Origin of the sequence: Sulfolobus islandicus Y.N.15.51, assembly GCF_000022485.1 — an archaeon.
GTDB lineage: Archaea > Thermoproteota > Thermoprotei_A > Sulfolobales > Sulfolobaceae > Saccharolobus > Saccharolobus islandicus.
In genome coordinates, this window is the sequence record NC_012623.1 from 1,093,301 (window position 1) to 1,319,096 (window position 225,796).

At 35.3% G+C, this 225,796-nt stretch carries 282 protein-coding genes, 13 tRNA genes and 8 pseudogenes (1 of these 303 only partly in view); 133 read left to right on the plus strand and 170 right to left on the minus strand.

The annotated features are described in order from the left end of the window. Positions 1-224: 224 nt before the first annotated feature. A complete protein-coding gene (locus YN1551_RS17025; protein WP_012713836.1) occupies positions 225-392 on the plus strand; it encodes a hypothetical protein in 168 nt (55 codons plus the stop codon). A 1-nt stretch (position 393) separates the two neighbouring features. After that, complete coding sequence (locus tag YN1551_RS05980) at positions 394-816, plus strand: hypothetical protein (RefSeq protein WP_012716241.1); 423 nt, start codon at positions 394-396, stop codon at positions 814-816. A 241-nt stretch (positions 817-1,057) separates the two neighbouring features. On the opposite strand, the gene YN1551_RS05985 is transcribed toward YN1551_RS05980, so the two are convergent. Together YN1551_RS05985 and YN1551_RS05990 are read right to left on the minus strand one after the other, a co-directional pair. Next, a complete protein-coding gene (locus YN1551_RS05985) occupies positions 1,058-1,486 on the minus strand; it encodes a PIN domain-containing protein (protein ID WP_048052106.1) in 429 nt (142 codons plus the stop codon). Beyond that, positions 1,476-1,715 carry an AbrB/MazE/SpoVT family DNA-binding domain-containing protein gene (locus YN1551_RS05990; protein WP_012716239.1) on the minus strand — a complete coding sequence of 80 codons (240 nt, stop codon included), beginning with the start codon at positions 1,713-1,715 and terminating at the stop codon, positions 1,476-1,478. The genes YN1551_RS05985 and YN1551_RS05990 overlap by 11 nt, the downstream gene beginning before the upstream one ends. A gap of 160 nt (positions 1,716-1,875) precedes the next feature. Here YN1551_RS05990 and YN1551_RS05995 point away from each other — a divergent pair. The 9 genes and pseudogenes from YN1551_RS05995 to YN1551_RS16550 form a co-directional block, all read left to right on the plus strand. Beyond that, a pseudogene (locus YN1551_RS05995) lies at positions 1,876-2,058 on the plus strand (hypothetical protein); the annotation flags it as partial. A 388-nt stretch (positions 2,059-2,446) separates the two neighbouring features. Continuing rightward, positions 2,447-2,891 (plus strand): annotated as a pseudogene (locus YN1551_RS15810) (winged helix-turn-helix domain-containing protein); the annotation flags it as partial. 12 nt (positions 2,892-2,903) lie between these two features. Next, positions 2,904-3,089, plus strand: a pseudogene (locus YN1551_RS16545) (IS1 family transposase); the annotation flags it as partial. Between the two features lie 160 nt (positions 3,090-3,249). Continuing rightward, positions 3,250-4,086 carry a hypothetical protein gene (locus YN1551_RS06010; RefSeq protein WP_012716234.1) on the plus strand — a complete coding sequence of 279 codons (837 nt, stop codon included), beginning with the start codon at positions 3,250-3,252 and terminating at the stop codon, positions 4,084-4,086. A 2-nt stretch (positions 4,087-4,088) separates the two neighbouring features. After that, entirely contained in the window at positions 4,089-4,823 is a 735-nt protein-coding gene (locus tag YN1551_RS06015; RefSeq protein ID WP_012716233.1) for a 7-cyano-7-deazaguanine synthase, read from the plus strand. Positions 4,824-4,829: 6 nt separating this feature from the next. Further along, a complete protein-coding gene (locus YN1551_RS06020; protein WP_012716232.1) occupies positions 4,830-5,903 on the plus strand; it encodes a hypothetical protein in 1,074 nt (357 codons plus the stop codon). Between the two features lie 364 nt (positions 5,904-6,267). After that, positions 6,268-6,432 (plus strand): hypothetical protein, encoded by a 165-nt coding sequence (locus YN1551_RS17030; protein WP_012717777.1) that lies wholly within the window; start codon positions 6,268-6,270, stop codon positions 6,430-6,432. After that, positions 6,422-7,474, plus strand: a complete 1,053-nt coding sequence (locus YN1551_RS06025; RefSeq protein ID WP_012717388.1) for a hypothetical protein — start codon at positions 6,422-6,424, stop codon at positions 7,472-7,474. The genes YN1551_RS17030 and YN1551_RS06025 overlap by 11 nt, the downstream gene beginning before the upstream one ends. An 11-nt stretch (positions 7,475-7,485) precedes the next feature. Continuing rightward, positions 7,486-7,629 (plus strand): annotated as a pseudogene (locus YN1551_RS16550) (IS1/IS1595 family N-terminal zinc-binding domain-containing protein); the annotation flags it as partial. A 437-nt stretch (positions 7,630-8,066) separates the two neighbouring features. Here YN1551_RS16550 and YN1551_RS06030 read toward each other — a convergent pair. Together YN1551_RS06030 and YN1551_RS06035 are read right to left on the minus strand one after the other, a co-directional pair. After that, a tRNA-Met gene (locus YN1551_RS06030) sits at positions 8,067-8,158 on the minus strand. A gap of 43 nt (positions 8,159-8,201) precedes the next feature. After that, a complete protein-coding gene (locus YN1551_RS06035) occupies positions 8,202-9,020 on the minus strand; it encodes a hypothetical protein (RefSeq protein ID WP_012711582.1) in 819 nt (272 codons plus the stop codon). Positions 9,021-9,131: 111 nt separating this feature from the next. Here YN1551_RS06035 and speD (YN1551_RS06040) point away from each other — a divergent pair, with 111 nt between their 5' ends. The 6 genes from speD (YN1551_RS06040) (at position 9,132) to glyA (ending at position 14,752) form a co-directional block, all read left to right on the plus strand. Beyond that, positions 9,132-9,536 (plus strand): adenosylmethionine decarboxylase, encoded by a 405-nt coding sequence (gene speD / locus YN1551_RS06040; RefSeq protein ID WP_012711581.1) that lies wholly within the window; start codon positions 9,132-9,134, stop codon positions 9,534-9,536. 107 nt (positions 9,537-9,643) lie between these two features. Next, positions 9,644-10,696, plus strand: a complete 1,053-nt coding sequence (locus tag YN1551_RS06045) for a hydroxymethylglutaryl-CoA synthase (RefSeq protein WP_012713834.1) — start codon at positions 9,644-9,646, stop codon at positions 10,694-10,696. Further along, the gene (locus YN1551_RS06050; RefSeq protein WP_012716230.1) at positions 10,696-11,775 is read left to right on the plus strand and encodes a thiolase family protein; all 1,080 of its coding nucleotides are present in this window, start codon (positions 10,696-10,698) and stop codon (positions 11,773-11,775) included. Before YN1551_RS06045 ends, YN1551_RS06050 begins: the two co-directional genes overlap by 1 nt. 5 nt (positions 11,776-11,780) lie before the next feature. Next, the gene (locus tag YN1551_RS06055) at positions 11,781-12,179 is read left to right on the plus strand and encodes a Zn-ribbon domain-containing OB-fold protein (RefSeq protein ID WP_012711578.1); all 399 of its coding nucleotides are present in this window, start codon (positions 11,781-11,783) and stop codon (positions 12,177-12,179) included. Beyond that, on the plus strand, positions 12,176-13,408 hold the full coding sequence (hmgA, locus tag YN1551_RS06060; protein WP_012716229.1) for a hydroxymethylglutaryl-CoA reductase (NADPH): 1,233 nt from the start codon (positions 12,176-12,178) through the stop codon (positions 13,406-13,408). Before YN1551_RS06055 ends, hmgA begins: the two co-directional genes overlap by 4 nt. Positions 13,409-13,450: 42 nt before the next feature. Next, on the plus strand, positions 13,451-14,752 hold the full coding sequence (gene glyA, locus YN1551_RS06065) for a serine hydroxymethyltransferase (protein WP_012717389.1): 1,302 nt from the start codon (positions 13,451-13,453) through the stop codon (positions 14,750-14,752). Here glyA and YN1551_RS06070 read toward each other — a convergent pair. The 4 genes from YN1551_RS06070 to YN1551_RS06085 are packed head-to-tail and all read right to left on the minus strand — an operon-like array spanning position 14,745 to position 18,229. Beyond that, positions 14,745-15,155, minus strand: coding sequence for a universal stress protein (locus YN1551_RS06070; RefSeq protein WP_012713830.1), 411 nt, complete (start codon positions 15,153-15,155; stop codon positions 14,745-14,747). The genes glyA and YN1551_RS06070 overlap by 8 nt on opposite strands. Further along, entirely contained in the window at positions 15,152-16,174 is a 1,023-nt protein-coding gene (locus YN1551_RS06075; protein ID WP_012716227.1) for a phosphorylating glyceraldehyde-3-phosphate dehydrogenase, read from the minus strand. The genes YN1551_RS06070 and YN1551_RS06075 overlap by 4 nt, the downstream gene beginning before the upstream one ends. Further along, the gene (locus YN1551_RS06080) at positions 16,167-17,402 is read right to left on the minus strand and encodes a phosphoglycerate kinase (protein WP_185946500.1); all 1,236 of its coding nucleotides are present in this window, start codon (positions 17,400-17,402) and stop codon (positions 16,167-16,169) included. Before YN1551_RS06080 ends, YN1551_RS06075 begins: the two co-directional genes overlap by 8 nt. Positions 17,403-17,443: 41 nt before the next feature. Further along, complete coding sequence (locus tag YN1551_RS06085) at positions 17,444-18,229, minus strand: hypothetical protein (RefSeq protein ID WP_012713827.1); 786 nt, start codon at positions 18,227-18,229, stop codon at positions 17,444-17,446. Positions 18,230-18,357: 128 nt separating this feature from the next. Between YN1551_RS06085 and YN1551_RS06090 the strand changes: the two genes are divergently transcribed. Then, complete coding sequence (locus tag YN1551_RS06090; RefSeq protein WP_012713826.1) at positions 18,358-19,302, plus strand: mechanosensitive ion channel family protein; 945 nt, start codon at positions 18,358-18,360, stop codon at positions 19,300-19,302. 160 nt (positions 19,303-19,462) lie between these two features. Next, positions 19,463-19,963, plus strand: coding sequence for a DUF367 family protein (locus tag YN1551_RS06095; RefSeq protein WP_012711570.1), 501 nt, complete (start codon positions 19,463-19,465; stop codon positions 19,961-19,963). A 6-nt stretch (positions 19,964-19,969) separates the two neighbouring features. On the opposite strand, the gene YN1551_RS06100 is transcribed toward YN1551_RS06095, so the two are convergent. Beyond that, positions 19,970-20,044 (minus strand) — tRNA-Arg (locus tag YN1551_RS06100). 448 nt (positions 20,045-20,492) lie between these two features. Here YN1551_RS06100 and YN1551_RS06105 point away from each other — a divergent pair. Beyond that, entirely contained in the window at positions 20,493-23,144 is a 2,652-nt protein-coding gene (locus YN1551_RS06105; protein ID WP_012713825.1) for a DNA-directed DNA polymerase I, read from the plus strand. A gap of 80 nt (positions 23,145-23,224) precedes the next feature. On the opposite strand, the gene YN1551_RS06110 is transcribed toward YN1551_RS06105, so the two are convergent. The 3 genes from YN1551_RS06110 to YN1551_RS06120 are packed head-to-tail and all read right to left on the minus strand — an operon-like array spanning position 23,225 to position 24,480. Continuing rightward, positions 23,225-23,659 (minus strand): DUF2286 domain-containing protein, encoded by a 435-nt coding sequence (locus YN1551_RS06110; RefSeq protein ID WP_012711568.1) that lies wholly within the window; start codon positions 23,657-23,659, stop codon positions 23,225-23,227. Continuing rightward, positions 23,656-24,141, minus strand: coding sequence for a protein-lysine N-methyltransferase (locus tag YN1551_RS06115; RefSeq protein ID WP_012711567.1), 486 nt, complete (start codon positions 24,139-24,141; stop codon positions 23,656-23,658). The genes YN1551_RS06110 and YN1551_RS06115 overlap by 4 nt, the downstream gene beginning before the upstream one ends. Positions 24,142-24,168: 27 nt before the next feature. After that, the gene (locus YN1551_RS06120; RefSeq protein WP_012711566.1) at positions 24,169-24,480 is read right to left on the minus strand and encodes a hypothetical protein; all 312 of its coding nucleotides are present in this window, start codon (positions 24,478-24,480) and stop codon (positions 24,169-24,171) included. 34 nt (positions 24,481-24,514) lie between these two features. Between YN1551_RS06120 and pgsA the strand changes: the two genes are divergently transcribed. Further along, positions 24,515-25,102: an archaetidylinositol phosphate synthase gene (pgsA, locus tag YN1551_RS06125; RefSeq protein ID WP_012713824.1), complete on the plus strand. Its 588-nt coding sequence runs from the start codon at positions 24,515-24,517 to the stop codon at positions 25,100-25,102. Here the strand turns inward: pgsA and priL are convergent. Then, positions 25,081-26,004: a DNA primase regulatory subunit PriL gene (gene priL, locus YN1551_RS06130; RefSeq protein ID WP_012713823.1), complete on the minus strand. Its 924-nt coding sequence runs from the start codon at positions 26,002-26,004 to the stop codon at positions 25,081-25,083. The two genes, pgsA and priL, sit on opposite strands and share 22 nt — an antisense overlap. Before the next feature lie 25 nt (positions 26,005-26,029). Between priL and metG (YN1551_RS06135) the strand changes: the two genes are divergently transcribed. Beyond that, positions 26,030-27,787 (plus strand): methionine--tRNA ligase, encoded by a 1,758-nt coding sequence (gene metG / locus YN1551_RS06135; RefSeq protein ID WP_012952946.1) that lies wholly within the window; start codon positions 26,030-26,032, stop codon positions 27,785-27,787. Here the strand turns inward: metG (YN1551_RS06135) and YN1551_RS06140 are convergent. After that, complete coding sequence (locus YN1551_RS06140; protein ID WP_012717390.1) at positions 27,776-29,881, minus strand: V-type ATP synthase subunit I; 2,106 nt, start codon at positions 29,879-29,881, stop codon at positions 27,776-27,778. The genes metG (YN1551_RS06135) and YN1551_RS06140 overlap by 12 nt on opposite strands. Positions 29,882-29,955: 74 nt before the next feature. On the opposite strand from YN1551_RS06140, the gene YN1551_RS06145 reads away from it, so the two are divergent. The 12 genes from YN1551_RS06145 to YN1551_RS06200 all read left to right on the plus strand — a co-directional run bounded on the left by YN1551_RS06145 (position 29,956) and on the right by YN1551_RS06200 (position 40,163). Beyond that, positions 29,956-30,258, plus strand: coding sequence for a V-type ATP synthase subunit F (locus tag YN1551_RS06145; protein WP_012711561.1), 303 nt, complete (start codon positions 29,956-29,958; stop codon positions 30,256-30,258). Positions 30,259-30,263: 5 nt separating this feature from the next. After that, positions 30,264-30,848: a V-type ATP synthase subunit E gene (locus tag YN1551_RS06150; RefSeq protein ID WP_012717391.1), complete on the plus strand. Its 585-nt coding sequence runs from the start codon at positions 30,264-30,266 to the stop codon at positions 30,846-30,848. A gap of 2 nt (positions 30,849-30,850) precedes the next feature. Continuing rightward, the gene (locus tag YN1551_RS06155; RefSeq protein WP_012717392.1) at positions 30,851-32,629 is read left to right on the plus strand and encodes an ATP synthase subunit A; all 1,779 of its coding nucleotides are present in this window, start codon (positions 30,851-30,853) and stop codon (positions 32,627-32,629) included. Beyond that, the gene (locus YN1551_RS06160) at positions 32,629-34,020 is read left to right on the plus strand and encodes an ATP synthase subunit B (RefSeq protein WP_012711558.1); all 1,392 of its coding nucleotides are present in this window, start codon (positions 32,629-32,631) and stop codon (positions 34,018-34,020) included. The genes YN1551_RS06155 and YN1551_RS06160 overlap by 1 nt, the downstream gene beginning before the upstream one ends. Then, positions 34,017-34,658 (plus strand): V-type ATP synthase subunit D, encoded by a 642-nt coding sequence (locus YN1551_RS06165; RefSeq protein ID WP_012717393.1) that lies wholly within the window; start codon positions 34,017-34,019, stop codon positions 34,656-34,658. The genes YN1551_RS06160 and YN1551_RS06165 overlap by 4 nt, the downstream gene beginning before the upstream one ends. Continuing rightward, a complete protein-coding gene (locus YN1551_RS06170; protein WP_012711556.1) occupies positions 34,645-34,803 on the plus strand; it encodes an ATPase in 159 nt (52 codons plus the stop codon). The genes YN1551_RS06165 and YN1551_RS06170 overlap by 14 nt, the downstream gene beginning before the upstream one ends. Before the next feature lie 20 nt (positions 34,804-34,823). Beyond that, complete coding sequence (locus tag YN1551_RS06175) at positions 34,824-35,132, plus strand: ATP synthase subunit c family protein (RefSeq protein ID WP_012716222.1); 309 nt, start codon at positions 34,824-34,826, stop codon at positions 35,130-35,132. A gap of 44 nt (positions 35,133-35,176) precedes the next feature. Beyond that, a complete protein-coding gene (proS, locus tag YN1551_RS06180; RefSeq protein ID WP_012713818.1) occupies positions 35,177-36,622 on the plus strand; it encodes a proline--tRNA ligase in 1,446 nt (481 codons plus the stop codon). Positions 36,623-36,656: 34 nt separating this feature from the next. Then, entirely contained in the window at positions 36,657-36,944 is a 288-nt protein-coding gene (locus tag YN1551_RS06185) for a 30S ribosomal protein S26e (protein WP_009991083.1), read from the plus strand. A 34-nt stretch (positions 36,945-36,978) separates the two neighbouring features. After that, positions 36,979-37,995: a pyridoxal 5'-phosphate synthase lyase subunit PdxS gene (pdxS, locus tag YN1551_RS06190; protein WP_012717394.1), complete on the plus strand. Its 1,017-nt coding sequence runs from the start codon at positions 36,979-36,981 to the stop codon at positions 37,993-37,995. Then, positions 37,992-38,594, plus strand: a complete 603-nt coding sequence (pdxT, locus tag YN1551_RS06195) for a pyridoxal 5'-phosphate synthase glutaminase subunit PdxT (protein ID WP_012717395.1) — start codon at positions 37,992-37,994, stop codon at positions 38,592-38,594. The genes pdxS and pdxT overlap by 4 nt, the downstream gene beginning before the upstream one ends. 63 nt (positions 38,595-38,657) lie before the next feature. Then, positions 38,658-40,163 (plus strand): PINc/VapC family ATPase, encoded by a 1,506-nt coding sequence (locus tag YN1551_RS06200; protein ID WP_187146891.1) that lies wholly within the window; start codon positions 38,658-38,660, stop codon positions 40,161-40,163. Here the strand turns inward: YN1551_RS06200 and hjc are convergent. The 6 genes from hjc to YN1551_RS06230 form a co-directional block, all read right to left on the minus strand. Next, on the minus strand, positions 40,160-40,591 hold the full coding sequence (hjc, locus tag YN1551_RS06205) for a Holliday junction resolvase Hjc (RefSeq protein ID WP_012711550.1): 432 nt from the start codon (positions 40,589-40,591) through the stop codon (positions 40,160-40,162). The two genes, YN1551_RS06200 and hjc, sit on opposite strands and share 4 nt — an antisense overlap. Before the next feature lie 32 nt (positions 40,592-40,623). Then, positions 40,624-41,634: a ketol-acid reductoisomerase gene (ilvC, locus tag YN1551_RS06210; protein ID WP_012717397.1), complete on the minus strand. Its 1,011-nt coding sequence runs from the start codon at positions 41,632-41,634 to the stop codon at positions 40,624-40,626. Then, positions 41,606-41,998 carry an ACT domain-containing protein gene (locus YN1551_RS06215; RefSeq protein WP_012716219.1) on the minus strand — a complete coding sequence of 131 codons (393 nt, stop codon included), beginning with the start codon at positions 41,996-41,998 and terminating at the stop codon, positions 41,606-41,608. Before YN1551_RS06215 ends, ilvC begins: the two co-directional genes overlap by 29 nt. After that, a complete protein-coding gene (locus YN1551_RS06220) occupies positions 41,976-43,694 on the minus strand; it encodes an acetolactate synthase large subunit (RefSeq protein ID WP_012717398.1) in 1,719 nt (572 codons plus the stop codon). The genes YN1551_RS06215 and YN1551_RS06220 overlap by 23 nt, the downstream gene beginning before the upstream one ends. 208 nt (positions 43,695-43,902) lie before the next feature. Continuing rightward, positions 43,903-44,403, minus strand: coding sequence for a magnesium-dependent phosphatase-1 (locus YN1551_RS06225; protein ID WP_012711546.1), 501 nt, complete (start codon positions 44,401-44,403; stop codon positions 43,903-43,905). Beyond that, entirely contained in the window at positions 44,396-45,184 is a 789-nt protein-coding gene (locus YN1551_RS06230; protein ID WP_012713814.1) for a GTPase, read from the minus strand. Before YN1551_RS06230 ends, YN1551_RS06225 begins: the two co-directional genes overlap by 8 nt. Positions 45,185-45,218: 34 nt before the next feature. Here YN1551_RS06230 and YN1551_RS06235 point away from each other — a divergent pair, with 34 nt between their 5' ends. After that, positions 45,219-46,196, plus strand: a complete 978-nt coding sequence (locus tag YN1551_RS06235) for a hypothetical protein (protein ID WP_012717399.1) — start codon at positions 45,219-45,221, stop codon at positions 46,194-46,196. Here the strand turns inward: YN1551_RS06235 and YN1551_RS06240 are convergent. Next, positions 46,193-47,035 (minus strand): UbiA family prenyltransferase, encoded by an 843-nt coding sequence (locus YN1551_RS06240; RefSeq protein WP_015581257.1) that lies wholly within the window; start codon positions 47,033-47,035, stop codon positions 46,193-46,195. The two genes, YN1551_RS06235 and YN1551_RS06240, sit on opposite strands and share 4 nt — an antisense overlap. An 11-nt stretch (positions 47,036-47,046) precedes the next feature. Between YN1551_RS06240 and YN1551_RS06245 the strand changes: the two genes are divergently transcribed. Next, on the plus strand, positions 47,047-47,277 hold the full coding sequence (locus tag YN1551_RS06245) for a PolB1-binding protein PBP2 family protein (protein ID WP_012713813.1): 231 nt from the start codon (positions 47,047-47,049) through the stop codon (positions 47,275-47,277). Here YN1551_RS06245 and YN1551_RS06250 read toward each other — a convergent pair. Together YN1551_RS06250 and speD (YN1551_RS06255) are read right to left on the minus strand one after the other, a co-directional pair. After that, positions 47,248-48,135: an NAD(P)/FAD-dependent oxidoreductase gene (locus YN1551_RS06250; protein ID WP_012711541.1), complete on the minus strand. Its 888-nt coding sequence runs from the start codon at positions 48,133-48,135 to the stop codon at positions 47,248-47,250. The two genes, YN1551_RS06245 and YN1551_RS06250, sit on opposite strands and share 30 nt — an antisense overlap. 29 nt (positions 48,136-48,164) lie before the next feature. After that, positions 48,165-48,536 (minus strand): adenosylmethionine decarboxylase, encoded by a 372-nt coding sequence (speD, locus tag YN1551_RS06255; RefSeq protein ID WP_012952944.1) that lies wholly within the window; start codon positions 48,534-48,536, stop codon positions 48,165-48,167. A 114-nt stretch (positions 48,537-48,650) separates the two neighbouring features. On the opposite strand from speD (YN1551_RS06255), the gene YN1551_RS06260 reads away from it, so the two are divergent. Together YN1551_RS06260 and YN1551_RS06265 are read left to right on the plus strand one after the other, a co-directional pair. Beyond that, a complete protein-coding gene (locus YN1551_RS06260; protein WP_012711539.1) occupies positions 48,651-48,938 on the plus strand; it encodes a DUF211 domain-containing protein in 288 nt (95 codons plus the stop codon). Further along, complete coding sequence (locus YN1551_RS06265) at positions 48,928-49,899, plus strand: TIGR00269 family protein (RefSeq protein ID WP_012711538.1); 972 nt, start codon at positions 48,928-48,930, stop codon at positions 49,897-49,899. The genes YN1551_RS06260 and YN1551_RS06265 overlap by 11 nt, the downstream gene beginning before the upstream one ends. Here the strand turns inward: YN1551_RS06265 and YN1551_RS06270 are convergent. Continuing rightward, positions 49,875-50,399 (minus strand): cob(I)yrinic acid a,c-diamide adenosyltransferase, encoded by a 525-nt coding sequence (locus YN1551_RS06270; RefSeq protein ID WP_012713812.1) that lies wholly within the window; start codon positions 50,397-50,399, stop codon positions 49,875-49,877. The two genes, YN1551_RS06265 and YN1551_RS06270, sit on opposite strands and share 25 nt — an antisense overlap. An 82-nt stretch (positions 50,400-50,481) precedes the next feature. Between YN1551_RS06270 and leuS the strand changes: the two genes are divergently transcribed. Further along, positions 50,482-53,316, plus strand: a complete 2,835-nt coding sequence (leuS, locus tag YN1551_RS06275; protein WP_012717400.1) for a leucine--tRNA ligase — start codon at positions 50,482-50,484, stop codon at positions 53,314-53,316. Here the strand turns inward: leuS and YN1551_RS06280 are convergent. Next, a complete protein-coding gene (locus YN1551_RS06280; RefSeq protein ID WP_012717401.1) occupies positions 53,300-53,899 on the minus strand; it encodes a hypothetical protein in 600 nt (199 codons plus the stop codon). The two genes, leuS and YN1551_RS06280, sit on opposite strands and share 17 nt — an antisense overlap. 1 nt (position 53,900) lies before the next feature. Here YN1551_RS06280 and hisC point away from each other — a divergent pair, with 1 nt between their 5' ends. The 11 genes from hisC to serS are packed head-to-tail and all read left to right on the plus strand — an operon-like array spanning position 53,901 to position 62,149. Next, complete coding sequence (hisC, locus tag YN1551_RS06285; protein WP_012711534.1) at positions 53,901-55,031, plus strand: histidinol-phosphate transaminase; 1,131 nt, start codon at positions 53,901-53,903, stop codon at positions 55,029-55,031. Beyond that, entirely contained in the window at positions 55,009-55,869 is an 861-nt protein-coding gene (gene hisG, locus YN1551_RS06290) for an ATP phosphoribosyltransferase (RefSeq protein WP_012711533.1), read from the plus strand. The genes hisC and hisG overlap by 23 nt, the downstream gene beginning before the upstream one ends. Beyond that, a complete protein-coding gene (gene hisA, locus YN1551_RS06295; protein WP_012711532.1) occupies positions 55,870-56,568 on the plus strand; it encodes a 1-(5-phosphoribosyl)-5-((5-phosphoribosylamino)methylideneamino)imidazole-4-carboxamide isomerase in 699 nt (232 codons plus the stop codon). Continuing rightward, complete coding sequence (gene hisBd / locus YN1551_RS06300) at positions 56,561-57,142, plus strand: imidazoleglycerol-phosphate dehydratase (RefSeq protein ID WP_012713809.1); 582 nt, start codon at positions 56,561-56,563, stop codon at positions 57,140-57,142. The genes hisA and hisBd overlap by 8 nt, the downstream gene beginning before the upstream one ends. Beyond that, positions 57,139-57,894: an imidazole glycerol phosphate synthase subunit HisF gene (gene hisF / locus YN1551_RS06305; protein ID WP_012717402.1), complete on the plus strand. Its 756-nt coding sequence runs from the start codon at positions 57,139-57,141 to the stop codon at positions 57,892-57,894. The genes hisBd and hisF overlap by 4 nt, the downstream gene beginning before the upstream one ends. After that, positions 57,891-59,087: a histidinol dehydrogenase gene (hisD, locus tag YN1551_RS06310; RefSeq protein ID WP_012717403.1), complete on the plus strand. Its 1,197-nt coding sequence runs from the start codon at positions 57,891-57,893 to the stop codon at positions 59,085-59,087. Before hisF ends, hisD begins: the two co-directional genes overlap by 4 nt. Then, on the plus strand, positions 59,080-59,364 hold the full coding sequence (gene hisE / locus YN1551_RS06315; protein ID WP_012711528.1) for a phosphoribosyl-ATP diphosphatase: 285 nt from the start codon (positions 59,080-59,082) through the stop codon (positions 59,362-59,364). The genes hisD and hisE overlap by 8 nt, the downstream gene beginning before the upstream one ends. Beyond that, complete coding sequence (gene hisH / locus YN1551_RS06320) at positions 59,361-59,960, plus strand: imidazole glycerol phosphate synthase subunit HisH (RefSeq protein ID WP_012711527.1); 600 nt, start codon at positions 59,361-59,363, stop codon at positions 59,958-59,960. The genes hisE and hisH overlap by 4 nt, the downstream gene beginning before the upstream one ends. Before the next feature lie 2 nt (positions 59,961-59,962). Further along, entirely contained in the window at positions 59,963-60,325 is a 363-nt protein-coding gene (gene hisI / locus YN1551_RS06325; protein ID WP_012711526.1) for a phosphoribosyl-AMP cyclohydrolase, read from the plus strand. 26 nt (positions 60,326-60,351) lie between these two features. Further along, positions 60,352-60,750 carry a metal-sulfur cluster assembly factor gene (locus YN1551_RS06330; RefSeq protein WP_012711525.1) on the plus strand — a complete coding sequence of 133 codons (399 nt, stop codon included), beginning with the start codon at positions 60,352-60,354 and terminating at the stop codon, positions 60,748-60,750. A gap of 25 nt (positions 60,751-60,775) precedes the next feature. Further along, complete coding sequence (gene serS, locus YN1551_RS06335) at positions 60,776-62,149, plus strand: serine--tRNA ligase (protein WP_012713805.1); 1,374 nt, start codon at positions 60,776-60,778, stop codon at positions 62,147-62,149. On the opposite strand, the gene YN1551_RS06340 is transcribed toward serS, so the two are convergent. From YN1551_RS06340 to pyrB, 12 genes are read right to left on the minus strand one after another with little or no spacing between them, the layout of a single operon-like run. After that, positions 62,150-63,670, minus strand: coding sequence for a B12-binding domain-containing radical SAM protein (locus YN1551_RS06340; RefSeq protein ID WP_012716212.1), 1,521 nt, complete (start codon positions 63,668-63,670; stop codon positions 62,150-62,152). It lies immediately after the preceding gene. Positions 63,671-63,711: 41 nt separating this feature from the next. Further along, positions 63,712-63,951, minus strand: coding sequence for a hypothetical protein (locus tag YN1551_RS06345; RefSeq protein WP_012717404.1), 240 nt, complete (start codon positions 63,949-63,951; stop codon positions 63,712-63,714). 48 nt (positions 63,952-63,999) lie between these two features. After that, the gene (locus tag YN1551_RS06350; protein ID WP_012711521.1) at positions 64,000-64,350 is read right to left on the minus strand and encodes an RPA12/RPB9/RPC11 RNA polymerase family protein; all 351 of its coding nucleotides are present in this window, start codon (positions 64,348-64,350) and stop codon (positions 64,000-64,002) included. Further along, positions 64,350-64,835 carry an Lrp/AsnC family transcriptional regulator gene (locus tag YN1551_RS06355; protein ID WP_012711520.1) on the minus strand — a complete coding sequence of 162 codons (486 nt, stop codon included), beginning with the start codon at positions 64,833-64,835 and terminating at the stop codon, positions 64,350-64,352. Before YN1551_RS06355 ends, YN1551_RS06350 begins: the two co-directional genes overlap by 1 nt. 42 nt (positions 64,836-64,877) lie before the next feature. After that, positions 64,878-65,486 (minus strand): MarC family protein, encoded by a 609-nt coding sequence (locus YN1551_RS06360; protein ID WP_012711519.1) that lies wholly within the window; start codon positions 65,484-65,486, stop codon positions 64,878-64,880. After that, a complete protein-coding gene (locus tag YN1551_RS06365) occupies positions 65,483-65,794 on the minus strand; it encodes a hypothetical protein (RefSeq protein WP_012711518.1) in 312 nt (103 codons plus the stop codon). The genes YN1551_RS06360 and YN1551_RS06365 overlap by 4 nt, the downstream gene beginning before the upstream one ends. Continuing rightward, the gene (locus tag YN1551_RS06370) at positions 65,781-66,089 is read right to left on the minus strand and encodes a hypothetical protein (protein WP_012713803.1); all 309 of its coding nucleotides are present in this window, start codon (positions 66,087-66,089) and stop codon (positions 65,781-65,783) included. The genes YN1551_RS06365 and YN1551_RS06370 overlap by 14 nt, the downstream gene beginning before the upstream one ends. Before the next feature lies 1 nt (position 66,090). Then, positions 66,091-66,963: a dihydroorotate dehydrogenase PyrD gene (gene pyrD, locus YN1551_RS06375; protein ID WP_012717405.1), complete on the minus strand. Its 873-nt coding sequence runs from the start codon at positions 66,961-66,963 to the stop codon at positions 66,091-66,093. Further along, positions 66,960-68,129 (minus strand): dihydroorotase, encoded by a 1,170-nt coding sequence (gene pyrC, locus YN1551_RS06380; RefSeq protein WP_012717406.1) that lies wholly within the window; start codon positions 68,127-68,129, stop codon positions 66,960-66,962. Before pyrC ends, pyrD begins: the two co-directional genes overlap by 4 nt. Continuing rightward, positions 68,113-68,715 carry a hypothetical protein gene (locus tag YN1551_RS06385; protein WP_012717407.1) on the minus strand — a complete coding sequence of 201 codons (603 nt, stop codon included), beginning with the start codon at positions 68,713-68,715 and terminating at the stop codon, positions 68,113-68,115. The genes pyrC and YN1551_RS06385 overlap by 17 nt, the downstream gene beginning before the upstream one ends. Continuing rightward, complete coding sequence (pyrI, locus tag YN1551_RS06390; RefSeq protein WP_012711513.1) at positions 68,712-69,191, minus strand: aspartate carbamoyltransferase regulatory subunit; 480 nt, start codon at positions 69,189-69,191, stop codon at positions 68,712-68,714. The genes YN1551_RS06385 and pyrI overlap by 4 nt, the downstream gene beginning before the upstream one ends. Next, the gene (pyrB, locus tag YN1551_RS06395; RefSeq protein WP_012713800.1) at positions 69,184-70,095 is read right to left on the minus strand and encodes an aspartate carbamoyltransferase; all 912 of its coding nucleotides are present in this window, start codon (positions 70,093-70,095) and stop codon (positions 69,184-69,186) included. Before pyrB ends, pyrI begins: the two co-directional genes overlap by 8 nt. 63 nt (positions 70,096-70,158) lie before the next feature. On the opposite strand from pyrB, the gene pyrE reads away from it, so the two are divergent. The 3 genes from pyrE (at position 70,159) to YN1551_RS06410 (ending at position 72,035) form a co-directional block, all read left to right on the plus strand. Next, complete coding sequence (gene pyrE, locus YN1551_RS06400) at positions 70,159-70,746, plus strand: orotate phosphoribosyltransferase (protein ID WP_012711511.1); 588 nt, start codon at positions 70,159-70,161, stop codon at positions 70,744-70,746. Next, positions 70,733-71,401 carry an orotidine 5'-phosphate decarboxylase / HUMPS family protein gene (locus YN1551_RS06405; protein WP_012711510.1) on the plus strand — a complete coding sequence of 223 codons (669 nt, stop codon included), beginning with the start codon at positions 70,733-70,735 and terminating at the stop codon, positions 71,399-71,401. The genes pyrE and YN1551_RS06405 overlap by 14 nt, the downstream gene beginning before the upstream one ends. Positions 71,402-71,627: 226 nt before the next feature. Beyond that, positions 71,628-72,035, plus strand: coding sequence for a hypothetical protein (locus YN1551_RS06410; RefSeq protein ID WP_187146807.1), 408 nt, complete (start codon positions 71,628-71,630; stop codon positions 72,033-72,035). On the opposite strand, the gene YN1551_RS06415 is transcribed toward YN1551_RS06410, so the two are convergent. The 4 genes from YN1551_RS06415 to YN1551_RS06430 all read right to left on the minus strand — a co-directional run bounded on the left by YN1551_RS06415 (position 72,019) and on the right by YN1551_RS06430 (position 74,381). Next, positions 72,019-73,029 carry a phosphate uptake regulator PhoU gene (locus YN1551_RS06415; protein WP_012717408.1) on the minus strand — a complete coding sequence of 337 codons (1,011 nt, stop codon included), beginning with the start codon at positions 73,027-73,029 and terminating at the stop codon, positions 72,019-72,021. The two genes, YN1551_RS06410 and YN1551_RS06415, sit on opposite strands and share 17 nt — an antisense overlap. 17 nt (positions 73,030-73,046) lie before the next feature. Further along, positions 73,047-73,553 carry a cell division protein CdvB3 gene (gene cdvB3, locus YN1551_RS06420; protein WP_012713798.1) on the minus strand — a complete coding sequence of 169 codons (507 nt, stop codon included), beginning with the start codon at positions 73,551-73,553 and terminating at the stop codon, positions 73,047-73,049. A 39-nt stretch (positions 73,554-73,592) separates the two neighbouring features. Next, entirely contained in the window at positions 73,593-73,913 is a 321-nt protein-coding gene (locus YN1551_RS06425; RefSeq protein WP_012713797.1) for a winged helix-turn-helix domain-containing protein, read from the minus strand. A 75-nt stretch (positions 73,914-73,988) separates the two neighbouring features. Continuing rightward, the gene (locus YN1551_RS06430) at positions 73,989-74,381 is read right to left on the minus strand and encodes a hypothetical protein (RefSeq protein ID WP_012711506.1); all 393 of its coding nucleotides are present in this window, start codon (positions 74,379-74,381) and stop codon (positions 73,989-73,991) included. Between the two features lie 35 nt (positions 74,382-74,416). Between YN1551_RS06430 and YN1551_RS06435 the strand changes: the two genes are divergently transcribed. Then, complete coding sequence (locus YN1551_RS06435) at positions 74,417-75,046, plus strand: tRNA(Phe) 7-((3-amino-3-carboxypropyl)-4-demethylwyosine(37)-N(4))-methyltransferase (RefSeq protein ID WP_048051909.1); 630 nt, start codon at positions 74,417-74,419, stop codon at positions 75,044-75,046. Here YN1551_RS06435 and YN1551_RS06440 read toward each other — a convergent pair. From YN1551_RS06440 to metG (YN1551_RS06450), 3 genes are read right to left on the minus strand one after another with little or no spacing between them, the layout of a single operon-like run. After that, positions 74,984-75,610: a 7-carboxy-7-deazaguanine synthase QueE gene (locus YN1551_RS06440; RefSeq protein WP_012711504.1), complete on the minus strand. Its 627-nt coding sequence runs from the start codon at positions 75,608-75,610 to the stop codon at positions 74,984-74,986. The two genes, YN1551_RS06435 and YN1551_RS06440, sit on opposite strands and share 63 nt — an antisense overlap. Continuing rightward, a complete protein-coding gene (locus tag YN1551_RS06445; protein WP_012717409.1) occupies positions 75,591-76,589 on the minus strand; it encodes an NOG1 family protein in 999 nt (332 codons plus the stop codon). The genes YN1551_RS06440 and YN1551_RS06445 overlap by 20 nt, the downstream gene beginning before the upstream one ends. Further along, positions 76,583-76,939, minus strand: coding sequence for a methionine--tRNA ligase subunit beta (gene metG / locus YN1551_RS06450; protein ID WP_012711502.1), 357 nt, complete (start codon positions 76,937-76,939; stop codon positions 76,583-76,585). Before metG (YN1551_RS06450) ends, YN1551_RS06445 begins: the two co-directional genes overlap by 7 nt. A gap of 97 nt (positions 76,940-77,036) precedes the next feature. On the opposite strand from metG (YN1551_RS06450), the gene purC reads away from it, so the two are divergent. The 15 genes from purC (at position 77,037) to lysX (ending at position 94,193) form a co-directional block, all read left to right on the plus strand. Further along, positions 77,037-77,738: a phosphoribosylaminoimidazolesuccinocarboxamide synthase gene (purC, locus tag YN1551_RS06455; protein WP_012711501.1), complete on the plus strand. Its 702-nt coding sequence runs from the start codon at positions 77,037-77,039 to the stop codon at positions 77,736-77,738. 11 nt (positions 77,739-77,749) lie between these two features. Next, positions 77,750-78,004, plus strand: coding sequence for a phosphoribosylformylglycinamidine synthase subunit PurS (gene purS, locus YN1551_RS06460; protein ID WP_012717410.1), 255 nt, complete (start codon positions 77,750-77,752; stop codon positions 78,002-78,004). Beyond that, positions 78,001-78,675, plus strand: a complete 675-nt coding sequence (gene purQ / locus YN1551_RS06465; protein WP_012713792.1) for a phosphoribosylformylglycinamidine synthase I — start codon at positions 78,001-78,003, stop codon at positions 78,673-78,675. Before purS ends, purQ begins: the two co-directional genes overlap by 4 nt. After that, positions 78,666-80,795, plus strand: a complete 2,130-nt coding sequence (gene purL / locus YN1551_RS06470; RefSeq protein WP_012713791.1) for a phosphoribosylformylglycinamidine synthase subunit PurL — start codon at positions 78,666-78,668, stop codon at positions 80,793-80,795. Before purQ ends, purL begins: the two co-directional genes overlap by 10 nt. Next, entirely contained in the window at positions 80,788-82,143 is a 1,356-nt protein-coding gene (purF, locus tag YN1551_RS06475) for an amidophosphoribosyltransferase (RefSeq protein WP_012711497.1), read from the plus strand. Before purL ends, purF begins: the two co-directional genes overlap by 8 nt. A 5-nt stretch (positions 82,144-82,148) precedes the next feature. Further along, positions 82,149-83,354 carry an amidophosphoribosyltransferase gene (locus YN1551_RS06480; RefSeq protein WP_012713789.1) on the plus strand — a complete coding sequence of 402 codons (1,206 nt, stop codon included), beginning with the start codon at positions 82,149-82,151 and terminating at the stop codon, positions 83,352-83,354. Between the two features lie 5 nt (positions 83,355-83,359). Beyond that, the gene (purD, locus tag YN1551_RS06485) at positions 83,360-84,799 is read left to right on the plus strand and encodes a phosphoribosylamine--glycine ligase (RefSeq protein WP_012716209.1); all 1,440 of its coding nucleotides are present in this window, start codon (positions 83,360-83,362) and stop codon (positions 84,797-84,799) included. Then, a complete protein-coding gene (gene purM / locus YN1551_RS06490) occupies positions 84,793-85,764 on the plus strand; it encodes a phosphoribosylformylglycinamidine cyclo-ligase (RefSeq protein WP_187146861.1) in 972 nt (323 codons plus the stop codon). Before purD ends, purM begins: the two co-directional genes overlap by 7 nt. 57 nt (positions 85,765-85,821) lie before the next feature. Continuing rightward, positions 85,822-86,277: a hypothetical protein gene (locus YN1551_RS06495; protein WP_012713787.1), complete on the plus strand. Its 456-nt coding sequence runs from the start codon at positions 85,822-85,824 to the stop codon at positions 86,275-86,277. A 92-nt stretch (positions 86,278-86,369) separates the two neighbouring features. Further along, positions 86,370-86,507, plus strand: a complete 138-nt coding sequence (locus YN1551_RS06500; RefSeq protein WP_048052438.1) for a ribbon-helix-helix domain-containing protein — start codon at positions 86,370-86,372, stop codon at positions 86,505-86,507. An 88-nt stretch (positions 86,508-86,595) separates the two neighbouring features. Further along, on the plus strand, positions 86,596-87,771 hold the full coding sequence (locus YN1551_RS06505; protein WP_015581240.1) for an argininosuccinate synthase: 1,176 nt from the start codon (positions 86,596-86,598) through the stop codon (positions 87,769-87,771). Then, entirely contained in the window at positions 87,771-89,105 is a 1,335-nt protein-coding gene (argH, locus tag YN1551_RS06510; RefSeq protein WP_048052302.1) for an argininosuccinate lyase, read from the plus strand. Before YN1551_RS06505 ends, argH begins: the two co-directional genes overlap by 1 nt. Beyond that, complete coding sequence (gene carA / locus YN1551_RS06515) at positions 89,089-90,192, plus strand: glutamine-hydrolyzing carbamoyl-phosphate synthase small subunit (protein ID WP_012717412.1); 1,104 nt, start codon at positions 89,089-89,091, stop codon at positions 90,190-90,192. The genes argH and carA overlap by 17 nt, the downstream gene beginning before the upstream one ends. Further along, complete coding sequence (gene carB, locus YN1551_RS06520) at positions 90,189-93,344, plus strand: carbamoyl-phosphate synthase (glutamine-hydrolyzing) large subunit (RefSeq protein WP_012717413.1); 3,156 nt, start codon at positions 90,189-90,191, stop codon at positions 93,342-93,344. Before carA ends, carB begins: the two co-directional genes overlap by 4 nt. After that, positions 93,345-94,193 carry a lysine biosynthesis protein LysX gene (gene lysX, locus YN1551_RS06525; protein WP_012716204.1) on the plus strand — a complete coding sequence of 283 codons (849 nt, stop codon included), beginning with the start codon at positions 93,345-93,347 and terminating at the stop codon, positions 94,191-94,193. Here the strand turns inward: lysX and YN1551_RS06530 are convergent. After that, positions 94,174-94,806 carry a translin family protein gene (locus tag YN1551_RS06530; RefSeq protein ID WP_012713781.1) on the minus strand — a complete coding sequence of 211 codons (633 nt, stop codon included), beginning with the start codon at positions 94,804-94,806 and terminating at the stop codon, positions 94,174-94,176. The genes lysX and YN1551_RS06530 overlap by 20 nt on opposite strands. Positions 94,807-94,835: 29 nt before the next feature. Here YN1551_RS06530 and YN1551_RS06535 point away from each other — a divergent pair, with 29 nt between their 5' ends. Beyond that, complete coding sequence (locus YN1551_RS06535; RefSeq protein WP_012713780.1) at positions 94,836-95,804, plus strand: 3-hydroxyacyl-CoA dehydrogenase family protein; 969 nt, start codon at positions 94,836-94,838, stop codon at positions 95,802-95,804. Positions 95,805-95,890: 86 nt separating this feature from the next. Next, positions 95,891-96,619, plus strand: coding sequence for an IS1 family transposase (locus tag YN1551_RS06540; RefSeq protein WP_012717414.1), 729 nt, complete (start codon positions 95,891-95,893; stop codon positions 96,617-96,619). A gap of 26 nt (positions 96,620-96,645) precedes the next feature. On the opposite strand, the gene YN1551_RS06545 is transcribed toward YN1551_RS06540, so the two are convergent. Together YN1551_RS06545 and YN1551_RS06550 are read right to left on the minus strand one after the other, a co-directional pair. Beyond that, on the minus strand, positions 96,646-97,182 hold the full coding sequence (locus YN1551_RS06545) for a cupin domain-containing protein (protein ID WP_012713778.1): 537 nt from the start codon (positions 97,180-97,182) through the stop codon (positions 96,646-96,648). Positions 97,183-97,284: 102 nt separating this feature from the next. Then, positions 97,285-97,836: a VIT1/CCC1 transporter family protein gene (locus YN1551_RS06550; RefSeq protein ID WP_012711483.1), complete on the minus strand. Its 552-nt coding sequence runs from the start codon at positions 97,834-97,836 to the stop codon at positions 97,285-97,287. A gap of 49 nt (positions 97,837-97,885) precedes the next feature. Between YN1551_RS06550 and YN1551_RS06555 the strand changes: the two genes are divergently transcribed. Together YN1551_RS06555 and YN1551_RS06560 are read left to right on the plus strand one after the other, a co-directional pair. Next, entirely contained in the window at positions 97,886-98,287 is a 402-nt protein-coding gene (locus YN1551_RS06555; RefSeq protein ID WP_012711482.1) for a hypothetical protein, read from the plus strand. An 87-nt stretch (positions 98,288-98,374) separates the two neighbouring features. Next, entirely contained in the window at positions 98,375-98,863 is a 489-nt protein-coding gene (locus tag YN1551_RS06560; protein WP_012711481.1) for an adenosine-specific kinase, read from the plus strand. Here YN1551_RS06560 and YN1551_RS15820 read toward each other — a convergent pair. Next, the gene (locus YN1551_RS15820; protein WP_012716201.1) at positions 98,792-99,244 is read right to left on the minus strand and encodes a DUF309 domain-containing protein; all 453 of its coding nucleotides are present in this window, start codon (positions 99,242-99,244) and stop codon (positions 98,792-98,794) included. The genes YN1551_RS06560 and YN1551_RS15820 overlap by 72 nt on opposite strands. Before the next feature lie 61 nt (positions 99,245-99,305). Here YN1551_RS15820 and amrS point away from each other — a divergent pair, with 61 nt between their 5' ends. Next, on the plus strand, positions 99,306-100,361 hold the full coding sequence (amrS, locus tag YN1551_RS06565) for an AmmeMemoRadiSam system radical SAM enzyme (protein WP_012716200.1): 1,056 nt from the start codon (positions 99,306-99,308) through the stop codon (positions 100,359-100,361). Here the strand turns inward: amrS and YN1551_RS06570 are convergent. Then, positions 100,354-101,112, minus strand: a complete 759-nt coding sequence (locus tag YN1551_RS06570) for an enoyl-CoA hydratase/isomerase family protein (RefSeq protein ID WP_012717415.1) — start codon at positions 101,110-101,112, stop codon at positions 100,354-100,356. The two genes, amrS and YN1551_RS06570, sit on opposite strands and share 8 nt — an antisense overlap. A 72-nt stretch (positions 101,113-101,184) precedes the next feature. Between YN1551_RS06570 and YN1551_RS06575 the strand changes: the two genes are divergently transcribed. Then, positions 101,185-101,736, plus strand: a complete 552-nt coding sequence (locus YN1551_RS06575; RefSeq protein ID WP_012711477.1) for a hypothetical protein — start codon at positions 101,185-101,187, stop codon at positions 101,734-101,736. Here the strand turns inward: YN1551_RS06575 and cyoE are convergent. The 4 genes from cyoE to YN1551_RS06595 are packed head-to-tail and all read right to left on the minus strand — an operon-like array spanning position 101,728 to position 104,624. Next, positions 101,728-102,585: a heme o synthase gene (gene cyoE / locus YN1551_RS06580; RefSeq protein ID WP_012711476.1), complete on the minus strand. Its 858-nt coding sequence runs from the start codon at positions 102,583-102,585 to the stop codon at positions 101,728-101,730. The two genes, YN1551_RS06575 and cyoE, sit on opposite strands and share 9 nt — an antisense overlap. A gap of 35 nt (positions 102,586-102,620) precedes the next feature. Beyond that, the gene (locus YN1551_RS06585; protein WP_012713774.1) at positions 102,621-103,565 is read right to left on the minus strand and encodes a homoserine dehydrogenase; all 945 of its coding nucleotides are present in this window, start codon (positions 103,563-103,565) and stop codon (positions 102,621-102,623) included. Continuing rightward, positions 103,562-104,236, minus strand: a complete 675-nt coding sequence (locus YN1551_RS06590) for a B3/B4 domain-containing protein (RefSeq protein WP_012716198.1) — start codon at positions 104,234-104,236, stop codon at positions 103,562-103,564. The genes YN1551_RS06585 and YN1551_RS06590 overlap by 4 nt, the downstream gene beginning before the upstream one ends. Next, positions 104,223-104,624 (minus strand): CopG family ribbon-helix-helix protein, encoded by a 402-nt coding sequence (locus YN1551_RS06595; RefSeq protein ID WP_012711473.1) that lies wholly within the window; start codon positions 104,622-104,624, stop codon positions 104,223-104,225. The genes YN1551_RS06590 and YN1551_RS06595 overlap by 14 nt, the downstream gene beginning before the upstream one ends. Positions 104,625-104,657: 33 nt before the next feature. On the opposite strand from YN1551_RS06595, the gene tldD reads away from it, so the two are divergent. Together tldD and YN1551_RS06605 are read left to right on the plus strand one after the other, a co-directional pair. Further along, on the plus strand, positions 104,658-105,995 hold the full coding sequence (tldD, locus tag YN1551_RS06600; protein ID WP_012713772.1) for a zinc metalloprotease TldD: 1,338 nt from the start codon (positions 104,658-104,660) through the stop codon (positions 105,993-105,995). Next, a complete protein-coding gene (locus tag YN1551_RS06605; protein ID WP_012717416.1) occupies positions 105,985-107,232 on the plus strand; it encodes a TldD/PmbA family protein in 1,248 nt (415 codons plus the stop codon). Before tldD ends, YN1551_RS06605 begins: the two co-directional genes overlap by 11 nt. On the opposite strand, the gene YN1551_RS06610 is transcribed toward YN1551_RS06605, so the two are convergent. After that, positions 107,227-107,913, minus strand: coding sequence for a biotin--[acetyl-CoA-carboxylase] ligase (locus tag YN1551_RS06610; RefSeq protein ID WP_012711470.1), 687 nt, complete (start codon positions 107,911-107,913; stop codon positions 107,227-107,229). The two genes, YN1551_RS06605 and YN1551_RS06610, sit on opposite strands and share 6 nt — an antisense overlap. Continuing rightward, positions 107,891-108,967: an L-threonylcarbamoyladenylate synthase gene (locus tag YN1551_RS06615; protein WP_012711469.1), complete on the minus strand. Its 1,077-nt coding sequence runs from the start codon at positions 108,965-108,967 to the stop codon at positions 107,891-107,893. The genes YN1551_RS06610 and YN1551_RS06615 overlap by 23 nt, the downstream gene beginning before the upstream one ends. A gap of 129 nt (positions 108,968-109,096) precedes the next feature. Between YN1551_RS06615 and YN1551_RS06620 the strand changes: the two genes are divergently transcribed. After that, complete coding sequence (locus YN1551_RS06620) at positions 109,097-109,609, plus strand: NADH-quinone oxidoreductase subunit B (RefSeq protein WP_012716196.1); 513 nt, start codon at positions 109,097-109,099, stop codon at positions 109,607-109,609. On the opposite strand, the gene YN1551_RS06625 is transcribed toward YN1551_RS06620, so the two are convergent. From YN1551_RS06625 to YN1551_RS06640, 4 genes are read right to left on the minus strand one after another with little or no spacing between them, the layout of a single operon-like run. Next, positions 109,588-110,790 carry a glycerate 2-kinase gene (locus tag YN1551_RS06625; protein ID WP_012713769.1) on the minus strand — a complete coding sequence of 401 codons (1,203 nt, stop codon included), beginning with the start codon at positions 110,788-110,790 and terminating at the stop codon, positions 109,588-109,590. The genes YN1551_RS06620 and YN1551_RS06625 overlap by 22 nt on opposite strands. A gap of 2 nt (positions 110,791-110,792) precedes the next feature. Next, a complete protein-coding gene (locus YN1551_RS06630) occupies positions 110,793-111,131 on the minus strand; it encodes a hypothetical protein (protein ID WP_048051907.1) in 339 nt (112 codons plus the stop codon). Next, a complete protein-coding gene (locus YN1551_RS06635; protein WP_012713767.1) occupies positions 111,124-111,762 on the minus strand; it encodes a metal-dependent transcriptional regulator in 639 nt (212 codons plus the stop codon). The genes YN1551_RS06630 and YN1551_RS06635 overlap by 8 nt, the downstream gene beginning before the upstream one ends. A 5-nt stretch (positions 111,763-111,767) precedes the next feature. After that, complete coding sequence (locus YN1551_RS06640) at positions 111,768-112,004, minus strand: hypothetical protein (protein WP_012711464.1); 237 nt, start codon at positions 112,002-112,004, stop codon at positions 111,768-111,770. 95 nt (positions 112,005-112,099) lie between these two features. Here YN1551_RS06640 and YN1551_RS06645 point away from each other — a divergent pair, with 95 nt between their 5' ends. Both YN1551_RS06645 and YN1551_RS06650 read left to right on the plus strand, forming a co-directional pair. Continuing rightward, positions 112,100-112,519 (plus strand): hypothetical protein, encoded by a 420-nt coding sequence (locus YN1551_RS06645; RefSeq protein WP_012713766.1) that lies wholly within the window; start codon positions 112,100-112,102, stop codon positions 112,517-112,519. Then, positions 112,495-112,908 (plus strand): hypothetical protein, encoded by a 414-nt coding sequence (locus YN1551_RS06650; protein WP_012717417.1) that lies wholly within the window; start codon positions 112,495-112,497, stop codon positions 112,906-112,908. The genes YN1551_RS06645 and YN1551_RS06650 overlap by 25 nt, the downstream gene beginning before the upstream one ends. Here YN1551_RS06650 and YN1551_RS06655 read toward each other — a convergent pair. Genes YN1551_RS06655 through mobB form a run of 3 tightly spaced genes read right to left on the minus strand, consistent with a single transcriptional unit; the run spans position 112,895 to position 114,805 of the window. Continuing rightward, positions 112,895-113,593: a class I SAM-dependent methyltransferase gene (locus YN1551_RS06655; RefSeq protein ID WP_012716194.1), complete on the minus strand. Its 699-nt coding sequence runs from the start codon at positions 113,591-113,593 to the stop codon at positions 112,895-112,897. The two genes, YN1551_RS06650 and YN1551_RS06655, sit on opposite strands and share 14 nt — an antisense overlap. After that, the gene (locus YN1551_RS06660) at positions 113,590-114,312 is read right to left on the minus strand and encodes a CBS domain-containing protein (protein ID WP_012717418.1); all 723 of its coding nucleotides are present in this window, start codon (positions 114,310-114,312) and stop codon (positions 113,590-113,592) included. Before YN1551_RS06660 ends, YN1551_RS06655 begins: the two co-directional genes overlap by 4 nt. Continuing rightward, entirely contained in the window at positions 114,296-114,805 is a 510-nt protein-coding gene (gene mobB, locus YN1551_RS06665) for a molybdopterin-guanine dinucleotide biosynthesis protein B (RefSeq protein WP_012713762.1), read from the minus strand. The genes YN1551_RS06660 and mobB overlap by 17 nt, the downstream gene beginning before the upstream one ends. A gap of 33 nt (positions 114,806-114,838) precedes the next feature. Between mobB and YN1551_RS06670 the strand changes: the two genes are divergently transcribed. The 4 genes from YN1551_RS06670 to YN1551_RS06685 all read left to right on the plus strand — a co-directional run bounded on the left by YN1551_RS06670 (position 114,839) and on the right by YN1551_RS06685 (position 118,831). Further along, positions 114,839-116,008 (plus strand): molybdopterin molybdotransferase MoeA, encoded by a 1,170-nt coding sequence (locus YN1551_RS06670; RefSeq protein ID WP_012713761.1) that lies wholly within the window; start codon positions 114,839-114,841, stop codon positions 116,006-116,008. After that, positions 115,986-116,570, plus strand: a complete 585-nt coding sequence (locus YN1551_RS06675; RefSeq protein ID WP_012711457.1) for a molybdenum cofactor guanylyltransferase — start codon at positions 115,986-115,988, stop codon at positions 116,568-116,570. The genes YN1551_RS06670 and YN1551_RS06675 overlap by 23 nt, the downstream gene beginning before the upstream one ends. A 387-nt stretch (positions 116,571-116,957) precedes the next feature. Then, positions 116,958-117,626: a diphthine--ammonia ligase gene (locus YN1551_RS06680; RefSeq protein WP_012713760.1), complete on the plus strand. Its 669-nt coding sequence runs from the start codon at positions 116,958-116,960 to the stop codon at positions 117,624-117,626. Continuing rightward, positions 117,596-118,831: an amidohydrolase gene (locus tag YN1551_RS06685; protein WP_012711455.1), complete on the plus strand. Its 1,236-nt coding sequence runs from the start codon at positions 117,596-117,598 to the stop codon at positions 118,829-118,831. Before YN1551_RS06680 ends, YN1551_RS06685 begins: the two co-directional genes overlap by 31 nt. Here YN1551_RS06685 and YN1551_RS06690 read toward each other — a convergent pair. Further along, a complete protein-coding gene (locus YN1551_RS06690) occupies positions 118,799-119,683 on the minus strand; it encodes a glycosyltransferase family 2 protein (protein ID WP_012711454.1) in 885 nt (294 codons plus the stop codon). The two genes, YN1551_RS06685 and YN1551_RS06690, sit on opposite strands and share 33 nt — an antisense overlap. Before the next feature lie 19 nt (positions 119,684-119,702). Between YN1551_RS06690 and YN1551_RS06695 the strand changes: the two genes are divergently transcribed. After that, on the plus strand, positions 119,703-120,770 hold the full coding sequence (locus YN1551_RS06695) for a glycosyltransferase (protein ID WP_012716192.1): 1,068 nt from the start codon (positions 119,703-119,705) through the stop codon (positions 120,768-120,770). Here YN1551_RS06695 and YN1551_RS06700 read toward each other — a convergent pair. From YN1551_RS06700 to YN1551_RS06740, 9 genes and pseudogenes are all read right to left on the minus strand, one after another. Next, positions 120,757-122,736, minus strand: a complete 1,980-nt coding sequence (locus YN1551_RS06700; protein ID WP_012717419.1) for a class II glutamine amidotransferase — start codon at positions 122,734-122,736, stop codon at positions 120,757-120,759. The two genes, YN1551_RS06695 and YN1551_RS06700, sit on opposite strands and share 14 nt — an antisense overlap. Further along, positions 122,736-124,880 (minus strand): FMN-binding glutamate synthase family protein, encoded by a 2,145-nt coding sequence (locus YN1551_RS06705; protein ID WP_012713758.1) that lies wholly within the window; start codon positions 124,878-124,880, stop codon positions 122,736-122,738. Before YN1551_RS06705 ends, YN1551_RS06700 begins: the two co-directional genes overlap by 1 nt. A gap of 367 nt (positions 124,881-125,247) precedes the next feature. After that, positions 125,248-125,323: transfer RNA gene (locus tag YN1551_RS06710), tRNA-Gly, on the minus strand. A gap of 152 nt (positions 125,324-125,475) precedes the next feature. Next, positions 125,476-126,717, minus strand: a complete 1,242-nt coding sequence (locus tag YN1551_RS06715) for an ABC transporter permease (RefSeq protein WP_012717420.1) — start codon at positions 126,715-126,717, stop codon at positions 125,476-125,478. After that, the gene (locus YN1551_RS06720) at positions 126,714-129,125 is read right to left on the minus strand and encodes a COG1361 S-layer family protein (RefSeq protein ID WP_012717421.1); all 2,412 of its coding nucleotides are present in this window, start codon (positions 129,123-129,125) and stop codon (positions 126,714-126,716) included. The genes YN1551_RS06715 and YN1551_RS06720 overlap by 4 nt, the downstream gene beginning before the upstream one ends. A gap of 145 nt (positions 129,126-129,270) precedes the next feature. Beyond that, a complete protein-coding gene (locus YN1551_RS06725) occupies positions 129,271-129,969 on the minus strand; it encodes an ABC transporter ATP-binding protein (RefSeq protein ID WP_012717422.1) in 699 nt (232 codons plus the stop codon). Positions 129,970-130,267: 298 nt separating this feature from the next. Beyond that, a pseudogene (locus YN1551_RS06730) lies at positions 130,268-130,768 on the minus strand (ISH3 family transposase); the annotation flags it as partial. A gap of 43 nt (positions 130,769-130,811) precedes the next feature. Beyond that, the gene (locus tag YN1551_RS06735; protein ID WP_012716685.1) at positions 130,812-132,050 is read right to left on the minus strand and encodes an IS256-like element ISC1332 family transposase; all 1,239 of its coding nucleotides are present in this window, start codon (positions 132,048-132,050) and stop codon (positions 130,812-130,814) included. A 40-nt stretch (positions 132,051-132,090) separates the two neighbouring features. Beyond that, positions 132,091-132,660, minus strand: a pseudogene (locus YN1551_RS06740) (DUF4322 domain-containing protein); the annotation flags it as partial. Positions 132,661-132,811: 151 nt separating this feature from the next. Here YN1551_RS06740 and YN1551_RS06745 point away from each other — a divergent pair. The 11 genes and pseudogenes from YN1551_RS06745 to YN1551_RS06780 all read left to right on the plus strand — a co-directional run. Next, a pseudogene (locus YN1551_RS06745) lies at positions 132,812-133,072 on the plus strand (IS5/IS1182 family transposase); the annotation flags it as partial. A 364-nt stretch (positions 133,073-133,436) separates the two neighbouring features. After that, on the plus strand, positions 133,437-133,739 hold the full coding sequence (locus YN1551_RS06750; RefSeq protein ID WP_148206565.1) for a winged helix-turn-helix domain-containing protein: 303 nt from the start codon (positions 133,437-133,439) through the stop codon (positions 133,737-133,739). 84 nt (positions 133,740-133,823) lie between these two features. Beyond that, positions 133,824-134,144 (plus strand): hypothetical protein, encoded by a 321-nt coding sequence (locus tag YN1551_RS06755; protein ID WP_048052442.1) that lies wholly within the window; start codon positions 133,824-133,826, stop codon positions 134,142-134,144. Beyond that, complete coding sequence (locus tag YN1551_RS17035) at positions 134,141-134,308, plus strand: hypothetical protein (RefSeq protein ID WP_012717425.1); 168 nt, start codon at positions 134,141-134,143, stop codon at positions 134,306-134,308. Before YN1551_RS06755 ends, YN1551_RS17035 begins: the two co-directional genes overlap by 4 nt. Beyond that, on the plus strand, positions 134,305-134,589 hold the full coding sequence (locus tag YN1551_RS06760; protein WP_012717426.1) for a hypothetical protein: 285 nt from the start codon (positions 134,305-134,307) through the stop codon (positions 134,587-134,589). Before YN1551_RS17035 ends, YN1551_RS06760 begins: the two co-directional genes overlap by 4 nt. A 5-nt stretch (positions 134,590-134,594) precedes the next feature. Beyond that, positions 134,595-134,774 (plus strand): protein D-63, encoded by a 180-nt coding sequence (locus YN1551_RS06765; RefSeq protein ID WP_148206566.1) that lies wholly within the window; start codon positions 134,595-134,597, stop codon positions 134,772-134,774. Continuing rightward, complete coding sequence (locus YN1551_RS06770; RefSeq protein ID WP_048052443.1) at positions 134,774-134,953, plus strand: CopG family transcriptional regulator; 180 nt, start codon at positions 134,774-134,776, stop codon at positions 134,951-134,953. The genes YN1551_RS06765 and YN1551_RS06770 overlap by 1 nt, the downstream gene beginning before the upstream one ends. Next, positions 134,950-135,087: a hypothetical protein gene (locus tag YN1551_RS17040; RefSeq protein WP_012717429.1), complete on the plus strand. Its 138-nt coding sequence runs from the start codon at positions 134,950-134,952 to the stop codon at positions 135,085-135,087. Before YN1551_RS06770 ends, YN1551_RS17040 begins: the two co-directional genes overlap by 4 nt. Further along, on the plus strand, positions 135,077-135,352 hold the full coding sequence (zapB, locus tag YN1551_RS06775) for a cell division protein ZapB (protein WP_012717430.1): 276 nt from the start codon (positions 135,077-135,079) through the stop codon (positions 135,350-135,352). The genes YN1551_RS17040 and zapB overlap by 11 nt, the downstream gene beginning before the upstream one ends. A gap of 4 nt (positions 135,353-135,356) precedes the next feature. Then, complete coding sequence (locus YN1551_RS17045) at positions 135,357-135,527, plus strand: hypothetical protein (RefSeq protein WP_012717431.1); 171 nt, start codon at positions 135,357-135,359, stop codon at positions 135,525-135,527. 43 nt (positions 135,528-135,570) lie between these two features. Beyond that, positions 135,571-136,305, plus strand: a complete 735-nt coding sequence (locus YN1551_RS06780) for an IS1-like element ISC796 family transposase (protein WP_012717432.1) — start codon at positions 135,571-135,573, stop codon at positions 136,303-136,305. Positions 136,306-136,449: 144 nt separating this feature from the next. On the opposite strand, the gene YN1551_RS17430 is transcribed toward YN1551_RS06780, so the two are convergent. The 3 genes from YN1551_RS17430 to YN1551_RS06790 form a co-directional block, all read right to left on the minus strand. After that, positions 136,450-136,704 carry an integrase gene (locus YN1551_RS17430; protein WP_238527874.1) on the minus strand — a complete coding sequence of 85 codons (255 nt, stop codon included), beginning with the start codon at positions 136,702-136,704 and terminating at the stop codon, positions 136,450-136,452. Beyond that, positions 136,697-137,692: a site-specific integrase gene (locus YN1551_RS06785; protein ID WP_238527875.1), complete on the minus strand. Its 996-nt coding sequence runs from the start codon at positions 137,690-137,692 to the stop codon at positions 136,697-136,699. Before YN1551_RS06785 ends, YN1551_RS17430 begins: the two co-directional genes overlap by 8 nt. Positions 137,693-137,825: 133 nt before the next feature. Next, a tRNA-Phe gene (locus YN1551_RS06790) sits at positions 137,826-137,899 on the minus strand. A gap of 132 nt (positions 137,900-138,031) precedes the next feature. Between YN1551_RS06790 and YN1551_RS06795 the strand changes: the two genes are divergently transcribed. Beyond that, a complete protein-coding gene (locus tag YN1551_RS06795) occupies positions 138,032-138,583 on the plus strand; it encodes an archaemetzincin family Zn-dependent metalloprotease (protein WP_012717433.1) in 552 nt (183 codons plus the stop codon). Here YN1551_RS06795 and YN1551_RS06800 read toward each other — a convergent pair. From YN1551_RS06800 to YN1551_RS06970, 35 genes are all read right to left on the minus strand, one after another. Beyond that, entirely contained in the window at positions 138,561-138,980 is a 420-nt protein-coding gene (locus YN1551_RS06800; protein ID WP_012717434.1) for an archease, read from the minus strand. The two genes, YN1551_RS06795 and YN1551_RS06800, sit on opposite strands and share 23 nt — an antisense overlap. A gap of 284 nt (positions 138,981-139,264) precedes the next feature. Next, the gene (cedA, locus tag YN1551_RS06805; protein ID WP_014512664.1) at positions 139,265-140,068 is read right to left on the minus strand and encodes a DNA import protein CedA; all 804 of its coding nucleotides are present in this window, start codon (positions 140,066-140,068) and stop codon (positions 139,265-139,267) included. Beyond that, positions 140,065-140,307 (minus strand): DNA import protein CedA1, encoded by a 243-nt coding sequence (gene cedA1 / locus YN1551_RS06810; protein ID WP_012711446.1) that lies wholly within the window; start codon positions 140,305-140,307, stop codon positions 140,065-140,067. The genes cedA and cedA1 overlap by 4 nt, the downstream gene beginning before the upstream one ends. Beyond that, the gene (gene cmk, locus YN1551_RS06815) at positions 140,307-140,876 is read right to left on the minus strand and encodes a (d)CMP kinase (RefSeq protein WP_012716182.1); all 570 of its coding nucleotides are present in this window, start codon (positions 140,874-140,876) and stop codon (positions 140,307-140,309) included. The genes cedA1 and cmk overlap by 1 nt, the downstream gene beginning before the upstream one ends. 47 nt (positions 140,877-140,923) lie before the next feature. Continuing rightward, a complete protein-coding gene (locus YN1551_RS06820; protein ID WP_012713741.1) occupies positions 140,924-141,181 on the minus strand; it encodes a 50S ribosomal protein L34e in 258 nt (85 codons plus the stop codon). Positions 141,182-141,194: 13 nt separating this feature from the next. Next, entirely contained in the window at positions 141,195-141,644 is a 450-nt protein-coding gene (locus tag YN1551_RS06825; protein WP_012717436.1) for a hypothetical protein, read from the minus strand. Between the two features lie 4 nt (positions 141,645-141,648). After that, positions 141,649-142,236: an adenylate kinase gene (locus tag YN1551_RS06830; protein ID WP_012711442.1), complete on the minus strand. Its 588-nt coding sequence runs from the start codon at positions 142,234-142,236 to the stop codon at positions 141,649-141,651. A 2-nt stretch (positions 142,237-142,238) separates the two neighbouring features. Continuing rightward, positions 142,239-143,648 carry a preprotein translocase subunit SecY gene (secY, locus tag YN1551_RS06835; RefSeq protein ID WP_012717437.1) on the minus strand — a complete coding sequence of 470 codons (1,410 nt, stop codon included), beginning with the start codon at positions 143,646-143,648 and terminating at the stop codon, positions 142,239-142,241. A gap of 16 nt (positions 143,649-143,664) precedes the next feature. Then, positions 143,665-144,099: an uL15 family ribosomal protein gene (locus YN1551_RS06840; RefSeq protein ID WP_012711440.1), complete on the minus strand. Its 435-nt coding sequence runs from the start codon at positions 144,097-144,099 to the stop codon at positions 143,665-143,667. 1 nt (position 144,100) lies between these two features. Then, positions 144,101-144,577: a 50S ribosomal protein L30 gene (gene rpmD, locus YN1551_RS06845; RefSeq protein WP_012711439.1), complete on the minus strand. Its 477-nt coding sequence runs from the start codon at positions 144,575-144,577 to the stop codon at positions 144,101-144,103. A 6-nt stretch (positions 144,578-144,583) separates the two neighbouring features. Further along, positions 144,584-145,228: a 30S ribosomal protein S5 gene (locus YN1551_RS06850; protein WP_012717438.1), complete on the minus strand. Its 645-nt coding sequence runs from the start codon at positions 145,226-145,228 to the stop codon at positions 144,584-144,586. Between the two features lies 1 nt (position 145,229). Continuing rightward, on the minus strand, positions 145,230-145,820 hold the full coding sequence (locus YN1551_RS06855) for a 50S ribosomal protein L18 (RefSeq protein WP_012717439.1): 591 nt from the start codon (positions 145,818-145,820) through the stop codon (positions 145,230-145,232). Between the two features lie 2 nt (positions 145,821-145,822). Beyond that, positions 145,823-146,281, minus strand: a complete 459-nt coding sequence (locus YN1551_RS06860; RefSeq protein WP_012711436.1) for a 50S ribosomal protein L19e — start codon at positions 146,279-146,281, stop codon at positions 145,823-145,825. Further along, a complete protein-coding gene (locus YN1551_RS06865) occupies positions 146,278-146,694 on the minus strand; it encodes a 50S ribosomal protein L32e (protein WP_012711435.1) in 417 nt (138 codons plus the stop codon). Before YN1551_RS06865 ends, YN1551_RS06860 begins: the two co-directional genes overlap by 4 nt. After that, the gene (locus YN1551_RS06870) at positions 146,691-147,236 is read right to left on the minus strand and encodes a 50S ribosomal protein L6 (RefSeq protein WP_012711434.1); all 546 of its coding nucleotides are present in this window, start codon (positions 147,234-147,236) and stop codon (positions 146,691-146,693) included. The genes YN1551_RS06865 and YN1551_RS06870 overlap by 4 nt, the downstream gene beginning before the upstream one ends. 11 nt (positions 147,237-147,247) lie before the next feature. Continuing rightward, positions 147,248-147,649, minus strand: a complete 402-nt coding sequence (locus tag YN1551_RS06875; protein ID WP_012711433.1) for a 30S ribosomal protein S8 — start codon at positions 147,647-147,649, stop codon at positions 147,248-147,250. Between the two features lie 6 nt (positions 147,650-147,655). Further along, entirely contained in the window at positions 147,656-147,820 is a 165-nt protein-coding gene (locus tag YN1551_RS06880; RefSeq protein ID WP_012711432.1) for a 30S ribosomal protein S14, read from the minus strand. Positions 147,821-147,825: 5 nt separating this feature from the next. Next, a complete protein-coding gene (locus YN1551_RS06885; protein ID WP_012711431.1) occupies positions 147,826-148,365 on the minus strand; it encodes a 50S ribosomal protein L5 in 540 nt (179 codons plus the stop codon). 1 nt (position 148,366) lies between these two features. Beyond that, positions 148,367-149,086, minus strand: a complete 720-nt coding sequence (locus YN1551_RS06890; RefSeq protein ID WP_012711430.1) for a 30S ribosomal protein S4e — start codon at positions 149,084-149,086, stop codon at positions 148,367-148,369. Positions 149,087-149,092: 6 nt separating this feature from the next. Then, a complete protein-coding gene (rplX, locus tag YN1551_RS06895; protein ID WP_012716180.1) occupies positions 149,093-149,452 on the minus strand; it encodes a 50S ribosomal protein L24 in 360 nt (119 codons plus the stop codon). A gap of 5 nt (positions 149,453-149,457) precedes the next feature. Next, positions 149,458-149,874 carry a 50S ribosomal protein L14 gene (locus YN1551_RS06900; RefSeq protein WP_012711428.1) on the minus strand — a complete coding sequence of 139 codons (417 nt, stop codon included), beginning with the start codon at positions 149,872-149,874 and terminating at the stop codon, positions 149,458-149,460. 1 nt (position 149,875) lies between these two features. Beyond that, the gene (locus tag YN1551_RS06905; protein WP_012713737.1) at positions 149,876-150,220 is read right to left on the minus strand and encodes a 30S ribosomal protein S17; all 345 of its coding nucleotides are present in this window, start codon (positions 150,218-150,220) and stop codon (positions 149,876-149,878) included. Between the two features lie 9 nt (positions 150,221-150,229). Then, positions 150,230-150,469, minus strand: a complete 240-nt coding sequence (locus YN1551_RS06910; protein WP_012711426.1) for a ribonuclease P protein subunit — start codon at positions 150,467-150,469, stop codon at positions 150,230-150,232. A 13-nt stretch (positions 150,470-150,482) separates the two neighbouring features. Continuing rightward, the gene (gene rpmC, locus YN1551_RS06915) at positions 150,483-150,710 is read right to left on the minus strand and encodes a 50S ribosomal protein L29 (RefSeq protein WP_012713736.1); all 228 of its coding nucleotides are present in this window, start codon (positions 150,708-150,710) and stop codon (positions 150,483-150,485) included. Next, positions 150,707-151,396 carry a 30S ribosomal protein S3 gene (locus YN1551_RS06920; RefSeq protein ID WP_039698539.1) on the minus strand — a complete coding sequence of 230 codons (690 nt, stop codon included), beginning with the start codon at positions 151,394-151,396 and terminating at the stop codon, positions 150,707-150,709. Before YN1551_RS06920 ends, rpmC begins: the two co-directional genes overlap by 4 nt. Position 151,397: 1 nt before the next feature. Beyond that, complete coding sequence (locus tag YN1551_RS06925; RefSeq protein WP_012711423.1) at positions 151,398-151,871, minus strand: 50S ribosomal protein L22; 474 nt, start codon at positions 151,869-151,871, stop codon at positions 151,398-151,400. 6 nt (positions 151,872-151,877) lie between these two features. Further along, positions 151,878-152,300, minus strand: a complete 423-nt coding sequence (locus tag YN1551_RS06930; RefSeq protein WP_012711422.1) for a 30S ribosomal protein S19 — start codon at positions 152,298-152,300, stop codon at positions 151,878-151,880. A gap of 36 nt (positions 152,301-152,336) precedes the next feature. Further along, the gene (locus YN1551_RS06935) at positions 152,337-153,053 is read right to left on the minus strand and encodes a 50S ribosomal protein L2 (protein WP_012717440.1); all 717 of its coding nucleotides are present in this window, start codon (positions 153,051-153,053) and stop codon (positions 152,337-152,339) included. A gap of 11 nt (positions 153,054-153,064) precedes the next feature. Beyond that, positions 153,065-153,310: a 50S ribosomal protein L23 gene (locus YN1551_RS06940; RefSeq protein ID WP_012711420.1), complete on the minus strand. Its 246-nt coding sequence runs from the start codon at positions 153,308-153,310 to the stop codon at positions 153,065-153,067. A gap of 1 nt (position 153,311) precedes the next feature. Continuing rightward, positions 153,312-154,115, minus strand: a complete 804-nt coding sequence (gene rpl4p / locus YN1551_RS06945) for a 50S ribosomal protein L4 (protein WP_012716178.1) — start codon at positions 154,113-154,115, stop codon at positions 153,312-153,314. A gap of 6 nt (positions 154,116-154,121) precedes the next feature. Continuing rightward, positions 154,122-155,177, minus strand: a complete 1,056-nt coding sequence (locus tag YN1551_RS06950; protein WP_012713734.1) for a 50S ribosomal protein L3 — start codon at positions 155,175-155,177, stop codon at positions 154,122-154,124. A 50-nt stretch (positions 155,178-155,227) separates the two neighbouring features. Beyond that, complete coding sequence (locus YN1551_RS06955; RefSeq protein WP_012717441.1) at positions 155,228-155,977, minus strand: putative RNA uridine N3 methyltransferase; 750 nt, start codon at positions 155,975-155,977, stop codon at positions 155,228-155,230. Continuing rightward, a complete protein-coding gene (ileS, locus tag YN1551_RS06960; RefSeq protein WP_080513570.1) occupies positions 155,974-159,123 on the minus strand; it encodes an isoleucine--tRNA ligase in 3,150 nt (1,049 codons plus the stop codon). Before ileS ends, YN1551_RS06955 begins: the two co-directional genes overlap by 4 nt. A gap of 94 nt (positions 159,124-159,217) precedes the next feature. Then, entirely contained in the window at positions 159,218-160,228 is a 1,011-nt protein-coding gene (locus YN1551_RS06965) for an isocitrate/isopropylmalate family dehydrogenase (RefSeq protein ID WP_012711415.1), read from the minus strand. A 12-nt stretch (positions 160,229-160,240) separates the two neighbouring features. Then, positions 160,241-160,828, minus strand: coding sequence for a DUF447 domain-containing protein (locus YN1551_RS06970; RefSeq protein WP_012713733.1), 588 nt, complete (start codon positions 160,826-160,828; stop codon positions 160,241-160,243). Between the two features lie 9 nt (positions 160,829-160,837). Here YN1551_RS06970 and YN1551_RS06975 point away from each other — a divergent pair, with 9 nt between their 5' ends. Then, a complete protein-coding gene (locus tag YN1551_RS06975) occupies positions 160,838-162,304 on the plus strand; it encodes a M28 family peptidase (RefSeq protein ID WP_012713732.1) in 1,467 nt (488 codons plus the stop codon). On the opposite strand, the gene YN1551_RS06980 is transcribed toward YN1551_RS06975, so the two are convergent. The 16 genes from YN1551_RS06980 to YN1551_RS07050 form a co-directional block, all read right to left on the minus strand. Continuing rightward, on the minus strand, positions 162,287-163,015 hold the full coding sequence (locus tag YN1551_RS06980) for an HAD family hydrolase (protein WP_012713731.1): 729 nt from the start codon (positions 163,013-163,015) through the stop codon (positions 162,287-162,289). The two genes, YN1551_RS06975 and YN1551_RS06980, sit on opposite strands and share 18 nt — an antisense overlap. A 6-nt stretch (positions 163,016-163,021) precedes the next feature. Further along, positions 163,022-165,232 carry an elongation factor EF-2 gene (locus YN1551_RS06985; RefSeq protein ID WP_012711411.1) on the minus strand — a complete coding sequence of 737 codons (2,211 nt, stop codon included), beginning with the start codon at positions 165,230-165,232 and terminating at the stop codon, positions 163,022-163,024. Positions 165,233-165,310: 78 nt separating this feature from the next. Beyond that, the gene (gene xpf / locus YN1551_RS06990) at positions 165,311-166,012 is read right to left on the minus strand and encodes a 3'-flap repair endonuclease Xpf (protein ID WP_012713730.1); all 702 of its coding nucleotides are present in this window, start codon (positions 166,010-166,012) and stop codon (positions 165,311-165,313) included. 21 nt (positions 166,013-166,033) lie between these two features. After that, a complete protein-coding gene (locus tag YN1551_RS06995) occupies positions 166,034-166,414 on the minus strand; it encodes a prefoldin subunit beta (RefSeq protein WP_012711409.1) in 381 nt (126 codons plus the stop codon). After that, the gene (locus YN1551_RS07000; protein ID WP_012713729.1) at positions 166,371-166,646 is read right to left on the minus strand and encodes a KEOPS complex subunit Pcc1; all 276 of its coding nucleotides are present in this window, start codon (positions 166,644-166,646) and stop codon (positions 166,371-166,373) included. The genes YN1551_RS06995 and YN1551_RS07000 overlap by 44 nt, the downstream gene beginning before the upstream one ends. After that, entirely contained in the window at positions 166,643-167,155 is a 513-nt protein-coding gene (locus YN1551_RS07005) for a Brix domain-containing protein (protein ID WP_080513571.1), read from the minus strand. The genes YN1551_RS07000 and YN1551_RS07005 overlap by 4 nt, the downstream gene beginning before the upstream one ends. Continuing rightward, a complete protein-coding gene (locus YN1551_RS15825; RefSeq protein WP_012716175.1) occupies positions 167,136-167,348 on the minus strand; it encodes a 50S ribosomal protein L37ae in 213 nt (70 codons plus the stop codon). The genes YN1551_RS07005 and YN1551_RS15825 overlap by 20 nt, the downstream gene beginning before the upstream one ends. Positions 167,349-167,363: 15 nt before the next feature. After that, positions 167,364-168,191, minus strand: a complete 828-nt coding sequence (gene rrp42, locus YN1551_RS07010; RefSeq protein WP_012717444.1) for an exosome complex protein Rrp42 — start codon at positions 168,189-168,191, stop codon at positions 167,364-167,366. Positions 168,192-168,193: 2 nt separating this feature from the next. After that, entirely contained in the window at positions 168,194-168,931 is a 738-nt protein-coding gene (gene rrp41 / locus YN1551_RS07015) for an exosome complex exonuclease Rrp41 (RefSeq protein ID WP_012713727.1), read from the minus strand. Continuing rightward, the gene (gene rrp4 / locus YN1551_RS07020) at positions 168,897-169,640 is read right to left on the minus strand and encodes an exosome complex RNA-binding protein Rrp4 (RefSeq protein WP_012711403.1); all 744 of its coding nucleotides are present in this window, start codon (positions 169,638-169,640) and stop codon (positions 168,897-168,899) included. The genes rrp41 and rrp4 overlap by 35 nt, the downstream gene beginning before the upstream one ends. 2 nt (positions 169,641-169,642) lie before the next feature. Beyond that, positions 169,643-170,344: a ribosome assembly factor SBDS gene (locus tag YN1551_RS07025; protein WP_012717445.1), complete on the minus strand. Its 702-nt coding sequence runs from the start codon at positions 170,342-170,344 to the stop codon at positions 169,643-169,645. 17 nt (positions 170,345-170,361) lie between these two features. Then, positions 170,362-171,087, minus strand: a complete 726-nt coding sequence (gene psmA / locus YN1551_RS07030) for an archaeal proteasome endopeptidase complex subunit alpha (RefSeq protein ID WP_012711401.1) — start codon at positions 171,085-171,087, stop codon at positions 170,362-170,364. Positions 171,088-171,185: 98 nt separating this feature from the next. Further along, positions 171,186-171,617 carry an Rpp14/Pop5 family protein gene (locus YN1551_RS07035; RefSeq protein WP_012711400.1) on the minus strand — a complete coding sequence of 144 codons (432 nt, stop codon included), beginning with the start codon at positions 171,615-171,617 and terminating at the stop codon, positions 171,186-171,188. Next, a complete protein-coding gene (locus YN1551_RS07040; protein WP_012717446.1) occupies positions 171,592-172,152 on the minus strand; it encodes a PHP domain-containing protein in 561 nt (186 codons plus the stop codon). The genes YN1551_RS07035 and YN1551_RS07040 overlap by 26 nt, the downstream gene beginning before the upstream one ends. Further along, positions 172,118-172,567, minus strand: coding sequence for an RNA-binding protein (locus YN1551_RS07045; protein WP_012711398.1), 450 nt, complete (start codon positions 172,565-172,567; stop codon positions 172,118-172,120). The genes YN1551_RS07040 and YN1551_RS07045 overlap by 35 nt, the downstream gene beginning before the upstream one ends. A gap of 2 nt (positions 172,568-172,569) precedes the next feature. Beyond that, complete coding sequence (locus tag YN1551_RS07050; RefSeq protein ID WP_012711397.1) at positions 172,570-173,220, minus strand: 50S ribosomal protein L15e; 651 nt, start codon at positions 173,218-173,220, stop codon at positions 172,570-172,572. Between the two features lie 61 nt (positions 173,221-173,281). Between YN1551_RS07050 and YN1551_RS07055 the strand changes: the two genes are divergently transcribed. After that, on the plus strand, positions 173,282-174,487 hold the full coding sequence (locus tag YN1551_RS07055; protein WP_012713724.1) for a redox-regulated ATPase YchF: 1,206 nt from the start codon (positions 173,282-173,284) through the stop codon (positions 174,485-174,487). On the opposite strand, the gene spn is transcribed toward YN1551_RS07055, so the two are convergent. From spn to YN1551_RS07095, 8 genes are read right to left on the minus strand one after another with little or no spacing between them, the layout of a single operon-like run. Further along, complete coding sequence (spn, locus tag YN1551_RS07060) at positions 174,464-175,687, minus strand: bifunctional sugar-1-phosphate nucleotidylyltransferase/acetyltransferase (RefSeq protein WP_012717447.1); 1,224 nt, start codon at positions 175,685-175,687, stop codon at positions 174,464-174,466. The two genes, YN1551_RS07055 and spn, sit on opposite strands and share 24 nt — an antisense overlap. Further along, positions 175,659-176,285, minus strand: a complete 627-nt coding sequence (locus YN1551_RS07065) for a 30S ribosomal protein S3ae (RefSeq protein WP_012711394.1) — start codon at positions 176,283-176,285, stop codon at positions 175,659-175,661. The genes spn and YN1551_RS07065 overlap by 29 nt, the downstream gene beginning before the upstream one ends. Beyond that, positions 176,275-176,988, minus strand: coding sequence for a tRNA (cytidine-2'-O-)-methyltransferase TrmJ (gene trmJ / locus YN1551_RS07070; protein ID WP_012713722.1), 714 nt, complete (start codon positions 176,986-176,988; stop codon positions 176,275-176,277). The genes YN1551_RS07065 and trmJ overlap by 11 nt, the downstream gene beginning before the upstream one ends. Next, on the minus strand, positions 176,960-177,583 hold the full coding sequence (locus YN1551_RS07075) for a HemK2/MTQ2 family protein methyltransferase (protein ID WP_012717448.1): 624 nt from the start codon (positions 177,581-177,583) through the stop codon (positions 176,960-176,962). Before YN1551_RS07075 ends, trmJ begins: the two co-directional genes overlap by 29 nt. After that, positions 177,535-178,140 (minus strand): 16S ribosomal RNA methyltransferase A, encoded by a 606-nt coding sequence (locus YN1551_RS07080; RefSeq protein ID WP_238526247.1) that lies wholly within the window; start codon positions 178,138-178,140, stop codon positions 177,535-177,537. Before YN1551_RS07080 ends, YN1551_RS07075 begins: the two co-directional genes overlap by 49 nt. A gap of 47 nt (positions 178,141-178,187) precedes the next feature. Continuing rightward, positions 178,188-178,814 (minus strand): DUF655 domain-containing protein, encoded by a 627-nt coding sequence (locus tag YN1551_RS07085; protein ID WP_012713719.1) that lies wholly within the window; start codon positions 178,812-178,814, stop codon positions 178,188-178,190. A 41-nt stretch (positions 178,815-178,855) separates the two neighbouring features. Next, positions 178,856-179,197: a DNA-directed RNA polymerase subunit F gene (locus YN1551_RS07090; RefSeq protein ID WP_012717449.1), complete on the minus strand. Its 342-nt coding sequence runs from the start codon at positions 179,195-179,197 to the stop codon at positions 178,856-178,858. Between the two features lie 7 nt (positions 179,198-179,204). Then, positions 179,205-179,510 carry a 50S ribosomal protein L21e gene (locus YN1551_RS07095; RefSeq protein ID WP_012711388.1) on the minus strand — a complete coding sequence of 102 codons (306 nt, stop codon included), beginning with the start codon at positions 179,508-179,510 and terminating at the stop codon, positions 179,205-179,207. Positions 179,511-179,599: 89 nt separating this feature from the next. Between YN1551_RS07095 and YN1551_RS07100 the strand changes: the two genes are divergently transcribed. Then, positions 179,600-179,699, plus strand: a tRNA-Leu gene (locus YN1551_RS07100). A 54-nt stretch (positions 179,700-179,753) separates the two neighbouring features. Here the strand turns inward: YN1551_RS07100 and YN1551_RS07105 are convergent. Both YN1551_RS07105 and YN1551_RS17050 read right to left on the minus strand, forming a co-directional pair. Further along, positions 179,754-181,028: a hypothetical protein gene (locus YN1551_RS07105; protein ID WP_048052305.1), complete on the minus strand. Its 1,275-nt coding sequence runs from the start codon at positions 181,026-181,028 to the stop codon at positions 179,754-179,756. A 120-nt stretch (positions 181,029-181,148) separates the two neighbouring features. Continuing rightward, positions 181,149-181,304 carry a hypothetical protein gene (locus tag YN1551_RS17050; RefSeq protein WP_012716166.1) on the minus strand — a complete coding sequence of 52 codons (156 nt, stop codon included), beginning with the start codon at positions 181,302-181,304 and terminating at the stop codon, positions 181,149-181,151. Between the two features lie 340 nt (positions 181,305-181,644). Here YN1551_RS17050 and YN1551_RS07110 point away from each other — a divergent pair. The 3 genes from YN1551_RS07110 (at position 181,645) to YN1551_RS07120 (ending at position 183,180) form a co-directional block, all read left to right on the plus strand. Then, a tRNA-Leu gene (locus YN1551_RS07110) sits at positions 181,645-181,729 on the plus strand. A 75-nt stretch (positions 181,730-181,804) separates the two neighbouring features. Next, positions 181,805-183,058, plus strand: a complete 1,254-nt coding sequence (gene ahcY / locus YN1551_RS07115) for an adenosylhomocysteinase (RefSeq protein ID WP_015581186.1) — start codon at positions 181,805-181,807, stop codon at positions 183,056-183,058. Between the two features lie 48 nt (positions 183,059-183,106). After that, a tRNA-Ile gene (locus YN1551_RS07120) sits at positions 183,107-183,180 on the plus strand. Between the two features lie 353 nt (positions 183,181-183,533). Here YN1551_RS07120 and YN1551_RS07125 read toward each other — a convergent pair. From YN1551_RS07125 to YN1551_RS07140, 5 genes are all read right to left on the minus strand, one after another. After that, a tRNA-Ser gene (locus tag YN1551_RS07125) sits at positions 183,534-183,641 on the minus strand. 32 nt (positions 183,642-183,673) lie between these two features. Continuing rightward, on the minus strand, positions 183,674-184,579 hold the full coding sequence (locus YN1551_RS07130) for a spermidine synthase (RefSeq protein ID WP_012717450.1): 906 nt from the start codon (positions 184,577-184,579) through the stop codon (positions 183,674-183,676). Then, on the minus strand, positions 184,579-184,764 hold the full coding sequence (locus tag YN1551_RS15830; RefSeq protein WP_012717451.1) for a 50S ribosomal protein L37e: 186 nt from the start codon (positions 184,762-184,764) through the stop codon (positions 184,579-184,581). Before YN1551_RS15830 ends, YN1551_RS07130 begins: the two co-directional genes overlap by 1 nt. Positions 184,765-184,778: 14 nt before the next feature. Then, positions 184,779-185,009 carry an LSM domain-containing protein gene (locus YN1551_RS07135; RefSeq protein ID WP_012711383.1) on the minus strand — a complete coding sequence of 77 codons (231 nt, stop codon included), beginning with the start codon at positions 185,007-185,009 and terminating at the stop codon, positions 184,779-184,781. Positions 185,010-185,066: 57 nt separating this feature from the next. Continuing rightward, positions 185,067-185,155: transfer RNA gene (locus YN1551_RS07140), tRNA-Tyr, on the minus strand. A gap of 288 nt (positions 185,156-185,443) precedes the next feature. Here YN1551_RS07140 and YN1551_RS07145 point away from each other — a divergent pair. Continuing rightward, positions 185,444-186,151 (plus strand): FKBP-type peptidyl-prolyl cis-trans isomerase, encoded by a 708-nt coding sequence (locus tag YN1551_RS07145; protein ID WP_012713715.1) that lies wholly within the window; start codon positions 185,444-185,446, stop codon positions 186,149-186,151. On the opposite strand, the gene YN1551_RS07150 is transcribed toward YN1551_RS07145, so the two are convergent. After that, positions 186,148-187,203, minus strand: coding sequence for an NAD(P)-dependent glycerol-1-phosphate dehydrogenase (locus YN1551_RS07150; protein WP_012716165.1), 1,056 nt, complete (start codon positions 187,201-187,203; stop codon positions 186,148-186,150). The two genes, YN1551_RS07145 and YN1551_RS07150, sit on opposite strands and share 4 nt — an antisense overlap. Positions 187,204-187,275: 72 nt before the next feature. Between YN1551_RS07150 and YN1551_RS07155 the strand changes: the two genes are divergently transcribed. Next, positions 187,276-189,192, plus strand: a complete 1,917-nt coding sequence (locus tag YN1551_RS07155) for a beta-CASP ribonuclease aCPSF1 (protein ID WP_012716164.1) — start codon at positions 187,276-187,278, stop codon at positions 189,190-189,192. Positions 189,193-189,234: 42 nt separating this feature from the next. After that, positions 189,235-189,309: transfer RNA gene (locus YN1551_RS07160), tRNA-Val, on the plus strand. A 172-nt stretch (positions 189,310-189,481) separates the two neighbouring features. Here YN1551_RS07160 and YN1551_RS07165 read toward each other — a convergent pair. From YN1551_RS07165 to YN1551_RS07180, 4 genes are all read right to left on the minus strand, one after another. Continuing rightward, positions 189,482-189,574: transfer RNA gene (locus YN1551_RS07165), tRNA-Glu, on the minus strand. Positions 189,575-189,606: 32 nt separating this feature from the next. Continuing rightward, positions 189,607-190,095: a hypothetical protein gene (locus YN1551_RS07170; protein WP_012713712.1), complete on the minus strand. Its 489-nt coding sequence runs from the start codon at positions 190,093-190,095 to the stop codon at positions 189,607-189,609. A gap of 10 nt (positions 190,096-190,105) precedes the next feature. After that, the gene (locus YN1551_RS07175) at positions 190,106-190,720 is read right to left on the minus strand and encodes a hypothetical protein (RefSeq protein ID WP_012713711.1); all 615 of its coding nucleotides are present in this window, start codon (positions 190,718-190,720) and stop codon (positions 190,106-190,108) included. A gap of 24 nt (positions 190,721-190,744) precedes the next feature. Further along, entirely contained in the window at positions 190,745-191,746 is a 1,002-nt protein-coding gene (locus YN1551_RS07180) for an acryloyl-coenzyme A reductase (protein WP_012711377.1), read from the minus strand. A gap of 205 nt (positions 191,747-191,951) precedes the next feature. Here YN1551_RS07180 and YN1551_RS07185 point away from each other — a divergent pair, with 205 nt between their 5' ends. From YN1551_RS07185 to YN1551_RS07205, 5 genes are all read left to right on the plus strand, one after another. Continuing rightward, positions 191,952-193,145 (plus strand): amidase, encoded by a 1,194-nt coding sequence (locus YN1551_RS07185; protein ID WP_012716163.1) that lies wholly within the window; start codon positions 191,952-191,954, stop codon positions 193,143-193,145. 55 nt (positions 193,146-193,200) lie between these two features. Beyond that, complete coding sequence (psmB, locus tag YN1551_RS07190; protein WP_012717452.1) at positions 193,201-193,836, plus strand: archaeal proteasome endopeptidase complex subunit beta; 636 nt, start codon at positions 193,201-193,203, stop codon at positions 193,834-193,836. 80 nt (positions 193,837-193,916) lie between these two features. Next, positions 193,917-194,366 carry a YbhB/YbcL family Raf kinase inhibitor-like protein gene (locus tag YN1551_RS07195; RefSeq protein WP_012717453.1) on the plus strand — a complete coding sequence of 150 codons (450 nt, stop codon included), beginning with the start codon at positions 193,917-193,919 and terminating at the stop codon, positions 194,364-194,366. 21 nt (positions 194,367-194,387) lie between these two features. Next, positions 194,388-195,380, plus strand: coding sequence for a replication factor C small subunit (locus YN1551_RS07200; RefSeq protein WP_012717454.1), 993 nt, complete (start codon positions 194,388-194,390; stop codon positions 195,378-195,380). Then, complete coding sequence (locus YN1551_RS07205; RefSeq protein WP_012717455.1) at positions 195,377-196,594, plus strand: replication factor C large subunit; 1,218 nt, start codon at positions 195,377-195,379, stop codon at positions 196,592-196,594. Before YN1551_RS07200 ends, YN1551_RS07205 begins: the two co-directional genes overlap by 4 nt. Here YN1551_RS07205 and moaC read toward each other — a convergent pair. Genes moaC through YN1551_RS07225 form a run of 4 tightly spaced genes read right to left on the minus strand, consistent with a single transcriptional unit; the run spans position 196,591 to position 199,070 of the window. Beyond that, the gene (moaC, locus tag YN1551_RS07210; protein WP_012713706.1) at positions 196,591-197,040 is read right to left on the minus strand and encodes a cyclic pyranopterin monophosphate synthase MoaC; all 450 of its coding nucleotides are present in this window, start codon (positions 197,038-197,040) and stop codon (positions 196,591-196,593) included. The genes YN1551_RS07205 and moaC overlap by 4 nt on opposite strands. Next, entirely contained in the window at positions 197,024-197,260 is a 237-nt protein-coding gene (locus YN1551_RS07215) for a hypothetical protein (protein WP_012711370.1), read from the minus strand. Before YN1551_RS07215 ends, moaC begins: the two co-directional genes overlap by 17 nt. A 17-nt stretch (positions 197,261-197,277) precedes the next feature. Then, positions 197,278-198,519, minus strand: coding sequence for an ORC1-type DNA replication protein (locus YN1551_RS07220; RefSeq protein WP_012713705.1), 1,242 nt, complete (start codon positions 198,517-198,519; stop codon positions 197,278-197,280). Positions 198,520-198,554: 35 nt separating this feature from the next. Next, positions 198,555-199,070, minus strand: coding sequence for a THUMP domain-containing protein (locus tag YN1551_RS07225; protein ID WP_012717456.1), 516 nt, complete (start codon positions 199,068-199,070; stop codon positions 198,555-198,557). A 35-nt stretch (positions 199,071-199,105) separates the two neighbouring features. On the opposite strand from YN1551_RS07225, the gene YN1551_RS07230 reads away from it, so the two are divergent. Next, positions 199,106-199,645 (plus strand): DNA replication complex GINS family protein, encoded by a 540-nt coding sequence (locus YN1551_RS07230; protein ID WP_012711367.1) that lies wholly within the window; start codon positions 199,106-199,108, stop codon positions 199,643-199,645. Then, entirely contained in the window at positions 199,632-201,692 is a 2,061-nt protein-coding gene (gene mcm / locus YN1551_RS07235; protein WP_012717457.1) for a minichromosome maintenance protein MCM, read from the plus strand. Before YN1551_RS07230 ends, mcm begins: the two co-directional genes overlap by 14 nt. On the opposite strand, the gene YN1551_RS07240 is transcribed toward mcm, so the two are convergent. Genes YN1551_RS07240 through YN1551_RS07255 form a run of 4 tightly spaced genes read right to left on the minus strand, consistent with a single transcriptional unit; the run spans position 201,689 to position 203,276 of the window. After that, complete coding sequence (locus YN1551_RS07240) at positions 201,689-201,907, minus strand: hypothetical protein (protein ID WP_012713702.1); 219 nt, start codon at positions 201,905-201,907, stop codon at positions 201,689-201,691. The two genes, mcm and YN1551_RS07240, sit on opposite strands and share 4 nt — an antisense overlap. Positions 201,908-201,918: 11 nt before the next feature. Then, complete coding sequence (locus YN1551_RS07245; protein ID WP_010923067.1) at positions 201,919-202,248, minus strand: hypothetical protein; 330 nt, start codon at positions 202,246-202,248, stop codon at positions 201,919-201,921. Positions 202,249-202,257: 9 nt separating this feature from the next. Beyond that, positions 202,258-202,758 (minus strand): CDP-2,3-bis-(O-geranylgeranyl)-sn-glycerol synthase, encoded by a 501-nt coding sequence (locus YN1551_RS07250; RefSeq protein ID WP_012717458.1) that lies wholly within the window; start codon positions 202,756-202,758, stop codon positions 202,258-202,260. After that, complete coding sequence (locus YN1551_RS07255) at positions 202,749-203,276, minus strand: AAA family ATPase (protein WP_010923069.1); 528 nt, start codon at positions 203,274-203,276, stop codon at positions 202,749-202,751. The genes YN1551_RS07250 and YN1551_RS07255 overlap by 10 nt, the downstream gene beginning before the upstream one ends. Positions 203,277-203,308: 32 nt before the next feature. Here YN1551_RS07255 and YN1551_RS07260 point away from each other — a divergent pair, with 32 nt between their 5' ends. From YN1551_RS07260 to tmk, 3 genes are read left to right on the plus strand one after another with little or no spacing between them, the layout of a single operon-like run. Beyond that, positions 203,309-203,842: a hypothetical protein gene (locus YN1551_RS07260; RefSeq protein ID WP_012717459.1), complete on the plus strand. Its 534-nt coding sequence runs from the start codon at positions 203,309-203,311 to the stop codon at positions 203,840-203,842. Next, entirely contained in the window at positions 203,839-204,921 is a 1,083-nt protein-coding gene (locus YN1551_RS07265; RefSeq protein WP_012717460.1) for a Clp1/GlmU family protein, read from the plus strand. Before YN1551_RS07260 ends, YN1551_RS07265 begins: the two co-directional genes overlap by 4 nt. Further along, positions 204,909-205,478 (plus strand): dTMP kinase, encoded by a 570-nt coding sequence (tmk, locus tag YN1551_RS07270; RefSeq protein ID WP_010923072.1) that lies wholly within the window; start codon positions 204,909-204,911, stop codon positions 205,476-205,478. Before YN1551_RS07265 ends, tmk begins: the two co-directional genes overlap by 13 nt. Here the strand turns inward: tmk and YN1551_RS07275 are convergent. Continuing rightward, positions 205,456-205,812, minus strand: coding sequence for an Sjogren's syndrome/scleroderma autoantigen 1 family protein (locus YN1551_RS07275; protein WP_010923073.1), 357 nt, complete (start codon positions 205,810-205,812; stop codon positions 205,456-205,458). The two genes, tmk and YN1551_RS07275, sit on opposite strands and share 23 nt — an antisense overlap. Positions 205,813-205,862: 50 nt before the next feature. On the opposite strand from YN1551_RS07275, the gene YN1551_RS07280 reads away from it, so the two are divergent. The 4 genes from YN1551_RS07280 to YN1551_RS07295 all read left to right on the plus strand — a co-directional run bounded on the left by YN1551_RS07280 (position 205,863) and on the right by YN1551_RS07295 (position 207,805). After that, on the plus strand, positions 205,863-206,132 hold the full coding sequence (locus YN1551_RS07280) for a UPF0147 family protein (protein WP_010923074.1): 270 nt from the start codon (positions 205,863-205,865) through the stop codon (positions 206,130-206,132). Between the two features lie 33 nt (positions 206,133-206,165). Continuing rightward, positions 206,166-206,250 (plus strand) — tRNA-Leu (locus YN1551_RS07285). 380 nt (positions 206,251-206,630) lie between these two features. Further along, entirely contained in the window at positions 206,631-207,410 is a 780-nt protein-coding gene (locus YN1551_RS07290; protein WP_048052306.1) for an integrase, read from the plus strand. Between the two features lie 11 nt (positions 207,411-207,421). Next, positions 207,422-207,805 (plus strand): hypothetical protein, encoded by a 384-nt coding sequence (locus YN1551_RS07295; RefSeq protein ID WP_012717461.1) that lies wholly within the window; start codon positions 207,422-207,424, stop codon positions 207,803-207,805. Between the two features lie 19 nt (positions 207,806-207,824). On the opposite strand, the gene YN1551_RS17435 is transcribed toward YN1551_RS07295, so the two are convergent. From YN1551_RS17435 to YN1551_RS16555, 5 genes are all read right to left on the minus strand, one after another. Continuing rightward, positions 207,825-207,962: a hypothetical protein gene (locus YN1551_RS17435; RefSeq protein WP_238527876.1), complete on the minus strand. Its 138-nt coding sequence runs from the start codon at positions 207,960-207,962 to the stop codon at positions 207,825-207,827. 35 nt (positions 207,963-207,997) lie between these two features. After that, positions 207,998-208,225: a hypothetical protein gene (locus YN1551_RS07300; protein ID WP_012717463.1), complete on the minus strand. Its 228-nt coding sequence runs from the start codon at positions 208,223-208,225 to the stop codon at positions 207,998-208,000. 37 nt (positions 208,226-208,262) lie between these two features. Further along, entirely contained in the window at positions 208,263-208,733 is a 471-nt protein-coding gene (locus YN1551_RS07305) for a hypothetical protein (protein ID WP_012717464.1), read from the minus strand. A gap of 33 nt (positions 208,734-208,766) precedes the next feature. Then, positions 208,767-209,006 carry a hypothetical protein gene (locus YN1551_RS17440; protein WP_048052307.1) on the minus strand — a complete coding sequence of 80 codons (240 nt, stop codon included), beginning with the start codon at positions 209,004-209,006 and terminating at the stop codon, positions 208,767-208,769. Positions 209,007-209,263: 257 nt separating this feature from the next. Further along, a complete protein-coding gene (locus YN1551_RS16555) occupies positions 209,264-209,434 on the minus strand; it encodes an AbrB/MazE/SpoVT family DNA-binding domain-containing protein (protein WP_012717466.1) in 171 nt (56 codons plus the stop codon). Positions 209,435-209,701: 267 nt separating this feature from the next. Between YN1551_RS16555 and YN1551_RS17055 the strand changes: the two genes are divergently transcribed. The 8 genes and pseudogenes from YN1551_RS17055 to YN1551_RS15835 all read left to right on the plus strand — a co-directional run. Next, positions 209,702-209,863, plus strand: coding sequence for a hypothetical protein (locus YN1551_RS17055; protein WP_187146888.1), 162 nt, complete (start codon positions 209,702-209,704; stop codon positions 209,861-209,863). Then, positions 209,864-210,043 carry a hypothetical protein gene (locus YN1551_RS16560; RefSeq protein ID WP_012717469.1) on the plus strand — a complete coding sequence of 60 codons (180 nt, stop codon included), beginning with the start codon at positions 209,864-209,866 and terminating at the stop codon, positions 210,041-210,043. It abuts the gene before it with no gap. Next, positions 210,040-210,357 (plus strand): hypothetical protein, encoded by a 318-nt coding sequence (locus YN1551_RS17060; protein WP_012717470.1) that lies wholly within the window; start codon positions 210,040-210,042, stop codon positions 210,355-210,357. The genes YN1551_RS16560 and YN1551_RS17060 overlap by 4 nt, the downstream gene beginning before the upstream one ends. Before the next feature lie 167 nt (positions 210,358-210,524). Next, positions 210,525-210,698, plus strand: coding sequence for a ribbon-helix-helix domain-containing protein (locus YN1551_RS07325; protein WP_012717471.1), 174 nt, complete (start codon positions 210,525-210,527; stop codon positions 210,696-210,698). Positions 210,699-210,730: 32 nt separating this feature from the next. Further along, on the plus strand, positions 210,731-211,129 hold the full coding sequence (locus YN1551_RS07330) for a hypothetical protein (protein ID WP_012717472.1): 399 nt from the start codon (positions 210,731-210,733) through the stop codon (positions 211,127-211,129). Further along, positions 211,126-213,120 carry a TrmB family transcriptional regulator gene (locus tag YN1551_RS07335; protein WP_048052308.1) on the plus strand — a complete coding sequence of 665 codons (1,995 nt, stop codon included), beginning with the start codon at positions 211,126-211,128 and terminating at the stop codon, positions 213,118-213,120. The genes YN1551_RS07330 and YN1551_RS07335 overlap by 4 nt, the downstream gene beginning before the upstream one ends. Positions 213,121-213,223: 103 nt before the next feature. Further along, a complete protein-coding gene (locus YN1551_RS17445) occupies positions 213,224-213,436 on the plus strand; it encodes a hypothetical protein (protein WP_238527877.1) in 213 nt (70 codons plus the stop codon). Between the two features lie 520 nt (positions 213,437-213,956). Continuing rightward, a pseudogene (locus YN1551_RS15835) lies at positions 213,957-214,121 on the plus strand (putative integrase); the annotation flags it as partial. A gap of 28 nt (positions 214,122-214,149) precedes the next feature. Here the strand turns inward: YN1551_RS15835 and YN1551_RS07345 are convergent. Both YN1551_RS07345 and YN1551_RS07350 read right to left on the minus strand, forming a co-directional pair. After that, positions 214,150-214,224, minus strand: a tRNA-Arg gene (locus YN1551_RS07345). A gap of 191 nt (positions 214,225-214,415) precedes the next feature. After that, positions 214,416-216,293, minus strand: coding sequence for an arginine--tRNA ligase (locus tag YN1551_RS07350; protein ID WP_012717475.1), 1,878 nt, complete (start codon positions 216,291-216,293; stop codon positions 214,416-214,418). A 54-nt stretch (positions 216,294-216,347) separates the two neighbouring features. Here YN1551_RS07350 and YN1551_RS07355 point away from each other — a divergent pair, with 54 nt between their 5' ends. Both YN1551_RS07355 and YN1551_RS15840 read left to right on the plus strand, forming a co-directional pair. Beyond that, positions 216,348-216,551 carry a hypothetical protein gene (locus YN1551_RS07355; RefSeq protein WP_010923144.1) on the plus strand — a complete coding sequence of 68 codons (204 nt, stop codon included), beginning with the start codon at positions 216,348-216,350 and terminating at the stop codon, positions 216,549-216,551. Continuing rightward, on the plus strand, positions 216,538-216,930 hold the full coding sequence (locus YN1551_RS15840; RefSeq protein WP_012711359.1) for a hypothetical protein: 393 nt from the start codon (positions 216,538-216,540) through the stop codon (positions 216,928-216,930). The genes YN1551_RS07355 and YN1551_RS15840 overlap by 14 nt, the downstream gene beginning before the upstream one ends. Here YN1551_RS15840 and YN1551_RS07360 read toward each other — a convergent pair. Next, a complete protein-coding gene (locus YN1551_RS07360) occupies positions 216,916-217,221 on the minus strand; it encodes a hypothetical protein (protein ID WP_009992281.1) in 306 nt (101 codons plus the stop codon). The two genes, YN1551_RS15840 and YN1551_RS07360, sit on opposite strands and share 15 nt — an antisense overlap. A gap of 254 nt (positions 217,222-217,475) precedes the next feature. Between YN1551_RS07360 and YN1551_RS07365 the strand changes: the two genes are divergently transcribed. Next, positions 217,476-217,847, plus strand: a complete 372-nt coding sequence (locus YN1551_RS07365) for a hypothetical protein (RefSeq protein ID WP_012711358.1) — start codon at positions 217,476-217,478, stop codon at positions 217,845-217,847. Here the strand turns inward: YN1551_RS07365 and thsA are convergent. Beyond that, on the minus strand, positions 217,836-219,518 hold the full coding sequence (gene thsA / locus YN1551_RS07370; RefSeq protein WP_012717476.1) for a thermosome subunit alpha: 1,683 nt from the start codon (positions 219,516-219,518) through the stop codon (positions 217,836-217,838). The genes YN1551_RS07365 and thsA overlap by 12 nt on opposite strands. Positions 219,519-219,630: 112 nt before the next feature. Here thsA and YN1551_RS07375 point away from each other — a divergent pair, with 112 nt between their 5' ends. Continuing rightward, complete coding sequence (locus YN1551_RS07375) at positions 219,631-220,368, plus strand: hypothetical protein (protein ID WP_012713691.1); 738 nt, start codon at positions 219,631-219,633, stop codon at positions 220,366-220,368. Here the strand turns inward: YN1551_RS07375 and YN1551_RS07380 are convergent. The 5 genes from YN1551_RS07380 to YN1551_RS07400 form a co-directional block, all read right to left on the minus strand. Continuing rightward, the gene (locus YN1551_RS07380) at positions 220,307-221,134 is read right to left on the minus strand and encodes a hypothetical protein (protein ID WP_012713690.1); all 828 of its coding nucleotides are present in this window, start codon (positions 221,132-221,134) and stop codon (positions 220,307-220,309) included. The two genes, YN1551_RS07375 and YN1551_RS07380, sit on opposite strands and share 62 nt — an antisense overlap. A gap of 37 nt (positions 221,135-221,171) precedes the next feature. After that, positions 221,172-221,498: a hypothetical protein gene (locus YN1551_RS07385; RefSeq protein ID WP_009992286.1), complete on the minus strand. Its 327-nt coding sequence runs from the start codon at positions 221,496-221,498 to the stop codon at positions 221,172-221,174. Between the two features lie 189 nt (positions 221,499-221,687). Then, the gene (locus tag YN1551_RS07390) at positions 221,688-222,428 is read right to left on the minus strand and encodes a hypothetical protein (protein ID WP_012713689.1); all 741 of its coding nucleotides are present in this window, start codon (positions 222,426-222,428) and stop codon (positions 221,688-221,690) included. A gap of 84 nt (positions 222,429-222,512) precedes the next feature. Further along, a complete protein-coding gene (locus tag YN1551_RS07395) occupies positions 222,513-223,583 on the minus strand; it encodes an ATP-NAD kinase family protein (RefSeq protein ID WP_012716160.1) in 1,071 nt (356 codons plus the stop codon). Beyond that, positions 223,577-224,197, minus strand: coding sequence for a DUF4443 domain-containing protein (locus tag YN1551_RS07400; protein WP_012717477.1), 621 nt, complete (start codon positions 224,195-224,197; stop codon positions 223,577-223,579). The genes YN1551_RS07395 and YN1551_RS07400 overlap by 7 nt, the downstream gene beginning before the upstream one ends. A 31-nt stretch (positions 224,198-224,228) precedes the next feature. Here YN1551_RS07400 and argF point away from each other — a divergent pair, with 31 nt between their 5' ends. Then, positions 224,229-225,152: an ornithine carbamoyltransferase gene (gene argF, locus YN1551_RS07405; protein WP_012717478.1), complete on the plus strand. Its 924-nt coding sequence runs from the start codon at positions 224,229-224,231 to the stop codon at positions 225,150-225,152. Here the strand turns inward: argF and YN1551_RS07410 are convergent. After that, a protein-coding gene (locus tag YN1551_RS07410; protein WP_012717479.1) for an Nre family DNA repair protein crosses the window boundary here: on the minus strand, positions 225,145-225,796 show its 3' portion. It continues 575 nt past the right edge of the window; only the last 652 of its 1,227 coding nucleotides appear in the window; the start codon falls outside the window, past its right edge; it ends in the stop codon at positions 225,145-225,147. The genes argF and YN1551_RS07410 overlap by 8 nt on opposite strands.

The following is a 225,796-nucleotide window of genomic DNA, read 5'->3' on the forward strand; positions in this document are numbered from 1 at the left end:
TTTTTGTCGCATTCAAGCTTTTACATTAAATAATCGTATAGTATACTAACTTTTTCCAGCTAATATTGCTATTATCGTCTCATAACACTTATTTCCCTAAGTGAAAGCACATTTTAATCTTTTAAATACTAAAAGGACAAGCACGTCTCTAGTTCAAAAATTTGAAACAATAGAGTGCAGCAGATAAAGTTATAGTTCTACAAGTTTATATTTAATTTGAGAGCATGTCTGAGAACATTAAGCTCGTAAGAAAGTATTTGGCGATAGATGAGAATAGAAACATAGTGGCTGAGGGTAATTCGTGGGAGGAAGTCGAGGAAATAATGGAAAAGAAGGGGTATAAAAGGAGTCAGTATGATATTTTAACGGTAGTGAAGCAAGAAAAGAGTTAGTATGGGTAAAGAAATAGAGATCCCTTTTATTAACGCCGAAGGTTACTCAGTACCTTTAATAAAAGTAAGGATGGAGTGCCCTAAGTCTGGGGAAGATGTTTTGATATACGCATTACCAGATAGCGGTAGTAGATTTTCTTTAATAAATAGGAGAACGTTAAACGAGTGTTTTGATAATCTAGAAGATCATTACTTTGATATCATTATATTAACCAATCTAAATTTACATGCAAAAAGGTACAAATTAAAATTTCATTTCGTAGAGCTAAATGAAAATTTTGAAATACCAGTTGCAATAGCCGATTTCGGCGTTTATGAAGGAGTTTTTCCAAGCCTTATTTTAGGTAGGGAAGATTTCTTTTCAAGAACGATGATATGCTTTGACAGGGACATAAGATTAATTATTAAGGCTGATAGTCTTTAACTTAACTATATATAAGAATATTGAAAATTTTCTTAAATGTACAGAGAGCTTTTTACCCCATCTTCTTACGTGAAAATTTTTCGCCCCTCGATTATCCTTAAGTAATTTATTGGAACGGCTACGGTATTTGAACTAGTTTTATCCTCTTTAACTCCAGTGTAGTAATAATCCCGAGATGTTTAAGTAAATACTTCTGTTAAAATATTCGGAATTTATAAAATTTAAGTTTTTTATTATTGTATTATATTTCATCAATAAAACTAATAATATCTCCGAATTCTTTTCTAATTTCGTCCAAGACTTGAACTATTTCCTTCTCTCTTTTAAAGAGAGCCTTATCTTTTAAATAGTCTGCAGTAGCTATTACATAACAGTCTGGCAAAGCTATCCCGTATTTTTTCTTTATTTCCCCTGCTTTTATTACTATTTCGTGGTTAATCTCCGTGACTTTCAGTTTAGCTGATAGCCACTCTACAAATTCCTTTGCGTAATTGTTGGCATTACTTAACCCAGCTGTTATGTAAACCCTATAACTTACGTATAATACTTCACTCAAAGTGATTGGTGTGACATAAAGTGGTGTGTAGCTCTCAATTAGCTTCTTAACCTTTTCATGGTATGTACCAGCCTCATTAATGTACTCTATTAGAACTCCCGTATCAACTATCATTAAATATTTCCTCCTCTTTCCTCCTTTCAGCCTCACCTTCTTCCTTAAGGATCTCTTCCACCATTTTGGGATCAACCCTTACAATTTTAGGTTTTAAGGGACGTAAAACTAACTCCCCACCTTTCATTTCACCTAACAGTATATCGTTTTCTTTTATCCCGAGTTTTTCCCTAACATCTTTTGGTAAGATAATTACACCTTTCTTCCTTAACTTTATTTGATAAACCATATAATATAAGTTAAACTAATGTCTAAAGAGTTTAACCATTAACCGAGAGGAGTATAGCACTACGAATAGTTTAAAGAATTATGAGGATTGTTGCTGAAGTAGATTCTGAAGAAGATATTGATAGGAGTACGTCTAACAATTTCAATTAGATATAGTTGCTATGGTGTATTTGCAAAACAGTGTAGCTTATGACAACAAGGATTTGTACTTGAGGGCTAAGGAGTATCTGGCAAGGGCTGAGGAGGCTATGGATGGGAAGAGTGTAAGCTTTGAGACTAAAATGTGGGTTGACAGTTTAAGGAGTAAGATCGAGACATATAAGAATCGTTTCGGAGAAAGATAAAAGCTTAAACTTATACGATGTTATTAATGTTGTTGTAAAATCCTTACTCTTTTGGTAGTTATTCTTATCGAGAAAACTGTCCGAAATTATTCGCAAATGTAGTTAAGGTGCCGCCGCGGGACTTGAACCCCGGACAACCGGGTGTCTAAAACGTTAAATTGGCCGTTTCAATTTAACGCGATTTGTTAAAGGCATAACAATATACGTTATTTTATTATTGCAATGAATATCTGATTTTCACATCTACTGCGCATAACACGTTAAACCGTTAAACTCCTCAGTTAACGCATTTCAAAGTTCATCTCTATATAAGACAATACTCTCTTATCTTATACTTTGTCAGACCTTAAAGGGCAAGATTTATGTTTCATGAGTAATACTAAATTGTATGCCGAAATCTAGAATGCATGTATAAGTCTCAACAAGAAACAAGAGGAAGAGAGGAGAATTAGCGTATAAAAGACGTGAAGAACGATATGAGAATAAAGGACGTGGTCAAGAAGTATAATGTCTCCGTCTTTACCGTGTGCAAACAGTTAAGAAAAGATGACTGGAGCGCTAAGCCGAGGGAGGGACCCACGAAACTGAAGGAAGAGAAAAAGCTCGTCCAAATCTTAGAAAAGAGTCCAAGAGATTTCGGCTTGAACTACGACTTCTGGACCTTGAAGCTCATAGCCTATATACTTAAGAAGTAATATGGAATGAAATACAACCCAAGGAGTTTAAGCCCAGTCCCCAAGAAGTTGGGCTTCAAGTATAAGAAAGGAAAAAAGGACTTACGTGAGAGACAAGAGGACAGTAAAAGATGGGTGAAGGAACAAGGGGAGAAGCTTTTATAACTTGTCTGGTTGAAAGATCATACGGTTATCTCACCCGTTAATCCTAACGAATCGCTGCACTCTTCATTGAGGGATAGGCTCGTACGTTTTAAGAGGACTACTAAGACAGTAAATAGGAGCATTAGTACCATGATGTACTACATAGTCCTAGTCTTGTGGGAGAGAATGTTAATTCCAGAATTTGTAGGTTAATTACGACACTATCTCCAGACTGTTGTAACTTCGGCAAAAATATATTATATAGAGTAAGATCGGAAAAAACTTAATATAATATACATTTTCTACATATTCCTCTATATTCTAAATACAGTATCTTTATTAAACATATATGAAATAATCTATCCAGGTAAAGATGGAAATAAGTTCTAAAGTTGAATACATAATAGGGAAAAACTTAATACCCAAAATAAAGTTCATTGTTTCTAATATTGAGATAAAAATTGAAAATAGTGAGTTAGAAGATAAACAATTCAAAGATTTTCTAAAATCGTATTATAACTTTTATGATAGTTCCAAGATAGATACCATTTTTATTATTGAAGTTAATTTAAATGATGAAACTTATAGAGGACTTGGCATTGGTTCATACGATACAAAGACTAATATCTCGTCTCTCTATTTCGAGTGGGAATCATTAACTAAATATGAAGTGCAAGCTGCTAGTGGTGGCTCCATAATTTGCTGGGATTATTCTACTTATTCAAAAGCTTATCAAGGTGCGGTTAACATAAGTTCTGTCGCGGGAACATTAGAAGGTTTTCCATTAGAAGCAAATGTTACATATTTAACCCTAAACGACGAGGGTGAGATAGTATTCCAAGGATATCAGAAAGGTATAGTTAAGACTATTAACGGGGTACGAGTTGGTAAAGTTAAATTAGTTGGGTTTATTGATGAAAAATTCCGGTTGAATACTTCGCCGGGTTATGCAGTATATCTGACACAGAAAAATGACAATATAATATCTGGAGTTTATAATCAGATACAAGTAGACTCCATGGGTAGAATGTATTACGAGGCCGCCATTAGAGAATATAAAATATATGGTGGCAGAAAATTACCATTTGATGAGGTTATGATATTTAAATACAAAGATGCTAATTTCAATCAGATAAAGAATAATAAAAGAATAGATTCAATGTCACATATAGCATATTATATGCCGGCAAAAGACCCTTACGGGAAATAATCATGGTTGAGGAAGCTATTATTCAACTTACTGGAGGAATAGATTCCACAGTGTTAGCGTATTATCTTAAAGATAAATATGTGTTGCATGGAACTTTCATATATTACGGCTATCCTCCCCAGATAAGAGAATTAGAGTTAGTCAAAGAATTATCTAAAAAGCTCGATGTCCCTCTAAAGATTATTGATTTTTCCTCTTATATTAAGTCTTTCGATCTCCCTCCAATAGATTCTATACAATATATAATTAAGTATCAGTTTGTGATAGAAATCCTAGCATCTTTTTCAGCTTATCCGAATCTAAATACCATGTTTGTGGGCTGGCTTAAGGATGAGTGGAGTAATAAAATGAGTATCTTAAAAGGTATTGAATCTCTTATGGGTTTTAAGGTTATGGCACCTTTTCACACAATGGTAAAAAGTGAAGTTATTAAGTTGGGTAATGAATTAGGCGTAGATTTTACAAAAACTCATAGTTGCATTGTATCTGGAAAAATGCATTGCGGCATATGTATGCCGTGTAGATCTAGAAGAAGAGCTTTTGAAGAGGCAAAAGTTAAAGATCCCACCATCTACTACTTTAATTTGCCCCTTGCTGAGATAGATAAGTTATCAAGAGAACTAAGCCTGGAAGAGTTAGTAGAGAGGTATTTTAAGCCATTCTTGCAGTATACTGGAGAATATCCTAAAGACTTCGTGGATAACTTAGTCAACATTTTGAAAAAATATAATGGATGAATCTAAATGAAGAATTATTACTTAGCATATAAGTCAATTATCTCATTTTTCATAGGTTTCATGAGTTTTGCGTTCCTAGCTTTAATGAAAATATCAGGCTTAAATGACTTTCAAATAGGGTTAATATTAAGTACTATATCAATATCTCAGTTTATCACATACATTATTCTGGTGTCTTTCTCGATAAAGAGGAATCTCTTGGTCTCAGCGGCATTAGAACTTCTTATACTAATAATCTTAATTATCCAAAGATCCTTCCTTACTTTCACCCTCTCTGCAATTTTTATGGGTATCTCCAACTCTATAAATTCCTCAGTTATAATACTTCAAAAAGGATTTACGAGAAAGGATTATTCAATAATGATGACCTTAACTTACACCCTCAGCTTAGCAGGATTAGGAATATTCTACTTAAGTAGAATAATAGGGATAAAAATTCTCCTCATATTATTTATTCCTCTATTGTTTGCAAACCTAGTATTATCATCAATGCTTAGATATGAAGAGAATAAAGAGAGTTTATCGGAACTCTACTCTTGGTTAAAAAACGTCGGGAAGTTAGTTTTATTCTTTGGCTTCTTTGCAAGTTTAAGAAGAGTTGCAATCACAAGTTATATACCTTTAATTCTGCTTACAGTATTTTATACATATACCCCGCAGGAAATAAGTTTATACCTCATGATAATTCAAGTTCCTCTAATTATTTTCGTTTATATAGCCCATAAAATAAGTGAGAAAGTTTTCATAATATTGTGTATAGCAGAATTAATTCTTTTCTTATCACTTTCTATGTTTTACCGGGAATCGATATTTCTCTTCTTATCCCTAATACTCTTAGCCAACATATCCTCATCCTTAAGGGCACCAGTCGTTGAAGAAACAGTAGTCAAATTGTTAAATTTTAGCACAAAAATTTCTTCATTTTACCACTTGATGGATACTATCTTCTCAGCGTTAGCGTCAATCTTACTTGCATTTATCGTAAAACTGGATTTGTTTTATGGAATTTTTATAATAGCAGGGTTATCTTCACTCTTGCCGTCTTTGTTTGTATACAAGGTTATAGTAGAAAGGAAATAGTAAATAATGTAGTGTTTAATATATCTTGAATTACTTATTGAGTCAGTGTGAGCATAGTGCAGTCATTAAGCTATGTATATTTTGTATAACCAGAATTATTTATGAGCAGAAGGCTTGCAATTAGAGTTCAGCCTTCATCGTGACTAATAGTCACTTTTCGTGACTATTAATCACTTAGCCTCATCACTCCTTCTCCCTCCCCATGCCGTCTACGGGAGCGGTAGTTAAACCACTCCCTTCAAGGACATGGGGAGTTTCATCGTGTGCCTTCCTCCACCTCGCGACTGCTCATAGACTTCATAGTGGCACCCTCCAAATTAATGTTAGCATAAAAGTTTATAAATTTTTCCGCTACTTACAACATATGGAGCAGATAGTTTTCAGAGGTGTCATATCCTCAGCTGGTAGTGATAAGTATGGTGAGAAGAGGTATGCAATATACATCCCTAAGAGCGTGAAAGAGAAGGCTGGGAAAATTGCTGGAAAGGAGGTGATAGTAATTGTCATCCTACCAGATGATGAGGAGTAAATTAATTGGCTCTAAGGAAGCAATTGATAACTTCCAATTCGTGACTATAAATGGTAGGGTTGAGTTTGAAGACGTTGAAAGAATCTCAAGAATTGCTTATTATTACTCAAAGGCTGTGAAGGCTGGGATTGACTTGGCTTTAAAAGGAGTTTCATTAAATGATGCTGTTAAGGAGTTGTATAATATCATCCCTTACGCTTTTTATGCAGAGACTGCTTATAAGCAGGCTTTAGCTCTTGTTAATGGTAATAAGGTTGAGATTAAAAAGAGATGGATCGCTTGTAGGGGTAACAAAAGCGATAATGGTAATAGGGGGATTAAGTTTCACGTTTTGGAAGACCACGTGGAAATTAAAGTTAAAGACCTATGGGGTAAGTGGGTTCACGGGAAGGCGTACTTCGGCAAGGAGTACTTACCATTACTTTCTGAGCTAGAGGAGTTATCTCGAAGGAAGGAGGAGGGTTACGGTGCTGTAGTAAGTTTCAAGCATTACCCCATGATCCACCTCCAAATCCCACTCTGGTTGTACTTAAAGCACTTCTCTTCACCAAAACCTGTGGGTTACGGTTTGGTTGCTGGTTTTGATTTGAACAGTGATAGGTTGAACGTTGTTGTAGTTAATAAGGATGGTAAAGTTATTGCCATTAAGACTTTTTGGTATTCAGATGTTACTAGACCAGGTTTTCCTAAAGGGAAAGCTATGGCTTTGCGTTTGAATGCTCTTTCACAAGCTCTTAATTTCCTATCAAGGGTTGGTGTTGATTACGTTGCTTTTGAGGACTTGTTCCTAGTTAAGAAGAGGAGATTCACTAGGAGTAAGAGCGGTAATAGGAAGGTTTCACGTTTCGCTAAGAGGCAAATGTTAACTCACGGTGTTATTAAAGCACTTAGGTTGGGTTTCGACGTTGTGTTAGTTAATCCTAAGGGTACTACAAATTCTGAGGGTCACGATAGGATAATGAGGGAGAAGGGTTTCGATAGGCATACAGCCTCAGCTTACTTAATAGCATTAAAGGGATTAGAAGTAATTAAAAATAACTAATAGTTACGTAAATGTGTTACAGACAAGACCTAGCACGTCCTTCTTGTAGTAGTCATCATGTTGTCAAGTGTAGTAGGCCTTTGGGTAGGCAGAGGTATTTGTGTAGGGACTGCGGTAGGTATTTCCTCGGTAATGCTTCTTATTATCATCGCTCTAGCTCTAATTCTTTCTCTGTGATTAAATTGAAAGAAGAGGTAATAATAGGGAATTTAGTCCATTCAAATTCATAGACCTCAGGCTTTCGTGAGATATTAATATAACTCTTCTCTGCTTGACTTAACAATACTGATATCTTTCATTTTCATATTGCAGTCCTCTGGAGTCAATAGAAAGAATGGAATTCCTTCCAGACTATAGTTACCTCGTTTATCCTTCTTTGTCTGATAAGCTCTTCTCCAGTGTCCTCTCTAAGATTTTGATCTTCTGATACTCCGTCAGCCCGAAAATGTCTATTATTCCTACCCCTCTTCTAATAAATACGTCAGAGACCTAATTGATATTATGCGTTTCCAGTTTCTTCCTCAGACGTTTCCAATCATACTCCCTCATAAGAACGTAAATCTCTTTCAATTTATGATAAAGATTAGGGAGATGCCGCCGCGGGGATTTGAACCCCGGACAACCGGATTTCCCAGATATTACGCGTATGAGTCCGGCGCTCTAACCAGGCTGAGCTACGGCGGCACTTATAAGATCTTTCGTCATTTACCTAAAAAGTTTTTCTTATCTATCCCAAGGTTACCGTGAAATAACCTTGATATTTAACTCCTTGACCTTGTAAAATCACTGTCATATTGAAGTCTGCCATGGGCACTGGTAAGTAGAAATATGCTGGAGCACTTCTTGGAATATTAATTAAGAAGGAGTTGATATGATCTAAGTAACTAAATGTTACGTTGTAGTTTCCTGGTTGAAGATATTGGTTACCCAATGGCGATATGGTGAACTTTGTAAGTAGGAATGAAGTATTCGAAGTATAATTGTATTGATAATATACTATATTATAACTGTAGTTGAAATTCGCAGTTGGAGTAAAGCTTCCCACTATTGAAAAATATGGGAATTGGTTTTGATTAATTCCCATAAATATTGCCATACTTCTAGTTAAGTCTGTAGTGTAAATCGTATTCACATTACCAAATTGTTTTGAATAGCCGTAAAGTCCGTGTACTAATACTGTAAACTTCTCTATCTCTGGAAGTAGTGTTGAAGAAGAGAAAGCTAAATAAATTATTGTTGTTGAGGAAGAGTGTGGTTTTACGATTATTGTTGTTGAGTTGGCTAGTGGCTTTAATACTCCATTTGATCCTGGAATGAGATAAAGTGATAATAGCGTTATATTTAGCGTTTGGGTTAATGGAGCGTTGTTTATAGCTGTTATCGAGAACGCTATCACTTCGTAACTATTTGAATATATTCTCCAATATAGCGGATTTATTGAAATATTAACATCAGTGTTCTCAAGATAAAATATTGTTGCAACAGATCCAATTATAATTATACTTATTATTATCAAAATGGTTCCAATCCCGATACTTTTTGTCATTACGTGTACTACTTATTAGCTAGTTATAACGTTTATCCTAAGGTTTATGGGGATAGATACACTTATTATTCTCATATTGTTGAGAATGAGATGGGGGCATAAGAAAGAAAGATGTCAGAACAGGAGGTATTACAAAAAAATAATTCCCCCGAAGGCAAAGAAGACAGAATAATAGGAAAACATGTGTTTGGCAACCTATATGACATCGATGCTGAGAGACTTAACGACAAGGAGTTTCTAGAGAAGCTAGTCCTAGAAGCTGTAAATATAGCTCATATGAAGCTAGTGGAAATTAAAGCTTGGTCTTTTGGTGGTAAAAAAGGAGGGGTTTCGGTTATAGCCCTAGTGGAGGAGAGTCATATAGCGCTTCACACGTGGAATGAGTATAACTATGCTACTCTTGATGTTTATACATGTGGTGAAGATAGTGATCCACAATCTGCATTTGCTCACATAGTAAATGCCCTCAATCCCAAACGTTATCAAATGTTTTATGCCGATAGGAGTTCACAATAGTTTTTTATATTAATCTCTATTTGTTTTTTAATTCATTCGTCAACTGTCTATAGGCTCATAGACAAAAATCGAAAACCTTATATTTGATTAAAGCAGTTTAGAAAATAATGCTTTCTGGTATTCTAGGATGGGGAGCTTATGTTCCAAGATATAGAATAAAAGTAGAGGATATAGCTAAGATGTGGGGTTACGATGAGGGTGTTGTGAGAAGTCTTGGATTAACTGAAAAGTCAGTTCCTGGCCATGATGAGGATTCTACAACTATAGCTTGGGAATCATCAATAAACGCAATTAAGAGGGCTCAAGTAGATCCTTCTAAAATAAGGCTAGTCCTTTTTGGCTCAGAATCCAAAGTTTACGCAGTAAAACCAACATCTACCATATTAATAGATGCACTAGGCATTAACAATTATTCGGCAACTGCAGATATGGAATTTGCATGCAGGGCTGCATCAGTAGGATTAAGATTAGCGTCTAGTTTCGTTTTGCATAATAGTGATAGTTACGCGTTAGTGATTGGCGCTGATACTGCCCAATCTAATCCTGGGGATGTTTTAGAATTGAGTTCGGCAGCAGCTGGTGTTGCTTTTGTAGTAGGTAATGTTGATGAGAAACATTCAGCAGCAGTGATAGAGTATTCTTCATCGTATACCTCCGATACCCCAGATTTTTGGCGTAGAGATGGAACTCCATATCCAGTCCATGGTGAAGGATTTACTGGAGAACCAGCATATTTCCATCATATAATTTCCGCTGTTAGTGATTTACTACAAAATAGTGGTTTGAAGATTTCTGACTTCGATTATTTTGTATTTCATCAGCCTAATGGTAAGTTTCCAATTCAAGTTGCCAAAAAGTTAGGGGTCCAATTGGAAAAAGTTAAACAAGGACTAGTTTCCCCATACATAGGTAATCCCTATAACGCCTCTGCCCTATTAGGTTTAGCTAAAGTATTGGATATTGCAAAGCCTGGTGAAAGGATATTGGTTGCCCCGTTTGGTAGTGGCGCTGGTAGCGATGCTTTTAGTATTTTAGTTTCTGAAGGTATATTAGAGAAGCAGAAATTGGCTAAAACTGTTGAATATTATATAAATAACAAAAAACTTGTATCTTATGCTGAATATGCTAAGTACACTAATAAGATAAAGGTGTATGAATAATGACAGAGGTTTACATTAATTCCTCATCAATGATACCAATTGATAGATATTATGAGTATGACATTTATGATTTAGTGATTGAGGCTTATAAGAACTTTGAAGGAGAATATGATGTAAATAACATTGATTTAATTGTAGTCGCTAACGCCTATTCACAAAAACTGAATAACGCATCCTTGATTGCACCAAAGATTGCAGAAAAGATAGGGAAACCTAATGTACCCGCTATTAAGGTGGACAATGCCGATGCCAGTGGAGGTGTCGCTTTACTTACCGCTTATTCAATGATTAAGAGCGGTATGGTAAATTCAATTCTAATAATAGGAGTTGAAAAGCAATCAGATTACCCTTCCAAGTATCTTTATGATGCAATAGCTACAAATTTGGATGACTATATGTATTACAATGGTATCTCTTCCCACTCAGTAGCTGCCTTATTAATGAAACAATATATGAAAAAGTATAATGTTGATGGAAATTATTTTGCAAATTGGGCTATTAAGATGCACAAAAACGCGGCAGAAAATCCTTTCGCGTATTTAAGATTCCCGGTGGACTTAAATACTGTAATTAATTCGCAGATAATCTCAGATCCTGTAAGATTATTCGACGTTGGCGCTAGAGCAGATGGGGCTGCAATAGTCTTACTTTCAAGCAACAAGACTGAGTCCTCTGTTAAGATCAATCGGATCGTCTCCGCACAAGCTAGGTATGAATTTTCTCCATCTTTGCCTTCTGTAAAAATGTTAAGGAACAAGCTAGGTATGAGACTCACTGAGAAGACTGGAATTGATATTCATGATTCCTATAGTATTATGGCTGCATTAATGTTAGAGGAATCGGGAGTATTTGAGAGTGGCAAGTCCCTTTATAACTTAGATAACGTTAATGTCAATTTAAGTGGAGGGCTTAAAGCCAGAGGACATGCTGGTGGAGCTACTACCTTATATCAACTCGCTGAGGCTCATATGCAACTAATTGGTTCGTTCAAAGGCAAAAAGGCTAATGTTGATGATTATCTCGTAATTTCCTCAGACGACTTAGGTATAGTAAGTTATGGTATTAGTTTATCGAGGTGATCTAAATGAAGATAGCTCCTCCTCAAGTTTGGAGAAACAAAAGATTCATGTACAAGCTAACAGCGAGCAAGTGTGAAAGTTGCGGACATATAAGCTTTCCTTATTCATCATATTGTACTAAATGCGGTAGTAAAAACGTTAAGAAGATTGAGATAAGTGGTAAGGGGATCTTAGAATCCTATACTGTTTCATATCAATCTAGAGATGGACATGAAAAAGGACTTCCAAGCGTTATTGGGCTAGTTAGATTAGACGAGGGTGTAGAAATAGTTGCACCTATAGTAGATGCAGATTTGGATAAACTAAAAGAAGGAGTTAAGGTAGAAGCTACATTAAGGAGAGTCTACACGGATTCATATAATGGTTTAATACAGTATGGCATAAAGTTTAGGGTAGCTGAATGATGAAAATTGACGAAGTCGTAGAAAAACTAATAAAGGGAGAAATTTCTTTTCACGAGATTGACAATTTATTAGAAGCAAATGCTGCGATGGTTGCAAGGAGACTTGCGTTAGAGAAAATCTTAGGAATTGGCCTTCCCTCAATCGGTTCTACAGTTATTGATTATAGTGAAATAAAAAATAAAAATGCAGAAAATGTTATTGGAGCAGTTCAAATACCACTAGGTATAGTTGGACCGATTAGGGTTAATGGTGATTACGCCAAGGGTGATTTTTACGTCCCTCTAGCAACAACAGAAGGTGCACTAATAGCGAGTGTAAATAGAGGTAGTAAGGCTGCGACGCTGAGCGGAGGAGTTAGGGCTAAGGTTTTAAAAGATGAAATGACCAGAGCTCCTGTCTTTAGGTTTGATTCAATAGAAGAAATACCAAATTTTCTAAAGTTTATAGAGGAAAATGTGGAAAAGATAAAGAACGTAGCAGATTCTACTTCCAGTCACGGCAGATTAAAATCTATCACACCTTTCGTACTGGGCAATAACGTTTGGTTAAGATTCTCCTTTGAAACTGGTGATGCCATGGGGATGAACATGGTTACTATAGCCGTTGAAAAAGTGTGTGAATTCATAGAGGAAAACTTTCCATCAGCTGACTGTTTAGCTGTGAGTGGAAATATGTGCAGTGACAAGAAACAGACCAATGTCAATAGCCTCTTTGGTAGAGGTAAAACTGTCGTGGCAGAGGCACTCATAAAGAAAGACGTTATAAAAAATGTATTACGCTCTAACGCACAACTAATTCACGATATAAATCTGCGAAAGAATTGGCTCGGAACAGCAAGAGCAGGATCCTTATCTCAATTTAATGCTCATTTCGCGAATATAGTTACAGCGATCTTTATTGCTACTGGTCAAGATGTAGCCCAAGTAGTTGAGAGCAGTTCTGGATATACGTGGACTGAAGTAAGAGGAGAGGACTTATACATATCAGTTACATTACCCTCATTAGAAGTAGGGACTGTAGGAGGAGGTACTAGATTACCTACACAGAAAGAGGCACTATCAATTATGGGAGTTTATGGTAGTGGAAATCCGCCAAGCTCTAACGCTAAGAAATTTGCAGAGATAATAGCTTCTACTGTATTATCTGGAGAACTTAATCTTCTTGCAGCTTTAGCTAACAGAGAGTTAGGTAAGGCCCATGCTAGACTTGGAAGAGCAATGAAAGTTTAATCTTTTATCAAAATTTAAATATTCTGTAACTACTTTACTCTTATGTCATTTCCTAAAGAATTGGAGAAAGTTCTTGAAATTACTAAGGCACAAAACGTATGGAGAAGAACACAAACTTTGAATCTTATTGCATCTGAAAACGTAATGAGTCCATTGGCTGAAAGTGTATATATGAGCGACTTCATGTCTAGATATGCAGAAGGCAAACCTTACAAGAGATATTATCAAGGGACTAAATATACGGATGAAATTGAAACTCTTGCTATGGATTTGATGAATGAGATAACAAACTCGAAGGATTGTGATCTGAGACCTACTAGTGGTACTATAGCAAATGCTGCTGTGTTTAGAGTTTTAGCTGAGCCAGGAGATAAGGCATTAATAGCTCCAGTTCAAGCTGGTGCTCATGTCAGCCATACTAAGTTCGGAACATTAGGAGCTTTAGGTATTCAACACATTGAAATGCCATTTGATGAAGAAAACATCAATGTGGATGTTGATAAAGCAATAAAGATGATAGAAGAAGTTAAACCGAAATTTGTAGTACTTGGAGGTAGTCTTTATCTATTTCCTCACCCTACTAAAGAACTAGCTCCACATGTTCACGCTGTTGGAGCTAAATTGGTTTACGATGCAGCTCACGTATACGGATTAATAGAAGGCAAAGTCTGGAGTAGTCCGCTAAAAGAGGGGGCAGACATTATGACTGTATCAACTCATAAGACTTTTCCTGGTCCGCAAGGTGGGGCTATTTTCTCTGATGGTTCGGAAGTTTTTAAACAAGTTTCAAGGACAATATTCCCATGGTTTGTTAGTAATCATCATTTGCATAGATTGCCGGCAACCGCAGTAACAGCAATCGAGATGAAGTACTTTGGTGAGAGCTACGCTAATCAGATAACGAGGAACTCAAAGGCTTTAGCAGAGGCCTTAGCTGAAAGAGGATTTAAGGTAATTGGTGAGAATTTAGGCTATACTAAGAGTCATCAAGTTGCGGTAGACGTAAGACAATTCGGTGGAGGGAATAAGATAGCTAAATTATTAGAAGATGCGAATATCATAGTAAATAAAAACTTGTTGCCTTATGATAAGCCAGAAAACGTTTCCGATCCTAGTGGCTTAAGAATAGGTGTACAAGAGATGACCAGATATGGGATGAAAGAAAGTGAAATGGAGGAGATTGCTGAGTTGTTTAAGAAAGTGATTATAGACAAGAAGGACGTTAATGAAGTTAAAAAAGAGGTAATCGACATGAGGAAAAATTTCTTAGAGGTTAAGTATACATTTGACGATATGAAAGATCTAGAAAAATATTCTTCTAAATCATTAAAATTAATCATCTGACTAATATTACAGAGACTGGAGCATTGATCGATATTGCTAGAGCTGTAGAGCCTATATTTATATCACTATTCAATGAAGTTCCTCTTGCACCCATTATTACTGCATCATAAGGTTCCTCATTTATTACTTTCAAAATTTCATTTGAAACACTGGACTCTTTAATGTTGATCTTAACTATTTTTAAATTATATTCGATCTTGTTATTTACCCTTTTTTCAATAAGCGATTGTATATCGTTGGTATTGTTACAGTCACTACATATATGTATTATGGTTATCTTTGAACCGTATCTCATACCGAAGTCTACTGCAAGATCCAGAGCTCTTAAACTGTTCTCAGAACCATCTACTGGTACTAGTATTTTTCTTAACCAAAAGCTTACGAAATAGGATGGTTCGCTCATATTAGGTACCCCTTTAATATTCCTAAACTTTCATTTGTAATTCTTATTGAGTCTTCTGCACTCATTAATCTAGTGGAGGCCCTTATTGCATCCACATTTTCTGGTACCACTATTGATTCTTGATGCACTGCATACATTAACATAACCTCGTTATCCTTAACATAAACAGAGTCATCGAACACCATCACCTCTGGAATATCATTTCTTTCCCTTTTCAGATCTCTTGCTACTTCTACTAATTCTGCTGTAGCTTCTGCATCATACTTTGAGGAGATTAGGACTATCCTAGGAGTGTTCTCCAGAACGCTAAGTACATCTTTTTTCTCTACCTTATCCTTTAAGGTTATGTTAATAAAGTGCATATGCATTAACGTTGTTGGAGCTATTACTGCCATTGTAACTATATCTAAATTTTTAATGACACTGTTAACGTCTTTTGCATGATGACTTGGTACAGTTGCAGGGTCTGGTACTAATGAATTTATAGGACCTTTCTTAACTTCCTTTTGATCTGCAGCTCTTCTAACTATTGTTGCCCTAACTTTTTCAACTTTAGTGACCTTATTTATTGTGCATATTGTTCTTAGTAGTGCTGTAGTATTACATGACACGACTCTAATGTACTTTTTGCCAAGGGCCTCATCGTAATTGCATAAGGCTGAGAACGAAATATCAGCAACTTCCGCTTTTTCTCCACCTTGGAATATAGCGTTTCTTTGGAATTGTTGGTAAATTGGCTTATATTGTGCACCAACACCATTGGGCGTAGTATCTACTACAATATCAGAGGCTTTTACTAGGTCCTCTATTGTGCCAGCAACTGGTATTCCAGATTCTTCGAATTTCTTAATAGATTGTTGTGGGACGTAAATCTTTATCCCCTTACGATGTGCTATAAACGCTTCGTAATTTGGAGATGTCTTTGCAACCCCTACTAGTCTCATATCTGGTTGTTTAAGGATAGCATCAGCAACTCTCTTACCTATAGTACCATATCCATTAACAGCTACACTAATCACTACTATTCACCACCGACATTGATAATGCTTCTAATGCGGGTAACCGTTCTCCAGATAAGAATAAGAGAAGAGCTCCTCCACCAGTAGATATATGAACTTTACTACTATCGATCTTCATATCCTTATCTAAAGCACTTATCATATGTCCACCTCCTATTATAACATAACCTTGACCCTCCAATGACGCCTTCAAGACGCTTTTACTTCCACTCTTAAATCTTTCATCCTCGATTACTCCCATTGGTCCCCTTAAAACTACTACTTTAGCATCTTTTATAAATGATGAGTATATTTCCGCAGTAGTAGATCCGATATCCTTTATCACACCAGTAATCTTGCTAGCTGGTTCCTCCATTACGTTTCCGTTTATTTCTACCTTGTAATCAACTGGTATTTCGATGGGAGCCCCGCTTAGAAGTAGTTTTCTAGCTCTAGGAATTAAGCTCAAAATACCTAATTTTTCCAAAATTTCCATATTCTTTGGATTTAGATTTATTCCCTTAGCAACAGAAAACAGTTCTGCAACGAGACCACCAGTAAGTATTCTATCTGCTATCCTTTTTCTCACTAGATTTTCAATTATTCTAATAGTGTCGTGAACCTTCCCGCCACCTAATGTAAATATTTTTGGTGTATCTTCAGCATTAAAAATTCTAGCTAAAGCTGAAACTTCCCTTTCCATTACTCTTCCTGCAGCTGATGGTAAAGCTAGAGGAAAGCCTACAATACTCGGCTGACTTCTATGTGAAGTAGCAAATGCGTCATTGACATAAACGTCAAAAAGTGGGGCTAATTTCCTTACTAAAAAGGTTTTTACATGTTGTTGTGGCGGAGCCTCTATTAACTCCTCTGAGATTAGTCTTATATTATCTAAAAGCAAAATTCCATTATTTTCTAGTTTTTTGATCATTTCTCTAGCATATGGACCTATTACGTCTTCTACGAAAACTACTTCTCGATCTAAATACTTTGAGATTAATTTAGCATGCTCCTCTAGACTTATGAAATCCTTATCCCCAGGCCTACCTTGATGTGAAATTAGCACGACAGAGTTACCCTTATCTGCTAGTTCCTTTATAGTCCCAATATGTGCCTTTATTCTAGAGTCATCGATTATTTTGCCGTTTTCATCGACAGGCGAATTTATATCAATACGTAATAGAACTTTCTTAGATCTTATATCTATATCGTCCATTGTGGGTATAGTTAGATCTCCCACTTTGATCAGAAAGATCCCCAATTATATACTGAATTTTAGGGTAATAATTTTTAGCAACGCAGAGAATCGATAATAAAACGATCCCAAATTAGAGGTATTAATGTCTTAGTCTTTAACTGATTTATAAAGATCTGCAACTCAATTTGCTTGACACTCGTCCTATTTAAGGAAATCTTAGGCTCAGAAAGGCTAAAATATTCTAATGCTTTCCTTAATGGTTCAATTGACTCTAAGGTCTGTTGTATCCTACACTCAGCTATTGCCTTAAGTCTGGTACCATCGCCAGTATCTATTTCAGAAACACTACAACTAATCCCAAGGGTTTTTTCTATTACGTTCTTTATTAGTGATTGGAGAGTGTAGGGTATCTCATATAAGTTTACACCCATTGGTGGAAAGAGGAGTTTTACACTACCTCGTGTTTCTTTCAGATTTCTAACTATAACGTCTATATAGAAGAATATAAAGAGAATGCCACAAATCTTCAATTTAAATATTTTCATTTCGCCAACTGTAAGATTATTGCTCAAGGAATTTTTTATTGCATTAGCCAAATCAAGCTCTTTTACATTGCCATTGCTACAAATCATGCTCTTCAGACTAACTAAATTTCTTATTTTTTCATCTTCAGTATATTGAATCACGTATAAATCATGGTTCTTTAATCCAGCTTTCTTGATTGATTTCTGTAAAATATTTGAAATATATACTAATGGTTTATTATGAGAGACGACTAACCATTCTCCGTACTCATCAGCGTAAAATGGCTCCTTAACCTCCTCACTTTTGTCTTTCCTAAATATGTCAAAGATCAATTTTTGAGCCTCTAATAACATTATGCTGTTGAAGTTTAAATCCTTAACAATTAGCAGTTGCTAAGCTTTATGCTCAAAAATCTCGTTGAATAACGTTATAACTTTCCAGTGTGTATACATTTAAATCTAGGTGGAAGTAGTAAATAGAGATGCGATTAAGTTTACGTTTTGCCATACTAATATTTTTGTCCTTTTTAGTAGTTGTATTAAACTTTATAATTCCATACATTTTACAAGGACTTGGAATAACCAACCAATCGACGATCAGTTCGGTAATTTTCTATCTTAGGATAGTCTTATACATATTTATAGGCTTATGGATAGTCTCGTCCATAGCAGAAGCCATAAGGGTTTATTCGCAAAAGAGACTCGGCATAAGGGCTAATGTAATAGCAAACAGTGTAAAGTACTTTGGGTATGTGCTTGTTCTACTATTAATACTATTGCCCTTAGGAGTTAGTTCTTCTACACTGATTGCCGGAAGCACTTTTGCTGGTCTAATTGTAGGTCTTGCTCTACAACCAGTCTTGAGTAACTTTTTTGCTGGTTTATTAATAATGTTAACTGGATATATTACTGTTGGGGATAAAATAAGGATTGTTTCCACACAAGTACCATTCTATCCCGCACAATTCCCAGCATATAAGTATTTTTCAACAGACTTTATAGAACAAGGATATAAAGGTACAGTCGTCGAGATAGATTTATTTTATTCCAGAATTCTATTAGAGAATTTAAGAGAATTAAGAGTACCAAATATTGTATTACTGAACTCAGCAGTTCTGGATTACACTTCGAAATACTCTGAAGAACAAGTTATTAATGTGAGGGCAGAGTTTCCGTTAACTTTCGTAGATATCAGTAATTTAGAAAATCTAGTTAAAGAGGAATTGAAAGACTTTAACGTAATAGAAGGACCGTATATAAATGAGCAAAGCGATAAGGATCACGTAATAGTATTAGCAAGATTAAAAGTTGGCATAAACGAGGATTGGAGAAAAATAAAATCGGATGCATTAAAAAGGTTATTAAAACTAAGACAAGAACTTATAGTTAAGAAGCAACAAGATTCACAACAAATAAAGAATTCATAGTCTCTCTCAACTTAATTGTGATATTTTGCTAAAATACTCTTCTAATACAAGATACTACTAACAAAGATTTATCTTAATATAGAATTTTAGAGTAGAATCAAACTCGTGAAGTTCGCTATATTTATTAATATAGGGAAACAAAAATTCACTTAGGAAACCAATGAAGGTATATGTTATAGACTATCATAAAGATGATCCAAAGAAATGTACCGGTAGGAAGTTAGTCAAACTTAAACTTGCTGAACTTACGAGAGTAGGTAGGGGTATAATTCTTAATCCCTTCTCTGAAAGAACCTTATCCATAAATGACAAAGATATATTAATAAAGAGTGGTATAACGATTATCGACACTTCATGGAATAATACATCACAAAACGAATTTAAAAATGTAAGAGGAGAGCATAGGAGATTACCAATTCTGTTTGCCGGAAATCCAATACATTATGGTATAGCCTACAAACTGTCATCTCTCGAGGCGTTAATGGCTACATTATATATTCTTGATGAGGTGAAAGAGGCTATAAAGTTCTCTAATGTAGTAAAGTGGGGTCATACTTTCATAGAATTGAATAAGGAACTTCTGGAAGCATATAGAAATAAAGACGAAGAGGAAATAAAGAAGATCGAGAAGGAAATTATCGAAAAAATCCTCAGAAAATGACTTGTGCGGACCCGCCGGGATTTGAACCCGGGATCGCCGGCTCCGCAGGCCGGCGCTCCGTCCTGGCTGAGCTACGGGTCCTCAAAGTATTATACTGTATCTGGTGTTTCCTTTCTCATGCATATTAATAATGTTTACTAAGATCTAAGATGCATCTCTTAAGAAATAATGAGATGAACGTGACTGTAACCTCATAAAATTTGGAAATCTTTAGACTCACATTCTTCATGAAATGAATATTTAGCGTTTCCCTACTCACGGTGTTTCCAATTGGTTCTCAATATTTCTAATTCTGTGACTTGAGGTTAGCTCCTTGTGAGGGATCACTAGCCTAACCCTTTGGGGCTCTGTCGAGGACAACGCTACGGCCATCCCATTTGATTGCTTTCATCATCTCACCACAATGCGAATCACTGAGTGATTATGAATTAGAAACGATTAAAATTATCTAAAGGTATGATTAAACTTTAATCGGCCTTCCGCATTAAAACTTATAGCGTATTTCTCAGAAAATTATATATGTTAGAAAATGAGTAAGCAACTTACCTTATTTGATATTCCTTCATCTAAACCCGCCAAGAGTGAACAAAATACTCAACAATCGCAACCTAGCCCTCCCGTTGAGGAAAAAAGAATAACTAGAAGGGAATGGCTTAAAGAGGCTCAAGAAAATAAGATATATTTCCTATTGCAAGTAGATTATGATGGTAAGAAAGGTAAGGCTGTATGTAAATTATTCGATAAAGAAACTCAAAAAATCTATGCCTTATATGATAATACTGGGCATAAGCCATACTTTCTAGTAGATCTTGAACCAGATAAAGTAGGTAAAGTACCAAAAATAGTTAGAGATCCATCATTTGATCATATAGAGACTGTGACTAAGACAGACCCATATACTTGGAATAAATTTAAATTGACTAAAATTGTTGTTAGAGATCCCTTAGCGGTAAGAAGATTAAGGAACGATGTTCCAAAAGCATATGAGGCTCACATAAAATATTTCAATAATTATATGTATGACATAGGTCTAATTCCAGGTATGCCTTATATTGTTAAGAACGGAAAGTTAGAAAGTATTTCTTTGTCTTTGGACGAAAAGGACGTTGAGGAGATTAAGAAAGCCTTTGCTGATTCAGATGAGATGACTAGACAAATGGCAGTTGATTGGCTTCCCATATTCGAAACTGAAATACCTAAAATAAAGAGGATTGCCATAGATATTGAGGTGTATACACCAGTTAAGGGTAGGATTCCAGATTCTCAGAAAGCAGAGTTTCCAATTATAAGTATTGCGTTAGCAGGAAGTGATGGGTTAAGAAAGGTTCTTGTATTAAATAGAAACGATGTTAATGAAGGAAATGTAAAACTAGAAGGAATATCAGTTGAGAGATTCAATACAGAGTATGAATTATTAGAGAGATTTTTTGACATATTGCTAGAATACCCAGTAGTTCTTACATTCAATGGAGATGATTTCGATTTACCCTATATCTACTTTAGGGCGTTAAAGTTAGGCTATTTCCCAGAAGAAATCCCCATAGACGTTGCCAGTAAGGATGAAGGTAAGTACTTAGCCGGTCTTCATATAGATTTATATAAATTCTTCTTTAACAAGGCAGTAAGAAATTATGCGTTTGAGGGTAAGTATAATGAATATAATTTGGATGCTGTAGCGAAGGCCTTATTGGGTATATCAAAAGTTAAGGTGGATACGCTAATATCTTTCTTGGATGTAGAAAAATTGATAGAATATAACTTTAGGGACGCTGAGATAACACTTCAGCTTACAACATTTAATAACGACCTAACTATGAAGCTAATCATACTATTTTCAAGGATTTCCAGACTAGGAATAGAGGAATTAACGAGAACAGAAATCTCTACATGGGTAAAAAATTTATACTATTGGGAACATAGAAAAAGAAATTGGCTAATTCCCCTTAAAGAAGAAATATTAGCAAAATCCTCAAACATTAGAACCGCTGCACTAATAAAAGGGAAGGGTTATAAAGGCGCAGTAGTTATAGACCCTCCAGCTGGAATATTCTTTAACATAACCGTTTTAGATTTTGCCTCACTATATCCATCAATAATTAGAACATGGAATCTTAGTTATGAGACTGTAGACATACAACAATGCAAGAAACCTTATGAAGTAAAAGATGAAACCGGTGAGGTACTACATATAGTTTGTATGGATAGACCAGGTATAACTGCAGTAATAACTGGGTTACTAAGAGACTTCAGAGTAAAAATATACAAAAAGAAAGCGAAGAACCCTAATAATACTGAGGAACAGAAACTACTCTATGATGTGGTACAGAGAGCAATGAAAGTCTTTATAAACGCTACTTATGGTGTATTTGGGGCTGAGACATTTCCGTTATATGCACCAGCCGTAGCAGAGAGTGTTACTGCGTTAGGCAGATATGTGATTACCAGCACTGTGAAGAAAGCTAGGGAAGAAGGTTTAACTGTACTATATGGTGATACTGATTCGTTATTTCTCCTTAATCCTCCTAAGGATAGTCTAGAGAATATTATAAAATGGGTTAAGACTAATTTCAATTTAGATTTGGAAGTTGATAAAACCTATAAGTTTGTTGCGTTTTCTGGACTGAAGAAGAATTACTTTGGAGTATATCCAGATGGGAAGGTCGACATAAAGGGGATGTTAGTGAAGAAGAGAAATACGCCAGAATTCGTAAAAAAGGTATTTAATGATGTAAAGGAGCTAATGGTTTCAATAAACTCGCCAAATGATGTAAAGGAGATTAAAGGGAAAATAGTAGACGTAATTAAAGGATCATATGAAAAGCTAAAGAATAAGGGATACAATTTAGATGAATTAGCATTTAAGGTGATGTTATCCAAGCCTTTAGATGCGTATAAAAAGAACACTCCCCAACATGTAAAAGCAGCTCTACAACTTAGACCTTTTGGAGTTAACGTCCTACCCAGGGATGTGATATATTATGTTAAGGTTAGATCAAAAGATGGAGTAAAACCAGTGCAACTAGCTAAAGTTACTGAAATAGATGTGGAGAAATATTTAGAAGCTTTAAGAAGTACATTTGAACAAATCCTAAAAGCATTTGGAGTATCTTGGGATGAAATAGCAGCTACAATGTCGATAGATTCGTTCTTTTCATTCACAGGAGGAAAAGGGAATAATTAACAAACCTAGAAGGTTTTTACGATAATGCCCTTCTTTAACCCTTTAAGGTAGGAAGGGTTAGAAAATTTTAACTCATTTTTTTATTCTTCCTCTAAATCTTCCTCTTCTTCTAGTTCTTGTTTCTGCTCACTAGTCATTTGAGCTGCATCGTTTAATACACCTTTCGTTATTTCGTCATTAATATAAAATGACACAACATAGATCTTCTTATCTTGAAAATCGCTTTCTTTCCATTCATTCTCATAGCTTATTATGTACACTGGAATTTTTGCAATGGCTTCTTTTTTATCCTTACCAATAAGAAAAGTCTTTATTGCTTCATAAACGTCAGGTTTTAACGGAAGGGGTAATCTTACTTCTTGATTATCACGCATAATTATAAAATCTGAAGCTAGTTCATTCCATTCTTCCAATGCCTCTTTAGCAACATCTCGTAATACTTTACTAATTTCCCCTTCAGTTATCTTTTCCGATGTCACCTTTCCATTCTCACTTTTTACTATCAAAATTTTCATTTATGTTCACCAATTACATAGAGATACACTGTATGGTTCATATTTCCATCTTCAACTTTTATTACTTCCTTTGGATTCCAACCCCTTATTTCAAATTCGTGGGAAACCACTCTAGTTCCGGGTTTAAGCTCTTTCTCGAGCTTTGGTTTTAGCATCTCATTAACATTTGTTAAAAGGAACATTGTAACTACAGTAGCCTCCGAAATATCGACCTCGAAGAAATTACCTTTTACTATTGAAGCTCTTCCCGTTACACCATTTTTCTCAATGTTAGCTAATGCCTCCCTTATTCTCTCATCGTTAATTTCTACACCTACAGCCTTCTTTACGTTAAAATCTTTTGCTGCTGTTATTATTATCCTTCCATCTCCACATCCTAAATCATATACTATATCGTCTTGAGAGACTTTAGCTATTTCTAGCATTCTTCTTACAACTTTTTCTGGCGTTGGTACATAAGGAACATGCGGTACGTAACTCAAAACTTCTCACTTCAAAATAATCCTATCTCATTCTAGGTTTTTAATTTTTTTAATAGCCTCTTCTTTTCCTGCTTTCTTATCCGGCTTTAGGCTAGCATCGAATGGCATCTTAGTTAGTATGGGGATTATTTTCCCATCGTCTGTTTGGACTAATAATTGGGGAAGAAATGGCATATCGAATTCGTCCTTTTCGCCATAATCCGCTAGAAATGCGTAATCTTCCGTTTTAACTTCTTTTTCTAAGTTTAGTTCCTTTGAGAGCTCATCCAAAGTTTCCATAAATACTTTGTGTAAGGGGTGGGATTCAGAGGTTACCAGAATCAATTTTTTAGCTGTCATCCCGTATCACTAGTTAAAAGGGTTTAAAATAGTAGTGGTTACCATGTTAACCAGAATAAGGAGGCAAATAAAAAGAATAATAGAACCGTTAGCGAAAACATTAGCCAAATTTGGGGTAGGCGCAAATGTTATTACGTTACTAGGATTAATATTTGCAATCATATACTACTTTGAAATCATGAGAACTAATACTGCATTAGGAATAGTATTTTTGGTAATTTCAGCAATAATGGACGGAATAGATGGAGAAGTAGCAAGAGTATCAAATACTGCATCTCCCCTAGGGAGTTTCTTAGATTCCACATTAGACAGAATAGAGGATATTCTTTACATCTCTGCTTTCATATTCTTGGGATTTACCTCGTATCTTGTTGCGATAACTGTCGGATTATCACTGACAATTTCATATATTAGAGCTAAGGCTGAATCACTTGGGTTAAAAATGGAGGGTAGAGGAATAATAGAGAGAGGCGAAAGAATAATATTTGTATTTATAATTCTCTTACTTTATCTAATAGTTAGTAAACAGATCTCCTTATATGTATTTTATCTATTCATGTTACTCACTGCGATCACAGTGATCCAGAGGTTTCACGCTGTCTATTCTTTACTAAGGAAGTAGAGCTGCAAGGGATTTTTAACGTTACAATTACTTACGCACAAACCTAATTGCTTCATCCTAGCACATGAATAAACGATATACCTCGTCTCCATATCTCCTCTATATTTCTTGTATAAGTCCTCGATGTTTGTAACGTTCCATTTTTTCATAATTGCTATTATGCTACCTAATCCCTTACCTACGTTAATATAAAATGTAATTAAAGTCCTTATCTCCTCTTCGCTTAACTTTTCCTTCCCTAAAATGTTTTCTATACATGGAGGAACTACTCCTTTCTTTTCTATTAAGCTCTTTAATTTTTCTGGTATTTCTTTAAGATTCAGTGGTCTTATCATTTCAACTATTTTATTCTTAATATTTTCAGCTATCAGATCTGTTAGTTGATTTTTATCCAAATATACATATCCCTTATATAAGACTTGTTTACTCAGCTTCCAATCCTCCCTAAGACCTTTTGTATACTTCAGATAGTCTATAAAATTAACACAAAACTCCTTTTGTACTATCCGTCTCTTTTTCTCCAAAGAAAATTTTATCTGATCACATTTATTTATCTTCAGATCTAATAACTTAGTGATTTCAAGTAAATTCTCCTCATTCTCATTTTGAAGTAAGGATTTGAATTGTTTAGCTTCAATGTGTGCATATTTTCTAATAAGCCTAAGATCATTTAATATTGCTAGAGAAAGTAATGTTGTGTAAAAAACGAGTACCGGTTCATTATAGGAGACGTAATGTGGAAGTTCCTCACCAGATTTAACTTTTTGTATCCTATCTTTAGCCTGGTCTATGAGTGTAGTGCTATTTAATAGTAAATCCGATAATGTAATTCCCCCTCCATATTTCTTAAGTTCGTCTTCAAGACTTTTAATAAAAGGATACTTCTTAACGTCTAATACCATTTCCTTACTTATAGTATGTTTAGTTATGTTTAATAAAGACTTGCTCTTAACACAAAATATAATGAAAGTACTTGTTACATCTGCATGGCCATATGTAAATTCAGTACCACATTTAGGGAACTTAATAGGTTCAATACTATCAGCAGACGTCTTTGCCAGATATGCAAGGCTAAAATATGGTAAAGAAAACGTGCTATTTGTAAGTGGAAGCGATGAGCATGGAACTCCAATAGAGATTGAAGCTATAAAGAGAAAGGTAAATCCAAAGGAGCTTACTGATCAGGCCCATGAATACGATAAGCATCTCTTTCTTAACGTCTGGAAGATAAGTTTTGATAACTACACCAGAACTGAGAGTGAGACACATAAGAAGTTCGTAAGAGAATTTTTACTAAAACTTACTAAATATGTCAAAGTATCTGAAGATGAGATACCATTTTGTGAATATGACAAATTATATCTACCTGATAGGTTTGTTAAAGGAACGTGTCCTTACTGTGGTTTTGAGGACGCTAGAGGCGATCAGTGTGACAATTGCGGTAAATTACTAACTCCAAGTTTACTTGTAAATCCAAAATGTAGCATCTGTGGAAAAGCACCCATATTTAAGAAGAGTAAACACTGGTTCTTTGATTTATCAGAATTTAATGAAAAGATAAGAAGTTGGATTAGTAGCTCTAATGAAATGCCAGATAATGTTAAGTCGGTTGCGTTAGGATGGGTTAGCGAAGGATTGAAGCCTAGAAGTATCACAAGGGATAATAAATGGGGTATACCAGCACCCTTTATAGGAGCTGAGGATAAATCAATTTATGTATGGTTTGAGGCTCTTTTGGGCTATATATCAGCTGTAATTGAATATTTTGAAAAGAAGGGTGAAGTAGAAAAGTGGAAAGAGTACTGGTTTAGCAACGATATAAAAAGTTATTATTTCATAGGAAAAGATAATATCCCATTCCACGTTGTAATCCTTCCAGCTATGCTCATGGCTTCGGGTGAAGAATATCACTTGCCAGATGTGATAGCAGCTACGGAATATTTGTTATATGAGGGGCAAAAATTCAGTAAAAGTAGAAAAATAGGAGTATGGATTGACGAAGCACCAGAGCTAATGGACGTTGAATACTGGAGATTTGTCCTAATTAGATTAAGGCCGGAAGAGAAAGATACTAACTTCACCTGGAGAGAAACTGTTAGAATAGTAAATACCGAACTTAATGATGATATTGGAAATTACGTAAACAGAATACTTAGTATGTTAAATAGGTATTATAACGGGATTGTACCAGAGTTTAGGAGTGACGCTCTTGATGATAATGATAAGAAAATCATCAGCCTAATTAACGAGATTCCAAAAATTGTCGGAGATCTATTTGAGAAAGGTAAATTAAAGGCTGGAACTGAGGAAATGTTGAGATTCGTTAGGGAATGTAACGCGTACTTAAATTTGAAGGCTCCCTGGGATCTATATAAGGCGGGAAAAGAGGTAGAATTGAACAACACTCTTTACATAGGTGTTAATTCAGTGAAAACGATAGCGATTTTATTATATCCGCTAATGCCCTCACATGCTCAAGAAATATATGATATGTTAAATATGGGAAATATAGAGAATGAGAAATGGGATATTGCTTCAAAGTTATCAATTAACTATGGCCACAAGATAGGGAAAGTTAAAGTACTTTTCAAGAAACTTGAACCAGAATTTGAGTCTAAGATTAAAGACAAGCTAGAAAAAATAAGAAAGGATATAGAAAAAATGAGACCTACCTTACTCAAGTGAGACATAAGCCATAACTGGCTCGAATTTTCTTCCTCTACCTTCATAGAACTTACTGAACATCTCGTAGAAATGAAGCCTTAAATCTTGTATGAATACTACCAACCCTTCTAAACCTATTGCTAACAAGTTTCCTATAATCAGTATAACTATTGCTATGGGATTTAGTAGGACTCCTATGGTAGTTGTGGATGGTGCAACTAGATAGGCCATATAGGAGAATGCGTACAGTATATAATAGTGCGATAAAGCGAAAACTAACACTCTTATAAATGAAATGGTATTGGACAGTAATAGTAATGCTCCTTCAAATCCACCTTCTATGAAACCCATGGCAATCGCAGAACCCCATGTCGCATTATCATGCCTTTTAACTAAAATTGCATGAGCAACCCAGTTATATAATAGTGCAAATGACGTCCACCAAACTATTCCATAACCTATTGTATTTTCGCTAAGGGATTTCATAAGAACAGCGTTAAGTATTTGGCCCAGTATCCTTTGATCAACTATAAAGAAATTGGCTGGATCTGTTATACCGTACATGAAGATGAATATTGGAACAACGTATAGTAAGAATAGTGGAAGTTTTTCTAAAAATAAGAATTCCGAATCCTTCTTTCTGATAGCATCTATAATACCTAGTAAGGAGCTTACAAATAGCGCGATAGCACCCAGTAATACTGAGAATATCATGGTATTTTCTATACTAACACTAGTACTATACTCACCAAAGGGTAAGAGGAACTTTATCGCTTCAGATACGCTTGCTGGAATTGGCCATAAGTTGTAAAGAGGCCCAGCACTATAGTTCCCATTATTTAATATCTCCCTTAATCCACCTACTGGCAATGGACCAAAGAAATCTCTTGCTAACAGACCCGTTATCATTGCAACTATACTCGAGTATATTAGAATAATAGATAATTTAGGAATATTCTCACTACCTCTTTTCTTTCCATATCTATAGAACCATATTGAGAATAACAATAGAACTAAAGCGTTTCCAAAATCAGGGAACATTAGTCCAAATAATATCGGGAAAGTGAAAACAAGAAAGACTATTGGCGAGATTTCCCAATAGGACGGTGAACCATATATTTCTACTAAGGATTCTAAAACCTTTATTGACTTTGGTAATTCGACTAGTGTTGGTGGTTCGTCCTTTTCACCATATCTCCTAGGTCTTATATAATCCACATGTGCAAGATCCTTCATTTCATTTTGTACTCTTTTAACATATTTTTCAGGAAGATAACCTTCTATTTGTAAATAATACTCAGAGATTCTAGCTTTATTCATGATATTTAACGCGTCTCGAACTGTAAGCAATTTACCGTATACATTTTTAATATAATTCTCCTCAGTCTTTACTTTCTTTGCCAATTCTTCTCTTGTTCTTTCCAAAATAGTATTTATCTGGTTTATTCTCTCTGAAATCTCATTATAGAGCTGAAAGGGAGACTTTCCTTCTTGCAGCTCATATCTCCTGACTCCAGTCTCTTTTAATTTCTTTTCTATATCTGCATTCTTCTCAGTAATAATCAGCACAGTATATTTTCCTTCTTCGAATCTCGTGTAATATGCGAAACCGGAATTACCTATTATTTGACTGATAAGCCTTAACTTATCCTCGCTAACTTGAGCTAATATTACGTCAAATAACTCTAAGGAGTATAATTTGGATAACTCTACTGTTATTGATTTAATCGGTTCCAGCTCTTTTAACTGTTGCTGATACAGATCCTTTTCTGCCCTTAGCCTACCTATTTCCTCCAATAGTTCCTTGTATCTTTCTTCTAATTTCGACGCTTCTTCACTGACATCTTGTGCAGCCTTAATCCAGTTAACTACTTTTATGCTTCCTAATGGCTCTATTACTAATCCTCCTAACTCCATGATTATTTTTAATTTGCTTACGTGATCTTGGACTGCAGTAATTAGTCTTCTAGCATCTTCTATTCTCTCATTACTTAATGGATAAAGGGGATCCTCTGGTTGAAACATACCAAGCTTTAGAAGTTTAGTTACAATAGGGTCTACAGCGGACTTATCAGAAATTATTTGTAATCTGACCATATTCTCTGGTAATAGCACTTTAATTACCTCGGGATATGTATTAGTAGGTCACTTATAAGTATTTAATCTCTGTTATTTAGAATTAATTCGCAATGGGTAAAGTGTTTGTTGTGGGAGACAAATACACGGTTTCTCTCTTTAGAATGGTTGGAACTGAAGGGGATTTCATAGATGACCCTTACAACTTACCCGATCTCATTTCTAAATTAAAGAAAAGAGAGGATATAGATCTAATATTGATAACTAAAGACATGTATGAGCCTATAAAGGAAAAAATTGATCCAATCATTGCAGATCAAAGAAAACCTTTAATAACAATTATTCCTTCTCCGTTTAGTGAATCCAAGCCATTAGACGTAAGGAAGATGATAATGAAAGCGTTAGGTTTCGGGTGAGATAAATGGATTTTGAACAGTTATTAGATAAATCTCTAAACAAAGTTAGGGAAGAAATAAAAACGGAATTAAGTAAAAGTTTAGATGAAGCCATAAAGCTACTCAATGAAGGTCATACTAAGATAATACAAGAGTATACGCAAAGGATAAATGAATTAATTACTAAAACTAAGGAAGAAATTGAAGGAGAAAAAGCTAGATTAGAGGTAGAGAATAAGCGAACATTATTAGTTGAGAAGGAGTACTGGATAAATAAGGTTTATGAAAGAGTCTTGGAAAAAATTGGAGAAGTAGTTAAAACTAAAGAGTACAAGGATGCAATACAGAGTATACTAAATAAAGAGATCAAAGAGATAGAAGGAGAGAAAATTACAGTATACTGTTCTCCAAATGATAAATCGACAGTAGAAAAAGTTGTAGGCAATAATAAAAACGTAACCATCAAGACTGATGACAAAATGCTTGGTGGAATAAGAATATATTATGAAGGAAGCGGATTAACAAGAGATTTTTCATTAAAGCTTATCTTAGACCAAGTTTTTGATAGTATGAGGGGAAAGATTTCAGACATGTTGTTTGGAGGTAAGTAAAAATGAACAATGGAAGAATTGTTAGGATAAATGGTCCGTTAGTTGTAGCAGATAATATGAAAAATGCACAGATGTATGAAGTAGTAGAAGTTGGAGAACCTAGATTAATAGGAGAGATTACTAGAATAGAAGGAGATAGAGCATTCATACAAGTTTATGAAGATACCAGCGGAATAAAACCAAATGAGCCTGTATATAGGACAGGCGCACCGTTATCAATAGAGCTGGGTCCGGGCTTAATAGGAAAAATATTTGATGGGTTACAAAGACCATTAGATTCAATCAAAGAACTTACAAAATCTCCTTTCATAGCTAGAGGTATAAAAGTTCCATCAGTTGACAGAAAAACTAAATGGCACTTTATACCCAAAGTTAAAAAAGGAGATAAGATTGAAGGTGGAGATATAATAGGAATTGTAAACGAAACTCCACTAGTAGAGCACAGAATTTTAGTTCCTCCTTATGTTCACGGCACCCTAAAGGAAATCGTTGCAGAGGGAGATTATACAGTTGAAGATCCCATAGCAGTTGTTGACATGAATGGCGATGAGGTACCAATAAGGTTAATGCAAAGATGGCCAGTTAGAATTCCTAGACCATTCAGAGAGAAGTTAGAGCCAACTGAGCCACTGTTAACTGGAACCAGAGTACTGGATACGATATTCCCAATAGCCAAAGGAGGTACAGCAGCGATACCTGGACCTTTCGGAAGTGGAAAAACGGTTACATTGCAGAGTTTGGCTAAGTGGAGTGCTGCAAAAATAGTGATTTATGTAGGATGTGGAGAGAGAGGAAACGAGATGACAGATGAGTTAAGACAATTCCCAAGTCTTAAGGATCCTTGGACTGGTAGACCATTGCTAGAAAGAACAATATTAGTTGCTAATACAAGCAATATGCCAGTAGCGGCTAGGGAAGCAAGCATATATGTAGGTATAACTATGGCGGAGTATTTCAGAGATCAAGGGTACGATACATTGCTAGTTGCAGATTCAACTTCAAGGTGGGCTGAAGCTCTAAGAGATTTAGGAGGAAGAATGGAGGAAATGCCAGCAGAAGAGGGGTTCCCAAGTTATTTACCCTCAAGACTTGCGGAATATTATGAGAGAGCTGGAAGAGTCAAAACAGTAGGAAAACCAGAAAGGTTTGGTTCAGTTACAGTTGCCTCTGCAGTTTCTCCACCTGGCGGAGATTTCACAGAACCAGTTACGAGTCAAACACTGAGATTCGTAAAAGTATTTTGGCCTTTAGATGTATCATTAGCACAGGCCAGACACTACCCTGCAATTAACTGGCTTCAAGGATTCTCAGCATATGTTGACTTAGTTGCCAATTGGTGGAATACAAACGTGGATCCGAAATGGAGAGAAATGAGGGACATGATGGTAAGAACATTAATTAGAGAAGATGAGTTAAGACAGATAGTAAGATTAGTAGGACCAGAATCTCTAGCAGAAAAGGATAAATTAGTACTCGAGACAGCAAGGTTGATCAAAGAGGCTTTCTTAAAGCAAAACGCCTATGATGATATAGATGCATTCTCATCTCCACAGAAACAAGCTAGAGTAATGAGATTAATTTACTTATTCAACACACATGCTTCTAGATTAGTTGAAAGAGGAATTCCTACAAAGAAAATAGTAGATAGTATGGGACAACTCTTACCAGAAATTATCAGATCGAAAGCAGCAATCAAAAATGATGAATTAAATAAGTATGATGAGTTAGAGAGAAAATTAATTAGCGTCTTTGAGAATTTGGAAAAGGAGGCTGGTACTTAATGTTAAGCGTAAGGGAATTTTCGAACATATCGATGATTAAAGGCCCTCTAATATATGTTCAAGGAGTAACAGATGCGTCATATAACGAGCTAGTGGAAATTGAGATGCCGAATGGTGAAAAACGAAGAGGATTAGTTATAGACTCCCAAATGGGTATAGCAATAGTACAAGTTTTTGAAGGAACAACTGGCGTTTCGCCCACAGGTACTAAGATAAGGATGTTAGGAAGAGGCTTAGAGGTGAAGATCTCAGAGGAAATGCTAGGACGTATATTCAACCCATTAGGTGATTCATTGGACAATGGACCACCAGTGATTAAAGGAGAAAAGAGAGATATAAACGGATCACCTCTAAATCCCGCAGCAAGAGAATATCCAGAAGAGTTTATACAAACTGGAATATCGGCAATAGATGGATTAAACGCGTTATTGAGAGGGCAAAAATTGCCAATATTTAGCGGCAGTGGATTACCAGCAAATATGTTAGCCGCACAGATAGCTAAACAGGCAACTGTAAGGGGAGAGGAAAGTAACTTCGCAGTAGTCTTTGCCGCAATTGGAGCTAGATACGATGACGCATTATTCTTCCGTAAGTTCTTTGAGGAGACTGGCGCTATTAATAGAGTTGCGATGATAGTAAGTTTAGCGAATGAACCACCAGTAATGAAAACGTTAACGCCAAAGACTGCATTGACGTTGGCGGAGTACTTAGCTTTCGAGCAAGATATGCACGTCTTAGCAATATTAATTGATATGACAAATTACTGTGAAGCTTTAAGGGAAATTAGCGCTGCAAGAGAGGAAGTACCAGGTAGAGGTGGATATCCCGGTTATATGTATACTGATTTAGCTACTATCTATGAGAGAGCAGGAAAGGTGCTAGGAAAGAAGGGCTCAATCACGCAAATGCCCATATTGACTATGCCTAACGATGATATAACGCATCCAATTCCAGACTTAACAGGTTATATAACCGAAGGACAAATAGTTCTTGATAGAGCTTTATATAACAAGGGTATTTATCCACCTATTAACGTTTTAATGAGTCTATCAAGACTAGCGAAAGATGGAATTGGAGAAGGAAAAACTAGGGACGATCATAAGGATGTCTCAAATCAGCTATTTGCCTCATATGCAAGGGCGGTAGATACTAGAGGACTAGCTGCAATAATAGGCGAGGATTCATTGTCTGAGGTGGATAGGAAATATTTACTATTTGGTGAACTTTTCGAGAGGAAGTTCGTTAGTCAAGGATTTAACGAAAATAGAGATATAGAAACCACATTGGATATTGGTTGGGAGATTCTATCAGTTTTACCAGAATCCGAGTTAACAAACATAAAGACGCAGTACATAAAGAAATATCATCCAAACTATAGGGGTAAGAAATGAGTCAAAAAGTTTTACCAACTAAGATAAATTTGATACAATTTAGAAGACAACTAAGACTTATTACAGTTATAAAGAGATTATTGGAAAATAAGAGAGAAGTCTTGCTTCTCTACTTAAGAACTTATGCTTCTGAATACGAAAAAATTTACAATGAAGTTAATGAGGAGATGAAGAAAGTATATGAAAGCTATTTACAAGCAGTAGCATCAGAAGGAATTTCTAACATAGAGGAAATAGCTCTTTCACAAAAACCTAGCCTAGAGGTTAGTAGTTCGATAAAAGTAATTTTTGGAGTAAAGGTTCCGACGATAAAATTAGACAAATCCACAATTCCCTCAAAGCCTTTCAGCGATGTTGAAACATCACCCTATTTATCTGAGTCTTATGAAGAGATGACTGAAGCCTTTAACAAGATTATTGAATTAGTTGAATTAGAGTCAACGATAAGATCATTAGTTTCTGAGTTAAGAAAAACTCAAAGACTTATTAACTCGATAGACAATTATATATTACCATTTTATAGAGGATCTATTAAATTCATTAAGCAGATTTTAGAAGATAGACAGAGGGAAGAATTCTCAAGACTTAAAATTATAAGAAGAATATTACAGAGGAGGAGGGAAAGTGGATCAGGATAAATATTTACAAATTTTAAGAAGCTCCCTTGAGGAGAAGAAAAGTGAAATTTTAAAGAATGTAAATGCAGAATATGAAAAACTGTTAAAAAATAGGCTTAATCAGTTAGATGAAGTAAAAAGAAAGGTTTTAAAGGAATTATCATAATAGTTTTCTGGGACTTAACTATGAAGAAAGCAAGTTTGATCCTATCCGTTCTATTACCAATATTAATAAGCGGTGTAATAGCAGGGGCACAAGCACCATCAGATACTGCTCAAGGATTTGCTGGCATTAACATAGGTGCTGGATTAGCAGTAGGATTGGCTGCAATAGGTGCTGGAATAGCAGTAGGTATGGCTGCGGCGGCTGGAGTAGGTGTGCTAACAGAAAGAAGAGATATGTTCGGTACAGTTCTAATTTTCGTAGCTATTGGCGAAGGAATAGCAGTGTACGGAATCTTGTTCGCTGTGCTAATGCTGTTCGGTAAGTTCTAAAATAAAGGTTAAAGTTTTTTATCTCCTTATGTTTTTTCCTTTTTGTGCAGATAACTAGAGATAAGTGGTCGAAAAACTTTAGTGAGTGGTTTGACTGGGTCTTAAGAGAAGGAGAGTTTTACGATTATGGAAGATATCCAGTAAAGGGTATGGGAGTATGGATGCCATATGGATTTAAGTTAAGACAAAATATAATTAGTATTATTAGAAATCTTCTGGACTCTACTGGTCATGAGGAGGTATTATTTCCACTTTTAATCCCAGAAGATTTACTAAGAAGAGAAAGCACACATATTAAAGGATTTGAAGAAGAAGTATTCTGGGTAACTAAAGGAGGAAGCGAGGATTTAGACGTTAAACTCGCGCTAAGACCAACTAGTGAAGTTGCAATAACTACGATGGAAAACTTATGGTTGAAAAGTTACAAACAATTGCCTAAGAAATATTACCAAATTGTTAGCGTCTTTAGATATGAGACTAAGGCTACAAGACCAATGATAAGGCTAAGAGAGATTACAACTTTTAAAGAAGCCCACACGGTTCATGAAACGTATGATGACGCACAGAGACAAGTAGAAGAAGCAATAGAAATTTATAAGAAGATTTTTAATAACCTCGCAATCCCTTACGTCCTTTCTGAAAGACCAGAGTGGGATAGGTTTGCAGGTGCCTTACACACTTACGCTTTTGATACAATTATGCCAGATGGTAAAGTAATGCAAATAGGAACAGTACACCACTTAGGTCAAAACTTTAGTAGGGCATTAGATTTTAAGATTCAGAAAAAAGATGGTAGTTTGGATTATCCACATCAAACAAGCTATGGTATTTCAGACAGGGCAATAGCCTCAGTAATTGCAATACACGGAGATGATCACGGACCAATTTTACCTCCTTCAGTAGCTCCAATTAAAGTAGTAGTAGTACCAATTCCTGCAAAAAATGAAGAGGGAACCCAACAAGTAATGAAGTACTCAATAGAGATCTGTGAAATGTTGAACAAGAATAATATAACTTGTGTAACTGATCAAGACACCGAAAAAACGCCTGGAGAGAAGTTCTATATTTGGGAAATTAAAGGAGTTCCTATTAGATTAGAAATAGGCCCTAGAGAACTCGCCTCTAGTACAGTATTTATAAAGAGAAGAGATAATCTTAAGTCATATACAGTGAAGAAAGAGGAAGTCGTCAATAAAGTTAAGGAAGTTCTAAATGAAATACAAGAGGACTTAAGAAAAAGAGCTTGGGAGAGTCTAAAATCTAGAATTGAATACGCTAATGATATTGAAAAAGCTAAAAACATTCTGGAAAATAACTCAGGTATTGTAGATGTTCCTTGGTGCGGAAGTAAGGAGTGTGGGCTAAAAATTGAGGAACTTACCAATGCAAGAGTACTAGGTTATCCAATAGAGGATAGAAAAGTTAATGACAAGTGTGTAATTTGTAAAATGAACGCAAAAACAGTTCTAAGGGTTGCAAAAACTTATTAGAGATTAAATACTGTGAATTAAATAGGGTGTAAAATTGCCAAAGAAGAGAGAGAACAGAGGAAGAAGAAAAGGAGATAAGGGACATGTTGGTTATATAAGCTGTGATCAATGTGGCGCTAGAGTACCAGAGGATAAGGCAGTATGTGTAACAAAAATGTACAGCCCAGTAGACGCTTCTCTAGCATCTGAGTTAGAAAAGAAGGGTGCAATAATTGCTAGATATCCTGTAACTAAGTGCTATTGTGTGAATTGTGCAGTATTTCTGGGAATTATTAAAATAAGGGCAGAAAATGAGAGAAAACAGAAAGCCCGTTTAAGATAGTCTTTTAAACCTTTGGATCAAATTATGTGATGAAATGAGACTTTATGAATTATCTTTCGCACAAATTGAAGATTTTTTCTATAAACTAGCAGAAGTTAAGGATATTATAAAGGATAGTGGTCTAATGGAATTTCTACCAGAATTAAAGAAATTGGATTCAACAATCCAAACGGGAACTACTAGAGTAAAGCACGCATTCCCGATCTTTCAAAAAGGAGGAGTTGTAATGGATATTACAAATGTTCAGCAAGCGCAGATAGCAGAAGAAGCAGGCGCTGTTGCCGTAATGGTTTTAGACAAATTACCCTATGATGTTAGAAAATCTGGTGGAGTTGCAAGAATGGCGGATCCTAAGATAATTGGGGAGGTAATGAATTCAATAACAATACCAGTAATGGCAAAGGTAAGAATAGGTCATTATTATGAGGCTAAGCTGCTAGAAGCGTTAGGCGTTGATATGATAGATGAAAGTGAAGTCTTAACACCAGCTGACGAGGAACATCATATAAATAAATGGGAGTTTAGCGTACCATTTGTCAATGGGGCTAGAAACCTAGGAGAAGCATTAAGAAGAACAGTGGAAGGAGCATCGATGATAAGAACCAAAGGTGAAGCAGGGACTGGAAATGTCAGTGAAGCAGTAAAACACATGAAGATAATAAATAGTGAGATAAGAAGCTTGATAAGTATGTCGGAGGAAGATAGAGTCAAAAAGGCAAGGGAATATCAAGTTCCTTATCAGCTAGTTGAGCTTACTGCGAAAATTAAGAGACTACCAATTGTTAACTTTGCTGCCGGAGGTATAGCGACACCTGCTGATGCTGCGCTTATGATGTGGTTGGGTGCTGATGGATTATTTGTTGGTTCTGGTATATTTAAGAGCCAAGATCCAGATGAAAGAGCTAAAGCAGTAGTACTAGCAGCAGCTTGCTGGGAATATCCAGAAATCGTATTGGAAGCTCAGAAAATGATAAGTGAGCAGAAGAGTATGATGGGAATTGATATAAAATCTTTAAAACCCGAAGAATTGTTACAAGTGAGAGGATTATGAAGATAGGTATAATAGCTTATCAAGGGAGCTTTGAAGAACATTACCTACAGTTAAAGAGGGCCTTTGACAAGTGGTCAATAAATGGCGAAATAACTCCAGTAAAGATTCCTAAAGATCTAAAGGATATTGACGGAGTAATAATACCTGGAGGAGAAAGCACAACAATAGGCCTAGTAGCTAAAAGGCTAGGGATATTAGATGAATTGAAAGAGAAGATCACGTCCGGTTTACCAGTTATGGGAACATGTGCCGGTGCCATAATGCTAGCGAAGGAAGTTAGTGACGCTAAAGTAGGTAAGACCTCACAACCACTAATTGGCGCAATGAATATTAGTATAATTAGAAATTATTATGGAAGACAAAGAGAAAGTTTTGAAGCAATCATCGACTTGTCTAAAATAGGTAAGGGCAAAGCAAATGTTGTATTCATTAGAGCTCCTGCAATAACTAAATTATGGGGAAAGACTCAAAGCTTGGCGGAGTTAAACGGTGTAACTGTTTTGGCTGAAGAAAATAATATCCTAGCTACTACGTTTCACCCAGAATTATCTGATACAACTTCGATACACGAATACTTCTTACATCTAGTTAAAGGGTAATCTTTTATTTTTTATAATATATACTTCGATTGAAAAGTGGGGATAAGGATTTTGAATGATCTGATGTTAGATAAAAGTGCTTTGCTGTTTGGAGTTTCGAAATATCTTGAGAAGGGAATAATAACTGGCAATGTTCTAATTCACAAATCTCTCTTGGCTGAACTTGAAAGAGAAAGCAATGATGGTTTAGTTAGTGCTGAAATAGCACTTGATGAAGTGAAGAAGTTAAAAGATATAACAGAAAGAATCCTAGTTAATTTTGAAATAGTTGGTGATGATTCGAAAAAAGGAGAAGCTAATGAGTTGTCGCGTGAATATTGTCTAGAGAAAGGTTGTATAATTGTAACTGCGGATGAGACCCAGAAAAAGATTTGCGATGCAATGGGAATACAGTATAACTTTTTACAGCCATTGAAGCAAGGTTTATCATTTGAAAGCTTCTTTGACGACGAAACGATGAGTCTACACATAAAAGAGGATACTGTTCCAAGGGCTAAGAAGGGCAAACCAGGAAATTGGAAATTTGTAAATCTTTCGGATAAACCCATGTTATCAACTGACGTGAGAATGATAGCTAACGAGATAATAAACGCTGTCAGACTCATAAAAGGCTCCTTTGTAGAAATTGAGAGAAGAGGCTCTCTTATTATCCAATTAGGCAACTACAGAGTAGTAATAACTAGACCACCCTTAAGTGATGGATGGGAAATAACTATTACTAGACCAGTAGTTAGGAAAAGATTAGAGGATTATAATTTAGATGAACGATTAATAAAGAGGTTAGAAGAAAGAGCAGAGGGCATAATTATAGCAGGAGCGCCTGGTATGGGAAAAACAACATTTGCACAAGCATTAGCTGAATACTATATGAGGTTAGGAAAGATAGTGAAAACCATAGAATCTCCCAGAGATATGCACTTACCTCCCGAGATAACACAATATTCTAAAAATTACGCTGAAATTGGAGAGCTTCATGATATTTTAATATTGAGTAGGCCTGACTATACAGTATATGATGAGATGAGAAATGACGAGGATTTTAAACTTTATGTTGATCTTCGTCTTGCGGGCGTAGGAATGGTAGGCGTTGTTCATGCCACCTCACCTATTGACGCTATACATAGATTTGTAAACAGAGTAGATATAGGTACAATACCGAATATCTTAGATACTATAATATTCATAAATTCTGGAAATGTAAGCAAAGTTTACACTTTAGAAATGACAGTTAAAGTACCAGCGGGATTAAAGGAAGCTGATCTTGCAAGACCAGTTGTTGAAATAAAAGACTTGGCTACCGGGAATACTGAGTATGAGATCTATGTATTCGGTGAACAGACCATGATAGTACCGGTGAATAGAGGAATAACAATGAATAATATGGAATTTAAAATATCGAAAATTGTTAATAATATAATACCAAATGCCACAGTGAAGTATGAGGATGGAGAGTACGTTATAGTAATTCCGAAAGAGGAAATAGGAAAATACAATAGGAAACTAGTACAGCGACTAAAGAGACTCGAGAAGAAGAACAATATAAAGATAAAGATAAAACTATCCGATTAGAGAAAATTATCCAGCGTTTTGCTCACTTTTGCTTCTACTAATCTTACCAAGTCTTCTAGATCTAACCCTTCTATCTCAGAGTCTGCAACATAATTCCCAGTTTCAGTCCTTCTTAACTTATCAAATGGTATGAACTTCAAAACACCAGGCTTCTTAACTCCTAAAAATAAAGTCCCACCACTTTTTCTTGCAAACTCCATAATACCTTCAGCTTGCTCCCTTCTAACGTAAATTTTTCCTTCTTTATCTTTTCTACTCTTCATTTCAATTAGGATAATAACACCACTCTTTAAGGCGATAATATCCGGTATAGGGTCTTTTCTCTTACTTCCACTCGCTGGTGCTCTTACCACAGCAAAACCCTTATCCCTTAACTTACCTACGATATTTCTTTCTACTGCAGAACCTTTCCTCTTTTTAGCGTTCATAAGGTATTATATAAATAAAAGTTTGTAATATTTTAGCTTTTTTTAGGCTTTCCTTTTTGGATCAGATCCTTTAGTTGATTGCCAATCTTCTCTTCTAAACTATTCTGAACTTGTGAGAGACCATTAACTACCGTTGGCATACCTCTACCATATTCTTCTACCCATTCTTCAGCAAATTTTCCACTCTTTATTCTCTGTAAAGCCTCTTTCATTCTTTTTCTTACATCCTCATTTATTACAAACTTTCCTACTGTCATACCACCATATTTAGCAGTATCAGATACTGCTTTTACCATACCAGTAATTCCCTTTTCATAAACTAAATCCACCAACATCTTAAGCTCATTTATAGTTTCAAAGTAGGCTACTTCTGGTTGATATCCTTCCTCTACTAAGGTTTCAAATGCAGCTTTCATAAGTTCCATTATTCCTCCCACAAGTATTACTTGCTCTCCAAATAAGTCTGTCTCAGTCTCTTCCTTAAAGGTAGTTGGAATTACGCCGGCCCTAGTAGCACCTATACCTTTAGCTATTGCTAAAGCCTTTTGAAGAGCTGTACCACTTACATCTTGTTGAATTGCAACTAAAGCTGGAACACCACCTCCAGCCTTATAGTACTCTCTAACTGTAGGACCTGGACCTTTAGGAGCTATCATATACACATCTGAATCCTTAGGTGGTTCGATTAGTTTATAGTGAATGTTAAACCCATGTGCAAATACTAAATCTGCACCTTTTTTCATATAAGGCTGTACGCTCTCTAACCATAGCGTCCTCTGAACCATATCTGGCACCAAGAAGACTATTATATCAGCATCCTTAACTGCATCCTTAGTATGAAGTGGAATTATCCCATCGCTCTTAGCCAATTCCCATGATTTTCCTTCCCTTTCCAATCCCACTACAACATTTAATCCCGAATCTCTTAAATTCTGAGCCCATGCTCTTCCCTGACTTCCATAGCCTAAGACCGCTATTCTCTTACCCTTAATTACATCTAAATTACTATCTTTATCAGTGTAGATCTTTGACGTAGACTTCACCCCAACTATATCCTTTTACTCTATTGAAAACTGGTACATAAATTATCATGTCACCTTCTTTTACCCCTTCTGATTGATTCTCTATCACCTTTCCATCCCTTATTATAACCCTTTTTAATTGTGCATCATCTAAAATCTCTACCTTACTGATATCTACTGTCTTACTCAGCAGAATTACTGCCGTGTTAAAATTATTGTGATCCTTTACTCCAATATAAAACTCGTAGAGACTTTCATCATTTACCTTCCAGCCGTATATCCAATCAATGTCCATAAATAATTTCCTGAAGTTAGATGCTATCCTCTCTATTAAGCCTGGATCCCTATAATAAGCCAATACCTTAACTACTCTTTCTTGGGTCACGTAAGATCACCTGTTTTAATCTTCCACCCGGTGGTAACGTAGGTAAGGCCAGTTCTTCCTTATCTACTGGTACTCTGATTACTGCGGGGATATCTTCCTTTATCGCACTCTTAAGTGACTTTTCTATGTCCTCATAGGTCGTTACGTTAAAACCTAAAGCACCAAATGCCTCAGCTAATTTAACGAAGTCTGGTGAAGGACCGTAATCTACACCTACTATTCTCTTCCCGAAGAACAAATCTTGAACTTGTCTTACTAACCCTAAGGTTCTATTATCAAATATCACTGATATTACCGGAATGTGCTCATCTACAGCTGTGGCTAGGTTTGTTCCGGTCATTAAGAATGAACCATCACCATCTAGATCCACTACAACTTTATCCGATCTAGCTAATTTAGCTCCCATTGCAGCAGGAAGACCAAAACCCATTGTACCCATTCCAGATGAGGTTAAAAAAGTTCTAGGTTCCAATACTTCCCAAAACACTTCAGCCCACATCTGATGTTGGCCTACACCAGTGGTCACTATTGCATCCCTTGGTAATGCTTGCCTAATGGTCTTCATTATCTTCCAAGGCTTTAATTTTCCGTTCTCCTCAGTATAGTAAAATTGAGAATAGTATTCTTTATACTCTTTAACTCTTTTCAGCCATGCGCTTCTATCTCTTTTTTGACCTAGTGTCGTTATTGCCTTTATTAACTCTCTTAATATTATCTTGGCATTACCGTAAATTCCGACATCTACCTTTATGGACTTTTCTCCATCTGTCGGATCAATATTTACCATTATGAATTTCTTTCTAGTCTCTACCATTTCATCATATGATGTAAATGTCCTATCGCTAAATCTCGCACCTACAACTAGCATTGCGTCAGATTCTAGGGCAGCCATTGATGCTTCTGCTCTTCCATAGTATCCCATTGGCCCGAAATATAGGGGATGATCATGTGGTATTGCAGTTTTTCCAGGGAAAGTAGAGACTATTGGAATATGCAATAGTTCTGCTAACTCTAAAACTTCTGGGGTTGCATTAGCCCATACTACCCCAGTACCTACTAAAATTATTGGTCTCTCTGCATTGATTAGAATCTCAGCAGCCTTTTTCAATGCTAATCGGTCTATCCTAGTTGGGAAATCTCTATAACCCTTAACAAGCGGTTTCTCTGGCCATTTTATCTCTTCCATTTTTTCATAGAAAATATCCCTAGGAATATCAATTACTACTGGCCCAGGTCTTCCAGTAGTTGCAATGTAAAATGCATTCTTAATCCATTGGAGAATTTCATCTATTCTCTTAATACCAATAACGTATTTAGTTACATTTTCAAACACTCCCATAGCATCAGCTTCTTGGAATGCCATCTTACCCATAACGCTTCTAGGCACGTTACCGGTTATTGCAATTACGGGAGAACTATCCCAGTATGCAGTAATAAGTCCTGTAGTTAAATTGGTCGTACCTGGACCAGATGTGGCTGTACACACTCCAGGGACTCCAGAAGCTCTTGCGTATCCATCTGCAGCATGTGCAGCAGCTTGTTCATGTCTCATCAGAACATGTCTAAGCTCACCATTTGCCAAATCTTCCACGAAAGCATCATAAATCTGCATGTTTGATAGTCCAGGTATTCCGAAGATTACCTTAACTCCTTCTCTTTTTAGAGAATCAACTAAAATTCGTGCACCTGTTGGCAATTTATATCACCTTCTTGTATATAGATACCTCATAACTAACTCGATCTTCATTTCCTTTATCAAGAAATCTATTGAAAGTTTTGAAATACGTATCAAATTTGGAGGGAGAACTCACCTATCATCTTTTTCACGTCTATGTCTGTATGTATGTATGTTTTTAAACTTTTTCATTATTTTTATTTAGCAATGATAAAGTGTATAATAAAAACTATTCATTTTCAACGTGACTTACTATGCTAAATATTTCACTATACCTAGTAATATCTTTCCACATCTCTAAACACTTTACATCCCCTAGATACAGCCAAATATTCCCGAAATGCCCTCTTCTATCATCTAAGAAAAGGATTTCGTTAGGTTTTATTTTTAGGTTAGTTTTGGCATTAATCTCAATAATTATTTGACTCAACATTAAAAATTTATAGGGATAAGGCCTTGCTACAATTATATCAAAATATTGAAGCAAATCTAGTGTAGCTAATACTTTATTTGCCTTATCTTCAAAATTCCACGTAGCTAGACCTAATATGTAACCTCTATTTTTTAATTCCTTAAGAGTCTCTCTAACATCTGGAAATAAATGGAGAACTCTACCTTTAGAATCCTCTAAAGTGTTTGCATCTACAAGCTTTAAAGGTTCTTCAAACTCCGATATATTATGATGATCCCACAAGGTTTTATCAGCGTCAAACACTATTGCTCTAATCATCTCTATATAGACTAGGGGGAAGAGTATAATAAGCAATTTTGCCTTCGTGATAATCCCTTATTATGGCCTTAGCAGCCATATCAATATTGGGCTCTTTAGTACTCTTATAGAACCATCCTCTCTTTATGGCTATTTTTTCTAATAGTTCATAAGGATTGGAAAAATCCACTTTATAAACGTGAATTAAGCTCTCTTTCGAAAATTCAATAATTCTATTTATTAGAATTAAAGCGGGTTTTACGGGGTCTTCTAATAAATCTACGTTGGATCCCCTAATTATTTTCTCTAGTTCGTCGCCATCTGGGGGTATGACGCCAGGTGTATCCCACGCATAGATCTTTTTATCAATTTTAAACAATTGTAGAGATTTGGTATAACCATATTCTAATGGATGGACCGAGGTTTGAGCCGAATGCTTACCTTTGAGAGCGTTAATTATCGAAGACTTTCCAGATTTCGGATACCCCACAAACACTACAATCCCTTTATCTCCCTTTAATATAGACTTCATTGTATCACGTAAAAGTTTAGTACCCAAATGGGAAGTTGCTGACATATAAACACTTTCAATGTTCTCTTCTTCCTTAAAGTAATCCTTCCAAGCTTTAAGAACCCATAAGGGTACTAAATCTCCTTTGTTTAATATTAATAATATTTTCTTGCCATTTTTTATTGAAATGTCCTCTATTTTCTTCGACCTAGTTAGAGAAGGCTCTCTGGCATCCAACACTTCAACTATAAGATCAGATCTCTTGATCAACTTAATGACTTCCCCCAGCATTCATTTTATTTTCTTGTAATTGCTATTTTTATGCATGCCTAAAGGAGAGTTAGCGATATTTGACGAAGGGTACTTTGAAGGATCGATAGATTATCAGTCCTTTACGAAATCAATCAAGCTAAGTAATATAAATAAAGAAGCGAGTTTCTCTATAGATATAACATCTAAACCTAATAGGTTTTATCTTATAATTCAAGCTAAACGAGAAAAAACATATTTACCTAGATGGAGACTTTGGTTCGATAACTTCTCCTTAACCAAAGAGTTTAAGCCAAATCTTGAAACTGAGGTAAATGATATCCAAGTTATCTCAACTATAGTCTATGATATAACTCCTATAACTAAAGAGGGGAAACATCAGATAGCAGTCTACCACCCATCTATTCAAACACTTGAATTGCTGAATCTAAGTCTAATTTCGTTCTATAAGATTGAAGGTTTTAGCACTAAGTATAGACTAAGTGCAGGCTCACTAATATTAAATCGAAACGATTCGGTTTCTTTTCAATTAATGAAAAAGTCATATTTTGTGATAAGGAATGAGAGTAAGGAAGGAATGGTAAAAATAAGTGATACAGACGGGAAAACAATCTACACAGTATTACCTAGCTCTGATAGCGATGAGATAGAAATTGAAAACAATGATGTGGTAACAACAACGCTTCAATCAAATAATGAAAAAGATTATGGAGTTATTTTAGCCTCGTACAACTTACTTGAAAAAGCTCCTAAAATAAATTTTAGTGTCGACAGCAAGGTGAATAACAACATAATTTACTTATACTTGAAAAATGAGAGCGAGATAAGCTTAGATAAACTAATAATAAATGTTATGATAAATGGTGTTCCAGCTCATTTTAAAACGTTTACCAATATAGAGATTGATTCGGCTATAGATCTAAAATTACCAATATCCATACCACAAAATAAGAAAGCTCAGGTAATTAACATAAGAGTAGTTGGAATAAAGGGAGGGTATAGAAAGATAATAGATAAGCAAATTAGCCTTTAAAGAATTGGCAGACTCCCTAACAAAAACGCGATTATTCCTGCAATTGCTGAGATTTTTAGATATGTTCTAGCTTTAGAGGCCCCTTCTATTGTCTCTTTTTGAATTATGGAAAGAATAGTAAAGGGAATAAAAGCGATTATTAAGATTATGATATAAATTAAATTGAAACCTATAAAGAACGGTAAAGGCGAAATTACCAATAGAAGCGTAAGTAGAATTTTAGCTATTCTCCAAGATTTACTTATCCCCAAGGTTGTGGCTAATGTTTTCACGTTATTAAGTAAATCCCCATTATAGTCTTCAATACCCTTTACTATTTCTCTTATTAGCGTGAGAAAGAATGAATAAAATGTGGGAATTATTATTCTTAAAAGCCAATTATCAGAGAAAAATGCAAGTCCACCATAGAATATTGAAAGAGCAGTAGTTGTTGCCACTAACAAATTACCATAAAAACCAGTTTTCTTTAGATCTTTAGCGTAATATACCAGACCAATCGTAGTTAATAACGCTATTACTATCGCGTAAATATTTAGTAGAATTGAAAGAGCAATACCTATTACAAATAGTGTTATTGACAATGCTTTAGCTTTATTGACAGATATTCGACCAGATGGAATAGGTCTATACGGTTTATTTATTTTATCTATTTCTACATCATATACGTCATTTATAACGTATCCTCCTGCTGCAATAAGGCCAACTACAAGTGCGGATAGTAAAATCCCTTTGAGTTCAAGATACCACTGAGAGGAAACCAAAAAGCCCATAATCGCTCCTAACGCTGCTCCTATAACATTATGCATTCTAACAAGTTGCATATAAGATTTTAAACTCACGATAACGTTAAATGAATACTAGATTAATATATCTTATGTCTGTTAATCAGAAGGAAATTGAGATTGCAATAGAATATTTTAAAAATTACGTTTCCGTGGGTGAGATAGCAGCTACAATGGATCTTAAGGCTAGGGGCATTTCCAACCCTCAAGCTGTAATATCTAAGCTAATAGAAATGGGAATAATAGAAAAAGGGGAAGGATGCTATAATTTAGTGAGGAAATCTATGGATAAGAAGTGAATGTAAGTCAAACTCTTCGGAAATGTTGAGCGTTTTATCGTTATATAACTTAAATAGAACTGGAAGAAGCTTCCAAGCGGATTCCAGAAATCTAGTTATATAGTATTGTCTTCTTATCTCTTTAGCTAAAATCTTATACTTGGAATGATACTCATTGAATTTCCCACTGCGAATTCCATTTACTAAGGGATATAATAAGCTTGCGATACCAAATATGCCCCCACCAGTAAATGTTTTTATAAGTCCAGTCGAATCACCAAACTTCAACGTTTTTATGTTAGATACAGGTGAGACGCGTGGAATTGCTCCCCCATGAATGTCTAAAATCCTTTTATTAATATTAGGCAGAAACGCCTTTGGATCACTATACGAGATCGCACCCACTAAGGTTCCATATGGTAAAGGAACTATCCAACTAAACCCTCCAACGTTTTTAGAATCTATATAAACAATAATGCTTTCCTCGTTTATCGGTTCCGTCAAATACTCTATTGCCTTAATCCATTTAGCATTACCTTTCCAACCACTACAATCTACTACTATTCCCTCATATTTTTCATTTCCTGATATTACAGTATTGCCATTAATTATTGCATCTCTTGGTCTCTTTGTCTTTACTTCCCCATCAAGCCATATTTCTAAGTTTTCCCTATTCAGTCTGATAACATCGGTATCTACATAAATTGTATACCCTCGATCATATTTTATTTCTATTGATTTAAATTCTCTATCTATGAATTGTCTACTAACACCAAGCTCTAAAAATGTTTTTCGGCTTATTACACCAGTACACTTCTTACCCGGAAAACGTCTTCTATCAAAAACTATTGGATTAGAATCCAGAATATTATATGCCAATAATAGCCCAGCTAATCCCCCGCCTACTATTAGAACTCCGATGATCTATCAGCCTCATTTATAGTATATTTCTTAGCCCCCAGTTTTTCCACTATATAATTAAATGCTTTTAAGGGGCTAGTATGTGGACCACAAGAGTATACATCAACTGTTGCGAATTTGTACTCCGGCCACGTATGTATGGTTATATGACTTTCTAATATAATCGCCACTACACTTACACCTTCCCCAATTTTCCATGACTTTATGTCAAGAATGTTCATATTACCCACGTCTGCTGCTTCCTTTATTATTTGCTCTAGTCTTTTAGTATCTTTTAAAACGTTTTCATCGCAATCATATAAGCTTCCATATACTTGCTTTCCTACTACTTTAGGAAAAGCTAACTCTACCCCCATCATCAACCCCCCACTTAAACCCCTCTACTTTATCATTTATAAATTTATTTCCGCCTGATAGCGGTTAAAAGTAAGTTTTTAATGCTAATTGATTAATACTAATGTATCTGATGAGCAGTGGCAATTAGAAGACTTGTTTTAGACGTTCTGAAGCCCATTAGGGGAACATCGATAGTTGACTTAGCCGAGAGGATATCAAAATTGGATGGAGTAGAAGGTGTAAATATAAGTGTCACTGATATGGATGTTGAAACTATGGGATTAATGATAATAATTGAAGGAACTAGTCTCAATTTTGATGATATAAGAAAAATGCTAGAAGAAGAGGGATGTGCAATCCATAGTATTGACGAAGTAGTGAGTGGGAATAGAATAATCGAGGGAAAGGTAAAGGATGATTTGTGATAATTGCAAGACACGAGAAGCGGTAGTTCTACAAACACATACTGGAAGAAAATTATGTAAAGAATGCTTTATAGAAGACGTTAGGAAAAGAGTTAAATTAGAGGCTCAAAAGCAGGAGTTAGTCAATTCCAATAAAATCCTTTTGGCAGTATCAGGGGGAAAGGATAGCCTAGTATTAGCCGATACCTTGTCTCAATTTATAAACCCATCTAAACTAATAGCATTCAATATAAATGAGGGTATAAGGGGATATAATAGAAGTGAAGACGTGAAGAAACTTGAGGAGTACTTAAAAGATCTAGGGATTGAGTTAATAAAGAGCGGATTTAAAGAAGAAGTTGGTTTTTCTCTAGACGAGATGCTACAAGCTTCGTTAAAGAGGAACCTTAATGTATCCGCTTGTACCTTTTGTGGAGGATTTAGAAGGAAGTTGATTAATGAAGCTGGAATTAAAGTAGACGCAGATTACGTGGCAACTGGGCACAATTTAGACGATGAGGTGCAAACTATAATTATAAATTTGATAAGAGGAGACTTGTTGAGACTAATAAGATTAGGTGATAAGCCATTAATAGTAAGTAGTAAGTTTGTAATGAGAGTAAAGCCATTAAGAAAAATCTACGAGTGGGAGACAACAATCTATGCTCATCTCAAAGGATTTGAGTTTCAAGAAACTGAATGCCCATATATTTCTCAAAAACCAACTCTAAGGGCTAAGGTCAGAGAACTATTGTACAAGCTAGAGGAGAAAAAACCTGGAACATTACTGAGAATACTAGAACAGTTTGATGAGATTTCAGAGAAACTCAAAAAAGAGCACAGACTTACTAGTGAATTACCTAATTGTATAATATGTGGAGAACCCACTACGCCCGGAAGAACGATATGTAAAAATTGTGAATTACTAATCAGATCTGGTTTAATGCCTCAAGAATATCAAAAATACTTGCCTATATCATAAAGTCTCTCCTTTACGTTTTTCCTCTTATTTGCTACTATGGCCATGGAAAATAGTAAAGAAGATAATCTGTTCAGATAAACAATTATCCATTTATTGAAATTCAGTTCTTTAGAGTAAGCTACTGCATTTCTTTCAACCCTTCTAGAAACGCTTCTTGCTACATGCAAATATGAAGCCTCCTCAGAACCACCTGGTATTACAAATAACCTTACAGGACCACTTTCTTTCCTATATTCGACAGTTCTACTCTCTAACCACTTTACAGTCTCCTCATTTATTCTACCTCTATCTTGAATAATCTCCTCACCTAATACAAACAACTCAGTTTGAATACGCATGAGATCATTTTGCATATCTTCCCATTCTATTTTTGTTAATGCAAGACCTATGAAGGAGTTAAGCTCATCTATATCCCCTAATAGATTTACTAGAGGTGAATCTTTTCCTACTCTCTTAGATACTACATTGGTATTTCCATCGTCTCCAGTTCTGGTGAACATTAGTTAATATTTAAAAAAGACCTAGCTATATCATTTTTGGTGAAGTAAAATAAGCTCACAGTATAGGGACTTTATTGACTTTTTGAATAACGTTGCTCACAAGTGGCAGACTAAATGGGAGGAAGCTAAAGTTTATGAGTCTAACCCAAATTCTAATAGATCTAAATTTTTCACTACAGTTGCATTTCCTTATCCTAACAGCCCTTGGCATATAGGGCATGGAAGAACCTACGTCACTGGAGATATTTTAGCTAGATATAAACGAATGAGAGGATATAACGTATTATTCCCCATGGCATTTCACTACACCGGAACGCCTATAATGGCTATGGCTGACGCAATTGCAAAAGGAGATAAAGAGCTCATAGAGACATTTAAGGATATTTATGAAATATCACCAGACGTAATCCCTAGAATGTCTGATCCACTATTCATGGCAAACTATTTTAAAGAGGATATAAAGACTTCAATGAGAGAAATAGGATTAGGAATAGACTGGAGAAGGGAATTTACAACAATTGATCCAGAATTTTCATCATTTGTAACGTGGCAATTTCATAAATTACAGAGCAAGGGATATGTAGTAAAAGATACACACCCTGTAGGATGGTGCCCAGTTCATCATATACCAGTTGGTATGCATGACACTAAAGGAGATGTAGAACCAGAAATAGGCGAATTTGTATTAATATATTTCAATTCAGAAAAGGGTATATTTCCAGCAGCTACGCTTAGGCCAGAAACAATATTTGGGGCTACAAGATTATGGATAAATCCTAATGAGATGTATGTAATTGCTAATATATTGGACAAAAAGATGATATTGAGCGAGAAATCTGCTACTAAGTTGTCCTTTCAAATAGATAATATAGAAATTGAGGATAAGATAAAGGGGTCAAAACTAGTTGGGCTTAAAGTAGAAAACCCAATAACCGGAAAGTATATAGTAGTAATGGGGGCAGACTTCGTTGATGCTAGCTTAGGGACAGGCGTTGTCATGAGTGTTCCAGCTCATGCTCCTTTTGATTACTACTATTCCAAGAAGATACTTAAAAATAATAATATTGGGATAATACCAGTAATTACAGTTGAAGGTTTAGGAAATGAGTTAGCTAAAGACGTTGTGGAGAAGAACAACCCAAAGAATGATGAGGATCTAAAGAAATTAACAGAATATGTGTATAGAACAGAGTACAATAAGGGTATATTAAGGTCTGATCTTGAAAATTTGATTAAGGAAGAGTATAGAAATGAGTTGAAGAATTTAGGTGGACTTCCCGTTCCCAAGGGTAGAGAACTAATAACTAACTTCTTAATTTCTAAAGGCTTAGGTAGAAAAATATTCGAAATAATGAATAAACCAGTATATTGTAGGTGTGGCACAGAAATTGTAGTTAAGATACTTAAAGATCAGTGGTTCCTAGATTATTCAAATGAAGAATGGAAGGAACTCGCGAGAAAATCTCTATCTAAAATGCAGATAATCCCTGAGGAATCCAGAAAGGATTTTGAATTCACTATTGAATGGTTAGAGAAAAGAGCTTGTGCGAGAACTAGAGGGTTAGGTACTCCGCTACCTTGGGATAAGAAATGGATAATAGAGAGTTTAAGCGATTCGACAATCTATATGGCATTTTACACTATTTCCCACAAAATTAAACAATATAAAATATCACCCTCCAAGTTAACTCAAGAATTTTGGGATTATGTAATGTTAGGCATAGGTAATTTAGAAGATGTAAGCAAAAATACTGGAATACCCTCTAATATTATAAAGGAGTTAAGAGAAGAATTCTTATATTGGTATCCTTTAGACATTAGACATAGTGGAAAAGACTTAATTCCGAACCATTTGACTTTCTTCATCTTTAATCATGCTGCAATCTTCCAAGAGAACTTATGGCCAAAAGCAATTGCTGTAAATGGTTTAGTATTATATGAAGGAAAGAAAATGAGCAAATCGCTTAGAAATATTATACCGTTAAGAAAAGGTCTAAAAATGTATGGAGTTGATGTAATGCGCATTGCAGTATCATCTACAGCTGATATGGGATCAGATGTAAACTTCTCCGAATCTTTAGTTAAAACCGTAGGAGAAACCTTAAGAAGAATGTATGAACTCTTCAAGAGCTTAGATAATTATACTGAAGACACCTTTGGATTCCCAGAGAAATGGTTATCATCAAGAATATATGAGATCACAACTAATACAACAAAACATATGGAAGCGTTAGAGCTGAGAGATGCCGCCAATGAATTACTATTTGTATTCTCTTCAGATTTAGATGAATACTTCGGTATGGTAAACGCTGAGGGGAGAAGGGCAAACAATAAACTCTTACGGGAAGTCCTAACAATATGGCTTAAGCTTATTACACCTTTCGCTCCGCACTTAGCAGAGGAAATATGGCACGAAATCTTAAAACAAACTACATTTATAGTAAATGAAAAATGGCCTGAAATCGAAGGTTCAAAGATAGACGAACTAATACTATTGAAACATGAATATATGAAAAGAATAGTTGAAGATATAAGGTCTATCTTAAATGTCTTTAAGGGAACACCAAAGCTCATTAAAATTTACGCTTTGAACGATTCTAGGTACGTGGAATTGCTTAGGGACGCTATAGAGGCTAATGGGCAAATGAAAAAGTTTATGGATGCTCATAAACCTAAAAGTAAAGAGGATGCTAGAGTTTTACAGAAAATCTTCAATGAGTCTTTAGAAATTGATGATAAAATGAAGAAATTAATTATGAACTACAATATTAATGAGGTAGATGTGCTTAATGAGTTATCAAAATACATTAGAAGAAAGTTAAATGTGGAAATTCAAGTAGAGGCTTATAATGAGGAAGTCAAAAAGGCATATAATAAAGAAGCCATGCCCCTAAGACCAGCTATAATAATTGAGTAAGGATAACTTTTCGATCTTTAACTTCTATTATACCTAACTCTTTAAGAAGTGCTAGCTCAACTCTAACATTATCTCTACTTATTTCATATTTTTTTGAAATTATATTTATTAAATCTTTAATTTCAATTTCTCCTTCATATTCCTTTAAAAAATTAATAATATCCTCATGTATGGGTCTTAATTTCCTTTCAATTATCTCTCCATTAATTACGCTAAATATAAACAAATCTCCGGCATTATTTTGAGCCTTATATAAATTTGTAGAAACTTTATCTATCTTTAAAATGTCGTCAAAATACCTATTTATTTTTACAAAACTCGTTACCAGATTATATCGCATTGGTAAGTCAGGGGGTCCCTCAGCCTCGAAAACGATTACGTATGAACTCTCATCACATCTCTGATCTATTTCTCTCCCAGACAATTTTAAGAATTTTTCGTAATTAATAATACATATGCTAACTCTATCCCTATATAATCTCTGTGCAATATCGTAAATTAAAGCGATTTTTACATTCATGTGATATGACTGCAAAAGTACCTTTCCCGTTCTCAGAGATATCAAATAGTCTATCAAATTCACGATGAGACTTTCATTAAAGCTTATTTATTTATTTTACTTTGCTTATCTAGGGTTTTATATTGCACCAACCAAGTTAGTTAGAAATAAGATAAAATCTTGGCTATTAAATGCAAGTGAGTATGATTTTACAGACATAAAAGAAGGAATAAGATTACATCTTAATGAATCTCCATTTGAACCTCCACAATTTATTGTAGATGCAGTAAAGATGTACTTAAGTAAGGGAAATAGATATCAGCATCCAGAGCTCTTAGAGAGATATAGGGAATTAGCTGCTGAATATTCAAGGGTGGAACCAGAAAACATTTATCCCTCTGTGGGTGCAGATGGGTCAATTAGAGCAATATTTTACAATCTTATAGAACCTGGTGATACAATAGTAACAAATTATCCGTCTTACAGTATGTATTCAGTCTACTCATCAGTAAGAGGAACTAAGGTGATTAAGGTAAATCTTAAAGAAGATAATGAATGGTGGAGAGAAAACATTGATGATCTGTTAGCTCAAGCAGAAAAAGCTGAGTTAGTAATAATTGATGATCCTAATAATCCCACGGGTTCTCCAATGCTTAATGGGAAAAGAGAACTAATAGGCCAATTAGCGGAGAAGGCGAAAGGTTTTGTTGTAATTGATGAAGCCTATTACGAATTTGGAGGATATACAGTTTCTCCTTACATTTACGATTATCCTAACGTTTTAGTAGTTAGGACTCTGAGTAAGGCATTTTCATTAGCTTCCTATAGATTAGGCTATACGATTGCCAATGAGGAAATAGTGAAGACTCTCTTGAAGTCATCAACACCTTTTGATATACCTTTACCTTCACTTATTGCGGGAATAACGGCATTAGAAAACTCGTCATATATAAAGGATGTTATAGACACAGTTAGTAGGAATAGGGAAATATTATATCAAGGACTCAAGAATCTAAATCTGAAAGTTTATAAATCAATAACCAATTTCCTTTTGATAAAAGATAATAGGAACTTACAAGAAATGCTTATGAGACACGGTATTGCAATAAGAAAGTTATATGACAACTTTTATAGAATAACAGTAGGAACTGAAGAGCAATGCAGAATGGTTATAGATAAACTTGGTGAGGAACTTGAAAATAGCAATTCCAAATAAAGGAAGGCTCCAACAACCTACATTACAATTTTTACAATCGGTAGGCATAAAACCATTAGCAAGTGATGATAGAGCACTGATAGTGCCGACAAGTTGGGAGGGAGTTCAGTTAGTCATGATCAGAACTGAGGACATACCTAATATTGTGGAAACTGGTGCTACAGAATTAGGAATTACTGGTCACGATTATGTTATAGAAAGTAGTGCAGATGTTGAGGAGTTAATCAAACTGGACTTTGGAAGATCAAAAATAGTTCTAGCAGTACCTCAAACCTGGAGCGAAAATTCTGTAGAAGAATTGAAAGTAAGGGAATTTAGAGTAGCTACCAAATACTACAATATAGCAAAAGAATACGTAAGAAAAAAAGAACTAAACGCTAAAGTAGTAAAGATAAGTGGAGCTGCTGAAGTAATGCCATCACTAGGTGCTGCTGATGCAATAATTGACGTTATGAGCACTGGTACTACACTAAAACTGCATGGGTTAAAAGCAATAGATATTATTATGGACTCCTATGCTGTAGTTATAGGAAATAGGAACTGGATAAAAAACGATGAGGCTGATAGAATTAATTTACTTCTTACAATGATGAAAGGAGCAATCGCGGCTAAGGGTAAGAAAATGATATTCATGAATGTACCTGATAATAGGTTAGATGGAGTAATAAACTCATTACCTGCAATGTTAGCACCAGCAATAACCAGGCTAAGTAGGTCTGATATTTGGGAAGTGATTACGGTAGCAGATGAGGATATATTACCAGAGGTTATAGCCAAAGTAAAAGCCGCTGGAGCTAGGGATATCGTTGTGATTGACATAGAGAAAGTGGTGAAGTAATTGAGTAACATAATTCCGAGTATTGATATAAGCCTTGGAAAAGCAGTAAAAAGAATTAGAGGAGTTAAGGGAACGGGTCTAATTTTAGGCAATCCAATAGAACTAGCAAGCAAACTCTATAATGAAGGGTACACAAGAATACACGTAGTTGATTTGGATGCTGCGGAAGGAGTTGGCAATAATGAGATGTACATTAAGGAAATTTCCAAAATAGGATTTGATTGGATTCAAGTAGGTGGGGGTATAAGGGATATTGAAAAAGCTAAAAGATTAGTTTCGCTAGATGTTAACGCGTTAATCTTCTCCACAATAGTATTCACTAATTTTAACTTGTTTCATGATATTGTAAGGGAAATTGGAAGCAATAGAGTAATGGTGTCAATAGATTATGATAATACAAAGAGAGTTCTAATAAGGGGATGGAAAGAAAAATCAATGGAAGTTATAGATGGTATCAAGAAAGTAAATGAACTTGAATTATTAGGAATAATACTAACCTATATCAGTAATGAGGGCACAACGAAAGGAATAGATTACAACGTGAAGGATTATGCAAGACTGATACGGGGATTAAAAGAATACGCTGGGGGCGTTTCAAGTGACGCAGATATTGAGTACTTAAAAAACGTTGGGTTTGACTATATAATAGTTGGAATGGCTTTTTACCTAAACAAAATAAGGGGGATTAACGTTGGCTAGAAATGCTAATATTACAAGGGAAACAAAGGAGACTAAAATAGAGGTATTCTTAGATATAGATAGAAAAGGCGAAATTAAGGTATCCACTCCAGTTCCATTCTTTAACCATATGCTTATAACATTACTAACTTACATGAACTCTACTGCAACAGTATCTGCTACTGATAAGTTACCCTATGATGATCATCATATTATAGAAGATGTTGCAATAACGCTTGGATTAGCGATAAAGGAGGCATTAGGCGATAAGAGAGGTATAAAAAGATTCTCTCACCAAATTATACCAATGGATGAAGCGCTAGTTTTAGTTTCACTAGATATATCAAATAGGGGAATGGCTTTCGTAAGCCTTAATTTGAAGAGAAGTGAAATTGGTGGATTAGCTACGGAAAATATTCCACATTTCTTCCAATCCTTCGCTTACAATAGTGGAGTTACCTTACATATTTCTCAATTAAGTGGATATAATACACATCATATCATTGAGGCTAGTTTTAAGGCCTTAGGATTAGCACTATACGAGGCAACGAGAATAGTTGACAATGAAATAAGAAGCACGAAGGGGGTCATATGACGACGAAGAGAATAATAGCTTGTCTGGATGTAAAGGGCGCTAACGTAGTTAAAGGAGTAAATTTCCTTAATCTTCAATTTAAAGGAGATCCAGTCAGTCTAGCCAGTCTATATGAGGAGGAAGGTGCTGATGAGATAGTCTTCTTAGATATAACTGCAACCATAGAAGCCAGAAGAGCATTATATAGTGTAATCAAGGATACTGCGAGTGTATTGTCTATTCCCCTAACAGTTGGTGGTGGTATTAGAACGCTTGATGACGTGTCAATGGCGTTAAGTTCGGGAGCGGATAAGGTTAGTATAAATACTGCCGCAGTTGAAAATAGCCAAATAGTGAAAAAATCCGCGGAAGAGTTTGGTTCACAAGCAGTAGTAGTAGCCATAGACGCCAAGAAGATAAATGGAAATTGGATAGTCTTCATAAAATCCGGAACTTACAATACTGGACTTGATGCTATAAAGTGGGCTAAAAAAGTGGAAGAACTTGGTGCGGGTGAAATACTGCTTACTAGTATTGACAGAGATGGTACTAGACTTGGCTATGACTTAGAATTAACTAAGAAAATAGTAGATTCTGTTAACATACTTGTGATAGCTAGTGGAGGGGCTGGTAAAATGGAGCATTTTTACGATGTTTTTTCCCTCGCAAAAGCCGACGCAGCGTTAGCTGCTGGCATATTCCATGATGGGATAATTAAAATAAAAGACTTGAAGTCGTATTTAAGCCAGAAAGGCATTGAGGTGAGAATATGATTTCCTATAGTTTACCAAATGAGAGACCTAACGATTTTAGCAGAGTGATTCCAGTAGTTAGAGATATTATTGAATCTGTTAAGGCTAGGGGAGATAACGCGTTATATCAGCTAACTGAAAAATTGGATAAGGTGAAGATAAATAACATCAAGGTAAGTGAAGAAGAATTAAAAACGCAAGCTTCTAAGTTAGATCCTAAAGTTAAGCAAGCTATAGATGTGGCTTATGAGCAATTAAAAGCATTTCACGAAATGCTAGTTCCTCCAAATATTGGAGGGGGTTATCAAGGAATATCATTTGGAGTAGTTTGGAGAAGTATAGAAAAGATTGGAATATATGTTCCTTCCGGTAAATATTCCTATCCATCAACCTTACTAATGGCTGGAATACCAGCAAAAGTAGCTAAGGTAAAGGAAATTTACGTAGCCTCTCCTCCTAATCAAGAAGGATCAGTAAATCCGGCTTTAGCTTATGTTGCAATTAAGCTAGGAGTAAATGACGTTTATAAGGTAGGTGGTGCACAAGCAATAGCTGCTTTAGCTTATGGTACTGAGAGTGTAAGGAAAGTTTACAAGATTGTAGGACCGGGTAATGTTTATGTCCAAGCTGCGAAGTTCCTAGTGAGTAACGTTGTCGGAATTGATGGAATTGAAGGACCAACTGAATTAGTAATAATAGCAGATGAGACTGCAAAGGCTGAACATGTTGTATTAGATATGAAGGCACAGGCTGAACATGGCCCTGATACGTATATAGTACTCTTATCTAATGATGACGAACTTCTAAAGAAGGTTGAAGAGAAAATAATGGATGATAAAAAAATATATTACATAATAAAAACTAAAAATATAGATGAGGCTATAGAAATTGCAAATAAAATTGCCCCAGAGCATCTATCCTTATATGTTAAAGACGCATATACCTTAATGGATAAAATAGTAAATGCAGGAGCAATAAGCCTAGGAAACACACCTCCAGCAATAATAGATTATGTAGCTGGTCCTAATCATATTTTACCTACTAATGGCTGGGCTAGAATTAGAGGAGGCGTTACTGTTTACGATTTTATAAAGCCAACAATGTACGCTAATGTCCGTGATATAAATAAACAATTACTTGAAGCATCTATTTCTTTAGCAAACTATGAAGGATTCGTAATTCATGGTAAAAGTATAGGTGTCCGATATGAGTAATGAAATAGTAGATAAATTGTACAAAGTTATACTCGATAGGATAGAAAAGAGGCCAACTGGTAGTTATACTGCTGAAATTGTAAATAAGGGAAAGGCCTACGTAGCGAGGAAAGTTGGTGAGGAATCTGTAGAAACAATAGTAGCATCTTTAGCGGAGAATAAGGAGAGATTTATAAGTGAAGTTGCAGATTTAATTTATCATTTATTAGTGTTAATGGCATTAGAAGGCGTAACACCAGACGATATTTATAGAGAGTTAGAGAGGAGGAGAAAATGAAAGCGTTAGTAATTAATTACGGAGTAGGGAATTTATATAGTATCTCGTCAGCTCTAAAAAGAGTAGGATTCGAAGTAATAATTGATAATAAACCAAGGAAAGATTACGATCTAATTGTATTTCCTGGTGTTGGAGCATTTTCAGCTGTAGCCGAATTTATCTCACAATATAAGGACCTATTCAATGATCTAAGAAGGAGTGGGACTAGCTTTTTAGGAGTTTGTCTAGGTATGCAGATAATGTTTGAAAAGGGAACTGAGGGAAAAGAGAGTAATGGATTGGGATGGTTCAAGGGTATAGTAGATAAGATAAATGCTAATGTGAAACTTCCTCACATAGGTTGGGATTTAGTATTTGAAGTAAAAGATTCTTGTGGATTAACTTATGGATTAGATAAGAAATATGTCTACTATGTTCATAGCTATATAGCATATCCTACTAGTGAAGATTATGTTTACATGAAAAGTCAGTATGGAATAGAATATCCTGCATTAGTGTGTGAAAAGAATGTTGTAGGAACGCAGTTTCACCCAGAGAAGAGTTCAAGTACTGGTAAAATATTTCTAGAGAATCTTAAGGGGTGGATTAAACGTTAAAATTGAATGAAGAGGAAGCGCAGAAGATTACATCATTATTGAACTTTAGACATGAGGAAAATACAATAATTGCCGTAATTCAAGACTATAAAAGTAAGGAAATACTAATGGTGGGAAATATGAATAAGGAAGCGTTGTTCAAGACATTAACCACTGGCTATCTTCATTTTTGGTCTCTAAGTAAAAAGAAATTATGGTTAAAGGGGGAAACTAGTGGAAATTTTCAAATTATCGAAGAATTTAAAGTGGATTGTGATGCAGATGCTGTACTTTTTAAAGTAAGATCATTAGGACCTATTTGTCATACTGGTAGCTATACTTGTTTTTACAGAAGTTATGATGAGCTAATTAATAGTAAGAGTTAAAATTTACTTTAACAGAGTTAAAGAATATGAGTTCACAACAGCAAAAAGTAGACAGGGAAGAATGGAAGAAAAAAATAATGGAGGCATTAAAAGACGTTTATGATCCAGAAATTCCAGTTGATATAGTAAATTTAGGACTTATTTATGATCTGAAAATAAATGATGAGGGTGATGTTTACCTTAAATTAGGATTAACAGCACCTGGATGTCCAGTTATTGATGATTTAGTATATACTGTAGAGCAAGTAATAAAGGAAAGTGTACCAGCTAAGAGTGTAGAAGTTGACATAGATTTAGATACACAATGGACTCCATTAAAAATGACAGCTGAGGGTAGAGAGAAGTTTAAACAATTATATGGTTACGATATAGTTGAGATGTGGGTACAGACTTATGGATTACCAGCTGATGAACAGAAGTCATAAAATTGCTTAATAACTATGTTATTCAATGTCCTGGAGTATCCTAGAGTTTTTGCGAAAAAATCCGGAGGAACTAAAAAATAATTTGAAAAGACGGGCTATAGATGTTTCTTTAGTAGACAAAGCTGTCGAACTAGATAAAAAGTGGAGACAAGTTTTGCAAGAAGTTGAAAGATTAAGGCATCAACACAATGTTTTAAGCTCTCAGATTCCTAAGCTCTCTGGAGAAGAAAGAAAGAAGAAAATTGAGGAAAGCAAAAATTTATTGAAAATCTTAGAGGATAAAGAAAAGGAATTGGAGAAAATAGAGGTTGAAAGAGATAGATTACTATCTTCTCTACCAAACCTTGTAGCTGATGATGTCCCAAATGGTCCAGACGATAGCTATAATATTCCTATCAAGTTTTGGGGAAAGTTTAAAGTGTATGAGGGAGATGTTGAAGAATTTCTGAGGCAAACTAAAGATGCTAATGTAAACTATGAAATAATTAAATGGAAACCTAAAGGGCATGCAGAAATGCTAGAGGACGTATTGCATTTAGGGAACACACTCAAAGCTGCTGAAATAGCGGGGTCTAGATTTTACTATTTATTTAATGATATAGTTTGGCTAGATTTCGCGTTGTTACTTTTCGCGATAGATTATATCACTCAACAAGGGTACACTTTAGTTCTTCCTCCTTATATGCTAAGGGGAGAAGTTATACAATCAGTTATCGACCTAGATACATTTAAGGATGCAATATACAAGATAGAAAACGAGGATTTATATCTAATTGCAACTGCAGAACATTCAATAGCCGCCATGTTCTTTAAAGAGGAAATTGAGAAAGATAAATTACCCCTAAAATTTGCTGGAATCAGTCCCGCTTTTAGAAAAGAGGCTGGTGCTGCAAACAAGGATTTAAAGGGAATTTTCAGAGTTCATCAATTTCACAAGGTTGAGCAATTCATATTTTCAACCCCAGAAGATAGTTGGAAGTACCATGCTGAACTAATAACAAATGCGGAGAGTATATTTCAACAACTTGAATTACCATATAGAATTGTAAATATAGCATCAGGTGATTTAGGTGCATGCGCTGCAAAGAAATTTGACTTAGAAGTATGGATGCCAGCTCAAGCCAAATTTAGAGAAATGGTAAGTTGTAGTAATTGTACAGATTGGCAAGCTTTCAGAATGAAGATAAGATATGTGGATAGGAAGAATAATAAGAGAGGTTATGTGCATACGTTAAATAGTACTGCAATCGCTAGTACAAGAACCATAACGGCTATTTTAGAGAATTATCAAAGAGAAGATGGAGTAGTCGAGGTACCAAAGGTATTAAGAAAATATCTTGAAATATTTCCGAAAGCTCCTAAAGATTACATATATCCATTAAAAAATAAGATAATTTAATTATGCTTTTAGTTGGCTCTCTAACCATTTTTCTACTTCTCTCATTTTCTTCTTTGCGAATCTTAGGAATAGCTTCAATGCGAATCTTATTGGCATATATACTGGCCCTTTCATATAGAAGGAATTTATTATATCCTCAGCCCAATATACGTCATGCCAGAATACCTTTCTGTATAGCTCTATATGTGCCTCACTTAACTTTACTCTAGTAAACCAATCTCTATTTTTGAAAAAGCCCATAGGCACGAAGAACATAGGAACTAATATACTTCTATATGGTCTTAAATTGTCTACTAATTCTATCGTTTTGTAAACGTCATCTTCAGTCTCTTCTGGCAAACCTACTATCATAGTACCTGCTGGAATTATCTTGTTCTCATGCATTATCTTAAACGCCTCTTCTACTATCTCTGGATATTCTTCAGGCTTATATGGTGCGGATTTCGCTGGCATTATCTCTTTGGCTAATCTAACTGAACCAGTTTCTATTCCTACCTCAACACCTAGATACCTTTGCTCATCATCAAATATTATCTCACCTAGTTTACTAATTAAACCATACTTCTCTTCAGAGTATCTTATTGCCGCTAGACTTGCATGACTCCACGCTATTGTCTTATAATATTTCTTAACTAGTGTATGGAGTTTTATTAATGGTTCTGGCCTAGGATATATTCCTACCGCACCATAAAATAGCACGTCATCGCTATGCACAACCCCGTGTCTCACTCCTGCTCTAACATTTGTTTGTAATTCCTTTTCAATTTTTTCTAATGGATAATACCTAGTAGGTCTTATAGTAACTGAGCAGAATCTGCAAGATCTAGCACATCCCCTCATTATCTCAATCATACCATTAACGCTTGCCCCCTTAATCTCTGAAATATCGTCTATATCCGGTACATCATCACCACTAACGTAAACGTATTTTGGTAAGGGTTCATTATCTAATATCATTTGTGCCAATTTGACTATAATTTTTTCTCCTTCACCATCTACCAACGTATCTACGCTAACTTTCTCTATCATATCTTCTCTCCATAACCATTGCCATGTTGAAGGACCACCTACTAATATCTTCATTCCTCTCTTCTTGGCCTCTTGGATTTCCGGTTTGTTTATTAAAGCTTGGAAGCTCTTGTAATTTATTGGTTCCTTTTTAGTTATACCCCACCATGTTGAAGATGGTGGACCGAAAGCGAAGTAATCATGATGTGAAAACATTAAGGCCTTAGCGTATTTTAAATGCCTATCTAGATGATCTGGATCTATTATTGCTGCCTTAAATCCTTCATCTATTAGTTTAGCCTCAACTTTCCTCATTCCATATGGGGCTTGCTCTGGTCTTCCTAAATCATCAACTTTCATTTTAGGGCAAGCTAGCCATTTCCAGACAGATTCGGGTACTCCTACAGCAGGACCAGTACCTAAAAATCCTAAGAATTCCTTTCCGTGATGGTTAGTCATTAAACATCTATCTGTTGTTAATATGAAATCAAATGTCTGCTCCAAAAAATTCACCTACTTACTTTCTCTCCTCTAATCGTATATAAAAACCCTTTTTATAAAAGTTGTACTACTTTTCTAAAATTCTTCTTAAAATCTTCTGTTACATTGTTTCTATCTAAGTCTTTTGCATCATCAGTTTTGGGTGTCCATTTTTCTCCATTGGGTAAGCTAATCCCTTTTACTGATGTGAAAATATATATTGATTCTCCTTTCTCATTTTTTGCTTCTTCTATAAGAATTTCATTACTACCAATCTTGGCTTTATACTTAGCCGTTACTCCAGTTACCTTCATACCTTAAAAACTACTACATATAATTATAAAAGATTTCCTACTATTACGCTAATCTTCTCTACCCTCTTCCTCTTCATTTCCCTCGAATTCCTCTCTTAGTAATTCTAACCCTATTTCCTTATAGTACTCTTCCCTCTCATGCTCTAGCTCTTCACTTAAGTTTCTTCCCTCTTTATCGCTGACTATCGACGTTGTTAATACCTTACTACTCTTATCCTTACTTTCCTTTACACTGTATTCTTTCTTCTCTTTTTCACTTAACGTCATCTCATATCCACACTTACTGCACTTTAGGATCTCTTTCCCATCTTTCTTTGATGGAACCATTAATCCTCCGCACTTAGGACAGAACTTCATAAGTGAAAATAAAGCGATGGAATAGTATAAAAACTTTTGCATTAAAATATTCGTATTCTTGGATCCTCTTTGACAACATTTAAAACTATACTTGTATACGTTCTTTCAATCTTAGGATTTTTAAGCAGCTGTTTTAAGAAACTATCTAGCTCCTCAACGCTTCTAAATTTAGCTATTATTACAACATCATACTCTCCTACTACATCATAAACAGCTATAACATTATCAGCGTTTGCTATCTCTTTTTCGAATTCGACTAGGTGTTTTCCATCCACTTTAGCCATAATTATACCAGTTAGAGCAAAACCCAATTTAGAATAGTCTAGTAAAGCTACGAAGCTCTTTATCATTCCTTCTTGTACCATTCTGGTCATCCTATTATGGAGCGTAGCTGGAGATACGTTCATCTCTTCCGCAAGTCTTCTTAAACTTGTTCTGGCATCCCTAGTGAGTTCTATTAATAACCTCCTATCTATTGCATCCAAATCTACCGTACGTTTTTTACTATCTGACATGCTAATAAACATATAGAGATCGTGTTAAAAAATTTTCATCTTAAACAGAATTCTTCATATCAACTTTATTTGTGATATACCATCTATTATAAGCTGAACGCCAAATGCTGCTATTATAATTGCCATAAATCTACCTACTGCTACTGTGCCTGTATTACCTAGTACTCTAATTATGATAGGACCTAATAGTAAAGATAGATAAACCAGTAGTGCAGCCAGTAAACTACCGAGAATTAAAATTATTAAATTATTACTGACCGATAAGGTGATTAATCCAGTCATTGTACCTGGACCTACGATAAGAGGCGTAGCAATAGGCGTGATTATGGCTTCCTCTATCTTGCTTGATAAGAACTTCAACTGCTGGAATCCTCCAAGAGTATCCACACCTAAGTAAACTAGTATTATACCTCCACCTATCTCTAAAGCAGAAACACTTATGCCTAAAAAAGCTAAAAGTGGTCCACCAAGTATGGAGAAAAATAAAAGCAATACAGCAACTGCTATGGATAATTTGTTTACCAAAAATCCCCAACTTATCTTATTTTGAGAATTGCGATTGAATTCTTCATACAACGCAATGAGATAAGGAAGTATTGATAGGGGATCCATAATTGCATATAGTTTAAAGGCTATTTCTGGGATTGAAACTAATTCGCTCATTCTAGCAAATTAAGAACTTCTTTAAGATTTTTAATCTTCTCATCATTATCGTTCGTAGTTAATACTATTAGTAGCTTACCGAGAACAAGATATATTTTAGAAATTTCCCTTTTACAGTCATCATTTGACCTATTCAATTCCTCTACCTTGCTCTGGAGGCTCTGAACATTTAGATATATTTCGCCAAGCAGTTCCTCAATACTATGTTCGTGCTCATGTTCGTGATGGTGAGATTCTTCTATTTCTCTTTGTATTTCCTCTATATCTTGTTCATTTTTAGGAATTTTATCAATCCTAAATTTGCTCATTCTTGTTTTCCTCCTCTTCTACTTGTGTGTCAACATTGGCTACATTGCTCATATCGCTTTCCGTTATAATATAGTTTCCTACACCTAACCTAATATAATGCTTAAGAACTGTAGAGATCTTACCAGCAGCCCTTAATGGTATACACTCAGTCTCTACTTCCTCTTTGGTATCAGTAACCCCTACTACTTTAGCCATCTTCTTTTCTTCATCACAATACTCTACTTTTACCTCTTTTAATCTCCCTAGGAATACTAACGTTTCTAAATCTCGTCCTTTCATTACCGGCCTAACCATTTTATCTTCTCACTGAAATACCTATAATATCTTCAAATTTTAAACCCTTTTCAAATAAATAGGATTGCAAACCTTTCCGAATTTCCTCAATAATGCTAAATCCTTTCTCAATTAATACAGTACCTAAACCTACTAGTTTAGCACCAACCGCTAACATTCCAATAACGTCAGTCCAATCGTATACACCGCCAACTCCTATAATGTCAACTCCATACTCTTCATAAACGTCTCTTATTATCCTAAGAGCAACAGGGTAAAGGCACCTACCAGAAACTCCACCCGTACCGTAGTAGAGAATTGGCTTAAAAGTCTCTATATCAACAATTAATCCCCTTATAGTATTTATAAGAGTAAATCCATCCGCACCTTTTTCTAAAGCCCTTCCCGCAAGTTCAACAACGTTATCCCAAGGACCTAATTTAACAAATACCGGTAATCTGGTCACACTTTTGACGTTTTCGACTATATCCCCAATTAACGTAGATAATGATTCTCCATAACCTTTTCTGTTAGGACTACTCACGTTTATTTCTATTATCTTCGCCTTACTCTCAATAACTTTTACCACTTCTTTTATTTCATTTATGGAAGCACCACCAACGCTTACTATAAGGGGACATGAAACGTTTATTTCATTTATGGCTTTTGCACCTGGATTTCCTAAACCTATGGCGTTCATATAGATACCATCGTGAAGTTTTATGACTGTAGGAGGTTTATGAGGTCCTAAGGGATTAAGTGTCACTGTTTTCGTGGTAATTGCAGATGGCTTATATCTCTCACAAACTGTCGTTACATAATTTGGAACATCTGGTATAATTCCTGAAGCTATCGTTAAAGGATCGTTAAATGTAATATCTTTTATCTTAATCATTTATCTTCACCAAATGGATTTATTCCCTTCACTGGAAATACCTCTCCCTCTAAATTACTCGCCTTTCCTTGAACGATAGTCATGTAAACTGAAGCCTTTAGCGGAAATCCGTCTAGAGGAGTTTCAATAACCTTAGAGTATTTAGTCGAATATCTCCAATCGTTAAATTGTATTATGGTAAAATTTGCATAATTGTTTTCTTTAATCTCACCATAAGGAATATTCAATATTCTAGCTGGATTTGTAGAAATGAGTTCTACCGCTCTGTCAATACTAATTATACCTTTACTGACTAACGTTAAGATAAAAGGAACTGTAAACGAGACAGCAGCTATACCGGGTGGACATACCTCGTAAGGTTGCAGTTTTTCGAAACTTGCATGAGGAGCGTGATCACTTACAATTGTATCTACTTCACTTATAGCTTGTAATAACCAAAGCCTTTCATTTATATCTCTTATTGGTGGATTAGCCTTGGTTAAGCAATCCTTCTCACCATTAACTAATAGATGATGAGGTGTTATATCTACAGTAAAACCTAACTCTTTAGCAAATCTTACAGTACGTATATTAGTCGCATGAGTTATATGAACATTTTGATAGTCCTTTACATAATATAATGCTCCTATCTCGTACCATATGTTCAACCTTAGTTTTCTATTACTCTTTAATGCTAACGGAACTTCCGGGTGAAGAATTTTCAGTTTTCTAGACTTTAAAACCTCAAATGTCTCTTCCTTCTCTAGATCTTCGGGAAATATCTTGTAACCAGCTATAGGCAATTTATCAACTTTCTCAAGATCCTTAGTAACGCCAGAATAAACGAAGTAATCAACTCTAGAGTAATATTCAAACTCTTTTAACTTAGTAGTTATCGTCTCCACCGTGTTTACAAATGGTATAGTATTTGGCATATCTCCTATTAATGTAACCCCACCGTAAGAAGCTTCACTAGTCCCTGATACTACATCTTCTTTATATGACAATTTTAATCCTCTTATGTGAGTATGAAGATCTATTGCCCCAGGTAGTATTAATGTACCTTGTGGTAAATCAATATCTGGTTTACAAATCGATTTGATTTCCTTTATTCGTCTATCAAAATTTATACAAACTTCCTTAATCTCCTTATTTAAGTACGCTTTTCCCTTAATCCACAAGATCATCAAGCCTCATGAAAGGACCATCTATACAAGTTAATTTACCTTTTACTTCACATACTCCGCAAACTCCTAGATTACAATTCATCTTAACCCATCTATTGAAGACTAAGGTTTTCTTTCTAGGTACTTTTAATCCATATAAGAGTTGTAACGGCGCTGAAACTAAAATAAGATCAACATCCTCAATACTTCTAGGTTCATCATAATTTAATTTACAGTCTATACACTTTGCAAAGGTCTCTATCTTATTCTGATAAGCAATCTTTAAAGGATATAACAAGTCGTGGTAAAGTTTACCATATGCAATACCAACAATAGTTCTTACATTAGTAAAGTCTAGGGGTTTACCCAAAGGACCCTTTAAGATTACTCTTTTGCCTATTTCGTTAGCTAACTTTTCTGACTCAACATAAAGTTTAAGTTTGTTATTACCTTCATCATAGTCTCCAACACCTAATGGTATTTCAGCCTTACTAGGCAGTATTAGACTCACGTATTGGCCTGCTTTTGGTTTAACGTTAAAGTTGGCTATTTTTATTTCGTACACATTATCTATAATTTTCTTTTCAATAACTTCATAATATATCATAATATCTGCCTTATGACATCTTCTTCTGTAATATATATCTCACAATATTCACACTTTAGCTTAAGAGGTTTAATTGAAATTGTTGTAAATCTACTTTCAGCCTCAACGTCATTATTTGTTATACACTGTGGATTAGGACATTTTATTAATCCTCTAATCTGCTTTGGAACCTCTAAATGCCTTTTCTCTGTCACTACGTAATCTCTTATAATATTTATGGTAGCAGATGGAGCTATTAGTGTTATTAGGCTAGCTTCTTTCTCGTCAATCACCCTATCCTCAATTTTCACTATATCTTTCCTTCCTATTTTTTTACTTTCTACATTCATAACTAACGCTACTCTATAGCCTTCACTTCCTCTTATCCCTAGAATTCTCAATACTGCCAATGCTCTACCAGCTGGAATATGATCAATTACTGTACCTTTCCTTATTTTACTTACGATTAATTCATCCCTTTTTGAAGAGCTAATCATCTTTCCTTTCACCCAAAACCTCATAAAATAAAGCCATTCTAACTGGAACGGCTAATGATGCTTGATAGAAGTATTTAGCGTTTGTAGTTTTATCGACTTTCCTATCTATTTCGGTAACCCTAGGTAATGGATGCAATATAATTCCATCTTTCTTCATCATATTAACTAACTTGAGATCAACCACATAACTCTCCTTAACTTTCTCGTATTCTACTTCATCAACAAATCTTTCTTTTTGAATTCGAGTCACATATAACACGTCGATATCTTGTATCACGTCATAGGGATTTTCAGTTTCTATAACTGGATAGTTTAATCCATCTAAAATCTCTCTTCTTACCTTTAACTGAGAAGGAGAAATTAGAAATACCTTCTTTGGTTTGAATCTAGTTAATGCTCTTAGCAAACTGTTTACGGTCCTTGCGTATTTCAGATCCCCTAATAATCCGAAAGTTCTCCCATCTATTTCGCCAAACACCTTATAAATAGTATATAAATCTATGAGTGCTTGTGTGGGATGCTCGTGCTTTCCATCTCCGGCATTGATTATAGGTATATCACTTATCTCACTAGCAAATAACGCTGCTCCATCAAACTTATGTCTCATTACAATACAATTTGAGTAATTGTTCAACATCCTAATGGTATCAGCTAGATTTTCACCCTTAGCTATCGAAGTAGATTCTTCTGAGGCAAATCCTATTACATCAGCACCCAATTTTATTGCTGCGGTATGAAAGCTTTGAGCAGTTCTAGTACTTGGCTCAAAGAAAGCTAATGAAACTACTTTCCCTGATAGATAATTTAGTTTTTTCACATTAGAGAACTTGTCTGCAAGTTCGAATATTCGAAAATAGTCATCTCTGGTCAGGTCTAGGGAAGAAACTACGTGTCTTAATCTCACAAAGCCCTTATAACTGGTTATGATAGAAGTATATTTAAATTCTTTTTCACAGACTCTCTACGTATGAGTTTCGCAGAAGTATTACTCGAAAGGAAATTATTATTAATAGGAAGTTTCGTTTTAACGTCAGGTAAGGTTAGCCCGTATTACTTAGATTTAAGACCTTTACCAAATTATCCAGAATTTTACGATATAGTTAATCAAGCTATAAAGAAGGTAAAAGATATACCCCATGATATAATAGTAGGAATAGCTACCGGAGGAGTTCCCTTATCGTCTTTCATGGCTTGTAACCTTAGAGAGCCTATGGGATATATTAGGATAGAAAAGAAAGGCCATGGAACCAATCGTACATTAGAACTCGATGTAAAAGGAAAGAGAGTATTATTAGTAGACGATGTTGCAACTACTGGAGTATCCATAGAGAAAGCAACATTGGAGATTCTTAATGGTGGGGGTAAAGTTTCAGACGCATTAGTAATCATAGATAGACAAGAAGGGGCTTCACAAAGATTGGAAAAATTAGGAGTCAAATTACACTCTTTATTTAAAATTTCAGAAATTCTAGATGAATTATTGAAGAGTGATAAGCTTAAAGATAATGAAAAGAAATCAATTCTAGATTATTTGGTGAAGAATGTTGAAAAGTAGAGTAATATTAGCAATGGATAAACCTCTCTCATATCAGATTCTTAAAGAAATGGAAAATGAGTTATATGGGATAAAAATTGGTTTACCGTTGGTATTAGATCTAGGAGTACATAAAACTAGAGAGCTCCTAAATGATTTAAACGTTGAGGAAATTATCGTTGATTTTAAGCTTGCAGATATCGGATTCATAATGAAAAGCGTAGTTGAAAAATTGTCTTTCGCCAGCTCGTTCATAGCACATTCTTTTATAGGCGTTAAAGGATCTCTAGATGAATTAAAAAAATATCTTGATGCAAACTCCAAAAATCTATACCTAGTTGCAGTAATGTCACATGAAGGATGGAGTACGTTATTCACAGACTATATTAAGAACGTTATAAGAGAGATAAGCCCTAAAGGAATAGTGGTTGGGGGGACTAAATTGGATTCCATAACGGAGTATAGGAAAGACTTCGGAAAAATGACTATAATCTCTCCGGGTATGGGTAGCCAAGGTGGAAGTTATGGCGATGCAGTATGTGCTGGAGCAAATTATGAAATCATTGGAAGAAGTATCTATAATGCAGAGAATCCATTTGCAGCATTAAGAACTATAAATAAGATTATTGAGGATAAGGTGATGAATTGTAAAGGAGCAATTTTTAGGGAAAAATGAAGTTAGCGAAAAAATAGCCGATCTTTATAAACTAACAATAATAGGGGAAAATCTTCACGAGGAGTATAGTATAGTTCCAACAACAGATTTAACTTATATTTATATAGATAGAGACTACGAAATTGATATCAACGATGACTTAGTCAAAAAGGGCAAAAGCGTCTATGAATATTTTGCAATTTATGATGAAATATTAAGGATTTATATGGATTTCTTACGAAACCTCATGTTAAACTATGCAAGTAGAACTATCAATTCAGATGTGGAATTTACGAACATAGTACTTAGTGATGGATCATATATAATACTCGAGGGAGACGAGAGAAAAGTTTCTATACCATTTCCAAAGGGTATAGCTACTACACATACCCATCCGGGAATTTGCTTGTTTTCTCATAAGGATTTGGAAACAGCTGATCATTTATTTAGCATTGGTTATGCAGTAGTTTCAGTTATGAATACCAGATGCATTTCCTCTTTATATAGACGTGGTGTATATACATTAGATGATAAGCTAGTTTTAAAAAATTTAGTTAATAAGGTAAAAAAAGCAAAAAATTTAGAGGAATTGATGAATATATATAGAAACCTAACTTTTCCTAATTACTTAAAATTCGTTACCTATTCGATTTAGCTAACATATCTATTGTAGCCTCTGCTATATCAGCTAAATATCTTGCAACCCTCCTTAGAGATTCAACTACCATTGAAGTTGAAGTTATAATTTTTGGATTATCATTGCTTTTAATTGCTATTTCTTGTAATTCTCTTAATTTTTCAAATATTTCAGTATTTGAAATTAAATTATGTGCAACGTCTTTCTTTTCATTTAAAAACGCATTTATGGCCGACTTATAGCTTTCCAAAATCATAAGACCTAAATTAACTAGATCTTCTTTATTACTAAACTTACTTACATCCTCTGCTAGACTTGCTATTCTGTTTGCATGATCACCTACTCTTTCAATTGTTTTAGCTACTGAATATATATCGACAGTTTGTGTAAGATTATAGCCCTCAGAATCCAAGACGTTTATTGCTTTTACTGAAATGGTTAATTGCCTTGCAATATAGAAGAAAAACCTGTCTACCTCATCATCTCTTCCCGAGATTTCTTTAGCCAGCTCGATATCAGACTTACTTATGGCCTCTAAGGAATCTCTAAGCATATTGTATGATATTGTAAATGCTCTAGATATTGCCCTTTTAATTGATAACTCTTTTTCATCGACAAGAAATTGGATAGAAATCGTACTAACATCTTCTTCTATTACCTCAGCCCCTAATAATCTTTTCCTTACTATGTCCTTAATATAAGCCCTTGTAGAGCTAGACATCCTAGGGCATGTTATTGATACAGAAGAGAATCCAGCTATGTAATACGCTATAAATTCCCTAACGATGGCATCTGGAGAAACATTATCACAATGTATAATCTTCTTGATTTCTTTCTGATCTGTGGTATTCGCAGATTTGGGGACTATAAATAACTTCATATCAGTATCTTGATAAATCTCAACTTCGTCGCCAGCAGATAATGATAACGCTTTTATCCATTCCTTTGGTAAAGAGACTATATAGGTGGATCCTCCAGTTAACTGAATTTTCCTTGTTATTGATTTGCTCAACTTAAATCTATATAGATCTATGTATTAACTTGATAATAAGCTTCACTTTTTCTTTTTTCTACTATTTTCTCTGCATTCGCTAATACATTTCTTGCCTCTTCTTTTACATTAATCTTTATCTCTTTAGGTAGATCAACATTAACATAGAAATTACTATATATATCATCAAGTAATACTGAGATATCGGGCGTTAAATTAAAACTGTCTTTAAGCAACTTTATTGCTTCTACTACTGATGCAGCGCTAGTAACTATATTGCCTATATAGATAATAGTCTCAATTTTTATCTCAAGTATTTCTAAAACCACCTCTAGTGTCAGTAAATGGTCCATCACGTTCTCGAGAAGCTCAGACTCTCTAGCAACCATTTTCGATAAATGAGGAAATGAAGAAACATTTCTCATAAAGACATAATTATAAGTGCCTAACTTATTCTGCATTCTATTAATTATGCTTTGCACCTTATTTCTTGCAATTCTTACGTCTATTAGCAGCTCAGCTAAACTCTTTCCTCTCTTTTTCACGGAAATAGATATTAACTAGAAAGGTTTAAAAGGCAAAAGTTAAGTTAGCTTATTAGCTTTTTGTCCAAACTCCCTTTCTAATTCGTCTAAAACGTCCTTATACGTCTTATAAAAGGTTGTAAGTTTATATGGCAAACCATATCCATCAGCCTCCTTATATACTATATTGTTTTCCATTAGAACTTCTAAGTGATGTATAACAGTTTTATAATCAAGTTTCAACGTTGAGGCTATTTGGTTAGGATTTAGGGGCTTCTCTTCTAATGTTCTTACTATTTTCAGCCTAGTTATACCTCCCCTTGAAGTGAAAAAAAGGAACTTGAAAAACTTTTTAACTTGCTTTCGTTCCTTTTCACTCATTATACATTTAGAGATATAATTATAACTTGTTAAAATGTTTCATCACTATATGTACAAACAGAATCCTATAGTTTGTCAGCTGGATGGGCTTCTTTTCTCTGATGCAGATTTAACCCTAGACAATACATATTTCAAATCCAAATCGTTAATCAACTTAACGCACTCATCATTAATTGCAAGATATTCCAATTCTGTATATGCACGATATTTGGCATATATATCCCTTAATGTAAATTTCATGTCCAGATAATCTCTAATGAAATCTAAGTGCCCACATTTGACAATGATTTGTAATAATCCCAAATCTACTAATCTCCTCCTTCTATTTTTACCAATAATTATCACTCTTATTCCTATACTTATCTCATCAACATTTTTGAATTCTTCCGCATTTATCTCATTCTCATTTATTTCTATAATAGGTTCTTCACTTAGCAAATACCTCAGTATCACATCACTGAGTGTCACAAACTTTTATTGAACACAATAGATTAATTAAGTATATGCTAACATGGGAGGAGCTTAGAGAAAAGGCGCTCAGTAAGATATACCATGACAAAGAAATAGGTTACTTAGATCCAGATATTCTAGATTTTCTATTAGCTTTCTATAGAAATAGAAATGATGTATATACACAAAGTAGCTGTAGCGGAAGAATAACCATTGTCGATGCTGAAATGCCTTGGGATAGAAAAAATTCAACTATTGTGTTTAAAAACCATTTGAGAATTACGGAACAAGATCTAGAGGGAGTTCTAAGGAAGGATCAAGTTAAAAGATTATGGTTAATAGTACAAGGGCCAATTATACACATTTACGTTAAAAACATTGAAACAGCTTGGGAAATCTTAAAAGTTGCTAGAGAAGCTGGATTCAAACATAGTGGGATTTTAGCTACAAATCAAAAGGGAGTCTTGGTAGAACTAAGAACCGGAATAAGAATGGTTCATCTCTTAAGAGAGACTAATACGGAAATGGTTGATAAGGAGAAAATAAAAACATTAGTAAATGTAAGTAACGAAGTGTTAGCAAGAGGGAAACAAAAGATGAATCTATTGAAAGACTTACTATCATCTAACTCCAATAATTCTATGGAGCTGGGGAAGGACTCTAAACTGAAGACCCCTATCTAACACAATTTGCACTATTTCATTTATTGCATTTATATAATCACTTCTATTCCCATCAGGTTGTAGGATAACTTTACGTGGGTTAATATTCTGAGATTCAACGAATTTAATGACCTCATCTATATCCTTGTTTGGATAAACTATAACAAACTTATAGTATGTAGCCCAATCGTCTGAGAAGTCGTATTTTAGTTTATGCCCAGAATTACTAAGCTTAGGAGAAACTGAAAATACATCAATAATCTTCCTTAATTCCTCTGAAGGCTTTATTGTACCGTTTGTTTCAATCACAATCTTATGCCCAATACTCTTAAGTTCCTTAGCAAGTGGCACTACGTTTTGGAGTAAAGGCTCTCCCCCAGTTATAGTGGTAGTTCTAATTTTCTTATCTATTTTTGCAATAATCTCATCTATGGTCATCTCAGTGCCAATTTCCCACGAGTACTTTGTATCACACCATACACATCTTAAATTGCACGTGGCGAGTCTAATGAAATTTGAAGGAGTCCCGATGACCTCCCCTTCACCTTGAACAGAGGTAAAGATTTCAATTACGCGATACTTCATTTGTACCACTACTCTTTATCAAGCTAAAAAGCTCTTCTTTTAACTTGTCTAAACCTATTCCCTTTTCAGCACTTATTTCATACCATTTACTTCCTTCTTTAGAAAGAAAATCTACAATCTTCTTATAATATTCATCGTCTTTCTCATCAATTTTATTGATAACAGGGATTATAACCTTTTTTAATAATTTTACTTCTCTAAATAATTCTATTTGACTTTCAACAGAAAGAATTGAGGAGATCGAGGAGTCAAACATGAATATGATTATACCGTTTAAATTTCTTATCGCATTAGTAGCCTTTCTCTCTATATTATTTCTCTCAATTTCTGGCCTATCTAAAATGCCTGGCGTATCTATAATCTGGATACGAAAATCATCTAAAATAACGTGGCCTACGTGAACTTCTTTTGTAGTAAAGGGATAACTGGCAATTTCTGGTTTAGCTGTGGAGATTTTTGAAACCAAAGTAGACTTGCCTACATTTGGAGGACCTGCAACTACAATAGTTGGCAATATAGGATCTATACCTTGAATTTTCTTTAACTCTTTGGCTACATCTATTACTTTATCTATGCATTCACTAGATTTTCTTAGTATGGAACTTACTCTTCCAAAAGCTTGCCGCATTATTCGATTAGCTTCATTTTCAGGGCTTTTCCTTATCTGGTTGATGTATTCTTTCAATATCTTCATAGATATTGCACTTGCTTTCTTAGTGACTGATAAACAAATTCTCAGTTTATCAATGTCAGTTACAATTCTAGTTGCCTCTAAATAAAAAGGATGTAATTCATCAATTCTAGGGAATTGCACTACAAAGTCATGGTATTTCTTAATTCTTTCATAATATTCTTTTAACCTTCTTATCTCCCTATCTCTAACTGTGGTACCACCTATCTTTGGCAGCCTTTTTAGCATAGTATCGATAGTGTAACTAGCCTTTGGTGGGATCTGTAACTTTTCAAATGGATTTAACATATCTTAGTTCCTGGAGGGACTTCTCCATCTACAGTTATTATCCTAGGTTTTATTCCTTTCGCTTCGTCCTCCTTACATCCGGCAGCTAATAACATACCTTGGCTCTCAAAACCTCTAATCACTCTAGGCTTTAAATTGACTATAATTATTATCCTCTTGTTTAATAACTCATCTGGAGTGTAATATTCTCCTAAGCCAGCAATTATTTGCCTTTGTTCTGAACCCAGGTCAACCATGAGTTTTAGGAGTCTTGTTCCTTCAATTCTTTCAGCTTGTCTTACAATTCCTACCCTAAGGTCTAATTTTGCAAAATCGTCTATTGTAATTTGACTGCTCATGAGCTTAAGCATAATTGAAGAATTATAAGGATTTTGATTTACATAATAAAGTAAAAGTTTATACTCGTTGTAAGCTAACTTTTTATATCGGCTATGTAAAATAGTCGTAATGGAAGTTAACAAGATTTCTGAGGGAAAGACCAAGATAGTTTATGATTTTGATAAAGATCATGTATTACTCAGGTTTAAAGACGATATAACCGCTGGTGATGGTCAAAAAAGGGATGTAATGGAGGGTAAGGGCGTTTTAAACGCTCAAACATCAGCATTCTTCTTTAGATTATTGGAAAGAAATGGTATAGAAACACATTACGTAGGGATGAAAGATGAAAGAACAATGATAGTAAAGAAATTAAAGATGATACCAGTAGAAGTTGTACTAAGAAACATCGCAACGGGCAGCATAGTCAAGCGATTACCAATAAAAGAGGGCGAGGTTTTCGAACCGCCAATAGTAGAATTTTTCTTAAAGGACGACTTGCGTCATGATCCTTTACTTAACTATTACCACATGGAACATCTTAAATTAATGAGTAGAAAGGAGGCTCAGTATATAGAAGACATAATGATGAAGACAAATGATGTATTATTCAATTTTATTAAAAATAAAGGCTTAATATTATATGACTTTAAGTTAGAATTTGGCCGTTTAGGCGATAAATTAGTGATAGGAGATGAAATATCACTAGATAGTATGAGGATTAGGGATCCTAATTCAAGAATATACGATAAGGATTTATATAGAAAAGGTTACGATTTGAAAACAGTAAAAGCCTCATATGAAGAATTTCTAAAAAGAATTGCCTCATGAGGTTCCCTTGTATGAAATACTATGTAGAATTGATAATAATCAATAAAGACTCCGTTAGAGACCCTGAAGGAGAAACAATACAAAGGTATGTTATTGAAAAATACGCAAACAACATAATCGAGACAAGAGTAGGAAAGTACATTCAGTTTAAAATTGAGGCTAATAATGAAGAAGATGCTAAGAATTTAATTGAGAAAATTGCACGTGAGGGAAGATTATACAATCCAATAGTTCATAAAATTTTCGCCAGAGTGAGAAAAGAATGATTGCAATAGTTAAGTTCCCTGGTACTACTTGTGAAGCTGATGTCTATAAGGCGTTAATGGAGGCCGGAGTCCCCACAGTGATAGTAAAATATAAGGAATTCGATCCAGATAAATATAATGGAGTAATTTTACCTGGAGGATTTAGCTTTGGGGATTATTTAAGAGCTGGAAGTATTGCAGCTAGTACAGAAACTATAAAGAAAGTTAAGCAAATGGCAGAAGAAGGAAAAATAGTAATTGGAATATGTAATGGGTTCCAAATCCTTGTTGAAAGCGGACTATTAAAAGGGGCCTTGTTACCAAATTTAAAATTAAGATTTATCTCGAAGTGGGTTTCCCTTAAGGTAATTAGAACCGATACAGTCCTAACTAAAGGACTAGACAAGAAAATAATAAGAATGCCCATAGCTCATGCAGAAGGTCGCTATTATGTAGATGATGTAGATTATGCAAAAACAAACATGGTTCTTCAATATTGTGATGAGAACGGGAATGTAAGTGAGGATACAAATCCCAACGGATCATTGCTTAATATAGCATCAATAGCCAATGAAGAAGGGAATGTAATAGGAATGATGCCACATCCGGAGAGGGCTTCCTTTAAACTGACCTCAGTTGATGGAACAGTGGATGGGTTAATTCTTTTGAGGAGGTTAGGAAAATGGGCTTAAATCTTCTCCCGATAGAAATGGACGACATTCGAAAAAGGTTAGATAGAGAACCTAATGAGATTGAGTGGAGGGTGATTGACGCTGTATGGTCAGAACATTGTTCTTATAAGTCATCTAAAATCTTCTTGAAGAGCTTTTCCATAGATAGCCCCAATGTCATAATGGGCATAAAAGACTGGCAAGATGCTGGAGCAGTGGACATAGGAGATGGATGGGCTATAGTAATAAAGGTTGAAAGCCATAACCATCCGTCCGCAATTGATCCATTTAATGGTGCCGCAACAGGTGTAGGAGGAATAATAAGGGACATTATCAGCAAGGGGGCTAAACCAATTGCACTCATGGACATGATAAGGGTTGGAAATCTAAAAATAAGGAAAAACGTATGGTTACTTAAGAACATAATTGCGGGAATTGCGGCATATGGAAATAGTATTGGAGTTCCAGTAGTTGGTGGAGAATTATCATTCGATGATACATATAATGATAATCCGCTAGTAGATGTAGCAGCAATTGGAATAGTTAGAAAAGATAAGATAAAACCAAGTATAGTAGATAAAGCAGGACTTAAATTAGTGTTAGCAGGACTTACTGGAATTGATGGTTTAGGTGGGGCTTCATTCGCGTCCAGAAAGTTAAGTGGTGAAGACGAAATTGGAGCAGTACAGATAGCTGATCCTTTCGCTGGGAAAATTATACTAGATGTAACATTAGAGATTGCTGATAAGGTAGAGGCTATTAAGGACTTAGGGGGCGGAGGGCTAGCAGTTGCTGTAACTGAGATGGCAAATGGACTTGGTGCTATAGTAGATATAGAGAAAATTCCGTTACGTGTAAAAAATATGGATCCTGCAGACGTAATCATATCTGAAACACAAGAGAGAATGTTATACGCAGTGGAGGAGAAAAACGTTGAGGAAGTATGTAAAGCTTTTGAAGAGTACGAATATCCTTGCAGTGTAATAGGTGAGATAACTAGTGAACCAATAATTAAGTTTAGATATTTTGGTAAAGATCTCGTTTCCCTGCCCACAAACGCGTTACTGGAGCCACCGAAGTTTTTATGGCCAATAAAAAACGTTAGGAAGAACGTTGAAGAGAAAAATGTTGATTTATCGTTAGAAAGCACAATATACACTGTATTATCACATCCAGATTTGGTAAGTAAAGAATGGGTTTATTCGCAGTTCGATTATGAAGTAAATACCTCAACAGTAGTCAAACCCGGTGATGCTAATGGCGCAGTAGTTTCGCTTCCTAACGGCAAGTTATTAGCGATAAAGGCCGATGGAAACCCTGACTTGTGCTCTGAGGATGCATATGAGTGTGGAAAAGGAATCGTGGCAGAGGCTTATAGAAATTTGGCTACAGTAGGAGCTAGAGGAATGGTTGCAGTTGACCATTTACAGTTTGGGGATCCAAAGAAGCCAGAAGTTTACTATACTTTCGTAGAAGCAATAAGAGGTATAGGGGAGGCTACTAGATTCTTTAACATACCTATTGTTGGCGGGAAAGTATCATTTTATAATGAAAATAGTCAAGGAAAACCAATAAAGCCAACACCTTTAATAGTAATGGCAGGGTTAGTTCAAGGTAAATTACTTAAAAATAGAGTGGAAGATAGTTCATACGTTGTATTACTGGGGTACACACGAAAAGAATTAGGAGGATCACTATTATCAAAGATATTTAAGGTTCCTAGCCAAGCTCCTAAAGTAAGGTTACAAGAGGATCTATTATCTTCTGAGGTAGTAATTGATGCTATAAATGAGGAGAAAATTACATTTGCGAAGGATATAAGTAGAGGTGGCCTAGCGGCTTCTCTTTTCAACATAATAGTTCATGGATACGGAGTAGAAATAAGTACTAAGAGTATTTTGAGCGATACTGACAATGTTGTAGAGAATTTATTCTCTGAAAGTAGTGGACGTTTCGTTATCTTAACTAATGAACCAGAATGGATAGTTGAAAAGAGCAGGAGTAAAGGTATTGTAGCATCTATAATAGGAAAAGTTAATAAAAAAACAAGTATATTAACCATTGACAATACAGATTATGATCTTAAAACTATAGTTAATAATTACTTTAATTTTCTTGAGGAGGTGATAGGTAATGGGTAACATACATGATAAATGTGGTATCTTTGCTGTATCTAGTCCTAAAGAAGTAAATATTCAACTACTAGTAGAGGGAATTAGACTACTTCAGCATAGAGGTCAAGAATCGGCAGGTATCGCATATGCTGAGAATGGGGAAATATTGACAATTAAGGGACTTGGACTTGTAGATGAAGTATTTAAGGAAAATCTTAATAAATTTATAAAAAATGGAATAGGTCATGTAAGATATTCAACAAGTGGAAAAAGCTCAATTGAAGAAGCACAACCTTTAGGTGACTCAAGCGTAGTTGTGACATTTAATGGGACTATAAGTAACTATTATCAATTTGGTTCATTTAAAGTAGATACTGAATTTATATATAGGTTCTTTAAGCAAAAATTAACCTTTCACTCTATTCCCGATACCGTAAAGGAATTTATGAAAGTTGTTGATGGTGGATACTCTGTAGCTATTCTTTTGAATGATGAAGAGATTGTGATATTTAGAGATCCTAGAGGATTTCATCCAGTTGTATTAGGATTTTTAGAAGGATCATTAGTAGTTTCCTCGGAGGATTCCGTTATTAGACAGCTAGGTGGGAGCGTTTTGAAACACATTCTACCAGGGGAGGTGATAACAATGAAAAATGGCAAAATATTATATGACAAAGTGATCTATGAAGAGGAGAAGAATTATGCTACTTGTTCCTTCGAATATATATACTTTGCAAGACCGGATTCTAATATAGATGGACATTCAGTCTACTCAGCTAGGATAAGGTTAGGTGAGTTATTGGCAGAGAAACATCCAGCTAATGGAGATATTGTAGTTCCAGTGCCGGACTCATCAAGACCGATAGCGTTGGGCTTTTCTAGAAAAAGTCGTATACCTCTGGAGGAACCTCTAGTTAGAACAATTTCCTCCGTAAGATCATTCATAATGCCAACTCAAGATAAGAGAAATGAGGTATTAGAAGAGAAATTTGGAGTGGTTGTTGATGCGGTAAGGGATAAAAGAATAGTTTTGATAGACGACTCAATAGTTAGGGGAAATACTATGAAGAGAATAATAAGTATGCTACGTAATGCTGGTGCCAAAGAGATTCATGTACGTATAGGATCACCCATGATAAAATACCCTTGCTATATGGGAATAGACTTTCCTAAAAGAGAAGAGTTAATTGCCCATAATAAATCTGAAAGAGAAATAGGAAATGAGTTGAATGCAGATTCTATTGAATTTCTAAGTGTTGAAGAGATGGTACAAGCAATAGGTAGAAGGGATTTATGCAACGCGTGTTTTTCTGGGGTTTATCCTCTCAAATTTAAATATAATTCGACAGAGTTAGAAAGAGTATTTGGGAAGTGATATTAATGGCTGGAATACTAGGTATATTGGCATTCGATGACGTATGGAACGTATCTAGGTTTTTATATTATGGCCTAATAGGCTTACAACATAGAGGATACTCTAGAAGTGGAATAGCAATATTAAACAAGCAGAGAAATATATTTACTAAATTAGAGAACGTAGCACCTGAGGATCTTGAAATTAAAGACCTAAACGGATGGGCTGGAATAGGTTATGCTGGAATCAGAAATAAATATCCAATGACATTAGATAACGGCGCCATAGTCGTTGATGGAATAATAGATGATACAAATATTCTTAACCGGGTCATAAAGGAGCCAGAAAAGACAATAGATGAGATTAAAAAACCAATCTCGTTCATAGCGATAAGTAAAGAAGGCCAGTTAATAGCCTATAGAGATGAATTAGGACTTAAGCCACTTAGCATAGGTGGATTTGGATTTGATTTAGCGGTTATTTCCTCTGAGCCAACATCAATGCTTGTAATAGGAGCTGAGTTCAAAAGGGAAATTAATCCAGGAGAGTTGGTAATTGTTGACAAATACCATATTGAATCAAAACAAGTAAGGATGTCTAGAAAATCATATTGCACTATAGAGTACGTATACCAAGCGAGAATAGACAGTATAGTCAACGAAAAAGATATCTATGACTTAAGAGTGAAAATAGGGGAAGAGTTAGCTTTAGAATACCCAATAAGGACTGACTCAGTTATAGGAGTTCCAGAGACCGCATTACCTTTCGCAATAGGTTACTCTAGGAAATTAAACATACCACTAGACTTGGGTTTTACTAGAACTGGAAGTCCAATAAGGACAATGTTATCATCTGATGCTTTCCTAAAGGTGGTTGGGGTTCAACTTAAACTAAACCCAATAAAAAGTGCGGTAAAAGGAAAGAGAATAATTCTTATAGATGATTCAATGGTTACAGGAACTACACTTAAAAATACCATATTTAACTTGAGAAAACTGGGTGCAAAGGAAATCCATGTACTAATAGGAAGTCCTAAATTAATCTCGCAATGTCCATATGGGGTTGAGGTTCCTGAGGAAAAGGAATTAATCTCAGCTAATCTCGATGATGAAAAAATAGCTAGAGTTTTAGGTGCAGATTCTATACATTGGTTGAGTTTAGAAGGTCTATTCAGAGTTATTGGACATAGGAACCTCTGCTTAGGGTGTATGACTAAAAAATACCCATGGTGAGAAAAATGAAAGTATTATTAGTCGGGGATGGAGCAAGAGAAAACGTCCTAGCTCATTCACTAGAAAAATCCACTAAAGGTTACAAGGTCTACGGGCTGTCGACATACATTAATCCTGGAATTAATTCAGTAGTGAAAGCAACTGGTGGAGAGTATTTTATAGGTAACACAAACCAACCAGAAATTGTTAAGGAAGTAATTAAGAAAGTAAACCCAGATTTTGGAGTAGTTGGGCCAGAGGACCCATTATTCCGTGGAATTGCAGACGTTCTTAGACAAGAGGGAATACCAGTATTTGGAGCTAGTAAAAAGTGCGCTAGAATAGAGGAATCCAAAGCATGGGCAAGAGAGTTAATGTGGAAGTATTCTATTCCGGGGAGGTTAAGGTATAAGGTATTTTATACAATAGAAGACGCCGCAAAGTTCATATTAGAATATGGAGGTTCTGTTGCAGTTAAACCCGCTGGCCAAGCTGGAGGAAAAGGTGTTAAGGTAATAGCTGACTTAGAGGCTTACTTAACACAAGATAAAAGAGAGGCACTGACAAAAAGCGTAAACGATATAGGGAGTCTATACAATAAGGAAGGTGAGCCAAGAATTATAATAGAGGAGAAAGTGGATGGACCAGAATATACACTTCATGTTTTAACTGACGGAAAAACAACTATTCCTCTACCTTTGGCTCAAGATTATAAGAACGCATATCAGGATGGGATAGGCCCTGAGACTGGAGGGATGGGGTCAATTTCTGGACCTACTGAATTACTCCCATTTATCAATAACGAGGAGTACCAAACAACTTATGACATAGTTAAAAGGACTATAGATGCAATATATAAAGAGACTGGAGAGAATTACGTAGGAGTCATAGCAGGGCAAATGATGTTAACTGAACTTTGGGGGCCTACGGTAATTGAATATTACTCAAGATTCGGTGATCCAGAGGCTTCGGCCATAATTCCAAGAATAGAGTCTGATTTTGGAGAAATAATTGAGTTTACTGCTACTGGACATTTGAGTAAAGCTCGTATAAAATTAAATGACCAACCTTCTATAGTAAAAGCTGTTGCTACTTTAGGATATCCTATCTCGAAACAAATGGCATCTGGACGTAAGATTGTTTTGGATTTAGATAAGATGAAAGAGCATGGATGTATGGTATTTTTTGGATCTGTGGCGTTAGAGGGAATGCAGCTTATAACCAAAGGCTCCAGAGCTTTAGAAATAGTTGCAATAGGAGATTTCAGAGAAGCTTCTGAGAATTTGGATAAGTGTATTCAATACGTTAGTAGCGATACTAAATTAATATATAGAACTGACATTGGAAGGACAGTTGAATATCAGATCGAGAAGGCTGAAATTATAAGATATTCTTATAAAAATAGAGAAAAAAGAGGAATTCTTGGAGTTTCTGCAGATTGGTCTCCCAATGGTGGGTTGTGGTGAGTGAAGAATATAAGAAAGCAGGAGTTGATTTGGAAAGATTACGTAATTATCATAATGCAATTTCTCAAATAATCTCGTCTACTTATAAAAATACTATTGTAGGAGCAGGGCATTATTCTGGAGTAATTAAGATAGGTAATCTTAACATAGCAATGCATACTGATGGTGTAGGAACAAAGACTTCACTAGCCTTACAAACTGGAATAATAAAACCTGTAGGAATAGACTGCGTTGCTATGAATGTTAATGACCTCATATGCGTTGGAGCAAAGCCAGTTGCCTTAGTAGATTATATTGCCTTAGAAAAGCCTATGGATAATGTGATAAATGAGATTATTAATGGTATTGTTCAAGGTGCCAAAGATGCTGATGTTGAAGTTATTGGGGGAGAGACCGCTATTATGCCAGATGTGATTAGAGGATTTGATCTTTCTTGTACTGCGATAGGAGTTGTAGATAATCTAAAAACTGGAGTTGACATAAAGCCTGGAGACTACATATTGGGATTAGAGAGCAATGGCATACATTCTAATGGGTACTCCTTAGTTAGGAAATTAATAGAAGAAGGTAAGATTTCACTTGATGAGTATAAAAGGGAATTATTAAAACCAACTAGAATTTATGCCAAACAAGTTTTGGAAGTTATGAATATGATAAAGGGAGCAGCACATATAACTGGCGGTGCATTTACTAAGCTTAAAAGGCTTACTAGTTATAAGATTGTCTTAAATATGCCTGAACCCCCAGAGATTTTTAAAATTATCGAAAAAGCAGGAGTGCCTCATGAGGAAATGTATAAAGTTTTCAATATGGGCATAGGTATTGTCTTATTTATTTCAGAAGAATTAATGAAAGAAGTAAAAACAAAACTAGAAAGATATGGAACTGTATATGAACTTGGCAGAGTATATAATGGAAATGGGATCACTATAAAGACTTATAAGAACGAGATTCTCAGAGTATAGAATTATGTATATACCTTTTAAACTCTAAAGAATATAGAGGGTTCCAGTGGCCTCTATATGAAACAAACTGATATAAAGTCTTTAGTAAATTACGTAGCTTTAAAGATACTAGGTGGAAGCGACTATCTATTAGAAGCATTAGAAGAATACTTAGTTAAGGGAGAAGGACCAGCTACAGTAGCCTATAAATATAATATTTCAAAACATCAACTCCGCGGCTATGCCCAAAGAATTATTGAGAAGAGCGGAAGTGAAGGAAAAGCTAAGAAACTCGTGCCAATACTTAAAGCCATTTCAGAGGGAATTACACCAATAGTCAAAAAGGAAAACGACGGATCATACGAGTGCTCATTATGTAATATTATTGTGGCTAAAGAAGATAGTGAAGAGCATATTAGGAAGTACCATAAAGAGATTCTCAATGAAAATATTAATATCATGATGCAAAGATTAGAGAAAATAAAGAAAGACATACAACAAAATAAAGCCGTAATATTTACTTCTGTAAGTTAATGATTTTTTACGTAATATTCAACTTCTTTTTAACTGTTTCCTATTGGGAGTCACCACTTAGGTTTTTAAAAACTGACAACATTCTATTATATATGCGAAAAGTAGTAAGTGTAAGACTAAAGGAAGATGTACTGAGAGATATTGATATATATACTAGAAAACTTGGCCTAAATAGTAGAACTGAGTTCATAAAGCAAGCAATTGAATTCTATATAAAGAGTAAGAGCTAAAGGAAACCTTTAACATGCTATTCATCAAGAATCCCTTATTTTCATGATATCAATTGTTTTTAAGCTACTTCTTTACCCTTTTTGTGAAATGAAAATAGTCCTTGCATACTCTGGTGGACTTGATACCACAGTATCGATTAGATGGCTAAAGGAAACCTTTAAGGCCGAAGTTATAACAGTTACTGTAGATGTTGGCCAAAAAGATGATTTCAAGAAGATAGAAGAGAGAGCGTACATAGCAGGTGCCTCAAAGCACTACACAATAGACGCCATTAAGGAATTCGCCAACAATTATATATCGTATGCGATAAAATTAAACGGACTATATGAGGGAGTATATCCATTGTCCACAGCATTAGCAAGACCATTAATAGCAGAAAAAGTAGTTGAAGTGGCAAAAAAGGAGAAAGCAGATGCAGTAGCTCATGGTTCTACATCCAAAGGAAATGACCAAGTTAGATTTGACCTTACAGTCAAGGCATTATACCCGGACGTCAAGATAATAGCACCAGCTAGAATATGGAGCATGACTAGAGAAGATGAGATAAAGTATGCCAAAGAGAAAGGTATACCTATCAAGGTTGAAAGCAGCAAATACAGCATAGATGAGAATCTTTGGGGAAGAAGTATAGAAGGAGATATAATCTCCGATCCTTCTGTTGAGGTCACCGAAGATGCCTTTGAATGGACCAAACAGATCGCTAACAATAAGGAAATAATCTCTATAGAATTTAGTAATGGCGTTCCAACAGCCGTAGATGGAGAACAAATGGAATTACATAAGTTAATAGGTTTACTAAACTTAAAGTTTGGTAACCACGGATTCGGCAGAGTGGAGCATATAGAAAATAGGGTTGTTGGATTTAAGTCTAGAGAGGTATATGAAGTACCTGCAGCTCTAGGTCTAATTTACTCGCATATTGATTTAGAAAAGACCATTTATACTCCTACTGAATTAAGATTCAAAAAATACGTAGATCAGTTATGGTCTGATTTAGTATATCAAGGTTTATGGTTTGAACCACTTAGGGAGACATTACATAAAATTGCTGACGAAATGAATAAATGGATTGCTGGAGAAGTCAGAGTAGAAGTCAATAATGGTTCGTTCAGAATATTAGGTAGAAAATCGGATTACTCTCCATATTCTGAAAAACTTGCTAGTTATAATAAAGGATGGTATCCGAGCGACGAAATGGCTAGGGGATTTATAGAGATATGGGGAATGCACTCACTAATAGCGAGAAGAGTAAGGGGACTGTGATGCTATATAGAAAATGGGGATCCGAAAAAGATGAAGTAGTTAACTATACCTCATCCATAGATAGCGACAAAGAGATCATGGAAGAAGTAAAATTGACTATGAAGGCACATATAATAAGCCTTTATTTGAGTGGATATATAAAGAAGGAAACCACTAAAAAGATCCTTGCTGCATTAAACGAGTTTAAAGAAATTAGCCAAGGGTATGAGGACGTCCATGAAGCGTTAGAGGATTTCTTGTTAAAGAATGTAGGAGAAGAGGCTGGATGGATCGGATTAGGTAGAAGTAGAAATGATCACGTTGCTACAGCTTTAAGACTGAAACTAAGAAATAAGTTAATAGAACTTCTAACTGAGATTAATAGCCTAAGGAAAACATTATTAGATAAAGCGAAAGAGCACATTACAACAATATTTCCCTCGTATACACATTTGCAATTAGCGCAACCCACAACCTTTGCTCACTACTTAACCTATATCGAGGAGGAGTTAGCTTCAAGATGGGAAATAATATTTTTCACATTAAAACTAGTTAATAGATCGCCATTAGGCTCTGGGGCAATAGTGGGGACAAACGTTAAGATTGATAGAGAAAAGGAAGCAGAACTATTAGGATTTGATGATATAGTATATAATACATTGTCCGCTACGTCATCGAGAGCAGATATTATTACTACAATCTCAGAACTAACTGTTTTGATGGTAGTATTAAGCAGAATAGCTGAGGACTTAATTTTCTTTTCATCAAATAAATTACTTAAATTGCCAGATTCTCATGTTAGTACAAGCAGTTTAATGCCACAAAAAAGAAATCCAGTCACAATGGAGATACTGCGAGCAAAAGTATCAGAGTCTATAGGCATATTAACTAGTTTACTTTCTATTTACAAGGGTTTACCTACCGGTTATAACCTTGATTTACAAGAAATGAACAAATATTATTGGCTTGCAGTAAATTATACAATTTCTTCAATTAGGGTTTTAGAGTCACTCTTTAGCCAAATACAAATAAATAAAGTAAACATTGACGAATCTAGCTTAGCCACTGATGACGCAGAACTACTTTCCATAAATAAGAAAGTACCTTATAGATCAGCCTACTTTGAGATAGCTAAAAAAGTTAGGGAGGGTTCTTATAAGTCAACTTTAAAAATAGAGGATTCAATTAATATGAAGGCAGTAATCGGGTCTCCTAATTTTGATTTAATAACTAATTTGATAAAAAGTAGAAAAACCAAATTGGAAGAAGATGAAAAAGAAATTGAGGTATATAAATTAAAAATTATTTCAAAGGTGGGAGAATTACAGGTGATCGAAAATGGAATTGAGGAATGAAAAGGGTTATCTATATCTAGAAGATGGAACATTTATTGAAGGATATGGTTTTGGGGCTAAAGGAATTAAGGTAGGAGAAGTGGTATTTACAACTTCTATGAATGGATACGTGGAGAGTTTAACAGATCCTTCGTATAAGGGTCAAATATTAATTATTACGCATCCATTAGTTGGAAACTATGGTGTGCCAGAAAAGAAGTATGAGCAAGGTATTCTAACCAATTTCGAGTCAGAAAGAATCCAAGTTGAAGGCTTAATAGTTGCTGAACATACATATCCTATTAAGTGGAACTCTTCTTTGACATTAGATGAGTGGCTGAAATCAGAGAACATACCTGGAGTTTTTGATGTTGACACAAGAATGCTTGTAAAAAAGATTAGAACTTATGGTACAACAATGGGAATTATAGCTTCTGGTTTAGAAATAGAGGATCCTAGAAAATATCTAGAAAAAAGATACGATGAAATAGATTTTACACAATTAACATCACCTAAGTCGCCAATCTTTCATCCAAATACTGGAGATATGATCGTAGTGGTAGATTGTGGAATAAAACATGGAATTTTATACGGGCTGTATAAGAGAGGATTCTCAATTGTTAGAGTACCTTGTAACTTTAATGCTAGTAAGATAATTGAGTTTAATCCTAAGGGAGTTGTATTTAGCAATGGTCCTGGTAATCCCAATTTACTGGAAAATCAAATCAAAACGTTCTCTGAATTAGTAGAGTATAGGATTCCAATCTTAGGTATTTGTCTAGGACATCAAATAGCAACTCTAGCATTAGGAGGTAAGATTAAGAAAATGAAGTTTGGACATAGAGCAATAAATAAACCAGTAATTGAGAACAATACCAATAAATGTTATATATCCACTCACAATCATGGGTATGGTATAATATCTAAAAACGATATTCCGCCTAATACTAAAATCTGGTTCTATAATCCAGACGACTATACAATAGAAGGTTTAATCCATGAAAAATTACCAATAATTACTACACAATTTCACCCTGAAGCTAGACCGGGTCCTTGGGATACAACTTGGATATTTGATAAATTTGGAAATATGGTGAGTGTGAAATGAAGGAGACTCCAAAAAAAGTATTGGTTATTGGATCTGGACCCATAAAGATAGCTGAAGCTGCAGAATTCGATTATAGTGGAAGTCAAGCGTTAAAGGCATTAAAGGAGGAAGGTATAGAGACCGTATTAGTAAATTCTAACGTGGCAACAGTACAGACTAGCAAGAAATTTGCTGACAAGTTATATATGTTACCAGTAGTCTGGTGGGCAGTAGAGAAGGTTATAGAGAAGGAGAGACCAGATGGTATAATGATAGGATTTGGAGGACAAACAGCATTGAACGTTAGTGTAGATTTACATAAAAAAGGAGTATTACAGAAGTACGGTGTAAAGGTATTGGGAACGCAAATTGATGGAATAGAGAAAGCTCTAAGCAGAGAAAAGTTTAGAGAAACGATGATAGAGAATAATTTACCGGTACCTCCAAGTTTATCCGCAAGGAGTGAAGAAGAGGCAATAAAGAACGCAAAAATCGTAGGGTATCCAGTGATGGTAAGAGTAAGCTTCAACTTAGGTGGAAGAGGTTCTATGGTAGCATGGACTGAAGAAGATCTGAAGAAAAACATAAGGAGAGCGCTATCTCAAAGTTACATAGGAGAAGTTCTAATTGAGAAATATCTTTACCATTGGATAGAATTGGAATACGAGGTAATGAGAGACAAGAAGGGAAACTCCTCTGTAATAGCGTGTATTGAAAATTTAGATCCGATGGGAGTTCACACTGGAGAGTCTACAGTAGTTGCCCCCTGTCAGACTTTAGATAATCTTGAATATCAAAATATGAGAACCTACACAATAGAAGTTGCAAGGTCCATTAACCTAATCGGGGAGTGCAATGTACAATTTGCGCTTAACCCCAGAGGCTATGAATACTATATTATAGAAACTAATCCAAGAATGTCTAGATCAAGTGCTTTAGCTAGTAAGGCTACTGGTTATCCGCTAGCATACGTTTCAGCTAAACTAGCATTAGGATATGAACTACATGAAGTTATAAATAAGGTATCTGGAAGAACTTGTGCGTGTTTTGAGCCAAGTTTAGACTATATAGTAACTAAAATTCCCAGATGGGATTTAAGCAAGTTTGAGAACGTTGATCAATCGCTAGCAACTGAGATGATGAGCGTGGGGGAGGTTATGAGTATAGGAAGATCCTTTGAGGAAAGTTTACAGAAAGCTGTAAGAATGTTGGATATTGGCGAGCCAGGGGTCGTAGGTGGAAAGATATATGAAGCTAAGATGAGTAAAGTGGAAGCATTAAAGTATCTCAAAGAAAGAAGACCATACTGGTTCCTATACGTTGCTAAAGCCTTCAAAGAGGGAGCAACAATTGATGAAGTGTACGAGGTTACCGGAATTAGTAAATTCTTTTTAAATAAGATCAAAGGATTAGTGGATTTCTATGAAACACTTAAAATATTGAAAGAAATCGATGAGGAAACATTAAAACTAGCTAAGAAATTAGGATTTAGCGATGAGCAGATATCTAAAGCGTTAAATAAATCTACTCAGTACGTTAGAAAAATTAGAGACCAATCAAACATAATACCGGTAGTAAAACTTATAGACACATTAGCTGGAGAATGGCCTTCAGTTACTAATTACATGTATTTAACATACAATGGTACTGAGGACGATCTAGAATTCTCACAAGGAAATAAATTATTAATAGTTGGTGCAGGAGGTTTTAGAATAGGAGTTTCAGTTGAGTTCGATTGGAGTGTTGTATCTCTAATGGAGGCAGCGTCAAAGTACTTTGACGAAGTGGCGGTACTTAACTATAATCCAGAAACCGTTTCAACTGATTGGGATATTGCGAGGAAGCTTTACTTTGATGAAATTAACGTGGAAAGAGTATTGGATTTAATTAAGAAGGAGAAGTTTAGATATGTTGCCACGTTTTCTGGAGGACAAATAGGCAATTCGATAGCTAAAGAGTTAGAGGAAAATGGAGTGAGGTTATTAGGAACATCGGGTAGTAGCGTGGATATTGCAGAAAATAGGGAAAAGTTCTCAAAACTATTAGATAAGTTGGGTATATCACAGCCTAATTGGGTATCCGCGACTTCATTAGAGGAAATCAAGAAATTTGTTAATGAAGTAGGATTTCCAGTTCTTGTAAGACCAAGTTACGTTTTAAGCGGATCGTCAATGAAAATAGCTTACTCAGAAGAGGAGCTTTACGAGTATGTAAGAAGAGCTACTGAAATTTCTCCTAAATATCCAGTAGTAATCTCAAAGTACATTGAAAACGCGATAGAAGCAGAAGTTGATGGGGTTTCTGATGGAAATAGGGTATTAGGAATAACATTAGAGCATGTAGAAGAGGCTGGAGTCCACAGTGGAGATGCAACAATGTCAATTCCTTTTAGAAAATTATCTGAAAATAGTGTAAATAAGATGAGGGAAAATGTGTTAAGTCTAGCTAGAGAACTAAATATAAAAGGGCCGTTCAACGTTCAATTTGTAGTAAAGGATAATACCCCACATATAATTGAATTAAACCTTAGAGCAAGTAGATCAATGCCGTTTAGTAGTAAAGCGAAAGGTATTAATCTAATAAATGAGGCCATGAAAGCCATATTTAATGGGTTAGATTTCTCTGAGGACTATTATGAACCTCCATCTAAGTATTGGGCAGTGAAGAGTCCTCAATTTTCATGGTCTCAGTTAAGAGGGACTTATCCATTTCTGGGGCCAGAGATGAAAAGTACTGGAGAAGCTGCATCATTCGGAGTAACATTTTATGACGCATTACTAAAGAGTTGGCTTTCATCGATACCCAATAGGATACCAAATAAAAACGGAATAGCACTAGTTTATGGTGATAAAAATTTAGATTACTTAAAGGATACTGCAGTTAATTTAGTCAAATTTGGACTAACAGTCTATAGCATCTCTGAGCTTCCATTACAAGGCATTGAAACAATAGACAAAACGAAGGCAGAAGAGCTAGTAAGGGCTAAGAAGGTAGAGACAGTAGTGACAGATGGGTATCTGAAGAAATTTGATTATAACATTAGAAGGACAGCTGTTGATTACAATATTCCGGTAATTCTCAACGGTAGATTAGGTTATGAGGTAAGTAAGGCTTTCTTGGATTACGACTCACTTACCTTTTTTGAAATATCTGAGTATGGAGGAGGAATATAATTGAAGGTAGCCTTAGTAGTAGATATAATTAGACAAGAGGAGAAGTTAATAATAAAGGCATTAAATGAAAGGCAAATAGACTATGACGTAATTAATGTAGGTCAAGAACCTATTCCGTTTAATAAAGCACTTAGCAAGTATGATGTTGGAATAATTAGACCAGTGAGCATGTATAGGGCTCTTTATTCATCTGCGATCCTAGAGGCCGCTGGTGTGCATACGATAAATTCAACAGACGCCATCAGCACTTGCGGAGATAAGATACTAACATACTCCAAACTATTTAGGAATGGGATTCCAATACCGGACTCAATTATAGCAGCGTCTCCAGATGCAGCTATGAAAGCATATGAACAGATGGGATTCCCAGTAATAGATAAACCGCCTATTGGGAGTTGGGGGAGAATGGTATCTTTAATAAGAGATGTTTATGAAGGAAAAACAATTATAGAGCATAGAGAAATGCTTAACAATTCAGCGCTGAAAGTACACATAATTCAAGAATATATCAAATACAGAGAAAGAGATATACGATGTATAGTAATAGGAGATGAGCTATTAGGATGCTATGCAAGAAATATTCCGCCTAACGAGTGGAGAGCTAATGTTGCATTAGGAGGAAATCCTACACCTATTCAATTAGATGATAAGATAAGAGAATTGGCTGTAAAGTCTGTAAAGTTAGTAAAAGGTGAATTCGTGTCCATAGATATATTAGAGCACAAATCGAAGGGATATGTTATAAACGAGCTAAATGACGTTCCAGAATTCAAAGGATTTATGTTAGCAACTGGTATCAATGTTGCCGAAAAGTTAGTAGATCATATTATTAGGACCTACCGAGTTTAGCGAGAAAAATATCGTGATTAGTCTCCTCTAATAGTCTTCTTATAACATCAATCTTTTGTCTTAGTCCAGGGACTAGGGATTTAGGATACTCGAAACTCCATAGTAATTCGTATAACTCTTCCATCATCTCATATGTTTTTTCAGCTTCACCTATTTCATTTTTCTTGAGCAATTCTAATACTCTTCTTCTCATCTCACCTATCGCATCTGCTATTCCACTTATATAATATATGTCTGGAATACCGAGTTCTTTAGAAAGTTTTAAGTCTACATCAAAATACAAGGAGATCACTATGGAAGCCTCAGCAAGTTCTTGATATGCAGTACCTATGTCACCATATAATAGTTCAGGAAAGTTATCTATAATCTTTTGAATTTCAGATGCCTTAGAGATTGCAACTTGATACTTTCTTAATGCCTCTTCCTTTTTACCCTTATGAGATAATGAGATTGTATCGCCACAATATCTTATTAATTCTCTAGCCAATAGCAATACTCTTTCTCTATTCTCAAATCTTTCTTGAAGCGTGTGACTAATTGAGTCAAGATAACCTTTAATTTTCTGAACAAGCATAATAACTTCAATCATATTCTCACTTTTAACTCTATCCATTAGGAGAAACTTACTTATACTTCTTAAACATGTTTATACATATGAAATCCATTAATAAGGTGGCCGTAGTAGGAGCAGGTATAATAGGCGTAGGTTGGACAACCCTTTTACTAACGAAAGGTTATAAAGTAAATTTGTATACAGAAAAGAAGGAGACCTTAGAAAAGGGTTTAGCCAAAGTATCAGCCTATTTAGTTAACTTGAAAAATCTAAGAATGATAGATGGAGAACCAATAGACTATCAAAGAAATCTAACTGGAACTACGAAAATTGATGAGGCGATTCAAAATGTTGAATTTGTAATAGAAGCTATAATTGAGGATTATAGTGCTAAGAAGAATCTATTCAATTATCTTGACAGTCAATTACCTCGAGACATAATAATTGCAAGTAGTACGTCTGGTTTATTAATGACGGAAATACAAAAAGCCATGACGAGATATCCAGATAGAGGAGTGATCGCTCATCCATGGAATCCTCCACATCTGTTACCCTTAGTTGAGATAGTACCGGGCGATAAAACATCAAAGTATACATTAGATGTTACCAAAGACTTCATGGAAAAATTAGATAGGGTAGTAGTTGTACTAAAGAAGGAAGTTCCAGGATTTATAGGAAATAGATTGGCCTTTGCCTTATTTAGAGAAGCAGTAAATTTAATTGATGAAGGAGTTGCTACAGTCGAAGATATAGATAAAGTAATGACGGCTGCCATAGGTCTAAGATGGGCATTTATGGGACCATTCTTAACTTATCATTTAGGCGGAGGAGAAGGAGGGATTGAATACTTCTTTAGTAAAGGATTCGGATATGGTGCAAATGAGTGGATGTATACTCTAGCAAAGTGGGACAAGTTCCCTTATACTGCAGTTAAGAAAATTGTGGATCAAATGAAAGAATATGAATTTATAAAAGGAAAGAATTTTCAAGATTTATCGAGATGGAGAGATGAGACCTTAGTAAGAGTCTATAAAGCAGTATTTGGGGAAAAAAGGTAATCACAATTAATACTTTTTCTTCACTTTATGAGTCTGGAGATAGTGTCGTCATTAAGCTATTTATATTTGTATAACGAGTATTACTTATGGGTAGGAAGGCTGTAGTTAGGCAAGACGTTTCTTGCCCCTCTTGTGGTTCTCATCATGTTGTTAAGTGCGGTAGGCCTTTGGGTAGGCAGAGGTATTTGTGTAGGGATTGCGGTAAGTACTTCTTGGGTGACGCTACTTACCATTCCAAGAAGTTGAGGGAGGAGGCTTTAAAAATGTATGCTAATGGTATGAGTATGAGGGCCATATCCAGGGTGCTTAACGTACCTCTAGGTACTGTGTTCACTTGGATTAAGCGTTATGGTGGGCAGAAGTACGAGAAGCTTGTTAAGTTGTGGGGGAAGACTAAGGATTTGGTTAAGGGTAGTGTTGTTACTAAGGTTGTGGATGAGATGTGGGCTTACTTGTACAAGAACACTAGAACATTCTATAAATGGATTTTTACTTGTTATGTGTACACGAGGTTGGGAGTTTATCTCATTTACTCTGTGGGGGATAGGAATGAGAGTACTTTCCGTGGAGTCAAAAAGTATTTGTTGGAGGAGGGTAGGTGGGTGAGTGATGATTATAACTTGTACTTCTGGTTGAAAGGTTACACGGTTATCTCACCGGTTAACCCGAATGAGTCACTGTACTCTTCATTGAGGGAAAGGCTGGTTAGGTTCAAGAGGGCTACAAAGACAGTAAATGGGAGCATTAGTACCATGATGTACCCCATAGCCCTAGTCTTATGGGAAAAGAGGTTAATTTCAGCATTTGTAGCTTAATGACGACACTGTAACCACACTCCACTTTACTCCCTAAATTCTAAAATTCCTAAACTCTCAAGCAACCCAGAGTCTGTTACGTCAAATAGAACACAATCTTCATCTCCAGTGTTAACATGGTAGTGAATTTCATTTGCAGGTACTACGAAAACGTCACCGGCGTTCCACTGTATCTTATCATTTCCAATAACTGAGTATCCTTGACCCTTAAATACCAAATATATCGATGCCATATTATGAGAGTGGGGTTTAGTTGAAACTCCAGGTTTAATTAATTGAAACCCCGCCATCATTGTAGGTGTCAGTCCCTTGTTTCTACCAGTAGAGGGAGAGAAGAACATTATTTTGGCTACACCCTCTTGTATCTTCCCTGACTCTGCGATCCTCTCTAATAGAGGCAGCACTTTCTCAAATTTTATTAGCTTTGGTTTAACCTTTTCTGGAGGAGTTGTATACTCCATAAACGTTACGACTTTTAAATCATCTTGTTCAATTTGCTTCGCTAATTCTTCTATTTCTTTTCTAAATACATCTTGCTTGTCAACTCTTTTTAAAACTTCCATATGATGATTATGTTTAAACTGCTTAAAAAGATGACTATTATAAAATAGACATTATAAAATAATTATAAGATTTAAAGGGCAATAATAGATAGAAATGTGTTTCTATTTTATAACTAATAGTGTAATTAATGCAGTAATAATTCCCGCCACTATTAGCTGAACCATTGTGTATATCTTTGCTTTAATTCCCTCACCATAAAGCAAACCCAAAACTGCTAGACTTAACATTCCTACACTTAAAGATAGCATGGAATCATGAGAATAAACATAAGAGTAAAATACCAACAATCCAACAAATGGAGAAATGCCATGAGCAATAGCAGCTAAGACTGCGGCTATCTTCGCGCTATAATCATATATAGTACCTTTTAGGCTCTTCAGAACTTGCTTCTCTATTTTCTCCAATTCAGTTTTTTTCTCCCCTAATTCTACAACTAGGGCATTCCATGTTGATGAAATTGCAGTAGCTATTATCCCACTATATATCGATAAGGAAATACTGGTTAGGTTAATGTGTGAGATCACACCAGCCAACAAAATCGATAAGCTTAGTAGAATACCGTCGAATGCACCTAATACTATGTAGCGCCTAATTGAAGATTTTAATTCATATTTTACCACGTATTTTAATGCTTCATATAACTTACTTGCCACATTCCAAATTAGGATTGAACTTTTATATTAGATTAATGCAGTGCTTTTGATGAATAGACAGATTCTCTTAGCGTTAGCAGTATTGGTAATAATAGTAATGGCTATAGGAGTTTACGAGGGACATAAATATAGAACAGAAATTAATACAATAGTAATAGGCGGTCAGCAGACAGATGGAACATACACATTGAAAGTTAACGTGATAATGAATTATGGACTATTTGGCGGAGAGTCTCCTCTGCCCAATGCAGTGATTTGGATTTATAAATATAATGGAACTACGTATTCATTCTATACTTATAACTTCACCAACTCTCAAGGGATAGCATCTTTTAGTTTACCAGCAGGGCAGTATAAGATCTTAGTAACGCAGTTGCATTTAACCTATATAGTTACCTTAAATCAAAACGAAGAGGTTATAATAAAGTATGCCTATTTAAATAGTGGATGAGGATTACGGGAGTACAACTGAGAAGAATGATGTAGTGGTCCTTCACTGATAAAAAATTTATTTTAATTCCCTTCTTTTATATTATTGATGAGCGTAAAAATAGATGTTGTAAGAATAGATATACCAGAAGGGACTAACGTAATTATAGGCCAATCTCACTTTATTAAAACAGTCGAAGACTTATATGAAACCCTATCGTCAAGTAGTCCTAATTTAAAGTTTGGTATAGCGTTCAATGAAGCAAGCAGTAAAAGACTTGTAAGATATGATGGAAATGACCAAGAGCTAATTAAGCTTGCAATTGAGAATGTAAAGAAAATAGGTGCAGGCCACGTTTTTGTAATCTATCTAAAGAATGGGTATCCCATTAACGTGCTAAATAGAATAAAAAACGTAGAGGAAGTTGTTAGAATATTCGCAGCTACAGCTAATCCATTACAAGTTATAGTAGCTGAAACCGATCAAGGAAGAGGCATAATTGGTGTAGTAGATGGATACACCCCCTTAGGTGTTGAGTCCGAGGCTGATATACAAGAGAGGAAGGAGTTCTTGAGGAAGATCGGATATAAGAGATAAAGCTTTTTCCATCAACATGTCAGAGACGTCAACTTCACCTTTTAGATACTTAATTAAGGAGGCGCAAAGCAAAATTATTGATTGCAAAAAATTTTTCTCGTATTTATTTTCTGCTTTTCTCCATTTTTCCTCTAAAATCTCATGACATTCCCAAAATCTCATGTCGTAAAATAACTGTTTAAACGTGCCATTGATCTCGGTAACCATAAATAATGGTTCGCCAATTAAGGATATGACTTTTTTAGGATCATCTATTATATCTACCTCGATATATTTCCCTATCCTAACGTCTACCACATTAATATTATTAATCCTCAAAAATTTCTTTAGGTCATCGTTAAATATCCCCCTCTTGTAGAACAATAAAACCCTACTCATCATTTACATTATACTCTATCTAATACAAAATATTTTTTACCTCTGAAGAGAAATAGTATAACGTATGACTAAAGAAGCAGTATTATATAAAAAAGAGGATAGTAGAATTCGTTGTTTGGCTTGCGCTAGAAAGTGCTTAATAGGGGAAGGGCAAACGGGATTCTGTGGCGTGAGATCAGTTAGAAATGGAAAATTACACCTTGATGTTTATGGTAAAATAGCCGCTGCTCATATAGACCCTATAGAGAAGAAACCTTTAGTTCACTTTAACCCAGGGTCAAAGGTTTTCTCGTTTTCCACATATGGATGTAACTGGATGTGTATGTATTGCCAGAATTACGATATAAGCCAGAGGCGTAAGGCTGAGGGAGTAGAGCTATCACCAGAAGAGATCGTTGAACTAGCCATGGGATACGATGTAGATGGAATGACGTATACTTATAATGAACCGGCAATATTCGCAGAATTTGCTCATGACGTGGGTATAGTAGCCAAGAAACACGGTCTATTTAATACTATGGTATCAAATGGATATTGGACACTTGATCTTGTGGATTATGTAAGGAACTTTTTAGATGCTGTTACAATTGACTTTAAGGGAAATGGAGAACAGAAATTTTTAAGAAGATATACTGGCGCTACATCTGCAGAACCCATTATTGAAACTGCTAGTGAGTTATCTAAAAAGCGGATTCACGTGGAAATTACAGACTTGATAATACCTCAAATAGGGGATGATATAGAAGCCGCAAAACAACTTTTAACTAAATTGTACGATCAATTAGGCGCAGACATACCAATCCATTTCTTAAGATTCCACCCTGACTATAAGTTAAATTACTTACCGTGGACTCCAGTTGAGATCTTAGAGAGACATTATAAATTAGCAAAGGAACTAGGTTTCAAATTCGTTTACATAGGAAATATCCCTGGACATCCATATGAAAATACATATTGCCCAAACTGCGGTAATTTAGTAATAAGAAGATATAGTTTCGATATTCTAGAATGGCATCTAACTGAGGATATGAGGTGTAAATTCTGTGGATATAAGTTACCTATAAAAGGAAAGTTATCTAGACACGCATTTAAGGAAAGATTTGAGACAGTATTTATTTAGACCTTTTTGAAAGGAACTCATTAACTCTTTTCTTCTCTTCCTCTGTAGCGAACGCAATACCCCACCCTAAGCTTTCTAACGTTAAACCACTAAGTATTGGGCCATCATTACCGTAATTTACTACAGTCTTAATTAATCTTATAGCCGTTTGTGGTTTTTCTGCAAGTTTTAAAGCTAACTCCCTTACTTCTTTTTCAAGTGATGAAGATTCTACGACTCTATTTACAAGACCAATTCTCTCCGCATAATCCGCTTTTATTCTATCACCTAACATGATAATTTCTAATGCCCTCCCTTTTCCAATTAGCCTAACTAATCTCTGAGTACCACCGAACCCTGGATAGATTCCTAAATTGATTTCCGGCAATCCTAGTTCCGCATTTTGGGAAGCAATTCTAAGATCACAACTCAATGCCAGTTCTAAACCTCCGCCTAGTGCATATCCATTTATCATGGCTATAGTAGGCTTAGGATACCTCTCTATATAGTCCATTAATTCTCTTCCCTTTGTAGCAAATTCCCACGCTTTAACTGGGTCCAATTCTTTAAACTGAGAGATATCAGCCCCAGCTGAAAAAGCCTTTCCAGAACCCGTAAATATGATAACCTTAATTTTATCATTATTTATATTTTGCCTTAGTGCACTTCCAATTTCCTCTACCATCTTTACATTAATTGAATTTAGCTTATCTGGTCTATTTAATATTATCCACTCTACTGGGGGTTCTTCTCTTACGATTATTGTCTCCATTAATAGAAACCCTCAAAGAATATGATGCATTGCAATATTTATCTTTTTAAGCTATAAGTAGTAATAGTACATGTGACTAGAAGAGATACAATAATATCAATAATATCAGCAATACCACCGATTATAGGAACTAGCATTACATCATTTATTATGAGTAGAAGATATGGAGACTTAAAGGAAGTAATTAAATATGTGATGATAGGCTTACCAGTCACTTTAGCTACCACCTATTACTTATTTATAAACATAATTCCAAAATACGCGGATTATCTTATAGCAATTCCAGCAATTTTGCCGTTGCCAATTTCATTTCTCTTAACTAGGAATAACATTTCAGTCAATTACAGTGAGGATTACATTGAGATAAAATTTAAAATACCAATTAACATGACTTCTCATGATCCACATGAATTGTTTAGTTATGTATTTAATAAAGCGCTGAGTAAAATTAGAAACCCCTATTACCATTATAAATTATCCGCAGTGACAAACTGCTCGGGGTTAAAAGTGTCTTATCAAAATGAGGACAAGTTAGTAATAAGGAGAAAATGTGGGGATATTGATATTAGAATTGTAATCTCGTCTAAGAAAATAGCTGACATGGTAATAGATATTTCATATTAGTTTGACTATTATCATAATTAAAAGTATTAGCATTAGGTAAATGTTTGAAAATATAAACGATTTAATTGCTTCTTCTTTAGTTGGATTAAGTATTAACCTATAAGAAAGAAACATTAGAAATAAACTTAAAATGGAAAATGCTATAAGCGCTATTAGATTAATATAGTATCCTAGCAAAAGTACAATGGGAATCATTAAGGCATTAGAAATTGCTATTGCCCTTGCAGAAGTTGTTATTCCAACCACAGCAGGCAGCATGGGATAATGTGCGTTAACATAATCTTCTCTATACTTCAATGCCAACGACCAGAAATGGCCAGGAGTCCACATAAATATTAGAAAACCTAAAAGAAATCCTTCTAAAGTTAAAGAATTTGTTAAGGACGTGTAACCAGCCCAAGCTGCAGCGCTGCCAGCAAATCCACCTATTACTATATTTAGCCAAGTCCTAGGTTTCAATAAGATTGTATATACGAATATATATATTACTACACCTAATGCTATAAAGAAAGCAGTCAAAATATTGTCTATAAAACCTAATGCCGTACCTAAAATTGCTAGAAGTGAACCAACTATTATAGCTTCCTTCCTATTGACATAGCCAACTACTGTAGGTCTCTTTGACGTTCTAGACATTACTTTATCTCTATCTATTTCAATCCCACTATTAATTATCATAGCTCCCATCGACGCTAAAGTACCTCCAATGAACATAGGAATTATTGGTAAAAGTGAAATGCCATGTTTGTAAGCTAAAAAAGCCCCAGCAACTGCTGCTAAATCAAGTAAGCTTACTACCCCAAGTTTACCCAACTTTAAATAAGCCTTTATTTTCTGCTGTAAACTCATCAAGTTACAATTGTATTATAAGAATAAAAAAATTGTCATAAACATCCTTCCAATAATAACACCAAATCTGTAAGAGCACCATATGCAGCATTTGTTGGACCTGCCCCTGGACCTCTAATAATTATCCTCTGTATTTCATTTTGAATTTCTAGAGCATTTTCAACTCCGTCTATATAATATAATGGATCTTGTGGACCTATAATTTGAGGAGATACTTGTATTATATAGTTATCCGCATAGGCTATTAATTTTATTTTCTTACCTTCACTTTTAGCTCTTCTAATCTCTTCATTACTAATCTCAGTTATTCCCTTGAACTTGAAGTCACCTAGTCTTATGCTTCTGTTCATAATAAAATTTGATAAAATTGTCAGTTTAGCTGCAGCATCAAACCCATTAAGATCTAAAGTTGGGTCTTCCTCTGCATAACCTTTTTCTTTAGCCTCTTTCAAGGCTTCATTAAAACTTAACCCTTCATAAATCCTAGTCAAAATATAGTTTGTGGTACCATTAAGGATACCCCTAATCCTAGAGACCTCAGCTACTGGTTGAATCCTAAAGAGATTTATGGAAGGAGTACCACTCATCACAGTTCCTTGGAATCCAATTTTAGCACCAGTTCTCTCAGCAACTTCAAATATTTCCCTAAACTTTAGTGCTAATGGTGCTTTATTTACTGTTATCACGTGAATTTTTCTTGACAATGCCTTTATGTAAGCGCTAACGGACGGCTCACCATCTTTATAATTAGGTGCAGACATATCAACAATAACATCTGGGTTTATGAAATCAATTGCTTCTAATACAGTTATTTGCTTATCTGGAGAGAAATTCTCCTTATCCCCAACCATTAATCCCTGCCTAGTTAGCATCCCTGCTATCTCAACATTTTGCAATATTGGATAACTATCTCTCTTTTCATGTAGCAGTCTTCTAAATGCCTTTCCAACATTTCCATATCCGATTAAAAGTAACTTCATTTAATCACCACAGTATCATACTCTCTCTTTCCTTTACATATCTTTTCTAATAAATCTGCTACGCGATCTACTGCATATTTGACTAGATTTTCATCGATATTGGGAACTCCAGCACCAACTATAATAACGTTTTTAACATCTGGAGTTATACTAGTCAAGATCGAGTCCCTATGGGGATATATGTGAAGAACCTTACCTTCATCATCAACTAGTATTGGTATTCCCTTATCTAACTTTTCCGTTTTTTTACCTAAACCTAAAAACTCCTCACTACCTTTAGACATTACTAAATGTAAATCACCCATTACTTTTTCCCTATCATATAAACCTATGGGAACTAAAGTTTCAACACTCACTATATTACCTATATCAACAACTATATTAATTCTAGGAAATCTATTCCCCCTGGCTAATCTCCTTCTAAGAGCCTCGCCACTTGGCCTAGTTTTAGTTGGATCTATTCCTATCCTCCAATAAAAATCCCTGTAAGCCCTAACTACGGAATCATTTTTTAAATACTCTGGGTCTTGAGAACGATACTTTTCTTCAACGTTTTTAATCATATCATCCAAGGCTTGTTGAGAGAATCTAGCGTCTACATTACTCACTTCTGCCATTGCAACAAAAACCCCTAACTTTATGACATCATCCGAAATACTAAGTCTTTTCATAAGGAAAAGATATTAGTAGCCTGGCTTTAAGAATTCCCCTAATTTGACCTAACCTATTGTTTAACTCAACAAGCTTACTTTTCTCTCCCTTTACAGCTATGGCTTCTATACATAACCTTTCATTAACGTGCAAATGTAATGTGGAAATTATATTATCCTTGTACTCATGTTGAATTTCGGTTAAGGCTTCAGAGGCTTCCTCATGATCGTATACCAGATTTATAATACCATAAATTATCTCAGTGCCTTCCCTATTCTCATCTAGGTAATTTCTCAAAGCTATCTGAAATATTTTAGATCTATCTGGTATACCTTTTCGGGTAATGAAGTCCTCTAGTTCCCTATAAAGTTCCTTTGGTAAGGAAATACTTATCTTTTCAGCACTCATCGATGTTATATATCTAAATAAAGTATTAAAGTAATGATGTTTAAGTACATTAAAAGGGGAGAGGAGCTAGGAGCTTCATTTGTTGATATTAGATATGAAAAAACAGCAAGTAATGAATTTACAATTACAGATGATAGAAAATATGTAACTTCTGGTAATGACGAGGGTTATTCAATTAGAATATTATACAATAGAAATTGGGGGTTTAAGGTAAGTGATAGAATTGATAACAGTACAATAGAAGAAGCAGTAAATTCAGCTTTTGGCGATGAAAGAGTTAACATAGTGTATTTACCTTCAAAACATGATACTATTAAGATTGGAAAGGAGGTAAATAAATCAAAAGAGGAAATGAGTGAAGACTTAAATAAGATCGCAAAACAAATAGCTAACCTTCACCCTAGCATAAGGTCATATAATTTAAACTATTATGACGAGACCATCCACAAGGAGTATTATAGTTCTGAGGATAGGGAAATAATATTAGATGAAAACATTTCTAGCCTAAACATATATGTTATTGCTAGAGAGGGTGACACAATAGTCGATACTGCTGAGAACTTAACAACTCACATGGGATATGTAGTTGACGTATTTGATATAAACGAAGTGCTTGAGAAGCTTTCACGTAGAATTGAAAATCAACTAAGGGGAAAAACTCCTAAAGCGGGAGAATATCCAGTTGTTTTAGCCCCAGAAGTGGTTGGAGTATTTTTACATGAGGCTATAGGACATTTAAGTGAGGCAGATGTCGCAATAAGTGGAATACTATATGAATTAAGAGGAAAGAAAATAGGTGAGGATTTCCTAAACATTTCAGATGTGCCTAGTATTGATAATCCAAACTCTACAATAGTGTATTATGATGATGAGGGAGTTGAGGGAAGAGAAGTTAAAATTATAGAGAAAGGTGTTTTAAAGGAATTCATGACTAATAGATATTATTCAGCCTATTTAGGGGAACCCCCAACGGGAAATGGAAGAACCCAAAGCTATAACGATTTTCCACTACCTAGGATGAGGAACGTTTACATGAAGCCCGGTAACAATACGTTAAGTGAGTTATTTGAAGGAATTAAGGAAGGTTATTATTTGGGATCAGCAATTGGTGGAGAGACTAGTAGCGATGGAACATTTCAATTTGCAATACAAGAAGGTTATAGAATAGAGAATGGGGAAATTAAAGAACCGGTAAGAAATATAGGGTTTTCTGGAAATACGTTAACTACGTTAAGTATGATAGATATGATTTCAAAGGATTTCGGAATGTCAGCTGGATATTGTGAAAAGAATGGACAAGAAGTCAATGTTAGTGAAGGGGGTCCTCACGTAAGAATAAAGAGCTTGAAGGTAGGGGGATATGTACGATAAGCTAATTTCACGGGCGAAATTGATGGGAATTTCCCTAGAAATTTTCTCTCTGAAGCTAAAGGAGTATACGATATCTAAAGAGAAATTCTACATTCCGGAAAACGTTGAGGAAATTGGTTACGGAATAAGAGTAATTGACGATAAGTCGAGAATGGGTTATATTTATATGAAAAAGCTTGATGAAAACACATTAGAGCAAGCGTTAAAAATATCTAAACTTGGAGAGCCAGATAAGGCGAATGTATTGCCACAGAAACAACCTATAAACAAAATGAGTGACTACGAGGTAAATCCTGATGTTATAAAAGATGTAATGATAAGCCTAAGAGAACTGGAGGAAAACGTAAACTTAACTACTATTTCAGCTTCTGCAATAAATTATGAGGTTTCTATATTCAATACAGAGGGAGTTGAGGTTAGGGAGAAGCGAGGAGTATATTTAGTTCAAGCAGTAGCTAGTAAAAACACGCCAGAAGTTTATGAAATTCTTGTCTCTAAGGATCCTAAAATACCTGTCAATAAATTGAAGGAAAATCTCTTAGAAAAAATAAAAATAATGGAAAACAGGGAGAGGCTTGAGGGAAAACGTGATGTTGTATTCACTCAAAAAGCATTAAACGAATTGCTTTCTACGGCATTACCAAAACTATTTTCAGCAAGAAGTTTCCACAAGGGGACTACTCCATTTAAGTTAGGAGAGATAATAAATGAAGGCTTAGAAATTATTGATGACCCTTTAGATTCATCCCTGCCTTTTAGTAGATCCTTTGATGATGAAGGAAATCCTTCAAAAGTGGTCAATATTACCGATAAAGGGGAAGTTAGATCACCATTAACAAATTCCTACTGGTCAGTAAAATTAACAATTGAAAATACTAGTTCAGCATCAAGACAATTAGACTCAATAGTACCATCTTATACAATCCCTCCCTCAATTGGTTCTAGTAATATAGTTATAAGGCATAATAACGTTGAATCAGATATAGAGGATAATAGTGTAGTTGTTGATCAACTTGAAGGAGTAAATACAATTGACTATAGTTGTGGTGATTTTAGCCTTATAGCAAATGTGAGCTGGTTAAACGAAAAGGGTAATAAGACAGGATTGAAAGAAGTCATGATTACTGGTAATATTAAACAACTTCTGAAAAATCTAGTAAGTTCTTCAAAGGATGTAGAAAATTATGGGAAAATAATTAGTGGAAAATTAAGAGTAAGTGACCTTTCAATATCATAAAGTTTCTACTCTGTGCACATCTTCAACTTCATATATTCCACATTCTGTTATAAGTCTCCCCATATAATCTACAAATAACGCTTTACACTTCTTTTCCCAATTTTCACCTTTGAGTATTACGTCTCTATCCTTGAGCGAAAGAAACTGATTCACAATATCTACCGCTTTTTTATTATCAACGTTTAGATACTCATCTATTTTTGTTATCACCTCATCTATACTTAGTTCTACTTCCTTTCTTAGTTCTAAATGCAAAGAAGTAGCATTTACATCGCTTGGAAATTCCTTTACTGCTACATCTATACCAACACCTATGAAGAGATCAGACAAGTTAATGTTGTCTTCATAAGTCTTGGCCTCAATTAAGATGCCTGCAATTTTCTTATCACGAACCACTATATCATTTGGCCATCTTATCTTTGCGTCAACAAACTTTCTTAAAACATCTAGAACTGCAACGGCAACTTTCAAACCAGATAACTGAATCACTTCCGTTCTAAAGTTCTTTTTAACATAAGTAAACCATAGCCCACCTTTAGGAGAATACCAACTTCTCCCTAATCTTCCTCTTGCTTTAGTTTGCTCTTCTGCAATTATCAAAAAATCTTCATATAACATATTACTAATAGCCTCTGCGAAATCTTGTGTAGATGTAACCTTATTGAGTCTTATTACCAACATATTTCCACACATCCTCTATACTATAAATTGAAGAGAAGCCAGATGCCTTTCTTGTCCTATTCATTATCGCCAGTCCTATTCCTCTCTCACTAACACTATGAATAATTCCAATATCTGCATTGGACTTATCCAACTTTCTAAAGCTGTCAAACAAGTTTCTAGAGATCTCATAGAGGTTATTTTCACTTCCAAGCTCTATTATTTCAATCTTTTCTTCTTGAAATTGCTTACAGACCTCATGTGCACATAAAAAAACTACCCTATAACCCTTTTCTCGTAATTCTTTGATAACATCGCGTAATATACCTCTGTTCTCAACTACTAGGAACTTTTTTGTAGGTGCATAATGCTTATATTTCATCCCTGGAGCTAAGGCAACACTAAATTCACCTGTACCTTTAGCTTGCTCTGGAATAATGATCTTTCCAAATATCCTTTCCAGCTCTTCGACACTAAATGGGCCAGGCCTTAAAAGTACTGGAGGGTCGACAGTAACGTTTATAACAGTTGATTCGACGCCAAAAAACGTTTCTCCGGAATCTAATACTACATCTACTTTTCCAAATAAATCATCAATCACATGCTCTGCCTTAGTAGGGCTAGGTTTTGTCGCTAAATTAGCACTTGGTGCTGCTATTGGTACGTCACTTTCATTTATCAAAGCTAAAGCAACTGGATGAGCTGGCATTCTTACTGCTATTGTATCTAATCCACCAGTAGTCTCTTTAGGAACTTTATCAGTTTTCTTTAAGACAAATGTTAATGGTCCCGGCCACACTATCTTCACTATATTAATTATTTTTTCTGGTATATCTTTAGCTACCTCATAAAGCTGATCTATATTTGATATATGGACTATGAGAGGATTATCCATAGGCCTATTTTTTGCGATAAATATCTTTTTAACAGCTTCTGCATCTAATGCATTTGCGCCTAATCCATAAACAGTTTCTGTAGGAAAGACTACAGTACCACCTGCTTTTATTACACTGGCAGCCTTTTTTATTTTATCCAATTCCGGATATAATGGATCCACCTTAAGTACTTCAGTCATTATTTTTAACTTTAAAGATTAACAAGAAAATATACTTGTCGATGATGAGATAGGGAAAATTGATTTGATGATTTGTGAGGTGATCTCTGAATAAAGTTATTTAAGGGAATGATAAAATAGAGTATAGCAATGGCAGAACAGACTATTTTAGTTGGTAACTTAAATGAAGTAGCCAAAAAGGCAGCTCAATGGTTAATTAATAGGAAACCAATAAAATCAATAATCGATTGGGGTATTTCATTTTCCCTCTGGCCACCTCACTTTACTACATCTTGCTGTGGTACAGAATTTGGAGCTTTTGCAGCTGCAAGATTTGATGCAGAAAGGTATGGAATGCTGCCGTTCTCCTCAGCCAGACAATCGAATATACTTATACTAGAAGGTACGCTAAGCAGAAAAATGGGTAGAGCAGCGAGGATTGTATATGACCAGATGCCAGAACCGAAGTTCGTTATCGCCCTTGGAGCTTGTATACTCGAAGGAGGAATCTTCTGGAATTCTTATAATACCGTACTTCCCTCAGACCTTGGAATTCCAGTTGATTTATACGTTCCTGGATGTCCAATAAGGCCAGAGGCTGTCGCTAGGGCAGTATTAATGTTACAAAAGAAGATAAGAACTCAAGGAGCCCTTAACACATAAATATTATTCACGTTAGTGTGAGTATAGCCAGTTTTTATAGTCCCTCCATAGTTTTCTAGCAAGCCATAACTATTGTGAGTCTCTAATGCAGCATCTATCTCCTCCTCTGCTATTTTCATGTCCGAATTGACTTTACAACCAGCATATTCTGAGTTACCGTCAATTCCATCAGTAGCGAAACCTAATAGTTCAAATCTATTTCCTTTTTTAGCGTATTTGAGGAAGGATAGGCAGACCTCTCCATTTCTTCCACCCTTCTCTGCCTTTCCTTGAATTGTAACTTCTGGCTCCCCACCAAGTAATAAATAGTAAGGTCTCCTTAAAGGTACATTATAGTTCTCTGACGAATTATAAATTGAAGCAATAATAGCTCCCACATCTCTTGCCTCTCCTCTGATTTCAGAAGTAAGAATGAAAGAGTTGTCCAGAATATTTGCGAGCTTCTTAAGTACCTCCATGTTATCTAGAATTATGTAATTTTTCACAATTCTAGAGAAACTCTTAGGGGTCTCAGTCAGATACTTGGAGTATTTTTCTAATCCTATATCTTTTAAAATTTCTAATGCATTCTCGTTAGTAGAGGTATCAATACTAGTAAGACCACTTCCAATACTACTTATGTCATTACCTGGAACATCACTAACAATAAATGACACTACAGGGATTTTATCTTTTATATATTCTAGTATCTTACCCCCTTTTATCTTAGATAAATGCTTCCTTACTATATTTATTTTATTAATTCCTATTCCAGAGATAACAAGATTCTTGTTAATCATTCTCAGCTCATCTAAGGATATTTCAGAATATTCAACTAATGCTGACGCGCCCCCAGAAATTGCAAATATAACTAAATCGTAGTCCTCAGTAGTTAATAGTTCTATTATCCTTTTCCCAGCCTCTATACTGTTCTCATCTGGCAAGGGATGACCAGCTTCTATAACGTTATTCTCGTTACCTTTAGTACCCTTCGGTGTTACTATTAATTTAGCCTTTAATTCAATCCTCTCGCTAAAGAATCGTGCCATGGGCAAAGAGGCCTTCCCTACTGAAATCAGTATAGGTTTGTTAAATGGGATATTTTCGTTATTAAATAAAAGCGAATTATCCTTTATCTTAACTTTCTCTTGCAAAACATTATAGGGATTTGAATACTCCAAAATCTTTTCAACGATATCCATAATTATCCATTCTCCCTTTTATATTCCTTATATAGTAACGATGCAATCTTTTTTCCTTCTTTACTTAGATCATAGTAAATTCCCTTGGGCTTATGATTTAGTTCTCTAGCTTTAACTTTTAACCACGGCTTTATAGACGAGGTTACAGATTTTTTTAGGGAGCCTTGAAATCTAATCAAGTATCCCATTTCTTCTAATTTTTTACAAACCTCTTCTACTCGATTCTCGTCGTATTTTGCCACCCATCCACTTTCTCCTAAAAGTCTTCTCGCCATATACCAAGGGTTATCGGGGCCGTATTTGTAAATATGAATTAGGATTTTTTTCATTAATTCATCCAACAACCAACACCTGATCACCAAGTACTTTACTAACTTCCTCTATTCTCTCTCCTACTTTGATTTTTATATCAGTGCCATTATTTTCAATAACTTCAAGTACTGTGCCGGGTTTTAATCCCAGTCGTGTGGCTTCTCTTAAAACCCATTCTTCCTCCCTTACAATCATCACAACCTTATATTTACCAATAATATTTATTTCAGATAATTTCTTTCCGTTTACTTTTTTCCTATTTCCTATAGGATGGCCATGAGGACAAGTTGCAGGATAACCAAGCAATTTATCTATTTTCTCCAATATATCATCTGGCCAAATATGTTCTAGCCTATGAGCTAACTCGTGAGCTCTTATCCAATCAAGTCCAATTATATCTGTTAACAAACGTTCGCTAAGTCTATGAGACCTAATTAATCTTTCTGCAATTCTCTTTCCCTCTTCAGTTAACTTTATTTTTCGATCGCTAGTTCTTTCTATTAATCCTAATTTTTCTAATTTGTTTAGCGCTTTGCTTATTGTTCCGGGGGAAATATTGAAAATAGAAATTAATTCTGAAACTTTAGCACTGCCCTTAATTTCTTCTATCTCATACATCTCTTTCAAGTAATTTTCCAAGGGTTCTGAAAGTTCAACCATATGAATTATGTGTAGATCCTCGCTTTTATACTCTCAATTAGATTTGAAGCTCTTTCATCTTTAGCGAAAACTTCTATTAATGCATTTACCGTCTTTCCGTTCATGCCCTCTTTTCGTAAGGTTAACTTTATTTTATCAATAGCCTCATCGACTGCTGCAGATATGTGGTCATGTAATTTCGTTTCTATCTCAAAACCATATACCTTAGCTATCGCATAAAACTTTTGTAGCTCGGACCCCATTTCAATATAACTTTATCCTTAAGTCAAAAATAAAGCTAAGGTTCTAACTACGAACAAGCAAAACATTAATATAAAAATTTATCAAATAATTTATTGTGTACAAAGTCATTTTTAGAATTAAGGGAGGATATGGGACGTCATTTAGGGAATTAAGACAAGCTAATTTTACTCCGATTTATTTTAGAAAAGATAAAGGAGAAGAATATTACATTACTCTATTTAGGGGTAAAGATTTAAGTGAAGTGAAGGAGGCAATTCTAGATCTATCTTACTATTTATCTAAATATGGCAAATATGGGGATCATAACTTTGCAACGATATATGAGGTAAAGAATCAAAATTTTGGCAAGGTAGCAGGAGGAGCTGTAGGTGCACTCGCAGGTTATTATCTTGGTGGGTTAGCTGGATTATTTGTAGGTGCACTCGGGGGAATATTTTTAGGCGAGTTACTAGATATTGAAATGGGAGAAAAATTAGTTGGTGTTTTGGGATGGCCCATGTCAATAAGCAGATAAGAAAGAGGTTAATAAGCATATCCTTAGGGGTAGTATTATTAATTACCTCAGCATTTTTAATCATGAAGACTGGAATAAATAGCGAACAATTACAATCAGCTCTATTTTTTGGGATAAATCCCATTCTGTTTTACATGTTGGGAATTGTATTTGGAATAGAGAGAATAGTATTTGGAGCCACTGGCAGTGAGAAGTTATTTAGATTATTAGCGGGTGATGGCGAGCTCTATTACACAGCTCTCCTAGGAGTATTCTTCATATTTATTATATCTGGAGTATTAATTTTGGCATATACACCTATAGTTGCTGGAATTATTGAAAAAGTATTAGAGCTTATTAATGGACTAAGTTTCCTTGCTCTTTCAGCAACTTTGTTTATGAGATCTTAATACAATTTATTACCTCCCAAGGTCCTAATTCTTTCCTTTCAACTACTTTTAAGGAGTTCTCTTGAAGTAAATTAATGTAGTAATCGTAATGTCTTAAATTTACTTTCCACCATCTGGATAGTATCTTAGCTATTAATGAATTCACATTAGCTAAAACCGCGATACTACATTTTCCATTAGATTTCAGTACTCTATACATTTCCCTTATGGCAAAAGATGGATTAGATAACATGTGTAAAACTAATGTAGAAGAAATCCCATCAGCAATTCCGGATTTGAGAGGTAGATTGTTAGCATCAGCCCTTACTGCTATCACTTTAGGTCTCTTTCTCTTCATATATGTTAAAAACCTTAAAGATACGTCAATACCGATACAAGTCTTACAATTCAGAAAATCAAAAATCTTACCTGTACCAGTTCCCACATCAACTACTAAATCCCCATCTATAAACTCTCCAATTGCTCTGAGAAAAGACGCATAAGTTTTACCAGAAGTGAATAATAACCCTAATGGAGCCCATACACTTTCGTAAACTGGGATTACTCTTGCTAATAATTTATCAACCTCAATATCCTTTAACAAGAAATCGTAAATCTGATCTTCGATTACATTAAATCTATGACCCTTTTCGCACTCTAACTTCTCGTTTACATCACTTCCATCAATAGGACAAGAGAATATCACAATATATAACTAAATATCAACTTTATTAAATCTCTGTTAGTAAGAATTTTAACCTTGTTCTTAACACTAGTTTTAATTATTAGACTGCCAACATTTCTCTCCATCATTAAATTAACTGCTTCATTTATCTCATTATTATCATCTGCAGTAACTAGATTTACATTCATAATTTTTTCAACTATCATATTTCCAGTTATTGAGTCATAAGAATATGCTATATCCCTTGCGCTAACTATGCCTAGTGCAATCCCATTAACTACTGGCAAGTGCCTAATATTGTTTTTAAGCATAATTTCTATACAGGTCGAGATCTTCGTGAAGGGTTGAACTACAATTGCGTCTTTACTAATACTTTCTATATTTTCCTTTACCAAACTCCAGTTGAAAGACCTTACAACATCCTTCTCGGTTATAATATATTTTCCCCCATATATTACAAAATCCGAGTTCTCGTTAATCATTGTTCTCACTATACTTTTAACATCATTATTCTCGATAAATATCGGTCTTTTTAACTTTAATTCATTTAGTCTAACTTCTAATCTGTTTTCTAAAATTTGTCTAATTCCATTCTCAATCGTAAAAATACCTATTATATTGTTGGAATTACTTACTACTAATCTTCTCACATTATTTCTTCTCATGAAGTATAAAGCGTCTGTTATATACGCATTAGGATCTAGCGATATAATCTCTGATCCACTAATCTGAACTGACATTTTTAACTCCTAGTACTTTCATCAAATTATAAAGAGTTAGCAATAAAGCGTTATCTGATGTCACTTCTACTTTCACGTCATCTAATCTTAAAGCTCTAATCGTCTTTTGACACTCCCTTTTTATATCATTTATGAGTTGTTTGCTTACAGCTTCAATCTCATTTACACTATTAATAACGTATTTCTTACCTATATCTACATTCGAAAAACCCTCGATAAGGATAATATCTACTGGGAGAAGGGTAATTAAGGTAAGGGAAGATACGGTAGGCATGAAAAGAACTGACTCTTCTTCACCTTCTTGAAATAGAATTAAATCAGATCCACAGTTTCTATATCTATGAGTATCCTTTCCAGCTAAGTCCAATTTATGATGAGAATGTTTAACCACTGCTACCTTAAAATTATCCTTCTTAATCTCCCTTAAGATATTCTCTATAACGCTTGTCTTTCCAGTATCTTTTTTACCTACAATATGAAATATGCACGCCATATCATATATTAATGTGAAGTAAAATATTAAATTGTGACACTAATCCCAGTTGAAGAAGCTAGAAAAATAATTAACAATACAAATTTCGAGGTAAAGAAGAGAGAAAAGGATGTTGATATATTTCAAGCATTAGGTAAAATAGTAACAGAGGATGTGATTGCAATAAAAAGTATACCGGAAAGATCGTTATCAGCAATGGATGGATACGCTATCAAATATGAGGACTATCTAAAATATGGAAAGTTGAGAGTAGTAGGGAAGCTCTATCCAAATACATTGAACATTCCAGAATTAAAAGAGGGTGAAACTTATTACGTAACTACTGGTTCACCATTACCAACAGATGCGGATAGTGTAGTGCCTATTGAAAATTCTAAACTTGAGGGAGAGTATGTTATATTTAAAGGAGAGGTAAAAAAAGGTAGGAATATAAGGGGAGAGGGAGAAGATATTTACGCAGGGCAAACAATAATACGAAAAGGTACTGAAGTGACCCCTTATCATTTGGGAATTCTATTACAACAACAAATTTTTCATATTAATGTTTCAGATTTAAGGTTTGCAATTTTTGCTAACGGAGATGAAATAGCTAGCTTTGAAAATCCAGAGAAGAATAAGGTTATAGATTCCATCTCACCAATACTAATCAAGATTCTCGAGAAATTCGGTAGTGTAAAATATATGGGAGTAGCGAAGGACGATATAAATGATGTAATCGGAAAAATTGAAAGGTCTTTAGAAATTTCTGATGTAATAATATCTATAGGTGGATCTTCAGTTGGTGAAAAAGATTACGTAAAGAGAGCTATAAATAAGCTGGGAGAGATACTATTTGATGGTGTAACTGTAAACATAATCAAAAGAGGTAGTATAGGCAGGATTCAAGGAAAACCGATATTGGTATTACCGGGACAAGTAGTTTCTGCTATAACTGCATTTCATGAGTTTGGACTCTCAGTATTGTCTAATATATTAAGTGCTAATCTAAAGAGGTTTGTAAAAAGTGCTCTCGTAGAGGATATCTATGTAAATCATTCCATGGATTCAATATACTTATTTGACGTTAAAGGAAACTCTGCATTCCCGCTTAGATGGGGTGTAGGTTTATATAGCGAGTTATCCAAAGCTAATGGATTTACAATTCTCAAGAGAAGTGTAACTTATAAGAAAGGGGAAGAAGTTGAGCTACAACTATTCATATGACGTTATGATACTAGCTGGGGGACTATCGAAAAGATTTGGAATCGATAAGTGTTGTTTCGAGGTAAATTCAAAAACAATGTTAAGTAGATTATTGGAACAATTCGATAATCCTATCGTGGTATCTAGATCGTCTAGGAGAATTAAAAAAGGAATTTTAGTTTTAGAAAACGGCGAATATGAGGGACCTGTTAAAGGAGTTAAAGAAGGATTAAAATACGTACGAAGGGATAGAGTTTTTATCACTGGATGTGACTTCCCATTTCTTACTAGAAGCTTCGCAGATTATGTATGCAGTAAGCCGTACGATATCGCAATTCCATTTGATGATAGACCACAGCCATTATTAGCTTGTTACTCTACGGGACTTCTCAATGAAAATATCGATAAAATTAATGGACTTGTAGAGTTGATCGAATTCTCTAGTACAGTGTATTTCATTGGTACTGAAGAACTATTGAAAATAGATCCTCTTCTCTATAGTTTGATTAATATCAATAGTATAATAGATCTAATTTATAGACCAATTAGAATAAAAACAAGGTCAAATTTAATTATTAGATAAAGAAATATACTTTCTTGATATAGAGATTAAGGTTTTACTATAAAAAAGTTCATTAGCAAAACATATTCTATAAATAGAGAAGAATAAAAAGTTTTCAGTGTAGTCCAATAGTATCTTTAAAAGCGAATTAGGATATACGTTATGATTATGAGAAGATGTTATAGTAAGCGTAATTTTTTTTTCGATAATATTCTACCAAGATTTCATTAGGAATGCTTATTAGGTATTTCAATGTGAATTTTTATCAGATACAAAATGGCCAAGAAGAAGAAAGAGCAAGGCGGACAACAGCAACAAAGCGGTGGAGAGCAGAAAAAGAAATAACGAGTAGTTAGCTAATTTGAAGTAAAGTATTAAAGTTAACTCATTTTTTATCTTTTATATCCTATGAAAATTTGTGTGTTATATTCTGGAGGAAAGGATAGTACATATGCATTACATTGGGCGGTGTTTAAGGGATTTAAGATTGTCTGCTTAATAACGTTAATACCAAAGAGAGAAGATTCTTGGATGTTCCAATATCCTAATGTAATTTATACCAGATATCAAGCTGAAGCTATGGGTTTTAGACTTCTCACCTTCGAGACTTCAGGGGAGAAGGATAAGGAGTTAGAAGATCTCAAAAAGGTGCTAGTTCAAGCTAAAAATGAAGGAGCTGTTGGTATAGTCAGTGGAGCGTTACTTTCTGATTATCAAAGGTTAAACATAAGCATTATAGCTGAAGAAATAGGACTAAAGACTTATACACCACTTTGGAGAAAAACACAAGAAGAATATATGCGATGGTTAGCACGAGAAGGATTTAAGTTCGTGATAACATCAGCTTCCGCCTATGGCTTCCCATTTGATTTATTAGGCAAGGAAATCACAACAGAGGATGTAGAAAAAATAATTGAGAGAGCAAGAAGATACGGATTTAATCCTGCATTTGAGGGTGGAGAAGCTGAAACTTTTGTAACTTATGCTCCACTTTTCAAAACGCAGTTAAAGGTGAAAGGTAGATTAAGAAGAATAAGTGAATACGAATGCAGATACGAAATAACAGATATACATTAAAAAATTGTCGATTTATCGTAAATTATGATAAAATATTGGAAAATACCAATATAGTTATTCAAGATGGATATATAAAAAATTTAGGAAGGGAAGTTGAGGGAGACGAGTTTGATTGCTCAGAATACGTTGCGATACCCGGACTAGTTAACGCGCACACACATACCCCAATGATAGCTTTACGTGGATACTATGATGATGCTGAATTAACAGAATGGTTAGAAAAAATGTGGGAATTTGAAAAAGTTTTCAAGACAAATGAAATGAACATAGCATCAGAATTGGCTGTAATGGAAATGTTATCAAAAGGAACTACAGCGTTCATAGACATGTACTTTAATCCTGAAGGAGTAAAGGAAATCGCAGAAAAGTATGGAATAAGAGCTTACGCGGGTTATACGTTTCTCAATAGATTATTTGATCCTCATGAGATAGATAAAAAACAAAGACAGCTTAAAGCAAGTGAATTATTTAAACCAATTGTAAACGTACATAGCATATATTCAACATCTGTAGACACATTAAAATTGGCTAATCAACTCGCAGAAGAAACAAACTCATGGATTCACATCCATGTGTCTGAGACTAGAAGTGAGATTTATGAGATAAAGAAAAAGTATGGCAAATTCCCAGTGGAGTTGTTGAATGAACTAAGAATCGTGAGGAAGGCCCAATTGGTTCATTTAGGATGGGTAGCTAATTGGGAACTACAATATGTGACCAATGCAACCCATTGCCCAACTTCAAATATGAAACTTGCTACTGCAGGTTTCTTTCCATTCAAAGAGTTGATAGAAAATGGAGTGAACGTAACTATAGGTACTGACGGAGCTGCAAGTAATAATTCACTAGATATGTTCAGGGAGATGAAAAATGCAGTACTACTTCAAAGGCATTCATATTGGGATGTCGGCATAAAAGCATATCATGTACTCAAGGCAGCCACAGAAAATGGATATAAGCTTATTAATTTAAAAGGTGGAAAGCTAGAGGAAGGTTACATCGCTGATATAGTGCTATTAAAGAAGGACAAATTATATCCGTTAAAAAAGGATAGAATTCTCTCGAATATCGTTTATTATAGCGTAGGTGAGCATGTAGGTAAGGTTATAGTAAACGGAAGAATAGTTTATGACGAAAATGTGGAGAGAGAGTTTGATAAGAGAAGAAGGGAATTACTTGGCCTTTTGGATAAGATTATACCCTAGGCCATAAGGGAATGAGATCGCTAATGCTAAACCGGGGATTAAATTTAGTAAATATTTCTTTGGTCCCTTATAATAATAGATACCATAACCTATAAGTGGAAAATAGAGGAAAGCTAAGGGATGGAAAATAGCCGATAAAATTGCCAATATATAGTAACTACCATAATATGAGTAACCAGTTAAAAAGGTAAAATCTGTAAGACCATCAAATATTAGCATAATGTCGTATTTACTCCTCCAAAGATTTCTCCTAGCTTCAACAATTGATGAAGAGAAATCAAGCCTTGCGTGAACCTTATTAAGATGCAAACATCTACCCTCAGCTGGCTCTACTTTGTAGCCAATTTTTTTTAGTTTTGCATAAAGCCATACATCCTCATCTCTTTCATATCGTTCATCAAAATAGCCAATTCTCTTAATTATCTCCAAATTAAGTCCTGCACACCCTAAATTAGGGTTATTTTCAGATAAAGACAATGGTTTTTTAATTTCTTCTTCAGAATAAGCATAATGCATCCAACTATATGCTACTCCATTTTCCAATTTACTTATAATTTTATTAGCATAGTCCTTAGGTATAACAACGTCACTATCTATCATGATTACATATTTATCATCAATTAATGAGAGCATCTTATTACGTAATCTAGCCATGTTAACCCTTTTCATTCTCTTATCCTTAATATAGACCAATTTATCTTTCAACTCCTGAAATAAATTATATATATCACTTCTTTCGCTATTATCGTAAATTATCACCTTATCAACTGGTTGTGATAACGCCGAATTTACGCTTCTTTTAACCCAATCTACCTTGTCATTAGGACCCACTGGTATTATAATCTGAACCATCTAGAAGTAATAATGAAATATGAAGAAAATAAAGGTTGCAGTAATAGCCCATGGCTTAGGAATGAGTAGGGGTTATAGTGGTGAGGGAACTATATACAAAACATTTTTTGAAATGTTAGAGGAAAGAAAAATAAATTATGTTGCAATAAGCTTTGCAAAACCTTATGATAAATCAATACCCTCAGTATATACGTTGCCTTTTCATTTACCAAAGCTAGATAAGTATCAAAGGTTATTGACCTATTATACGGCGAAAAAAGTAAAACCAGATTTGTATCTAAACGCGTCTGGAGTGCCTATACCGTTATCAGAAATAGCTCCACACGTAATTTATGCAGGTGCACCTTCAATAGCTAACTTACCAAGCAAGTATACCAGATCCCTTTTTTGGAAACTTTATTTATTACCGTTTCGTCTCGTCATAAATAAAATAAAAGATGAGGGGAAAAGGGCAAAGATAATAGCAAATTCTCGCTATTCTGCAAAGGCAATAGCTGAAGTTTATGAAATAAATGAGCCAAAAGTAATATACCCTCCAGTAGATGTAGAATATTTTCAGAGAGCATATAATGAGGAAAAAAGGGAAAACTTCTTTGTGACAATAGGAAGAATAGAAAGAGGGAAAATGCTTGAAAATTCAATCCTTTTAGCGGCGAAAAGCGGAGTTAAAGGCGTAATCATTGGTTCACTGAATGAAAGAGACTATCTGAACAAGTTAATTAAGCTTAAGAGAGAACTTAACGCTGAAATAGAAATTGTAACTAATTTACCAAGAGAGGAGTTGCTTAAAGTACTATCAAAAGCTAAAGTCTATTTCCACGCAACGATAGGAGAGCATTTTGGAATACCAGTTATAGAAGCAATGGCAAGCGGAGTTATACCAATAGTCCCTAAGGAAAGTGGAGCTTACGAAGTAGTTCCCGAATTCTCGTACTCAGACATAGAAGAAGCCGTAACGCTATTAAAGAGCTTACTGGAAAATGAAAATATAGGGTTGAGAAGGGAAATGAAAAACAGAGCTCTAAATTTCAGTAAGGAAAATTTTAAGCGAAATATTTTAAGCGAAATATCTTCTATAATTTTCTAGCAGTTATTACAGTAAACTTTTCCTTTAATAGTTCAGTATAAGAGTAGTCCATCATAACCTTAGAATATTCATCAACTACTGGGTACAGTTCCTTAAATTCCTCCTCGGTTAATTCTCTATATTCGTATGTCGGAACTCCGATTTTCTCTTCAAACAATTTCTTGGCATATTCCTTAGCTTCTCCTTTTAACTTATTAACAATCTCAATATATTCTTCGTTCTTTAGTGAATCGTATTCCTCACTAGAAATTAGGCCCTCTAAGAATAGTGCTTTTAGTAATCTCATCACCTCATACCTTGGTGGTTGTAATCCTAGTTTTGATGGAGAAACCTTGCCTCTTATGTATATTCTCCCCCTTACCATTCCTGTTCCTACGAAATTTCCCACTGGTTCTCCGTTAAACCCTTTACCAAACACTATCATTACGCCTCCAGCCATATATTCTCCTAAATAATCATCAACAATACCGCCTATTATAAGATAGGGTCTTTTATCCTTATATTCCCTCATTTGAATACCAACTCTATTTCCAGCATTACCCTTAACGAAAATCTTACCATTCTGAAAAGTCTGAGCTAAAACGTCTCTCGCATCACCGTAAATTACTACTTTTCCTCCATGCATGGTATCACAACAGTCATCAGTAACATTTCCATAAACATAAAATTCGTTACCCTCATTTAGATTTGCTATAGCGTTTCCAACTACACCATAAAGGTTGATTCTCAAATTGTTTATGTTTTTAGCCGGTAGGTTTATCCCAATATATCTATGACCTAAAACGTTGGCAACTGTTATTTCCCTCTTTCCTTTTTCAGCTAACTTAAGTATCTCATAATTTAACTCCTTATACCCTATATTATATGCATTAATATCATACTTCTCTGGAACCATTATTGGTGGAGGAGAAAATGTCTTTAACTCGTCATTGCCCCTCCCATATGATATTATACCTTTTTTATAAGATGCTATAAAGTAAGAACCAGGTTTAAGCGTCCAAATTTTAGCTTTAGGGCTTATTTCCCTAATTTCATTCTCTTCACTTGCTACATAATAATATGACTCATCCTCACCAATTATTGCCGGCCTAAACTTAGATCTATCAGCAATAGCTATCAAATATAAATCATCACCGGAGTCGTAACCAATAACCGCTGTAAAGGGGCCATCTAACATAGCGTTTCTATATAAATAATCAACATCTTTAGGTAAGGCATTGAATCTTCTTGATGGGTTAATTAGAATCTTTACTGCCTCTTCGATGGTTAAACCTTCAGCAATGAGTTCCTCAAATAAAAAAGCTAATACCTCACTATCAGTTCCTACAAAACTATTTAGCCCCCTCGAATTTAGATATTCTACGTTAGCTCCAAATGAGCTAACATCGCCATTGTGAACTATAGCAACATTAAATGAGGAAAAGGGATGAGACCAAAACGGATAATAGCCAGGGGAATTAGTGGGTTGCCTCGTATGTGCTAACCATAAATCACCTTCCAACTCCTCAACACGATATTGTTCTGCTACGTCTTTAGGATATCCAACACCCTTATACACATGAAGAGAGCTACCAACGCTATACACTCTGCCCTTCTTCTCTTTACCGTTCCACATTATCTCATTTACATTCCTTATAGCCTTCCTAACCTCATTTATATCGCCCAAAGCAATAAGGTTACAATCGCATAGAGTCGAATATTTAGTTAGCAATTCTACATTCTTAACTTCTACACCATACTTGCTAAACATATCCTTCAGCTCACTGGGGTTTCCCTCATAAAACGCTTTAATAACATAATAGTTTCTTTTTTCCAAATTAAATACAGCAAATCCTGCTCCCTTATCACTACCCCTATATCTGACTCTATCTATTGCTCTAACAACTAAATTTCCTTTGACTTTTGGAGAGTTTCTTTTCCTTAAGATTCCAAAAACACCACAACCAGAAGGATAATAGTCAACCATTATAAAGACCCCGCTGGTTTTATTCTAAGTGCTTTCCTTATAGGATAGCTCAAATTGATAGAACGTAATAACTCCCTGTTACCGGTCAAAGTAGATTGGACACTATAAACCCCAGCAGCACCGGCAAGCAAAGCTATTTCCTTTTTCATTCCAGCTATGAGACTGAAGGCTTTCTCTTTCAAATTACCCTTATTTCCCTCACCTATGGCTTTTTCTAAAATAAAATAAGGCATAATTACAGAATCAGCACCCAACAGAACTAATTTAAAAGCGTCTGCGGAATGTCTGAGTCTACTTGACTTAGCCAAAATGTCATAATGATTTCTAACACCCACTTCCTTTAATTTGGTATCTAAAGCACTAACTACCAATTCTAGATCACTATTTCCACTATCCTCATCAACTATAAACCCTTGAACGCCCATTCCAATAACTTCGTCTATTACGTTCTCATCTGCAGGTATCAGGAGATACGAGTTCTCGTAGATATCACTCTTACTCCACCTAGCAATACCTTTCCCATCACTACTTATGAAGACTTCTGCGTACTTATCGATAGTTTCATAGTCAAAAACTGCTGAAGACAAAGCTAAAGCACTCCAACTAAACGCTTCCTTATACTCTAAAGAGGCTTCAGTGATATCGAAGATTATTGGGAGTGATAGATATATCTCTCCACCTTTAAGGTAAAAGGAAGTATCTACATCTTCCCTATAAGGATCTATTGAAGGTCTGGTAACTTGGGCTCCATCAGATCTAAGCCAATCAATTATTCTGGCGGGTTTCTCTACATCAGGTGGTGCAGTACTACCCATACTGGTTATTACTGGATTGCCCTTATTCATCAATTCGTGCATGTAAGCAATAACTCTCCTATTCCATAATTCTCCCAATTTAGGATTCACTTCATCTTCCGTACCTTCAATTCCTAGAATTTCTAACGTGTCTTTACTCAGGCCATGTCCATAAAGTAACTCTCTTTTACCTCTAAGTTCCTTAATACTATTCAAACCTAAATTATCTAAAATATTAGCTAACTCCATGGAAAATCCATTGATAAAATTAACTAGCATCTTAACGCCGAACTCTACGTCAACTACTCTAGTCCCATCAATCTTGGCAGTTAAACCTGTAGGGCATGAGCCTACATGACACTTATGTACCATTACACAACCCATAGCTATTAAAGCTCCAGTACCAACGCTCACTACGTCAGCGCCTAAAGCAATTAGTTTAGCAGCGTCTGTTGCTGATGAGACCCTACCAGCAGCTATAATAGTAAACTTATCCCTAAGTCCTTCTCTTCTTAAAATATTATCAGCTGAGGCTACAGCTAGCTCTATTGGTATACCAACGTTATCTCTTATTACAACAGGGGTGGCACCAGTTCCCGCTCCATGACCATCTATTATAACACCATCTGCCCCCATTCTAGCAATACCGGAAACTATGTAAGGGATATAATTAGTTGCAGCTACTTTAACAAAAACCGGCTTTCCCGTTGCTTCTTTTAATGCCTCTATTCTTTGTCCCAGATCCTCGATGGAGTAAATATCGTGATGAGGTGCTGGAGATATAGCATCTATACCAATTGGAATTCTTCTAGTGACAGATATAGGTTCAGTAACTTTATTTCCTGGTAAATGGCCGCCAATTCCAGGCTTAGCCCCTTGACCAATTTTTATGACAACACCCATACCAGCAGTTAAAACTCTAATATCAACACCAAATCTAGCTGACGCCCACTGCACAAAAATTCTCTTATGCTTAGCAACCTCTGGATGTAGGCCACCTTCTCCCGTACCGGCAAGAGTTTCAGTCAAATCAGCCGCAGTAGCAATTGCTATATTGGGATTACCACTTAACGCTCCGTATGACATGTCACCTAGATATAAAGGAGACTTCATGTAAATTCCAGAAAATTTTAGTTCCAGATTAGCCTTGGGGGTTAAAGAAATTGAAGTTGCCTTATCAAGTTTGAATCTAACTTTATCTAATACCCTTAAAGAGTTCATATCTTCATTGAATATTTTATAAGGCTTACCAGTCAAAGAGAGGTACCTAATATGTTCTACCTTCTCAACGGTCCAAAATTCATCATTAAATTGTTTTGGCACTGGCAGATATTTGTTGTATACGAGCAAGCTAACCGCAAGATAACTATAATGAAATATATTATATAACTGTTTATATGAAATAGTATTGTAAAGTATAGTTCCAATTTATCATAACTTATTATCATTTGGCTACCTTACAAGTTCGCAAATGAAACCATATGTTAACAACAATTAAAACTAGTTACTATCTAGTCTATATGATTTATGAATAGTTTTTAATTTTCACTTATAATAATAGAAAGAATTACGTGCATATTCATCAGTATATAAAAAGTATTCTGCGATAAAAAAAAGAGACCTTAATAGTTGTTATTGTATAATACTTTATAGAAATAAACAATTTAACTCCCTAGTGATAAAATTTTCATAGTAGCCTTCAGATAAAAAAGATGTATGCGGCCGCCGGGATTTGAACCCGGGATTACCGGCTTGGGAGGCCGGCGTCCTAATCCAGCCTAGACTACGGCCGCAGTTTTACTAAAAATTGTTTATAAAAAGGTTTATTTTAAGCTTTCTGATTATCAGTTTTTCCAGCGATAATCATCAAATCATTGGACCCTCTCATCATCATATATTATTATGTAATTATATCCAGCAATATATTAAAAAACTCCCTAATATATTATTCCCTTCTGATCGCATCTATTACTGTGAGTTTTGATGCTTTCCATGCTGGATATAATCCCGCAATTAGACTTACAGCAATAGCTACTATTAATGCTATTACTATAGCCTCTACAGAAATTATTGGCTTAAACGAAAGCAACTGACCAGTTGCGCTACCTCCACTAAATGCTGCAAATTTTCCTCTAAAACCGCTTTCACTTATATTGTTAGAAGATTGAGAACTAATTGAAGATAGGATATCTACAAAAGAAGTGCTAATTAAACCAGCAACGATACCAATTAGACCCCCTATTACTCCAATAATACCTGCCTCTGACATAAAAACTAAAAGAACATCTCTTGTAGTTAACCCTAACGTTTTCATTATACCTATCTCTCTTATCCTCTGATATACTCTACTAAGCATTATAGCCATTATTCCCACTGCACCAACAAATAGAGATATTGAAGCAACAGTTATTAATAAAAAGCTAAATCCAGAGGTTATAGTTGACACGGTATTAATTAATTGTTGTACAGTAACTACGTTTAATTGATTACCGTATATGTCTTCAATAATAGTAGCTATGGTATTAACATCATTAACTGACTGAGCTTCTACAATTAATTCGTTATACGAAGTCTTATTTAAGATAGCCATTGCCTCACCCAAAGGTATAAATATTGAAGTTTCGGAATTTGAGAGAGGATTAGCACCAGATGGTGAAAGAATACCAACTACCTCTAAATTTACACTATTCCCTCTAGGAATTTGTATACTTATCTCGCTACCAACTGAGAAATAAACACCCGCTACCGGATTTGCTACTTCTGAACCTATTACAGCTTCTGGTGAAGTTATTGGTGGATACGTTGAACCACTCTCAAGCAGTACCTGCCCTAATATAGCTGATAGATTGTTAACACCAATTATAGTAACATCTATTGGTTGACCTTCTACATTTATTGTCCCGAAACCACTTACTACTCCATAAACTGCTTCAACGCCAGGTAAGCTCTCTATTGTCGCAACAGTAGCCTGAGTTAATAATGAACCTCTAGATGGTAATATTAAAATTGTTTTAGGACCTAACGACTCTACTTCCGATAGTATTGATTGACCCACACCTTGAGTGAAAGCAACTAGCGTGGTAACACTGGCTACTCCTATAACTACTGAAATTATAGCTAATATTGCTATTATCTTTCTAGAAATTAAACCTTTATATGAAAGCCATAATATATCGAAAAGATTCATTCATTTCCACCTCTTCTCCTTATAAAGATTACTATAATAGCAACAATGACGATTGCAATGATTCCAAGAATTATGTAAAGTATAATGTGACTTCCAAAGGCATGACTATGCCTAAATGATGAAAAGTTGAACACTGAAGAGCTATTTAATACTGTTAATGAAATATTGGAATATGAATGGAGTACTTGCCCTATATCATTAGTATAAGTATACTCAACTGGTATAATATACGTTCCAGCTTTTGTGAAGTTCAATATTCTAAATGCAAATGTAAACGTTGAGGAAGTATCAGAACCTAAATTACCTACATAATAAGTATTTTCACCAATAACTTCTATACCTTTTGGAGGAAATACAGTAACTGTTAATCCATTAGCGGGACCAGTCCCGAAATTATATATAGTGGCAGTAATTGAAACTATCCCTCCTCTTACAGCAACTGATGGCACTGAAGAAACTCCAGTTATCACAATTTCTACTGAACCTGCAGCTAACGTGTTTACTATTTCTTGTGTTTCTCTCTGTTGTCCGGACTGGTAATATGATATCGTAGCACTTATCGTTACTATTCCAGAGGAATCTGTATAGATTTCAACGGGTATAACAATTTTCTGCAACGGCCTTAATAATGGTATTGTAATTGTAGTCATATTAAGATATATTTGCTCTTGTGTAGATAATGATATTGTAATATTATATAGAGACTCATTTAATGTGTTATATATTATTAAGGTTGTATGTTGTGTTTCACCAGTAAGCAAAGTGCTTGAGTTAAAGTTTATAAGAATAGGTATAATAGGTGTATTAATTTGCATTACATAAATTGGTAAACTTAATTGTTCCTGCCTTTGTATATTGTTCTCGTAATACGTTAAAAGCACTGAAATCGAGTACTGCCCACTAACTTGAGAAAATAGAGTTAATGGTATAATATAGGTTTTACCTGGCATAAGGTATGAGATATCATATGCTGAGATATTAGAATAGATAGGAGAAGATATCACTATGGAAATGTTATATAATTTAGTATTAAGAGTGTTTGTAAGGATAAGATTAGCTGAGGAAAACGTACCTGGTTGAATTATACTAGGATTAAGAGTAATTATTATAGGAATTGATGGAGCGTTGAGCTGAGAAACGTAGAAACCCAACTCTTGTTGATACACTGAACTTTGATATAATGAGTTTAGATAGTTTATAGTAACAACTAATTGAGCTGGTTCTCCCTCCGCATTTGAAGGTACGTAAATTTCTATTGGAATTTTAATACTTTGATTATGCTTTAATATAGGAATTCTTGGAAGGGCGTTAAGAATAGAAAATTGAGAAGATATACTCAAGGATAAGTTATAAACGTTCCCAGTACCTACATTCTGAATAATTAAAGTAACGTTATTTACACTTCCAGCATACAAGACTATGGGGTTTACGAAAATCTCTAAGTTAGGTTGTCCCATTAACGTTATGGTAAAAGTTGAATATTGAACTACACTTACTAATACTCCCTCTCCCTCTATAGTATTCCATACAATTTTAATTGGAAATAAGTAAGAACCTAAAGATACGTTATTTATATTTACATTGAACGATATATCGAATTCTTGATATGGTTGTAAAGACCCGCCTTCAACATATATAATATTTCCATTAGTTTCATTTGTAAACCCGTTAGGCAAAAATATTTGTATATTATAACTTTCTACAGGTACTGGACCATTATATATTATATTTAATGTTACTGGGACACCTTTTTGATCAGCACCAGAACTTAATAATATATTTGGAGTTAATATTTTTCCACCTATTGTTTGATTACTATTAATAGTTATTGACATATTTAGTGAATAGTAACTACCATATACTAAGGCCGTTAATGGTATTCTATAAGTTCCTATTGTAGCATTATTATAAACATTAGCTATGACTTGTACTGAAGTAAACGAACCAGCTTGAATTAAAGGTACATTCACGGTCTTAGTAATAAACTGTAATGGATATGTAGAGTTTAAGAATAAGGTAACGTCTGAAGCTGGAGTTGTACCAGTATTATAGATAGTTAGAGTTATTGGTACATCTTCTTCACCTGGAAATACTATCCCATTTACTTGAGAGGTTAAATATAACTGAACATAGCCCATAATCGGGATCTGAACCGTAATAGTTTGTGTATAGACTTGATTGTCTAATGTATATATAATTTGTAGATAGAAATTGTATACCCCTAATGGTATATTAGGCGTTATATTACCTATGAAAGTAAACGTGTACTGCTGATTGGGAATCATTACTGAGAGGTAATATTGTTGGTCATTAGGATAAACTATGTATGGAGAGGATTCTATAGGGATAATTTGGACATTTGTTATATTATCTGATCCATGATATATTAATGTAACTTGCAATGGCACTAATTTCTCTCCAGGAGCGACATAAGGAGGAGATACAAGCCATTGAGAAGTTACAGAAAAAGAAACAGAAGATGCATATAAAATTGGATAAGCAGATAATATAGATACTAACAGAAATATAGAAATAATTGAAATAGAAATAATTTTATTCGTTTTGTATCACCTCTTTCTCAATTAATCCATCTCTAATATAAATTATTCTATCTGCATATTTCATCATATCAGGATCATAAGTAGCCATGACTACTGTAACCCCTCTCTGCTCGTTAAGTTTTTTAATTAATTCAACGATTGCTTCTCCAGTTTTCGAATCTAGATTAGCTGTTGGCTCATCTGCTAATAATATTTTTGGATCGTTTGCTAATGCTCTTGCAATAGCTACTCTTTGCTGCTGTCCTCCAGATAGTTCATTAGGCTTCTTGTTCTTCAGTTCTAACATTCCAGGAATCATGGAAAGGATTTCTTCAGCTTTTTCTCTCCTTCTCCAAACTGGCACACCAGCAGCAGCTAACGCTAACTCTACATTTTCTAAGACTGTTAAATAAGTAATTAAATTATAGGATTGAAATACAAAACCAATATACTTTCGTCTGAAAATAGGTCTTTTATCCTCATCAAAATTTGTTACATCTTGATTATTTATTATTATTCTTCCTTCAGTTGGCGAGTCAAGTAAACCTAATAAATCAAGCAATGTAGTCTTTCCTGAACCAGAGGGTCCTGCAATGACTATAAATTCACCGTTCTTTACTTTTAATGATACACCTCTAAGTGCAACATATTCAACCTTTTTACTTTTATAGACTTTTTTCAAATTTATAGCCTCAATTATGTAATTTGACATACATTTTTGTAGTACGATATGCAGTATAAAAATATTTTGATAATGTTTTCGATATCTAGTATTAGCTTTAATACTGTATGTAAATTTTATCTTAATCCAAATATATAATATCTATTTTTATTATTGAATATCTACATCTATTTCAATACTTAAAACCATTTATATATTGCTATAAAAATCTTTTAATCTTCTTGAATTTTTATAATTAATTTGTTATTCTCATGAGATATAATTACTCTCAGTAAAAGGTAGTGCCGCCGCGGGGATTTGAACCCCGGACAACACGGTAGACCCAAAATCACCTCCTTGAAAATAAATCTATATTATTAATAAGCGGTTCTATTGATTTAAATAGAAAATCTTTTAGATAGAATAAATCATCAGAAAACAAGAGTATTAGGAGTATCCTGAACTGCTCCCTCCTCACCTCCCCCTTGAACACGGTGTACAGGGAGTAGAAGGCCACGGCCAGCACGAAGATCAACGTGCGGAAGACGAACTTAGTAGAACTAGTAAATGGAAGAAAAGCCTTGATGTTCCGGTAAGAGGTCTCTATGGGACCTCTTACCTTATTGTACAAATCCAACACTTCCCTCTTGGATAGGTCTAGGTTAGTAGCCCTAGCAAAATAAACAAGACTCTTCTTCTTTCTCCTCACTTTTTCCTTGCTATACACGAGAAGCCTGAACTTGACCTGCTCATCCCTCCTATGCCTCTTACTATTAGTTGTGTAATCCCCGTCAAACTCCTCATAAACCTTAACATCCCCAACAGGCACAGCAACTATATACTTAAACGGGGCTACTGGGTATAGTTGTGTGAGAAAATATGTAAGCAGAAGGTTAAAAGTCTTCATCAAGACTCACCTGGAACCTTGAAGCGTGGAGTTGTTTGAGATGATATGAGTAATGCCTTATCACCGACATGGGCCTGAACTTCCAACGCGAATTACTTTCATGGATCGAAACGTAGAGATAGACCTCCAAGGAGCGAAGAGAGGGAAAGTAACCTCCGAGCTCCTCCTCGAACCTAGCCAGGGTCGAGTTGAAACTCTCCGACGTGTTATTAGTGTAGAGGTAGTGTCTAATCTCCCTGGGGAAGTTGAGAAAGGAACAATACTTGTCAGCAGCGTCAAGAAGCCTCTTGGCTCGGGCTGGAGAAAAGGGTTGGACAAGTTGGCTGAGGGACAATATAGCCTTCCTTCCCTCCTCCACGTTCCTGGAGGACTTTAGATCCCTAACTCTAATCATTAGTTCCTCCTTGTCTGGGAGGACCCTCATGAGGTTCCTAACCATGTGTGTTATACAGAGCTGGTGTTGAGAGGAGGGAAAGAGCGTGGACACGACGCGATCGAGTCCAGAGAAGTCATCGCTCACGATTACGTCAACCCTGCTGACTCCCCTGCTTACGAGTCCGCTCAAGAAGGACTTCCAACCGTCCAAGTCCTCCCTATCCCTAACTTCGTAGTCCAAGACGAACTTATTCCCTTCTAAGTCAACTCCTATGGCAATGTAAATGGCTCTCTCCATGATCGACTCGCTAATTCTGACCTTTACGATCTTCACATCGATGTAAAGGGCTAGGAGATCGTGAGGTAGTTCGCGGCTCTTGTATTCCTTGAGTTTGTTGGATATTCTCTCGGCAACCCGATTCATTACGATCTCACTATACGGTATTCCCTTGGCTGCTAACACGGCCTTGACTTGACTTGGAGTCATGCCTGATAGAACGAGCTGCTGGAGGAAGTCCTCGTAATCTGGGCTGGTCCTCTCGTACTTCTCCGGAAGGATCTTGGGTCTGAAGCCACCCTTTCTGGTTCTCGGTACTCTGAGTCTTAATACTCCGTCTCCGGTTCCCAGATATCTGAAGTAGGTCCCGTTCTTGTGGTCGTCCTCAACTTCTAGGTAGGCTTCCCTCTCTTCCATCATGGCCTCTTGCAAGATTATCTCCTCTATTTCCCTTAGGCTAACTCCTTCTTTGATTGCCTTTCTTATCTTTTCTCTTATTTCTTCCATTACCTTCATGGTATTACTCTCCCTTATGGTATTACCCCTTCCGGGGTTATTTTTACTTTTTGTCATTATTTTTCACCTTTTGCTACCACAACTATAACTGGTAGCCCCACTTAAACTGTGAAATGAAGTTGAGCACATCAACAGTATAGAAACCAGCGTCAAGAGTTATCAACCTTATCTTGAACCCCATCGCGACGACTTGCTCCACGAGGGCCTTCACGATCTCTTCCTTAGTCATCCCCTTGACTTGAGTGATGAAGGCCAGTAGGAGCACTTTCCCATTAAACTTTGTCGTCGCAGTTGCGTAGTTCCAAGAGTTTCCCTCCTCCGAACTCCCGAGCCCTCCCACCGGTCTCCCGTACCACGTCTTGGTTGTCCAGTCTATTGAGACGTCTATCTCCTTGACTCCCTTCAGTACCTTCAAGGATATCTTCCTGGCGCTTTCCAAGAGTTTCTCAATAACTTCCACCCCTTGCTCCTCCACGTAATTCCTCACGGTCTGTGGGGACACGCCATAAGCCCTCGACTTGCTTTCCACCGAATCGTTCCATAAACACGCTGAGATGAGGGTTCTCGCCACCTCTTCCCCTTTCTTTCCCTTGAAGTTCAGCATGGAAAGTAATTTATATCCTATTTGTTGAATGTTATTTTGGTGAGGGAGACCGGGTGTTACCATCTCACTAACTCACGTGGTAATACTCAATCTCCCTCACCTTAAACCCTTTCTTCAATTGAATTCTTTATACTCTTATAAATTTCTTTATCGTTTATAAATTCGATATTATCCTATCAGAAATATTTTTTCTAATATGATTTTGGGTCTACCGAACAAGGTGGGCTTCTCTCGCAGCGGTTATAAGGTAGTGGATAGGGGCTTCGTGGGGAAGTCCTCGACCTGGTTGATAGGTTTCTCTAGTTTCAGGAGGTATGTGGAGTTCTTTGGGATCTTCTTGAGGAGGTATTGGAGGCCTTACGCTACTGAAAAGGGTATGGTCGAGCTCTTTGTCTACGTTATCGCGTTGATTTACAACTCCTACATCTACACTTCTGTGTTATCGCGTGTTCCGGAGAGTCAACTCGCCCACTAACTTGTACCGCGAGAGTTGATCAAGGTAGTGTGGACTATGTTGGAAATTCTGTTTTTCTCTATACTTGATTATTTTCCATTACAATATAAGCTTAATCTCTCGTTATACTGAAAGATATAATTATATTTTATTCTTAATTAATTATAAAATTGTTTTTCTATCATACTATATTTATTCAATTATTTGCGCTTGGAACACTCTCTTGAGGTTAAGTCTTAGTATAGTAAATTGGAAGATCTATTATTTTCTACAGAAAGCACATTTTTACTGTATCATTCTAATAAAATATATTGAACGAACCCACAAAGCACTGGTAAGCGAAACTATTAAAATTTTACTCTCTATATTATGTAGTGAGAGTAGAATGAGTGAACTTGTTATAAATAAAAAGCTTCTCGATATTTTGTCAACTCCTATGCAAATATTACTATATATTAACATGATGGGTGAGGGATCCTTAATGGATCTGGTAAAAATTAGCCAAATGAGTTGGCATACAATCCAGAAATGGATACCGATTTTAGAAGAGAATGGGTTAATAGTGGTGAGAGAAGAAAAAACTTCAGTAGGAACTGCTAAGAAGGTAGTGAAGTTAACGGAGACTGGCAAGGTTGTAGTTGAAAAATTATTAGAATTAAACGATACTCTAAAAGAGATTGGTAAATAACATTTTTTTATTTGAGATTCTCTGCACTCTATGTTGAATGCAAAAGTTTAAATATCTCTCTGCATACTATGTAGAATGAAGAAAATGAGTTTAGTTGAAATGGCTCAAAAAAACTCCCCAGTTGGGGAGAAAGATCTTCTTTTTTTAATTAGTTTACTAGACAGAGAAGATAAGATAGAATTCGTAAAGGAATTCAGAGAAGATTTCGAACAGCAGATAGAAGAAAAGAAGCTGAGCAAAACTGCATACTATAAGTTTCTCAACGGCTATGCGCCCAGTGACGAAAGAATATTAGAAATAATAGAAGTTGATGAGGAAGCTAAGGAATGGATAATTGAAAGAGTCAAGGAGAAGGCAAAGAGAGCTCTACAAGTAATTGAAAGAATGGAGGCTGAGGAGGAATGACTGGAAAGCTCTACTTAGTAAGGTTGCAATGTTTAAACGTTGTCGCAGGAGGACCAGATGAATTAAGTTTTGCATACGTGTACGCGGACAGCGAGGAGGAGGCAAAAAAGGAAGCTTCTGATGGAATGTGCTTTGCTATAGATGCTGCTGAGGTGGGAGAATGAGCACTGCTGCTGATACTAAATACGTATACGTATCTACTGATAAGAAAGTCAAAGTAATTTTAGTAGAGAAGGACGAATATGGCGTTGTAAGGATAAGCGGAGACGTAGAAAGCAGCTCCAAGCCGAGCACGTATCACCACACGGAGATTCTTTTTAACAATAACTGGATCCGCTTCTTCTGCTCTTGTGAGGCAGGAGCTCACGGATTCCTATGCCATCATGTAGCTGAATTGTACAATGTCTATAGAAAGAATGTGAAGAAACTGGGGAGTTTAAGGTGATAGAAGTGGAGTACGAAGTCCAGGATATATTTCAAGAATTGGATGAGGAAATAAGGAAATTGTTGACTTTAACTCATGAGATAAGAATTGATGTTATATTGGATAATGACCCAGAGGACAAAATAAAGAGAGCACTGTCGTTAATAGAACACATTCGTTCCAACCTTCTAAGGGTGAGAAAATGATGAGGATTGTAACATTTAAACTAGAGGAGGAATTGTTACAGCAACTAGACTTATACTGCATTAATAATAAACTAGTTAGGAGTTCTGTAATCAGGGAAGTTACCAAATTATACTTGTCAATTAAGAAAAATTCTATTGAAGAGAATTACAAAAACAATGTTAGGGTGCAGGAGCTATGAAGAAGAGCACTTTACTAATGCTGTTAGAGAACATATACGAAGACGCTGACTACATGAACTGTTTTTCGATTAAGAAAAAAGTACAATTTTTAATAGAAAAGATCTCAAAAGAGGGGGTTGAAAATGACAGTTAGTGAGATAATAAGGAGAAATGAGGAATTAGAGCTACAATACGCTAAAGCTATAGACACTATTACTAAACTGCAAAATAAGATTGCAAGATTAGAAAGAGAGAACCAACAACTAAAGGAGGAAAATAAAAAGCTGAAAAAGTATAATAATATATTGTACAGGGCAATGGAAATAGCTTTACAAATACATAATGCTGAAGCACAGTACAAACATCTGAAGGCAGTTTTAGAGAGAATAAAACAAGAAACTGAGGAGTTTAAGGGGTGAAAACTTGGCTCTGTCAATCCCATTAGTTATACCGAAAAGGAAGATATATAGAGGCCATAAGGGTTCTTACGAGTTTTACGTTATTTATATTCCACAAGACTTCAATAACTTACTTCCGATTCCGGCTTTTGTTTCAGTAATATATGATAATGAAACTGTTAAAGTAGGAGGGTAGTGTCGTCGTTAAGTTATTTATATTTGTATAACGAGTATTACTTATGGGTAGGAAGCCTGTATTTAGGCAAGACGTTTCTTGTCCCTCTTGTGGTAGTCATCATGTTGTTAAGTGTGGTAGGCCTTTGGGTAGGCAGAAGTTTTTGTGTAGGGATTGTGGTAAGTACTTCTTGGGTGATGCTAGTTATCATCATCATTCTAGGAAGTTGAGGGAGGAGGCTTTGAGAATGTATGCTAATGGTATGAGTATGAGGGCTATTTCTAGGGTGCTTAACGTACCTCTTGGTACTGTTTTCACTTGGATTAAGCGTTATGGTAGGAAAAAGCATGAGAAGTTGGTTGAGTTGTGGGGTAGGGCTAAGGAGCTGGTCAAGGGTAAGGTTGTTGCTAAGGTTGTTGATGAGATGTGGACTTACTTGTACAAGAATGCTAGGGCTTTTTACAAGTGGGTTTTCACTTGTTACGTGTACACGAAGCTGGGAGTTTACCTCATTTACTCTGTGGGGGATAGGGATGAGAGTACTTTCCTTGAGGTCAAAAAGTATTTGCCTGACGAGGGTAGATGGGTGAGCGATGATTATAACTTGTACTTCTGGTTGAAAGACCACACGGTTGTCTCGCCAGTTAACCCGAACGAGCCCTTTCATTCCTCATTAAGGGATAGGCTAATTAGATTCAAGAGAGCAACGAAGGCAGTAAATAGGAGCATTCGCACCATGATGTACTCCATAGCCCTAGTCTTATGGGAGAGAAGGTTAATCCCAGAATTTGTAGCTTAACGACGACACTATCAAGTAGGAGTTAGAAAGCCTTTCAAAGTTGGAAGAGTCAAATACGCTGTTATTCTTCCTAAAGATTTAGCTCCAATTTGGGATAAAATTATGCGAGAAAATAAGGAAGTCATTTTGGTTTTGGAACCAATTTCAAGTTAACAATTTTGGTGCGTATTTCTCATAAATTTCTCTAAGTTCTTCTTCCGAAAAAGGCAAATAATGTTCTTGTAGTATTTGGAATTGCCCTGGACTAGTTCTACCTTGAAGGATGTTTACAATCATCGGGCTTACGCCTTGCTTAATCATATAACTTGCCCAGAAGGCCCTCAAATCGTATATTCTGAATACTTTTCCTGCTTTTTGCATAGTAGTTTTGATTTCGGCCCTTATCTTATCTTCATTCATGGGGAAGAATTTCATCTTCCATTTTTTCAACATCTTGTCCTATTGTCCTTACCCCGCCCCAAAATCTTCTTATGTAAGACTCCCTATACTGTAGGTAATTCTTCTCGATCCATTCTGCAGTCTCTTTATGAAGAAAAGTTATGTAGGCCCGCTTCGTTTCGTTTGTTTTCATCAGTTTTATCACTCTATGCTTCAAGTCAACTTGGTCAACTGTTAGACGAAATAATTCTCCAGTTCTTAACCCAGTCTCTGTGGCTAATAAAAAATAGGTCTTAGCTCCTAATCCTTGAATATTGTTAAATATCGATTTTAATACGTCGAGAGAAAGTATACTCGGCTTGTATTTGGTTTTAGGTTGAGGTATTGAAAATGAATAGTAAAGTATTTGCGCAAGTATGGGGTCTTTGCTTCTCACTATTTCTTTTATAAATAATTTGAGCACTATAGCCATCTTCCTAGCTCTATGCATACTCTCCTCTTCCTGTTCCAGTAAGTAATCCTTAATCTTCTCAAGTGAAATTACATAATTATTATCTTTGAGAACTCTATTCAAATATCTCCAGTGGTCATCGAATGTATGTTTTGCTTTATTCTTTTCCAACAGTTTTTTGAATGTTTGTAGATCTTCTGAAGTCACGGGGTAAGAATAAGAAGCTGCTTTGATAAACTCCCCTAAACTCCTTTGCAGTAATGATAAGAAAAGCTCCCGGAACTCCGGATCCTTAGTAGCTTTTACTATTACACCTATTGCCTCATTGATCCCTATTTTTGATGTATCGACCCCAGCGGTTAGTTGTAAAAGCTCATCTGGTGTTAAGTACTCTGCAGCTCTTTGAGCTACGTAATCTGGAATTTTCCTATTCTTATTCTTATACCTCCACCATGTTACCCTGTCTATTCCTAATTCTTCATACGAAATGCCCTTTTCCAGAACGGCTTTTACAATTTTTATCTTCTGGTCCTCTGTTAAACTGGAAACGTCTATCATCTCATATCCCTTCTGATAAATATATCAGAGACCTAACTGATATATTCGTTTCCAAAAACTTCCTCAGGCGTTTCCAACCATTCTCTACATAAGAACGTAGAATTCTTTCAATTTAAGGAAAGAATAAGGGAGGTGCCGCCGCGGGGACTTGAACCCCGGACAACCCGGTCTTCAGCCGGGCGCTCTCCCGGGCTGAGCTACGGCGGCATTATAATAATATAGATATGACTTTTTAACTTTTATTGTCATTACTTCTAACGGGGATCTGGCGACACCCTTGGAGAACCCTAAATATTTAGGGGTGCGATGAATTAGGGTCTCCAGGGATCCCCACAGTAGGTGACAGAAATGAAGATTTTAATAGTTACCTTAACTTACATTGAAAAATCAATAATAGATGAAATTGTTAATAATCTTTCAAGCTATGGACTAGAAGTTGATATATTGTTCGATAGTAGAAAATATCTTCCTATTTCTGCTTTTAATTGGGAAAGATTACAATACGACGCGGAAAAAGTATTAAGCTTCCTTAAATCTAAATATGACTTTAATTACGATTCCATAATATTCCTCGCAGATTCTGACGGTTATATCGATGGTTATAACTTTGTATTTGGATTAACTATAGATAATTTTGCCATTATTTTTCTTAATAGATTAAGGGAAGAGTTCTATAATAGAAAACCAGACCTAGAATTGTTTATGAAAAGAGTAGTAAAGGAAGTAACTCACGAGGCAGGTCATATATTAGGACTAGGCCATTGTAATACAATAGGTTGCGTCATGAATTTCAGCAATACAGTGGAAGATGTGGATAAAAAACAAGCGAGATTCTGTAAAAATTGTATATATAAAATAGAAAACCTATCTAAATATCTACAACGAAAGTGATGACGTAACAATTTTCCGTCTTTTCTATTGACAGTTGATGATAAGTCATTGCTTTCACTACTGTTCTACGCTCATGTATCTTACCATTAAATTTTTCTCCCCACGCTTTTCCTTCTAAGGTCATAGAATCTTGATCTATCATGAGATCAAATTTACTGAAGACCATTAATTCAGAATCATAATAATAAAGAAGTTCCTCTATCCATTTATATAACAGATTTTCTAAATCATACCCATTTAGATAAATTTCGCGGTATTCAATAGGCTTTACTTTTGAGGTATCTGTAATTATCTCAAAAACTCCTAATGCGGCATTTGAAAATGCTTCTTCCAATGATTTACCATACGCCCTAATACCAACATCTGCAGTATGTTCAAAGAATTCAAACGATCTCATATAACTTTATAACATTTCTTCGCATTAATAGTTATTTGATGATATAACATGGGAGGAAGACAAAAGACAACGTTATTTATGACAAAAGAGGTTAGAAAAGAGAAGAAGAGCAGTCAAACTAATCCTCAACCCGCTTCAAAATAAATTTGCTTATCACTAGTAGAACCAAAACGAGTAGAGTAGTGTAAATGATAACGTAATCGTTTTTTGAATATATAAAGGCTAGGATACTATCTATTAATATCAATATTATCATCAAATTACTGCTTTTCACTTTCCATCTCCTAAAATAGGTCTAATGGAAATGGAACTCTACCACTGGAGCCTCCAATTGCATTTCCTAATCCTAACGATATGCCAGCTAAAATACTCAAATAAAGCATGGGTATTATTATGAATATAATTACAAGTTCAGGAACTATGCCCGCTATTGTCGCAACCAATGTGTTCACATCCGTAATTGTGGATAATTGAGAACCTATTTGAGCCAATGATGTAGAGGACATTTCTTGAATAAAAACCGGTAAATACGGCAAACCGATATAAAAGGTAATTGCGGACGATATTAAAGTCCCACCTATACCCTTGCCTATCCTAAAAGGAAGTGATAATAAAAGAATACCAATTGCTATAAGTATCATATAGGATTGTTGTATGAATTCCCCAAGATCGATAAAGAACTGCAATAAAAATATTATATCGGTAATAAAAGATGAAAACTGAAGTAGTGGATCTGCAAGAAGAGCAAGAGCCATTGATATCTTTTCAGTAGTAATAATATAATATATACTCTTCACTTGAATGAGTGCACTAAACATATTAGCTTGTAACTGTAAAATTGAGGAAAAGAAACTACTCCAATCTACTCCAAGTAAACTTTGAATCTGACCTATGGCAAAAATTATAACGCCATATATGTTTATCCAAACAGCTGCATATATTGCATCACTCATCATTCTAGGTCCCCATTTCTTCAAGCCATAGATAGGAATTGGCAAGCCATAAAATAATGAGCCAATAGTGTATGTTAATGTAGCTATATTCATCGCTATGTAAAGTATATAGAATGGAGAATATCCACTACTCATGATCCCACTTGCGAAGCTATATAAGTTATTAGTGAGAATACTGTGGTTCCCAATGCAATCCAAAATGCAGCCAATATTGCATCTTCAATTAAGTCTTGACCTGTTCTTTTAACTCTGAAAATAGGTATTGGTGCACCTCTTAATGCCCATCCAACCGCCCATGCTAGTATAAACACGCTCCAAGCGACTTCAGTAACTTGTGTGTCTAAATTTTGCACAAATTGAATTATATCAGCCATTACTTATCGTTAATATCTTTTTCTTTTAATGGCTGAGGGTTTTGTGAAACTAATGATAGATAGGTCAGAATTAATTTTACTATATTATTAACATCCACGTTAGATGTATTGATAACCAAATCGAATACCGATAAATCATTGATATCAATTCCATAAAATTTGTTAAATCTTTTGTAGTGCATGTATTCCCTTTTAATTATTTGCGAAATCGCTTGATCATATGATATTTTGTCCCTAATGGCTATTCTATTTGCTCTGATTTTAAGTGGGGCCCATAAATATATCGCGATATTAGTGTATTCTCTAAATAACCAGCCAGCAATATGCGACTCTATGATAAGATTTTTCTCACTCAATATGAATTCAAAAATCTTTTTATCAACCATCTTGTCTATATCAAAATTAGATTCTGCAACCTTATTCAAATTTATAATATCTAATCCCATTTTTTGAGCAATATCTCTAAAAATTTTCCCTGCTGAAATAAATTTATATGACAACTCGTTTGCGAGTTTAATTGCTACTGAGGTTTTACCACTGCCTGGAGGTCCACTTATTATAATTATCATCAATTTCCTTCCTCATTGTAATCAAAAATTAAATTATATTATCTAATCTATTGCCTTACCATTGCTTTGATCAGTTGAGCGAGACAAGATGAGCATAAATATCCACCAAAAGGTCTCTCTGGTCTCTTCTCAGACTTACCATACTTATGTAAAAAGTTAGTTTTTACACCATGTAAAGGTTTCTTACACATCGCACATTTTGATATATCGTTTTTCTTCCTTTCATAATGTATTGCAGTCTTTCCACTTGGTAACTTTACATAAATCCTTCTAAGTGACCTAGAGCGTAAAGCTGGTCTAGGCATATCTTAATCTATCCTATCTCGTTTTTAAATTTGATCTTAAAGAAAGAGGGGTAAATAAGATATAAGATGCTATAAACTCAAACAGCGATCCGTTAAGCATCAAATACTCACCATTATTGCTTTTCACTGTAAGATAAGGTATATAGAATGGAAGATATATATTAGTATTTAAATAATTTAATATAATTACAAGATCAACTATATAAACTCCTACTAATATCATTGATCGTAAAAACATATAATATCTAATTGATGAGATATAGGACTCTAACTCTTTGGAAATTTTCTTGTAAGTTTTCTCTCTTCTTTTAGATGATGCTATACTCTTTAGCCTCTCCTCATATTTTTCAACAAGACTTATCTTATTACTTATTTTGCTATAAAAGTAATACTTATAAATTAGATAAATTATAAAATTCGATAAAAATGAAATTAAAAAAATATATATCGTACCTAGCTCCATAATTTCACATTAATGAATTTATTATATCACTTGCGGCTATTGAGGGATCTCCTTCTTGATTTATTACCACCTTGACTGATGCACCGACTAACACAGCTGACGCCATAGCCGAATACCTAGCAAATTGAATAACCTCATTGATGACAGTCGTATCACTATAGTCAGCCCTGGCTCTACTATTATCCCTCTTTTGTCTCTCTAAAATTATTCTTGGATCTGCTTCTAGTAGAAAGATTACCTTGGGAGAAAGAACTTCTATTACGTGTCTCGGAAGGCCAGGCAAATAGCCAGCAGGTGTCCTAATTACAGCATGCGTATCTATTAACCCTATTCCCTCATCACCTAATAAAGACAGATCTTCAACTATTCGCCTAGCGGCTAGAGCTTGTAATTCTCGTTGCTTCTCTATTTGCAATTTCCTTATCTCATCCCTACTATTCACATAGCCTTCTTTTAAAGCAGTATTTAGCATATAATCCCCATAGTTCGCAATCTTGTGTGGTATACCCTTTTCAGTTAGAATTTTATCTGCAAAAGAAAGGACAGTTGTCTTACCTACACCGGGTATACCTGTTACAATACCTATTTTCATACCTATTCACCTATCAACCTCTTTAGTAATGGGTACATTTCTAAAGATCTTTCATAAGCTAATAAACTATAGTATTGTATTGCTATTGTTACAGCTAATAGTATCCCTATACCAGTACCGTATGCACCTAGGAGTGTAGCAAATACTGCAATTAAACCTACTATGATAGAACTGAATAATGCCAATGGATATATATACCTAGCTAATATCCCCTCTATAATCTTTGGATTACTTCGAACACCAGGTATTTCAATACCAGCTTCAATTAACTGTTGTGCTTGAGTAGCGGGGTCTAAACCAGCTACGTCAACCCATAATATACCAAACAAAATACTAAGAACTATGAAAACTATAGCATATTCAAGTGCCCCTAATGGATCTAAAACTATAGCATATACACTATGAGGTATCGCTGAATTTGGAGGAGGGAAAAAGAATACTCCACTAATAGTATTTAGTATATTTGAAGCTGAGGGCGAAACATAGGAAGCTAATGATGCAAATAACTGGATATCAGAACCTAGTACTGCAACAAATATTACTGGTATACTGCTAACATATAGAAAGTTTAACGGAATTGTTCTCCTTATACCTCTTAACTTTTGGGAAGTTACCGGTATTTCTATGGTCATCGTAGTTAGATAAATTGTTATGATAATCAATACTATAGTGGTTATCAAACCAACTAAATCTGGCTGAAAGAGATTTTTAGTTGACGTATTAACTATTAAATTGAGAATATCACTATGCGATGCAAATGCCGTAAATAATGCAGGGAAGAAACCTATCGGTAAATTCTGGGAACTAACGCTTGCAATTCCAAACATGTCCCAAAACATTATCTTCATAACTCCAGCTAGTATAAACAGACTAACTCCAGATCCTAAGCCCCAACCTTTCTGTATTAGCTCGTCTAACAGTAAGATCAAATATGTGGCTACAATAAGCTGAGCTATTACTATTCCTGCAGTAAATAATATTGACGCATTTATGGTTGTTGAAGTTCTAGCTAATACATAACCAAATAAAGCTGACTCCACTAGAATGAAGATAAACGCTAATCCCTTTTGTGCTTCCGTAAATCTAACCCTATCATCAGCGTCATTTAGATCAATTCCTATTAACTTAGATCCGGCTAATATTTGCATAATTAAACCTGCAGTTATTATAGGACCTATTCCTAATTGCGCTAATGTCCCTGTAGTAGAAGCAAAAATAATCTGTTCTAAAATAAGGTTCTTAAAAAAAGAAGCTGAAGTTATACCGTACAAAGGAGTTGAAGCCATTATCAGATAAATTATCACTGCTACTAAGGACCAAATTAACTTTTGACCTAGCGAAGGTTTCTCTTTAGGTTTAGTAACCGCTGGCAAGTATTGCCCAAGAGTGGCGAGTGAATCGATGAATGACATAATTTACTCAAAAAAATTACTCAGTTGGGCTTAATATTACTTCTCCTCCTATCTGCTTCACTTTCTGTATCGCTCTATCGGTAGCCTTACCTACTTTTATAGTAACGGGAACACTTATGATACCACCACCGAGTAATTTATCATACCCTAACTCATTTAAGTCTACTATCTTTTTTCCATCTATTTCTTTAATTTTTATAGAACCACTCACTAATAACTCATTAAGTTTTCTCAACGAAATAGCACTTGTCAATTTTGTAGTGGGGTTTCTGAATCCATGCTTCCCATACCATCCTTCACCGTATTTAACTAACCATGACCATTTCTCCTTATGCATGCCAATTTGTCTACCACCCTGTGATCCTCTATCCCTATGTTGACCCCTAATACCCCATCCCATGGTTCGCGATCCTCTCATTTTTCTACTCTTTTTCTCTCTTCTTACTACCATTTTACATCATCCTCCTCATTAATTCATTTATCTTATCTCCTCTATATCCGAACTCACCTTTATTTTTATAGGGCCTTTTAACACTACCCTTAAACCCACCTTTGGGTGGATGTAATCGAATAGGCAACTTAAAATATTGATCAAGTTTATGTAGGTAAATCTTGCCTTCATATAGCTGTTTTACCATTGTATCAATATTTTCAATCTTTAACACTTCTTTAACATAACTATCTGAAACCTTATCCCCTTTTGCTGTTTCAAGTCTCTTTATAATTAGTAGCTTTAAAGTATCTGGATCTATCTCTCCCCATGTGACATATGGAGAAACTTTATTTAGCATACCCAGTATTTGAGATGTTTTTGGATACATCATCGTATTGAAATTATACCTTAATCTCAACATCTCTAATGTCTCATTAATATACCAAGGAGCCTTTGCCCAACCTCTAATTCTAATTATGCCTAGTAGCTCCACCATATCTGATTACCTCTTCCTAGCCCAATCTTGTAAAGTTACGAAGTTATAAGTGTTATAAAGTGCACTATATCCAGCTCTGACAAAATTCTCTGTAGTTCTAGTCTCACCTTTTGTAGTAGACCAAGCATCCCTAATACCAGCATAAGTTAACAAGGTCTTTAATACGCTACCAACTACTAATCCAGTACCTTTGGGTGCAGGCAACAAATTAACTTCTACACTACCCGCTTTACCAACTACTTTAAAGGGTAGACTATGTGGTTCGCCACATGTACACTGCCAACTACCACAGCCTCTTCTTACTGGTAATATATTCATCTTAGCATCCCTAATTGCCTTCTGAATTGCAACCCTTAACTGTTTAGCTTTTCCAGTTCCTATACTGACATATCCATCCATGTTGCCCATTATAACTAGAACTTTATATCTAGATATCTCTCCTGCATCAGTTTGCTTCTGAACTACTTTAATGTCTACAACTTCATATTTTAGCTTAGGTAACAGAACATCCACAATTTCTGGTTCAGTAATAGGAAGATTCCTATCAAATAGTTCCTTTATAGATGATATCTTTCCATTCTTTACGAGATTACCTATGGAGGTTCGTGGCTTCCATTCTTCTATATTTATACTTGGTACTTCCTCTGCCATTTCAACCACCAGAAGATTTAATCTTGTTTAATATCTCCTCAAAATGGGAGGGTAAGTTCTCAGGATTTAGTCCCCTTCCCAAATACCTTGAAAATAGTTTATTATATAAATCTAAATTCTCAGATTTCAACTTTTCAGCATACTTGGCTATATGCTCTCCCTTTATTCTATCGTTTTCTATACTTATATCACCTATCGGAATTTTCAACCCAGCATCTATTGCACCTTTTATTGCATAGAACACCTTATTACCCTTGGACGGTACATGAAGTCCTATATCTGCAACACACTCTGTTACGCCTTTCTTCACAGCTCTTAAAGCTGCTAAATATCCAGTAAGGTATGCGGAGGGAGTATTATTTTCATCTCCCTTCCATTCAAACTTTTTAGTAAGTTCTGAAGAATGAGCACTAGCAACCATGATATCGCCCTTAGGATCGATTTTTGCAATTTGAACTATAACGTATTTGTTCGTTATTCTTACAATAAACCTTATTTGTTTACTTATGACATAAACATATCTCTTATAGTAGTTAGTTTTTCCTTCTCTTCTTCTCCTATGTTTTATCTTATAATTAGGACCATTGGCCAAATTTACTCACCTCTTAATTTCCCCATCTGTATTAAGACGTTCCTAACATCTGAAACTCCCTTATAGTTGCCACCCTTGGCTTTTAAGTATAATTCCCTATAAGTATGACTATCAATAACCTTATGATCTCTCAACCATTTAAGATAAGCCCTTATTTTTCTTATCCTCTTAACCCACATTCGTTTGCTATTTGCCCTTGCTCCCTTCTTGCCTTTTCTACTTCCTGCCTTTTTCCCTTCACTCTTAAGGCTCTTCTTTTTTCTTCTCTCCTTTAATCTACCGTCGCTTATTCCAACCTTTTTAAGGATTATAATCTTACCATCCTTTATCAAATTCCTAATTTCTTCTCTGGTTAGTGCGCTTTGAACGTCCTCAATATAATCCTCAACAATCTTAACTCTGCTTATTCCTACCCCTGCAACCGATGCTGCTAGCCTTTTTTGAGCTTTCAAGTTAGTCATGCACTGACACCCTCATTACTTACCTTCAAACCCAATTCCCTAGCTTTATTTAGAATTTCAAGCCTCTTTTTAAAACCAACTGAAGAAGCTATTGTTACAATAACACTGTCTTTTTGATTTTGCACTTTAACTAGATCGTTAACATTATGAACTATAACTTGCCTTAATCCACTTGGATGAAATCCCCTAACTTCTTTAGGCAGTCTGTAACCAACACTTACTATAGCAGGAAATCCCCTAACTTTTAATCTAGTCTTATTATCTCTTCCGTAGGGTCTTCTCCATTTTTCCTGTCTTCCTAATCTGAAGAACTTGTCGGAATCATAACGTAAGAACCTTGGCTTCTTTGCCTTAAGCTTTTGCCTTATTACATAAATCTTTTTCCTATATGACTGTATTTTTTCTTCGGTCATTCAACCACCTCTTTTTTATAGATGAAAATTCCATCCGAGAAGATACGTCTATCAAAACCAGTTATCTTTGAAGCTGCTTCAATATTTGCTGCAGTTTGGGCAACAGCATCTAAATTCGGGCCCTCCACAACTATATCTTCACCTTTCACAGTAACCTTAACGCCCTGTAGTATTGGCGCCCTCCTTATATTCTTTTCACCTATTAGATTAGTTATTTGAACTTCGTTCCCTACTACCTTTACAGATGTTGGAAAGTGAGTATATATAATTTTAAGATAATACCTATAACCCTTAGTTACTCCAGTTATCATATTTTTGATATGACTAACTATACTATAGAAGGCCGCCTTTTTTCGTCTATTAGCAAATGTAGTTTCTAACACTATCTTATTTCCATCTAAACTAATTTGTATACCCCTAGCAAAGCTGAAATCTTTAACTACTTCACCTTTAGGTCCTTTCATCTTAATTACTGAGTCTTTTAAATCAACATTTACATTGCTCGGAATTTCAATCTCTTCCCTTAAAATTACTATCTGCATTAAAAATCACCTCAATATACATATCCCAATGCTACTCCTCCTAGTCGCATTCTAGCTGCTTCTTTATGAGACATTACTCCTTTAGATGTCGAAACAATAATTATACCAATCTCTTTTGATGGTAAGTAACGCCTGATATAATCTGGTAATGCAATCATCTGTCTATAACTAAGAGGATATCGTGGAGTTATTGGTCCACACTTGTTAACTCTTCCTAACAACTGTACTGTAATCTTGCCCCATCTACCATCATCAATATACTCAAATTCTCCTACATAACCCTCCTTCTGCATAACTCTTAAAACATTTATTACCAATTTAGATGCTGGCATTATAATAGCTTGTTTATTCCTTCTCATCTCATTGTTGTAGATAGACGTTAACGCATTTGCCAACGGATTTACGAATACCATAACCTATCACCAATACTTCCTAAACCCTAACTCATACGCGACTTCTCTAAAACATTGTCTACATAAATAAATCCCATATTTTTGAATTACAGAATCCCTACTTCCACATCTCTGGCAAGCTTGAACTCCTTTACCATATTTTCTCTCGGCTGGAGGCTTGTATTTTCCCATTTCATTCACCCTTCTACCAACTGTACATTAAAATTATTTCTTAAAAATTCCATAGCTTCTTCCTTCGTAACCCTATGCCTCCTTGGAATTCTAGTCTTTTTTCTTCTTCGTCTCGAAATCCTATAGCCAGCTCTCTCGAGAGTGATAGCTATATCCATGCCGAATATACCTATTTCTGGATCATATCTTGCACCTGGTAAGATCACATGTTCCGCAATCCCAAAAGATACGTTACCATATTCATCAAAACTACTTTTCTTTAATCTATATCCTATAGCTTCTAAAACCTTTCTTAAGAATCCTTCAGCTTGAGTACCCCTTAAGGTCACCTTAACTCCAATTTCTTGACCTTTTCTAATTCCAAACTCCCTTATAGTTTTCTTGGAAATAGTATATACTGGTTTAGCTCCAGTTAACTCTTGTAAAAGTTGATAAGCTTTTTGTAACCTATCTCCAGATTCACCAAGTCCTATATTAACAGTAACCTTGGCTAACTTAACTTTCCTCATTGGATTTTGATTAACAGATAAAGTAGACTCTGTCATTTTAATCAACTCTCATGTCAGATTTTTCCCTACCTATACTCATCACATTCATGAGATTAGTCTGATAAGTATTACCATCTTTGCTTTCTAGTGTTATCACACTATATTTTCTAGACTTAAACTTACTCAAATTTATATTTTTAACAACACCGTGAATACCGACGTTCTTACCGCCTACAAAGATTGCATATGAGCCTTCAGAGATAATGAATGAATCCACTATATTTTGGCTTGGTAACTCAATCTTTAATGTCATAAGCGTTTTGAAACTCTTTGCAGTTTCTTTATCGACTAGGATATTTCTTCCATCCTCTAAATTAAGCTGAATACTACCTCCCTTTACTGTAGTTTTATTCATGATCCTAACGTACTTATAATGAGCCTCATCTGCGGATATCTTGGATAACCTCATAAACCTAACGTTATCAGGAATAACTCTAAAATATAGATCAGCGGAGGGAATTGAAACAATGTCCATAAGACCAACAGGGTATTTATAGTCTTTCCTTACCTTGCCATCTACTAAAACTTTACCGTCAAATATTATATGCTTAGCCTCTCTTACCGTTTCCGCAAGTTTAAGATAATCCCTAATTACAACAGCCAAAGGTATACTTTTCTCTATAGGGTGAGGTCCAGCATTAGGTCTAACCGTCCACTTATATTGTTTTTTGCTTATTACTAAAAACCAAGGTGTTTCAAATCTTGTTATGTGAGCCATTTTTCATCACTTCTTAGATTTTTCTAACTTTTCTCTCCTTCTTGGATCACTCAGATCTAGCTTAGTTATCATTACTTTAGATGCGTGAATCCACACATATACCGGTGTTCCATCAGCTTTTTTTCTCGTTATCCCTTCTATTGCTAATCTTCCAGTCCTAGTATTAATTTCAGTTACCTTCCCTTCCTTTCCATTATGATTTCCCCGCATTACCCTAACAGTATCACCTTTTCTCACTCTAATACGTTTTATACCATATTGAGAGGCAATCTCATCAGAGACTTTAGCAATCAACAACTTCTTCCTTTGATGTAATGGTAAAGTGTGTAATAATCTCCTCTGTTTAGAAGGTTTAAGAGATACCATATTTCCTACACCACCAATGTAGCAAGACTTGCTATTTTTGGCCATCTTTCAGCTGCTTCTCTTGCTATTGGACCCCTAACTTCAGTACCTTTTGGTGTTCCGTCTGGGTTTATTATGACTACTGCATTATCTTCAAAGGAGATCCAGGTACCATCTGGTCTTCTATATGGCATTCTTTGTCTCACGATTACTGCCCTAAATTTCTGTTTTCTAACCTCTGGTGTTCCTCTCTTAACTGAGACCATAACCATATCGGCAATATTGGCAAATGGAACTCTTCTCAGAACACCTCTATAACCATACACTCCAATTATCATAGCTTCTTTTGCTCCACTATTATCAGCAACGTTAACTACTGAATAATGCTGGAGACTTGGCGTTAAACCTTTTCTGGATCCTAAAACTTGAATCTTTTCTGACACTTTAACTCACCTTGCTTAATACCACAAAACTTATAGATTTAGAAAGAGGTCTGCATTCGCCAATTATAACTTTATCTCCCTCTCTAACGTTAACACACGGTGGTACATGAGCATGTATCCTACTCCTTCTCCTTTCATATCTCTTATATTTCGAGTCATAGTATAAGTATTGCCTTTCTATAACTGCAGCTTTAGTACCTTTATACTTTACAATGACTCCTTCCAGTATAATGCCCCTAACTCTCAATGATCCATGATAAGGGCAATCTTCATCTTCGCATGCCTTCTCGGGAATAACAACATTAGGTATTCCCGGGTCCTTTACCATCTTCCCCTTAGATCCCATCTAGCTCACCTAAATTCTTCTCCAAGGTTTTCTTACCAGCCTATAGCCAGCTATTATAAAAGACTTACCTTTAAAAGTTATCTCAAATATACCATGAGCTTTAAATATCCTTATAACCTTGTTTTTCCCCCTTAACCTAATCAAAAATGTTTTTTCTGTCTCTAGTAAAATTAGACCTTCTCTAGAAATTAGAGAAGGATCCGTGTACCATAAAATCCTTATTTTAGAATTAATATAATCCAAAATCATAAAACATATAAAATTATTTATTCTCCACTTTTGCTTTTCCTTTACCTTCTCTCTTCTTTTCACTTAAAACTGTTAATATTCTTGCTATGTCTTTTCTTGTGTTTCTAATGCTTGCAGTGTTCTTTAAAGTTCCCATTCTAGCTTGCACTCTAAGTTTCATTAATTCCAATCTTAGCTCATCCACCTTTTTTATCAACTCTCCTTTTTCCATTTTCCTTAACTCTTCAAGATCTACCGTCATTCTTTCTCACCCTCACCTTTCTCCTCACTCTTTTGTGAGGATTCTTCAATAAAAGTTACATTAGTTACTGATACCTCTTGAGGAACGGAAGGAGACTCTTTCAAACTGATTTTATCTTCAATCTTCAGTGGTTTAGTTATAACTACCTCGACACCAAATATTCCAGGCTTTAACATCGCTATAGCAATTGCTCTATCTATCATCTTCTCTAATTGTTGCCCGCTCTTATACACAATACCCTCCTTTAACTTCTCATATCTTGCCCTTTCCGTAGTAAGCTTGCCGCTTATTATTATTTCCGCACCTAATGCACCGGCATTCATAATTCTTCTCATTGATATGAAAGCGGCTCTCCTAAAGTGATATCCCTTTTCTAAAGCTATTGCCAACCTAAATGCCATTACTCTAGCATTGAGCTCCGGGTTCTCCACATTCGTTATTGTAATTTGTGGATTCTCTAACCCAAAAACTTTTTCGAAGATTTGTGCAAGCTGTTTTATATTTCTTCCACCCCTTCCTATAATCATTGAAGGTCTTCCTGCATATATTATAACCCTAGTTCCAATTGGAGTCTTCAATACCTCTACTCCTGCATACTCAGCATTATAGTATTGCTTAGCTAGATACTCATCAATCTTGACTTTCACTATAGACTTCTCAAGGAAATATCTCTTGATGTTTGGTATCTTACTCCACCTCCTCCAAGATTACCTCTACATTAGATGTCCTTCTGTACTTTGCAGTAGCCCTCCCAAATGCTCTGGGCATATATCTTTCTAATGTTATACCCTTGTGGGCAGCTATATGCCTTATAATTAATTTATCGATATCCAGCCCTTTATTAGTTGCATTAGCCTCAGCGTTTTCTAACAACTTTAACACTTGCCTTATAGCTTTCTTTGGATATCTACCAGCCTTTATTTTCCATTTAGCAGATATATTAGCTTTATGTGATGCACCCTTATTATATCTCCAGAATGGTAGGGCTTCCTTTTCTTCTAAAACTCTGTTTAGAAAATCTTTCGCATCATTAAGATACATTCCTCTAATAGCTTTGCAAACATTATAAAGATCTCTTATGGATGCAGGAACATCTCTTATCACAGCTTTTGCAATTTTCAACTCATCAAGATTTAATTGAGGATAATTCCAACTTGCCATAGCTGATCATCCTTTCATTGCTAAGAATAAACTTGACCTTGTAGCCTTTAACCCTGGTTCTCCATGTTCAACCTTCTTAGTGGTTATTGAATACTCTCCCAAGTAATGACCTATCATTTCTGGCGTAACTGTAAATTCAACAAATTCCTTGCCATTATAGACAGCCATCTTAAGACCAATTAGCTCTGGCAATATAACTAAGTTTCTGACATGCGTCTTTATGGTCTTATTAACCTTTCCTTCTCTTCTATATTTCCTTATTTTTTCCAGCAAGTGCCTTTGTGCATCAGTAAATCCACGTTTTAATGATCTCCTTTGCCTTGAAGGTAGTAACTTAATAAACTCATCCATTGGCATATTTAGTAACTCATCTATACTCTTACCTCTGTATTTAAAGTTCTTCCATTCAGGTGGTATTTCTAATGACATCTAATTTCACCTATTCCCCCTTTTCATTTATAAAATTCACTTACCCTCCTTCCTCCCTGTTCTCCTTGCCGCAATATGACCAACTTTTCTACCTGGAGGAGCATTTCTAGATACCGTAGAAGGTCTGCTTACACTCTGATGTAGCCCACCACCATGAGGATGATCGACTACATTCATTGCAACTCCCCTTACAATAGGCCATTTCTTAGCCTTTACTTTATACTTCCAATAATTAGCTCCAGCCTTCAATAGTGGTTTTTCTACAACTCCACCACCAGCCACTACACCAACGGTAGCTCTAGCCTTATTCGAAACTGCTTTTATCTTATCTGAAGGTAATTTAATTAACACCTTATCACCGCTCTTGCCTACTACTACTGCATATGAACCAGCACTTCTAGCGTATTTGCCTCCGTCTCCAAAATTTTCTTCAACATTACATACTATTGTACCTTCTGGCGCATCACCTATCTCTATAACATTACCATTAGCTATTGGAGATCCTTTACCGAATTCGATCTTCTGGTTAATAACCAAACCTTGAATTGCTTGCGTTAAAAACTTGGTTCCGTTCTCTAATTTTATGATAGCAACAGGCGTATTCATCCCTGGATTATGCACTATGTCTATTACCTTGCCTACAAGATGTCCAAATATGTTAGGATACCTTACCTTACCTATTCGTAGCCAACTTGGACTCCTAAAAGTTGGAGAACCTTTTCCCGCCCTCTGCTGTAATAAATTCTTACCCATTCTATATCACCTCACAAAATGCCCAATCTGTGGGCTATATCACTTGCTTTATATTCTGGTGCTAATTTTACATATGCCTTCTTGTAACCTTGAGGTGTTATAACTACGTTAACTTTTACCACCTTAACACTAAATAATCTCTCAACAGATTTCTTAATGTCATCCCTTGTATCACTCTTATCTACTATTAATGTAAGTGTATTATAGGACTCAATAAGTTTTAATGCTTTCTCTGTAGCTAAAGCCATTTGAATCATTCTAACTCACCAACCTCTTACTCAATCGCTCATCTAAAATCTTTATGCTAGTTTCAGTATAAATAGTAAGCCTGCCTGAATGTGCACCTGGAGCCAGATGAATAACGCTTACATCTTTAGCGTTAACTACGTCAACTCCAGCTATGTTTCGTGCTGCCTTAACTATTGGAGAATTACTGTCGTGTACTATTATTAGTGGGCCTATTGATTCCTTATATTTTCTACCCCTCATTTTGCCCTTTCCAGCCCTTATCCTAATCCTCTCTTTTACTCTCTTTACATCATCATAAACACCTATCTTCTCTAAAAATTCTTCAACCTCGCTTGCAGTTTTTAAACTAACAATATCATCAGTTACTACTATAGGAAAACTTACTGAATCTTTAAATACATGTCCCCTAGCCTTAACGAAAACTTTGTCTGCTGTAGCGCTTAACGCACTAATTACTGCCAATTGTTTCTCCTTATCGTTCACCTCTTCTACAAGCTTTTTGTCTACCGAAGGCGGAAATGTTAACCTACCACCTACGGTATTAGGTGCTAAGGCAGCTTCTCCAGAGTTTTTAACTCTAGGAACTCTGGCCATACCTAGATTTATTCCAAAACTCTCAGCTGATGTTCTTTTGCCTGCCATAGGATCTCTGCCTTTTGGTTGCAGAGAATGTGTAAACTCTGCTAAAAATACTCTTCTTATTATATCTTTTCTTACCGGAAACGAAAAAATGAAAGGTAACTCTACCTCTTTTACCTTATTTCCATCTTTATCTAAAATCACAGAGTTTTTCTTAACTAGTTCTAAATACATTTACTTTCACCCTTGCTTACTTAAAAGGTTAACATAAGTTATCTTAGGAGCGTTTTCAAAAACATAAGAAGGTCTAACAGCCTCTCTTAAGAATATCGGCCTTTTCTTTGAACCTAATATAGAACCTTCCAACAAAATATACGTGTTCCTAACTATTCCGTACCTTACAAAACCACCTGCGGGATTTATCTCCTTAGGATCATCACCAATTTTTATAATTCTCTTATTATATTCTGTTCTTCTGTGAAAACCTAACTGACCTGGCTGAGGTGTATAGCTAGGTGTCCCTAAAGACGGACCTCTAGTACCTATTTTCCTACTTCCTTTTCTATGCTTATGCCATCTAGGTAATTCTACTACACTGTACCTTTTTATTACACCAGCGAAACCTTTGCCCTTAGTAACTCCTACTACATCTATTAGTTGACCCTCCTTGAAAACGTCTTTAATTGAAATTTCTTTTCCTAAAACGTTTAGTGCATAATCTAGTTGTGCTTTCTTTTCTCCTCCACCTATCTGGATCTCTACTAAATCTGGCACTTTTTTACCTAATGATGGTATCTTCCTAGGTTGTGTAGCTACCAAGAGCCTAAAATAGACTATTCTATCCAGGTTAGATTTGATAAGATCTAACTTACTACCAAACTTTTCCTCAAACTTCTTTTTACTTTCATCATTTTTCAAAAAGGATGAAAGAGAATGAATTCTTCTCGTAATATCTAAGAACTGTAAAGAAGAGGGAGACCAATATTCTGTTATTACGTTTGGTTCGCCTTTACCATCCACTGCATAAGCTCTCAAAGCCAACGGTATAATTGGAGGTACTTCTAGAACTGTAACTGGCATATATATCTCTTTACCATTAGTAGGAGAGTTAGGCCAATCATCAATCATAAAAACATGTGACATGCCAACCTTATATCCCACAAAGCCCAACAATTTTGGATTCGGCGAATTTATTTGTGGCCATGTTCTAGGTGTTGGTAATAACTCAGATGATCTTTTCCTAGGTCTAAGACCAGCTGATCCACGTCTAGGTGAGGCTAACTTTCGATGACCCATTCTTAATCCCCGCTAATTGCTATTTCACCTATCACTCAAGCATTATAAATCTAACTTAACAGAAGGTTTAGAATAGACAGAGAATAAGCCAATGCCTCTTCCGCCCTTATATCTAAAACTCCTTGTTTAATAACAAAGTTATATGACTTATCCAAATATTGTTTACCTAACCTTTGTAATAGATTTCCAGCTGGTGGTCCAATAAGCAAAGTAAGGCCATATTTACTGTACAAGTTGGCCAACTCTTCCTTTGCTTTTAAGGGATTTTTTCCATTCCTACTTGCAATTATAAGATTATCAAAGTTGAGTATCTTGTTAAAGTCTACAAACTCGTTTTTAACTCCGCTATAATAGAAACCACTATAATCGATATAACCAACTTTTAGGGAGTCAGTAATCAGAATGGACTTTGATGATGAATTTATTCTCTTTTTTAAACCGAAATCACCCTTAAAGCCTAATCTTATCTCGCCTTCAACAACTTGTTTAAAAATAAGGTGATATGGTATTGCCAAGGGACTCATTAAACCAACTTTCTTTAAATTACGACTTATAGGAACATATTTTTTAAGATACGGAGGTAAAAGAGCATATTTTGTAACATCTTTAATTATTTTTTCTAATTTAGTAGAATTTACGGAATCTGTTATCCAGTAAATTTTATTGACTCTAAATGTATTTGTGACTCTAAGTATAAATGAAAGTTTTAACGTAATTTCAAGAAGAGAATTTTCAATATCAAATATAGACAAAAAAAGAACAACATTTAAGGGCTTATAGCGTGGAAAAGGAAACATCATGTAGACTTCTTTATCCCTATTATATAAGATTCTCCTTCTATATCCCAATCCATTACGATATCCCCTTTAGGATCACCTAAAATTACCTTATTCCCCCTAGTCTCACTCTTAATAAATTCCTCCCATTTTTGTATCGTTTTTACTCTTTCTTCTGGCGCCTTTATACTAATCTCAATATAATCTACAACATTCAGTTTTAGTTGTTTTCTCATGAATTGTATCCTCCTTATGATGTCCCTAACTAATCCCTCTTCCTCTTCACTCTCGGAAATTTCCTTACTTATGACCACTATACCCTGAGCAAATTTAGATGAAACATAACCTTCAATAGTCTCTTCTGAGATAATCACGTGCGAAGTATTAAGTATTACATCAACATTATCTATTCTAGCAACGTGCTGTTTTTTATTAAGTATGTCTATAGCTATTATATCGCTGTTATTTCTAATATAATCCAATATTTTAGGAGACATACTCTTATACTCTTTACCTATGATCGACCTACTAGGCTCGACCTTATATTTACTGAAACTTTTGAATCCTTCTATTTTACTTATTTCTATATCTTTAGCGTTTAGCAGAGATAACAAGACATCTTTTATTCTATTAACCTTAGCCAACGTATCCTCATCTTCTACGAAAATATAAACCTTAGCCAATGGCCATCTTAATTTTATTCCAGCCTTAGCTCTAGCGTTTAACGACGCCTCGTTTATTTCCCTGGCAACTTCAAAAGCTCTTTCTAATTCATTATCGATAAATCTCTCATCGTAATTAATACTAGACTCCATTGATACTGATTCCTTAGGATTAACTACAAAGGATTTATAAATTTTCTCTGAAATAAACGGAATTATAGTAGATGCTAATATAATACATTGTTTTAATATGAAATAGAGAATATAATACATTGCTATCTTATCCTGAGTGTTAGCTTCAATCCACGCTCTTTTTCTTATTAACCTTATGTAAAACCTGCTTACATCTTCAACTAGAAAGTTTATCAAGTAATTAGCCATTTCATGAACCTTATAATTCTTCATTGACTCATTTACCTTCTTTAACATTGAGTTAAATCTCGATAGTATCCATAAATCTTCTATCTTAGCATATTTTATAACATCGTCAAGAGTATACTTAACGGGTTCAAAGTTATCCAAATTCATATACATTGATGCAAAGACGTACGTGTTCCAAATTATTTGCAAATCCCTTTTAGTTAGCTCTAACGCTCTCCATGAAAATCTTGCATCCTCCCATGTAGTGTTTCTGAGAAGCCATAAACGTAATATATCCCTTCCATACCTTTGAATTACTACAGAAGGTTCGACATAATTGCCTAGACTCTTATGCATTTCTCTACCTTGTTCGTCTAGCATAAATCCATGAACTAATACAGAAACATAGGGGGCTTTATCTAGTAATATTAACCCAGATCTAAGCAAACTAAAGAACCAACCCCTTAACTGATCATGACCTTCTAGAACTAGATCTACTGGACCTAACTCCTTCCACTTCTCTTGCCAATCTTTACCTAAACTAGCAAAGAAAGCCACACCACTATCGAACCAAACGTCTGCCACATCAGTAATTCTCTTAGCAACTCCACCGCACTTATTACATTTTACCCTTACATTATCTATCCACGGTCTATGTAAATCGTTAGGAACTGAATCTATTGCTATACTCTCTAAGTCTTCTCTACTTCCAACTACTATCACATTATTGCACTTTTCACAAATCCATATAGGAAGAGGAGTTCCCCAGAACCTTTGCCTACTTATAACCCAATCTCTAAGCTCCTTAACCATGTTAGATATTCTGGATTTACCCCAATCCGGAATCCAGTTTACATTCTCTATCTCCTTAAGCATTTCATCTTTTATTTTCGTGACTCTTATGAACCACTGATCAATAGCCCTAAGTACTAATGGAGTCTTACATCTCCAGCATACTGGATAACGGTGAACTATTTTCCCTTCGAAGAATAAAGCGTTTTTCGACTTCAGATCGTTAATTACCACCTTAGATGCGTCTCTAACTTTCAATCCTTTATATTTCCCACCTTCTTCAGTAAATTCTCCCCTATCATTAACGAACATTACTACTGGAAAGCCATATTTTTGACCTATCAAGAAGTCTTCTTCACCATGTCCAGTGGCAGCATGTACAAGACCGGTACCATCGGTTAATGTAACTACATTACCAGCATCTACAACTTGATGAAAATCATCTAATTTAGTTTGTGCGCTAACAAAATCTCTTAGGGGATGCTTATATTTTACTCCTATTAACTCACTGCCTTTGTAGGTTCTGAGTACCTTATAATTAGTTATACTTGCCTCTTTCATAACAGCCTCTATACGATCTTTTGCAAGTACTAGTACCTCACCATTAACCTCTACATCAGCATAATCATAGTCTTTATTTACCATTACAAAAACATTAGATGGTATAGTCCATGGTGTAGTAGTCCATATTAATAGGTATCTATTTTCCTCTCCTTTAATCTTAAACTTAACATAGATCGAAGGATCCTCTAAATCCCTATATTCCGACACCTCATAATCTGATAGAGTTGTTTCACATCTAGGACACCAATGTAATACTGCGGTACCCTTATCTAACATCCCTTTTTCATAAGCTTTCTTAATTACGCTCCATGAAGAGCTTATATAAGAAGGGTCTAATGTATAGTAAGGCCTTTCCCAATCCATAAAGACTCCAACGTCCTTAAAGTTTTGTGTCATTTTAGTCGCATTGGATAACGCAAACTCTTTGCATTTATTAATGAAATTCTCTACTCCAATTTTATCTATAATCTCTTGCTTATTTAATATTCCAAGTAGCCTTTCAGTTGCAACTTCTATAGGTAATCCATGTGTATCATATCCTGGTTGGTCATGAACTTTTTTACCTAGTAATCTTTCATAGCGCAATATACAGTCCTTTATTACCTTATTCCAAATAGTCCCTATATGAGGAGTAGGGCTTGAAGGATATGGAGGGCCATCTATAAACAGAAACTTTTCCCTTCTTTTACTTACAATATCTCTTAATTTATTGTAAATTTTATTCTCTTCCCAAAATGAAATTATTTCGTCTTCGATCTTCTTAGGATCATAATTACCAGTAAGAGGCTTAATAACGGTGGATAATTCAACTCACCATACCCTATTAAACTTGACAAGTTTATAAAAATTAAACTTCGTACCCAATCAACCTTACATCACACATATATCATATATACTTATATATTTCATCCACCATATCCTTTAACTTAGCATTACCGCCAACATCCTCCGTTAGCTTATTCCCACTTTTGTAGGTCTCTATAATTGCACCCTCTAACGATTTTGATGCCAATATATATTTATTCTCCTTAGATACATCATACATTCTACTAAGCATCATGGAGACAGATAATAGAAATGCGGTAGGATTAGCTATCCCTTTTCCTGCAATATCAAAAGCTGCCCCATGTACTGGTTCAAACATAGATTTCCTATCTCCAATATTTGCAGATGGAGCTAGACCCAAACTTCCAGCTATCTGACTAGCCTCATCACTTAGAATATCGCCATAAACGTTACTAGTCACTATTACGTCAAACCGAGTTGGATCTCGCACTAAATTGGCGGCAGCTGCATCAACATACATCTCATCGAAATTCACCTTGCCTTTCAAGACTTCCCTACAGACACTTGCGAAAAGCCCATCCGTAATTCTCATAACGTTAGCCTTATGGACACACGTAACTTTATGACGTCTAATTAAAGCGTAATTTAATGCTACATTAACTATTCTTTTAGAGGCAAACTCAGTGGTTACTTTAATAGCTATTGCTACTCCACTAGACGGAACAAATTCAAACCCTTTATACAAATCTTCTGTATTTTCTCTTACAATTAGTAAATCAACATTAGAATATTTTGACTGAACATTTGGCAGTGACTTAGCTGGTCTAATATTTGCATACATATCATACATTTGTCTCAATTTAACTACAACATCCATTGCAGTCTCTCCAACTGGACCTTTTAGAATTATATCCGCCTTTTCTATAACGCTTAAGGTTTGTTTAGGTAAGGCTTCGCCATATTTATTTAATGCTGTATCGCCAGCCTCAACTTCAATTAAGTTAATATCAAGATTGTATTTCTCTATTAGCTTAGCTATAACTCTTTTACTTCCTTCGTATAACTCTGGTCCTATGCCGTCACCAGGAATTACGGCTACTTGAAAAGTCATATGTAAAGAAAATTAGTCTAGCTTAAAACCTTTTGATCTTATCTTATTCGCTATCTCCCCTAAGAGATTATAAGTTTGAGGGGACGTACGTTTTATGACGCCAAATTCATAACCTAAAATTCTAATAAGCTTTTCTAGTTCCTTACCCTTATATATATCTAATCTAGTATAATTAACTAGAAAGTCAACCGAAATGTAATCACCCCTATTATACGCTCTAGTTAAATTAGAATTTATTTCTAAATCTAGTGGATTTACTGAAAATATTGATGGATCAGCATTAGAGACCTTACTGCACTCTGCGTAAATAATATTCAGATTATTGAGAATTGGGACATTATACTCACTATCCATATTAAAAGTCAGCTTATCTAGCATGGAAAGGATGAAAAAATTTATATCTAAGGTTACATGTATAGAACATATCCGATTCTTTTCTAGATTAGAATATGTTAATGTACTTTTATATATTTTAAATCGAAGCTCATTTGCTTCAACTATTATACCTAGTGGTTTTATTATAGGTTTTATCCCAGAAGTACCGACTAACACCTCATATATCCCGTCATGAGGAAAGAACATTTTTAAAAACTTCTTCATAAATCACTTGTGCTATTACAACATCTAAAAACCTTATCTAATTATGGCGAAATAATAACGGGATCAAAGAACGAGATAAAATTAGTGAGAGAAATTAGAAAAATGCTAGAAGATAATAGTGACGAAATTAGGCAAATCCCGATTAGAGTTCTTAATTGGGAACAGAAAGAACTAATTTTTGAGTGCGAATCAAAAACAATAGATGCAATTTCGCTTCCATATTCTTTATCAACTGAGGTTGAAGCAGATGTAGCAGATAACTTTAAAGAATGTAATGGTAGAAAGTTAATGAAAATTAGGATAAAAAATCTATACGAAATCAATAAATTGTATATAGAGGCAGTAGAAAATGATTGTTTAGGAATAATCTTTTCCCTAAATAATGAGAAAAGAAAATTCGTGATAAAGTATGGAGACCTTCTAAGCCATCAACCCAGCTACCCACCGCCAATACCAGCGTTTTATATTAAGGAGAACGATTTTCCTTACATAAAGGGTAGGTGTAGAATATCACTAAAAACTGACATAAACCCTTTTGCAACAGGTTATATTATCGAAGCCATAAGAAATTCGAAAAATGAAAATAAGATAATACATATTACAGCACATCATGATCATTGGTTTAAAGGAGAGAGAGACAATCTTTTAGCAGTGGCTTTATTGAGAGAATTTAGATCTAATGTTTACGAAACCCATCTAATTTCATTTACTGCAGAGGAATCGGGCTCTTTAAATTTCTCAACCTTCTCATGGTCACATGGTTCTAGAGAATTTTTGAAAAATTACAAAAACACTGACGATATCTTACTTAACATCAACATGGATAATATAAGTGAGGAAAGTTTGATCTTAAAAGCTGTACCTGGACTTCTTGAACTCTCCAGGAAATACTTTAAAAATGTAGTTGAAAGCCCTGAGATATATAGCGATGGGTATTCATACATAAAAGTTGGAATTCCAAGTATTACAATAGAGAGTTTAGGAAATATTCATTATCATGGTGAATACGACGTTATAGAAAATGACAAGTCTAACGCATTTTTAAATGCGAGTACAATATTAGATATAATTAATAGAATAATTAATGAAAATATAGAGTATAAAACACGTGAAATGAAAGAAGAACTTAAGAAAGATCTTGTGGAATTACCAGCAGAACTAAAATCATACTTAGTAAATGTTGAGGATTTACTTGATAAAAATTATATGGAGGCATATAGAGAGATTGTAAAATTATATGGAGGCATACTAGAACTTAATCAACCTTATTCTACAGTTGAACTATTTCATAAGATTAAGGGATTAAAAATTGCAAGAAAAAATGACGTTTGTATCGAGGATTTAGGATGTATAAAAAGACTAAGAAATGATGAAATATTTTACAGGTTTTATTTATATTATATTAATGAATTAAAGGAATCAATAACTACCGAATACATTAACAAAATTTATTTCGTATTAAAGAAATTCTTCTAATTGCTTAAGACTGGATATTACAAAGTCTGCATAAAGTTCGGCGTTTTTCACTTTACCTTCTCTGTCTATTAGCACACTAATCATGTTAGCCTTTTTAGCTGCTAAACAATCTTTTACTGGCTCGTCTCCCACAAAAACACACGAAGTGGGATCTACTGAAAGCTTTTCGCATGATATTATAAACGGCTCTAAATTAGGCTTTGGTCTAATACCTCCTTCTCCAGCTATTAATATCAAATCGAATTTATCTATTAAGGGAAAGGTTTTCAATCTACTACTTTTATTTCCCCCTTCTCCATCACTATTTGTAATTATGCCAAGTTTATATCCCTTACTATCTAGATATTCTATAATTTCCTTTGCATCTTCGTATGGTTCAGTTTGGCTAGCAATTGACCAATACAAGCTAGTCCAATCGTAAAGCTGAGACTTATCTATGTGAACAATATTTAATGATTTTAGAATACTCTCCCACCATTTATTTCTATTATACTCCCCTTGGTTATCTAATTTCTTACTTTCCTCTTCTACTAATTTCTTAATTATATTTATGTCAATTTCTTGTCGATAATTCTCCTTTATGTACGTATATATATCCTTACTTACAGCATCTAAAGCGTCCTTAGCCTTCGTACTAAAGTCGACTAATGTATCATCAAAATCAAAAAGCACTGCCTTTACATTATTGAATATTTTATAATTAATCGACAATTCGACTCACGACAAGAAATCTTCTACTTTAGGTAGCTCTTTAGGTAATCCTTTCCTCTCTCTAATCTTAGTAACCACATCCAGTAAGATACTATCCGGAACCGGAGCCCATCTACTAAACTCAGTACCCCAGAACGCTCTACCTCCAGTAGATCCTCTTAGTTCACTCGCCATATCATATGACTCTGAAACTGGAATCTCAGCGGTTATCCTAGACATGTTAGCTATTTGAGAGACGTCCAATATCTTTCCTCTTTTTCTCGTTATTACTGCAGTGACATTACCTATAAGATCTGCAGGCACTCTTATGTCCAGTTTCTGTATTGGCTCTAGTAAAGTCGGTCTGGAAGTTAAGAATCCTGCAAATATGGAGTTTCTAACTGCAGGGTATATCTGAGCTGGGCCTCTATGGGCAGGATCCTCGTGTATTACAGCATCATGTAAGATGACCTTAACACCTCTAATTGGTTCATGAGCTAAAGGACCTTCTTTCATAGCTAACCTAAATCCTTGAAGTACTGTATCCATAACTTCCCTTAAATGCTGGACACCACTAGTTAAATCTACAAAGACGTTAACGTTTTCATCTATTGCAATAATTCTCTTAGCTTCATCATAGTCCCAACTGGCTTCATCTCTTAATATCTTAGCCATCTCCTTGCTATCCATATCCTCCCTTATCGTGCCATTACTTATTAGCTCTATAGTCTTGTCATTTAAAGGCTCCACACTTAAGTAGAATTTGTTATGCTTATTTGGAGACTTTCCTTCAAATACTTGGCTCTTAGCTCTTATACTTTCCCTATAAACAACAATTGGCGGAGTAGTAACTACGTCAATACCATAATTCTCACGTAATAGCTGTAATGATACCTCTAAATGTAAGAAACCCATTCCAGATAACAGGTATTCTCCAGTTTCTTCATTTATTTTAACCACTAAGTTTGGATCTTCAATACTAAGCTTCCTTAATGCATCAATCATCTTAGTTAAATCTTTAGGATTCTTAGGCTCTACGGCTATAGTAACTACTGGTTCAGATATGTAATGTAATCTTTCAAAACTTCCTTGAACATTACTAAAACCAACAGATATAGCTGTCTCACCGGATCTTGCTCTATCTAAACCTAATACTGCTGCGATATTGCCTGCTGGAATTTCTTCTGCAAGTTCCCTAGTTGGACCCATGTATAGGCTAACTTGAAGTATCCTCTGTGAGGTCTTAGCGTTAACTAACCACAATTCTTCACCAGACCTAAGAGTACCTGAGAATACTCTTCCTGTTGCCACTAGTCCTGCATGAGGATCGACTTTCATATCGGTTATCATAAATACTATGGGACCATTCGGATCAGCATTTAACATCGCCTTAGCTAATTCATTATCTAGATCTCCTTTCCAGATTTTTGGAATTCTATACTTTTGCGCTTCAATAGGATTGGGAACGAACTTTATAGCAGCATCTAGTAACGCTTCATTAATAGGAGCTTGCGCAGCTAGCTCTTCAAGTTTAGACTTATCAGAAGCAGTGTATGCGTCAATAACATTCTTCATATTAATTCCTTTTTTCTGTGCCATAGGTAAACTAAATCCCCATTTATCTTTAGCAGATCCAAATATCACATTTCCAGCTTGTGGATTAATCATCCATTTTTCTTTAAATTCTGGTTCTCCATACATATCAATTAAGTTATTAACTTGCCTAATTATATCTAATAACCTATTTAACATTTCTTGTGGGCTTAATTTTAATTCCTTTACCAATCTATCTACTTTGTTTATAAATAGAATTGGTCTGACTCTCTCCTCCAAGCTTTGCCTTAATACTGTTTCAGTCTGTGTCATAATTCCTTCCACTGCGTCTACAACTACGATTGAGCCATCTAAAACTCTTAGACTCCTCGTGACTCTTCCGCTGAAATCAACGTGTCCAGGTGTATCAATTAAGTTAATGACATAACCTTTACCTTCCGCTTCGTGATACAAACTAATGTTAGCAGCCTTTACTGTTATACCTCTTTGTTGCTCAACACTTAAGTAATCCAATGCTAGAGCTTCCCCTGCTACTTTAGGAGATATTATACCAGATGCTGCCAATAACGTATCACTAGTTGTGGTTTTTCCATGATCCACGTGAGCAATTATACCTATATTCCTAACTCTCGTTCTATCTTTCATTAGGCTTAGAACTTGCTCTACTGTCTTATATCTAGGCAAATGAAATCACCAACTTCTTGCACTTAAACTTCTCTAGACCCATATTAAAAGGTAATGCTAAAAAAGAGACTAAAAAATTTAAAGGAAATCAAATAAAGAGGTACTTTTCTTACTATCATTATCAGCGTTAGTTTTAGAATAGTGTGCCCTTAAAATTTTATAAATATCCTCAGCTTTTTTCCTACTACCTAATGCTTTTTCTAATTCTGATATAGACGCATTACAAATATTCTGTATAGTTCCAAACTTAAGTAGTAGCCTTTCAGCAAGTACAGAACCAACATTAGGAAAAGATTCTACAATATAAAGTTGCATATCAGAAATACTTTCTAGTTTAGCCTTATTATGTAAATTAATTCTCCTACTCCCATTTTCGCCAAATTGATACTTCTCTGCTATTTTTTTCAAAACTTCCGCAGTATCTTTTTTATCTCTAGAATAAAATACTTTAACATCATAATCAATCGTGGCAGAAATTAAAGCGCTGTTTATCGCTCTCCACTTTTCAGTTATTTTCCTAATTTCATTAATATCACCTTCAACAATTAACATTGGAAAATTATAAACCTCTGAAAGCCTACTGATTTGGTCAAAAAACCTCTTGTCAAAAACCGAATTTACCAAATCATTTACCGACTTCCTCTCTACTGCAGCATCTTCACCTATCACATAATCAGCAACACTAAGTTGAGAGAATATTACTGTAATTCCCAACTCCTTTAATAATTCTGGTATACCACTAGCCTTTTCCCTATCATCAGCATAAATTCTAATTACCATAACACTAATAAGTTATTTAGCTTAAGCTTTTATACCTGTTTGGCCACCTTGCGGATAATATTTCGATAACATCTCATTTATTTTAGCTTGTAAGTCTTCTAGCTGCTTTCTTAAAATACTTTCTTGCTTCTGATAAGTCCTTGATCTGAGTTCTAACAATTCTTTCCTATCATTAAGCTCCTTTTCTACTGATGTCTTATCCGATTTAACCAATAAATTCCCTACAATCTTATAAATAGTAGCATCTGCATTAAGAACTGATAATTCTTCCAATACCTTGTTTATCTCCCTTAATTCATTCTCTATAGTAGACTTTTCCAATAATAATCTATCAAGCTGATCTTTTAACTGTTGAAACTTAGCTAGTTGAGCTTGAACTTCTGGAGGTAACTTCTCGGCCACTTTTTTCCACCTCTTCCAGTGACTTTAGAATTGTATAGATCCAAAGTATATAAGAGTTCATTATAGCCCTAGCTCTTGTAATTGATGGTGCATCTATCTCAATCTGTAAAGGGGATTTCTTAATTTTTACATATTTAGTATCTATCTTTTCAATTATTATCGAATTATATATTATATCCTGTAATTCGTTTTTATTGAAATTATCTGGATAAATTGAAATCTCTATCTTCACACTTCTAATAGCATCTTCAAAAACTTAATGTTTTTCGTAGATAACGTAAACAAAAGTTCACAAATATTATTAGAGACTAGCCTCGTGTTCACAATAACCTCACAATTATTTGACAAGTTGTAGATATTCATATCGACTAGAAAATCTCTTAGAAAATCACACCTATTTAGTTCTATGCATACACTATTATGCCTTTTTATCTGATATAATGGGATATTATAGTCAGAAGGTAGTGATAAACCGTGTAATTTAAAAAAATATTTTATAGAAAAAGTTTCTAAATCATAAACAATTATTCTCAACGGATTACCATTCTTAGCTAATACGAACAATAAATATATTGCTCCTAAATTAATAGCCCTTTCAAATATCTCTTTCTTACTTTTTTTACCCCGTGTAATTTTAACTGAGTCTGGTAACAGAGAAGTTAAAATATTTAAAAAATTTCTTGTTCTAATACTAGGATCTCTAGATGAAGTTATAACTATTCTAGTACGGTGTATATGCAAGACCGGCCCACTTAGAATTACATTTCTTACAGTACCATATTCCAGAAGCCAATCTGATAACCTTACCAGTGGTCTTGCAATAGGGACATTGATGGTCATCATACCTCTTTTCCATTATTTCTTTCCACTTTTTTCTTAAAGTAGATCCATATCTAGCCCCGTATCTTCCAGCAATTCCCGTGACTTTCCCCATAATTGCCACCTATAATTAAATTCCTAACTGCTTTTTAAGTTCTTCTAAAAGCTTGACAGCTACTAATCTTGCTGTATTCTCAGCCTGATCAATATCTTGTAATGACATACTGCCCTTTCCACTCTTTTGAATCCCCACTATTTTTAGATCTGGCGTATAGGAAAAGGAAACCTTAGTGTCCATTATTGACTCTTCATCCAAATCTGGATCAACTATTAAATATTTGTCAACTTTTGCTATAGACACTGTAACTACTGGATGATTCAATGGTAATTTACCCACAACTTCATTTTTATTGACTCTAAACCCATTAGAATCTTGTTCTACCTTATACACTTTAGTATTATACAATGCTGCAACTGAGGCCAACGTACATGCATCCAATACATTCCCACCATAGTCTAATACGTAAACGTCAAGCCATACTGTCCATACACTTTTACCGGGTTCTATTACAAGTTTAGTTAGATCTAGAGCTTTAGAATCCCTTAAACTTCTATCTACTACTCTAGCTAATTCAATAGCATTCTCATCTGGAGGCCCAGGTTCAAAGGTCTCATAGGCTAAAGGTAGGAGTTCAACATTCACAATGAGGTTTCCTTGGTTAGGCGTATCTTCGTAAGGTTTATCTATTTCAAGTTTTGTCCCAGCTAATACCATTGTCGTGCCTAACTTAACTAACGCAGAACCATCAGCCTTTTTTGCATAATTCAAGGTTATAGAAAGAGGTCTATAATCCGTTAATTTTCTTCCGTCTTGCCTAGTGCCTTTCTCAAAAAGACTTACTATACTTTCCTTCTTAATTAAAGGTATAATATTTTGATTCGATGGAGTTGAAGACAATTCTATACACCCTCTTCTTTAAACTCTACATACTTACTTTTTAGAGCCTCCCTCTCTAAATTATATATTATATTTATACCCTTAACTGATAAATCAAAAGCTTGCCTAAATTCCTCCGGAGTCATATTACCATTTAACTGAAATAACGTTACCTGGTTTAAAGACGGCATCATTGCAACCGGCATATCAGCCTCTCCCCACATATCCTCGGGCTCATTTAAATCTAGAACTATTACTCCATCAGCCTTCCCTACAGCTACCCCAGCTATTAAATCTCTCATAGGAATTCCAGCATCAGCTAACGCCAAAGACGCAGCCATCAATGAAACTAATCTGGATCCCGCGTCTGCTTGTAATATTTCAGTAAAAACATCTATGGCAGTTCTTGGAAACAATTCCACTAAAACAGCTGATTCTAAAGCTTCTCTTATAACCTTAGAAAGCTCAATCTCTCTTCTACTAGGTGCGGGATTCTTTCGCTCGTCTGTAGAGAATGGTGTCATATGATATCTAACTCTTAATACTGCCCTATCCGGAAGAGATAAGTGTCTTGGATGCATTTCTTTTGGACCGTAAACCGCTGCTATAGCCTTTGTATTTCCCATCTCAAAAATCGCTGAACCATCAGCGTTTTTGAGAACTCCCAATTCTATCTTTATACTCCTTAATTCATCTGGCTTTCTACCATCTATTCGCTTTCCATCTTCAAGGATTAGTTTTGGTCTCTCCACTTGAAGCATTTCTCTCACCTAATTTTTCCTCAATGAATTGTTTTATTCTATCTGTCAATCCTTTTATATGTGACTCATTTTCAATCTTCCTAATGGCCTCGATTAAAATTTCTTCAGAAAAGCGGGAAGGACAAGTAGCCCATATTCTACCATTATTGGCAACAAACATACTGCATCCACTTTTTGAGGTCAAAGTCTCATACATACTTTTATTCTTACCTATAACACGCGGAACTTTAACTGGCATTATATCAATGACTATACCATTATTCACACGACCTAGATCCTTGCCCTTAACTGATAAAACGGGATCTATTGATCTATCAAAATTTTCAATTCTAGCTATAACATAGTCACCTACATCTAAATACCTCCTTAAATCCTCTCCAACATTAACGGATCTTCCTAAAAGATTTGAGGCTGGTAAATATGCCTTATAAGGCGATTTTATGTCAACCACCCAACCATAGATTTCAACGTCCTCCACTAAACCTATTACCACATCATTGACCTTAGGATAGTAAAACGAACCTTCCAACGGAATCACTTCAAACTGAGTATCTTTTACATCAAAAAGTCCAACAACTGTGGAGTAATATTTACTATTAACCTTTAATATATAAGGAGACCAAGGAATCTGGAACTCGCCTTCAGCTAATAACTCGCCAGGCACTACTATTGATCTTGGCTGTAAAACAATTTTCTGGGACTGACTCATTTCTATCTCACTTGCAATACTTTAACTTCAACTTCTCCTTTTGTCAGATTATTTAACTTATCTATAACGTCTTGCTGTGCACCCGCTGGTATTTCCAATTCAGCTAATAATGTACCATCTTCTAACCAATTGGCTTTTTTTACCTCCCCTAAGTTATGTAATTGTGATCTAACCTTAGAGCTATATTCTGATGGTACTTTAATACTAAGCAGAGCTCTCGCTATTTTAATTGGAATTATCTTAGAAATCTCCTTTACTATTTGCATAGCTTGTGCCTCCACGTCTTTGTTTAAATCAATTTGTATTCTAGCTTGTTCCATTGCCATCTCTAATCTAGTTGGCGGAATTGGTAAATTAGTTTTGGGATCAACGGCGTTTCTATGAATAAAATCAATTATTTGCTTTCTCTTAGTATCTAACATCTCTTTCCTTTGTTCTGCAGTTACCGGTAATTCACCTTTAAGTAAAATTTCTTTTACAATTGTCTCGAAATCAGTAGTACCAAAAACTTTTTTGAGTGATGCTGGAGATGCTTTCAAACCTTTCTTCACGTCCTTGTAAATAGTGTCAGAAACTACTACATCAGAAAGACTTATGCTCTTCCCACTTCTAAAAGCTAATGCTTCTTTTGGCTTAGCTAATATCTCAAACCTCTCTCCATGTGAGTCGTATTTAACTACTACATAATCACGCTCCTTCGTCATAAAAAAAATCCACCTTATTATAACTTCTGTAAATACATATTCTTATCTTCACTGGTCATTTTTAGAAATAGCCCAGTTTGGGTTGAGGCATATCCTATTTCCACAGTATTTGGAGTTAACTTTTCATTAGGCTTAAGAGTAGCCGATAAGGCCTTTAAGGCTAGGAGTATAGTATCTTCTATAGTCAAGTCCTCCTTGTAATTCTTCTCTAAAAACTCAGTAGCTGTATAATAACCTTGTCCTATTGCAACAGCTTGATATGGCATATATTGCCCACTAGGTTCAGTCATATATAGTTTAGGAACTGATTTGTCTATTCCTGCAATCACTAGTGCAACACCAAATGGTCTAACTCCTCCATGTTGTGTGTACATTTGCTTAACATCAGCAACTGATTTTGTTAGATAATCAATACTAACTGGTTCATCATATATTAACCTATGTTGTAATGCTATATTTCTCGCATAGTCTATTAAAACTCTACCATCAGAGGCTAGCCCAGCAAAACTGCACCCTACATGATCGTCGATTAAAAATACTTTCTCTATACTATCTACATCTAATAATGATTGGGCTTTTCTTTTCTCGCTTGCAATAACAACACCAGATTTTGATTTAATACCTATTGCTGTCCATCCCTTTTTTACAGCTTCAAATGCATAGTCTACTTGATATAGTGATCCGTCGGGCGAGAATATGGTTATTGCCCTATCATATCCCATAGCGGCTGGTCCGAACGCCATATACTATTCACTCATGAAATACTGAGTAATCCCTAATTTTAAAAATATCGTTCAGCTCGTCGCAGAGAACATCATCGATACAGTCTGGAGCGGCTTCATCACTTTAATCCGATTAGTTTTTTAGCCTTTTTTAAGCTTCCGGTTGTTCTTCTTGGAACTATAAGTATTTTGTTACCATTAATTTCCTTAGCAAAAGGTAAACTAGCTAAAACAGCCTTATAGCCTATCCTATTAGTAGATATAATCCCTTCTTGAGTATCCTCTCTATATGTAACAACTTTAGGATTTGCAATATTAAGCCATACATTACCTAATAGATCCTTCAAGGAGTTACGAACAACCCTCTCTAAATCATCACCTTTTACTTTGGATTCTGCAATAACGTAAAACACTATATATCTTTTAGCTCTTACTATTTTCTTATTTTTCACAATATTAAGGTTTAAGCTCTTTTTTCTGAGATATAATACAGTTAATATGAGAAGCCATAATATTAATATAATGTCAATTATTAGTTGAATTGAGTTCATTCAACAACTTTATGGGATTTAATATAACAAACTTATAAGCTTCCTCTTCATCAGCTCCCAATACGGTCAAATAACTTATTTTAGAGATTGGACTCCAGATCTCGTTAAAATCACTTGCATATGAGGAGAAAATAATGTTAGGTATCCATTTATATGCAAACACTATAGCATTATATAATAACCCGCTAGAAGATTTAAGTGAAACTTCAACGAATTTGTCATAATATCTTAATAGGTTTAGCATACTTTTCTTAAATATCCTCATATTATCATCAGCCAATATCACGGCATTGACCCTTTTGTTGATAATAGCATACTTTAAGGCATCTATTGAAAGAGGTTTTACAAAAACTAATACATCTCTCTCAATAAAAGGCTTCTTAAGCATCTTTTTCAGTTGATTCCCATTTTCCGCTTTTATAGTAACCCTTTTTATACCAACCAAACCATCTTCACTAAAAACCATGTTATATCCTAACCTTTTGACGTAAGGAAACAGCCTAGAGTTTAGAATGCATGATTCTACTACTAACAAGCTTCTTTATCTCCTCCTTTATATTCTCCAAAGAAGTATTAAACGAAATCATACATTTAACGACATCATCACCCTCTTTAAGAACAAGTCTACGCTCTGCAACCAAATACTGTTTATCGAATCTCAAATATAGTTTACTCCCATTCATATGGGAATCCATAGTTGTAAGAATAAACATTAATTCCGTAGTTTCAATTTTATCTAATATCATTTTAAAAAATTGCTCTCCATTCTTCTTATCAAATCTATATTCCAATATAACTATTTTATTACCGTAATGACCTTGAACAGTTGCGATATTTTTCTTTGAGCTAGAGATAAGAGGAGAGAAAAAACTCTCTATGGTATTTACTATTTTATTGTAATCCTCTGTCTCATGAATAAAAACTGAAAGTATTGCTTGATTTACTTTCATGCTCACTTTCCTGGTATTTTATCATACCTTTGTAATCTATAATACTTACTCGCTTCATGTCTCTTCTTCTCTTCTCTCTCTTTCTGTTTCCTACTCCACTTATGTTTTACAGTACCTTTAAACCCTTTAGATTTCCTCAATCCTCTAGCCTTCTTACCTGCAGATGTTAAACCTCTAAACACTCTATTCCTATTGCTAGGATCTTGAAGCCACTTATAATTAGGATCATTCTTTATTACTGGATGAGAAGGATCCACCATGATTATCTCATAATACTTGTAAAGACCATCCTCTCCAACATAATAACTACCAAGAACCTCTAAATTGGGGTATTTCCTTGCAGCCCTTTCCTCAGCTATCCACTTATATCCTTTAGCTGGACCATAACCATAAACACCCATCCTTTTTGGTCTTCTTCCCTTATTTGGTCTAGGCTTATTAAGACCTCCTCTCCTAACTCTGACTCTCACTATAACAAATCCTTGCTTAGCCTTGTAGCCTAAACTTCTAGCCCTATTTAGCCTAGTTGGTTTAGCTAACCTAACTATCGAAGGCTCTTTTCTCCATTCAATAAATCTCTGCCTTAATACACCTTTTTTCCACTCTTCTGAATTCCATGTGTTCTCTATATAGTGATACACTGATAATGTCATCTATTCTCAAAATACTATGCTAAGCATCTAATTAATAAATGTGTCCACTAAATCAGAACATATGATTACCATTGGAATTATAGGAAAGACCAATGTAGGTAAAAGTACGTTTTTTGCAGCAGCTACACTAAAAGATGTGGAAATAGCTAACAGACCATTTGTAACTATAAATCCAAATGAAGGTATAGGATATGTAAGAGTGAGATGTGTTCATACTGAATTTAATGTCAAATGTAATCCGAAGAATTCCATTTGCATAGATGATTATAGATTCATACCAGTAAAACTAATAGATGTAGCTGGATTAATACCTGGTGCTCATGAAGGAAGAGGATTAGGAAACAAGTTCCTAGATGATTTACGTCAAGCTGATGCACTAATACATGTAATTGACGCAAGTGGATCCACAAATGAAGAGGGTGTCCCAGTAGAGCCGGGGTCAAGAGACCCAGAAGAAGATATAAAGTTTATAGAAAATGAGCTCAATGAATGGTTTTATTCCATTATTAATAAAGACTGGGCTAAATTTGCAAGAACAATAGATTTGTCTGGAAAAGATCTAGTAGATGCCTTATTAAGTAAATTATCTGGAATATCTGTAAATAGATCACATATTATTGAAACTCTAAAAGCTACAAAATTGGAAAACCTAAAATTAATGCAATGGACAGAACAAGATTTAAGGGCATTAGCTAAAACTTTACGAGAAATAAGTAAACCTATGGTAATTGCTGCAAACAAGAGCGATTTACCACAAGCTAGAAAAAACATTAAGAGATTAAAAGAGAAATACAAGTGGGTTATTCCAACTAGTGCAGCATCAGAGATGGCTCTAAGGAAAGCAGCAAAGGCTGGAATAATAGCTTACATTCCAGGAGATAATGATTTTACCATACTTAAACCATTAAACGAGAAACAAAAGAGCGCTCTAGAATATATTAGAAGTAGTGTGCTACAAGTGTATGGAAGTACTGGAGTACAAGAAGCCATAAATACAGCAACATTTGATGCGTTGAACATGATCGTAACATATCCAGTAGAAGATGAGAAGAAACTGACTGACAGAAATGGAAACGTTTTACCGGACGCGATACTCCTAAAGAAAGGTTCTACTCCAAAAGATTTAGCTAACGCTATACATACGGAATTAGCAAAAGGTTTCTTATACGCTATTGATGTGAAGAGGAAAATGAGAGTTGGAGAGAATTATCAACTACAGAACAATGATGTAATAAAGATTGTGTCAAGTACCGCTAGACCTTCTTAAGTAGTATGGAACGAATTTCTCGCCTTTCTCAACATCCCTATCTACGATAGCACCTGGATAAATCCAAGCATATGCACCAATCTTTACTCCAGGTAATATGGATACGTTAATCCCAGTTCTTACATGAGCGCCTACTATTGCACCTAATTTCTTTCTTCCACTGCCTACCCTTTCATTTTTTATATTGACTTTAACTTCCTTTTCATCAAATCGTAGATTAGCTGTTATCGTTCCTGCCCCAAAATTCACATCTTCACAGATTATACTATCGCCGACATAACTTAAATGCGGTATCTTTGTATTTTCCATTATCACACTTTCCTTTATCTCATTGAACGCACCCACCTTAACGTTACTTCCTATCACGCTATATGGCCTTATATAGGCATTGGGTCCGATAACAGAATTTTTGCCTATATAAACGGGACCCTCTATATAGGTACCAGATTTTATTACAACATCATGTTCAATAATTGCCTTACCTTTAATTTTGACATTCTCCTCTATCACACCTAGATTTCTATCCTTCTCCCTATCTAAAAGGACCTTATTAGCCTCTATTAAATCCCAAGGCCTTCCTATATCTAACCATATCCCATTGTATGTAACTACCTTCACCTTATTTCCGATAAGATTTACAGCATCTGTAAGCTCAAGTTCACCTCTGCTTGATAAACCTATTTTGTCTATATATGAGAAAATATCATAGGTAAGCTTATAGATACCTGCATTAATTAATTTCGAAGGAGGATTTTCGGGCTTTTCAACTATTCTCACTAGTCTATTTTCCGAATCTTTAACTATAACGCCATATTTTTTAGGATCGTCAGATTCTGTAGCTAGAATTGCTTCTCCGTTAGTGTTAACTATTTTCTCTACTGCTTCTTTTTCAAAAAGAAGATCCCCATATATAACTAAAAATTCGTCATCCCTCTCAAGATATTTTTCCACTGCTAGTAAAGCTGCCGCAGTACCTTTTCCTTCAGTCTGCTCAACTAGGCTAACTCCTTCAATAAGTTTAAAATATTCCTTATGATTTGAATTTATTACAATTACAACATCATTAACATATTTCTTAACTATTCTAATATTTCTTAAAATTAAAGGAGTATCAAGAACAGGAACAAAAGGTTTAGGTCTTGTGTGAGTTATTGGTTCTAATCTCTCTCCTTTACCCGCTGCTAACACTACTGCTTTCAACTTGTTTACCTAAATTTTCTGGCACTTTTAGCACTTTAGTTTTTTCTATTTCAGCCTTCCTTAGTGGGTATATCTTCTTTGTTGCCTCAAATATTTCATTAGCCAGTCTCCCAAATACTACCTCTTGTGTAAAATCATCAAAGGTAAGTTCACTAGCTTTTTTGGATATGGTCTCATTAATTATTTTTCTAATCGCAGTTTTTTGAGATTGATGACATTTATACGTAGTTAGAACTAATCCCTTAACCCTTACTACATAGCCATCCTTAGTAGTAACATCAAATACGCTGTTTACTTTAGAGCTCTTTCTCCTAATTAATGATCTTAAGTAATCTCTCGAGAGCTCATGTCCAACAAATCTCGTAATCAATCTGTCCCCTTCATTGCTTACAATCTTAAAGTATAAGTGAACGTAAACTTGGCTGAAATCACCAGTGAGATCATATAAAGTCGTCTCAACTCTTCTCCCTATGGTTTGAGTCACATCGTAGGCTGGTGTAGAACCTAAGGAAACCTCTCCAAAAACTTTAGGTGCAATTATACTATACCATTTCTTCATTTTCCACTTATCCTTGATTGTCCCTCCTTTAGCTGACATTATTCATCTCCTTTTCATTGTGGATTATTCTGGTATAAAGTTTTCTCAAAAAATGCACAATGACCCTAGCCTCTTCCTCATCCTTTACTCCCTTTATAATTGTACGCTTTAGTGCTATATACATCTTATAATCGTCATCAGATCTTTTAAGCATTTTATAGAGAATTTCGGCATATCTATCTATTAATTTTATTGATTGATCAGAAATTGTAGAAGTCTGGGGATTATTCAATAATTCTCTATTTTTCCAAATTTCATATAATACTATGCCAACAGCATGAGAAAGATTAAGAACGGGATAACTAGGATTTGCTGGGATATAAAGGAGAAAATCACACTTAAATATCTCTTCTCTAGTTAGGCCAACGCTTTCTCTACCAAAAACCAATGCGACTTTCTTACCTTGAATTAAAGACAGCAGTTCCCACGGTCTTATAGATTTCCGTAAAATATCTCCATTATTATCTGCTATACTGGAAGTAGCTATCTTAATATCGACGTCATTTATAGCCTCATCAAAGTTGTTCACAATTTTAGCCTTCTCTAAAAATTCTTTCCCACCAGCGGAAAACTTGAAAGCCTCAGAAACGTTGGCCCTTGGATTAACTATATAGAGTTCATCAACCGAAAAATTTCTACATAACCTGGCAACAAAACCAATGTTATATTCACCTTCAGGCTCTACTAAAACTACCCTTATCATCCTCCTTCACCAACTCCAATCCTATCAATCTCTCATACCCAATAACCTTCTCATACTTCTGTGAAATTTTGAATCTTTCCTTATTAATAGCATATAATATCCTATCTTCATCACTTAAAGAAGAATATAGGGTATAAATTCTATTAGCTTTTACAGTTTTTAAAAAATCAACAAGAACTTTACTTCCATCCTTTCCACCAGACCAACTATACCCTATCCATTCATTATACTCCTCCACTGGTAAATAGGGAGGGTTAAAAATAGCTACATCAAAATCATACTTTCTAAGACAAGACAACAAATCGCAATTAAGAACACCTAAATAATTTGGACTTTTATACAAATTATTAACTTTTAAGGAACATAATGTAGATGTCGTCGCATATGGATTTATATCTACAAACATTACCTTTCCTCCCATTATCAGAGACCATATTCCTAAAATCCCAGAACCAGATCCCATATCTAAGACCTTTTCCCCTTTACCTACCTTTAGTAGGTTAAGTAGAATATCGGTATCATCAGAAGGTTCATACGTCTGATCATTTAAACATAACTTAAATCCACGGAATTCAACAATTCTAACACTTGCCAAGGTTTAAATTCCCTCACCTTCAAATTATTATCTGAACTAAGCCCACACAACTTAGAAGCATTTTTTAAAGTTTTATTCCTATATCTACTAATACATGAAATTAAACTATCAACATCGTCATTATATTCTCTTACCCTATTAAAAACTGTAATAATTGAATAGACTTTTGGACGAGGACTGAAACATCTTGGTGGAATTATGTCTTTAGTCTGTATATCAAACACATAATTAAGCAAAAAAGAAATATATGTAGGATCATTAAGAATCTTATCCACAAAATCCTTTTGCAAAATCAGTATAAGCTTACTTATATTGTCAAGTTTAACTACCTCCTTGAAAAAATCTGAAGTTATCTGGTAAGGTAGAGAAGAAACTAATTGACCCCTTAGTATTGGCAAATATCTTGCATCTGCTATTACAAGATTATAATTTTTCAAATAGTCTGTCATTTTCTCATCTAATTCAATACAAATATCCGGTTCTAAAAATTTAGTAATATTTCCTTTTCCACATCCAATCTCTAAAATAGGTCTGATTCCAGTATCCACGTATGAAATAAACTTTTCTATAAAACTCTTATCAATAAGAAAAACTTGTGAAAGCCTTACTTTAGCTTTTCAATATAACCCACGTAAATGAATTGCTGTTCTAATCTTTTATTTTCATCTGATACAAGAGGATATACAAACAGATAGTATTTCTCTCCACCTTGCATCTCCTTTATTATCCTCTCTACTAGTATTGAAGCCACATCCTTAATGCCTATACGCGTCTCTATATCTTTAAAACTCTCAAAGGGTTTTTTCTTTCTTTCCTCCAGAATTATTCTTAAAGTCTTTTTACCAATGTTTGGCAATAACTCCAACGCATGAAGCTTTAACGTTAATGGCTCAGCCTTGTTAAAAATCTCCACGAAGACTTTTTCTTTCTCTAAAACTATTTTATGCAAGATCTTAGGCAAATTATCTTTAGATACTGATGTAAGATCCTCGTAAGAAATATGAGCATCTACCTTAACACTGGAATTTGAGTCCAATTCAATCTTATCCTCGGGAAAGAAATCCAAATTATAAGATAGGGGAGTGAGTTCAAGCAATAAGAAGTAATCCTCACCTACAGCTTGAATAAGAGGCCTATCCCTGTGAAACTTATGCCTATCTAATGGATTACCTTCCCTCATATAATCTAAAACATACACTACTCGCTCCTTTACTACCCTTTTTCTTTGCAATTCTACTTCCCTAAGTAGTAATAGATTCTAAAAGTAAAAACTCAACTCTTAATGTATTTCCTAATTATATCAATTATTTTTTGTATGTCCTCAGAAGTATATGTCCTATTACTGTCCATTATCAAAATACTCCTTACCTCGTCAGGTGTAATAGGGCAAATACTAGCTAAAACCGCTCTAACATCTTCCCTACTTATGATACTGCTTAACTCTTCAACAACCTTCTGTGCGGACTCAGCATCGCATTTCTCTACACTATTTAAATAATCATAAGTCCTTTGTAATAAATTAGATGAACTCCCAGATTTAATTACATCACTTAGTAATTTTTTTGCCACTGAGTAAGGAATATAGTGCTCCTCAACTATGTATACAGATGACAAATACTAATCACCCACTAGAACTAAAAGAAACCAAATGTTCAGGCCTAACAATTATTACCTTTTCCTTATCGCCCAATGTGACCGAAACTAAATATGCCCTACCTCTTTTTCCAATAATTTTCCCTACTTTACCTTGATACCGTCTATGAGGCATACCGGAATGTACTGATGGGTTTATCTTTATTACGACCTTATCTCCTTCCTTATATTCAACCATTAGTCTGCTTAGAGATGGAACTGCACCCCTCTCTCTAGGACTCTTTCTTAATAAACTCCTTGATCTAGTTCGATAACCCCTCGAATGTTTAACCATAATATTCCCTCTTACTCATTATATGCCACATAATTAAGATTTTTGTTGGAAAAACATATAAGGTAAAACTGAACTCAGTATAATAGATTGCGGGGGTGCCCGAGCCTGGTCAAAGGGGGCGGACTTAAGACCCCCAAGTAAGAGATCCGCTGGCGAAGGCCTGCACGGGTTCGAATCCCGTCCCCCGCATAATAACTCTATTCGTTCAATTTTTGGAAAAAGAGGAAATTAATACTACAAAAATTAACACGAGATCTCATAATTTGACAAGTAATTCGTGGCCTCTTGTAGTAAATAACCCTTTAACTCGTTGGGACTCCAATCTGGATTTACAAGTGGTAAAACGCCATTCAGATAATCCCTTACCATTTGCTCATACATTGTCTTCTGATTCCTAGTTAAACCGGGATAAGCTTCAATGCAGTTATTTATCGTAGATAAAACCTCATTATACACGTTTTTTAATTCCATAGCCCTCTCCTCAACTTGCCTATAACCATTTTCATAAGACACTTCAGACCAATCAATGGCAAGTGCAGCCAACTCAGCAATGGCTATTGGAAAAACTGCAGAAATCCCAGCAATAGTCTTTTTCTCCTTATTAATGGCATCTATTATCATGTTAAATCCCTCGCTTATATTCAGCTCCTTAGTGTAATTTGCGATACCAGCTTTAGTGAAATCAGTGGGAGACTTAACAACGTCCAAAAAGACGAATTCAACTGGATATTGCAAATTATTACCAAGTGGCACATTAATAGTTATTGTCGAGAAGGATTTGATTAGTCCCACTAATCCAAATTCTGAACAATATGTCGCACAGAAGTGTCTACTGAACACTGGAGCACCAATATCAATATCATTAAACTTGAAATCGAGATTAAACGGTTGAAATACAGTTCCTACTGCAATTCTTGTACAATACTCACTAGGCATGATTTGGTTACAATTATTTAAGACCACATCTATTGGACCATTAACCGTAACTGCAGGATAATTTGATAAACCTACCCCACTAGCTACTTGCTTAAATAAGGCCAAAGCCAGATAGATGAAAGGATATTGATCAGAAGTAGTACGAAGTTCATCAGACCTCTCTCCTCCTAACGAACTCCCTATGAGAGTTTTTGAAACATAATAACTACAACCACTACCGGGATAGATTAAATCATCTATACTTCTTGGAGAAGAAAGCGTTATTTCTGATGCTAAACTTGCGATTGCAACTACTGAAACAACACCTATTGTAGTTATGTAATCCCAAATTGCACCAAGTAGACCTTGGCAAGATTTAAACCTAGCTGGATTATACCATTTAATCTGTGCTGATACCCTTTTTAACGGTATAATTCCAATTCCTCCATTACTTATAAAAATATCCCTAGCCTTAGCAGGCAATTTTACTGAACCCCTAAACGCCGCACCACCTTGATATACTGCAATATTACTACCACCTACCCACACTGGTGATATTCCTCCAATGTAATAGTATTCTCCAGTATCCTCAGTCTTAATCAAAATACCTTGTGTCTAAAAATCTTAGTTTTCAATTCATAAGCACTTGAACTGTTTGACACGGCAACAGCTGATATTCCTTCAGCAACAGCTATGGCAGGATAAATCTCATACATCTTTTTGTTACCCCTCTATTTTATATTTATAATACTCTTTCAGTGAAATCATCTCACACTGCTGCTGTGCTATGTCTAATGAAGCACCTATTGCTCCAATAATCCCACATATTGTACTTAAGATTGAACTTAGAGATATTTCGGCCGCAGTTCCTACAGCCATATGAAATTTAACTGGTTAGTGTTTAAATATTTTTCATAATAATAGGAAGTTGATATGTATACGCATTTATCCATGTAACCATTAAAATCGTGCTTAAAAGAAAAATGTAATCCTTCTAAAGTTAGGGTCATTCACGCATCCTTTGCGAATTCAGTTTATTTAAAGAATCGTAATGAATTTAATCAAATACCACCCCACTGACTAGGTGGAGATCCACGCTCAGTAGTTTACTTTGTTTTATCCATATTATTCATAAATTACAATTCACAAAAGAGACTTGAATCGCCCAAAGTTATAATGGTAATAATTTATTACCAAAAACTTCTACTTACTTTAACATGCGGGGGTGCCCGAGCTAGGTCGAAGGGGGTAGGCTCAGGCCCTACTGGCGAAGGCCTTCGCGGGTTCAAATCCCGCCCCCCGCAGTGATAAAATTTGCATACTTGGATAAACAGATAAAAATCCTAAGCTTTTTATGTTCTTTCGATAAAAAACTTCCGATGAGCTACAAAATAAAAGACCTTTCTCTCGCAAGTGAGGGAAAAAAGCAAATAGAATGGGCAGAAAGACACATGCCAACATTGATGGAAATAAGGAAGAGATTTGAAGCTGAAAAACCACTAAAAGGTATTAACATATCAGCAGTACTTCACGTTACCAAGGAAACAGCAGCACTAGTTAAAACCCTTAAAATAGGTGGAGCTAACGTTGCTTTAGCTGGAAGTAATCCCCTTTCAACTCAAGATGATGTAGCAGCAGCCTTAGTAGAGGAAGGAATCTCAGTATTCGCATGGAAAGGAGAAAATGAGACAGAATATTATTCCAATATTGAAAGTATTGTAAAGATTCACGAGCCAAATATTGTAATGGATGATGGTGCTGATTTACACGCTTACATTCATGAAAAGGTAAGTTCTAAACTTGATATTTATGGCGGAACTGAAGAAACCACAACTGGTGTTATTAGACTTAAGGCAATGGAGAAGGACGGTGTCCTTAAGTATCCTCTCATCGCAGTAAACAACGCATATACCAAGTACCTTTTCGATAACAGATATGGAACTGGACAAAGTGCCATAGATGGAATACTTAGGGCTACAAACATTCTAATTGCAGGTAAAATCACAGTTGTAGCTGGATATGGATGGGTAGGTAGGGGAATAGCTAATAGATTAAGAGGAATGGGTGCTAGAGTCATAGTAACTGAAGTAGATCCAATAAGAGCGCTTGAAGCAGTAATGGATGGCTTTGACGTTATGCCTATTGCAGAGGCCTCAAAGGTCGGTGACATATTCGTAACAGCTACTGGAAATACAAAGGCTATAAGAGTAGAGCATATGCTCAATATGAAAGATGGTGCAATCTTATCTAATGCAGGACACTTTAACGTAGAGGTGGACGTAAAAGGGTTAAAGGAGACTGCAGTTAAGGTAAGAAACATAAGACCTTATGTTGATGAGTATACTTTACCTAACGGTAAGAAAGTGTACTTACTAGCAGATGGTAGGTTAGTAAATTTAGCTGCAGCAGAGGGTCATCCTAGCGAAGTAATGGATATGAGCTTTGCAAATCAAGCTTTAGCCGTAGAATACCTAGTTAAGAATAGAGGAAAATTAGAGAAGAAAGTGTATAATATGCCAATGGAATTGGATTACGAAGTGGCTAGAATAAAGTTGAAATCCATGGGTATTCAAATTGACGAGTTGACGGAGGAGCAAAAAGAGTACTTGGAACAATGGAAATCAGGGACCTAAAGGTTTAAACGCAAGTCTTAAAAACAGTTTTTCAGTTATTGTATATGTGGGCCCGTAGCTTAGCTCGGTAGAGCGCTCGGCTCATAACCGAGTGGTCAGGGGTTCAAATCCCCTCGGGCCCATGAAATTTTTACTTTGAATTTGCTAATACACTGCGCAGAAATAAAAAGATTAAACATAAGGCTAAATTAGGAAAAGATTACAAACCAAGGTTTACAAGTTTCAAATCCAATTGGACTCTTGAAGAGGTTAAAAATGATTTATTAGACGTTGCCAACTATTATTTTGTATACTATGGAATACTAATGTATAAAGTATAGAGTAGGCGTAGCCAGACTAAACTCCGTGCTAAATACAATAAGAAAGATCTACTTTAAATGATAGGATTGCACAATGAGGTAAATGAGGAACAATCACCTAAAATGTTATGTTAGTTAGACCTTATTATTTTAAAAATTCTATAGGAATCAATATACGCCGGGGACGGGATTCGAACCCGTGTGCCTCAGAGAGGCAGTAGGTCCCTCGCAGTGACGCTGGAAAGGTCTCGAGCCTACCCCCTTGACCGCTCGGGCACCCCGGCAATTAAATATATATCGATAAAAATTTAAAAAATTACGCAGGAACGTAAATCGGATCTTTCTCCGTGGATACTTTGGTTATCTTCTTGAATTCACTTTTTATATTCTTAGGCAAACTAAACGAAATCTTATGAGAATAGTCATCATAGAACCTTAGCTGTCCACTAATACGTTCCCTTATTCTGGAATTTACTTCATCCTCCGAAAGTAAGTCTGGCCTTACTCCCCCATAAACGAATCCCCATAATCCATCAAAGGATGCCATATATGTGTATGAAGCTGAGGCTTCCTTAAACACCTCCTTTATAGTATTGTAAATCGTCACATATACTTCTAGAGAAAATGATGGAGATGTAGCTTGTGTTACTATACCACCTCCTTGATTTAATATTCCTCTCAATTTCTCATAGAACTCCTTAGTGTAAAGCATGTATGACGTGGAATCCTTGATCGGATCTGTTAGATCTAGAATTATAGCGTCGTATTTATCCTTTGTTTCATTTATAAACTTTAGACCATCAGTAATTATTAGGCTAGTCCTCTTATCCTCAAAAGCTCCTTGATGCCATTCATATAAATATTTCTTAGCAAATTCTATAACCTTCTCGTCTATATCAACCATTACTGCTTTTTCTACAGACTTATACTTAAGAACCTCCCTAAGAGTTGCACCCTCTCCGCCACCTAAAATTAGCACATTCTTAGGAGGTTTTGGCAATGATAGCAATAAGGGGTGAACTAACAATTCATGATAAATGTGCTCGTCGTAAAGAGTTGATTGCACTTTTCCATCTATTATAAGTCCTTTTCCAAACCTGGTAAATTCTACTAATGTAACGTGTTGGTACGGGGTCTTCTCTTCAGCGAATACTTTTTCTATTAGGTGACCGTGAAACTCGTATGGCGTTTGCCATTCTAGAAGCCAATGCCAACCAAACATTATCTTATTCTGACCCCATTAACCTTTTTATTTTGCCAACTGTATCTCCTTATCTTCTTCGTCTTTCCAAATCCACAAGCTGCACAGTAGTGCTTACTTACGTTATAAGCGTTCCTACCACATCTCCTACACCTTATGTGAGTATGAGATTTGTTAATCTTTCCAAATGACGGTGTGCCTTTCATTTTAGCTCACCTAACTAAGAAGTTTGTAGAGGAGAAATTAGAATTACGTTATCTCCTCTTATTACTATGGTTCCTAACTTTTTACCACTACCATCACTTTGTATCTCTTCTGAGTCTGATAGGACTAAATTCATATGCTGATCATAGCTCCTCAGTGTGCCTCTTACTTCCTTATTTCCCTTTAGTTTAACTAATACTAGATTATTTAATGACTCTGCCAATACCTTATGCGCTGTTTCTGCCAAAAAATTCACCTATCAAAATCATCTTGAGCTAGATTTAAAAATTATTGGGTAAAGAAGTCCCGCCGCGGGGACTTGAACCCCGGACCACCCGGTTACTGTCCCCTATCTACAGCCGGGCGCTCTAAACCGGGCTGAGCTACGGCGGGTCTAATTAGACTTATTTAAGTTATCAATTATAAGTTTTATTGCGGTCTTGTCAGTCGGAAACGTTATATGTTTTTTATCAACTAGCACTATGCCGAATGATTTAGCTACTTTTTTGTGTATATAGTTTCTAAAAGAGTTCCTTCACACCTTAGGTTGTTCTCTTTATCGATTCATCTAAAAGCTTATTAATTTGGTTTATTTTGTCTTGACGCATTGAGAAGGCTACTTGCTTGTTGTTTTTCAGTAGTTTTAAAAACTAACCCAGAATGTATTTTTAGGGCTGGATAATGTTTAAGAATAACGACTTTATTTATATCGAATATACTGCAAGAATCAAGGATACTGGAGAAATTGTTGATACAACTAATGAAGAGGAGGCAAAGAAGGCTAATATTTATGATGAGACTAGAACTTATGGTCCTAGACTTGTGATTTTAGGTGAAAATAGGCTAATTAAGGGATTGGAAGAGGCTTTATATAATTTTAATTTGAACGAGGAGAAAACGATAGAAATCCCACCTGAGAAGGCATATGGTGAAAGAGATAATAGTAAAATTAAGATTGTACCTCTAGGAGAATTGAGAAGGCAAGGTATAACGCCAGTTCCAAACAATGTATTGAGATTAAGTGATGGTAGTCTTGCAGTAATAAGGAGTATAAGTGGAGGTAGGGTTGTTTTAGATCTAAATCACCCACTTGCTGGAAGGACTTTGATGTATAATGTTAAGGTCGTCAAGGTTCTCGATAACGCTAAGGATAAGGTTATGGCTTTGATAGAGAGGAGATTTTCCTCAAAGTACGCCAGTGGTTTTAACGTCGAGCTTGATGATGGGAAGAAGAGTGTTAGAATTACTATACCAAAGGATCTTTATCTGGTGGAGGATTTACAAATTAATGTTTACTCTTTAGCTTATGAAATAGTAAGCTATGTTTTGGCAGATTATACTGTGGAGATTTTACAACAATATACTAAAAGTACTTTCTCTTCGTCTTAATCTATAATTTTTGTTACTCTTGCTATTTTTTCTGCAGAACTCCAAGTTAAACCCCTATCCCCTAAGATTGTGTACCTCTCTGGTCTTATAGTATGAGCTATGGTTAAGGCTTTTATTACTTCTTCATCAGAAAGACCTAAGTCTTTGGCTTTTACTGGGAATCCTATTTTTTTAAGTCTGTCTCTTATTATTTTCCAATTTATGCCATGCAAGTAGGCCATAATAATTGTTCCTAAACCAACAAGTTCACCATGCAATACCCCCTCTGGGTGTAATAACTCAACCGCATGTGCAAAGAGATGTTCAGAGCCACTTGCTGGTCTGGTGCTTCCAGCCATTCCCATTGCTACTCCGCTACTTATTAGTGCTTCTATTAGCATTCTTACACCGTACTTTATGTCCTTATTTATTATCTTAGTGCATTGAAATGCATGCTTTGCTGACATTAACGCTAAAGATGCCGTGTAATCGCCATAATATTCTCCTCTTAACTTAGCCGCTAACCTCCAATCTCTCACTGCTATTATTTTCCCTATTGTATCCCCTATTCCTGCGTTTATTAATCTTCTTGGGGACAAGCTTAGAATTTCTATGTCTGCAATAATTGCTAATGGTTCTTTTGCCTTTACCGAAACTGGCTTTTGTAATCCTTTTATTGAAGCGAATGGCGATGTGATTCCATCGTGTGATGGAGAGGTAGGTATACTGACGAATTCTAGGTTATTCCTAAACGCTGCGTATTTCGTAACGTCTATAACTTTCCCTCCACCTATTCCTAGCAATATATTAGGATTAACCTTCTTAACAACCTCCTCTACCTTATATACATCGTCTAAAGTAGCAGTATCTATTTCGATTACCTCATATTTAGCATTTTTTGGAAGATTTTCTATAACTCTATCCGCTATTTTCTTAGTATATTTTGTTCCTGTAACTATTAGAAATGGAGAAGTTATGCCTAGTTGCGAGAAGTAAATAGAAATGTCATATATTATGTCATGTCCTACGAAAACCCTTCTAGGTAAACTGATTACGTGTTCTTTTACATTCACATATAAAAGGAGAAGATTTAAATATTAAAAATTAGCATAGATAAGTTCAGTTGTAGCTATTTCTTAAAGTTGGTGAATAGATTGGCATCTCTAAATAGGATTAACACAATATCGTTAATATACTCTGAACTAAAAGATTTGGGAATAACCAGAATTGAATATGAAGGACCTACAATAGCGGTATATGTAAAGAAGCCGACAATGGTAACAGAAAAGGGGGAAGTAATAAAGAAGATTGCCAAGGATATTAAAAAGAGAATAATAATAAAGGCAGATCCTTCAGTAAGGAAGGATAAGAAGGAAGCTGTTGAAATAATAAAGAACATTGTACCTACGGAAGCTGAAATTGTGGATATAAAATTTGACGATGACTTAGGTGAGGTATTAATAAAAGCGAAAAAACCAGGGTTAGTAATAGGAAAAGGTGGCTCATTACAACAAAGGATATTTGCGGAGACATTTTGGAAGGCTGAAATAGTTAGAGAACCGCCAATAAGGTCTAGGACATATGACAGTATTCTAGAGCATATTTACAATGAGACTGAATATAGAGCTAAAATACTAAAGGTTTTTGGAGAAAGGATACATAGGGAGACAGTATTTCAAGATAAGTACGTGAGAATTACGGCATTAGGAGGCTTTCTAGAAGTTGGACGATCTGCAGTATTAGTAGAAACTCCAGAAAGTAAAGTATTGCTAGATGTGGGACTTAACCCTAGCGCGAATATGTTTGGAGAGAAATTGTTTCCTAGGCTTGACATTGACCAATTAAAAATAGAGGAGTTAGATGCTGTAGTTATCACACATGCACATTTAGATCATTGCGGAATGGTGCCATTTCTCTTTAAGTATGGATATGAGGGGCCAGTATACACTACTGTACCAACAAGGGATATAATGGCATTAATGCAATTAGACTCGCTTGACGTTGTAGAGAAGGAAGGCAAACCTATACCTTACTCCGCTAAAGAAGTAAGAAAAGAGCTATTACATACAATAACGTTAGATTATGGAGAGGTTACTGACATTGCCCCAGACATAAGGTTAACATTCTATAATGCTGGTCACATATTAGGATCTGCAATGGCTCATTTGCACATTGGCGATGGAAAACATAACATAGTCTATACTGGCGATTTCAAATACGCGAAAACCAAATTGCTTGATAAGGCAAATACGGAATTCCCGAGGGTTGATACGCTAATCATGGAAACTACCTATGGAGCACAAGATCAGCCAAATAGAGAAGAATCGGAATTAGAGTTGTTAGAGATTATAAATAAAACGCTTAATAGAGGAGGGAAAGTATTAATTCCAGTACTAGCTGTGGGAAGAGGACAAGAAATTATGCTTATAATAAACGATTTCATGAAAAAGAAGCTTATTCCGGAAGTTCCAGTTTATGTAACGGGATTAGTTGATGAAGTTACAGCTATACATAATGCATATCCGGAATGGCTAGGAAGGGAAGTAAGAGAGGAAATTCTATACAAGGATGAAAACCCGTTTACCTCAGAACACTTTAAGAGAATTGAAGGATATAAAGAGGATATAGCAAAAGGTGAACCTTCTATAATTTTAGCAACCTCCGGAATGTTAAACGGAGGCCCAGCTGTGGAGTTCTTCAAGACCATGGCGCCAGATCCTAAAAATGCAATAATATTTGTAAGCTATCAAGCAGAGGGCACATTAGGCAGAAAAGTGAGAGATGGCGCAAAAGAAGTGCAAATTCTAGATAGGGATGGAAGAGTGGAGTCAATACAAATTAATATGGAAGTAGAGGCAGTTGAAGGATTTTCTGGACACTCTGATAGAAGGCAATTGTTTAACTTCCTTAGAACCATTGAACCAAAGCCTAAAAATATAATATTAAATCACGGAGAAGCGTCAGCAATAAAGGCATTCGCGAACTATATAAGAGATGATAGATTGGGATATAAGCCTTTTATATACACCCCAGCAATATTGGATAGCCTAAGAGTAGCCTAAAGAAAACTTTTAAAGTGAAATCGTAATAATCAAATAATCAGTGGGCCCGTCGTCTAGCCTGGTTAGGACGCTGCCCTTACGAGGCAGAGGTCCTGGGTTCAAATCCCAGCGGGCCCACTAACTGTATCTCTTTTTCCAAGGAATTAATTAACAAATATTATCAAACAGTTAAACATTGTTATAGTGTAAGACGATGATAATAATAACAGTAATAAATAGTTATCATTTACTCTTTTTCTATAAAACTATAATATTAAAAATTTTTAAAGAATAAATTAACTAATAGAAATGGTGCCGCGGCCGGGATTTGAACCCGGGTCACGGGCTCGAGAGGCCCGCATTCTTTCGGCGCCTGCGCTTGACCGGGCTAAACCACCGCGGCGTAGTCGCTATAAAATAAGTAAAGGATGTAATTTAAAGTTTAGTGTTTTTTAGTATCTCGTCAATGACATCGTACTTATTTCCCTCAAAGAATTCAGCATATATTATTTCATCATAAAGAATTAAATATCCTTTTGCCTTATTTAGCAGAGAATATTTATATCCTTTACATCCTTCACAATATCCTCTAACCTCTTTAACTAACGAATTCTCAATTACAGATAGTTTAATATTCCCTTTTTCAATTATTTCTATATCGTTATCTTTTTTAACTGATAATCTCTTTGCTAAATAGTAAAGGGCAACTTGAATTAGATCAGTAGTAGTTACACCTTCTTCCCTTAATTTTTTCGATACCTTATACTCTCTATCCGCTTTCTTTAATACCTCCTTTACTTTTCTTCTTATCTTCACAGAATCTGAAAGAAGTTGGATACATTCCCTTGCTAACTCACTTGACGTTTTATAATCTCCAATCCACGTTAAGATATAAGCTTTATGAAGACTCTCAATGCAGTTCATTTTTCTCACTTTATGGTTTTATTAATATCATCATATCATACAATTGATTATTGTATTTTACAACATAAGATATTAACCCATAATTGTCTGGATACCTTAAATTTTCTATTGTAACTAAACTTTTTGATATCGTATTGACAATTTGCGATCTTCTAAAGGTCATTGTTGCTTTAGCTTCTACAAATAGTAATCCATTTTTAGCATTTAAAAATTTTCTTAACTTATCATATTTTTCTATATTAATAGCTAAATCTGATATTGTTCCTAGGAACTTTACGTTTCTAAATGGTAATATATCATTAATGCTTATGCCAAATAATTGATTTAGAAGAGCATATGTTATAGTTTCTCCTACAACAGTAACTACGTCACCAGATAATAGCTTGCCCCATCTTCCCATTTCATAAATTTTTATCAATTTTGAAATATCTTGTAGTAGCTTTGATGAGAAAACAGAAGTTACTGCCAATATTTTATCATCCAATTCTAATTCCTCTGAGTACCCTCCTATTTCGAAGGCCTCAAGAATCTCGTTACTTACCAATTTTAGATCTTCTGCGGAATCTAAATCTGAATGTGGTAATAAATCTTGACTAAGCTCTATCCATGAAATTTTAAGCTTCACAATAACTTAAAAATGTTTAAAAATTTAAGGCTTTACTAGTACCTTCCCAATCTTATGCTTATCCTTTAGTATTTCATATCCCTTATCTATCTCATCTAGCCCTACTGTTGCAGCGACTACGGGATTTATCTTTCCTTCTCCAGTTAACTTGAGAGTTTCTTCTGCATCCCTCTTGGTTGCGGACGCATGACCTATTACTTCTATATCTTTCAATATGACGTATCCTAATCTTAATTGATATATCTGAGTTGGATCGACGTTACCTATTTGTATCAGCCTACCCCCCATCCACAAACTTTTCAGACTTTCATCTATTGTTGGTGTACCTACTGTGTCAATAACTACATTTACATCGCCTATCTTCTTTGCTTCTTCTGAGAATTTACTACCTACTATTATATGGTCAGCGAATTTCCTTATGAAAGCCGCTTTTTCCTCTGATGTAGTTACTCCTATCACTTTTGCACCAAGTGCTTTAGCAATTTGTATGGCATGAATACCAACACCACCACTAGCCCCTGTAACTAGAACTGTTTCCCCCTTTTGCAACTTTGCCCTTCTCAAACTTCTATAAACCATTCCAGTTACACAAGGTACTAAAACCGCTCCCTCATCTGGGACGTTAGTGCCAACTTTTACGAGACTTGTAACTTTTATCTTTGCTTTTTCAGCAAAGAAGCCGTCTAATTCCTCTGAATAACCTAACCTGGAGTGGCAATATGCTTCCTCGCCCATTTGACAATAATGACAAGTTCCATCAGGTGCATAAAGAAGCGAAATTACCTTATCACCTTCTTTAAAGCCTTTAACGTTCTCTCCAACCTGTTCTATTGTACCAACTACTTCGTGTCCTAAAATTACTGGATATTTCATTCTTGGATAAAAACCTTGCAGTTGCAATAGATCTCTATAACATAATGCTGCTCTATTTACCCTAATTACAACTTCATCTTTTCCTGGGATTGGATCTGGAACTTCTTCTATCCTATATCCTTTTTGCTTACCCTGAACTACTACGGCTTTCATCGGTTAGATTGTGTTTAAACTGTATAAAAAATATTATCTATCATAGTAGACTTGATATATTTTAAAAATAATATGTATAGCGTTCCCATGAGAGATTATTTGTAAGCTTTTATTACCAAATTAATAAGTATTATAACGATGATGGAAAACGATAAAGATCCAATCCTTAAAAAGTTACCTGAACCATTATTCTGCGTGATGGAAGATGAAATTAGAAGAATTAAATTCAAAATATAACGCATTTATCACTCTCCATAATATCGAAGAAAACGATAAAGGTAAGTTAAAGGATGTTACATTTGGAATAAAGGATGTTATTTTAACTAAAGGCATAAGGACTACTGCTGGTTCGAGAATTTTAGAAAACTATGTTCCACAAAAAAATGCGTACGTTGTTGATGCAATACTTAGAGAAGGAGGAAAGATAATAGGAAAAACCAATACCCATGAATTTGCGTTAGGTGCAACTAATACATCAAGTATAGGAGGACCTGCAAGAAATCCAGTTAATCCAGAAAGAATAAGTGGTGGTTCTAGTGGTGGCTCTGCTGTTGCAGTGAAATTAGACATGATAGATGTGGGAATTGGTACTGACACTGGAGGATCTGTAAGGATTCCTTCGTCTTTATGTGGAGTAATAGGATTTAAACCAACTACTGGGTTGATACCTACTGATGGTGTAATACCCTTTAGCTGGTCATTGGATACTGTGGGGATAATTGTGAAAGATAACATTGGACTGTTACGAAGAGTTTTTGATGCTATTTTACCAAATGAAAAAAAGAAGGTTGAAATAGCTAAACTAAGAACAAGACCGCGTCTAGGTTTATTTTTATTTGATGAAATGGAAGTTTCAAGAATATTGTTGAAAGAAATATATGCAAAATTATCTTCATATTTTGATATAGTCGAGGTCGATCTTCCTTTACTAAGGCAATATGGGTCTAAAACTAGAAGAACTATATCATTGGCTGAAGCTTCTTCCTATCATAAAGATTGGATAACTGAAAATAGTAATAAATACTTTAAAGATACTTATACGTTACTCCTTGATGGTATGAAGATCTCTGCTACAGACTATATAGATGCAATTAGATATAGAAGGGTATTAATAGAAGAGTATATAAAAGTATTTAAAAATATTGATTTTATTTTGTCTCCAACAACAAAAATTGTTGCACCTAAAATTTCTGACGTACTCTCTAATCCTCTTCAATTTAGAGAATATCTAATAGCTAATACTGAACTGTTTAATGTAGTTGGGGCACCATCAATAAGCATACCATTTTCTACCCTTAATGAGTTGCCAGTTGGTTTAATGATAAGCGGAGAGTTGTATAAAGATGGGGATTTACTTGAGGTAACTGAATATATTTTAAACGTTGTAGGAAAACATTAATGGTCTACTGATATTGTATCCTATATTGACTGTCACCTTTTTATTCTTGCTTTTAATGGTAATTATGGGGAATAAGTTGCAATTAGAAAATAAGATACTTAAGGGAACCACAACTGTAGGAATTAAGGTAAATGATGGAGTAGTTCTTGCAGCAGATAGGAGAGCTAGTGCAGGATTTTTTGTAGCGAATAAAATGGTTAGAAAAGTACTATATATTACAGATAAAATAGGAATAACTACCGCAGGTAGTGTAGCCGATTTACAGTTTATATATGATGTACTGAAAAATATATATCATTATAATAATATTACTAAATATGGACCAATTTCCATAAAGGGAATTGCAACTAGATTAGCGAACGTATTATCTGCAACAAAGTATTTTCCTTATATCGTTCAAATCCTAATAGGTGGTTACGATGACCAGCCAAGATTGTTCAATTTAGATTATTTGGGCGACATAACTGAAGAAAATTATGTTGCAACTGGTTCTGGTTCACCAGTAGCTATGGGAGTGCTAGAAGATGAGTATAATCCCAAAATGACTTTAGATGAGGCAGCTGACCTAGCTAAGAGGGCTGTGTTCTCAGCAATAAAGCGAGATTCCTTTACAGGTACTGGCGTTATAGTAGCAAAAATTCACAGTAAAGGGCATGAGGAATTAGAGTTCTACTTAAATAAGAAGGTCTGATTTCCTCCTTGCCTTAAGAAGGCGAAGCTTCCAGTTGGTATAAAGCGTTTTTAATTTTGAATGATGAAAGTATATATTTGATGAGGGTAGTATCTTCAGCCTTTAAGAACGAGGATTTTATACCCATTAAATATACTTGTAATGGACAAGATCTGTCTCCAGAGTTAGAGTGGGATCTTGTTATTAATGCTAAAAGTTATGCAGTTATTGTAGAAGATCCAGATGCGCCTGGAGGAACTTTTATACACTGGGTAATATATAACATAACTACCAATAGATTACCGGAAGGAGTGCCAAAAGTGTATAAATCACAATATGGCATACAAGGTGTAAACGATTTTGGGAATGTTGGCTACAACGGCCCATGTCCCCCTAAAACACACCCACCTCATAGATACTATTTTTATGTTTATGCAGTAGATACATTACTAAACGAAATTAAGAACGTTGATGCTGACAAATTGAAATTGTTAATAAAGGGACATGAGTTAGATAAAGGATTCGTAATGGGTAAATATAAGAGAAAGTAATTTCATTCATGAGGTGAGATAATGAGCGCGAAGGTAGAAGAAATACTTTGGGCCGAAAAGTATAGACCTAGAACTTTGGATGATATAGTAAATCAAAGAGAGATCATAGATAGGTTAAAAAAGTTCGTCAAGGAAAAGAATATGCCTCATTTACTTTTTGCAGGGCCATCAGGTACCGGGAAGACTACCGCTGCTTTAGCTCTTGTCCATGATCTATATGGAGACAATTATGTAGAATACTTCCTTGAACTAAACGCTAGCGATGAAAGGGGAATAGATGTAATTAGAAATAAGGTAAAGGAGTTTGCACGTACAGTAATTCCAAGTAATGTTCCTTTTAAGGTAGTTCTTCTAGATGAGGCAGATAACATGACTGCTGATGCCCAACAAGCTTTAAGGAGAACTATGGAACTATATACAGAAAACACGAGATTTATACTAGCTTGTAACTACTTAAGCAAAATCATTGAGCCAATACAATCTAGAACCGCATTATTTAGATTTTACCCGCTAAAAAAGGAAGATGTTGTTAATAGATTGGTATATATAGCTAAAAATGAAAAAGCTGAGTACGATCAGAAAGCTTTGGAAACTATCTACGATATAACCATGGGAGATATGAGAAAGAGTATAAATATTTTACAAGCTGCCTCAGCTTATGGCAAGATTAGTGTAGAGGCTGTATTTAAGGTTTTAGGGTTGGCACAACCTAAGGAAGTTAGAGAGATGATCAGCCTAGCGTTGCAAGGAAAATTCACACAAGCAAGGGAGAAGCTAAGAACTCTGCTTGTTACATATGGATTATCTGGAGAGGATATAATAAAGCAAATACATAGAGAGATAACTTCCTCAGAGCTTCAAATAAGTGAGGAATTAAGAGTTCTATTACTAGATTATATAGGAGAGACGGAGTTTAGAATAATAGAGGGTGCTGATGATGAAATACAGTTATCTGCATTATTAGCTAAAATGGCCATTTATGGGAATAAATATATAGGCAGTGAGAATAAATGATACAATGGTTTTTAAAATACAGACCACGTTCTCTAAAAGATGTGGAAAATCAAGATGGTGCTAAAAAGGAACTACAAGAGTGGATAGAGTCGTGGCTTAATGGAAAACCAAACGCTAAGGCAGTATTATTACACGGCCCTCCAGGTGTTGGAAAAACTACCTTAGCTGAGGCAGTAGCTCACGATTATAATCTCGAACTCTTAGAAATGAATGCTAGTGATTCGAGAAAATTGCAAGATATAAAGGGTGTAGCGGAAAAGGCGTCTGTTTATGGCAGTATATTCGGAACGAGGGGAAAATTAATACTCCTAGATGAAGTTGATGGGATAAATGTCCGTGAAGATACTGGAGCTATTCAAGGTATTTTAGAACTTATTGAAAAAACAAAATACCCTATAATAATGACCGCTAATGATCCTTGGAATCCAGCATTAAGAGAGTTAAGAAACAAAACAAAAATGGTCGGATTAAATAAGTTAGGAAAGTATCCTTTAAGAAGGCTTTTAAAAAAGATTTGCCAAGCAGAAAAGATTATTTGTGACGATGAGGCCTTAAACTATATAATTGATACTAGTGAAGGAGATACTAGATATGCAATTAATATGTTACAAGGAATTGGAGAAGGTTATGGTAAGGTTACTCTTGATTTAGTCGAAGCTATGGCTAGAAGAAAAGAACGTGAATTAGATCCGTTTGAAACACTAAGAGATATCTTCTGGGCAAGATATGCATGGCAAGCTAAAAATGCCGCTACAAGTGCTCAAATAGATTATGATATGCTAATCAGATGGATATCAGAAAATATACCTATACAATACGATAATATTGAAGATGTTTGGAGAGCTTTTGACGCTCTCTCTAGAGCTTCAATATTTTTAAAGAGAGCAAAAGGTGGTGATTGGGACCTATTATCTTACGCGTATGATCTAATGAGCTCTGGAGTAGCCGCTGCAGAAATTGAAAAGAAAAAACCTAATTGGAAACCAAAATGGAAAAAGTACCAGTTTCCGTCATATATACAACTACTATCTAAGAGTAAAGATATAAGAGACACGAGGGACGAGATCATTAAGAAACTCGCAATACATTCATCTTTTAACAAGACATTAAATGATACTTATCCATTCTTCCTAATATTCTATAAGAAATATGATAAACGGTTAAGTTTAAATACTAAAGAAAAAGAGTATCTTAATTCTGCGTCTAAATCTTAGTCTTTCTCTTTTATCTTATCTATAACTTTTATATCCTTAATTATAGTATATGGGTATTTTCCGTTCTCGTCTTTTTCATATTTTTTAACCATGTCCCAAATAGTTAATAAGGAGATAGATGTAGCAACTAATGCTTCCATCTCTACTCCAGTTTTATAATGAGCCTTAACCTTAGATCTAACTCTTATACCGTTATTCTCAATTTTTATATCAATGTCAACATTTTCTAATGGTATTAAATGGCATAGAGGTAAAAGCTCAGACGTTTTCTTTGCAGCCATTATCCCTGCGGTTTTTGCAACAGCAATCACGTTCCCCTTCTCTACTTCATTTTCCATAATTCTCCTTATAGTATCGTTTTTTAGTTTAATGAATCCCTCAGCTTCTGCTACTCTTAATATAGTTTCCTTTGGAGATATATCTACCATTTTAGCTTCGGAACTCATTTTTATCCAACTCTTCCAATAGGTTAATTAAGATTACTACTTTAGGGTTAGAGTAGTTTAATCTAACTATTTTTTTATCACTACCTATTACTTCAACTAGACTCATCTTCTGCAAATCTTCCAGTTCCCTTCTTAATTTATCGTAATGGATCTTAGACAATCTATATAATTTAGTGATATTCATATCACCATGCTTTATCAATATAGATAATATCTTCATTTTAGATGAATTATAGATTAAGCCTTCGATTTTAACCTCACCACTATTTGTTGCATAATATAATCATCTAATCTTTTATCTAATGGTAGAGAAAGGGAAACTAGAGTCGTTCTTCCTCTCATTCCCTTCCCACTCTGCCTAGTATTAATTATCCCTATTACCTTAAGTTTCCTCAGATACTCATAAACTTGTGTATGTCTTCTAGGTTCCTCATTAAACTCTCTGGCTAATGATATATATTCCTCTTCTAAGGTTCCCATTGTAACCTCATCAGCTTTACTCTTATTTAAAACTCGTATCAGCGCTTTCAAGAGTATAAGTTGATGCAAATCAAGATACGATAAACTATCCACAATCTCTTGAATCTCTGGATTTATTGTAGAATTAGCCTTCTTAGCATGATCTAACAATACAACTGGTGATCCCTCCTTCTCTGCTATTTCTCCAGCTAAACTTAGAGTCTCTATTGCAATTCTTGCATTACCATTACCCCCTTTATCATAGCCATAAGTATTGGATATGAATTGTAATACCTCATCATCTACAGCATTATCATTAAAAGCTTCATCTACCCTATACTTCAAAATATCGTAAAGTTCCATAGACCTGTAAGGTGGAAATTCAATTAATCTTCTTGCTATATGATCCCTTATACTTCTATCTAATTTATAAATAGAATGGCTTTCATTAACTATAAATATATAGCTAATTCTCTTTATTATTGCTGATATTTCGTCATACAATCTTACTAAGAAGTATATTTCCTCAGTATTTGCAGTATTCAGGAAATGTCCAAACTCATCTAATGCAACTATTAGATGTATATTTCTCCTATCTAAATATTCATGGATCATCTTAAATACTTCTTGTGCTGATAATCCCCTCGAGGGTATTGGTAGTTTTAACGCGTTAGCTATTTCTTGACTTATCAAGTACAATGTTCTATGCCTATAACAATTTACATGAACATACTTTACTTTAACTCCGTACTCTCTCTCCGCAATATCTTCAAAATTTTTACCAAACAATCTAACAGTTGCTGTTTTCCCAGTACCTGTCCTACCTACTATTACAACTCTTTCTGAATCTTTAGCATCTCCAGCTAGTAAATCTCTAAATACGAAACCTAATTCCTTAATCTTTTCTTCTCTATGTGGTAAATTTTCCGGCACGTAATCTGGCGAAAGCTTATCCTTATGCTTGATTATTAACACTGATGATCTCAAACTATCTGAAAGTATATCCTTAGCTGAAACCAAAACTTTTACCCCAATCTAAATTAAGCGGTATTACCTTATATTTTATCTAAGAGAGTAGTCCGAAACTTTTCTTGATTCTTTCTCAAAAGCGATATCCCAGCGAATTCCTTTAATACATTAACGTGGAGTATAACCTCCGGATCTTTAAAATCAACATTAATTAAACCCTTTAGCCCTATCCCTACTCCCATTTCAATTTCTCTACAATCTACACTAATTCCCCTACTATAACAACGAACATAAAAAGTTTTGATATCTTTTACTCTATTTTTCATAAAATTCATTACATTAACAACAATCTCCTTTTCGTTAGTGGCATTTATAATCGATTGAAATGGATATACCTTTTCAGCACAGGATGGAGGGGAAGCGAAAAGTAGACCATAAATTACTAATGGGTCTAAATTTGAGTAAATGAGAATTACGTTTTGCACATACTCTACAACCCTCGCATCAATATCTTTTATAAGTATCCTATTCAAAATTTCATTTATACATTTCTGACCTTTACCAGGTTTTGTAGTTACAAGAGCCCTTGGGTTCTGCCACATTAGATATAAGGTTTTGTATTAAGAAAAAATAGATTGTGATTGAAGTAAAACTTAGAGCTATTAAAAGATTGTCCAATACTTACATTCGCCGAGTTATGATAATAGAGGACTGGAATGGGAGCTCGATAACAGCGGGTAACGTTGAGTTAATAAAAGGAAGCGAAAATCAGTTACCACAATGGTTAGCTATTATCTTAGAAGAAAAAAACGTAGCAAAAATAGAAGATAGAATTTCGATCGAAGATCTGGGAAGAATTCTTTTCCAAGAAAGACAAAATGCGAACACACCAGCATCTTTAGTTCCCTTAGGTAAGGATTTCTCAAGCAGAGTACAACTTTATCTCGAAACCTTAAAGAGAGACAAGAACGTTGAGAGTTTAGAAAAACTTAGAAAATCAATAAGCATACTGAATGAGATCATTAAAATAAGACTAAGAAAACTGATTCAGCTCGCATTTCTCAACATCGATGATCAGAACTTAATTAACGGGATGACAGAAGAAGAGCTTTTAATCTATAAAACAATAAAACAACTTATTAAGGAATTGTATGGTGATATAATTGGAAATTCCTAGCAAACAGATTGACTATAGAGACCTCTTTATAGAATTTCTAACAACTTTCAAGAATACCAACAATCAGAACAAATATATTGAGAGAATAAATGAACTAATAGCGTATAGGAAAAAAAGTCTTATAGTAGAATTTTCCGATATACTCTCATTCAACGAAAATCTAGCTTATGAGATAATAAATAACACCAAAATCGTTCTACCGATTCTAGAAGGTGCATTATATGATCATATCCTACAATTGGATCCTACATATCAGCGAGATATAGAAAAGGTTCACGTTAGAATTGTAGGAATACCTAGAGTTATAGAACTTAGAAAAATAAGAAGTACTGATATAGATAAACTAATAGCCATTGATGGAATACTAGTTAAAGTTACTCCGGTAAAAGAAAGAATTTACAAGGCAACCTATAAGCACATTCACCCAGACTGCATGCAAGAGTTTGAGTGGCCAGAGGATGAAGAGATGCCAGAAATATTAGAGATGCCAACCATATGTCCAAAATGTGGTAAGCCGGGACAATTCAGGCTAATCCCAGAGAAAACAAAGTTAATTGATTGGCAAAAAGCGGTAATCCAGGAGAGACCAGAAGAAGTACCTTCCGGGCAGTTACCTAGGCAGTTAGAAATAATCCTTGAAGACGATTTAGTTGATTCTGCAAGGCCAGGGGATAGAGTAAAAGTAACTGGAATTTTAGAGATAAAACAAGACTCTCCAATTAAAAGAGGAAGTAGAGCGGTATTCGACATTTATATGAAAGTTAGTAGCATAGAAGTTTCACAAAAAGTACTAGATGAAGTAACAATCTCTGAAGAAGATGAGAAAAAGATCAAGGACTTAGCTAAGGATCCTTGGATACGTGATAGAATTATAGCATCGATAGCGCCATCTATTTATGGTCATTGGGAATTAAAGGAAGCTCTAGCATTAGCATTATTTGGAGGAGTTCCTAAGGTTCTAGAAGATACAAGAATAAGAGGAGATATTCACATTTTAATAATAGGTGATCCCGGTACCGCCAAATCACAAATGCTACAGTTTATCTCGAGAGTAGCTCCAAGGGCAGTTTACACAACTGGTAAAGGATCCACAGCTGCAGGCTTAACAGCTGCAGTAGTGAGAGAAAAGGGAACTGGAGAATATTACTTAGAAGCTGGTGCGTTAGTGTTAGCTGATGGTGGAATAGCTGTAATAGATGAAATAGATAAGATGAGAGACGAAGATAGAGTAGCCATTCATGAAGCAATGGAACAGCAAACAGTTTCCATAGCGAAAGCTGGAATAGTAGCTAAATTAAACGCTAGAGCTGCAGTTATTGCTGCGGGAAATCCAAAATTTGGTAGATATATAACCGAAAGGCCAGTATCTGATAATATTAACTTACCTCCCACAGTCTTATCAAGATTTGACCTAATATTCATATTAAAGGATCAACCAGGTGAACAAGATAGAGAGCTTGCAAACTATATATTAGATGTACATTCAGGAAAATCTACAAAAAATATTATAGATATAGATACATTAAGAAAATATATAGCGTATGCAAGGAAATATATTATACCAAAAATTACGAGTGAAGCTAAGAATCTAATTACAGACTTCTTCGTGGAGATGAGGAAGAAAAGTTCGGAAACTCCCGATAGCCCAATATTGATAACTCCAAGACAATTAGAGGCTTTAATAAGAATTTCAGAAGCTTATGCTAAAATGGCTCTCAAAACAGAAGTCACCAGAGAGGATGCAGAAAGAGCCATAAATATAATGAGACTATTCCTAGAAAGCGTAGGAGTTGACATGGAAAGTGGAAAAATAGATATAGATACGATAATGACTGGAAAACCTAAAAGTGCTAGAGAGAAAATGATGAAAATACTAGAAATAATAGATAGCTTAGCAGTAAGTTCAGAGTGTGCAAAGGTTAAGGATATACTAAAAGAAGCACAACAAGTTGGTATCGAAAAAAGTAACATAGAAAAATTACTTACAGATATGAGAAAAAGTGGTATAATATACGAAGCAAAACCAGAATGTTACAAAAAAGTCTAAGCTAATTTCTTATATATTGGCAGAGGAGACCACATTACCCATGCTGGTACTTGCTTTATTAATTCGTAAGCTTCTTCCCAACCGGAGAGACCTAACCTTTTTGATAGCTCTTCCAGTGTCATCTGTGTTCTTACGTATTCGTTAAGAACCGCTATTACATCATCGTTTATCTCTACTTCTCTACCACTTGAAAGCTTTATCTTTAACATTTCCATGGGTTATCATCTCATATCCCAAATATAGATTTTACTGCATTAATTCCGTATATAGACCATATGGCTAAAACCAAAATTATAAGCGAAATTAGAATTGACATTGCACCTAAACTATGCTCATTTCTCTCCATGAAATAAACTCCCAGGAGCAAAAATATTATTATAATAACTCCTAGCGCAAGGTAACCAGCACTATTTAATGCTTGTCCGTTATTTAACGGTGAAATATAATAGGGAAAAGCAATGACTCCCAATATACCAATAATTAAAATAAATATTAGAATCAAAATTACATAGCTATTTATAACCTCGTTGTAAAGTCTGTTATACTTTTTTGGCATGATATTACTTCACCATGGGACATTTTTAATTTTTAGCAAATAAGCAACGTAGTTTGTCCCTTGATGCAAAAAGAAAGCTAATCCACATATGAACAAAAACTGATACCACGTAATATTTACACGCATCAACACAAGTATTAGAGAAGCTCCTAAGACAAAATCTAATTGATCTAAACCTAAAACTCTTCCACCCCTAGGTATACCAAGTCTCCTCTTTATGAAGGCACCAATCATATCCCCTATCATTGCGAATAAGGACTCTAAAAACGATATAAGAGTCCACTCAGCTGTAAAAAATTTAGATATAATAACACCTACTGTAGTACCGAAAGTTAATGCAACAATTAGACCCTCAAAGGTCTTCCCATCTCCAAATAGTCTCCTCCCATCTACGAAATTCTTACCAAAATCTATTGGAGTCCCCCTTTTAATGAATGGACCACTTCCATTAGCGATAAATGCAGGTAGATATATGAGAATTGATAATAAAAGATCGTATGCTATAGACAACCAATTACACCCCTTTCAGTTATCTTAAATTTACATCTCCTAAGGTTACCTATAATATAAGATTTAGTAATCCTCAAAACATCATCGGAGAACTTTCGCATAAATTTTTCCCCAGCCACCTTATTATTGGCTGATACTTCCCAAACTAATAGAATTTTTACGTTAGACTGGGCGATCGACCTCAAAATAATTAATAGCTTTAAGAAACTATGTACATTCCGTTCATATCTATAAAACGTATTAATTGTGTCAACTACTATAAGACTGGGCTTATATTCCAAAGAATTGATTATTCCATTAAATAGTTCAATATTGCTTTTAACAGAAGCGAAATAAACTCCTTGACCAACCTTAATCTTTTCTAACCTAGCCTCGAAAAGAGAACCTTCAGTCGAGATGAAAACGGAAGTCCTTATTTCCAAGGCCAATTCTAACGAAAGACTAGTCTTTCCTACCCCAGACTCGCCGTATATTGACACCAAATTTCCCCTTTCAAATACAAATGTTGACAAATTCAAAGCTTATAACTCACTAAATAAACATCTTACATGTGAAAATAAAAAATGTAGCAATTATCGCTGATTCTCCTAAAGTATATAAGAACATATTAGATGAACTAAAGAGAAGAAATATACAGATTTCTGAGAATGGAGAAGTGAAAATAGTAATAGATTCAGTAAAGGAAAGAAGTGATATTCTTAGATATGTGGGCCGTATAATAGCTATCTCAAGGGGAAAACAAGAATTCAACGAACTACTAATAGGCATAGATACCAATTCACCCTATCTAACTGTTGTTGCACTAATAGATGGAGAATTGATAGAATATAGAAGATCTTATGGACTTCAACCTTTAATTAACGCAATTAGTGAAATCCTAATTACATACCCAGCAAAAAGAAAAATAATAGGAGTAGGTATTGGAAATAAATATGGAAAAGAAATATATAGTGTTCTCTCAATGATCTATGAAAATGTAAAGAGTATAGACGAGAAGTACACAAATGCGAAATCACCCTTTAATCAGATAAAGGATAAAGACATAAGAGCAGCGTATAGTATAGCCTTGAGGGCATCTTCATGAAAAAAGAACAGATAATACAAGGGCCTTGTACAATAAAAGTTTTAGAGGGAGAGGCTAGAATACTCGGAATAGAGATACAGAAAAACGATTTGTTAACAATACCATCAGATAAGACGTATACTCTTGTTTATGATGAAAATACAAGGTTAGAGACGGATTGTAAAAAGCTGTTAGACAATTTAAATTTAAGATGGGATGAAATAGTTGAAGAGATTATAAACACAGTAGGAGTAGTATTGCTTCTAGGAAATGTAGATTCCGGAAAGACTTACTTGACCAATCTATTCACCAATCTTGCCACTTCTTACTTGAAGATTATAGATGCAGATGTTGGGCAATCCACTTTATTTCTACCAACCTTCATAGCAGAATTAAAACCGATGAGAAAAACCCTTAATCTAGAGGAGCTTGGATATGATACTCTAGAATTCTTTGGAGATATAACACCTTCAACGAATCCTAGACTACATGTTCAAAAAATATTGAGACTCTATGGAACAACACCAAAGGAAAGACTAACAGTAATAGATACTGATGGGTGGACTGTTGGACTAAATTCAATGTTACACAAATTCGAATTAATATACACAATTGATCCTGATTATATAATAGTATTTGATCAGAAAATAAAAGATTCATTACCTGAAAATTATAGAAACAAAGCAATTCTTTTAAAAAGTGTAAATCTGCATAAGTCTAGATCTGAAAGAAAAGCAAATAGAATAGCAAAATATGAGAGATATTTTAAGGAAGCAAAAAACATAAAAACCCTATCTGAAAATTTATTAGGAAAACAAATATCAAACATTCTATACTGTGCATGGGGAGAGTATATACAATTATCAGACGAAGAACCATGTACAGACTATTATATACCACTTAATTTACTAAAAGGAGCATTACTAGGCATAATAGAAAATAAGAAAGTCATAGGAGCCGCCCTATTAGATGACCTAAAAGAAAACGAAATAACAATACTAAGTAGAGTAAACAAGTTTACAGGGTTAGTTTTAGGGTATATTAGCTTAAATGATAAATTTGAGGAAAGAAGAATTAGATTTAGAAAATGCAAAAGCTAATTGCAATTGAAGGAATAGATGGGTCAGGCAAAACAACACTTGCGAATCTATTAAAGGAGCATCTAGAATCTAAAATGAAACTGAACGTGATTGTTACGAGAGAGCCATTTTCTGAAGATATAATAAAGTTAATAGAAAAAATTGGCTGGAATGATCCAATCCTATTAGTATTGCTCTTTGCAGCAGACCGAGAAATACACGTTAATTGGCTATCTAAAATAAAGGATGCTGATCTAATAATACTTGATAGATATTATTTCTCCAGCATAGCCTATCAAGGGGCTCTAGGAGTAGATGAGCAATGGATAAAAATGGTGAATTCCTATTTCCCTAAACCAGATATGGTAATATTATTAGACTTACCAATTGAGGTTGCTATCAGTAGAATAAAAAATGATAAATTCAACTTCGAAGAAAAGATTAAAAGCCTTGCAAAAGTTAGGGAAAAATACCTAAAACTTGCAAAAGAATATAATTTCTACGTAGTAGATGCAAGCAAGGATAAGAATGAAGTATTAGAACAAGCAATAAAAATTATTCAGAAGAATTTATTTTAATCTTCCTTAATCGTTCTAATGCATCTAAATACCTTATGATCTGAATTATCCTTTCAGAATCTAATGGATCCTCCTTCATCTTTTTTGCGCTTAAATATAGACCATCAATCAATATACTTTCTATTTCATCTAACTGCAAATTTCTCTTTACGATCTTCTCCTCATCATCACTCTTCACTATATAAACTTTCCCGTGAACTGGACATACAACATCACCATTTTTCAATTTAAATAGCGGCATTTTGCATATAGGACAAGCCTCTTCTAACATTGTAGCGCCTTGACGTAAAAGTTCAGCAGCCTTCTTAACACCTACCTCACTTTCGTTAGTCATAAATAATTCTTAAACTCCCTAATATTAAAAAGTAATAGAGGTGTTTTGACATGTCAATGCCTTATGACAATGAAGCTAAGATAAAACAAGCAGTAATTTTATTACAGAAGATAGTTAATGATACGAGCGTTCCCAGAAACATTAGAAGAGCAGCAACTGATGCAATAAGAAATCTTCAAGACCTTGGTTTAAGTCCTGCAGTAAGGGCTGCAAACGCGATTGGAATTTTGGAAGATATAAGTCAAGATCCTAATATGCCTACTCATGCTAGAATTTCCATCTGGAACGTTGTTTCCATTTTAGAGACAGTAAAGGACTAGCTTTTTTAAATCTCAATTTTTATTTTATAATGCGCGGGGGTGCCCGAGCTAGGTCAAAGGGGGCAGGCTTAGGCCCTGCTGGCGAAGGCCTGCACGGGTTCAAATCCCGTCCCCCGCACTGTTTTTAAACTCAATTAAATTTCATCTATAAGATTAAATGTTTTAGAATATATTGAATGAATACTAATTCTCAGAAATAATATCTAAATATCACTATATTTCAAGAATTAGTAAATAATTATCTCTAGTTGGTTAATTGCTGAAATATTTTACTTTTTTAGACTATAGCTGGAGTTTGCAAAAGCTTATAGCCCGTAATTAACTCCCCAGTTAAACCAATGTTGTAAGTCTTATCACTATAAATAAAACTAAAATTCTTCATTAGCTTTGAAGCAACGGACGTGAACCATTTCACACTTTAAGTGTACGGACCCGCCGGGATTTGAACCCGGGACCACCGGCTCCGAAGGCGGAAAAGAGGGCGTAGAACGTCGTAAAATTGCGTTAGTTGCCAATTTACGGCAATACGCGACTAACGGCAATACGAAGGCGTTCTACGACTATCTCATAAACGAAAGGAAAATAAGCGAAAAAACTGCGAAAGATTATGTTTCTGCAATATCTAAGCCGTTTCGCGAAACTAGAGACGCTCAGAAAGCGTATAGATTATTTGCGAAATTCTTAGCTTCACGCGGAGTAATAAGTGATGATTTCGCTGAGAAGATACTAAAGGTCGTTAAGGTGAAGAGGACTAATGCCGATATTTATATCCCGACAATTGAGGAAATTAAGCGGACGCTCAATAAGGCGAAAGACTATAGCGAAAACGTCTATCTCGTTTACCGCTTAGCGTTGGAGTCGGGGTCGAGACTGAGCGAAATACTACGCGTTTTGAAAGAACCGGAAAAGGACGTATGTGAAGTGGGGATACCCCACACCCCAACGCTATGTTACTACCCGTTGGCATGGCAACGTGGATATAAGGGCGTTTTCTACGTCTTCCACTTAACGCCGTTACGCAAAGTCGACATTACGAAATACGCTATAGCTGATTTCGAAAGGCGTCGAGACGCGTTAGCGATAAAATACTTCCGCAAATTCGTCGCAATGAAGATGGCGGAACTTTCGATACCTCTCGACATTATCGATTTTATCCAGGGCAGAAAACCGACCCGCGTATTAACGCAACACTACGTTTCGCTTTTCGGAATAGCGAAAGAGCAGTATAAGAAGTATGCAGAGTGGTTAAAAACGGGGTTTGGGCTTCATCGTGACTGAGCGTGAGTTAAATGCGAGTAAGAGAAAGTATAGCTAGAACGATAGCGATAAGTGTAATATACGCATTATTAGAAACTTATTTCGTTAATCTCACCAATGGCGGTAATATTATTTCTCCATATCATTTGTTAGTCCTTCTAGTAGGATTAATCGCGGGATTTGATAGAAACTTAAGGATTTGGATAGCTAACGCTTTAACATATTCGGTGCTAGAAGATGCTTTCTATTGGGTGTTCAAAGGACAATTGCCGTATGCATGGTCTAACGAATATATAATGATAGACCATATTCCCGTATATTATATCCCATACTTGACATTAGCCCTAGTCCTCTACAAGAAGAGTGACAAAAAAGATGATAAAAAGAACGGCGGTCTGAATCCTACATTTCGTTAGAATCCCCATTTTAATCGTTTCACTTTAAAAGCGCTTCTTTTACATTGCCGTACTGATCCTGATAGATTACGTGTTTGCCGTTAATGCTAAGAATTTTCTTCGCTTTTATGACCCCGTTTGTAGTCTCTAATTTTATTATATTCTCATCGTTTTCCACAACGTCGATATTATCACGCTTCCGATTAAAAAATATCATCTCATTACGCCCGCGAAAATCTGCAGTACTTCCTCATCAGTTTTCGCGTTTTTCAAAATGTTTTTGACACGTTCGTATTCATCGTCATTAAGTCTCACATCGTATTTAGCTCTTTCGTTTCCATTCATATATTCTTTTATTCTTAATGTGCGCCCCTCTAATTTCATTTTTACTTTCGCCCCACCTGGGGCATCAACAATTACGATATCTCCTTCTCTTTTCATGAGTAAAATGACGCGTGTTGAGTTAAAAAATAAAAAATTACGTCTCGTCTCGTCTCGTTTCGATTAATTTTATCGTGTCTCTATATAGTATTTTCTTCTCAGAATGAAGTTCACGTAGCATTTCGCGTATTTTATCTTCGCTTACCTCTATTCCCTTTGTCGAGAAAAAGTTTTTGATATCATTTACTCTACATTCTTTCTTCTGTTTTATAAAATCATATATCATCTCTTTAATAGTGTCACGATCTTGTTTTTCTATTACTTCTACTTCGGTCTCTTCATCATCTTCTTCTTCCTCTTCTTTCTTTGGTGGAACCCAGGCAACGAACGTGTACTTAGTCCTTCTTCTCATTTTCAGGATTTGTATTTTAACGCCATATTTGCGCGCCAGATCTTTGACATCAAAAACTAACTCGTCCGGAATCATGATAACCGCTTCTTTATCTAGTTCAAAAAGCGGGTACCACATCCTGATTATTCGAATTAACTCCTCTTCGTCTCGTTCCATATCAATTCACCTATTTTTGATAAAATAAGAGTTTTAACACGAAACATAACATCCGACCTGAATAGCGAATAGTTTAAGCGCGTCAACAACAATTGAGCGCGCTCTATCTCCTAACATTTGAATTAGCGCCTCGCATTTCTCATCACTTATCACGCCGCGCTCTTTCGCTTTGTATGCGCCCGCTTTAGTATAGCCCGCTCTCATCAAGTCGTCTATCGTAGCGACCGCGATTAGCATTTTTTTATAATCTGTTGGGAGAAATTCACATACCATGGAATCCCCAGTATAATGTTGGACTGGGGAGTATAAAAGCTTTTTTGTATTTTTCCGCGCGATAATGCAAAAAAATAACGCGACTTTCTTCATTTTGTCATGAATTCAACGTAAAATAACGCGAAACGACGACGATAATTCCTTCATTCTCTTGTGAATAATTTATAAAATTAATTATTTATTAGAGTGGGATAGTGTTTGTTTTTCTCCCGCAACCCCCTTTAATAGAGTTTATTTCTGCAGTTTGTCGACTAATTCTATTTCTTTATTCTCTTGTAACAAAGCGTCAACCCGTCTTTAGTATCGATAGTCAGTTCGAAGACGTCGTTAGGCGATATACCTAATGCTCTGACAAATTCGCGGGGTATGTGAAGATAGTACGTTTCGTCGCCCGGTCTAGAACCGCGTCTTACATACGGCTTTATCATAGTATAATCTCTAGTCGGAATCGTTTTTAAGCTTTCCGGTCGGAAAAGTTTATAGAAAAGTTTATAAAGCCGGAAAACTTACTCTATTTTGGAGTAAAAAATGGAGTCGGAAATCCTCAATCAAAAAGCCCCGAAAGGGGGTAAATTCGAAAATGTTTTTTTGAAAGATAACCCGCTATACGAGTCTATAAAACCGAAAACGGTGGTGAGAGAACTGTGAGTTTACTAAAAGCAGACTGGGATACTATCGAGAGAGCAATCGAGAAGATGTTAAACGACCACATGAGGACATGGGGATCGTACGACTACTTCGTCATTGACGACGTTACGATTCTGGTAAAAGTCTACGCTGAGGGCAATAACAGACTAATGTTTACGATAAAGGCAAAGTTAGCGGGCGAAAAATTAGAGGTTGTCGAGGTGAGCTAAATGAGCAGATTGTACTACGACTATTTACGCATCTGCAAAGGTAGAGAGTGCGTAATAAGGAGAAGAATCGACGCGGAAAACGATAGACGACGCGTAAGGAGAATGTTCAAAGAGTATTGTAGTACGTGCGTTTTGGGGAAAATCATGTTTAAAGAGTTAAGAAGGGGCGGGAAGATATGATCGTCACTATTCCTTATCGATTTATTGAAGAACACGCGTGGTGTGAAAAAGAGTTCGGCGAATATTTGCCGTACGCTGAAGACGCTACGTACGAGTTCGGCGTGGACGAATGCGAATTCGAGTACGCCGACCTGATAGACATAGTTATTGAGTATTTCGATGATATTGTTGATATAATACTTAGCGACAAGCGACTTACGAATGCGCTGGTTAAAAAGATGAGAAGTCGAAAAATCGACGCATTCATGAACGACGCGAAGGACGAGGGGGGCAACGCATTAAAAAATCGGAAAAATGAGGTGACGCAAAAGTGAAAAGTTTCGCGGGGATGGTTTCATCTTCGTTTGAAGCCAACATAAAAAACGTTCAAAACGGGAGCGTGAAAAGAGTGCGGGTTTTCACAGAAAACGGAGTGTATGTATCCCTGCGATTATATTTTTTAACAAGTTTTTCGAACAGTGTTTAAGAGGTGTTACAAAAAATGGTGAACCGCGTATATACAGCCGTAAAACTTTCGGAAGAAGAAAGAAAAATACTGGAAATTATCGCGAAAAGTTACGATATTACGATGAGCGATGTTATAAGAATTGCGATAACGGAATATACGCAAAAACATAGAAACGATCTAGAAAAAATCAAGGAGGGGACGACATAAGTTAAGCCGTTAATCGAAAAAAGGTGGGGTCAATGGGTCTGTTTAAATCTAAGCAAAATGCTAATAAAAAAGTTAACGATCGCTCAGAAAAGGGAGAACGGAAGAAAGTCAAATATGTCTGGGTTTCATCAAGAAAAGCGATTTTCATCATCGCGGGCGAAGTGAAAGAATCGAAATATAGCTATGGAATACCCATTATACCGTTACACGGATACTATCGTTCAAAAGACAAATCATATACAGCTAGAGAATTGGGCAATTATTACGTCATATTGAACCTGCCGAAAGATGTTAATATTGACGAATTGGAAGGGAAAAGGATCGTTGTCTTAGGGTACGATAAAGGCGCGATATATATCGACGAGAATGATACGAGTGATGAGAGCAACGATAATGATGAAGAAGGCGAAGGTGGTGATGAGGAGAAATGACGCCGTTATTGCCGAAAGACTATTGGCGAAGGTTTGAGGACGAAGACGAGACTGATGAAGACGCAACGAAAAACGGAAAAGCGAATTCGAAAAAATCTCAGAGCGATAGCGAAAAATACAAATTGTCAACACGATCGTCTACAGAAAAACGCATCGCACGCGACAAACGCGTCGCAAATGCGACGCATGCGACGCGTTTTACTAACTCTCTAGATTACGATTCAGTTGACATCTCCAATAAATCGCAAATTGATGAAATAATTGTAAAAGACGAAAAGAACAGAAAAGAAGTTCGCGTAACGATTGAGAAGATAGGCGATAAAGACGTCGTAGTAAAAGACGTGATAAAGACGATACCTAAATTGAAGATTACGATACGATATAAGGACAAGACTTGGGAATGTAATGCGGACGTATTTGAGACAGACGATAGCCTACAAACGATAGGGTGCGAAAAGACATTAAGCGAAGTAGTTAGAGTGACTGGACGACACCCGCCGAAAGAACAAATCACAGATACGATAAACAGATACGTCGACTTGAGTTTTGAGATTAAGGTTACGCCATTATTAGACTACGTTAAGCAAAAGTACGCCGATAGGTTAGCGGAGATAGAGAACGAACCATTTGAGTGGATACTTCAAAGAACGAACGAAATAGTAGGATACGAACGACTGAAGTTATTAACGTTTCTGTCTATCGTTTCGTCTCAAATGCGAAGAATAAGGGGCATATCGCGTGTTCATATCAATATAGTAGGACAATCGGGTGCGGGTAAATCTTCGGTAGTAAAGAGCGTGTTGAAGTTTGTCGCGGACGACGATATGAAAATTGACGGAACGCGTTTTACAGAAAAATCGTTAGGATATCTTGGAATTGATAGTTTCGACGGTAGAATAGTCTTTCTTGAACAAATCGATAAACAAAATATCGCGTATCTGAAAGAGGCGATAAGCGAAGAGAAGATAACAACGTACGTAACTGTGAAAGTAAAGACTGACGACGGGGAAAAATACGTTACGCAAAAAGTAACTATCGAAGGGCAACCCGTGTTTATTTCGACATCAGTCGCCGATAACGTCGATCTCGAAAAAGAGCAACTTGAGAACAGAATACTTAACGTATATCTGAAGTACGTATACAGTCGCGAAGTAATTAAGTCGATATTAGAAAGGGGCAATAATGAGGAGACTTCAGATATCGATAAAATGGTATTTATGGCGTATTTACATAATCGCCCTGAATGGGCGGACATATCACCAGTCGAAAGCGATATTATGAAATTTACCGATAGACTAGCCGAACTTACTAAGTCGCCCGTAAATAGGACGGCGGAAGTATTACGAAATTTAGTTAGAGCCGTCGCTATCGCTAGAGGTAAGGCGAAAGCGGATATGGACGATTTGAATTTTGTAATGTCAAATTTCCAATTGGACGTATTCTATAACGGTTTAGGTCTTACAGAACGCGATATAGAAATTATAGAGGCGTTACCAGATACGGGCGGTATGAAGACACAAGAAGTTGCGGACGCGTTAAGAATGTCAAAGCAGTACGTACTTAATTTACTGAAGAATATAGAACGCAAAGGTATAGTCGAAGGTTCGAAAGATGATAATCATACTTTCACGTGGTCTTTAACGGCATTAGGACGAAGAATAAAGGCGTTAGTTAGCGATAAAGATATCGTCGAAGTCCGCGACGAAAAGGGCGAACTAGTCGGTGCCGTCGACGCCAAATTTCGCCCTGACGCTGACGGAGGAGGAAATAAAGAAAATGCCGTGTCAGGCAATGACGGAGGAAGAGTGCCGGGAAGCGACGGCGAAACTAATCGCGTTATTGAGGCGTATAAATTCTTGAAGGAGCGTGGTTGGGTTCGCGTAATGGATATAGCGGGTTGGTTCAGCGACGATATTATAGAAAAATTAAAGCGGAAGGACTTGGTCGAGTTCAATATAATTGATGGTGTTGAATATGTTCGTGCGAAATGAAGTTGAAGGCAAACGTTACAATCCTGACGATCCCGAACAACGCGAATGCTTACGCAAAGCGAAATGTTATATCGATAGGACGGTCGATCCGCCCGTAATACGTATGATAAAGGACGACGACGATTATGAGATCGTCGGTTGGGTTTGGCTTACGGATCGCGGTGAATTAAAATCGAATGGCGTGAACGTAAAACTCAGTGATGATAAGAAGTATTTCATTTATAATAATAGGAAATACCCGCCGGGCGTTTATTATTTGATACGTCGCCATGGACGTGAGTTTTTAGTTAGTGAAGAATTCCTAAAGTCGATTTGAATTTTCTAACTGCAGCAGTTTAGACAAAATTCAGTTTTTTGCAAAAGTGAGGAATGGTTTTCTGTTGACGATTTGTAATTTTCTCTATCATTTTGAGATTTATTGAAATCGTCAACTCAATCGTCAACTGGAGTTTTTGCGATTTGCGTCGCACGCGTCGCAATTGCGACGCAAACGACGCGTTTTTTGCTTTTTTCAGTTTACGATTCAGTTGACGTTCGATTTTTCTCTGTTGCTCTGAGATTTATTGAAATCGTCAACTGGATTGTCAACCGGAGTTTGCGTAGTTTGCGTAGAACGCGTAGAAAAATCTGAGCGAACTGAGCAATCTGAGCGTTTTCTCATAGACGATTTAGTTGACAGTTTGTATTTCTCTCTGTCGCTCTGCAATTTTTTCGATTTTTCGCACAAATGAGGAATCTTTGCCTTCTTCTTTCAAATCGACGCAAATCAAGGCAAAAATTGACGAGTTGCCAATACTTATAAACGCGAATTGGCAACTATAATACGGGGCGTGAAAATGACGGAAAAACAACGTAGATATAAATTCGGCGACTATATTTTACGCGAAAGAAAAGGTCGGTATTATGTCTATAAGTTGGAAACGATAAACGGTGAGGTGAAAGAGCGTTACGTCGGTCCTTTAGCCGACGTAGTCGAATCGTATCTGAAATTGAAAAATAGCAGTGGGGGTGTGGGGGTACCCCCCACTACGGACCCGCCGGGATTTGAACCCGGGACCACCGGCTCCGAAGGCCGGCGCTCCATCCTAGCTGAGCTACGGGTCCCCTTATGATACTCTCTACCATATTTAATTATTAAGATTTTAGAGTTAAATACCAGCCTTCATGGTATAACATATATACTCCATTTTAACTAGACTTCAAAATATTATCAGTGACAAAACTCTAGTGATGTCTATATTAATGATTAATATCTACCAGTTAGAAAAATATCCTCTGTATTTCATTTTAACTAATTACATCCTTTCTAAGCTCCTTATACCTAAGACGCTTAACCCGTTCTTTAATACAACTGACACTCCTTTTACTATATATAATCTTAACATTCTCTTCCTTGGATCTTGTTCTTGTAGTACTCTCTCTTTATCATACCAACTATTGAATATGTCAGATAATTCTCTCAGAAACGCTACTAAATCTTCTAACCTTAAGTTATCTACAGCATTCTTGAATACCTCGGGGAATTTAGCTATCAAGATTAATATGTTCCTCTTATCTCCAACTAAATCACTAAAGTCTACCTTGTCCATAGATAAGTTTTCAGTAGATTTAGCTAATATGTTAGCAGCTCTAGCATAAGTATATTGTAAATAAGGTCCACTGTTCTGCTCAAAGCTGGTTATCCTGTTTAAATCAAATGATAAAGGCTTATTTGCAGAAACTGACAAAATTGCGTATCTAAGCGCTGCATTTGCTATATCATCAATATTTTCCATATTACCACCTTTCTCTTTCAGCTTATTTCTAACTATGTTATCTAGTTTTTCATATATCTCGTCAATGGTTATTATCTTTCCTAGTCTTCCACTCATTCTTAGTCCTTGGATGTTAACCATCCCATATGAATAATGCAATAAATTTTCCGCAAATCTCGAATATCCGAGTAACTCTAGAGCACCTCTTAATTGTATTTGCGGAATGTATTGTTCTTCTGCGATCACATTTATAACAAAATCTGCATTAAACTGATTAAATTTGAAAATTGTATACGCAATATCCCTAACGGTATACAATGTAGTTCCATCGGATCTCATCAACACTAAAGGAGGTATCTTGAGCCCTTTTGGAATTCTCAACTTAGATCTAGCTTCATCACCTAAGAAACTATCTAAGTCCAATGCTATTACTCCCTTATATGGTATTTTAGCCGAGGAAGACAATAAGGCCTTTAATACTTCATTAACCATTTTCTCCCATAACAAGTCACTCTCATAGTCGAAATTGTCAAATCTTATATTAAGTTTGGATAACGTTTCACTAAAGCCTTCTAGCGCATAACTAATGTACTTTCTAATAATCCCCTTTAGTTCATCATTACCCTCTTCGTATTTCTTTATGATTTCTCCTATCTCCTTCTCCGGCTCCTCCTTAGCATTTATAGTGTCTGCTAACTTATCGAAAAGTACCTCATTTCTATTCCTTAGATCATTCGCTATTACTATTAGCTCATCTAGTTCTCTCACTTTCTCCCTATACTCTGACTCTGAAAGTTTCTTTAACTCCTCTCTCAACTTCCTAATTTCTAAAATTACATTAGTCATGGCATATATTATACCCAACCATAGATCCTTCTTTACATTTGGCTCTGGATCAGGAAAACCTAAAAGTTTTAGGCCGTAAATTAGAACTGCAACTTGCCTCCCAGTATCGTTAACGTAAAACCTAACATTAACTGAGTGACCTCTAGCTTTTAACGCTCTAGCAAGCGCATCTCCAAGTATCGTATTTCTCAAATGGCCTATATGTAACGGATGTATAGGATTAGCGCTCGTGTGTTCAACTACTATTCTTTTTGGCTTTTCGATTTTTTCCAGTCCATAACTATCGTCTAGTTTGCTAAAGATACTCACGAAAATATTTCTTAGATTAAGCCTCGCATTAAGATATATTCCGGCTACTTCTATCCTCTCTATTAACTCACCTTTATATTCTTGTAATAATTTCGCTTTCTCATTTATATTTCCCTTTATTAATGATGGTAACGCTAATGATAAGTCGCCAAGTTCTTCCCTAGGAGGATATGTAATATTTTTAAAGACTTCCTCCTCGCTTATACCTAATTGTGCAGCGACATATTCCGCCAATTCTTTCTTAGCTCTTCCTATTATATCCACATCACGTTTTATGCCTTATAATTTTTAATATTTACTCACTAGAATCATATAACCATGAAGAAAAGGGTGGAAATCCTAATAGTAGAGGATTATAGTGGAAATCCCAAAATTAATGAGCAAGAAATTAAAAAATCATTAAGTCATATAGGGGATGACATTGTAATAACTAGGTTACATTTGCCACAGTGGACTGAAAATAAAGATGAAAGTGATCTAGTTGGAGTACATGTAATTGTGAGAGAAGTTGCAGAAACATAACGTATGTCCCTATTACAAGAATGGCTACTGCACATCACCTGCATTAGATAAGCCTTCTGATATAGTAACTTCTAACAATAGATGCTTTGGTCAATTTAAAACTTGTAGATATTTCTTAGACGACGGGAGCGATAGCAAAACGGGGTTAGAGAAATTTAATGAAGATAAAACCATTGAGCAAGAGATTAGATTTTACCCAAAAATAAACGCATTAGAAAATATTATAGACAGCGGTTGCGAACATTACCAGCTCATAAAGAGTGAAAAAGGATTCATTGCGTATTGCAATGCAATTAAAAGGGTTTTAGTAACACGACAGACCATATTATGTAACAAAGAATTCCAAAGATGTCCATATAGGACCTTACTCGGTACCTAACTTAACATACCTACCGTCTTCTGATAAGTTAATTTTTCCTTTTTCAACTAGATCCGCTAGTGCTCTTCTTATCTTATCCTCGCTTGCAATTCCAGATAACATACTGTGTAATTCCTTTAGGTTCATTGGCTTTTCATTTAATAAGTCAAGTAATATTTGTTTTAATTCATCCTCATTTGGCGCAGTCATTACTATAACGTCTTTATCGGAATAGACTACCTTTAGTTTGTTTTCTACGTTACCAGAATTGGAAGCCGACTTCTTACCTCTCTTCTTAGTCTCATTACTCATACTAATACACACTCACGTTCATTTCTCATTTCTTACTTTTAAACATTATGCGAATTTTTAAAATCAATTTCATTCTTCATTATACCAACGCGTTATAGCATAGAGCAGTAAATATTTCTAATATTAAATAATTAATATCTCTTCATAGCCAAGTCTTATAAAGAATGAGGCCGAAAGCTTTTAAGGCGGGAAGGAAGCTAGATCATGAATGTATACTTATATTACTGTGTTTAGATTAACATTATTAGGCGACAATGTTGAATCAACCGGACTTCCTTAGACATGTAGCCAGTAAGATCCTATCGCCACTATCAATAGATTCGAAAAGGTTAGACGAAGCAAGAAGAATTTTAGGAGAGGCAGAAGTTAAATACAACTTCTCCTCCTACGGAGGAAATCCAAAAAAACTAATAGATTTCCTATTAAGTCCAGACTTCACAGAACTTAGCTTAATTTTAGGCCCAGATGTAACAAAGAAACTATTAGAAGCTATAAAAGATAATTATACAGACGAAGACATAAAAAAAGTAGCAGATAAAATGTTGGAAGAAATAAACGGATATACAGAAAACACTGAAGAGTCTAACGTTAAAGTTTCAGTTAATAAAAAATATTTAGTCTCCTAAAGATGGAGTACCAGATCCTCCTTCTCCACCACTTTCTTCTTTACTTCCTTCTCCACCTTTCTTCTCGCTCTTTAATGGAGCTGCAGCTATTAGGTCATCAATCTTTAATATTGCTGTAGCTGCCTCTGTTGCGCTCTTTAACACTTGAGCCTTTACTCTTATAGGCTCAATGATGTTTAAGGCATATACATCGTCTACGATCTTCCCACCTATTACATCTACACCAGTATTGGTTAATCCCTTAGCGTGTCTAGCTCTTAAGTCCATTAGTGCAGATATAGCCTCCAGCCCTGCAGTTTCAGCTAAAATCATAGGTATCTCCTCTAATGCATCTGCAAATGCTTCTATAGCTAATTGCTCCTTACCTCCTACACTTCTAGCATACTCTCTTAATTTCATCGCTAATTCTAACTCGATAGCACCACCACCTGGCAATATTACTGGCTCTAATAATATGTTCCTCAGAGCATGCAATGCGTCATTTATACTCCTCTCAGCCTCATCTAATGCCATATCATTTGAACCTCTTAACAAGATATTTACGGCTTTCAAGTTCTTAGCACCTTCTATAAATACCATTTTGTCATTTCCAACTCTCCTTTCCTCAACTAATTCAGCGTATCCTAAATCATCGGGAGTAGCGTCTTTAATGCTGCTTATTATTCTCGCGCCTAATGCCTTCTCTAATTTCTCTATATCGCTCCTCTTAACCCTTCTTACAGCCAATATACCTTTCTTAGCTAAGAAGTGCTGTGCGATATCATCAATACCTTTCTGGCATATTACAACGTTAGCACCTATTGACGCTAGTTTATCAACCATGTCCTTAAGATATTTGGATTCCTCATCTAAGAAAGCCTTGATTTGCTCTGGTGATGTTATACTTATCTTAGCTGAGATTTCAGGTTTTTCTACCTCTAATGCTGCATCCAAAACAGCTATCTTGGCTTTAGTGACTCTTCTAGGCATTCCAGGGTGCACAACCTCCTTATCTAATACTAGTCCTTTAACTAAGACGCTATCCTCTATACTTCCACCTTTCTTCTTATCTATCTTTATTAAGTCTAAACTCACATTATAACCACCATTAGGTAGAGGTTCTGCAACATTAACTATTGCGTCTATTACCATGTCAATTATTTTATTTAATTCAGCACCTTCTGCAATAAACTTACTTGCTAGTGTAGTAAATACTATCTTTCTTAGAGTATCCCTAGAAACTGAAGAATTCAAATCCCTTATATCGATCTTGGTTCCTAATTGTGGAAGTAACTCCAAGGCCTTGGTATATGCCTTCTTATACCCCTCAATGATTATTGTTGGATGTATATTTTGATCCAATAAACTTTCAGCTTTCTCCAATAGAGCACCAGCTAATACTACAGCGCTTGTAGTACCATCACCTACTTCAGCATCTTGTGCTTTAGCTGCTTCTACTAATAGCTTTGCTGCTGGATGCTGTATCTCCATATCCTTTACTATTGTAGCGCCATCATTAGTTATGGTTACGTCACCGAAACTATCAATTAACATTTTATCAAGACCTTTAGGACCTAAACTACTCCTTAACATTTCGGCTAGTGTCTTTGCAGCAAGTATATTGTTCCTTAACGCATCTCTACCAGTAGTTCTACTCGTTCCCTCTTTAAGCAATAAGACTGGAGATGCCATACCTCACAACACCGTTCCGTGAGAACATTAGTATCGCTTATATAAAAATTTTTCTCTCAAGCAAACCGTGAAGCAATTTTTTAAATTAATAGAAAATCCATTCTTCTCTAATATGATGTGCGAAAGATGTAACAAAAGAGATGCTATAAACGTAGTAGGAGGAAGAAGATTATGTAGCATATGCAGCAAAGACGAGATAGGTAAGAGAATTAAGAGGGAACTTTACCCAAGAAAGATAATAGTACATAATGACAAAATCTTATTTGCTTATCCCTCTTATCTAAGCTTTATTCAAGAAATTCTAAGAAATATAATAAATAAAATTTACACTAGATTTAATTTACAGTATTACGAAATTACTTTAGAACCACAAAACTCTATCCTAGATGATATATGGAACTTAATCATAAAAAGTAAACAGTTTTCGGAAAAAAATGGAATAAATAAAATCTTTTTACCTTTTACAGCTGACCTCTTGATGGCCTACTTAGTATACTCAATAACAAATCAAGATTATACTTATATCCAAATGATAGGATTGGAATACAAAGTCAATAATATTTCATTTCTAATTCCATTTTATAACACCTCCTTATATGAATTACAAGGTTTCATAAATAATGAATCTAATGCAATAGTGACAAAGGATGAAATTTTTAATGAAATTCTAACATGGGAAAGGGACATGTTAAAAGAAAATTACGAACTATTCCACGCTTTCCATAATTCCAAAAAATTACTTGAAATAGGAAGAAAAGATTACAGATGCGAGGGTTGTGGAGGAATGATTAACTCCCCGGTAAAATACTGCGCGAGATGCTCTCTAATTTACTCTTCTCCTCCTTATTGAGAATGACTTCAAAATATATTTGCCCTTGACTAGGTCTAAATCTAGATGGCGGAATAGGTCCCTCTGAAGTATAGTAGAAGAAACCCGATTTTAAGATCTCGTTAAATCCATCCTTATCCATTCTTAAGAAATCTTGTAATATATCAATTACATGTATGATATTTTTTAGTTCCTTCATGCTTAACGTATAACCGCAAATCCTACAAGTTAAATCTGGCATTACCGAATCAAATTCACATCTAGGACATTTAATAGGAGATCTTAAGACGTTTGCTAACATTGACCAAGTAACTCGTAACAGATCAATTAAATCCTTTTTATTTCTCTTCAAGCATTCTTTATACAGCTTATCCATTATGGGAATTAAACCACCTTTACCATAAGTTACTATAAACTCTAATTGGTCTTCACTAAGTTTCTCTATATCATATAAACGCAAGAGTTTATATGATATAATTTCCATTAATCTGTCTCCCATAGCTCTAAGCCTATTAATTATCGTAGATACTTTAGGCTTCGTTTTCACTTCTCCTACCGCCATGGCAAAGGGCTCTCTTAACACCTCCTTCAGATCCTCTCTTGAAAGGTTTAAATAGGAAATTCCTAACGCGTTAACTACCTCATCCAAATATTCATCCAAAACCTTATCTGCATCTACGTACTTCTCAGATTTTTTACTACTGGAAGATTTTTTCTTCTTCATGCCCTCTTTACTATTCTTCTCACTAGCGATTTTTTCTTCCTCATTTTTCTTACGTCTTGGCACTCTACTTATAATTTAGAAACCTATTTTATATAAAACTTTAAGTCATTAACGCTAAATCTTGAAAATCCATTGGTAACATTTTCTTCTTATTAACAATTTCTTGATACTTGTTATCTAAGAATGAAATAAATATTGGACAAGTCTCATATTTACCATCGCGCTGACATTTATCACCCAATGTGAGAAAGCACTTAGTATTCTTCTTATCATAATAAGGACATAACTTGTAGTAAGTTTTAGCGCTTTTTATCATGCGTTCTATCCATTGTTTCTTGTGATCCTTTTTTTCTGCCTCTTTTTCGGCCTTTGCCAACGCCTTATTTATCTCATCTTCAGACATTTTCACTGATTTATTAGTTGACATAAATTCTCCCTCCTACTTGCTATAACTTCTAGTACAAAGATTAAATAGATTACTACTACTACTGATCTGCTCCTATTATAAGAGTATTAAAATGAATGGTTTGTATAATCTTGATCTTTCTTTCAACATACTTATAATTTAACGTACATATAGTAGTAGTAATTATAATGCCAAAAGGAGAAGGGAAAGTTAACAAGAAGACAGTTTCTCTTTTAGAGTTTTTGAAAGGCCTATTCTGACTCCCATTTTAGGATCTTGATATACGTAAAGGAGCCTTTTAATTTGTAAGTTCTTGAGTACTCTAAATAGCCAACTAGTATCAGCTTTCATTTCTTCTTGAAGCTGGTCAAGGTAGATGTAAGTTGTCCCCCACTCCTTATACTTGTTTAATAAATAACTTAGTATTTCTTTTTCATCATCAACAAGTTTATCCAAAATCTCCTTTATACAATCCGTTGGATTAGCCTTTTGTTGTTTTTTGTTTTCATTACTGGTTTTTCCGTCAATAAACCACAAAACTTCTTGTGCTTTTTTGTCATCTCTTTTCTCAACTTTGTTGTTTTTTGTTTGGTAAACTTTTTCACCCTCTAGTACTTGCTTAGCAAGTAATAAGTACTCTTTGAATTTAGAATTGTTTTGTGATTCAATAATATCTCTAGCTATGTTTTCTCCTCTCCTACTTAAGTGCCATCTTCCTCCTTCTTGATAAACTAAACCTTTCTTCTTCCAATAACTGAGATAACTACTTATGTATTTAGTTTCGTAACCTAAATTAGTCGCAATTTCAGCTGTTCTTAATGGTCTGGCGTAGAGGAGGAGTAGTATTGCCTCAACCAATTTGGATCTAGGCGACTCCTTACTTGTTTTCTCCTCCTCGCTTATCTGCTGCGCTATAGCCTCTATATCATCTCTTTGATAGTCCTCACTCATCTTATTATATTAGGCATTATAACTTAAAATACAAGCTAAAATCCCGACTGGGATTATTCAGTTAATTTTTCATTTCAGTACTACTCATTGGCAAGTTTTAATAGCGTAGAATTTGTTGTAACCTACTATGACGTTGTAGACACCAGAAAAGAGTTTATCTAAATTCTCATTCCCCGTATCGATTCTAAAACAGTTAATGGTGTAAAGCTTAGAAAGAGTAGACACTACTATAAGATCATCCTTTTTTACCTTTCTTAAGAACATTGGCCCTAATTCTTGATTTCCTCTTCCGATTAGAAACCCTTGTTTGCCTATTGGGGTAAGCAATATTTTTAACTCCCCGGTTAAATTGATTAAATCAAAATAGCTGACGTTTTCTTTTATTAATTTCTTTCCTCTAACTATATCAATGCCTAAAAATGGAGTGTTGATCTTTAGTTTCCTTTCTATATATTTTACAGTACTCCCAGGACCCATAATATAGGTTATATTGTCATCCATGTTATCTATTATATAATCTGCGATTTCCTCTAGTTCATCCTCGCTATATTGTGTCTCCTCTTTACTTGGGGTTAATAAACTATTACTGCTTATGGTTAGGGCTATATAATATAATTTGACAGAATACGTTCCTTTTCTATATGCCTCCTCATTAACATCTAGAATTTCTTCCCTCACGATTTTTGCTTCATCATGTAAAAATTTTGTTAACAGTATCGCTGCGGCCTCGGGCGTATTAGCGAAAACTCCGCTGTGCATTTTTACGCCAGCGGGAACTCCTAAAATTGGTATTTGCGCTCCTTGAAGTCCCTCAAATACATCCCTTGCTGTTCCATCCCCACCAACAAATACAATAATATCTACCCCTCTTCTTACAAACTCTTTTACAGAATCAATTGTATCATATCTGGTAGTTTTTTCCTTTTCACCTATAGGTATTGTCTCATATTTCAATTTTGTTTTAATAAAATATATTTCTCCCATTTTTAACTTTGGTGTTACATAGATAGTATCTTCTGGGGCTTTGACCAAAAATCTGGCAACTCTACTTGGTATTTCAGGGTTCTCGAGATATAATTCATCACTACCTTTCCTTCCTATTCTTCCACCTGCACCAGCATATGGATTCACAAGAAATCCAATTTTCTTCAACATTTCTTTAACACCTTAAGTATGAAGGCCAAGGTCAGATTTCCTAGATGTTCTTTATTAGGAACTAGAAATATAATAAGATCGTTAGGACCACAATTCTCACAATTTTCCTTAATTTCTTCCAATAACCCTTTGAGTGACATCTCCTCTGTCTTAGGTGGAATCTCTATTTTTCCTTCTTCCGTATGAACGCACACCAATACTTTTTCCGCACCTAATCTTATTATTTCATCTCTTAGATGCAAAACTGGAATCTTTTTTAATAATTCCGCACCTCCCCTTATGATAAGCATTGATGAGTTCCAACCTAATGATTTCAAAGTAACATTTTTTATATTGGATGTGTTTTTAATACATGAGACTATTTTATTCCCTTCTTCTGTGAGAGTATTTCCTCCTACTGGATCTGTCTGAATTAGTTTCATTTCTCTTAATCTTTTTAGTAATGTTTTTATAGATGCTTCTGATAATCCCGTTTTTTTCATCAATAATATCCTTCCTACTGGCTGTAATTGGCTTATGTAAAATAAGCTCATTATAACATGTCCTTCATCAAATTTAGGCTTATTGCCTTGTCTGGTTTCCACAGCTTTGGTAAGTACAATCTGGATATCCATATTTAAATATGTGATAAGATAGATTAAAATTATGTTTAGAGGAAGAAGCTTGTTGTGTCTGCTTGATTTTGAAACACATGAAATAGAGAGAATGTTAGATGTTTCATTTATAATGAAAAATTACGTTTATCATAATAACGTTCCAAGTTCGTTAAGTGGTAAGAGAGTCGCATTACTTTTCGAGAAGCCAAGTACTAGGACTAGGGTTAGTACTGAATTAGCAGTATCAATGTTAGGTGGAATTCCAATTGTTCTTAATAAGCAAGATTTGCAATGGTCTAGAGGCGAACCCATCGAAGACACTGGAAGGGTTTTAGGCAGAGTTGTTAATGGGATAGGGGCCCGAGTACTAAATCACTTAACCCTAGTTAAACTAAAGGAATCATCTGGAGTTCCGGTATTTAATTTATTAAGCGATCTTTCTCATCCCCTGCAAGCATTAGCGGACTTAATGACCATTAGGGAAAGGTTTGGTAATAATCTAATTAAAATAGCGTTTGTTGGTGACGGAACTGATAATGTATTGCTAAGCCTAATGGCAATTGTGGCTAAATTAGGATTGGAGTTACATATCGCGACTCCTAAAGAACTTAAGCCTAGAGAAGATTTGTTTAAGATAATAAGTGAGATTGCAGATGATACGGGTAGCGTTATAGAGTTTCATGAGGATCCATATGATGCTGTTAGGGGTGTGCATGTAGTCTATACTGATGTTTGGGTTAGTATGGGACAAGAGAATATTGCTGAACAGAAGAAGAAACTATTGCAGAACTATAGGGTTACTTCAGACTTAATGAAGTATGCGGTTAAGGATGCTATATTTATGCATTGTTTGCCAGCTAATAGGGGAGAGGAAGTAGAGCTTGAGGTAATAGACGGACCTAAGAGTGCCGTCTGGGATCAGGCTGAGAATAGATTATATACAGCAATGGCAGTGTTTTCATTATTTATTTAAAGAAATCGTAAATAGATTTTTGCTTGATTAGACCCTTTATCGTACGTAACTTAAATAAGTTTATTTTAACCTTTAATTTTTTATTTACTTCAGATATGGCTTGATCCAGATTGTCATATTTTCCTATTCTATTTTTCATAGCATTCCTCACAGTTTCTCTAATGTGCCAATTTCCAACTGGTGCAAAGTACTCTTCTGTTATTTCCCTAATGATTATAACTCCCGCTTGTCTCTTTACTTCCTCTAAATGTTCTAGCACCGCTAATCTTGCAGCCATGTATCCTCCATCTAAGTATTCATACTCTCCCCAGAAATTCTCCTTTAGTTCCGAAATTGTGAGATCTTGAGACCACAAACTTAGTGGATGCCATATTTCTATCCATATTGAACTAAACTTTGATGGATAAAGTACAACATAGAAGTAGTTGCCTAAATATGAGCCGTGGTACACTTCTATCTCATTTACCTCGTTATAGTTTATTATTTTGCTATATAGAAATTTACCAACTGTGCTGTCAACTGCAGTTATTGCCCATCTAGTTGGTACGAATCTTCTGTTCTTTTTCTTGCCTAGAAGTCCAAACGATAATGCGTGCATTATCTTATAATAATCTACATTATACCTATACAGTTCTAAGATCGCT

Bases quoted from the DNA above. Each gene is read 5' to 3' on its own strand.
- YN1551_RS17025 (WP_012713836.1), top strand. From the start codon at position 225: ATGTCTGAGAACATTAAGCTCGTAAGAAAGTATTTGGCGATAGATGAG.
- YN1551_RS05980 (WP_012716241.1), top strand. From the start codon at position 394: ATGGGTAAAGAAATAGAGATCCCTTTTATTAACGCCGAAGGTTACTCA.
- YN1551_RS05985 (WP_048052106.1), bottom strand. From the start codon at position 1,486: ATGATAGTTGATACGGGAGTTCTAATAGAGTACATTAATGAGGCTGGT.
- YN1551_RS05990 (WP_012716239.1), bottom strand. From the start codon at position 1,715: ATGGTTTATCAAATAAAGTTAAGGAAGAAAGGTGTAATTATCTTACCA.
- YN1551_RS06010 (WP_012716234.1), top strand. From the start codon at position 3,250: ATGGAAATAAGTTCTAAAGTTGAATACATAATAGGGAAAAACTTAATA.
- YN1551_RS06015 (WP_012716233.1), top strand. From the start codon at position 4,089: ATGGTTGAGGAAGCTATTATTCAACTTACTGGAGGAATAGATTCCACA.
- YN1551_RS06020 (WP_012716232.1), top strand. From the start codon at position 4,830: ATGAAGAATTATTACTTAGCATATAAGTCAATTATCTCATTTTTCATA.
- YN1551_RS17030 (WP_012717777.1), top strand. From the start codon at position 6,268: ATGGAGCAGATAGTTTTCAGAGGTGTCATATCCTCAGCTGGTAGTGAT.
- YN1551_RS06025 (WP_012717388.1), top strand. From the start codon at position 6,422: ATGAGGAGTAAATTAATTGGCTCTAAGGAAGCAATTGATAACTTCCAA.
- YN1551_RS06035 (WP_012711582.1), bottom strand. From the start codon at position 9,020: ATGACAAAAAGTATCGGGATTGGAACCATTTTGATAATAATAAGTATA.
- speD (WP_012711581.1), top strand. From the start codon at position 9,132: ATGTCAGAACAGGAGGTATTACAAAAAAATAATTCCCCCGAAGGCAAA.
- YN1551_RS06045 (WP_012713834.1), top strand. From the start codon at position 9,644: ATGCTTTCTGGTATTCTAGGATGGGGAGCTTATGTTCCAAGATATAGA.
- YN1551_RS06050 (WP_012716230.1), top strand. From the start codon at position 10,696: ATGACAGAGGTTTACATTAATTCCTCATCAATGATACCAATTGATAGA.
- YN1551_RS06055 (WP_012711578.1), top strand. From the start codon at position 11,781: ATGAAGATAGCTCCTCCTCAAGTTTGGAGAAACAAAAGATTCATGTAC.
- hmgA (WP_012716229.1), top strand. From the start codon at position 12,176: ATGATGAAAATTGACGAAGTCGTAGAAAAACTAATAAAGGGAGAAATT.
- glyA (WP_012717389.1), top strand. From the start codon at position 13,451: ATGTCATTTCCTAAAGAATTGGAGAAAGTTCTTGAAATTACTAAGGCA.
- YN1551_RS06070 (WP_012713830.1), bottom strand. From the start codon at position 15,155: ATGAGCGAACCATCCTATTTCGTAAGCTTTTGGTTAAGAAAAATACTA.
- YN1551_RS06085 (WP_012713827.1), bottom strand. From the start codon at position 18,229: ATGTTATTAGAGGCTCAAAAATTGATCTTTGACATATTTAGGAAAGAC.
- YN1551_RS06090 (WP_012713826.1), top strand. From the start codon at position 18,358: ATGCGATTAAGTTTACGTTTTGCCATACTAATATTTTTGTCCTTTTTA.
- YN1551_RS06095 (WP_012711570.1), top strand. From the start codon at position 19,463: ATGAAGGTATATGTTATAGACTATCATAAAGATGATCCAAAGAAATGT.
- YN1551_RS06105 (WP_012713825.1), top strand. From the start codon at position 20,493: ATGAGTAAGCAACTTACCTTATTTGATATTCCTTCATCTAAACCCGCC.
- YN1551_RS06110 (WP_012711568.1), bottom strand. From the start codon at position 23,659: ATGAAAATTTTGATAGTAAAAAGTGAGAATGGAAAGGTGACATCGGAA.
- YN1551_RS06120 (WP_012711566.1), bottom strand. From the start codon at position 24,480: ATGACAGCTAAAAAATTGATTCTGGTAACCTCTGAATCCCACCCCTTA.
- priL (WP_012713823.1), bottom strand. From the start codon at position 26,004: ATGGTATTAGACGTTAAGAAGTATCCTTTTATTAAAAGTCTTGAAGAC.
- metG (WP_012952946.1), top strand. From the start codon at position 26,030: ATGTTTAATAAAGACTTGCTCTTAACACAAAATATAATGAAAGTACTT.
- YN1551_RS06145 (WP_012711561.1), top strand. From the start codon at position 29,956: ATGGGTAAAGTGTTTGTTGTGGGAGACAAATACACGGTTTCTCTCTTT.
- YN1551_RS06150 (WP_012717391.1), top strand. From the start codon at position 30,264: ATGGATTTTGAACAGTTATTAGATAAATCTCTAAACAAAGTTAGGGAA.
- YN1551_RS06155 (WP_012717392.1), top strand. From the start codon at position 30,851: ATGAACAATGGAAGAATTGTTAGGATAAATGGTCCGTTAGTTGTAGCA.
- YN1551_RS06160 (WP_012711558.1), top strand. From the start codon at position 32,629: ATGTTAAGCGTAAGGGAATTTTCGAACATATCGATGATTAAAGGCCCT.
- YN1551_RS06165 (WP_012717393.1), top strand. From the start codon at position 34,017: ATGAGTCAAAAAGTTTTACCAACTAAGATAAATTTGATACAATTTAGA.
- YN1551_RS06175 (WP_012716222.1), top strand. From the start codon at position 34,824: ATGAAGAAAGCAAGTTTGATCCTATCCGTTCTATTACCAATATTAATA.
- pdxS (WP_012717394.1), top strand. From the start codon at position 36,979: ATGAGACTTTATGAATTATCTTTCGCACAAATTGAAGATTTTTTCTAT.
- pdxT (WP_012717395.1), top strand. From the start codon at position 37,992: ATGAAGATAGGTATAATAGCTTATCAAGGGAGCTTTGAAGAACATTAC.
- YN1551_RS06200 (WP_187146891.1), top strand. From the start codon at position 38,658: ATGTTAGATAAAAGTGCTTTGCTGTTTGGAGTTTCGAAATATCTTGAG.
- hjc (WP_012711550.1), bottom strand. From the start codon at position 40,591: ATGAACGCTAAAAAGAGGAAAGGTTCTGCAGTAGAAAGAAATATCGTA.
- YN1551_RS06225 (WP_012711546.1), bottom strand. From the start codon at position 44,403: ATGATTAGAGCAATAGTGTTTGACGCTGATAAAACCTTGTGGGATCAT.
- YN1551_RS06230 (WP_012713814.1), bottom strand. From the start codon at position 45,184: ATGCTGGGGGAAGTCATTAAGTTGATCAAGAGATCTGATCTTATAGTT.
- YN1551_RS06235 (WP_012717399.1), top strand. From the start codon at position 45,219: ATGCCTAAAGGAGAGTTAGCGATATTTGACGAAGGGTACTTTGAAGGA.
- YN1551_RS06245 (WP_012713813.1), top strand. From the start codon at position 47,047: ATGAATACTAGATTAATATATCTTATGTCTGTTAATCAGAAGGAAATT.
- speD (WP_012952944.1), bottom strand. From the start codon at position 48,536: ATGATGGGGGTAGAGTTAGCTTTTCCTAAAGTAGTAGGAAAGCAAGTA.
- YN1551_RS06265 (WP_012711538.1), top strand. From the start codon at position 48,928: ATGATTTGTGATAATTGCAAGACACGAGAAGCGGTAGTTCTACAAACA.
- YN1551_RS06270 (WP_012713812.1), bottom strand. From the start codon at position 50,399: ATGTTCACCAGAACTGGAGACGATGGAAATACCAATGTAGTATCTAAG.
- hisC (WP_012711534.1), top strand. From the start codon at position 53,901: ATGAGACTTTCATTAAAGCTTATTTATTTATTTTACTTTGCTTATCTA.
- hisF (WP_012717402.1), top strand. From the start codon at position 57,139: ATGACGACGAAGAGAATAATAGCTTGTCTGGATGTAAAGGGCGCTAAC.
- hisD (WP_012717403.1), top strand. From the start codon at position 57,891: ATGATTTCCTATAGTTTACCAAATGAGAGACCTAACGATTTTAGCAGA.
- hisE (WP_012711528.1), top strand. From the start codon at position 59,080: ATGAGTAATGAAATAGTAGATAAATTGTACAAAGTTATACTCGATAGG.
- hisH (WP_012711527.1), top strand. From the start codon at position 59,361: ATGAAAGCGTTAGTAATTAATTACGGAGTAGGGAATTTATATAGTATC.
- YN1551_RS06330 (WP_012711525.1), top strand. From the start codon at position 60,352: ATGAGTTCACAACAGCAAAAAGTAGACAGGGAAGAATGGAAGAAAAAA.
- serS (WP_012713805.1), top strand. From the start codon at position 60,776: ATGTCCTGGAGTATCCTAGAGTTTTTGCGAAAAAATCCGGAGGAACTA.
- YN1551_RS06345 (WP_012717404.1), bottom strand. From the start codon at position 63,951: ATGAAGGTAACTGGAGTAACGGCTAAGTATAAAGCCAAGATTGGTAGT.
- YN1551_RS06350 (WP_012711521.1), bottom strand. From the start codon at position 64,350: ATGCAAAAGTTTTTATACTATTCCATCGCTTTATTTTCACTTATGAAG.
- YN1551_RS06355 (WP_012711520.1), bottom strand. From the start codon at position 64,835: ATGTTTATTAGCATGTCAGATAGTAAAAAACGTACGGTAGATTTGGAT.
- YN1551_RS06360 (WP_012711519.1), bottom strand. From the start codon at position 65,486: ATGAGCGAATTAGTTTCAATCCCAGAAATAGCCTTTAAACTATATGCA.
- YN1551_RS06365 (WP_012711518.1), bottom strand. From the start codon at position 65,794: ATGAGCAAATTTAGGATTGATAAAATTCCTAAAAATGAACAAGATATA.
- YN1551_RS06370 (WP_012713803.1), bottom strand. From the start codon at position 66,089: ATGGTTAGGCCGGTAATGAAAGGACGAGATTTAGAAACGTTAGTATTC.
- pyrD (WP_012717405.1), bottom strand. From the start codon at position 66,963: ATGATTAAGATAAAAGATATTACATTTAACGATCCTTTAACGATAGCT.
- pyrC (WP_012717406.1), bottom strand. From the start codon at position 68,129: ATGATCTTGTGGATTAAGGGAAAAGCGTACTTAAATAAGGAGATTAAG.
- YN1551_RS06385 (WP_012717407.1), bottom strand. From the start codon at position 68,715: ATGATATATTATGAAGTTATTGAAAAGAAAATTATAGATAATGTGTAC.
- pyrI (WP_012711513.1), bottom strand. From the start codon at position 69,191: ATGATTAGCTCTTCAAAAAGGGATGAATTAATCGTAAGTAAAATAAGG.
- pyrE (WP_012711511.1), top strand. From the start codon at position 70,159: ATGAGTTTCGCAGAAGTATTACTCGAAAGGAAATTATTATTAATAGGA.
- YN1551_RS06405 (WP_012711510.1), top strand. From the start codon at position 70,733: ATGTTGAAAAGTAGAGTAATATTAGCAATGGATAAACCTCTCTCATAT.
- YN1551_RS06410 (WP_187146807.1), top strand. From the start codon at position 71,628: ATGTTAAACTATGCAAGTAGAACTATCAATTCAGATGTGGAATTTACG.
- YN1551_RS06425 (WP_012713797.1), bottom strand. From the start codon at position 73,913: ATGAGTGAAAAGGAACGAAAGCAAGTTAAAAAGTTTTTCAAGTTCCTT.
- YN1551_RS06435 (WP_048051909.1), top strand. From the start codon at position 74,417: ATGCTAACATGGGAGGAGCTTAGAGAAAAGGCGCTCAGTAAGATATAC.
- YN1551_RS06440 (WP_012711504.1), bottom strand. From the start codon at position 75,610: ATGAAGTATCGCGTAATTGAAATCTTTACCTCTGTTCAAGGTGAAGGG.
- YN1551_RS06445 (WP_012717409.1), bottom strand. From the start codon at position 76,589: ATGTTAAATCCATTTGAAAAGTTACAGATCCCACCAAAGGCTAGTTAC.
- metG (WP_012711502.1), bottom strand. From the start codon at position 76,939: ATGCTTAAGCTCATGAGCAGTCAAATTACAATAGACGATTTTGCAAAA.
- purC (WP_012711501.1), top strand. From the start codon at position 77,037: ATGGAAGTTAACAAGATTTCTGAGGGAAAGACCAAGATAGTTTATGAT.
- purS (WP_012717410.1), top strand. From the start codon at position 77,750: ATGAAATACTATGTAGAATTGATAATAATCAATAAAGACTCCGTTAGA.
- purQ (WP_012713792.1), top strand. From the start codon at position 78,001: ATGATTGCAATAGTTAAGTTCCCTGGTACTACTTGTGAAGCTGATGTC.
- purL (WP_012713791.1), top strand. From the start codon at position 78,666: ATGGGCTTAAATCTTCTCCCGATAGAAATGGACGACATTCGAAAAAGG.
- purF (WP_012711497.1), top strand. From the start codon at position 80,788: ATGGGTAACATACATGATAAATGTGGTATCTTTGCTGTATCTAGTCCT.
- YN1551_RS06480 (WP_012713789.1), top strand. From the start codon at position 82,149: ATGGCTGGAATACTAGGTATATTGGCATTCGATGACGTATGGAACGTA.
- purD (WP_012716209.1), top strand. From the start codon at position 83,360: ATGAAAGTATTATTAGTCGGGGATGGAGCAAGAGAAAACGTCCTAGCT.
- YN1551_RS06495 (WP_012713787.1), top strand. From the start codon at position 85,822: ATGAAACAAACTGATATAAAGTCTTTAGTAAATTACGTAGCTTTAAAG.
- YN1551_RS06500 (WP_048052438.1), top strand. From the start codon at position 86,370: ATGCGAAAAGTAGTAAGTGTAAGACTAAAGGAAGATGTACTGAGAGAT.
- YN1551_RS06505 (WP_015581240.1), top strand. From the start codon at position 86,596: ATGAAAATAGTCCTTGCATACTCTGGTGGACTTGATACCACAGTATCG.
- argH (WP_048052302.1), top strand. From the start codon at position 87,771: ATGCTATATAGAAAATGGGGATCCGAAAAAGATGAAGTAGTTAACTAT.
- carA (WP_012717412.1), top strand. From the start codon at position 89,089: ATGGAATTGAGGAATGAAAAGGGTTATCTATATCTAGAAGATGGAACA.
- carB (WP_012717413.1), top strand. From the start codon at position 90,189: ATGAAGGAGACTCCAAAAAAAGTATTGGTTATTGGATCTGGACCCATA.
- YN1551_RS06530 (WP_012713781.1), bottom strand. From the start codon at position 94,806: ATGGATAGAGTTAAAAGTGAGAATATGATTGAAGTTATTATGCTTGTT.
- YN1551_RS06535 (WP_012713780.1), top strand. From the start codon at position 94,836: ATGTTTATACATATGAAATCCATTAATAAGGTGGCCGTAGTAGGAGCA.
- YN1551_RS06540 (WP_012717414.1), top strand. From the start codon at position 95,891: ATGGGTAGGAAGGCTGTAGTTAGGCAAGACGTTTCTTGCCCCTCTTGT.
- YN1551_RS06545 (WP_012713778.1), bottom strand. From the start codon at position 97,182: ATGGAAGTTTTAAAAAGAGTTGACAAGCAAGATGTATTTAGAAAAGAA.
- YN1551_RS06555 (WP_012711482.1), top strand. From the start codon at position 97,886: ATGAATAGACAGATTCTCTTAGCGTTAGCAGTATTGGTAATAATAGTA.
- YN1551_RS06560 (WP_012711481.1), top strand. From the start codon at position 98,375: ATGAGCGTAAAAATAGATGTTGTAAGAATAGATATACCAGAAGGGACT.
- YN1551_RS15820 (WP_012716201.1), bottom strand. From the start codon at position 99,244: ATGATGAGTAGGGTTTTATTGTTCTACAAGAGGGGGATATTTAACGAT.
- amrS (WP_012716200.1), top strand. From the start codon at position 99,306: ATGACTAAAGAAGCAGTATTATATAAAAAAGAGGATAGTAGAATTCGT.
- YN1551_RS06570 (WP_012717415.1), bottom strand. From the start codon at position 101,112: ATGGAGACAATAATCGTAAGAGAAGAACCCCCAGTAGAGTGGATAATA.
- cyoE (WP_012711476.1), bottom strand. From the start codon at position 102,585: ATGAGTTTACAGCAGAAAATAAAGGCTTATTTAAAGTTGGGTAAACTT.
- YN1551_RS06585 (WP_012713774.1), bottom strand. From the start codon at position 103,565: ATGAAGTTACTTTTAATCGGATATGGAAATGTTGGAAAGGCATTTAGA.
- YN1551_RS06590 (WP_012716198.1), bottom strand. From the start codon at position 104,236: ATGAAAAGACTTAGTATTTCGGATGATGTCATAAAGTTAGGGGTTTTT.
- YN1551_RS06595 (WP_012711473.1), bottom strand. From the start codon at position 104,624: ATGAGTGCTGAAAAGATAAGTATTTCCTTACCAAAGGAACTTTATAGG.
- tldD (WP_012713772.1), top strand. From the start codon at position 104,658: ATGATGTTTAAGTACATTAAAAGGGGAGAGGAGCTAGGAGCTTCATTT.
- YN1551_RS06605 (WP_012717416.1), top strand. From the start codon at position 105,985: ATGTACGATAAGCTAATTTCACGGGCGAAATTGATGGGAATTTCCCTA.
- YN1551_RS06610 (WP_012711470.1), bottom strand. From the start codon at position 107,913: ATGTTGGTAATAAGACTCAATAAGGTTACATCTACACAAGATTTCGCA.
- YN1551_RS06615 (WP_012711469.1), bottom strand. From the start codon at position 108,967: ATGACTGAAGTACTTAAGGTGGATCCATTATATCCGGAATTGGATAAA.
- YN1551_RS06620 (WP_012716196.1), top strand. From the start codon at position 109,097: ATGGCAGAACAGACTATTTTAGTTGGTAACTTAAATGAAGTAGCCAAA.
- YN1551_RS06625 (WP_012713769.1), bottom strand. From the start codon at position 110,790: ATGGATATCGTTGAAAAGATTTTGGAGTATTCAAATCCCTATAATGTT.
- YN1551_RS06635 (WP_012713767.1), bottom strand. From the start codon at position 111,762: ATGGTTGAACTTTCAGAACCCTTGGAAAATTACTTGAAAGAGATGTAT.
- YN1551_RS06640 (WP_012711464.1), bottom strand. From the start codon at position 112,004: ATGGGGTCCGAGCTACAAAAGTTTTATGCGATAGCTAAGGTATATGGT.
- YN1551_RS06650 (WP_012717417.1), top strand. From the start codon at position 112,495: ATGGCCCATGTCAATAAGCAGATAAGAAAGAGGTTAATAAGCATATCC.
- YN1551_RS06660 (WP_012717418.1), bottom strand. From the start codon at position 114,312: ATGTCAGTTCAGATTAGTGGATCAGAGATTATATCGCTAGATCCTAAT.
- mobB (WP_012713762.1), bottom strand. From the start codon at position 114,805: ATGGCGTGCATATTTCATATTGTAGGTAAAAAAGATACTGGAAAGACA.
- YN1551_RS06680 (WP_012713760.1), top strand. From the start codon at position 116,958: ATGAAAATTTGTGTGTTATATTCTGGAGGAAAGGATAGTACATATGCA.
- YN1551_RS06685 (WP_012711455.1), top strand. From the start codon at position 117,596: ATGCAGATACGAAATAACAGATATACATTAAAAAATTGTCGATTTATC.
- YN1551_RS06690 (WP_012711454.1), bottom strand. From the start codon at position 119,683: ATGGTTCAGATTATAATACCAGTGGGTCCTAATGACAAGGTAGATTGG.
- YN1551_RS06695 (WP_012716192.1), top strand. From the start codon at position 119,703: ATGAAGAAAATAAAGGTTGCAGTAATAGCCCATGGCTTAGGAATGAGT.
- YN1551_RS06700 (WP_012717419.1), bottom strand. From the start codon at position 122,736: ATGGTTGACTATTATCCTTCTGGTTGTGGTGTTTTTGGAATCTTAAGG.
- YN1551_RS06715 (WP_012717420.1), bottom strand. From the start codon at position 126,717: ATGAATCTTTTCGATATATTATGGCTTTCATATAAAGGTTTAATTTCT.
- YN1551_RS06725 (WP_012717422.1), bottom strand. From the start codon at position 129,969: ATGTCAAATTACATAATTGAGGCTATAAATTTGAAAAAAGTCTATAAA.
- YN1551_RS06735 (WP_012716685.1), bottom strand. From the start codon at position 132,050: ATGACAAAAAGTAAAAATAACCCCGGAAGGGGTAATACCATAAGGGAG.
- YN1551_RS06750 (WP_148206565.1), top strand. From the start codon at position 133,437: ATGAGTGAACTTGTTATAAATAAAAAGCTTCTCGATATTTTGTCAACT.
- YN1551_RS06755 (WP_048052442.1), top strand. From the start codon at position 133,824: ATGAGTTTAGTTGAAATGGCTCAAAAAAACTCCCCAGTTGGGGAGAAA.
- YN1551_RS17035 (WP_012717425.1), top strand. From the start codon at position 134,141: ATGACTGGAAAGCTCTACTTAGTAAGGTTGCAATGTTTAAACGTTGTC.
- YN1551_RS06760 (WP_012717426.1), top strand. From the start codon at position 134,305: ATGAGCACTGCTGCTGATACTAAATACGTATACGTATCTACTGATAAG.
- YN1551_RS06770 (WP_048052443.1), top strand. From the start codon at position 134,774: ATGAGGATTGTAACATTTAAACTAGAGGAGGAATTGTTACAGCAACTA.
- YN1551_RS17040 (WP_012717429.1), top strand. From the start codon at position 134,950: ATGAAGAAGAGCACTTTACTAATGCTGTTAGAGAACATATACGAAGAC.
- zapB (WP_012717430.1), top strand. From the start codon at position 135,077: ATGACAGTTAGTGAGATAATAAGGAGAAATGAGGAATTAGAGCTACAA.
- YN1551_RS06780 (WP_012717432.1), top strand. From the start codon at position 135,571: ATGGGTAGGAAGCCTGTATTTAGGCAAGACGTTTCTTGTCCCTCTTGT.
- YN1551_RS17430 (WP_238527874.1), bottom strand. From the start codon at position 136,704: ATGAATGAAGATAAGATAAGGGCCGAAATCAAAACTACTATGCAAAAA.
- YN1551_RS06785 (WP_238527875.1), bottom strand. From the start codon at position 137,692: ATGATAGACGTTTCCAGTTTAACAGAGGACCAGAAGATAAAAATTGTA.
- YN1551_RS06800 (WP_012717434.1), bottom strand. From the start codon at position 138,980: ATGAGATCGTTTGAATTCTTTGAACATACTGCAGATGTTGGTATTAGG.
- cedA (WP_014512664.1), bottom strand. From the start codon at position 140,068: ATGAGTAGTGGATATTCTCCATTCTATATACTTTACATAGCGATGAAT.
- cedA1 (WP_012711446.1), bottom strand. From the start codon at position 140,307: ATGGCTGATATAATTCAATTTGTGCAAAATTTAGACACACAAGTTACT.
- cmk (WP_012716182.1), bottom strand. From the start codon at position 140,876: ATGATAATTATAATAAGTGGACCTCCAGGCAGTGGTAAAACCTCAGTA.
- YN1551_RS06820 (WP_012713741.1), bottom strand. From the start codon at position 141,181: ATGCCTAGACCAGCTTTACGCTCTAGGTCACTTAGAAGGATTTATGTA.
- YN1551_RS06825 (WP_012717436.1), bottom strand. From the start codon at position 141,644: ATGGAGCTAGGTACGATATATATTTTTTTAATTTCATTTTTATCGAAT.
- YN1551_RS06830 (WP_012711442.1), bottom strand. From the start codon at position 142,236: ATGAAAATAGGTATTGTAACAGGTATACCCGGTGTAGGTAAGACAACT.
- secY (WP_012717437.1), bottom strand. From the start codon at position 143,648: ATGTCATTCATCGATTCACTCGCCACTCTTGGGCAATACTTGCCAGCG.
- YN1551_RS06840 (WP_012711440.1), bottom strand. From the start codon at position 144,099: ATGGTAGTAAGAAGAGAGAAAAAGAGTAGAAAAATGAGAGGATCGCGA.
- rpmD (WP_012711439.1), bottom strand. From the start codon at position 144,577: ATGGTGGAGCTACTAGGCATAATTAGAATTAGAGGTTGGGCAAAGGCT.
- YN1551_RS06850 (WP_012717438.1), bottom strand. From the start codon at position 145,228: ATGGCAGAGGAAGTACCAAGTATAAATATAGAAGAATGGAAGCCACGA.
- YN1551_RS06860 (WP_012711436.1), bottom strand. From the start codon at position 146,281: ATGACTAACTTGAAAGCTCAAAAAAGGCTAGCAGCATCGGTTGCAGGG.
- YN1551_RS06865 (WP_012711435.1), bottom strand. From the start codon at position 146,694: ATGACCGAAGAAAAAATACAGTCATATAGGAAAAAGATTTATGTAATA.
- YN1551_RS06870 (WP_012711434.1), bottom strand. From the start codon at position 147,236: ATGCAGATAGTAATTTTAAGGGAAGAGATTGAAATTCCGAGCAATGTA.
- YN1551_RS06875 (WP_012711433.1), bottom strand. From the start codon at position 147,649: ATGGTATTCGTAAATCCGTTGGCAAATGCGTTAACGTCTATCTACAAC.
- YN1551_RS06880 (WP_012711432.1), bottom strand. From the start codon at position 147,820: ATGGGAAAATACAAGCCTCCAGCCGAGAGAAAATATGGTAAAGGAGTT.
- YN1551_RS06885 (WP_012711431.1), bottom strand. From the start codon at position 148,365: ATGACAGAGTCTACTTTATCTGTTAATCAAAATCCAATGAGGAAAGTT.
- YN1551_RS06890 (WP_012711430.1), bottom strand. From the start codon at position 149,086: ATGGCTCACATAACAAGATTTGAAACACCTTGGTTTTTAGTAATAAGC.
- rplX (WP_012716180.1), bottom strand. From the start codon at position 149,452: ATGGTATCTCTTAAACCTTCTAAACAGAGGAGATTATTACACACTTTA.
- YN1551_RS06905 (WP_012713737.1), bottom strand. From the start codon at position 150,220: ATGGGATCTAAGGGGAAGATGGTAAAGGACCCGGGAATACCTAATGTT.
- YN1551_RS06910 (WP_012711426.1), bottom strand. From the start codon at position 150,469: ATGATTTTGGATTATATTAATTCTAAAATAAGGATTTTATGGTACACG.
- rpmC (WP_012713736.1), bottom strand. From the start codon at position 150,710: ATGACGGTAGATCTTGAAGAGTTAAGGAAAATGGAAAAAGGAGAGTTG.
- YN1551_RS06925 (WP_012711423.1), bottom strand. From the start codon at position 151,871: ATGGCAAGTTGGAATTATCCTCAATTAAATCTTGATGAGTTGAAAATT.
- YN1551_RS06930 (WP_012711422.1), bottom strand. From the start codon at position 152,300: ATGTCATTAGAAATACCACCTGAATGGAAGAACTTTAAATACAGAGGT.
- YN1551_RS06935 (WP_012717440.1), bottom strand. From the start codon at position 153,053: ATGGGTAAGAATTTATTACAGCAGAGGGCGGGAAAAGGTTCTCCAACT.
- YN1551_RS06940 (WP_012711420.1), bottom strand. From the start codon at position 153,310: ATGATTCAAATGGCTTTAGCTACAGAGAAAGCATTAAAACTTATTGAG.
- rpl4p (WP_012716178.1), bottom strand. From the start codon at position 154,115: ATGTATTTAGAACTAGTTAAGAAAAACTCTGTGATTTTAGATAAAGAT.
- YN1551_RS06950 (WP_012713734.1), bottom strand. From the start codon at position 155,177: ATGGGTCATCGAAAGTTAGCCTCACCTAGACGTGGATCAGCTGGTCTT.
- YN1551_RS06955 (WP_012717441.1), bottom strand. From the start codon at position 155,977: ATGATGTTTCCTTTTCCACGCTATAAGCCCTTAAATGTTGTTCTTTTT.
- YN1551_RS06965 (WP_012711415.1), bottom strand. From the start codon at position 160,228: ATGACTTTTCAAGTAGCCGTAATTCCTGGTGACGGCATAGGACCAGAG.
- YN1551_RS06970 (WP_012713733.1), bottom strand. From the start codon at position 160,828: ATGAAGAAGTTTTTAAAAATGTTCTTTCCTCATGACGGGATATATGAG.
- xpf (WP_012713730.1), bottom strand. From the start codon at position 166,012: ATGGTAATTAGAATTTATGCTGATGATAGGGAAAAGGCTAGTGGTATA.
- YN1551_RS15825 (WP_012716175.1), bottom strand. From the start codon at position 167,348: ATGGGGAAAGTCACGGGAATTGCTGGAAGATACGGGGCTAGATATGGA.
- rrp41 (WP_012713727.1), bottom strand. From the start codon at position 168,931: ATGCTTCAAGTGGAGAGACCAAAACTAATCCTTGAAGATGGAAAGCGA.
- rrp4 (WP_012711403.1), bottom strand. From the start codon at position 169,640: ATGAGTCAGTCCCAGAAAATTGTTTTACAGCCAAGATCAATAGTAGTG.
- YN1551_RS07025 (WP_012717445.1), bottom strand. From the start codon at position 170,344: ATGACGAAGGAGCGTGATTATGTAGTAGTTAAATACGACTCACATGGA.
- psmA (WP_012711401.1), bottom strand. From the start codon at position 171,087: ATGGCGTTCGGACCAGCCGCTATGGGATATGATAGGGCAATAACCATA.
- YN1551_RS07035 (WP_012711400.1), bottom strand. From the start codon at position 171,617: ATGAACTCAATTCAACTAATAATTGACATTATATTAATATTATGGCTT.
- YN1551_RS07045 (WP_012711398.1), bottom strand. From the start codon at position 172,567: ATGAAAGTAAATCAAGCAATACTTTCAGTTTTTATTCATGAGACAGAG.
- YN1551_RS07050 (WP_012711397.1), bottom strand. From the start codon at position 173,220: ATGACATTATCAGTGTATCACTATATAGAGAACACATGGAATTCAGAA.
- YN1551_RS07055 (WP_012713724.1), top strand. From the start codon at position 173,282: ATGATTACCATTGGAATTATAGGAAAGACCAATGTAGGTAAAAGTACG.
- YN1551_RS07065 (WP_012711394.1), bottom strand. From the start codon at position 176,285: ATGTCAGCTAAAGGAGGGACAATCAAGGATAAGTGGAAAATGAAGAAA.
- trmJ (WP_012713722.1), bottom strand. From the start codon at position 176,988: ATGATAAGGGTAGTTTTAGTAGAGCCTGAAGGTGAATATAACATTGGT.
- YN1551_RS07095 (WP_012711388.1), bottom strand. From the start codon at position 179,510: ATGGTTAAACATTCGAGGGGTTATCGAACTAGATCAAGGAGTTTATTA.
- YN1551_RS17050 (WP_012716166.1), bottom strand. From the start codon at position 181,304: ATGGCTGTAGGAACTGCGGCCGAAATATCTCTAAGTTCAATCTTAAGT.
- ahcY (WP_015581186.1), top strand. From the start codon at position 181,805: ATGAGCTACAAAATAAAAGACCTTTCTCTCGCAAGTGAGGGAAAAAAG.
- YN1551_RS07130 (WP_012717450.1), bottom strand. From the start codon at position 184,579: ATGTTTGGTTGGCATTGGCTTCTAGAATGGCAAACGCCATACGAGTTT.
- YN1551_RS15830 (WP_012717451.1), bottom strand. From the start codon at position 184,764: ATGAAAGGCACACCGTCATTTGGAAAGATTAACAAATCTCATACTCAC.
- YN1551_RS07145 (WP_012713715.1), top strand. From the start codon at position 185,444: ATGTTTAAGAATAACGACTTTATTTATATCGAATATACTGCAAGAATC.
- YN1551_RS07170 (WP_012713712.1), bottom strand. From the start codon at position 190,095: ATGAACTGCATTGAGAGTCTTCATAAAGCTTATATCTTAACGTGGATT.
- YN1551_RS07180 (WP_012711377.1), bottom strand. From the start codon at position 191,746: ATGAAAGCCGTAGTAGTTCAGGGTAAGCAAAAAGGATATAGGATAGAA.
- YN1551_RS07185 (WP_012716163.1), top strand. From the start codon at position 191,952: ATGAAATTAGAAGAATTAAATTCAAAATATAACGCATTTATCACTCTC.
- psmB (WP_012717452.1), top strand. From the start codon at position 193,201: ATGGTAATTATGGGGAATAAGTTGCAATTAGAAAATAAGATACTTAAG.
- YN1551_RS07195 (WP_012717453.1), top strand. From the start codon at position 193,917: ATGAGGGTAGTATCTTCAGCCTTTAAGAACGAGGATTTTATACCCATT.
- YN1551_RS07200 (WP_012717454.1), top strand. From the start codon at position 194,388: ATGAGCGCGAAGGTAGAAGAAATACTTTGGGCCGAAAAGTATAGACCT.
- YN1551_RS07205 (WP_012717455.1), top strand. From the start codon at position 195,377: ATGATACAATGGTTTTTAAAATACAGACCACGTTCTCTAAAAGATGTG.
- moaC (WP_012713706.1), bottom strand. From the start codon at position 197,040: ATGAGTTCCGAAGCTAAAATGGTAGATATATCTCCAAAGGAAACTATA.
- YN1551_RS07215 (WP_012711370.1), bottom strand. From the start codon at position 197,260: ATGAAGATATTATCTATATTGATAAAGCATGGTGATATGAATATCACT.
- YN1551_RS07225 (WP_012717456.1), bottom strand. From the start codon at position 199,070: ATGTGGCAGAACCCAAGGGCTCTTGTAACTACAAAACCTGGTAAAGGT.
- YN1551_RS07240 (WP_012713702.1), bottom strand. From the start codon at position 201,907: ATGGAAATGTTAAAGATAAAGCTTTCAAGTGGTAGAGAAGTAGAGATA.
- YN1551_RS07245 (WP_010923067.1), bottom strand. From the start codon at position 202,248: ATGCCAAAAAAGTATAACAGACTTTACAACGAGGTTATAAATAGCTAT.
- YN1551_RS07265 (WP_012717460.1), top strand. From the start codon at position 203,839: ATGAAAAAAGAACAGATAATACAAGGGCCTTGTACAATAAAAGTTTTA.
- tmk (WP_010923072.1), top strand. From the start codon at position 204,909: ATGCAAAAGCTAATTGCAATTGAAGGAATAGATGGGTCAGGCAAAACA.
- YN1551_RS07275 (WP_010923073.1), bottom strand. From the start codon at position 205,812: ATGACTAACGAAAGTGAGGTAGGTGTTAAGAAGGCTGCTGAACTTTTA.
- YN1551_RS07280 (WP_010923074.1), top strand. From the start codon at position 205,863: ATGTCAATGCCTTATGACAATGAAGCTAAGATAAAACAAGCAGTAATT.
- YN1551_RS07295 (WP_012717461.1), top strand. From the start codon at position 207,422: ATGCGAGTAAGAGAAAGTATAGCTAGAACGATAGCGATAAGTGTAATA.
- YN1551_RS07300 (WP_012717463.1), bottom strand. From the start codon at position 208,225: ATGAAAAGAGAAGGAGATATCGTAATTGTTGATGCCCCAGGTGGGGCG.
- YN1551_RS07305 (WP_012717464.1), bottom strand. From the start codon at position 208,733: ATGGAACGAGACGAAGAGGAGTTAATTCGAATAATCAGGATGTGGTAC.
- YN1551_RS17440 (WP_048052307.1), bottom strand. From the start codon at position 209,006: ATGGTATGTGAATTTCTCCCAACAGATTATAAAAAAATGCTAATCGCG.
- YN1551_RS16555 (WP_012717466.1), bottom strand. From the start codon at position 209,434: ATGATAAAGCCGTATGTAAGACGCGGTTCTAGACCGGGCGACGAAACG.
- YN1551_RS17055 (WP_187146888.1), top strand. From the start codon at position 209,702: ATGTTAAACGACCACATGAGGACATGGGGATCGTACGACTACTTCGTC.
- YN1551_RS16560 (WP_012717469.1), top strand. From the start codon at position 209,864: ATGAGCAGATTGTACTACGACTATTTACGCATCTGCAAAGGTAGAGAG.
- YN1551_RS17060 (WP_012717470.1), top strand. From the start codon at position 210,040: ATGATCGTCACTATTCCTTATCGATTTATTGAAGAACACGCGTGGTGT.
- YN1551_RS07325 (WP_012717471.1), top strand. From the start codon at position 210,525: ATGGTGAACCGCGTATATACAGCCGTAAAACTTTCGGAAGAAGAAAGA.
- YN1551_RS07330 (WP_012717472.1), top strand. From the start codon at position 210,731: ATGGGTCTGTTTAAATCTAAGCAAAATGCTAATAAAAAAGTTAACGAT.
- YN1551_RS07335 (WP_048052308.1), top strand. From the start codon at position 211,126: ATGACGCCGTTATTGCCGAAAGACTATTGGCGAAGGTTTGAGGACGAA.
- YN1551_RS17445 (WP_238527877.1), top strand. From the start codon at position 213,224: ATGATAAAGGACGACGACGATTATGAGATCGTCGGTTGGGTTTGGCTT.
- YN1551_RS07355 (WP_010923144.1), top strand. From the start codon at position 216,348: ATGAAGAAAAGGGTGGAAATCCTAATAGTAGAGGATTATAGTGGAAAT.
- YN1551_RS07360 (WP_009992281.1), bottom strand. From the start codon at position 217,221: ATGAGTAATGAGACTAAGAAGAGAGGTAAGAAGTCGGCTTCCAATTCT.
- YN1551_RS07365 (WP_012711358.1), top strand. From the start codon at position 217,476: ATGTTGAATCAACCGGACTTCCTTAGACATGTAGCCAGTAAGATCCTA.
- thsA (WP_012717476.1), bottom strand. From the start codon at position 219,518: ATGGCATCTCCAGTCTTATTGCTTAAAGAGGGAACGAGTAGAACTACT.
- YN1551_RS07375 (WP_012713691.1), top strand. From the start codon at position 219,631: ATGATGTGCGAAAGATGTAACAAAAGAGATGCTATAAACGTAGTAGGA.
- YN1551_RS07385 (WP_009992286.1), bottom strand. From the start codon at position 221,498: ATGTCAACTAATAAATCAGTGAAAATGTCTGAAGATGAGATAAATAAG.
- YN1551_RS07390 (WP_012713689.1), bottom strand. From the start codon at position 222,428: ATGAGTGAGGACTATCAAAGAGATGATATAGAGGCTATAGCGCAGCAG.
- YN1551_RS07395 (WP_012716160.1), bottom strand. From the start codon at position 223,583: ATGTTGAAGAAAATTGGATTTCTTGTGAATCCATATGCTGGTGCAGGT.
- YN1551_RS07400 (WP_012717477.1), bottom strand. From the start codon at position 224,197: ATGGATATCCAGATTGTACTTACCAAAGCTGTGGAAACCAGACAAGGC.
- argF (WP_012717478.1), top strand. From the start codon at position 224,229: ATGTTTAGAGGAAGAAGCTTGTTGTGTCTGCTTGATTTTGAAACACAT.